Genomic DNA, 230,686 nt, shown 5'->3' on the forward strand with positions numbered 1-230,686 from the left:
AATGAGCGCATCGACGTGGATGCCATTCTTGCTGGCATCACGCCGCGCACCAAGGTGGTCTTCATTGCCAACCCGGCCAACCCGACCGGCACCTATCTGCCGTTTGAGGAAGTGCGCCGCCTGCATGCGGGCCTGCCGAAGCATGTCCTCTTCATCCTCGATGCAGCCTATGCCGAATATGTGCGCCGCAACGATTACGAGGCTGGCCTCGAACTCGTTTCGTCGAACGAAAATGTCGTGATGACCCGCACCTTCTCGAAGATTCACGGTCTTCCGGGCCTGCGGATCGGCTGGATGTATGCGCCTGCCCATGTGATCGACGCGGTCAATCGCATTCGTGGTCCGTTCAACATGAACGCGCCCGCCATTGCAGCGGGCGCTGCGGCCATTCGCGATCGCAATCATGTCGAAAAGTCGGTCGCCTATAATGACACCTGGCTGAACTGGCTGACGGATGAGTTCACCAAGCTCGGCCTGCGGGTCACGCCTTCGGTAACGAACTTCCTTCTGATCCATTTCCCTGAAGACGCCGCGCACTCGGCGGACAAGGCGGATGAGTGGCTTTCCAAGCGTGGTTATATTCTGCGCCGCGTTGGCGGATACGGTTTCCCCAATGCGCTGCGCATGACTGTCGGACCGGAAGAAGCCAATCGCGGCGTAGTCGCCGCACTCACCGAGTTTTTAAAGTAAGATCAATGTCCACGATCCATTTTGATAAAATCGCGCTGATCGGTATCGGCCTCATCGGTTCGTCGCTGGCGCGCGTCATCCGTCGCGAAGGCCTTGCCAAGCACATCGCAATTGCAACCCGCAGCGCCGAAACCCTGAAGCGCGCCGAGGAACTGGCCCTCGGCGACAGCTACACCACCGACAGCGCCGAAGCGGTCAAGGATGCAGATCTGGTTATCGTCTCGGTGCCAGTCGGCTCTTCCGGCACCGTCGCAAAGCAGATTGCCGCAAGCCTGAAGCCGGGCGCCATCGTCACCGATGTTGGCTCCACCAAGGCTTCCGTCATCGCGCAGATGCAGCCCGAACTGCCCACCAATGTGCATTTCATTCCGGGCCACCCGCTGGCAGGAACGGAATATTCCGGCCCGGATGCGGGCTTTGCCGAGCTGTTCAACAATCGCTGGTGCATCCTCACGCCTCTTCCCGACACGGATGAAGCGGCACTGGAAAAGCTCACCGCCTTCTGGACAGCCTGCGGTTCACGGCTCGATCACATGGACCCGCAGCACCACGATCTGGTGCTGGCCATCGTCTCGCATCTGCCGCATATCATCGCCTACAACATCGTCGGCACGGCCAGCGATCTGGAACAGGTGACGAAATCGGAAGTGATCAAATATTCCGCATCCGGCTTCCGCGATTTCACGCGTCTGGGGGCATCCGACCCGACCATGTGGCGCGATGTCTGCCTGCACAACAAGGACGCCATCCTTGAAATGCTGGGACGGTTCTCGGAAGACCTTGCGTCCTTGCAGCGCTCGATCCGCTGGGGCGATGGAGAGGCATTGTTCGACCTCTTCACCCGCACCCGAGCGGTACGCCGCGGCATTATCGATGCTGGTCAGGAAGTGGATGCACCGGACTTTGGCCGTCAGGCTGCGACGCGCACAAGCGAAAAGAAGTAAGACAACAGATAGAGCGGTTCCGGTTAAAACTGAATCGTGGAACCGCTCTATCTATTTGTTTTTACGCATTATCCTACGCAAAATCGCTACGCACTTTTGCTGGAAATGCTCTAGGGCAGTAAAAACATACTGCCCTACTCCCTTATTCCCCTACAACGCTGGCAACCGCCCAAGTGGAATGAACCCGGCATTGGCCCTGCCCTTGCGAACGGCAATCTCCAGCGTGGGATTGCCGTTTTCGTCTTTCGGCATGGCTGAAAGCGCGAAGAGGATGGTAGCGATATTGCTGCCCTGTTCCGGGAAAACCGTTTGGCCTGCCTGCGCCAGCGACTGCGCATTGACCAGCGTCAGCTTCACATCTGCATTGATTAGCCCGTCATCATCGACGGAGAACGGACCGGTCAGCGACACCATGGCCCCATTGGGCATGGAGAGAAATGCCTGGTGGATGGTGCCGCTACGGCCGCGCAGGCGCTGACTGAAATCGGAAGAGCCCGACGCCAGAAGCGTAGCGGCATCAGCGATCTCGATATCGGCAACGCCGTCGATCTCGGGGCTCTTGGCATTGCCAATCACGGGTGCTGCAAGCTTCAGCCCAGCAAAGCGGCCTGCCAGTTTCAGCGCACCATCGACGGCGCTCATGCTGAAATCCATCTGTTCCAGACTGCTCAGCGGTTCTGTCGTTGTGGTTTCTGTGCGACGGCCAACCACGACGTCGCGGGCTTCAAGCGCAATCTCGGTCGGAAACGGGCGGGCAAGGCGCGTGTTGGAGTTGAACTTGCTCCAGTTGACTTCAAGCGGTTGCAGGCCGGGGAATTCGATAAAGGCAGGTCCAGTCAGATCGTTGCTGAGTGAGCGCGGCGCATAGACAGGTGAGCCGGAGGTGAAACGTCCGGCGCGGAATGCCATTCCAGCGCTCGGCTTCTGCCAGGAAATGCTGTCGCAGACGACATTGACGCGGAGTGGATAGCCGCTGGTGCGCAGATCTTCGCAGCGCACGCCGATGCCCTGGGCCGAAAGTTTGGCCATATCCGCCGTCGCGCGGGTTTGCAGGCGGTCGGCCACATAGAACCACCCGGCTGTATAGCCAGCGACGAGAACGATCAGGAAAATTCCAAGCGCAATCGGTCGCTTTCTGGACTTCCGTTGCCCTGTTCCAGCTTCCGTCCCGGGATGCATCATCGAAAAACCTTATGTCGGTCAGAGAGTTGAGCCTGAGAAGCGGCAAAGCCGCCAGCGACGCATCTTTCGATACACTGTTTTGCTCAACCTCACTGGTGGCCATATTATGGCAGGATTGAGTCTTGTGAAGTGGAGCTTCAGAAAAAACGAGGGATATCCATCAATTACCGATGGAAATCGAACAAGAGACGACAAATATTATACCATCATGACAAAGCACATTGATGAGAAGCGAACGAGTGATTTTTGGGTTTTCGGCTACGGCTCGCTGATGTGGCGTCCCGGTTTCGCGCATGTGGAAACCGTTCGCGCCCGTCTGCACGGCTATCGTCGCAGCCTGTGCATCTATTCGCATTTTCATCGCGGCTCACCCGACCATCCCGGACTCGTGCTTGGCCTCGATGCGGGCGGCTCCTGCCTTGGCATGGCCTTTCGGGTTCCGGGCGAGATGACCGACGAGGTTATGGTCTATCTGCGAGAACGTGAATTATCGAACAATGTCTATCACGAAAAGAAGCTGCGGCTGCGCCTTCACGACGGGCGCGATGTTCAGGGGCTGGTTTATGTAGCCGACCGCCGCCATGTGCAATATGCAGGCGCGCTCAAGGCCGAGGATGCGGCAGCGATTGTCGCCTCCGCGCACGGCGAGTCCGGCGCAAATATCGATTATGTGGCCAATACGCTGAAGCATCTGCGCGACATGCGCGTGCGCGACCATGCGCTGGAGCATGTCGGCAGTCTGATTGCCTCGAAATCACACCAACCGCGTGATTTCGACTGACAGGACGCGTCAAAGGATAATGATCATCCCCTGATCGCGAGAATGGATTTCGCCAGTCCGGCAATCTTCTCAAATTCGATCTGCGCATCCGGGAAGAGCTTGCGCACCTGGCCTGTGGTCAGAAGCCGGATCGATTCCACATGAAAGCGGGCCTCGTCGGCGCTCTTCTGCCGCTCGAAAAAACCGAGCCGCATCTTGGTCATCAGCCAGATGCGCACGGGCACCGGCAGCCACTGAAATCCGATAAAGCGGAAATGCGGCTCGTAAGGAAACCAGTAATTGGGCGTCTGCATATAATAGCGCTTGCCCAGCCTGCGGGTGTTCTCAGCAAATCGTGTGATGGCAGCCCAGTCGCCAACATGTTCAATGACCGAGTTGGAATGAACGACATCGAACGCCCGCCCGGCAAACAGCGCCGGATCGGTCGCGTCGCCGACCAGAAACGTGAAAGTTTCCGTGTCTTTCTCTTCCTGCTCTTCGGGATTGATCAGCGTGAAATGCAAACGGTCGCGATTGGCCTCGATAAAGGCTTCGCCGATCAGCCAATATTTTTCCGATCCGCCGAGATCAAGTATCTCGACTTTTTCGCCTTCCGGCTTTTCGGCAAGCGCGGCTTCGATCAACTTCTGGATATGGGCAAACCGTTTGGCGCGGAAAGAAAACTCGATGCTTTTGCGGTCCTTATAGGGATCGCGACCATTTTCTGAAATATTCATTGCCGTTTTATCCGTTCAGCCATACACCAGCCAGCGCTGTTAAGTTCACTTGGCATTTATTACAGAGCATAGCAACACTGCACAGAATGTTAGTATGATCTAATTTTTTGTTCGCATATCATCACAGCTATACTGACTATATGGCGATCTGTGAATAAATAGGACCATAACGGGATTGAAGGGCGCTTTCGCACGGCATTTCGGTGACGAAAGTTGAGCCGACACTCTATCGGGCACTTGTCCTTAATCGCAGCAATCGCTACATCTCGGCCAATCGTCAAGGAGACAGACACTCATGATTGCATTGTTCCGCACCATTGATCTGGCGCTCGACATCTACACGTGGATCATCATTGCCAGCGCCATCTATTCGTGGCTCTATGCGTTCAATGTCGTCAATTCCGGCAATCGCTTCGTGGCCTCGGTCGGAGAGTTTCTCTACAAGGTGACCGAGCCGGTTCTGCGCCCGATCCGCAATCTCTTGCCTAATCTGGGCGGGATCGACATTTCGCCGATCATCCTGCTCCTGATCATCTTCTTCATCCGCCAGTTCATGTGGACGACGCTGCTGCCGCTCTTCCTCTGATCGGCAAACCAAAGCTCAAAAGCAAAAGCGCCCAATAATCCTTCGGGGATCATTGGGCGCTTTTGTTTTAAACCATACTGCAAACCGGCGATTGCTCGACCGGATTATTTGCCCTTGGCGCGTTCGATCGCTTCGACGATGAACTTGCGAGCATAGTCTTCATCGCCCCAATCGCCGATCTTGACCCACTTGCCGGGTTCCAGATCCTTGTAGTGCTCGAAGAAATGCGCAATCTGCTTCAGCGTGATTTCCGGCATATCCGTGTAATCATGGATCTTCTCGTAACGGCGCGTCAAATGCGGCGACGGAACGGCGATGATCTTTTCGTCCTTGCCGGAATTGTCTTCCATGACCAGAACGCCGATCGGGCGGACATTGATCACAGAACCCGGTACCAGCGGACGGGTGTTGCAGACGAGAACGTCAATCGGATCGCCGTCTTCCGACAGCGTATGCGGTACGAAACCGTAATTGCCCGGATAGGTCATCGGCGTGTAGAGAAAACGGTCAACGATCAGAGCCCCGGACTTCTTGTCCATCTCGTACTTGATCGGCTGGCCGCCGACCGGAACTTCGATGATGACGTTGACGTCTTCGGGAGGATTGGTTCCGATGGAAATGGCATCAATATTCATGATGGGTCCTTTCGTGTCGCGCTCTGATACCGGGTTTCATGTTTCCGTGCAAGAAAAACGAAACTCCAACAAAACGCGACTAATTGTCGTTTAACTTAAGTTGAACATGAAGGCTTCGGACGTTTAACCGCGAGGGGAAACGCCCAGCTCCTTCAAGCGTTCAACAGCTGTCGGTGGCATCGGGGGTGGGTTGGGGTCGCGGCTTGCCGCAACCAGAAGCTCATCGCAAGCCGTCTCCGTTGTTTCGATCAGGCGGCGCAGAAACTCTTCCTTTTCAAGCCCCGGCGGAATGGGGGGCAGAACACGGCAGCGAACGGTGCCCGGAAAACGCAGGAACTTGCGGCGCGGCCAGTAGAGCCCGGCATTATGCGCAATCGGCAAGACCGGCAGATCGAGCGCATCGTAAAGATGCACGATGCCGTATTTATATTGCGGCGGCGCACCCGGCGACCGGCGCGTGCCTTCGGGATAGATGAGGATCTGACGTCCTTCGGCGATGGCCTTTTCCGCGCCCTTGGTGATCGAATGCAGCGCCTTGACGCGCGATCCACGATCCACCGGGATCATCTCCATCTTGGCGATGTACCAGCCAAACAGCGGAATGCGCATCAATTCGCGCTTCAGGATCAGAACCGGATCGTCCAGATAAGGCAGGAAGGCATAGGTATCCCAGGCCGACTGGTGCTTGGGCGCGCAGATATATGCCCCTTCCGGAATATTCTCGAGCCCTTCGATGACGTAATCCGTACCGACAATGACCTTCTGGAGCCACAGATTGACCCGTGCCCAGAGCTTCGGCACGATCCATGCCTTCTTGCGCGGCAGCAGGAAATAGAACGGCGTATAAAGGACCATCTGCACTAGTGTGCAGATGTAAAACGCAGCGTTGAAGAGGATCGAGCGCAGGTAGAGAAGCATCGTGTCGGCGAGTATCCCGGCTAGAGCACATCCCGAAAAGCACGAAACGGCTTTCGGACGTGATGCGCTCAAAACAAACAGTCAGACCATAATCCCGAAAAACTGTCAGGCCTTCGTTTTCCGAAATCTCGGGCACTCGTATATCAGGAACTGCCCCATTTTCCATACAGAAAACGGTGACTGAGCGTCGGGATTTTCCAGTTTGTTACCGATTGATCTTCTGACCGGCCACACCGTCAAGAATATCGAAGCCGAATACCTCCGACGCGCCAACGCGTACGACAGCGCCCAGATATTTGACATATTCCACGAAGAGCACGCGCAATGTGTCGCCCTCGGCCACCCAGCTTTGCTCGCGACCATCGCCATTTACCACCGGATAGGGCACGAATTCCACGTCCTTCATCCGATAGGACATTTCCAGAATGCTGCGCGGCATATGATAATTGTTCGTAACGACGATGACCCGGCGATAATTGTTGTTGCGAATCCAGTGCTCGCTTTCCTCGGCATTGCCGACGGTGTTGCGCGCCGAACGGTCGAGATCGACACAGCAATCGAACAGGCTCGGATCGGCATGCGTCGCACGCTGGATGGATTTTTCATTCGTGGATGGGTGCACGCCGCTGATCAACAGCCGCTTGCCGCGCTTTTCCTGCAACAGATCAACCGCCGCCTGAATGCGGGACTGCCCGCCGGTCAGAACGACGATGCCATCGGCCGGCTGATCGATCACAGGCGGCGTCATGCTCGTCACCTTCTCGCCAAAGGCGACAAAGCCGACGAGAAAAGCCAGAAGCAGCGTAAAAAGCACGATGGAGATGGGTTGGAAACGTCTGAGCATACGCATCATGACAGACCACAGGAATCTGGCTGGCGCAAGCAGCAAGGATGAAGGGGCAACAACAGGGGGACTGCGCCGCCAGACCACGGCGCCCGCATGCATCTCATCCGCTGTTCGTTTCTCTGCCACCGCATCGTTACTCGCCCGGTATCCGCCGCCCAATGCGCGCGCGATTCGTCCGTCGTTCCTCTGGCTATCATACGCAGCATTGCGGCGATAACTCGGAAAGCTACCAGGAATTCGCGTGCGACGGTGCGTATTTGGCCAAAAGATTGTCATTCGGAGCGTACTCCCGGACCATCCATGGTTGCGAGTTGACGGATAACCGTCAGGCGGCTGGTCAGCATAGTCAGAACACTGACCAGAATGATGATGGCTGCGGCACCGAGATAGCCGCTGCGACCGATGGCGAAACTGCCGAACATGGCCGCAGCCTGATCGCCTTCGGGCGTCGCCATATGGCGCGAAGCCCACCAGGAAAAGATCAGGAAGACCAGCATGGCTGCGGCACCGCCGAACAAGGCGCCCTTCAGCGCCGTGCGGAAGAAATGCCATTCGAATTCGCGCGCCACGAATTTCGATTCCGCACCGATGAAATGCAGAACCTCGATAATGTGGCTGTTGCCAGACATCGCCCCGCGTGTGGCGAAAATGACGGTGAGAACGGTTGCCGCAATCACCAGCGAAAGAACCGCCGTACCGACCAGAACCGTCGTATGCGCCATAGACACCAGCCGATCCACCCATGTCCGGTGATCGTCGAAACTTGCTGCCGGAATAGCGCGGGTCAGTTCCGTGCGCATGGTGCCGAAATCGGGCGGCGCACTTTCATCGATGGTGACCACGACAAGGCGCGGCACGGGCAGTTCATCGATATTGAGGCCAGTGCCAAGCCATGGCTCCAGCAGGCGAGCAGTGGCGTCCTTGTCGATGATGTTCGTCGCTTTCACGCCTGCAAAGCCGCGTGCGATGTCGCTCGCCTGCTGCAAGGCCTTTTCAATATCCTGCCCTTCAACCGGGCGGATCTGGATGGTCGCCTCGCGCGCAATCTGGCTCTGCCAGGCGGCAGCCGATGCGCGAACTAGCGACACACCACCCATGGTCAGGCAGGCGAGAAACGTCATGATCGCGATAACGGTCACCAAAGCGGTGCCGGTAACACTTCCATCGGGCACAATCGGGCTTGGCCCTTTGCGCTGTCGGCGCTTACCGACCCGCACCAGAACCATATCCTTCAGGTCTTCGAAACGAACCTTCAGATCATCCTGAATTTTCTGCCAGCCGCTTGGACGGCCACTACGGGTGTTACTCATAGATATCGAGCCGCCCGTGTTCGAGAATCATGCGGCGCGCATTGACCTGATCCATCAGGGAAAGATCGTGCGTGGCGATGATGACAGCGGTGCCTGAGCGGTTAAGCTCTGTAAAAAGGCGCAGCAGACGCTTGGCAAGCGGCGGATCGACATTGCCGGTCGGCTCATCAGCCAGCAGCAATTCCGGCTGATCGATAAGCGCACGCGCAATGGCGGCACGCTGCTTCTCACCGCCAGATAGAACCGGCGGCAAAACGCCCATCCGGTCGCCGAGGCCAACCCAATGCAGCAGTTCTTCCACCTCATGCCGGTAGGTGGCTTCTTCCTTGCCGCGCACCCGCAACGGAAGCGCCACATTCTCGTAAGTGGTCATATGGTCGAGCAGGCGGAAATCCTGAAACACGATGCCGATACGGCGGCGCAACAGGGGCACTTCCCTGTGATCGAGACGCGCCACATCCTTGCCGAACACGTTGATCAGACCGCGTGTCGGCTTCAGCGCCATGAAAAGAAGGCGCATGAGCGACGTCTTGCCAGCGCCCGAAGGGCCAGTCAAAAACTGGAATGAACGCGGCGGTATGTGGAAACTGACATCCTTCAGGATTTCAGGTCCCATTCCATATCTCAGGCCGACATTCTCGAAACGTATCACCGGTCAGCTTCTCTTTGGTTCCTCGCGCGCGCGAAGCTTTCGCACACGCATCAATATCGGTTTGACCTTTACCCTCTATGGTTAATCTTGCGTTAAATCCGACCCATTCGGCCGTTAAAAATTTCGCGAGCGAAGCATTAACCATTTTGCGGCAGCCTAGGCGGCTGGAATGACCGAGAAAACGCAGAGGAAGATGACTTCATGATGGCGAAGCAATCATCAGGCAGAGGCAGTGCGCGCGGGCAGCCGCATGCGGCAAAGCCTGCTGGCTGGCGTCTGTCGTCTGCCGCTGAAGTCGAGGACGCTGAATTCGAAACCGTGCTGCCGGAGCGACAAACGCTCAAGACGCCGCGCGCGTTGCCGGGTTTCAGCCTTTTCCGAAAACCGGATCGTCCGGCGATTGCTACCGAAACTGCCAGCAGCCCCGGAGCCGCCTATTGGGTTCTGGTGGCTTTCTGCGCAACCACCGCTTTCTGGATGGCAGGCGGATATACGATCATGACCAGCAGGCCATCGGATATCACAGCCACCGCGTCGCCGTCGTTGCCGCTAGTTTCTGCGCTGAAAGTGACGGACATCACCACCAATATTGCTGAGCGCGCCGAAGGCAATGTGCTGAATGTCGGTGCCAGCATCAGAAACGAAGGTCATGAGAACCGGCTGCCACCAGCGCTGATCGTCAGCATCACCTATAGTGACGGACAAAAGCGCGAACGCCTGTTGGAACCCGTGCGCACCAGCATCGGGCCCGGCGGCAACATCCGTTTCGAAACGATGCTGCCTGCCCTGCGCGGAACGATTGAGAAAGTCGATATACGGATGGCGAGCCCGGCCTGATTGCCGGGCGCGGGGCCCCAGTATTCCGAAACCGCGACCTTACTGCCAGCAGCCGAGATTGCGTCCCTTGAGATTGTGGGAATCGATATCGACGACAAGCTTCGGATCCTGACGCAGCAAAACCATCGTCGTGCGTTGCTTAAGATCGATCTTCTGCCATCCAGCGCATTCCGTCGGCATAGGCGTGGTGTCAATCTTGACCTTTTCCGTCCATGCGGTTGCGGTGCAGCCCGACAGAACGGAAATCAGCGACACTGCCACAGCGCCACCCAATAGGGCTTTCGATCCTCTGGTCTTCGGATGCGTGTTCAAACCGCAAACTCCCTGTCATGCTCTGCGACAGCCTTTGAAAATGGCTGTTCTTCGGTTGCGGGCCTGCCCCGTGCCTACTCTTCGCTTATAACGCGCATGCTGCGCCCTTCGCAATGACCCCGGCACAGAAGACCATGGCCATGCCTCCATTGCAAATGAGGCGTCGGCGAAACCAGCGATAGGGATCCCATCAACGCGAAAACGCGACGCCGCGCTAAAAAAACTGCGCTTAATTTCATTTAAATGGGCAAATGAATTATCATAATAAATTCAATGTCTTGTGGGAATCATTTGTAAACAACATAATATAATTTGGATGAATTTGCGCCTTTACTGTTAAAACAGTTCTAACAAGCAAAGCATAGCAATCAATATTTGCCTTCAACAATATTGCCGGAAGAATATGACAAGGATATAGTTTTTGTTATCTGATTCGCTTTCGGCCAGTTTCACTACACCAACCTTGGGGATTTCCATGTTGAATAAACTATCGGCTGAGTTTTTCGGAACTTTCTGGCTGGTTTTCGGCGGCTGCGGCAGCGCCGTGCTCGCTGCAGCTTTTCCTGAACTTGGCATTGGCTTCCTTGGCGTCGCCTTTGCTTTCGGCCTCACCGTCCTGACCATGGCTTTTGCTGTGGGCGGCATTTCCGGCGGCCATTTCAATCCGGCTGTATCGCTCGGCCTCGTCATCGGCGGCAGACTTCCGGCAAAGGATCTCATCCCTTACTGGATCGCACAGGTTCTAGGCGCCATCGTTGCGGCGGCTGTGCTCTATCTGATCGCTTCGGGGAAAAGCGGTTTTACGGCTGGCGGCTTTGCTTCCAACGGCTATGGTGAATTGTCACCCGGCGGCTATAGCCTGACATCGGCCCTGCTGATCGAAGTCGTCCTGACGGCGTTTTTCATCATCATCATTCTGGGTTCGACGTCGTCGATTGCACCGGCTGGTTTTGCGCCGATCGCCATTGGTCTTGGCCTGACCCTCATCCACCTGATCTCGATCCCGGTGACCAATACATCGGTCAACCCGGCTCGCTCCACTGGCGTTGCGCTCTTCGCTGAAACGGCGGCACTCAGCCAACTCTGGCTGTTCTGGGTTGCACCTCTGGTCGGCGCTGCCCTCGGCGCGATCATCTGGAAAGGCCTGCTTGGCAGAGATTGATCCGCCCTCCCGGATCGACTAGGCCGGCGTCAGTCGGCCTTTTTTTATTGGAGACTTGTCGTCCCTGGAAACGGGGACGAAACATTTGCCACCAAAAAGTGATTCCGATCATGGGAAGGATGCTGTAAGTAACAAGCATCTTTCCTCTCGATGTCTTGAGCAATGTCCCCCTCAACTGATGCTTCTCCTGCGGATCGTTACGCAGCATTTCGCCACTCATCTTTCAAAAAATACTGGGGTGCGCGCTTTCTGAGCGCCTTCGCGGTGCAAATCGTCAGCGTTTCTGTCGGCTGGCAGATTTATGACCAGACCCGCGACGCCTTCAATCTAGGCATGGTCGGGCTGATGCAGTTTCTGCCTGCATTGCTGCTCGTTCTCGTGACCGGCGCTGCGGCTGACCGTTTCGGCAGGCGCTTGATCATGGGCCTGTCGCTGGTGCTGGAAGCGGTCGTCACAGGTCTGTTGCTTTCACTGACGCTTACGGGCCTGTTCGAGCCTGCGACGGTGTTTGCCTGTCTGCTGCTCTTCGGCATCGCACGCGCCTTCCTCGGACCGTCTTCGGCATCGCTGGTGGTGAACCTTGTTCCGACCGAAGATTTCGCCAATGCGGTGTCCTGGAATTCGTCAGCATGGCAGGTTGCAACCATCGTCGGCCCGGTCGCAGGCGGCTTGCTCTATGGCATCTCGCCGATTGCCGCTTATTGTGTTGCCACGATCTTCCTGATCGCCGCATCACTTCTGACCTTCTCTATCCCGAAACCGAAACAGCACACGCTGACGGAAGAGCGCTCCATGTCGAGCATGCTCGCCGGCTTCCGCTATATCTGGAAGGAAAAAATCGTTCTGGGCGCGATCTCGCTCGATCTTTTCGCAGTATTGCTCGGCGGCACAGTCGCGCTGTTGCCCATCTATGCGCGCGATATTCTCGATCTCGGTCCGTGGGGGCTTGGCCTGCTGCGTTCAGCTCCCGGCATCGGCGCTGTGCTCACCGCGATCTGGCTGGCCGGTCATCCGATCCGCGACCATGCGGGCCGCGTGATGTTCGTCTTTGTCGCATTTTTCGGCCTGTTCAACATCATTTTCGGCGTTTCAACGCTGACCTGGCTTTCGGTCGTCGCACTGGCGCTGGCCGGTGCTGCCGATATGATCAGCGTCTACATTCGTGAAACGCTGATGCAGCTCTGGACGCCGGATCATGTTCGCGGACGCGTCAATGCCGTGAATATGGTTTTCGTCGGCGCATCGAACGAGTTGGGCGAATTCCGCGCGGGCTTGATGGCTGCGGCGCTCGGCGCGGTTCCGGCTGTGGTGATCGGCGGCGTCGGCTCTATCGCGGTCGCGGTGATCTGGGCGACGATATTCCCACAATTGCGCAAGGCCCGTCACCTGCAAGGACGGACCTGATGATCAGAAAGGCGAGCTACGGCTCGCCTTTTCTATTTGTACGCGCGCCTGAAGTGCGTTGCGGTCATCCTCGCGGATGCCAATAAGCTCCGCGATACGCCAGGTGACGTCCGCTTCCACTTCGCTGACATCGCCATCGGCATAGACCATTTCCCACATCAGTCCCACGAAATCGAGCCGCGCATTATAGTCGAGCTGACGCTTGAGAACGGATGTGAAGCTTGAAAAATCGATGGCTTCGCTGTCGGCCACTTCGGCGGCCTTGATCAGCTTCTTCAGCGCATCGCCTTTGAGGTTATATTTCAGCGACAGCATCGCCGCGAGTTTCTTGCGTTCGCTCTCGCGCGTCTCGCCATCGACATCCATGATGTGGAACAGCAGCGCAGCAGCGGCAAGCTTGGGATCGTCGTTGGAAATATCTCCCTTGCGGTCACGAAAACCGTTGCCGGGCAGCTCTTTCAAAAATTCCAACAGACGATCGAACATTCACCCTCGCCAGACATATCAATGCAGACGCTCCCTCACGGGGAAACGCCACCCTTCATATCTGCGAACCTAACCGGGGAAACACGGCAGACAACGCGACAAACCGTCATGAAAGACGGTTCGCAGCAGATGACGTCGCCAGCGTTGTTTTTAAGCAACGCTTTGTTCAAGCGGAAGCGGCTTAGAAGAGCCGCAGCCCGCCCTGCGCCTTGCGTGGTGTACTGTTTTGATCCACACCCGGATCATCGACCACAAAATGACCGCGCTTGTCCTCGTTGCCGGCATCATCGAGGGGCGATGCATCAAGAGGCGGTTGCGGAATTTCATCGCGTTTCTGAGCGGGCGTGGGAGGGGAAGCTTTGACCGGTTCCGCATCGGGCACGACCACTTCGGCCTCCACCACGTCGATCTGCGGAGCGGCTTTTGCCGACGCTTCGCGAACAGGTGGCGTCACGACAACCGGCACGACCGCTTTATCATCCGGGACAGGCCCCTTTATCTCCGGCTCTTCCGCCTCAACAATCGGGGCAAGTTCAACAACAGGAACTTTCCACTCAAAGCTGTTCAGACGACCGGTCACCGGCGAAACCGGCGACCAGCGTTCCGAGACATAGCCGTCGGCAGTCCATGCCGGATCACGCGGCGCCTTGACCGCACGGGCAAGCCACTGACGAACCTTGCCCTGATCTCCGGTCTCGGCTTCCTCGATATCCGCCAACAGCAGATAGACGCTTTCCGTCGGACGTGCTCTCAGCACCTGATCGGCACTGTCGCGTGCTGCCTTGAAATCTCCGGCTTCATAAGCCGCACGCGCCAGCACAAGGCTGCCTTCTGCCGTGTTGGAACGCAGCGACACCAGATGCCGCGCGCGTTTCAAACGATCCTGCGCCGTGTCGCCAGCGCGGGCATAGACATAAGCGGAAGCAATATCCGGATGCGGGAAACGCTTCCATGCCGCTTCCAGAATCTTGGAACCCTTGCGCACTTCGCCATCGCTAAACAGCGCCTGTGCGGCCACCACGGCGGCAGGCACCAGATCCGGCGCGAGCTTGTTTGCCTCCAGCGCCATGGTGCGTGCATGAGCGTGATCCACATTCAGCGTGGCCATGGCCTTGGCCGTCAGCAGCGCCGCGCGTTCCCTCTTTACGGTGTCCTTGCTGTGCGCCAGCGCCTGCTTGCGCGCCTCGACCAGCCTCAGCGCCCCGTCCCAATCGCCATCAGCGCAGAACTGGCCCATAACTGCAGATGACGCCCATTCCAGTTGCGGGGCCTGTTTGGCAGCTTCCGAAGCATAATGGCGTGCCGCCTCAATCGCGCCGACGCGCTGCGCCTCGATGTAAAGCCCACGCAGGCCCAAAAGCTTGGTTTCCGGGTCTTCCAGCATGGCTTCGAACCCCTTGCGGGCATCGTCCGTGCGGCCTTCGAGCATCGCTGTCTGCGCTTCCAGAAGCTTGATGAGCGGCTCCTGATCCGAATTCAGCAACTTGCCAGCCTGCTTGGTCATGCGGCGCGCAGCCTCGGCATCGCCCGCACCAGCAGCAATCAGGCCGGTTGAAAGCGACTGATATCCACGGTCGCGCTTGCGTGCACGAAAATGGCGGCGCAGCGTGTAGGGCGACTGGATGATGCTCTTCACCAGCCACCACAGAAGCAGGATCGCCGCCACGATGGCCACGATACCGGCAACCGCCGTAATCAACGGCACATTATAGTGGTTGCCCGCGAAAACGACATCCAGCTCGCCGGGTCGGTCGGCCAGCCATGCAAAGCCGAAACCAAGGGCCACAACGATCAGCAGATAGAATAATACACGCAGCATCGGCCAGCCCCCTTAATTACCCGCTGGTGCCGCAGCACCCGCGTCAGTCGGCGCCTTTGGCTTGAGGCTGTCCGCAACCAGACGCTGGATCAGCGCATCGGCATCGCGGCGCACTTTCATCTGGTTCGCAAATTCTCCCGAAACGGCTTTCGCATCGGCAGGGAGTTTCTCCCATTCGCCGATGGCGCGTTCCAGATCGCCTGCATGAAGTGCGGCTTCCATGCGGGCAGTCGTCGGACCCACGCCCTCGCCTTCCACATTGCCCGCGACAGGGCGAACACTCACCAGCCCCTTGGCGCTGGCAACCAGCTGATCCCAAACACCCGCATCGGCAGGCAACTTGTTTTCGGTCGCGACAATGCGATTGGCAACCGGGCCGAACCATGCATTGAGGTCAGCCACCGTTGGCACGCCCGTATCGGCAAAGGCCTTGAGGCCCTCGACCGAACTATCCTGTGGTGCCAGCGACGCATAAGTTTCAAGCTCGGATTTGAACGAGCCACCGCGATCAATGGCTGTTTTCAGCGCATTGGCAGCGATCAGCGCTGTCGCATCCGGCTGACGGGCGGCTTCGCCGACCTTTGCCTGCAAGGAGGTCAGTTTCGATTCGAGCGAGGAAATAGTGCCGCTATTGCCCGAAACACCGGCAGCGGCCTGATCGGCCTGATTTTGGGCTGCCGACAATTTCGATTCCAGTGCGTCGAGACGCCCGGTCAGCGCTTCGATATCACCTGCTGCGGCACCTCCGGTCGCCTGCGGCAATGTCTCAACCTGCTGCTGCAACTGCGTGAGGGTGCCCGCAACGGCTTCCGCCTTGATCTCTGCGGCCTGAACATTCTTCTGCAAATCGGCAAATTGCGTGCGGCTTGCGGCATCGAGCGGCGCAGGCGTTGGATTGGTGCGCAAATCGGCGATCTGCTGCTCCATCTGCGCCAGTTGCTCGGCAGTCACGCGCGCGCCGGGCGACGGAATGACATTACCCCATTGCAGTGCAAACATGCCGCCAAGCGCGATGACGCCACCGGCAATACCCGCCAGAAGATGCGACCCACCGGAACTGGATTTCGAGCTGGAGCCCTGATTGGCATTGCTGATGGGCGGCACAGTGTACGATGCGCTGGAGGTTGTGCGCAGCTTTTCCGCTTCCGGCTTGACACCTGCGGTAAAGGGCGGACTGGCGGGATTTGAGGTGCTTGCAGCCGGTTTCGGCTCTGGCTTTGGCCCAGATTTCGTTTCAGCGGCTTTCGCTTCAGCGGGCTTGGCGGTTGCTGTTGCTTGAGCAAAGTTGCCGACCGGTTCGGCCGGCGGTGTCGCCCTGGCTCCCGTTTGTTCATCGACACGCTTTACATCAGACGGATCGAGATTGATCGTCACGGGATTGCGGGCCGGTTTGGAATGTCGCGGGGTGCCGGATTTCGCCATGGGTCCTCTCGTAATCGTCGATTGCCTGCCGGTGACTCTGTATGACTCTAACAGATAAAATCTTCTGTCGCAGGAAGGTTGCGTCTAAAAGAGTCAAAGTTTGGAAAACAGACGGAAAAGTCCTTTCTCATCCGGCTGTTCTGCGACCAGCGCATTGGCCTGCCATGCGGCGGGCAGTTTTGCAGCCACACGCGCAGATATACACAAAAAGCGGGTCTTTTCGTTAAAAGGCGGGGCGATCCTGCCCATCGCCTCGACAAACTTTTCCGCCGCCACGCCGGAATAGAGCATCACAGCAGCAAGCGGTTGCGTGCCCAATATGCGCTGAAGTTCATCACGCGGATAGTCGATGGTTTCGATATCATAGACATCGCAGACCGTCATATCGAGACCGGCGGCAGATACGCGCTCTTCGAAAATCGGCTGGCGCACACGCCCGGCCAGATAAAGAACGCGCGCCCTTTGCGGCAAGGTCCGGCGCATGGTCTCAGCAAGACGCACCGCATCGCCGCCGCCGTCCACCACCTCGGTGAAGCCCGCCTCGCACGCGGCGCGTGCCGTCCCCTCACCGACAGCGAAAAGGGGCATATCGCGGTTTGGCAAAGCATGGCCCGCATGGCGAAAAGCATTGGCGCTTGTCACCGTCAATGCGTCGAAACGGGTATCGGGTAGAGTAAAAGCCATTGAGACCGTGCGGCTGAGCGGCAGAAGCACTGGCTCGAAACCCGCATCAGTGAGTTTCGCGGCGGTGAGTGATGCTGCCGGTTCCGGCCTCGTCACCAGAACCCGCTTGATCGCGGTCGCTGCGCCCGGCCCGGTCAAGGTCAATCCCAGTCGGTGAAGAAATGCGGACCGGCTGCCGCACGAACCTGGCTTGCAGCCTCGGTTCCAAGCGCCACCGCTTCCGACGCGGTGCCGTCGAGCGTCACTTCATGCGCCTTTGTGCCATCAGGCGTCAGGATCATACCGTGGAAATGCACCTTATCGCCGTCCACAGTGGCAAGACCGGCAATCGGCGTGCGGCAGGAGCCGTCAAGCGCGCCCAAAAACGCGCGTTCGCAGGCAAGGGCTACCTGCGTATCGCGATGTGCCAGCGGCGCGAGCAGTGCATCGATGCGTGCATCGCCAATACGGCTTTCAATGCCGATGGCACCCTGTCCCGGCGCGGGAGGAAAGGTCAGCGGATCCACTAGTTCGGTAATCGCCGCGTCAAGGCCCAGCCGCTTCAGACCTGCACAGGCCAGAAAGGTTCCATCGACCTCGCCTGCTTCAAGTTTTCGCAAACGGGTATCGACATTGCCGCGATACATCACCACCTGAATGTCCGGGCGCAAACGCCGGATCAGCGCCTGACGGCGCAGTGACGACGAACCGACGACAGCGCCCTGCGGCAAATCCATGAACCGCTTGGCCGTGCGACCAATGAAAGCATCGCGCGGGTCTTCGCGTTCGAGAAAGACGGAAAGATGCAGACCTTCAGGCAGAACAGTCGGCATATCCTTGGTCGAATGAACGGCGAGATCGATGCGTCCGTCCTTCAGCGCTTGCTCGATTTCCTCGGTGAAAAGCCCCTTGCCGCCGACTTCCGACAGCGGACGGTCCTGAATGCGGTCGCCAGCGGTGGACATGGGCAAAATCTCGATAGCCTCTTCCGGCAAGCCATGCGCCTCCATCAGGCGGCGACGCGTCTCGTGAGCTTGAGCCAGAGCCAGCTTGCTACCGCGTGTGCCAATCTTCAAGGATGGTGTTTGCATATTGCGTCGTCCATGGTACCGGGTTGCTTGAAGTATCAGAAATATGAGACTGGCAGGGTCTAACCGCAAATGCGCATTCTTGGAATAGAAACCAGTTGCGACGAAACAGCCGCCGCTATCGTTGAACGCAACGATAAGGGTGAAGGCCGTATTCTGTCCAATGTGGTTCTGAGCCAGATCGCCGAACATGAGCCTTATGGCGGCGTTGTGCCGGAAATTGCGGCACGCGCACATGTCGAGGCGCTGGACCGGCTGGTCGCGCGCGCCCTGCAGGATGCCGATATGCAACTCGATGAGGTGGATGCCGTGGCAGCCACCGCTGGTCCCGGCCTCATCGGCGGGCTGATCGTCGGCCTGATGACGGCAAAGGCGCTCGCCATGGCTGCGCAAAAGCCGTTTTATGCGGTGAACCATCTGGAAGGCCATGCACTGACAGCGCGGCTGACCGACAAGCTCGAATTTCCCTATCTGTTGCTGCTGGTTTCCGGCGGCCATACGCAAATGGTGCTGGTGCGCGGGCTCAACGATTATGAGCGCCTCGGCACCACGATCGATGATGCGCTCGGCGAAGCCTTCGACAAGACGGCAAAGCTTCTCGGCCTGCCTTATCCCGGCGGACCAGCGGTTGAGCGCATGGCGCTTCAGGGCGATCCAAAACGCTTTACCCTGCCCCGACCGCTGAAAGGCGAAGCGCGGCTCGATTTTTCATTTTCCGGTCTCAAGACCGCTGTGCGCCAGACCGCAAGCGAACTGGTCCCGCTCAGCGATCAGGATGTTGCGGATATTTGCGCCTCGTTTCAGGCCGCCGTGGCGGATACGCTTGCCGACCGGGTCGGGCGCTCGCTCGAACGTTTCAAGGCGGAGTTTCCAGATTGCGCGACACCGTCGCTGGTGGTGGCAGGCGGTGTGGCCGCCAACAAAACCTTGCGGGCATCGCTGGAGCAGCTCTGCGCCAGACACGGCTTCAGCTTTATCGCGCCGCCGCTCAATCTTTGCACCGACAATGCTGCGATGATCGCCTGGGCAGGTGCGGAACATGCCGCGACAAAAACGCCGGATTCGCTTGCCATTGCGCCGCGCTCGCGCTGGCCGCTCGATGAAAAATCCGCGCCACTGATCGGCACGGGACGGCGCGGAGCCAAGGCATGAGCGGTCGCACGAAGATCGCCGTTCTCGGTGGCGGCGCATGGGGCACGGCGCTTGCCACCATGGCAGCAACGAGCGGCCACGAAGCCTGGCTTTACGCCCGCGATACCGACACGGTCGCCGCGATCAACAACGACCGGCGCAACCCGCGCTATCTGGGTGATATCGAGCTTCCTTCCGGCATTCGCGCCAGCACCAAGGCTTCCGATGTTGTGACCGATGCTGACGCAGTTCTGGCCGTAGTCCCCGCGCAGGCTATGCGCACGGGCCTCTCCGAGCTAAGCAGCCTCATTCCACAGTCCGCTCCCGTCGTTCTTTGCGCCAAGGGTATTGAGCGCGGCACCGGACGCCTGATGTCGGAAGCGGTGGCTGAAGTTTTGCCGAACCACCGCATTGCAGCCCTTTCCGGCCCAAGTTTTGCCACCGATGTCGCACGCGGCCTGCCAACGGCGGTGACGGTTGCCTGCGAGGATGCCGACACAGCCGACAGGCTGGCAGCGCTTCTATCGGGACCGGCTTTCCGCTGCTATTCAACCACCGATCTCAAAGGCGTCGAGATTGGCGGCGCTTTGAAAAACGTTCTGGCGATTGCCGCTGGCGCCGCTGTCGGACGCGGCTATGGTGCGAGCGCACAGGCAGCGCTCGTCACACGCGGCTTCGCGGAACTGCGCCGCATCGGGCAGGCCATGGGCGCAAAGCCGGAAACCATTATGGGGCTTTCCGGCCTCGGCGATCTGATGCTGACATGCTCATCGTCGCAATCGCGCAACTATTCCTATGGCCTCGCGCTTGGTCGTGGCGAAGACCTGACCAACCGGCCTCTGGCCGAAGGTGTCGCAACCGCGCCTATTGCCGCGGAACTGTGCGACAAGCACGGCATTTCCGCGCCCATCATCGATGCAGTCGGCGCTTTGCTTAGCGGCAAGATCACCATCGACGAGGCTGTAACCAACCTCATCAACCGACCACTCAAGACCGAAGACTAGAGGACCAGACGATGCTTTTTGCACTTCTCTGCAACGACAAGCCCGACCATCTGCAGGTGCGCCTCGATACGCGCCCGACGCATCTCGAATATCTTACGAGCCTTGGCGATGTGCTGAAGTTTGCCGGTCCCTTCCTCGGCGAAGACGGCAAGCCAAATGGCAGCCTTCTCGTTGTCGAAGCTGAAGACAAGGCCGCAGCGGCCGCTATCGGTGCCAATGATCCCTATGCGAAGGCTGGTCTGTTTCAGGACGTCACCGTACGCCCATGGAACTGGACCTTCAAAAATCCAGCCAACGCCTAAGGCTTTAGCACCGGGGAACACGCAATGGCATACTGGCTGTTCAAGTCCGAACCGTTCAAATGGTCATGGGAAATGCAAAAGGCCCGTGGCGAAAAGGGCGAGCAATGGGATGGTGTGCGCAATTATCTGGCGCGCAACAACATGCGCGCCATGAAAATCGGCGACAAAGGCTTCTTCTACCATTCCAATGAAGGGCTGGAAGTGGTCGGCATTGTCGAGGTTTGCGCTTTGTCGCACCCCGACAGCACCACCGATGATCCGCGCTGGGACTGTGTAGACATCAAGGCCGTCCGCGATGTGCCGAAGCCTGTTACGCTGAAGGACGTCAAGGCGAACCCCAAGCTTGAGAACATGGCGCTTGTCACTTCCATGCGCTTGTCCGTGCAGCCGGTGACGGAAGACGAATGGATCGAAGTCTGCCGCATGGGCGGCCTCGACGCCAAAGACATCTGAGACCAGCAACCGATGCTCGATCCGGCGGAAACCAGCACGCGCAGCTTCATTCTGGCCAATACTGGCCTGCAAGCACCGCCGCATGTGCCGGAAATCCGTCTGCATCTGGCTGACGAAGCGCACGACCTCTGGCACAAGACAGAGGAAGAACTGGCCACAATCGGCCTGCCGCCGCCCTTCTGGGCCTTTGCCTGGGCGGGCGGCCAGGGCGTGGCGCGTTATATTCTCGACCATCCGGAAGCCGTGAGCGGCAAGATTGTGCTGGATTTTGCATCCGGCTCGGGTCTTGTCGCTATCGCGGCCATGAAGGCGGGTGCGAAAAGCGTCCTCGCTTCGGATATCGATCCCTTCGCGCTTCCGGCAATCGATATCAACGCTACCGCCAATGGCGTGGCGGTGACAGCGAGCCTCGAGGATCTGATCGGCACCGATCACGGCTGGGACGTGGTTCTGGCAGGCGACGTCTTCTACGAGAAGCCTCTGGCCGACCGGCTTATTCCATGGTTTGCAAAACTGGCGGAACGCGGCGCTGAGATCATTGTCGGCGATCCGGGTCGCTCCTATCGGCCGAAAGATCGCTTGCGGCAGCTTGCAGTCTACACAGTGCCCGTGACGCGTGCGCTGGAGGATTCCGAGGTCAAGCGCACGACCGTCTGGGCATTCAGTTAGACCCGCTTAAGCGAAGCGTTTCGCTCCCGCGACGCAGAGTACGACGATCCCCGCTGTAGCGACCATGCCCATGCTGACGGGCTCGCCCGCAATGCCCGCCGCCAGCATCAAGCCGAAAAACGGCTGTAGAAGCTGAAGCTGGCCGACCGTCGCAGCGCCACCTTGCGCCAGCCCGCGATACCAGAAGAAAAAGCCGATCAGCATCGAAAACAGCGAAACATAGACCAGTCCGCCCCAGGCCATGGCCCCAATCCCCGCCCATGTTTCAGGACGCATGAGAATGGTCAGCGGCAGCATGATCGGCAGCGAGAAGACCAGCGCCCAGCAAATGACCTGCCAGCCGCCAAGCCTGCGCGACAGGCTGGCACCTTCCGCATAACCAAGCCCGCAGACAATAATCGCCCCCAGCATCAGCACATCGCCTAGGAAAGTCGACTGACTGCCCTGCCCGTAAGCGTAGGATGCGACGATAGCGCCGCCCACGATCGAAAACAGCCAGAACAGCGGACGCGGACGCTCGCCGCCGCGCAGCACCGCAAATACCGCCGTCGAAAGCGGCAGAAGGCCGATGAAGACAATGGCGTGCGCCGAGGTCATATGTTGCAGGGCAATGCCCGTCAGGAGCGGAAAGCCAACCACCACGCCCAGCGCCACAACGATAAGCGAAATGACATCGCTTTTGCGCGGAAACGGTTCACGGAATGCCAGCAGCAGCGCCATGCCCAGCAGACCGGCAATCGACGCGCGGGCCAATGTCAGAAAAGTCGGGTCGATATCGATGACGGCAAGGCGCGTCGCAGGCAGCGAGCCTGAGAAAATCAGCACGCCCAGAAAACCATTCATCCAACCAGCGGTCTTGTTACCCACGGTCTGGCTAACAACCACCTTGTTCCCAACATTCTCACGCATGTGTCTTTTCAGCTTTCAACAAAATCGTCTATGAATTTTGCGGACAATGCCGCGAACTTGCCGAAATAATCAGAGACAGTTACCAGACAATTCTGGCAAACTGTACTGGTACGAAAGAGAGTACAGATGATATCGACGGGCCTTTTGCGCAGCCTGGAAGCCGTAGAAGCCGCTTATGCGGGCGTCGATAGCGCGCGCGGCGATGAAAACGCTGCCACGGAAAAGACCTCGCTTGTCGAAAAAGTCATGGCTATTATCCGTGGACGCATTGCGGCCATGAGCCTCGCGCCCGGCGCCCGTCTGCCGTCGATCAGACGCCTTGCCGAGACGATGGACGTTTCCAAATCCACCGTCGTTGAAGCCTACGACCGGCTGGTGGCCGAAGGCATCATCCAGTCGCGACGCGGCGCTGGCTTTTATGTATCGGAGCGCGCGCGCCAGCCCTTTTCGCTGGCCACGACCACACCGCATAAGGACCGGCAGATCGATCCGTTCTGGGTCATGCGCCAATCGCTGGAAACCGAAGGCAAGACGCTGAAGCCCGGTTGTGGCTGGCTGCCGGATGAATGGCTACCGCTAGAAGGTATTCGCCGCGCGCTCCGCGCCATTGCCCGCGACGAACGCAGCGATCTCGCCACCTATGGCGAACCGCTCGGCTTTCGCCCGTTGCGCAGTCACCTCGCACACCGACTGGCGGAACAGGGCATGGATATTTCCGGCGGAGAGATATTGCTGACCGATTCCGGCACACATGCCATCGATCTCATCTGCCGCTTTCTGCTTCAGCCGGGCGACACCGTACTGGTGGACGATCCCTGCTATTTCAATTTTCAGGCCGTGCTGCTGACCCATCGCGTCAAGCTGATCGGCATTCCCTATACCCATAGCGGCCCCGACCTCGAAGCCTTCGCCAAGGCAGCCGCCGAACATGCGCCGAAACTCTACATTTCCAATGCGGGACTGCAAAACCCGACCGGCGGTGTCATGTCGCCCGCAACCGCCCATCGCCTTCTGAAGCTCGCGGAAGCCCATGGCATCATTCTCGTAGAGGATAATATTTTCGGCGATTTTCATCCCTCACCAGCGCCACTGCTGGCGGAACTCGACGGGTTCGAGCGTGTGCTGCACATCGGCAGCTTCTCCAAGACTCTCTCGGCTGCGGCGCGTGTCGGCTATATTGCCGGGCGCAACGACTGGATCGACGGCCTCACCGATTTGAAGCTGGCCACCACCTTCGGCGGCAATTCGATTTCTGCGCAGCTTGTCCACGCGCTTTTGACCGACGGCACTTATCGCCGTCATATCGAAAGCATGCGCGCCAAGCTGGCCGATGCGATGACGCTGACTGCCAAGCGTCTGAAAGCCGCAGGACTTGAACTCTGGAACGAACCGCAAGGCGGCATGTTTCTCTGGGCCCGCCTGCCGGATGGAATGGATTCCGGCATCATTGCCAGGCACGCTCTCGACAAGGGTGTCGTTCTGGCTCCGGGCGATGTATTCAGCCCGTCACGGACCGCAAGCGCCTATCTGCGCTTCAACGTGGCGCAGTCGACTGACCCCGCTGTTTTCACGGTTCTGCAAGAAGCAATGAAAATAACCGGGCGCTAAATCCACCCACAACATTAGCCTTCCCGCGTCGAAAACAATTTCAAGCAAAACACGCACAGTCATGCGGACGGCTGTCGTTATACTCTTGCGACTGTCTTGGAGGAGACATTGCGTATTTTTGTGTGTGGCATAACTCGGACAGCCACAACACGATTGCGCAGGGAGAACGGAGAGGGCAGACTGGTCTAAACCCGTCTGCCGGGAGGGAGTAGCATTGAATACGCACCTGTCCGGGGCGGATGCAGTTTCGCGCCCCGAAGATGAAAAACTGTCGGTTGCTGCCAACATTGCCTATGGCTTTCAGCATGTGCTGACCATGTATGGCGGCATTGTCGCGGTTCCCCTGATTATCGGTCAGGCCGCAGGATTGAGCCCCAGCGAAGTTGGGCTTCTCATTACTGCTTCGCTATTTGCGGGCGGTGTCGCCACCGTGCTGCAAACCATCGGCATTCCCTTTTTCGGATGCCAGCTGCCGCTCGTACAGGGCGTATCCTTTGCCGGTGTCGCCACGATGGTGGCCATTGTCACGTCCAGTGGCAGCGGTGAAGCTGGCCTGCAAGTCGTCCTTGGCTCTGTCATGGCGGCGGCTTTTATCGGCTTTCTGATAACGCCGATTTTCTCACGCATCACGCGCTTCTTTCCACCGCTCGTGACCGGTATCGTCATCACAACCATCGGCCTGACGCTGATGCCTGTTGCCGCTCGCTGGGCGATGGGCGGCAACAGCAATGCGCCTGATTTCGGCAGCATGTCCAATATCGGCCTCGCTGGATTAACGCTGGCGCTTGTGCTTGTCTTGAGCAAAATCGGAAGCGCCACCATTTCCCGCCTGTCCATCCTGCTTGCCATGGTGTGCGGCACGCTGATCGCCTGGGCGCTCGGCATGACGGATTTTTCGAGAGTCAGCGAAGGCCCGATCATGGCTTTCCCGGAAATCTTCCATTTCGGCTTGCCAGTGTTCAGCATCGCCGCGACAATTTCCATGTTCATCGTCATTCTGGTGACTTTGGTTGAAACCTCGGCGGATATTCTGGCCGTTGGCGATATCATCGGCACCAAAGTTGATTCCCGCAGGCTCGGCAACGGACTGCGTGCCGACATGGCATCGAGCATTCTTGCCCCGGTCTTTGGCTCGTTCACACAGAGCGCTTTTGCGCAGAATGTCGGCCTTGTGGCGGTAACAGGTGTTAAAAGCCGCTTTGTCGTGGCGACCGGCGGTATCATTCTCGCGGCGCTTGGCCTGCTGCCGGTGATGGGGCGCGTGATTGCCTGCGTTCCGCCAGCGGTTCTGGGCGGCGCGGGCATCGTGCTTTTCGGCACAGTTGCAGCCAGCGGTATCCGCACCCTGTCGAAGGTCGATTATCAGAACAACGTCAATCTGATCATCGTGGCGACCTCCATCGGCTTCGGGATGATCCCGATTGCCGCGCCGCAGTTCTATCATCAGTTTCCGGACTGGTTTGAAACCATCTTCCATTCCGGCATCAGCTCAGCTGCGCTGATGGCCATTCTGCTCAACCTGATGTTCAATGAATTCAAGACCGGCAATTCCGATCAAATGTCGGTGTTTTCGGAAGGAACCGAGCGCATCATCCGCCATCACCATATCGCCGAACTGCACGATGGCGACTATGTCCTCGGCGGAAAGCTCTACGACGTGCAGGGCAATGAGGTGAAAGTCGTTCCGGCTCCTGCACCGGCACACTGACAGATCGAAACTATCGCAGGACGCGAACAACCGTCCGGTCCGATAGATGCGGCAAGAGGCGCGCCATGTCGGCGCGCTTCAATGCGATACAGCCTTCGGTCGGCGCATAACCTGGCCTTGCAAGATGGAAGAAAATGGCGCTGCCACAGCCACGGCGGCGCGGAACGATATTCCAGTCCATGACGATGCAGACATCGTAAAGCTCGTCCTTGCGCCACATATCCTCGTGACTGGCCTTGTAAGGCAGCGGCACCGGCCGGTTATAATTGCGGTCGCCCGGCGCGTCGCACCAGCCGTCCAGACGGCGGATCCTGCGCAACGGCAGCTGCGTTGTCGGCAGAGTTCCCTTATCACCGCGATGATATCCATAAAGCAGACGCATGGCGGCCAAAGGCGTTGCGCCGTCGCCCTCGCGCTTGAAAGCGCTGATGCCCCCCTTGCCAAGCGCGCATTCCAGCACCAGATTGCCAGCAGTAAGCAGCCCGCGAGTCTTGTGGCCCGGCTTGGCCCGCACATTGATGATGCCGACCCCACGGCTTCCTTGGTATCTGGTCACGCCCCCGTCTCCATTTTTAGTTTTCGGGCAAAACATGTTTACAATTCGCCCCCGAAGCTGGCGAAAACATGATTCGCGTTTCGCCGCTTCAACTTCTGGCCATTAAGTGTCATAAAACACGAAGAGCCATATTTAAATCAAAGAGTAACGAGGACAGGCATGACAGGCCGTACAATTCTGATTGTGGATGACGACGAAGATCTCCGCTCCATCCTCGTCGAGCAGCTTGAGCTGTGTGAAGAATTCCAGATCCTGCAGGAAGACAATGCCACCAAGGGCATTCAGACTGCGCGCAACGGCATCGTCGATCTTCTGATCATGGATGTGGGTCTGCCGGACATGGATGGCCGTGAGGCTGTCAAGCTTCTGCGCAAAGGCGGCTTCAAGTCCCCGATCATCATGCTGACCGGACATGACACCGAATCGGACACGATTCTCGGTCTCGAATCCGGCGCGAACGACTATGTCACCAAGCCGTTCAAATTTGCCGTTCTGCTTGCCCGCATCCGCGCGCAGCTGCGCCAGCATGAACAAAGCGAAGACGCGACCTTCACGGTCGGTGCCTATACGTTCAAGCCGGGTCAGAAGCTGCTGATCGACGAAAAGGGCGCGAAGATTCGCCTGACCGAAAAGGAAGCGGCGATCATCAAGTATCTCTATCGCGCTGGCGACAAGGTCATCGGTCGCGATGTGCTGCTGGAGGAAGTCTGGGGCTATAATTCGGGCGTGACCACTCATACGCTCGAAACCCACGTCTATCGCCTGCGCCAGAAAATCGAGAAAGACCCGTCCAATGCGACGCTTCTCGTCACAGAAAGCGGGGGATACAAGCTTGTCCCGTGATGGACAGCGCCCGATGCAGGTGTATTGACACTCTATGGCGCTAGACGACGATATTCGCATTCTGGGCACGGTGGGCCTGTTCGAGTCATTCACTCCTGAACAGTTGCGCCTCCTTGCCTTCGGCACCGAGCGGCTTGTGTTACGCGCAGGCCGCGAGCTTTTCCGTGAAGGCCAGAGCGCCGACTGCGCCTATATCGTCGTTTCCGGCAACATTACCCTGTTTCACGATGCTGACGAGGGGCGGATATCGATCCGCCCTGTCGGCCCCGGTGCGATGCTTGGTGAGATGGCTCTGATCGCCCAGACATCGCGTCTTACCGGCGCAGTCGCTGAAGCGGAAACCGAAGTGATCCGCATCAGCCGCTCCATCTTCCGGCGTATTCTGGAAGAATATCCCGAGGTCGCCGCCTCCCTGCATGGTCATATCAGCCGCAACCTGCTGGAACTGATCAGCGAGATTGAAAAAGTCGCGCCCCGGCTGACGAATGGCGACTGATTTCCAAAGCGCATTTCGAACGGTCCGAAGCTGTTTCGGATAAGATGTGCGTGAGATGATGCATTTTAGACCGCTACAACGAGCCAACCTCCACTGAGGCCGCTTTAACTGCGAGCTCCCAAGAGTTGTCCATCCCGAGCAAACTAAAACGCCTATCAGTCACCTCAGTCCAAACCGCGACAACCTACTGTGGCTTCGAAGTGAGCGGAGTTCTTGCTCTGAAAACGAAAGCGCCGATTTGAAACAATCAAACCGGCGCTTCTTATTTGCTTTTGTGTCTGGCATGCTCACAGAGCAATAATAGCCTCATCGACAGATACCCTGGGCGCACATCTTTCGATGTTTGCCAGAAATGCTCCCGACAGCCTTTGCTTCAAGCCCTATGGACAAGCCAACACCTGAGAGCGTCGCCACACCCGTACAGCTTCGTGCTATCTGATCTTGCCCCCTCCCCTATGACAGGAACCCGAAATAACAATAGTCACATCATCGTCGGGGTGGAGCGGCAGGAAGAGCCTATGAGGCTCTTCCTGATATGCCTTACCAATTTACCTTGAAGCCCACGTTTCCTTTAACCGCATAGCTGTCCGCAAAGTGGCTAAGCGATGTGTTCACTGTACCCTCGCCATAGACGGAATATTTATTGTCCGCCCAGGCATAGGTACCGCCGAAACCAACGCCAGCCCATGTACGGTCCTGATCGGCTTTCATCCTGGTGCCGCCGTAGTTGATGCTCGTTCCGCCAAGAAACTCTTGATAGAGGTTGGCGATGCCATAGACATTGGCATTGACCATGCGACTATCCGCTCCCTGCCAGCTATTGGCGTAATTAGCGGCAAGCCCGAGACGACCATTGAGGCTGTTGCCATCACGGTTGCTGACAGTCGCGCCATAGTTATCCGAGAACGTATCGAAATCGACCGAAGAGAACATCAGCTGTGCCTGCGGCGTTAGCGACCAGTTTTTATCGATCGTGAAACGCTTTCCGGTTTCCACGCTGAAGGCATAACCGAAGCCATTATTGTCATTCGTTAGCCCGTTGTTGCCACCGCCAAAGCGTAGGTCGGTTTTGTACCAGGTGGCCTGCGCCTGTCCATCGACATAGAAACCGTCATTGCCATACCAGGTAACCGTTCCACCCAAGCCCCAGCCTTGGGTGTTCAGCTCGCCGCCGCCGTTGGCATCGTCGAATTCGCTGGAAGTTCTGGCGTGTCCATTGCCGTATTGACCGGTAATGCCTGCAATCAATCGACCGCTCTCATCCTCGTAGAACTGCCCATCGACACCGGCCTGCATGATGACAGTATTGATATCCTGTTGAACTGGTCCGGCAGTCGTATTGGGTTCCAGACGATTATGAGCACCTTCGATACGTGCCCAAATGGCCCGATCATCCGTCTCGCCAGCCTCCGAGGAGCCGCGAAGTGATCCTGACTTGTTGAGGTAACGATCCCCGCGGCGCTGCTGCAATGTCGGCAACTGGTTCAATGCCTGCATGCTGGCAGCATAAGACGTATATACGGGGGCGGCGGGACTAAACCGGGATGGTCCATCCGGATTATTAGAACAACCATTAGGATCATTACAATCCGGTGGGTTCGGGCCATCTGGATCGCTTATGGTGTACTGGCTGACAAGATACCAATCGTTGGTGTGTGTACCGCTCACATCGCCCTTCTGCAAGGTATAGGCATATGCCGAGGAGGTCAGAATTGCCTGCTGCCCATCCTTGGTCGTGTAATCACCTTGAAGATTGAATGTGCCGCCCGAGTTCCCAGCGATATCGATCAGTTCGATACCATTTACCGTCGCGGCACCGAGTCCACCCCGGTTCTTGACGACAACCGATGTGGTTCCAGATGTATTGCCACCGACCGTCATCAAATCCGTGGTGGAGTTATCCGCTCCCAGCACAGTGCTCATGACGAGCGTACCGCCACCAACATAATCACCAGCAACATTGAGCGTAGTGCCACCAGTACCGCCGAAATCGACCGTACCGCCGTTTTCCAGTGACTTCATGCCGGTCGCAAAGCCGCCCAGATCGAGCGTCGCGCCGTTGGCCACAGTATAGGCTGACGTACTACTGAAGGCATCTTTCGCGCCTTGCACCAGCGAGCCGCCATTGATAGCGGTAACTCCAGAATAGTCGTTTGTACCCGACAGCGTCAACGTGCCAGTCTCGTTTTTCACGAGACCACCTTTACCAGAAATTTTACCGGAAAAATTGGTGCTGAAGCCCTGATTGAGTGTCACGGTTCCACTACCGAGTTGAATCTCGCCGTCGCCCTTGTCGTCTTTGTTGCCGTCGAGACCACCGATAGTTTGGTTGAACCCATCGAGATCAAGCGTGGCACCTTTTTCCACGGCGACACGGCCAGAGCCGAACGCAGCTTCCACAATACCGGCTTTCACCGTTCCGCTCTCGACGGTCAGGCCACCGGAAAAGCTATTGCTCGCATTAAAAGTCGTGGTCCCGGTGCCGCGTTGGATAACTTCACCGTTGCCACTGATCGAATGCTGGAAATGAAACTCATCCGAACGCTTGAATACGAGTGCGGTGTCAGCAAGCTGACTGCCATTCAACTCGACATCCGTATTCACCGCGCCTTCGTGGCCGCCATTGCCCAATTGAAGAGTGCCAGCGGTTACCATTGTTGTACCACTATATGTCGCATCCTTGGTTAGAATCAGCGTACCAACGCCCGTTTTGGTCAAGCCTGAGCTTCCTTGCAAAACGGTGTCGATTGTGGCCGTAACGCTCGGATCGCTTCCCTCACCCACCTCTATAAACGGCGTTGTTCCACCAGTTCCTTGAACCATATTGAGCGGTCCACCGGCGATGTGATAGTCATCGGTATCAAACACCAAGCCGCCCGAGTTTACCCCATTCGCCTGATCATCAATAGTTACGGTCCCGGCGGTCGCCTTGAAGACCGCAACCGATCCGTCAGCCCATTTGTTATTTAAAGATTCGCTTTCAAGATCTTTCCAGTTCTTGTCAGCAGCGTTCCAGTGACCATCGCCGCCGTGAACCCCGACACCATCCGCTTGATTTTGGCCATCCCAAACAACAAACGTCATGCCCTTCATATTGACGAGATTAATCTGTCCAGCCGTCGTATCCTCGATCTTCCAGTCGTTCAGATTGGCGGTCACGCCATCTACAGTCGCCAGTTGGAAACCGCCGTAGCTGTTCGTTTGGCTTGGATCATAGTTAAAAATGCGATAGATTCCGGGGGACGCGTTCCCACCGTTAGTAACATCAAGTGTTCCGTCGAGTGTGAGGTCACCAGTGACGTTAAACATGGCCATCAGGTTGGGCGTCGCACCAATATCGACTTGAACTGAGCCGCCAGCATCGACGATCAGGCCACCGTTGATAGTCAGCGTTGTGCCAGCCATTCCTTCCAGCTTTCCGCCAGCCGCAACATTCGTGTCGCCGACCGTACCAGAGCCAGCCAGTGTTCCACCGCTCTTGACGTTGACGCTCCCGCCGAAGGCGCTGTTGACCAGCATTACGCCTTCGTTCACGTTGGCAGCACCCACAAAGCCCGATGCATCCGCGCTTTGATCGAGGATCAGGCGGCCAGCCCCTTCTTTCCAAAAAGCGGTAGTTGTCAGACCCGTCAGCCTCCCCGTGAGCGTTAAATTAGCTGATGTATTGAACGTGCTATTAGTGCCCAAGACCTGAACATCGCGGTTCAATATAACAGCTGAATCCGGCAACAACGTGCCGCCATTCATTGTCAGGGAACCTGAGCCGAGAACGTCATCAGCACTGATCTTTAAAGTACCGCGATCGAGTTCGGTGCCGCCCCCATAGGTATTACCGGGGTTAGAGAGATTAACCGTGCCGTCGCCGTCAATCACCACCTGGCCGTCGCCCGTAATCAAGTTGGCCAAATCAAGAGAGGTATCGTTGCGACTAATGACTAATTTTGCACTGTTGTCGATATTGACGAGGCTTTGAGGGGCCAGGCTACCGGTCGCTCCATTCTGGCCAATTTGAAGCGTCCCTGTCAGGATCTCAGTATTGCCCGTGTAGAGATTATCGCCGGTGAGAACTGTCTTTCCCACCCCCTGCTGCACAAGCTGGCCGTCACCGCTGATCGTTTGGCCTATGATGAGATCATCACCCGTTCTATCGAGGACCAACGATGCACCATTTGCAATGGTAACACTCGAGCCCGCGCCAAGGTCACCAGTGGCTCCCCCAGCACCGATCAGTAATCTTCCCTTGTTGATCACAACATCGCCGGTAAATGATGCATCGAGGCCAGTCAGAGCCAGCGTCCCGGCACCGTCTTTGGTCAGCGCTCCGCCACCCGTCCATTGTTGATCAAGGGTCAAGCGGTGCGAGAGATCAGCGACGTCGAAACCGCCGCCCTTGACACCCCAGGATATGTTTTTATCCGCCAGATCCGTCACTTGTGTGCCGGTCACCTGCAGTGTTCCGCCGTTGAAGTACAAATTCGTAACAACGTCTTCTGCACCGAGTTGATGAGTGTTGGAAACAGAAATCACTCCATCGTAGAACTCGGTTCCCCCCATATATTCGTTACGGTTGTTGGTCAAAACGAGCGTTCCTTTGCCCGCCTGACGCAGCCGCCCCCAACCGGTAATTTCGCCGCCGAAGACTGTCACAACACCTGTGGCCTGCTTATAGGCCAGGACGCCGGCTTCCGCATTGGTACCGGTATCAATGGTGCTTGCATCGTCCAGTACGCCGCGATCGCCAATCTGTAATGTACCACCGCGGATCTGCCAGTCCACGTTATAAGAGTTTCCAAGCGTCCAAGTGCTGCTACCGCTCTTTTGGAAAGTCTGAAAACCCTGATAGTCCGAATGGCTGTCTAATGTCTTGGAAAGTGACCCGTCGAAATCACTATCTTGACTACCACCAAGGATGAAGAAACTGTCATCACCCACATAGGGGCCATACGGGGAGTAGGCGTCGGCTAATACCTTTCCCCGAATGTCCGATCCCTTGTGGATTTCCAGAACGCTATTGCCAACCATGTATATCGCTCGGCCAGCCTGCCCAACCGATCCGCTCCCAGCCGCCCCGCCCTGTCCAGGCATAATTATGCCGGAGTTAACAATAGTCACGTTCGTACCATAGATACCATCACCGCCATCGCCGCCGCCGCCGTTGTTGGGCTGTGTCGAGGAAGCTATGCCGCCGGCGCCGCCAGCGCCACCAATGATCGTGCCGAGGTTTTCGATCGTAGCGTTGGTGGCGCTAATGCCCGCACCGCCGTGCCCCCCCATGCTCAAGTTCGTGGCTGTGAGCCCGAAGTGATGCGTATTACCACCGGCACCGCCCACACCGCCGCTAATCACATTGCTATTGCTGATGGACGACGTCGAGCCATCGGCTACCGGAAGCACAAATACCCCCACACCACCGGCACCGCCATCGGCATCGTTCGTCACGGGCACATCGTTAGGACCGGCCCATTGACTGCCCGTGCCGGCCCGTCCGCCAACCCCGCCCGTGATGGTACCCTTATTGTCCAGGCGCGAGATGCCGTAGATTCCGGCACCACCTGCGCCTCCATTGGCACCGTCATCGTCAAGTGCATATTTACCTGTGCTACCTGGACCAGTTGGCGTGTCACCACCAACCCCACCAGCGCCTCCACTGATGGTAGCACCCGCTTCATTCTCCACCGCGGAACCGGTTTGGGCATGATTGCCAGCAGTCAAACTGGAAACACCTGCACCGCCATCGCCACCACTGCCGCTACGGTATCCCATTCTCCATAGAGCAGGATCGTTCTGAGAAACCCCACCGCCGCCGCCAATTCCGCCAGCAAGCGTGCTCGAGTTGACGATTGTCAAAGCATCGTGGTTTATCCAAACCCCAACGCCGCCGCCACCGCCATTGCCTGCAGCCCCCGGGTCGCCATCGTTGCTGCCAGTGTTATTCAGCGAATGTCCGCCGTTGCCGCCATCACCGCCATTGCCGCCGGTAATTGCCCCTTTGGTATTGAGTGTACCTGCAGCATCAACGATCAATCCGTACCCGCCGGCACCACCGCCGCCGCCACTGCCTGCAGGTTTTGTCGGTGTATCCGCATCTGTTCCGTCTTGCCCACGAGAACCGGGATCCCCGGTGATTTGCTGGTTCGTTTCGGCTGAACCATTCGTCATCACAGAGAGATGCTGACAATTCGCGCCGCCATCTCCACCGTCCCCTCCTCGCATTCCTTGCGTTGAATCTCCTGCAACGCCCAGGCCGCCACGACCACCACAGGCGCCGCCGCCGCCACCTCCCATACCCATTGTTTGCTGGTTGACGGGCATCGTTGCATTCGTTCCGTCCTGCCCGAAATCGCCACCCTGGCCCGCATGATCATGGTCGTAGCTGTCGGGGCTCCCCCCTCTACCCCCTACTGTTTGCGCAAAAGCGGATGTCGCGGGAATTGCACAAAACGCACCGAACAGGAGGAACAGCGGAAGGCAAACTACTGAATATAAAGTAATATTAGTCGACTTTAAATTAATTTTTCTCAATAAAGGAACGACATGCGCACCGCTATTTATTGCCATAATGATAACCTATCTAAGATTTATATGATTAAATTGTTTTTTTAGATAAATTATTTCAATAATAAATTCAAGAATATTGTATATTCTATAAATTACTAATAAATAATATTCTTTTTGGAATTTTATTTCCAAATTTTATTTAAATGAAAGGACGTAAATTATAATTAAAATACCAATAATGTACCAATTTCTTGTCGAAGAATTCTAATGTTATTTCTATAATTCAGTTCAATAATAGATAATAATTCGCTTCACCTTATTAAAAAATGCACACGACAATAATTATCCCGAATTCCACGGCTCTTAGACTGGCTATTGTATCGCATTAAAATGACGACGCGTCGAAACAATCCTCACGATTGCGTATTCCGCCGACCGAATCTGCGCCGCACGCAACTGACAATACCGCCATATATTTTGGTGCCTTCGACAGTTGTTTGGGGTGTCGGAAAATTTCATTCTTGCCGCGCAATAGCAACAGAAGGTTACACCAATGACAAATATCATCACTATCGATACATCAGTGAAAAGCTTTGTGGCCCCAGACAGAAGTGGGGCGGGGGCCAAGCCGGGCGGCGACGGCACTATCAAGGTAGAAGTGAAGGTCGAGGACGGCAATGGCGGTGCGGTCCCTAACGCCATTCTATACTATTCACAACCGGTGGGCGGCCCTGCCATCGTATTGCCGGATAATACAGTTATTTCAGTTGATCCATTTGATAAAGTACCAATTAAAGCCAGCCCCGCTGGCGTGGCGACATTCTATATCCATTCAAACGCTAAGGTGATTTTTTCTCCAAGACTAGAATTGAAAGACGTTGCTGACTCCACACTGGTGGACCCCAAATGGCCGCGTGATATAGCATTTACGGACTACATTTTAAACCCTGGCGAGAATCCGCTTGATGCGATTCCGCTGAGCGATGACGACAAACTCCATATTCAGAGTGGGGCAAGCAGCGTCAATCTAAGACTGCCCAACGTAATCTGGTATGAATTTCAAGATGATTTTGATGCAAAACTGGCGCTGCTCGTTAACGGCGATTATGCAGTTATCTGCCCTCTCGAGGACGCCACCGATGCGGGGATATCCATTCCTCTTGAACACCTGAAGACGAACACTGGCGATAAAAATCAAATCGGCTACATAATTTATAATGGGGGTCTGACCAACACCTCGAGCACTGTGAATTGCGAAGTTTTAATTACTGGCGCAGAAAAGCCGCCGGTCGGCGGTAATTTGCGTACGATTAAGGATGCGAAGCCTTTTCTAGTGGACCATACCACAAATATCGGAGACCTTGGCACCCCCCCCCGGAGAGGTTACCGTTTACGTCAATTTAGCTAACTTGGATGCCAAATACCGAGTGAAAGGCTATGTAGTTCAAGGTCTTGTCTACATCAACGGCTGGTACCAAGACACCGAGGATGCGCACCGTGGACTCCTGCATATCGCAATGAAGGAATTTGACGCCACGGATGACTTCAGCAAGCCTCTGACGATGAAGATAAATGCCGGCGACCTTAAGGACTACGGTCAGAGGTATGGTGGCAAACCAGGCACGATTTTCATCGACTTTGATGTGATGGATATCAAAGCAAACAGATCGGTGGCGAAGCCGGATAAATTCTTTAGCGGCACAATCAACACGGTCAGCCCAATCTGAAGCTACGGCGATGATTGCGGCTCATGGGGAAATCGTTTTCCATAATGCCGCACAACCAGCGATTATTGATCCCGATACGCGACAACAAAGGCCGATCGCATCGGGGTGCCAATAAACCCCAACGATAACAACTGGTTTAAAACGAGACTCAATCGGCTTGGATTGAGTTTTCTCGCACCTTTTACTCCGAATGCGGTTTGTGGCGAGGGTTACCGTCGCTCGTTGGAACATTTTCAAGCGCGACCGGCACCTGAAATACCAGTTTTCAATCTCGATCAACGTCGTTGCCGCTTCCATAAAGGGGGCGGTAATATTATCGTTTCAACTATAGGAGAACGGAATGAACAAGTTCATTCTCAGTCAGCAGAACAATATTCTGCGTTTTGTATCTCCCACCGATGATTCCGGGTCAGTTTTCCCTGCCAACCAGGACGTCGAATTTACCGTCGATTATCGCGACAATTCCGGGAAAGCGATGGCGGACCGCACACTCGTCTGGAAAGTTCTTGTGGGCGAGGCCATATTCGACAAGCAGACGACCTCGACGGATGACAACGGCCACAGCGTCAATAGCATCAACGCATCGCTTGTTGACAACAGCGCAAACAGGTCTGTCCGGATCGCTGTCTCGCCGCTGGATGAGCCAGATGCCGTGCTGGAATTCGACTGCACCTTCACTATTGCAGAAACCATGAATCTATCCTCGCGGTCTAGACAAATTACCTTCGCAGTGCCTACTCCCGATACGCTAAAGTTCAACACCGAACTAAATGTTGTGGCGCATATTTCAAGTGATACCTCGTCTACCGGGCTGGATTGGATGCTGGTTGAGGTGAGCGGACCTTCAAACGGTACCCTATCCATTAAGCCTTATTCCAGCATTCAACACTATTCTGGCATTCAAGATGCCCTAAGTTATACTACCTTCCACTACAATTATGATACGCCATATTCAAACATAGCGGTCGTTTTGAAAGTGGATGCGGTTCCGAATGGACATGATTGCGTAACAACACCTGTATTGATGTCTTTCCCTGACCCCCGGCCAGATAACTACCTGTTCGTCACCTCGCCTGCCACTGGTTATTTGCATGTTGATCGCGACATCCCAATTAGCGTGGTATTTCAAAGTAATCTTGGTTCTCCTTTACGCCGTTTCGAAATAGATTGGGGTAAGGATCAAAGCGGCATCGAGATAAAATCTTTTGACCCCGTCACCGATGAAGAAGGTCGCGCCACTGCTGTGATCAGAGGAAAATCCGAGGGGCGGGTGGTGATGAATATACAGGCCCCATTTGGGGGGCCTGGTGCCAAATGTAGTTTCCCGATGATATTCTACACGCCTGTGGTCGACAGTATCACACTCATAACATCCGACGCTGCCGATATGCCGTACGATACCAAGATACCGGTCAGAGCAACTGTTCTGGACCAGTTTGGCCTCCCCTGTCCCGACGTAGAGGTGAATTGGTATTTTGGAGCGCCGCAGATCGCTCATGTCCCGTCGTCAACTTCCGATCCTGACGGTATCGCCACTTGCACATTCTCGTTCAGCACACAAACCGGATATCCCACTCCCTGGGCTTCAACGACAGTTGCGGCAAAAACGCACGACACTGCTGTCTCGTCAGATCTGATGACGATTACATTCACCGGTCCGTCCCTATTTAACTTCGTGGAAGTTATCAAGCCGGATCAAACGGATCACACACTGACTTTTGCGGTCGGAGACGAGATCGATTTCCAGGTAAAATTAACTCATGACAAAGAGTACCCGCTGGCCAATTATAAAGTCGGATGGGATTTCAATGATTTAGATTTTAAACTCCTCCATGCCGACCCAAACACCAACGATCAAGGCCTCGCCAATGCCAAGGTCACGTCATCCACAGCATGGCCGTATCAGTTGGACTTCAAGGTTCCTGATGCTGGCCCTAACGTTCACTGCCTCTGCGATTTCACAGTCGTTGAGCGGAACGATAACCCCAGCAGCGTCAAGATAAATCCGCCAGCCGCATCCGCGATCCTATACGACACCCACGTGCCGATTAGTGCAATCGTTAAAAACAGCGCCGGTGATCCCGTACCCAATGCGACGGTTAACTGGAAATATGAAGGACAGTCGCAAGGTCTTGAATATCTTGAGGGGTCCCAGTCAAACGATCAGGGCATTGCCGAAGGGTATTTTTTGCTCAAGACCCAGGACGGATATCCTGGCGAGAATTTCACGATAAAGGTCACGGCGAGTACCGATGACGATACCGTTCCGCCTGATTCCGCAACGCTGACTTTCGCAGGCCCGTCCGACAAGAACAAACTGGAAGTGCGTTTGCCAGATGAGAATAGTCGTTGGCTCGTGGGCGAGGATATCCATTTCCAGGTGCGATTGACACACAACGATGAGTACCCGCTGGCGGGTTACCCGATCACGTGGTTTTTCGATAATGAATCGATGTACACGAAGGTGTCCGAGGATGCTCAAACCAACAAGAATGGTATTGCTACAGCCGTCGTGAAGGCAAAGCAGACGGGACCCAGAGAAATCCCTATCTACGCCACGCCGGAAGCGGGCGCCAGCAACACCGTCTATATTTTTGTCGACAAGCATACACTGACGATAAATCCGCCGAATCCCGCCACAATCCTCTATGACACCGATGTGCCAATATCAGCAACCTATCTTAACTATGATGGCGCTCCTGTGGAGGATGCGTTGATAGGATGGGATTATTTTCAAGATGGTAAAGTAGTTGGCGGCCAATCTCACGTTGCCGAAACAGATCAGTATGGCGTCGCTTCTACCACGTTCAGATTTAAAACAGCGGGTCTAGGCTACCCGGGGGCTAACGTTTTCTGGACCGCACAGGCGGGGGACGATAGTAATTCTATCCTTTCCGACGAGGTCAAGCTTACCTTTAGGGGCCCCGGTAAAAACAATGATTTGGTACTCACCAGCCCGGCAGACGGGAGCGAATGGCCCGTTAATAAGGATATCCGTGTCACCGTCACTCTGTACGATGACCTAGGGAACTCGATGTGGGAGTATGGTGTGAAATGGAAATTCACTGGCAGCTGTGACGTCATCGGCACCCCAGACAGCAAGACTGCACCCCTTACTGGAACCGCGTCCGCCACTATTCAGGGGCTGGCCGAAGGAACTATTGGTATTGAGGTTAGTGCAGAAGATGCGGGAATAGTCGGAAAGAGCTTCTCGTTGAAGCTTACGAACCCCGACGTACCACATTTGAACATTCATCTATCCGCACTGGCGGCGGAAGATATTCTCTACGATACCAAAATTCCGATCTTTGCGACTGTTACCAATGACGATGATTCGGCTGTGCCTTATACAACGTTAAAATGGAATTTCCTCTACGTTCCAGGGCTTCAATATTGTCCTGAATCCACCACTTCAGCCGAAGGCGTGGCTGAAGGGTGGTTTATGTATTCTACGACAGACGGCGAACCTTCGGCCTTGATCAATACAGACGTTCAGGCAACAACCCTCGATGGCTCTTCCTCATCCGAGAAGCTTACGATTCATTTTGTCGGGAGCGGAAAACATAATGCCCTCATCCTGATTTCACCTGCCGATGGAAGCGTGGTCTACGTCGAAGATAAAATCCCCGTCACACTAAAGCTGACGGATTGGTATGGTACAAAATTAAGTTATTATGTAATCACGTGGGACGACATTGTTGGCGGCGCCACGGTCACAGGCGCCGACCTCTTAACCGATGAGAATGGCGAAGCCAAAGCCACGATCACAGGGGCAGCGGCAGGCACCGTACAATTCACAGCACATGCTCAGGAAGCAGATGCGGACTGTCCGTTCACGCTGAGTTTCCATCAGCGGGATAAAATCCCTACTATTACGATAAATCCGCCTGCCAGCGACACTGTGCTATACGATACCATCGTACCGATTACCGCGGCCGTCACCTATAGCGACGGCTCGAGAGCATCGGTCACGAAGATAAAATGGATTTTCTCCGATGTTTCGGGACTCCATTCGTCAACAGAATCGATCATTGACCCCGACGGCGTTGCAACTGGCTATTTTGTGTATTCGACGACCGAGGGCTATCCAGAGGAATGGGTCACGATCGACGTTCACGCAACAACCCCGGACGGCTCTTTTTCATCGAATTCGATCAAAATTCAGTTTACCGGGATCGGCGAACATAATGCGCTCGACTTGGTTTCACCAGAAAATGGAGAAACGTGTGCGATCGACGAGGAAATACCCGTCAAAATAAAACTGACAAATCAGTTTAAAGAACCTTTGAAGCATTACTCCATTTCATGGGATCATCCGGTTAGTGGCGCCGTTATTAAAAACGCCGAGACTTCAACTGATACCAACGGTGAGGCTCGTGCCACGATTACAGGAATAGCGCAAGAAACCGTCGAATTCGTCGCACATGCTGCGGAAGCGGGACGCGATTGCAGTTTCAACCTGATCTTCCAACAGCAGGACAAACTGCCCAATATCATTACGATACACCCACCACTTGCCCAGAATATTGTGTACAACACTCGCGTGCCGATAAGTGCCACTGTTAAAGATAGCAAAGGTGATCCGGCGCAGTTTATAGATGTGCACTGGGGCTTTACGGGGGGAGTTACATTTTCCGACACGGGCCAGACAGATGAAAAAGGCGAAGTCACGGGATGGTTCTCCTTCAGCACGGAAGACGGCTACCCAGCCCTACCTATCGTCACAGAAGTAACGCTAAGCGACGAATTCGGCGACAACGCCGAGCCGATAACGCTTGTATTCGCGGGCAGTGATCTCAAAGAAGTACTGGATCTCATCTCACCAACAGACGGGAGCCAGATAGAGATCAATGTAGATACAACGGTCACATTGAAGCTGACCCATGACCACCAGTATGTCTTGAGGAACTATCCAATCAGTTGGGATACTCCAACCAATGGCGCCACGATCCAGATTATCGACCATCAGACGGATGATCAGGGCTTGGCACGCGCCACGGTCAGGGGGGCGAACACGGGGATCGCGCACTTCTACGCAAGCATTCCGCATACGAGTGCTGAACGCGGGTTCGAATTAGAATTTATCAAGCAGGATGTGCAAGGCGATCACATCATAATAGACCCACCAGCTGACGGCGACATGCTGTACGATAGCTGGGTTAAGGTGACGGCATCCTATTTGAACGGAAACGGTGATGGCATAGCAGACGCCAACCTGTCGTGGCACTGCACCAACGGTGTAGAGCCCCAAAAAAGGAACACAACAACCGGAGCGGACGGTTCTTCTACCAATTATATTCGTTTTGAAACACTTGCGGGCTATCCCGCTGTGGCGAAGGAAACATATGTGAACGTGGCGGCCGGTGATGGACGCAACGAAGGCCTGAAACTAACTTTCACCCATAGCGCCGACACGAATCATCTGACACTCATCGAGCTGGCGGACGGGGGTGATTTGGTCGTTGGAATGCCAACCACCATCACCGTACGGTTGACCAATCAGTTCGACCACCCTCTGACGAAATATCCTGTTTCGTGGATGGAACCGGTTGCCAATGCAACTTTAACGAACATGACGTTTAGAACGAACGATAAGGGCATCGCTACAGCCACGATTGAAGCAACGGCTCAGGGAAGCATACAGTTTGGCGCCAACGTACCTGAGGCGAATGCGCCCTGTCCGATCACCCTAACCGCCGTCAATCGACCTGATTGTACATTGATCCAGGACACGAACTACGCTCACAACCCACCGGCTGGTCAGCAGGTCGACGTAACCGACCCCCATCAGATAGTAACGTTCGAGTTTCGCTATCTACATAATAACATAGCCCAGCAGTTTAGAGAAATCGGGTGGGTCTGCGATCCATTGGGTATGTATGCGCGCTATTACGATTATAACGACACCGAATTAACTCCCGATGAAAATGGCAGGGTTTATACGACAACAGGCATAGATGGCATCAGTATTCTCAAGGTTGGCTCCGTAACTCGATTTTTAACTACGATTCAGGCTTCACCAACAGGAACGAACTTACCTGTACAAGAATGCCGGTTCGTCATAGCTTCCTTTGACACTGAGGATTTCGACGATACTCTTGGCTCCGTCACGTACCTTCCCGACCCGCTTATTATTCCAGCCCAAATTTCAGAGGATGATCGCGGATTTAAATTGATAGTTCCAGATCAATCCTTGGAGAATGCGGAAGTAAACAGTATAGTATTCTGGGTTGCTCGCTACACACCTGGAAAAGATCCTGAAGAAATAGTAAAAATATTTCAGGTTGAGTCCGTAACTGATGGAGTATACTTTCCATATACATGCATATATCCAGATGAGGGGCAAAACCATTATAATCTAATGTCTTATATGGTTTCATCGGACACAGTTGCAGTTACTACTACGCCAAAAGCAACAAGACCAAAAGTGAAACTAGAGGATCAATGAAGAACTATATGAGTTACATCAACTACGACCCTGAGTTTAATGGAATTCACAAATAAGATCGCGGTTTCGATGTAAAATTTATCCGGTTGGGTTTTTCTCGCATTCCACAAAAGTGGGATGCGAGATTTTGCTAATGTTTTATAGGTGTAATGCGTTATGCCAAATATACCCCGTCCGCATTGAAGCCATTAACAGGCGGAAAACCGGGCAACATTGCCGACAAATCAAGGAAGCGCTCTCTTGATGCAAGAGGTGATTGAATCGACATTCAACAGCAAGTCAACGCGACGGTATTATCACGAAACAGCTTGAAACGTCGTACAAGAGGCCAACGCCCCCTTTGAATGCGCGATATTAAATAAAGGTAAAACTAATTTAGTTATAAATTCTGATCGGTCATTAGGAATTGAATTAAAATTGTTTGAATGACTATTAAAATCTTGTAAAAATGATAGTAATATGGTGAAATTGTTTCAGTAAATCTGAATACAATACCCTACTAAATTATACGTATGAGCATAAACAAAACATTCTTATTGGGTGTCTGCAATGAAATGGGAACAAATTTATGAATCCATGCAATCCGCTGATGATGCTGGGCAGCTCCTGGAGCACATAGACAACTATGCAAAGCAGCGCGGGTTCGCACATGTGTCCTATATCATGCGCGTTCCACTGCTCAACGGCGTGGTGAAATGGCTCAGCTTCGGCTCATTGCCGCAAGAGTGGGTAGATCATTACGCTTCAAAAAAATACGCGGAGGAAGATCCGCTTATTCGTAAAGCACTAAACAGCATCGAGCCGCTGGTCTGGTCGGCGAAGCTGTATGCCGAGGCGCCACAAATCTGGACGGATGCACAGAGTTTTGGCTTCAAGGTTGGTATTTCGCAGCCCTGCTGGGCCGCGCAGGGCGTATTCGGCATGCTGTCGTTCATCAGAAGCGATCCGCCATTAGCTTCCGGCGAAATCGCCACGTTGCGTCGCCAGATGCAGATTTCGGCCAATTTGCTTCATCTGTCCATGTATGAGCATCTCGATGTTCCGACCATGAACTGCGTTTCCGAAGTCAACCTGACGGCGCGTGAAAGGGAAATTCTGCACTGGGCCAGCGAAGGCAAAACATCGGAAATCATCGGCGCAATTCTCAATATTTCAACCCGTACCGTGAATTTCCATATCAGCAACGTACTGACCAAGCTTGTTGCGGTGAATAAAGTTCAGGCGGTCGCCAAAGCCCGCACCTTCGGTCTTCTCTAGCCTTATCCTATCCCCTCAGTCCTTTCGGCGGCTTGGCCGAAGGACAAATCCAAAATTTCCCCCCAAATTTTGAAAGAGTATCTGTAGAGCAATAGAGTAGGTTAGCCGCCTGCAAATCCCCCGCGCGACCATTTGTAAATTCGCTGAACCTACAGATCAATCATCCTTTCAATCCCGATAGCATCCAGAAACGCCTGATCGTGGCTGACGACGAGCAATCCACCTTCATAGTCGTTCAGCGCCATCTCCAGCGCCTCGAGGGAGTCGAGATCGAGATGATTGGTCGGCTCATCCAGGATCAGCAATTCCGGTTTCTGTGTACCACCTAACACACAGGCAAGTGCTGCGCGCAGCAATTCGCCGCCGCTCAGTTCTCCGGCAAGCCGGGACGAACCTTCGCCGCGAAATGAAAAACGCGCCAGCGCTGCACGGGCATCATTGTCATTCGCATCCGGATTGAGACGCCGAAAGTTTTCAAAAAGCGTGGCTTTGTGATCCATCAGGCTCATCTGCTGGTCGAACATGGCGACTGGAACGAAACACTGCACACGCCCGGCAACCGGCAGCAATTCTCCCGTGACGAGCCGCAACAGCGATGTCTTGCCCGCACCATTGGCGCCACGTATCGCGATGCGCTCCGGTGCGACAATCTTCATCGAAAAATCCCTGATGACGGGCGTGTCCGGTCGCGGCCCGCCCGACACATCCTCCATTTCCAGAAGGACGCGCCCTGATGGCAGCGCCGAGCGTTCAACGGTGAAACGCATCAGCTTGACCGTATCGACCAGCGCTTCAGCATCCTTCAGTTGGGCGTGCGCCTTCTCAGAATTGCGATCCGCGAGAATTTGGCCTTTGCCGCCGGTCTTCTGCGCCCGATCTTCACGCGCATCGAGCAACAGTTTGCTCATGCCAGCATCGGCACGAGATTTGAACCCACGTGAATCGCTACGCGCCTGTCGTTCCGCTGCTTCCTGCGCCTTGCGTTGAACCAGTTTCACCTCGCGCTGGGCAAGCTGCAGATTGCGGGCTGCATTGTCCCGCTCTTCCTGTTTCTTGTTGTGATAGAAATCCCAGTTGCCGCCATAAAGATGCAGGCCGCCTTGCGAAAGCTCGGCAATACTATCCATCTGCCGCAACAGCGCGCGATCATGGCTAACGACAAGCGCCGCGCCGCGCCAGTCCGCCAGCATATCCATAACCGCCTTGCGGCCATCATGGTCAAGATTGTTGGTCGGTTCATCCAGCAGGATGAGATCTGGCTTGTGGAACAGAAGCGCGGCAAGCGCAGCACGTGTCCGCTGCCCACCGCTGAGCGACGCAAGGTGTGTGTGCGGTTCAAACGTCAGTCCGAAGCGCTGCAAGGCGTCGGCAAAGCGCTGCGGCAGAAGCCAGTCGGCTTGTTCAAAATCACTATCCGTGCCCTGCCCCGCTTCAATACGCGAAAGCATAGCGAATGCTGCGGAAAGGTCGAACAGATCGACCAGCGTCTGTCCGCCGTCAGTCGCGATATTCTGTTGCAGAACGCCGAACCTGCCGCTGCGTGCGGCGGTGCCTGATGTCGGCGCCAAGGCACCGCTCATGATATGGAGAAGCGTGGATTTACCCACACCGTTGCGCCCGACAAGTCCGATACGGGCCTCGGTTACGCTGAAATTGACGGATTCGAAAAGTGTACGGCCATCAGCCGTGATGCAGGAAATATCCTGAAGTGTCAGAAGAGCAGTCATTGCGAACCATGGAAACATTGAAAACACTGGTCGGTTGATGCAGTGTTGTCTGATCCATCGTTCTTTTCTCCTTGCTTTGACTGCTCCCTATATAAGGGCTGTTATCGGATCAATCCAGATCGAATGTCGCAATAACCGGAACATGGTCTGACGGACGCTCCCAGCCACGTGCATCGCGCAGAATCTGCAGGCCCTTCATATGGGCCTCCAGATCGGCAGAGCCCCAGACATGGTCGAGCCTGCGGCCACGATCCGATTCATCCCAATCCTTGGCGCGATAGCTCCACCAGGTATAGATTTTCTGGTCAGACGGAATGATCTGGCGCATCAAGTCGCTCCAGCCGCCCTTGACGCGCAAATCTTCCAGCGTCTCAGTCTCGATCGGTGTATGGCTGACGATCTTCAAAAGCTGTTTGTGCGACCAGACATCGTTTTCAAGCGGGGCGATGTTAAGATCGCCCACCAGGATCGACGACAGACCGTCCTGCCGATCTGCCACGATGGCCCGCATTTCTTCAAGAAAGCCGAGCTTGTGGGCAAATTTCGGATTGATTGCCGGATCCGGCTCGTCGCCTCCCGCCGGTACGTAGAAATTATGGATGCGGAGCTTCTTGTTTCCCGCCTCAACCACCGCACTCAAATGGCGACAATCACCCATATCGCAGAAACCGATCTTTTCGACACCGGACAATGGGCGGCGCGAGATAGTTGCAACGCCGTGATAGCCCTTTTGGCCACTGATCGCGATATGCTCATAACCAAGTGCGCGAAAACCCTTGGATGGAAACTGATCGTCCGGGCATTTGGTTTCCTGAAGACACAGAACATCGGGCTGATAGTCGCGCAGAAACTGCTCGACCAGCGGCATGCGCAGGCGCACAGAGTTGATGTTCCAGGTAGCAACGGAAAAAGCCATGGGGGTGGGACTCGCAGCAACGAAAAAGATGCCGCGAACCTAACCATTTATCCTGCAAATGCAAACAGCTTGCCGCAGCAAGGTGACAATTGCTGACCTTTTTGTGAAAGCCGCTTACTGGCCTTTGCGCTTCATGGCGATACGCTGATAGTCGATCTTGAACATGTCATCGGTGAAACGGACACCGGTACGCAGATTGAAGATCATGACCGTGGTATCGAGCTTCTGGGCATCGGTAATGGTCCACTGCTTCAGCTCATAGGACTTGGGATCGAACATCATAGTGATTTTCGAATCGCCGAAGATCGACTTGTCACCGAGCACCAGCGTGGTCATGTCCGGTTCCTGCTTCACATTCTGAAGACGGCCGCCGCCGAGATCGATGCGGTCTGCCAGCAACAGCTTGAGCGGCGTCTTGGACAGCGGATAGAGGTCCCACGTATCCAGCTTGCGATTGTTGATGACCACGGACTCGCCATCGGAAATCACGCGGATCGGCGAGTTGTTGTAGTTGAAGCGAATCTTGCCCGGACGCTCGATATAGAAAGTGCCGCCAGTCTGATCGCCCTTCGGACCAAACTGAACGAACTCACCCGTCATGGTGCGAACCGATGAAAAATGATCGGCGATCTGCTGCGCCGCACCAGCCGCACCAGCACCCTGCGCCATCGCGCCAACGGGCGTCAGAACCAGAGACGCGACGCCAAGACCAAGCGCTCCCATTCCCAGCACGGCTGCAAGACGACCAGCTTTCGCAAAGGCTGAAAAACGGGAGAATATCATCGGTATACTTTCTCTTTTCATCATATCGTCAGGTTATCGCGCCAGTTTGGCGCGAGTGTGGCGTGCCGCCGCGTCATGTCCCTGGCTTAGAATTCATCGTCACCAGTGGGCACCAGAATCTCGCGCTTGCCGGCATGGTTGGCGGGACCGACAATCCCTTCATCTTCCATGCGCTCGATAATCGACGCGGCACGGTTATAGCCAATGCCGAGACGACGCTGGATATAGGACGTGGATGCCTTCTTGTCGCGAAGCACTACCGCGACGGCCTGATCATACGGGTCATCGGAATCTTCCAGATTGGAGGTTCCTGACGGGCCGCTGCCGCCCTCATCATCTTCTTCATCCTCAGTGATGGCATCCAGATATTCCGGCACACCCTGAAGCTTCAGATGCTGCACAATACGTTCCACTTCGTCGTCGCCGACGAAAGGCCCGTGCACACGCTGGATGCGACCGCCGCCAGCCATGAAGAGCATATCGCCTTGACCGAGCAGCTGCTCAGCGCCCTGTTCGCCCAGAATGGTGCGGCTGTCGATCTTCGACGTCACCTGGAACGAAATACGGGTCGGGAAATTGGCCTTGATCGTACCGGTGATGACATCCACCGACGGACGCTGTGTGGCCATGATCACGTGGATACCGGCGGCACGCGCCATCTGCGCCAGACGCTGCACTGCACCTTCGATATCCTTGCCAGCAACCATCATCAGGTCGGCCATTTCGTCGATGATCACGACGATATAGGGCATTGGCGCCAGATCGAGTTCTTCGGTCTCATAGATCGCCTCGCCGGTATTGCGGTCGAAGCCGGTCTGCACGGTGCGCGCAATCGGCTCGCCCTTTTTCTGCGCCAGAACGACACGCTGATTGAAACCGTCAATATTGCGAACGCCTACCTTCGACATCTTGCGATAACGGTCTTCCATTTCGCGCACGGTCCATTTGAGCGCGACAACGGCCTTTTTCGGGTCGGTCACAACGGGCGTCAGCAGATGTGGAATGCCGTCATAGACGGAGAGTTCCAGCATCTTCGGATCGATCATGATCAGGCGGCATTCCTGCGGTGTCATGCGATAGAGCAGCGACAGGATCATCGTGTTGATCGCCACCGACTTGCCCGAGCCGGTCGTACCGGCAACGAGCACGTGCGGCATCTTCGCGATATCGGCAATCACCGGCTCGCCATTGATGGTCTTACCAAGCGCCAGCGCCAGTTTCGCCTTGGACTGTTCGAAGTCGCGGCTGGCCAGCATTTCGCGCAGATACACCATTTCGCGCTTCGGATTCGGCAATTCGATGCCGATGGCGTTGCGGCCCGGAATGACAGCAACACGTGCGGCAATCGCGCTCATCGAGCGGGCGATATCGTCGGCAAGGCCGATGACGCGGGAAGATTTGATGCCCGGTGCCGGCTCCAGTTCGTAAAGCGTGACCACCGGGCCGGGCTTCACATTGATGATTTCACCGCGCACGCCGAAATCTTCCAGCACGCCTTCCAGCAGACGCGCATTCTGCTCCAGCGCATCCTTCGACAGAGCGGGATCACGCTGAACCAGTTTCGGCTCGGCGAGGAAATGCAGCGATGGCATTTCAAATACGCCATTATCCTTAAGGAAAGACGGCTGTGCTTCACGCTGGGCGCGAGCGCCCGGCTTGGGCGACGGTGCGGCCTGTTCGACACGCGCCTTGCGGCTGCGTGCAGGCGGCGCATCGTGCCACTCCTGACCGGCCAGTGGTGCGTCGTCCGCGCCTTCATCCATTGGATCGTCCATATCGAACGGCGCTTCGTCCGCCGATGGTCCGCCAAAGCCCGGTTCACGACGCCGGGCCGCTTCTGCACCATTGCGCGTTTCCGCGCTACGACGTACGGCGCGCATGTCGCCGAAATCCTCGTCGCGGGACTGGCGACGGCCAAGTCCGGTGAGACGCTTGAAGTTGGCTGTCGTCGTCAGGACGAGATGGGTCAGCGCACCGATGAACTGGAAGCCGCCGCCAGCGGTTTCCTCGTCATCCTCATCGATGAAATCTTCTTCCGCCCGTCCGCGTTGCGCGGGCTGAGCCGGATTGATGATGCCACGGCCAATGATGCCGCTTGCAAAAAGGCAGAGCCACAGCGCAGGAAAAGCGAGAACCAGCGCAATGGCCGAAGCGATTGCGCCCTGCGGGAACTGACCAAGGAACAGGCCGGGAAAACGCAGCAGCATGTCGCCAAACACACCGCCAAGTCCGATTGGCATCGGCCAGCTTTCTGGCACCGCAAAGCAGCTCGCAATGCCAGCAAAAAGAACGGCTGCGCCGATCCAGGCAAAGCTGCGCTTGGCGACACGGCCAATACCGCCGCGCGTCATCATAAGAAGCGACCACACGACCAGCGGCAACAATGCGGGAACGCTCGCTAGACCAAAAAACTGCATTGCCAGATCGGAGAAGACAGCGCCGGGATAACCAAGCGCGTTGGTCACCGGATTATCGGTTGCATGGCTGAAGCTCGGATCAGCCACATTCCATGTAGCCAGTGCGCCAACGGCCATTGCCGTCAGCGACAAAAGCGCCAGACCAAACAGTATATAGAACTGCCTGCGGAAGATATTGGTCAGGCGGAGCCTGTCTTCCGTTATCCGCTCGTCACGCAGCGGGTATGAGGGCGAATATCCTTGCCGCATATAGCCAGTCCCGAACCGAAATTTTCGCTGTCGCCCATAGCAGAACAGCTACGGGCAGAATGAATCGGTCCGATCCTAATCCGGCGATGGTTAATTCCGCATTAACCATGGATTATCTTCACACATATGAAAAAAGGCGCGGTTTCCCGCGCCTTTCTCCTTCTTGGGAGAATTGTTCTTATTGAACAGATTCGCCGTGCAAAGAGATATCGAGGCCTTCGATTTCGGCCTGCTTGCTTGGACGCAGTCCCATGACAGCCTTGACCACGTAGAGGATGATGGCGGTCGCGACTGCGGTATAGACGATGGTGATTGCCGCACCGAAGAACTGCTTGCCCATGGAAGCGCCTTCGCCGAGCGAATTGATGGTGGTGTCTGCGAAGAAACCGGTCAGGACCGCACCCACGAAACCACCGACGCCGTGGACGCCGAAGGCGTCGAGCGAGTCGTCATAGCCGAGCGCATGCTTGATCTTGACGGCTGCAATATAGCAGATCGCACCAGCCACGATGCCGATGATGAGCGCGCCCATCGGATTGACGAAACCGGCGGCAGGCGTGACGGCGACCAGACCGGCCACAGCACCCGAAATAATGCCGAGCACGCTTGGCTTTCCAGCGATTGCCCATTCCACGAACATCCAGGCGAGAGCCGCACCGGCGGTTGCAACCTGCGTGTTGAGCATGGCGACACCGGCAAGGGCATTCGCACCGACAGCCGAACCGGCATTGAAACCGAACCAGCCCACCCACAGAAGGGCAGCACCAATGACCGAGAGAACGAGATTGTGCGGGGCCATGTTGGTGTGGCCATAGCCATCGCGCTTGCCGAGGATGAGTGCGGCCACCAGACCGGCAACACCGGCATTGATGTGAACGACCGTACCGCCAGCAAAGTCAAGCACGCCGTCCGACGCCAGGAAGCCGCCGCCCCAGACCCAATGCGCGACCGGGATATAGACGATGAACAGCCACAGGGTCAGGAAGACCAGCATGGACGAAAACTTCATGCGTTCAGCAAACGCACCGGCAATGAGCGCTGGCGTGATGATCGCGAAGGTCATCTGGAAGGTGATGAAAAGATACTCCGGAATGGTGCCGGTCAGCGATTCCATCGTGACGCCGGAGAAGAAAGCCTTGGACAGGCTGCCGATATAGGCGTTCATCGAGCCGCCATCGGTGAAAGCGAGCGAGTAGCCGGCAACCATCCACAGCACGGACATGAGGCAGGTGATGGCAAAGCTCTGCATCACCGTGGACAGCACGTTCTTCTTGCGCACCATGCCGCCATAGAACAGCGCAAGGCCCGGAATGGTCATCATCAACACAAGCGCGGTTGACGTCAGCATCCAGGCCGTATCGCCCGTATCGAGAGTGGGCGTGGGAGCCGCAGGGGCTGCTGCTTCCTGAGCCAACGCCATTCCAGCCATGGCGACAAGCGCAGGCAAAGTGGCCAAAAGAGCTGCTGGCTTGATTCTTCCTGTTATGAGCATCGAATATCTCCGTCGAATGGCGGTTTCAAACGCGTATGCGCTGGAAAGACCGGTTCGAACTAAGAGAAACAAAAATCGTGCCAGTTGCAGAAAGGCGCGGCACAAAATGTGATTTTTTTGTGAAGCCCATTGTTACAGGGTAAGGCAGAACCCGAAAAGCCGGGCTTTTTCTGCCGGAGGTTTAGGCAAATTCTGGCTAAGTGATTCTGGTGATTCAGTTTTTCAGCGCTCTGCGAGAGCGCTAATCTTTGCGGGCGAGAGGTGTAATGCTCAATATTTATACAGCCTCCACAGGCGTGATTAATATTTAATCATTCTTTCTTTTCATGCACACGAATTAGCCCTTCCTGTGCAACGGAAGCCACCAGAATACCGTCCCGCGTATAAAGCCCGCCGCGATTAAACCCGCGTGCGCCGGAAGCGCTCGGTGTGTCCTGCGTATAAAGCAGCCAGTCATCGAGGTTGAACGGACGATGGAACCACATGGCATGATCGAGGCTTGCCGCCTGAAGATCGCGATCAAAGATCGAGCGCCCATGTGGATGCAGCGAGGTGTCGAGAAGCGTCATATCAGACAGATAAGCGAGAATTGCCGCCTGAAGCGCCCGGTCATCAGGAACGATACCGTTTGCGCGCACCCAGACATGCTGCACAGGCTCCAGCTTCTCCCGCGAGAAATAATGCGCGAGCTGCACGGGTTTGATCTCGATGGGGCGTTCCCGCTCCCAATATTTGCGAACATTAGCCGGAGCGAGGTGCAGATACTGCTCCTTGATGTCGCGATCGCCGAGCAATTGTTCCGGTAACGGAAGCCCTTCGGGCATGGCGATCTGATGATCCAGACCACCTTCATCCACCTGAAACGACGCCGACAGCGTGAAGATGGCCTTGCCGTGTTGTTTGGCCAGCACACGCCGCGTATTGAAGCTGGAACCATCGCGAATGCGATCCACTTCATAGATGATCGGAATTGCCGGATCACCCGGACGCACGAAATAGCCATGCAGCGAATGTACATGCCGCTCTGGCTCCACCGTCCTTTGGGCCGCAATCAGCGCCTGACCGATCACCTGACCGCCGAACACACGCTGCCAGCCGACTTGCGGGCTGTTGCCGCGAAACAGATCCATCTCCAGCATTTCCAGATCCAGTATCGAAAGCAACTCCCGCATGGAAGCCGTCTGGCCTGCATTCTCGCCTGATACGGACCCTGCTACAGACTTGGCATCGGACTGCTGATATTCGGACTTTTCGCGATCGGACATGGACAGCCTGGCTCCTGCGACACTATATGAACCTAATAAACCTAAGGCTCATGTTTGTTCCCGACGGCAGAAATCTGTCAAGTGGCCCGGCTGCTTTTAGGGTTCCGCCTCCTTGCGAACATGCCTCACAGTGCCGCGGCAAAATATCGGCTTCACTCTTGCCGTATTTGTGCCAGAAGCGCACAAGCATGGTATAGGCTTTCCGGAAAGGACGAACTGATGGCTGCGAAATCCAAACAGACAAGCACCAGCAACACCGACCTGCTGATCGCCGGCGGCGGTTATGTCGGCCTCGTCACGGCGGTCGCGGTCAAGTCGGCCGCGCCGCATCTTTCCGTCACCGTTGTCGACGGTGCCCCTGCTGGCGCCTGGAGGACCGACCCGCGCGCCTCTTCCATTGCGGCTGCCGCATCGCGCATGCTCGATAAGCTCGGCTGCTGGCAGGAAATCCTGCCTGAGGCGCAGCCGATCACCGAAATGGTCATCACCGATTCGCGTGTGTCCGACCCGGTGCGACCCGTTTTCCTGACCTTTTCGGGTGACGTAGACCCCGGCGAGCCCTTTGCACATATGGTCGAGAACCGCGTTCTCAATACCGCCCTGCATAACAAGGCCGATGCGCTGGGTATCACCTTCCTCGAAGCAACCAGCGTGAACGGCTTTGAAACCAAACCGGAAACCGTGGCCGTTTCGCTTTCTGATGGCAACACAATCGAAACCCGGCTTCTGATTGCTGCCGATGGCGCGCGCTCGCGCCTGCGCGATCAGGCGGGCATCAAGACCGTAAACTGGGACTACGGCCAGTCTGGTATTGTCTGCAACGTGTCGCATGAAAAGCCGCATGGCGGACGCGCCGACGAGCATTTCCTGCCTGCCGGACCCTTTGCCATCCTGCCGCTCAAGGGCAATCGCAGCTCGCTGGTGTGGACCGAACGCACCGCCGATGCCGACCGCCTGATCCGCGAAGATGATTTCGTCTTCGAGGCCGAACTGGAACAGCGTTTCGGGCATCGTCTTGGCGCGCTGCATGTCGAAGGTCCGCGCCGCGCCTTCCCGCTTGGCCTGACGCTGGCACGCGAATTCGTGAAGCCCCGCTTTGCACTCGTTGGCGATGCGGCGCATCGCATCCACCCGATTGCAGGACAGGGTCTCAATCTCGGTTTCCGCGATGCTGCGGCCATCGCCGAAGTCATCGTCGAAACGGATCGTCTCGGCCTCGATATTGGATCATTCGCAGCGCTCGAACGCTACCAGTCCTGGCGTCGGTTCGACACAGTGCAAATGGGCGTGACGACCGACGTGCTCACCAAGCTGTTTTCCAACGACAACCCGGCCATCCGCTCCATCCGCGATATTGGTCTTGGTCTCGTTGATCGCGTTCCCAGCCTGAAATCCTTCTTCATCAAGCAGGCCGCCGGGCTGTCCGGTGAAACGCCACGCTTGTTGAAAGGGCAGTCGATCTGACCGCAGCCTGTTAATCGCTGGAAGCCACGGCCAAGCGCCCTATATCCGTGACGGACAATCACCGAGAGGAGCTTCCCCATGGATAGAAAAGCAACGGCAGTCTGGCAAGGCACGCTTAAGGAAGGCAAAGGCACGCTCAATACCCAGAGCGGCGCGCTGAAAGACCTTCCCTATGACTTCAAGGCCCGTTTCGAAGATGAAAGCGGGCGCGCAGGAACCAATCCTGAAGAGCTTCTTGGCGCAGCACATGCGGGCTGCTTTGCGATGCAGCTTTCCGCCTTGCTGACGCAGAACGGCACCCCGGCGGAAAAGCTGGAAGCAACGGCAGTGGTCAGCATCGGCCCAGCGTCGGGCGGCGGTTTTGAGATTACCCGCAGCGCACTGACGCTCAATGCAAAAATCCCCGGCATTTCCTCCGATGATTTCGACAGCCTTGCGAAGAAGGCAAAGGAATCCTGCCCGCTTTCGAAGGCGCTCGGCGCAATCGAAGTGACGCTGGACGCGAAACTGGCCTGAGATTGCCAAAGGCGGGTTCTGAAAAACCCGCCTTTTATTCCGGCAGATGACAGACGGCCTCGATATTGTGCCCGTCTGGATCGGTCACGAAGGCCGCATAGTAATCAGGATGGTAATCGGCGCGAAGGCCCGGCTTTCCATTGTCGCTGCCGCCAGCCGCGATGGCCGCTTCATAGAAGCGATCGACTTCGGCGCGCGTGCCAGCCGAAAAGGCGACATGCAGAACGCCCACCAGTTTGGCGCCCTTCTGCTTGCCGATCCAGAATTCCGGCTTGCCGTTGCGCCCATAACCGACCCAGTCACCGAATTCCATGGCGCGGGTAATGCCCAATGGGGCAAGCGCCTCGTCATAGAATTTGCGCGACTTGGGCATGCTGGAAATGTTGAAACCAATATGGTCGAGCATGATTGCTCATTCTCCGTGCTGCCTTGTTATCTCAAGACATATCGGCGGCAACGCAAAGGTCAAGTCCATACAATCAATGAGTGTATGGTCACGATGAGAATCCTGACAAAGAAAAAGGGGAAGGCAACGGCCTTCCCCTTTGCGTATTTAGACTGATAGTTGGCGCTACTACACGCGGCGCTCGACCATCATCTTTTTAATCTCGGCACAAGAGGCGTGGAGGCCGCAGGCCGACAGGGATCGCAAAGAAAGAGCGATTGCCGCGATTAGACGCGGCGCTCGACCATCATCTTCTTGATTTCGGCAATCGCCTTGGCCGGGTTCAATCCCTTCGGGCAGGTCTGCGCGCAGTTCATGATCGTGTGGCAGCGATAGAGACGGAACGGATCCTCGAGATTGTCGAGGCGTTCGCCCTTGGCTTCATCGCGGCTGTCGATCAGCCAGCGATAGGCCTGAAGCAGCACAGCCGGACCGAGGTAACGGTCGCCGTTCCACCAGTAGCTCGGGCACGAGGTCGAGCAGCAGGCGCACAGAATGCACTCGTAGAGACCGTCCAGCTTCTGGCGGTCATCATGGCTCTGCAGCCATTCCTTCTGCGGCTCCGGCGAAACCGTCTTGAGCCAAGGCTCAATCGAACGGTGCTGAGCGTAGAAGTTGTTGAGGTCCGGAACGAGATCCTTCACCACTGGCATGTGCGGCAGCGGGTAAACCTTGATGGTCCCCTTGATGTCGTCCATGCCCTTGGTGCAGGCCAGCGTGTTGGCGCCATCGATGTTCATCGCGCAGGAACCGCAAATGCCTTCACGGCACGAACGGCGCAGCGTCAGCGTCGGATCGATCTTGTTCTTGATATAGAGCAGACCGTCCAGAACCATCGGGCCGCAATCGTCGCGATCGACATAATAGGTGTCGATGCTCGGATTGGCGTCGTCGTCCGGCGACCAGCGATAAATACGGAATTCCGTGACGCGCTTTGCGCCATCAGGACGGGGCCAGGTCTTGCCCTCCTGCATGCGGGAATTCTTGGGAAGTGCGAGTTCAACCATTGCTCTTTCCCTTAATCAGTAAACGCGCTTCTTCGGCGCAATCTTGGCGAGGCTGATGCCACCTTCTTCTTCCGTCGTGAGCGGATCGAGGTGAACGGCGCGATAACCGAGCGTCACCTTGCCGTCCGGCGACAGCCAGGACAGGGTGTGCTTACGCCATTCGGCATCGTTACGGTCCGGGAAATCCTCATGCGCGTGAGCGCCGCGGCTTTCATGACGTGCTTCCGCCGAAACAACGGTCGTCAACGCATTGGCCATGAGGTTTTCAAGTTCGAGCGTCTCGACAAGATCGGAGTTCCAGATCATCGAGCGGTCGGAAACCTTGATATCCGGCAGTTCGTGCCAGAGCTTTTCCATGCGCTCGCAGCCCTGCTTGAGCGATTCCGACGTGCGGAACACGGCGGCGTCTTCCTGCATGGTGCGCTGCATCTTTTCGCGCAGCTCTGCCGTCGGCGTCGAGCCATTGGCGTAACGCAGGCGATGGAAACGATCCATGATCTTTTCGACAGCAGCTTCGTTGATGTCCGGGATCTTCGCAGCGCGGTCGATGACTTCGCCAGCGCGGATCGCAGCCGCACGACCGAACACCACAAGGTCGATCAGCGAGTTGGAGCCGAGACGGTTTGCACCGTGCACCGAAGCGCAGCCCGCTTCGCCGACAGCCATCAGGCCCGGCTGGACGCGATCCGGATCTTCCGGCGTCGGGTTCAGCACTTCGCCCCAGTAATTGGTTGGAATGCCGCCCATATTGTAGTGAACGGTTGGCAGAACCGGGATCGGTTCCTTGGTCACGTCCACGCCTGCGAAAATCTTGGCCGACTCGGAGATACCCGGCAGGCGTTCATGCAGAACGGCGGGATCGAGATGGTCGAGATGCAGGAAGATGTGATCCTTGGCCTTGCCGACGCCACGACCGGCGCGGATTTCCATGGTCATGCAGCGCGAAACCACGTCACGCGAGGCAAGATCCTTGGCCGATGGGGCATAACGCTCCATGAAGCGCTCGCCTTCAGAATTGACCAGATAGCCACCTTCGCCGCGTGCGCCTTCGGTGATGAGGCAGCCTGCGCCATAAATGCCGGTCGGATGGAACTGAACGAACTCCATGTCCTGAAGCGGCAGGCCAGCGCGTGCAGCCATGCCGCCGCCGTCGCCGGTGCAGGTATGGGCCGAGGTAGCCGAAAAGTAGGAGCGACCATAACCACCCGTCGCCAGAACCACCATCTTGGCGGAGAAGCGGTGGATCGTGCCGTCATCGAGGTTCCACGCCACGACGCCGGTGCAGACACCGTCGGTCATGATCAGGTCGAGCGCGAAATATTCGATGAAGAACTGTGCGTTGTTCTTCAGGCTCTGGCCGTAAAGCGTGTGCAGGATGGCGTGGCCGGTACGGTCAGCGGCAGCGCAGGTGCGCTGAACCGGAGGACCGTCGCCAAAGTTCTGCATGTGGCCGCCGAACGGACGCTGATAGATCTTGCCTTCTTCCGTACGCGAGAACGGCACACCATAGTGCTCCAGCTCGTAAACGGCGGCAGGCGCTTCACGCGCCAGATATTCCATCGCATCGGTATCGCCGAGCCAGTCCGATCCCTTGACGGTATCGTACATATGCCACTGCCAGCTGTCCGGGCCCATATTCTTCAGCGAGGCGGCAATGCCGCCCTGCGCCGCAACTGTGTGCGAACGGGTCGGGAAAACCTTCGTGATACAAGCGGTCTTCAGGCCCTGCTCGGCCATGCCGAGCGTGGCGCGCAGACCAGCGCCACCGGCGCCAACCACGACAACGTCGAACTTGTGATCGACAAACTTGTAGGACTTTTCGCCCGCAGCAGGAGCTGCATTCTTTTCTGCACTAGCCATCGGGCTATCAACCTCCGAAGCTGAGCTTGAGGATCGCGAAAACGCAGGCAAAACCAACCACCGCCGCAAAGAAGGTGTTCAGCATCACCAGCACGATCTTCATGCCTTCGCCATGCACATAATCTTCGATAATGACCTGCATGCCCAAACGCATGTGATAGACGCCGGTCAGAACGAACAGCGCCATGATAATCGCGGTAAGGGGATGCGAGAGAGCAGCCCGGACTTCCGCAAAGCTTGCGCCGTTGAGCGAAATCACCAGGCCGATGAAAAAGAGAACCAGCGGCACCAGAGCCACTGCCGTCATGCGCTGATACCAGAAATGGCTGGTGCCTTCCTTGGCGGAGCCAAGACCGCGAACCTTGCCAAGAGGCGTACGCATATCGTTATTCGAACCGCTCATGGGATCAGCCTCCTAGCGCACCGAGTAAGCGACGACCCAAACGAGGATCGTTGCGATGACGGAGAAGACAACCGTTGCCCAGGCAATCTTGGAAGCGGTGTGCTTTTCAAGACCTGCGCCGGTATCCCAGATGAAGTGACGAACGCCGCCAGCCAGATGATGCAGCAGCGCCCAGGTGTAGCCGAACAGAACAAGCTGGCCGATCCAGGAGCCGAAAATGGCGTTGACGGCATTGAAGCACTCTTCGCCAACAGCTGCGGAAATGAGCCAGGCTGCAAGCAGCAATGTGCCGAAATAGAGAGCGCCGCCCGTGATACGATGCACGATGGACATCGTCATCGTGATGACCGGCTTATAGACGGACAGATGCGGCGACAAAGGACGCTGACGCGTTACGGTCGGTTGTGTCATGGTTCTCGTTGGCCTCTCGTGGGGCTTCCCTGACGTTTCTCCCCGGCAATACCCACCGAAGACGATCGGTCTGGCGCACCGGATGGCGGGTTATTCTAAAAACCCAGTATTTGAAGTCGTCCTTCACGCAAGGTACCGGAACTTCCGATGCTGCGTCGGCACGACCCAAGAAATATGGCGAGACCGTGGAATACGGCCTTATGTGCCGCTTTCTACTGCTCTTTTACCATCACGTCAAAGAAGCTTTTTCACGAAAAGACTAACAATTGGTCGCACCTTTGCGACACATTCACGTGATTGCGGCCTTCAATCGTTTGAAGGCCGCAATTTCAAAAAACATGTGTAAATTCATCAACTTTAGCAAAGACGCATCAAGCGCCGAATCGAATCACATAGCTCGACCAGTCAGCTGCCGTCGCGATCTGCTCATAGAGTTTGCGGCCGTCTTCCGGCACGCGCGGTGCATTGAGCACAAGCTTGGACCAGCTGCGCTCTTCCGCCTTGTCGGCCAGCAGGTCGATCAGCGCCTTGGCGATGCCTTTGCCGCGATGATCGTGATGGACATAGATGTGATCCACCTGCCCTGCGCGCAGGCCCGAAACCGGCTCCGGCAGATCGTAGAAAATCACAAAGCCGACGAGATTACCGTCGAGACGTGCGCCGAGAATTTCGGTGGCGCGGTCCTGCAATAGATGTTCGGCATAATAATCGTCGGGACGACGCGGCGCGCCGCGCTTCAGCGCCTGCGCGTAGCTGGCGAGCAGCGGCGCAAATTCGTGAGCATCACGAAGATGAAGATGCGCGATATCGACGGCGTGATCTTTGGTCATTGAACATTCCTTGGCCTTCGGGGCGGTTCAAGTCGCCTTTGGTCATAACGCTGCGAAGCAGTTGCGCCCAAAGGCTTATCCGATTGTAGCCAGCACGGATGACAAAGGTAAAGAAAGAGTTAAGATGATACGGAAACTCTTTTTGCGTCAGACGGCGAAGGTGAACCCGCACCATGGCAAACCGAAACAGAACAGTCTTGATAGCTTCCTGTGTACTTGCGCTTGCGGGTTTTGTCGCGACGGCATCCGCCGACACCACGTTGCGCTATGCCGACGCATCGGGAAATCTGATCATGCAGAAGGCGGATGGCGGCCCCAAGATCATCCGTGTCGGTGCAGCGCACAAAGACCCGACATTGCAGACGCCGCGCCGGATACAGGGCACGGCAACCATCACCGCTCCGCAAGACAAGGCTGTGGCTTATATCGTCGGGCCTCCGAACAGCAGCTGCGAAAGCGCCGTCGTTCTGCATGGACGCTCATTCATGTATGGGCTGGATAAGGGTGAAACGCCGGTTCTGGATCATCCGGGCTGTTGAGCCGGATTATCCGCGCGTGCGGGCCGAGCCTGACGGCCGAAACTCCACAACATTCTCATCGGAGATAATCGGCGACGCTGCGCGCACGCAATTGCGGCCGCCCTTCTTCGCCTCATACAGCGCGCCGTCAGCCCGCTTGTAGAGATCGGAAAACATGTCGTCGAACTCCATCTCGGCAACGCCGAAGCTGGCGGTAAAATCGATATCCCCGCTATTGCTTGGAATCTGGATCGTGCCGCATGCCAGACGCATACCATCGGCACAGCGCGACGCCGACTGAATGGTGTTTCCCGGCAGCAGGACTGCAAACTCCTCTCCGCCCATACGTGCCGCGAAGCCGCCTCTGGCAACTGCCGTCTTGCGCAGTTCAGCCGCAAAGGCCGCAATGACACGGTCTCCCAGCGCATGGCCGTAATTGTCATTTATCAATTTGAAATAGTCGATATCGCAAACCACGAGCGACAAGGCCTGCCGCGACCGCTTCGATTTGTCGATCGCCGCTTCCGCCCGCAATGCAAAACCACGGCGATTGAGCAGCGCTGAAAGCTCGTCCGTTTCGGACCGAATAGTCATATCGGAAAGCAGTTCCCGCATCAGGCTCAACAGCAACATGAGTCCCGCAGCGACAGACAGACCTGCCCCAATCGACTGGGCAAAAAGCGCATAGGCCGTATTTACATAATCGTTCGGCTCAGCACCCGCGCCGCCCGACACGGTGGCCAGCAATGGCTTCATCAGAAAATGCACAGCACTGAAAGCAAAAAGCACGGCCATCAGCAGATCGACTGCACCGCGCCCGCTGGAACGCAGGATAATCCAGACGGCAAGCGCCAATGCCAGAAAATAAGGCGTCTGGTAGAGAAACAGGCCCGCCCAAGTGCTGCGGGCAATACCGTAAATGGTGTAGATCATCACCAGCGAAAGGAATACGAGCAGGCCGAGCGTCTTCCACGGAACCGGAGCGGCATACATGCGCGCCAGACCGATGACGAGGCAGGACAGCGTCATCAAATAGGTCGCGAAAGCGAGCATATAACCGAGACGCGGGCTTGGCATGGACGGCATGGCCAGCTCGGTCAGGAAGTAAAGCATTGCAAAGACGAAGCCCATCGCGAAGACGCGCGCAGCCGCATTGCCTCTCGCATAAACGGCAATGCCGAAAAACGCGAAGGCAAACAGACCGGATACGGTCATGTTGATGATGAGAATGAAATCGGCCCCGCCCATGAATGCCTTTTCCGTTCGAAGCGCCTTCAAATAAGAAAACACTAATCTAACAGCACTTGCATATACATGGAATATGCGAGGAAACCATGAAGAAGCTCATAAGAGCATTGCTGTTTAAGGCATTCGTTTTCGATATCTCTATTCTAAAAAGTGCATAAAAGAAAAAGCCGCCGGATCGCTCCGGCGGCTTTTCCAATTCAGTTCGTCCGGAAAGTTAGTTCCAGTCGCGAATGTCGACGAAGTGACCGGCAATCGCAGCAGCAGCAGCCATGGCTGGCGATACGAGATGGGTGCGGCCCTTGAAGCCCTGACGGCCTTCGAAGTTACGGTTCGAGGTCGAAGCGCAACGCTCACCCGGCTTCAGGCGGTCGTCATTCATGGCGAGGCACATGGAGCAGCCCGGCTCGCGCCAGTCAAAACCGGCTTCGATGAAGATCTTGTCGAGGCCTTCGGCTTCCGCCTGTTCCTTCACGAGACCCGAGCCCGGCACGATCATGGCGTTGACGCCATCGGCAACCTTTTTGCCAGCGGCCATACGCGCTGCATCGCGCAGATCTTCGATACGGCCATTGGTGCAGGAACCGATGAAGACGCGATCGATCTTGATGTCGGTCATCTTGGTGCCCGGCTTCAGACCCATATAGTCGAGCGCACGCCACTTGGATGCACGCTTGGTTTCGTCCTTGATTTCGTCCGGGTTCGGAACGATGTCGGTGACGAAAACAACGTCTTCCGGCGACGAGCCCCAGGAGACAACCGGCGAAATCTTGGCGGCGTCCAGCTCGACGATCTTGTCGAAATGCGCACCTTCATCCGAATGCAGCGTCTTCCAGTAGCCGATAGCCTGCTCCAGCGCTTCGCCCTTCGGCGCGCGCGGCTTGTCCTGCACATAGGCGAAGGTCGTTTCGTCCGGAGCGATCAGACCAGCGCGTGCGCCGCCTTCAATCGACATGTTGCAGACGGTCATGCGACCTTCCATCGACAGCGAGCGAATGGCGCTGCCTGCATATTCGATCACGTAGCCGGTGCCGCCCGCGGTACCGATTTCACCGATGATGGCGAGCGTGATGTCCTTGGCGGTGACGCCGGGAGCCAGTTCGCCCTCAACACGCACCAGCATGTTCTTGGCTTTTTTCTGGATCAGCGTCTGGGTCGCGAGCACATGCTCGACTTCCGACGTACCAATACCATGCGCCAGCGAACCGAATGCGCCATGGGTCGAGGTGTGGCTGTCGCCGCAAACAATCGTCATGCCCGGCAGGGTGAAGCCCTGTTCCGGTCCGACGATGTGCACGACGCCCTGACGGCGATCGCGTTCGGAATAATATTCGACGTTGAAATCGGCAGCATTCTTGGCGAGAGCCTCAACCTGGATGCGGCTTTCTTCGTTCTTGATGCCGTTGACGCGATCTTTCGAAGTCGGCACGTTGTGATCGACCACAGCCAGCGTCTTCTCGGGATGGCGCACCTGACGGCCAGCCATGCGCAAGCCTTCGAAAGCCTGCGGGCTCGTCACTTCGTGCACAAGATGGCGATCAATATAAAGGAGGCAGGTACCATCTTCCTGCTGATCCACTACATGGTCGTCCCAGATCTTGTCATAAAGTGTACGCGGCGCGCTCATTGCGAGAGTTCCTTTGAACGGTTCTTAATTTGGCTGTCATATGCACCTGCCGTCGCGTTTCGTCAAGAAACTGAAACCGCAACAGGGTGTCGCAGTAACAATCTTGCGCAAAGCGGGCAGAATTATGCCTGATATTATGTGTCGCGGTGCATTTGGCAAATAAAAAAGGCGGCCACAGGCCGCCTTTTTCAAAGATCTCTGGCTGAAACTTATTCAGCAGCGGTCTTGGCAGCTTCGGCCTTGGCAGCGGCAGCCTTGTCAGCTTCGCGCTCAGCCTTGGTGCGGTTGTCTTTCTTTTCAGAAATACGGGCAGCCTTACCGGTGAGGCCACGCAGGTAGTAAAGCTTGGCGCGACGGACCTTACCGCGGCGAACCAGCTCAACGCCTTCAACGATCGGCGAGTAAACCGGGAATACGCGCTCTACGCCTTCGCCGTACGAAATCTTGCGAACGGTGAAGTTTTCGTTGAGGCCAGCGCCCGAACGAGCGATACAAACGCCTTCATAGGCCTGCACACGGGTACGCGTACCTTCGGTAACGCGAACCTGAACGCGAACCGTGTCGCCCGGCTGGAATTCTGGAAGCTTGCGCTTTTCTTCGATCTTTGCTGCCTGTTCGGCTTCAAGCTGACGAATGATGTCGGTCATCGTCTGACTCCTTCTATGTTCTTTTCAAACAGTCAGAGCGCTCTGCACTTGCCGCCAAGCAATCCTTGGCCTTGCGGCTATGCCTTCAAAATCAGGCAGGAGCGGTACACCATTTATTGGTTTACGGACGTCTCGGGCTTGGCCCGAACGAGGTACTGCAATGTCGGGTTTTCCCGAACAGACGCGCCAATACAGCATTGCGAGGGATTTGTCACGCCCTGTCAGAATTTTTAATAGCCAGCCGCAACCGACTATGTCAGAAATATTGCAAGAAATAACGGCTTAGCATTCAATAAGTCTAATAAAGCATAAAGCTAAAATGGGGACAATATGACTATCAAACAACCGTCGCCCTCATTGTATAATGAGGATTTGGCGCCTGCAGTCGAACGCAAATGGGGCGCTTTCAGTATTTTCAACGTCTGGACATCGGACGTTCATAGTCTTTGGGGCTATTATCTTGCCGCGAGTCTTTTTCTGCTTTGTGGCAGCTTTCTGAACTTCGTCATCGCCATCGGTCTCGGCTCACTGGTCATCTTCTTTCTGATGAGCCTTGTCGGCAATGCGGGCGTACGGACAGGCGTGCCGTTTCCGGTGTTGGCGCGCGCATCCTTCGGCACATTCGGCGCGAATTTTCCAGCGCTTGTGCGCGGCGTTGTCGCCTGTTTCTGGTATGGCGCGCAGACAGCAGCAGCTTCAGGCGCTCTCGTTGCGCTGCTGATCCGCAATGACAGCATGCTGGCCTTCCACCAGAACAGCCATCTGCTCGGCCATTCGACCTTGGAAGTCATCTGCTACGTGCTGGTCTGGGCGGCGCAGCTGCTGATCATCCAGCGCGGCATGGAAACGGTGCGCCGCTTTCAGGATTGGGCTGGTCCGGCTGTCTGGATCATGATGCTCATTCTTGCCGTCTATCTGGTCATCAAGGCCGGTACATTCTCTTTCGGCAGTGAAATCCCGCGCGACATCCTGCTGGAGAAAACCAGAGACGCTGGCGTGTCCGGCGAGCCGGGTTCCATCGCAGCGCTGGCAGCCGTCGCCGCTACCTGGATCACCTATTTCGCAGCGCTCTATCTCAATTTCTGCGACTTCTCACGCTATGCCAAGGATGAAGCGGCGCTGCGGCGCGGCAATCTTTGGGGCCTTCCGGTCAATCTGCTGGCCTTCTGCCTCGTTGCCGGCGTCACAACCACAGCCGCTTTCACCGTTTATGGCGAAGTGCTGCTGCATCCCGACCAGATTTCGGCCAAGTTCGACAGCTGGTTCCTCGCATTGCTGGCCGCGCTGACATTCACCGTCGCAACGCTCGGCATCAATGTGGTGGCAAACTTCGTTTCCGCCGCCTTCGATTTCTCGAATACATTTCCGCAAAAGGTTTCCTTCAAGCGCGGCGGCGTCGTTGCGGCGCTGATCGCGCTGATCCTCTATCCGTTCGCACCATGGGAAACCGGCGCTGCGCATTTCGTCAATTTCCTGGGCTCCACCATGGGGCCGATCTTCGGGATCATGATGGTCGACTATTATCTGCTCCGTCGCGGACAGCTGAATGTCGCCGATCTTTATCAGGAGAATGGTGAGTTCCGCTTCCAGAACGGCTGGCACGTCAAGGCTTTCATCGCCTTTGCGATTGGTGCTCTATTCTCGTCTGTCCTGCCGATGGCCACCAATCTTCTCCCGGACTGGTGGGGAACCTATGGCTGGTTCTTCGGGGTCGGCATTGGCGGCGGCGTCTATTTCATACTCCGCAGGCCGGAAGCGCAGGCTCACGTATCCGCAAAACAACATGCCTGAAACAAAAATGCCCGGTGAAAACCGGGCATTTTCATCTATTTGCCGATACGGCCAAGATGCGTATCCTGAAAGCCTGATCCATATTTGAGACCGAAGCCCAGCGCCCGGTCCACACCGATATGCACGGCCCATATCAACGCCATGGCGATGCAGACTTGCCAGTTCATCGCCCAGCCAAAAACAGCCAGCAGAACCACGCCAATCCAGCTATGGGCGATATTATAGACCACCGCACCGGTGCGCGGTCCCTTCATATAGGCAAAGAACGACAAATCCGGCGCCAGAACCAGTATGGCAAAAAGCCACCAGCTTGCTCCACTCACCCAATAGGCTCCGAGCGCCAGAAGCGCGAGGGACAGGCTTTCCAGACGCTGGATCAGATTCATTTGCGTTTTGTCTCCTGATAGGAATCCCAGAGATCGGGGCGGCGTTCGCGGGTGATCCGCTCGGCCTGCGCATGCCGCCACTTGTCGATGGCGCCATGATTGCCGGATGTCAGAACATCGGGGATAGACCTGTCTTCCCAAACCTGCGGGCGCGTATAATGCGGATGTTCGAGCAGCCCGGTCTCGAAACTCTCCGTTTCGCCCGATTGCTGATTGCCCATCACACCCGGCAACAAGCGCACCACGGCATCAAGCAGCACGATGGCCGCCGTCTCTCCGCCGGAGAGAATATAATCGCCGATCGAGACTTCCTCGAGTTGGCGCGCTTCAATCACGCGCTCATCCACACCTTCGAAGCGACCGCACAGAATGATCGCGCCCGGCCCGGCGGCAAGCTCGCGCACGCGCTTTTGCGTCAGCGGTGCACCGCGCGGGGTCATCAGCAGCATCGGGCGATCATCGGCAACAGAATCGAGCGCCCGCGCAATCACATCGGGCTTCATCACCATGCCCGCGCCACCGCCCGACGGCGTGTCATCGACCATGCGATGCCTGCCTTCAGCAAAATCGCGGATCTGCACCGTGTCGAGCTGCCATTTCGCCTCGGCAAGCGCCTTGCCAGCCAGTGAAACGCCAAGCGGCCCCGGAAACATTTCCGGATAGAGCGTCAGCACCGAAGCATGGAAAAACCCTGCTTCGTGGTCTGCCGGGCCCTGTTCCGAAGATTCGTCGGTCATGACTTCTTCGGTCGCTTCTTCTGTTGATGACCACCCTTCAGCGGATTGTCGCTTTCATCGGGGATCAGGCCTGCCGCGAACGGCTCCACCAGCAGAGTGCCTTTTTCGAAATCGATTTCCGGCACAGCCGCTTCGGTAAACGGAATGAGCATCGGGCGCTTGCCCTTTTCGCTCAGCTCGATGATATCACCGCCGCCGAAATCGAACACCGCGCTGACAACGCCATAGCTTTTACCCTCGGCATCCATTGCCGCAAGCCCGATCAGGTCAGTCTGGAAGAACTCGTCGTCGTCCAGATCGTCATCCGACAATTGCGCACGGTCGATGTAAAGCGCTGTACCGTTGAGCGCCTCGGCGGCGTTGCGGTCGTTGACGCCCTTGAAGCGTACAATCACAACCGTCTTCGCGGCTCGCGCTTCAAGAACTTCATAGCCCTTGCCCTGCTCGTCATAGAGCAGGCCATAATCGCCAATTGAAAGTGGATCTTCGGTGAATGTCTTGATTCTGACTTCGCCACGGATGCCGTGGGCGGCACCGACGACGGCGAGCTGAATCGGATTTTCTGGACGTGGCATGGTTGCCCCTGATCTGGATTCGGGCACATCGCCCCGACAGTGAGGCCGATATGCGCTGCTGATTAGCTTTATCGCTTAGCGAATTAACACCGAAACGCCAAGAAAAATGCACTGTTTCAGCAAAGTCGCCCATGGAAACCGCAAAGGCAACCAGCCGGTAACCTCTCCCTGACAAACTGTCAGCCGAAACTTCAACCGGTAGATTTCAAGATGGCGATGAATGGCGAATTCCTGATTCCCGCCCGTGCAGACCTTGCGGCTGCCCGCGAGGAATGGCTGAAGACATTGAAGGATACGCGCCGTCTTTCTGAAAATACCGTCGAAGCCTATGAGCGCGACTCGCGGCAATTTCTCAATTTTCTCACCGGACATCTGGGTGAACCGCCCTCACTGAAAGATGTCAGCAGCCTGCGCGTTGCCGATCTGCGCTCGTTCCTCGCCAGCCGCCGCAATGATGGTGCGGGCGCTCGAACCCTTGGGCGCGGTCTGGCCGGTATACGGTCCCTGCTGCGCTATCTGGAAAAGCGCGGTCTGGCCAATGCCGCAGGCGCGAGCGCCATGCGCGCACCGCGCCAGCCGAAATCACTGCCGAAACCGTTGACTGCCGATGACGCTCGCCGTGTGGTCGCTGCCGATGGCCAGATGGCCGAGGAACCGTGGATCGCGGCGCGCAACGCCGCCGTGCTGACCTTGCTCTATGGTTGCGGCCTGCGCATTTCCGAGGCTCTTGGCCTCAAAGGCGATGCGCTCTCCGACAGTTCAGCCCTTTCGATCACCATAACCGGCAAGGGCAACAAGTCCCGGCTCGTGCCCCTGCTGCCAATCATCCACCGCGCCGTGGCGCAATATCGTGCGCTCTGCCCCTATGATCTCTCTGCCGACAAGCCGCTGTTTCGCGGCGCGAAAGGCGGCGAGCTTCATGCCGCCATCATCCAGCGCGAAATGCAGAAATTGCGCGCCGGGCTTGGCCTGCCGGACAGCGCCACGCCGCATGCGCTGCGCCATTCCTTCGCCACCCATCTGTTAGGCCGCGGCGGCGACTTGCGCACGATTCAGGAACTGCTTGGCCATGCCAGCCTGTCCACCACGCAGATCTATACCGGCGTGGATACGGAGCGCTTGCTGGAAGTCTATGACAAGGCGCATCCAAGAGCCTGAACCGGGCACCTTTCACATCGCGGAAGATTGCTTATATTCCCCTGTATGAAAAAGCTGCTTCTCGTTCTTCTATGCGCCGTCTTCGCCGGTTCTGTCACCGCCCGCGCTGACGAAAAGTCCACCGCCTGCTCCATTCGGGGTGCAAACCTCGTCGATGGCGTGGAGAAAAGCGACCCCGCTCTCTGGAAAGAGCTGCGTGCGGAAGCAGAATCAATCCCCAACCATCAGGGCCGCATCTGGAAGATCGAAAAGGACGGGGTAGCGCCGTCCTATCTGTTCGGCACCATCCATCTCAGCGATCCTCGTGTGCTGGAATTGCCGAAGGTGGTGCAGGACGCCTATCAATCGGCGAATACCGTCGTGATCGAAACCACTGATGTTCTCGACCAGAAAAACTTTCTGCGTTTGAAGCTGGAACGTCCCGAACTGCTGCTTTTCACCGATGGCAGCACGCTCAAATCGCATCTGCCATCCGACAGGCGTGACGATATTGAAAAGAAGCTTGCGGAGCGCGGCATCATTCTCGATGCGGTCGCCAAGATGAAGCCGTGGATTCTCACCACGCTGCTGGCCATGCCCAAATGCGAGCGCGAGCGCAAAAGCGAAGGCGTGAAGTCGCTCGACGAGTTTCTGGCCGTCAATGCAAAGGCAGAAGGGCGCAACATTGAGGGGCTGGAAACGGCTGCGGAACAGTTCGAAGCCACCGAGAAGCTTCCGCTCGATTTTCACATTCGCAATCTCATCGCCACGGTCGATTACGGTGACAAAACCGAAGACGCCATGGAAACGACCACCGCGCTTTATCTGAAGGGCGAGCTTGGCATGATCATGCCGGCGCTGAGACAGATCGTGCCGGATGCTTTGTCCGATCAGGATTACGATCTGTTCCTGAAATATCTGATCACCGACCGCAACCACACCATGGCGGACCGGGCCGTTCCGCTGCTTGAAAAAGGCAATGTCTTTATTGCTATCGGCGCCCTGCACCTGCCGGGCGAAGAAGGCGTGGTGGAACTGCTGCGGGCCAAGGGCTATCGCCTGACGGCGCTTTAGCCCCCTGCCCGCACGCGGAACAATCGGCTTTTGACTGCGTTCACTCTGCTGAAGCAGGTTTGTGGCGGCTGGAGGCCGCGCAACCCCGATGCGACAACTGGAGGAGCGCGCAATGGTTGATCCCCTCGATCCGCGAAACGACCCCAGAACGAACCCGGTCAATACTGACCCGAGACTGTCGGACCCTTCCGGCATGCCGCCGCCGCAACGCGGCGGTAGCGGCTATGTTCTGGGTGCCGTTCTGCTCGTGGCAATCATCATTCTCGGCTATTTCTTTTACAATAATGGCACGAGAACCGACACGGCGGCACCCCCGCCAGCGACGCAGAGCGAACCCGCAACACCGGCTCCGGCAACGCCTGCCAATCCGCCAGCCCAGAATTAATTCCCATAGAAACAAGAAAGGCCCGCTTGCGCGGGCCTTTCTGCGTTCTCTCTAGAGCGGTTCCGGTTAAAACGGAATCGTGGAACCGCTCTATCTATTTTTAAGCATTATCCTACGCAAAACCGCTTCGCACTTTTGCTGGAAATGCTCGAAGAGATTACATATGGATCGGCTTAGCGAAGGTCGCCAGAGCGGATTCGCGCACGGCTTCCGACATGGTCGGATGCGCATGGCAGGTGCGGGCCAGATCTTCCGAAGAACCGCCAAATTCCATCAGAACGGCCAGTTCGTGGATCATTTCGCCAGCGTTGTAGCCGAGGATATGCGCACCAAGAACGCGGTCCGTCGCCTTGTCGGCGAGGATTTTCACGAAGCCGTCCGTGTGCAGCATGGCGCGTGCGCGACCATTGGCCGTGAACGGGAACTTGCCGACCTTGTATTCAATACCGGCAGCTTTCAGTTCTTCTTCGGTCTTGCCGACAGAAGCCACTTCCGGCTGGGTATAGACGACGCTTGGAATGACGTCGAAATTCACATGACCGGCCTGACCGGCGATGATTTCAGCAACGGCAATGCCTTCGTCTTCAGCCTTGTGCGCCAGCATCGGGCCCTGCACCACGTCGCCGATAGCGTAAATGCCTTCAACGTTGGTGCGCCAGTGATCGTCAATCGCAACGCGACCGCGATCATCGACATTGACGCCTGCTTCCTGAAGGCCAAGACCGTCCGTATAAGGACGACGGCCCGTGGAGATCAGAACGGCATCGGCTTCGAGTGTTTCGGCATCGCCGCCCTTTACAGGCTCGAAAGTGACCTTTGCACCCTTGCCGGACTTTTCCACGCCCGTCACTTTCGCGCTGAGCTTGAAGGCAATGCCCTGCTTTTCGAGCAGACGCTGGAACTGCTTGGAAACTTCGCCGTCCATTGCGCCCAGCACCTTGTCGAGATATTCGACAACCGTGACCTTTGCACCGAGACGCGCCCAGACAGAACCGAGTTCCAGACCGATCACACCGCCGCCGACGACGACGAGATGACCCGGAACCTTGTCAAAGGACAGAGCGCCGGTCGAGGAAACGATGGTCTTCTCATCGATGTCGACCTTGACGCCCGGAATACCGGCGACGTCGGAACCAGTGGCAATGATGATGTTCTTAGCTTCGATTTCCTCAACCTTGCCGTCTTCGGCAGTCACGGAAACCTTGCCCTTGGCGACGACCTTGCCGGTGCCGATATAAGGCGTGATCTTGTTCTTCTTGAACAGGAATTCCACGCCGGTCACATTGGCCTTCACGGTCGCGTCCTTGTGGGCCAGCATCTTTCCGAGGTTAAGCTTGGGCGACACTTCCACGCCGAGCGTATCGAAGGAGTGGCCAGCTTCGGCAAAGACTTCCGATGCATGCAGAAGCGCCTTGGACGGAATGCAGCCGACATTGAGGCAGGTGCCGCCGAAGGTCTTGCGCTTTTCCACCACAGCGACCGAGAGACCCAGCTGCGCGGCCTTGATTGCGGCGACATAACCGCCGGGGCCCGTACCGATGACAACCACATCATAAGACATTGAATTACCCTTTTCAGTCTTTCCTGAACGTTTTTCGTTAGAGTACCGCATTTATGCGACGCCAAATGTTTCGGCTGCAAAATGCTTGAAATAACCGGCCTTTGTTAAAGCTGCCGATCAGTTTTCATCCGGGGTGCATCCCTGAAAGCGGAACACTTCCCACTGAAGCGGCTTTTCGGGTTTGGCCGCCCCAAAATCATAGCCGTCAAGCGCCGTCACCAGATCAGGGAACAGTACCGCCTGCGCAGCCGGTTCATCCGCCTTGGGCAGAACTTCCGCTTCCGCACCTTCCTTCAGCGCGTAGATGACGCTCTGCCAGATGCTGCAATCATCGAGGTCTTCCGGATTGGAGCCATCGCCCTTGCAGTTGTAGGTGATGAGCGCATAAGGCCGCGCCACACCCTCTTCCGGCCAGATCACCATGCCGTTCAGCTTGAATTCCGGCTTGTCATTGGCGGTGATCGTAAACTCATTGGTCGGCGCTGGCGTCATCTTGAGATCGTTCGTCTGCATGGGGCGGAACGTCAATGTGTAGGCGCCGTCACGGTCCTGGTAGATGCCGCGATTCTGGGTGCACGCCGCCTGCACAGCAGTCGAGAACACCGATGCGGCGACCACCGAAGCGGCCGTTATTTTGAGAAGCTTCCTTGCAACATGCATCTGTCGGTTCTCCTTGAGTTTTTCCGGCAGCAAATCAATTGCTTCTTACATAGCCTTTTCGGTGGCAAGTTTAAGCCCAAGAGCGATGAAGACAACACCACTTGTGCGATCGATCCATTTCGAGGCCCGCGAAAAAGCCGCGCGCATCTTCGGCGTGGTCATGAAAATGCTGACGCCAATAAACCAGCTGATCAGCGCTGTTGCCATCACAACACCGTAGCCCAGCTTCACTTCTGTCGGCGTATGCGCGTGAACGACCGTCGAAAAAATCGACAGGAAGAAGAACACGGCTTTCGGATTGAGCGCATTGGCGGCAAAGCCGAGACCGAAGGCCTTGGCAAAGCTCTGCTGCTTGCGCGGTTCTTTCTCATCCGTATCGACCTCGATCTTTGTCGTGCCAGCACGCAACGCCTTGATGCCGATATAGACCAGATAGGCCACACCGCACCATTTGACGATATTGAACAGATAGATCGACTGGGAAATGATGAGACCGAGTCCCAGCACCGTATAGGTGACATGCATCATCAGCGCCGCTCCGATCCCGAAGCTGGTGATGATCGCCTCACGACGGCCATGCATCAGTGACTGCCGTATGACCATGGCCAGATCCGCTCCCGGCGAAACAATCGCAAAGAAGAAGATCGCCATCAGGGAAGCCAGTTCGAAGAGATAGGGATGCATCGCTTTTCCTTTGCTGCACTATGCGCGAATTGGCGCGCAGGCAGCCATCAAAAAATCAAAGCCAGAAACATAACACCCAGTCCGACCATCGAGCCGACCCAGATCAGCGACCGGATATAGGGAATGCCCGCCAGATAGAGCGGAATGTAAACAATACGACATGCAAACCAGAGCCAGGCTCCGTAAATACCCCAGACGCTTGCATCGCCCTTCAGGGTCAGAGCCAGCGCCAGCGCAATAAAAGCCGGATAGGTTTCGCGGAAATTCGTGGATGCCCGCTCGGCACGCCCGGCAATGGCGCCGGAAGGTTTCAGCCCTTCATCGCGGGGACCGGCATTCCAGTCTGTGCCGAGTTCTCGCGTCGCCGTCATGGCCTGAAGCAGCACATGAGCCACCAGCAACACCACGCTCCAGCCGACAAGCGGCAGATAAGGCGAAGAGGAGAAAAGACCCGGCTCCATCATTCAAATCCCGTTGCTCGCAACCCCGACCGAAAAGCCGCCCGATTGTACTCGGGCGGCTTTCTGGATTTTTGCTTAGAGATCGAGAACCAGACGTTCCGGATCTTCCAGGCTTTCCTTGACGCGGACCAGGAAGGTCACGGCTTCCTTGCCGTCCACGATACGGTGATCGTAGCTGAGAGCCAGATACATCATCGGACGGATCACGATCTGGCCGCCGACAACAACCGGACGATCCTGGATCTTGTGCATGCCGAGAATGCCCGACTGTGGCGAATTGAGGATCGGCGAAGACATCAGCGAGCCGTAAACACCACCATTGGTGATGGTGAAGGTGCCGCCCTGCATGTCAGCCATCGAAAGCGTACCATCGCGCGCTGCCTTGGCCAGACGACCGAGTTCCTTTTCCACGCCAGCGATCGAAAGCTGATCGGCATCGCGGATGACCGGAACGACAAGACCCTTGTCGGTGCCGACAGCCATGCCGACATGCGCGAAGTTCTTGTAGATGAGGTCGGTGCCGTCGATCTCGGCGTTAACAGCCGGGATTTCCTTCAGCGCATGGGTCACGGCCTTCGTGAAGAAGCCCATGAAGCCGAGCTTCACGCCATGCTTCTTTTCGAAGACGTCTTTGTACTTGGTGCGCAGTTCCATGACTGCGGACATGTCGACTTCGTTATAGGTCGTCAGCATGGCAGCAGTGTTCTGCGCATCCTTCAGACGCTTGGCGATGGTCTGACGCAGACGGGTCATCTTCACGCGTTCTTCGCGCGGTGCGTCGTCAGCCGAGGAAGCCGGACGGGCAGCTGCAGCAGCAACCGGAGCCGGAGCAGCCGAAACACCCTTGGCGATGGCGTCGAGAACGTCGCCCTTGAGAACCTGACCGCGCTTGCCCGAGCCTTCAACCTGATCGGCGGACAGACCGCTTTCAGCGAGAAGCTTCGAAGCAGCAGGAGCAGGCTGCATAGCCGGGCCCGACGATGCGGAAGCAACCGGTGCAGCGGCTGCGGCCGGAGCGGCAGCAGCTGGCTTGGCTTCTTCCTTCTTCGGAGCAGGCGCAGCAGCAGCGCCCTCACCGGAAATCTGGCCGAGCAGAGCGTTGACCTCAACCGTGTCGCCTTCCTTGGCCACGATTTCAACCAGCACACCAGCAGCAGCAGCCGGAACTTCCACTGTCACCTTGTCGGTTTCCAGTTCCACCAGCGGTTCGTCGATGGCGATAGCATCGCCAACCTTCTTGAACCATTTTCCGATGGTTGCCTCAGTAACGGACTCCCCAAGCGTGGGAACGCGAATTTCGGTGGCCATGGTTTCTTCTTCCGTTGATCTTCAAACTTTAGATTTAATGTTCAATTCAGGCTGGAGCAGTTTCGAAAAACTGCTCCAAAGCTTAACCCGGATCAGTTACCGAGCGCATCCTCAAGGAAAGCTTCAAGCTGCGCAAGATGCTTCGACATCAGGCCGGTTGCCGGAGAAGCGGCAGCCGGACGGCCCGTGTAGCGGACGCGCTGATGCTTGGCATCGATATGCGCTAGCACCCATTCCAGATACGGATCGATGAACGACCACGCACCCATGTTCTTCGGCTCTTCCTGACACCAGACGATTTCCGCATGGCGGAAACGCGACAGCTCGTTGATGAGCGCCTTGGCCGGGAACGGGTAGAGCTGTTCAACACGCAGCAGGTAGACATCGTCGATACCGCGCTTTTCACGCTCTTCGTACAGATCGTAATAGACCTTGCCCGAGCAGAGCACGACGCGACGGATCTTGGCGTCCTTCTGAAGCTTGATGCCCTGATCGCCCTTGTTGTACTGCGCATCATCCCAGAGCAGACGGTGGAACGAGGAATCGCCCGACAGTTCGCTGAGGCTCGACACGGCACGCTTGTGGCGCAGCAGGGACTTCGGCGTCATCATGATCAGCGGCTTGCGGAAGTCGCGCTTCATCTGGCGGCGCAGAATATGGTAGTAGTTAGCCGGCGTCGTAACGTTGGCAACCTGCATGTTGTCTTCGGCACACATCTGCAACCAGCGTTCCAGACGGGCCGAAGAGTGTTCCGGACCCTGGCCTTCATAGCCATGCGGCAGAAGGCAGACGAGACCGGACATACGCAGCCACTTGCGCTCTCCCGACGAGATGAACTGGTCGAACACGACCTGCGCACCGTTGGCGAAATCGCCGAACTGGGCTTCCCACAAAACCAGCGCACGCGGATCGGACAGCGAATAGCCATATTCGTAGCCGAGCACCGCTTCTTCCGAAAGCATCGAGTTGATGGCTTCATAGATCGCCTGACCCTTCTGAATATTGTTCAGCGGGATGTAGCGGTTCTGGCTTTCCTGATCGTAGAGAACCGTGTGACGCTGCGAGAAGGTGCCGCGTTCCACGTCCTGACCGGACAGACGGATCGGGTGGCCTTCCGCAACGAGCGTGCCGAATGCCAGCGATTCAGCAGTTGCCCAATCGATGCCTTCGCCGGTTTCCATCATCTTGGCGCGGTTATCGAGGAAGCGCTGAATGGTGCGATGGACGTGGAAGTCCTGCGGCACTTCAACCAGCTTCTTGCCGATTTCCTTGAGCGACTTGATTGGAACGCCGGTCTTGCCGCGGCGCTGTTCGTCGGCATTGTCAGCCGTGCGCAGACCAGCCCACGCGCCGTCCAGCCAGTCGGCCTTGTTCGGCTTGTAGCTCTGTCCGGCTTCGAACTCGATTTCGAGCTTTTCGCGCCAGTCGGCGCGCATCTTGTCGACGTCGGCCTGGGTGAGCAGACCTTCAGCAATCAGCTTGTCGCTGTAGAGCTGAACCGTCGTCTTGTGCGCGCGGATTTCCTTGTACATCAACGGCTGGGTGAAGGACGGTTCGTCGCCTTCATTATGGCCGAAGCGACGGTAGCAGAACATGTCCACGACCACCGGCTTGTGGAAGGTCATGCGGAATTCCATCGCAACCTTAGCCGCGAACACCACTGCTTCCGGATCGTCGCCATTGACGTGGAAGACCGGCGCTTCAACCATCTTCGCCACGTCGGACGGATAAGGCGAAGAACGCGAGAAAGCCGGATTGGTGGTGAAACCGATCTGGTTGTTGATGATGAAATGCAGCGTGCCACCGACGCGGTGACCCTTGAGGCCGGAAAGACCAAGGCACTCGGCAACCACACCCTGACCGGCGAAAGCGGCATCGCCGTGCAGCAGCAGCGGCAGAACCTTGGCGCGTTCGGTCAGCGGAACCATGTCGTCGCGGGTGCGGCCGACAAGCAGATCCTGCTTGGCGCGAGCCTTGCCCATGACAACCGGGTTGACGATTTCAAGATGCGACGGGTTGGCGGTCAGCGACAGGTGAACCTTGTTGCCATCGAACTCGCGGTCCGACGAAGCGCCAAGATGGTACTTCACGTCGCCCGATCCTTCCACATCGTCCGGCGTGTAGGAACCACCCTTGAACTCGTGGAAGATAGCGCGGTGCGGCTTGCCCATGACCTGGGAAAGCACGTTCAGACGGCCACGGTGCGCCATGCCGAGCACGACTTCCTTGAGACCCATCTGACCGCCGCGCTTGACGATCTGTTCCAGTGCCGGGATCAGCGATTCACCGCCATCGAGGCCGAAACGCTTGGTGCCCTTGTACTTGACGTCGATGAACTGCTCGAAACCTTCCGCTTCGATGAGCTTCGACAGGATGGCCTTCTTGCCTTCAGGCGTGAAAGCGACCTTTTTATCCGGGCCTTCGATGCGTTCCTGAATCCAGGCCTTTTCAGCCGGATCGGAAATATGCATGAACTCGACGCCGATCGTGCCGCAATAGGTACGCTTCAGAATGTCGAGCATTTCCGGCACGGTTGCGTATTCAAGACCGAGCACATTATCGATGAAAATCTTGCGATTGTAGTCGGCAGGCGTGAAGCCGTAAGCTTCCGGCTCCAGCTCGTTATAGTCGTTCGGCTTTTCGGCCAGACCGAGCGGATCGAGATTGGCATGCAGATGGCCGCGCATGCGATAGGCGCGGATCATCATGATGGCGCGAACGCTGTCGCGTGCAGCCTGTGCAATCTCTTCAGCGGACAGTGCAGCGCCGGCGGCAGCCTTGCCGTCACCTTTGGCAGCCTTGCCCTTCAGCTTGTCGGTCACATGCTTTTCGACTTCGGCCCAATTGCCGTCGAGAGCGGAGACGAGTTCGCCATTGGCGGCAATCGGCCAGTTCTTTCTGGTCCAGCTTGCGCCCTGCGCATTCTTCTTCACATCTTCGGCACTATCGCCCAGCTTCGCGAAGAAATCGCGCCACTGCGGATCAACCGAATTCGGATCATCCTCATACTTGGCGTACAGCTCCTCGATATAGTCGGCGTTGCCGCCATAGAGGAACGAGGTAAGGGCGAAAACGTCGTTGGCCTGTTCTTGCCTTGCCATAACCTAATCCGGAGCTTTGCTCCGTCTCCTTGTCAGTAGCTCATCTGCGCGGGCCGGAAGTTTCCGGAAGTTCGTTGCCGAAACCTTCATCCCTCACGCCGCCGGGGAGGAACCACAACAGACCCCGGCAAAACTCATTTCTACGCGACCCGAGCGATCTGTTCCGACGCAATTGTCAAAACCACCCGATCTATTTGTTCGACACCGAAGAATGACCGCGAATGCCTGCCATTCCCTTAAAGCCCGGTATCCGGCTCCAGTATGTTTTGTTATGCCAAACCCGGCAGCGGCTTTCGCCGCCGCCGGGATATTCAAACTCGAGCCGATCTTAGCCCTTGAGGACTTCGACCAGCGTCTTGCCGAGCTGCGCAGGCGACGGGGAGACGCGGATGCCAGCCGATTCCATGGCTGCAATCTTGTCTTCCGCTCCGCCCTTGCCGCCGGAGATCACGGCGCCGGCATGGCCCATGGTGCGTCCGGCAGGGGCCGTACGGCCAGCGATGAAGCCAACCATCGGCTTCTTGCGACCGCGCTTGGCTTCGTCCTTAAGGAACTGAGCCGCATCTTCTTCAGCCGAGCCGCCGATTTCACCGATCATGACGATCGACTTGGTTTCGTCGTCGGCCAGGAACATTTCCAGCACGTCGATGAACTCGGTACCCTTGACCGGGTCGCCGCCGATACCGACAGCAGTGGTCTGGCCAAGGCCTTCGTTCGAGGTCTGGAACACAGCTTCATAGGTAAGCGTGCCGGAGCGCGATACAACACCCACCGAACCCTTCTTGAAGATATTGCCCGGCATGATGCCGATCTTGCATTCTTCAGGGGTCAGGATGCCCGGGCAGTTCGGTCCAAGCAGGCGCGACTTCGAGCGTTCCAGACGCTCCTTGACGCGAACCATGTCCAGAACCGGAATGCCTTCGGTGATGCAGACGATGAACGGTACTTCAGCTTCAATGGCTTCGATGATCGCGTCGGCTGCACCTGCTGGCGGAACGTAGATCACGGATGCGTCAGCGCCCGTGCGTTCCTTGGCTTCGGCAACGGTTGCGAAGATCGGGAGCTTTTCGCCCTTCGAACCTTCCCAGGTTTCGCCACCCTTCTTCGGATGGATACCGCCGACCATCTGCGTGCCGTAGTAAGCAAGCGCCTGTTCGGTATGGAAAGTACCGGTCTTGCCGGTCAGGCCCTGTACGAGAACCTTGGTGTCCTTGTTGACGAGAATGGACATGCCTTAATTCCCCTTCACAGCAGCGACGATCTTCTGCGCCGCATCGTCGAGATCGTCAGCCGAAATAACGTTCAGGCCGCTCTCGTTGATGATCTTCTTGCCGAGTTCCACATTGGTGCCTTCAAGACGGACAACCAGCGGAACCTTCAGGCCGACTTCCTTGACCGCAGCGATCACGCCTTCAGCGATCACGTCGCACTTCATGATGCCACCGAAGATGTTGACCAGAATGCCCTGGACAGCCGGATCAGCGGTGATGATCTTGAACGCAGCCGTCACCTTCTCCTTGGAAGCGCCGCCACCAACGTCGAGGAAGTTAGCAGGTTCTGCACCGTAGAGCTTGATAATGTCCATCGTTGCCATGGCAAGACCAGCGCCGTTGACCATGCAGCCGATATTGCCTTCAAGAGCGACGTAAGCGAGGTCGTACTTGGAAGCTTCGATTTCTTTTTCGTCTTCTTCCGACAGATCGCGCAGTTCCTGAATGTCAGGATGACGGAACAGCGCATTGCCGTCGAACGATACCTTGGCGTCGAGAACGCGCACGCGGCCATCGGTCATGACGATCAGCGGGTTGATCTCGAGAAGGCTCATGTCCTTTTCGGTGAAGGCCTTGTAGAGGATCGGGAACAGCTTGACGCCGTCTTCACGAGCCTGACCTTCAAGCTTCAGCGCGTCGGCGAGCTTGTTGGCGTCTTCGTCCGTTACGCCCTTGGCCGGATCGATGGCGACAGTCACGATCTTTTCAGGGGTTTCTTCGGCAACGGCTTCGATGTCCATGCCGCCTTCGGTCGAAACGACGAAAGCCGGACGGCCGACGGTGCGGTCGATCAGGATCGAGAGATAGAGTTCGCGATCAATGTCAGCGCCATCTTCGATGTAAAGACGGTTGACCTGCTTGCCAGCTGGGCCGGTCTGCTTGGTAACGAGCGTGTTGCCGAGCATTTCCTTCGCATTGGCAACCACTTCCTCAACCGACTTGGCGAGGCGCACGCCGCCCTTGGCGTCCGGGCCGAGTTCCTTGAACTTGCCCTTGCCGCGTCCACCAGCGTGGATCTGGCTCTTGACGACATAAAGCGGTCCGGGAAGCGTCTTTGCCCACTCTTCCGCCTGCTCGACGGAATAGACAGCCACACCGTTGGCGATCGGCGCGCCGTAGGTGTGAAGCAGGCGCTTGGCCTGATATTCGTGAATATTCATCTGGTTGTCCTCTACGGATTCCCGATTCGTTTGGCGAACCGGTACGGATTGACAGCCGGAAAAGGCCGGAGCCCGTCAAAAACGGAGCATCCGGCCTTGTCTGGATATTACTTGAGCGACGGAGCGATACCGATGCAGGCTTCGCAAAGACCGGCAACCGAAGCCACCGACTTTTCGAACTCGGCCTTTTCGTCCTTGTCGAGGTCGATTTCGATGATGCGTTCAACGCCATTGGCGCCGATCACGGTCGGCACGCCGACATACATGTCCTTCACGCCATACTGACCGGTCAGCTGGGCAGCGACGGGCAGAACGCGCTTCTTGTCCTTGAGGTAGGATTCAGCCATCTGAATGGCCGAAGAAGCCGGAGCGTAGAAAGCCGAACCGGTCTTGAGCAGACCGACGATTTCCGCGCCGCCGTCACGGGTGCGCTGGATGATCTTGTCGAGCTTTTCCTGGCTGGTCCAGCCCATCTTGACGAGATCCGGCAGCGGAATGCCTGCAACGGTTGAGTAGCGAGCCAGCGGAACCATGCTGTCGCCGTGGCCGCCGAGCACGAATGCCGTGACGTCTTCAACCGAAACGTTGAATTCTTCCGCGAGGAAATAACGGAAGCGGGCGCTGTCGAGAACGCCAGCCATACCGACAACCTTGTGAGCCGGAAGGCCCGAGAACTTCTGCAAGGCCCAGACCATCGCGTCGAGCGGGTTGGTGATGCAGATGACGAAGGCTTCAGGCGCGTATTTCTTGATGCCTGCGCCAACCTGTTCCATCACCTTCAGGTTGATGCCCAGAAGATCATCGCGGCTCATGCCAGGCTTGCGCGGCACACCGGCGGTAACGATGACAACGTCCGCGCCTTCGATGGCTGCGTAATCGTTGGCGCCGGTAAACTTCGCATCAAAACCGTCAACCGGAGAAGATTCGGCGATATCCAGTCCCTTGCCCTGCGGAGTACCTTCCGCAATATCAAAAAGGACGACGTCGCCCAGTTCCTTCAGACCGGCGAGATGAGCGAGCGTGCCGCCAATCATACCGGAGCCGATGAGGGCAATCTTGTTGCGTGCCATGATTGTTTCTTTCCTCAAGTTTGATCCAGAAACGCATGAAGCCATCCGGTGTCCTCCCGGAAACGCTTAAGCGCTGCGAGGGTTCGATATGACTCTTTGCAAAAAAACACAACTCATTATTTTGCGACCAATGTTTTCAATCGGTTAGAATTATATGTTCTTACGTAAACGTAAGATAATTGGGCGAAATAATGGCAATTCCCCTCTGTCTCGCCCGTCATCACCCTGCCGGTGATGCGTGAGGCAAGCCGCCAATCCGATCGGCCCTTGTCGCAGCCCGCATAAAGATACCGGGTGTGACAAGCTTGGAGCCGACACATCCGTCCGGATGCACTACGCTTGCTCCAACTATCTGAACCTGCACGCTCTGCCTTCCAAAAACTCGCTTTCGCGTTTCGGGACAAATGCGCTGAATTTGCGCGGGCACGATAGCCGATTGAGGATATAAGTCCAGTCTGTGGCAATCAGATGATAGAGCCAGAAGTTTGATAGCCGGAAACGGCTCGCAGAATCGGCAGTCCGCCTTCTCAATCAAACTGATGGCAAGCCGATGGGCAAACCGATCGGAAAACAGGACCGAACTCAGTCGGCCCTCTCCGGTATCTGCGACAGATATTCGGCGCTCTGCATCTCGAAGAGACGCGACGCAGTGCGGTCGAATTCGAATGCCTCGGTGCCGCTTTTCGCAACATAAAGCTTTTCCGGCTGCGCTTCCGCCGTGATGAAGACGCGGGCGTGGTGATCGTAAAGAACATCCACCAGGAGAATAAAGCGCTTGGCTTCATTGCGCCGCGAAAGATCGAGCATCGGCACATTGTCGATGAACAGCGTCGAATAACGCCCCACAATGGCCAGATAGTCCGCAGCGCCAAGCGGACGGCTGCACAATTCTTCGAAACTGAAACGCGCAGTGCCCGGAATAGAACGCGGCACCTCAATATCGCGTCCCTTGATGCGAATGGTGTCCGGCTTTTCTTCCACGCCATCCTTCTGCGCGGTCCAGGCGGCATCCATCCGCTTTTCTGTCTCGCCACCCAGCGGCGAGAGATAGACCGGCTGCCGGTCCAGCTTTTCCAGCCGGTAATCGGTCCGCGAATCGAGATTGATCACGTCGACATGCTTCTTGAGAATATCGACAAAGGGCAGGAACAGCTGACGATTCAGGCCGTCACGATACAGATTGTCCGGCGCGACATTCGACGTGGCGATCAGCACCACGCCACGCGCGAACAGCGCACTGAACAGGCGCGACAGGATCATCGCGTCGGCGATATCCGTGACGGTGAACTCATCGAAGCACAGCACCCATGCCTGCGCGCTTAGCGCATCGGCAACCGGCGGGATCGGGTCGTCCTGCTTGGTCTCGCCGCGCTTCAGGGCCTGACGATGCGCATTGATACGATCATGCACATCGGCCATGAAATCGTTGAAATGGGCGCGGCGTTTGCGCTCGACGGGAAGGAGCGAAAAGAACATGTCCATCAGCATGGTCTTGCCGCGGCCGACCTCGCCATGAACATAAAGCCCCTTGACGATTTCCTGCGCCTGCTTGCGCTTGCCGAACAACCAGCCCAGCGCACTGGATTTGCGCGAAAGCCGCTTGGTGCAAATCTCCTCGATCAGCCGGTCATAACGGCTGGTCAGGTCGAGCTGTGCGGGATCGGCCTCCACATCGCCGGATGCGACCATCGCATCATAATGCTCGCGGACGGAGGGAAACGCTTTCAGATTACCATCAAAGGACATGACAGGTTCCGTGAAACCTCTATTAAAATTCGGCGGAGCAGTCCGGAGACGCCCCGCCGCGATCGATTGTTTCGGCTTTATATCAGCGCGCCACTTTTAAATCAGCGCGCCGATTTCAGATTAACGCGAAAGTGACAGGGCCTGACCGCCGGTGGTCTGACCGTCGAAACGGCCCTGACCCGACGAATAGAGCGAGGCGACCGTGCCGCCCGATCCATCGTAAAGCACAAGCTGCTTGCCATTGACGGCCCAGGAAGCGAGGTTCGCCAGTTCGCCCGGGCAACGCAGCGGACCTGCGCGGTAGCCCTGACCATATTTGGTCTGCGGCGTAGCAACCTTACAGCTCTGGCCGCCAAGCGAGGCGTTCCAGACGCCTGCGACGGTGCCCGGAGTTAGATCGGGTGCCGATGCTGGCGGCAGGCTTGCAACCTGCGTGCCGCCCGGCTGCATGCCGGGATTGGTGGTTGGAGCGGTCGGGAACTGCGATCCATCCGGCGAATTGAGATTGCCCTTCTGCACGGAACCCTGCGGCGCGGCCTGCAAGGGTGCAGGCGGAGGCGGCGGGGAAACAGGCCCCAGGTCGTTGCCCATCCGGGAGCTCTGACAGCCGGCCAGTACGATGCCAGCCGCTGCCAGGCTCAGCAAACTTGCTTTCGAAATTCCCATCAGGTTCTCCATTTCGGTCGAGGTCTTGGGGTAGCGGCGCAAACCACGCTCACGCGAAACCCAGCTATCACACCAATATTGGCGCGATAAAATGGCTATATGGTTAAAAAATCAACACCATCTCCCGGCAATTTGCGCAGGAGTGATCAATCCGGGTTTGAAATTGCTCATAAATTTTGGGACTGGGACAGGAAGGCCACAGTTTTTTGGGTGCGCAGTTCGAAATGGAACCGCTCACCCGGCCATATGAGCCGATAGCAATGTTAGATATATTGCTGGCACTGGCAATTTGCGGGGTTTTCCGCCATATAGACGCCAGAAACCTATTGAACGAACCCATTGAACAAACCTTGTCGGTTGCTTGAAGTCAGCCGCAGGCAAAACGGAACCACGACACCTATGGCCACCAGGGCAGCCTTCGCCAAGATGAACGGGCTCGGCAACCAGATCATCGTTGCCGATATGCGCGGTCGCGCAGATCGCATCACGCCTGATGCCGCCATTCATCTCGCCGGTGCGAGCGAAACGGCCTTCGACCAGATCATGGCCATTCATGATCCGCGCACACCGGGCACAGACAATTATATTTCGATCATCAATTGCGACGGCACGGAAGCGCAAGCCTGCGGCAACGGCACGCGCTGCGTGGTGCAGGCGCTGGCCGCCGAAACCGGCAAGCGCGCCTTCACCTTCGAGACCCGCGCGGGAATTTTGACCGCCAAAGAACACGATGACGGGCTGATTTCCGTCGATATGGGCAAGCCGCGTTTCAGCTGGCAGGAAATTCCGCTCGCCGAGGAATTCCACGACACGCGCATGATCGAGCTTCAGGTTGGCCCTATCGATGCGCCGGTGCTGCATTCACCTTCGGTCGCCTCGATGGGCAATCCGCATGCGATCTTCTGGGTGGACCGCGATGTGTGGTCCTACGAATTGGAAAAGTTCGGCCCTCTTCTGGAAAATCATCCGATTTTCCCGGAACGCGCCAATATCTCGATTGCCCGCGTCACCTCACCGGAAACGATGGACCTGCGCACCTGGGAACGCGGCGCCGGGCTGACCCGCGCCTGCGGTTCTGCCGCCTGCGCCGCCGCCGTCTCCGGCGCACGCACGCGCCGCACCGGCCGCAAGGTCACGGTCAACGTTCCGGGCGGCCCGCTCAAGATCGAATGGCGTGACGACGATCATGTCATGATGACCGGCCCTGCGGAGTGGGAATTTTCCGGCTCATTCGACCCGGCCAGCGGCGACTGGAGCCGCGACCTTGAAGGCGGCCCATCGGCGGGCACGTCTGCGGACAAGGGTGCTACCTGATGAGCGTGGAAGTCGTAACATTCGGATGCCGCCTCAACACCTATGAATCCGAGGTAATGAAGCGCGAAGCCGACGCTGCCGGTCTTGGTGAGTTGAAAGATGGCGCGATCATCTTCAACACCTGCGCCGTGACGTCGGAAGCCGTACGGCAGGCCCGTCAGGCCATCCGCAAGGCACGGCGCGAAAATCCGGAAGCCCGCATCATCGTTACTGGCTGCGCGGCACAGACCGAAGCAGATAACTTCGCATCCATGGATGAAGTGGACCTCGTGCTTGGCAATGAGGAAAAGCTGAAATCCAACTCCTATCGCATGTTGCCCGATTTCGGCGTGAACCAGTTCGAAAAGGTGCGCGTCAACGACATTATGGAAGTGCGCGAAACCGCAAGCCACATGGTCGACGCCATCGAAGGCCGCGCGCGCGCCTTCGTGCAGGTCCAGAATGGCTGTGACCATCGCTGCACGTTCTGCATCATCCCCTATGGTCGCGGCAACTCCCGCTCGGTGCCAATGGGCGCTGTGGTGGAACAGGTGAAGCGCCTTGTCGGCAATGGTTATGCCGAAGTGGTGCTGACCGGCGTGGACATGACCTCCTACGGCCCCGATCTTCCGGGAAGCCTGCGTCTCGGCAAGCTCGTGAAGACTGTTCTCAATCAGGTGCCGGACCTTCAGCGCCTGCGTCTCTCATCCATCGATTCCATCGAGGCGGATGACGATCTGATGGACGCCATCGCCAATGAAAAACGGCTGATGCCGCATCTGCACCTGTCCTTGCAGGCGGGTGACGACATGATCCTGAAGCGCATGAAACGCCGCCATCTGCGCGACGATTCCATTCGTTTCTGCGAAACGGTGCGTTCGCTGCGTCCCGATATCGTGTTCGGCGCAGATATCATCACCGGCTTTCCGACCGAAACCGAGGACATGTTCCGGAACTCGATGAAGATCGTCGGGGAATGCGGGCTGACCCATCTGCATGTCTTTCCCTATAGCGCGCGCGAAGGTACGCCTGCCGCGCGCATGCCGCAGGTGCGGCGCGAAATCGTCAAGGAGCGCGCCGCCCGACTGCGCGCCGAGGGCGACAGGGCCTATGAGAAACATCTTGCCTCACTCACCGGCACGACCCAGCGCCTGCTGATCGAGAAGGAAGGCATCGCCCGCACGGAAGGCTTTACGCTCGCCGCCGTTGAAGGCGGCGCGGAAGCTGCCGCTCCGGGTCAAATCATCGAACGTGTGGTGACGGGCCACGACGGTGAGAAGCTTCTCACCCGCGCCGCCTGACCATCAGCTGCATAAACAAGGCATCGGAATCCATGGCAATCGGTTTCATCAAGAGAATGTTCTCCTTCGGCAAGAAGGAGGTCGAGGAAAGACCGGTGGATCAACCGGCCCCCGACGCAGTTACCGAAGCCATACCAGCGCCAGAACCGGAAGCGCCCGCTGCGCCGGAAGCGCCGAAACCGGCTGAAGTACCGGAAGAAGCAGCCGTAGAGGCAAAGTCAGAGCCGGAAGCTCCGATTGCCGAAGAACCGGCAGCCCGCGCCACGCCGGAACCAGTTGTTGAACCTGTCGAAGCGCCCGCCGAGAAGGTGCAGGAACCTGCGGTCGAGGACGTTGTCGAAGAGCAGCCCGAGCCGGAACATCCTGTCGCGGAAATCGAAATTCCAATCGAGCAGCCGCCGGTCATGGAACCGGCTGTGATCGAACCGCCATTTATTGAGCCAGAACCCGAGCCCGAGGCCACGCCGGAACCCGAAGCAGAGCCAGAACCGGCTCCTGCGCCTGTACCAGAACCGGAAAAGCCTGAAGAGCGGAAGCCTGTCGAAATTCCTGCACCCGTTGCAGACGAGCCGGTAGCGGAAGCCATACCAGAACCTGCGCCCACCAAGCCGAAGAAGGTCAAGGTTTCAAAGGCGGTCGAGGAACAGGCGGAAGAAGCGCCCGCCGCCCCTGTGACCGAGCCGAAACTGTCATGGTTCGAGCGTTTGCGGCGCGGTCTGTCGCGCTCATCCTCTTCGCTCAGCGAATCCATCGGCGGCATTTTCACCAAGCGCAAGCTGGACGAAGACACGCTTCAGGATCTGGAAGATGTGCTGATCCAGGCCGATCTTGGCCTTGAAACCGCAATGCGCGTTACTGATGCGCTGGCCTCCGGGCGCTATGGCAAGGATGTTTCGAGCGATGAAGTGCGCTCGATCATGAGCACGGAAATCGAGAAAGTGCTCGGCCCCGTCGCCAAGCCGCTGGAACTCGACCTTTCGCACAAGCCCCATGTCATTCTGGTTGTCGGCGTCAACGGCACCGGCAAGACAACGACCATCGGCAAGCTCGCGGCAAAGCTGACAGCGGGCGGCCTCAAGGTCATGCTCGCAGCGGGCGATACTTTCCGTGCAGCAGCCATCGAACAGTTGCATATCTGGGGCGAGCGCACAGGCGCACCCGTTGTCTCGTCCAAGCTCGGCGCAGATGCGGCGGGACTTGCCTATGACGCTTGGGAAAAAGCACGCGACGCAGGCAGCGACGTGCTCATCATCGATACAGCCGGACGCTTGCAGAACAAGGCCGAACTGATGGATGAGCTTGCCAAGATCGTGCGCGTGCTCGGCAAGCACGACCCGGAAGCACCGCACACGGTGCTGCAAACACTCGACGCCACGACGGGCCAGAACGCGCTCAATCAGGTCGAAATCTTCAAGAATATCGCTGGTGTAAACGGGCTGGTCATGACCAAGCTTGACGGCACGGCACGGGGCGGCATTCTTGTCGCCATCTCGGCCAAGCACAAGCTGCCGGTCTATTTCATCGGTGTCGGCGAAGGCGTCGATGACCTCGAACCATTTGCGGCCAATGAATTTGCCCGCGCCATTGCAGGAGTTGCCTGATGGAGCACCCCGTCTTCGAACGCGATCCGTCGCAGAAGAGCGAAGTCGAGCGCAGGCAGGTACCGCCGCTTCTCAAGCTGGTGCTGGAGCTGGGGCCGCTTCTGGTGTTTTTCTTCGCCAATGCGCGCGGCGAAACGCTGATCGAACGCTTTCCGGCGCTGGCCTCCATCGGCGAGCCGATCTTTCTGGCCACCGCCCTTTTCATGGTCGCGACTGTGATTGCGCTTGGCATCTCATGGGCATTGACGCGCACGCTGCCCATCATGCCGCTCATTTCCGGCATCGTTGTTCTGGTGTTCGGCGCGCTGACGCTCTGGCTGCACAACGACACCTTCATCAAGATGAAGCCCACCATCGTCAACACGATGTTCGGTGCGATTCTCCTCGGCGGATTGTTCTTCGGCAAATCGCTTCTGGGCTATGTGTTTGATTCGGCCTTCCGGCTTGATGCCGAGGGCTGGAAGAAGCTTACCTTCCGCTGGGGCCTGTTCTTCATCTTTCTGGCCGTCGCCAACGAAGTTGTCTGGCGCAATTTCTCCACCGATGCGTGGGTTTCGTTCAAGGTCTGGGGCATCATGCCCATCACCGTTGTCTTCACGCTTTTACAAATGCCGCTTATCCAGAAGCATTCATTGACAGAGGACAATAAGCCCGCATCATAGTCATACGAACAGTGGGAATTGAAGGAATCGCGGCATGGTCGAAATCGCACAACAGCTTGATATCGAACAATTCATCTGCCGCAGTGACAATTATGGTGTCCTGATCCACGACCCGGTCAGTGCGCTGACTGCGGCCATCGATGCGCCCGACGCCCATGCCATTGAAGCAGCGCTTGAACGGCGCGGCTGGACGCTGGATTTCATCTTTACCACACATCATCACCTCGACCATGTCGAGGGCAATGCTGCGCTGAAAAAGAAATTCGGCCTCAGCATCATCGGCCCGGCAGTTGAAGAGAGCAAAATCCCCGGCATCGACCGAACGGTTCGCGACGGCGACGAATTCACCTTTGGGCTCTTCAAGGTCAGGGTTATCGCGACGCCGGGCCATACGGCGGGCGAGATTTCCTATTACATCCCGGACGCCAAGGCGGTTTTCACCGGAGATACGTTGTTTGCGCTTGGCTGCGGACGACTTTTCGAGGGAACACCCGCTACAATGTTTCAGTCGCTGCAAAAGCTGGTCGCCCTGCCCGGCGATACTGCCGTCTATTGCGGCCATGAATATACCGAAAGCAATGCGCGTTTTGCGCTGACCATCGATCCGGATAATTCCGCACTGAAAGAACGGGCGCTGGAAATCGGACGCCTTCGCGCTGCCGACAAAATGACCTTGCCGTCGAGCATCAGCCTCGAAATGGCCACCAATCCTTTCCTGCGCTGGCATGATAGCCGCATTCGTGCCCGCCTTGGCATGCAGGATGCGCCCGACGAAGCCGTGTTTGCAGAGATTCGCAAGCGCAAAGACATGTTTTAGAACCATCGCCTCTGGCGACGGCTCTACACAATTGTTTCACGCATAATCTTGTCCGAAAAGTCTGCAACTTTTCGGGATTATGCTTTTAGGATAAGACGACGATGACCTTTTCCCGCTTCAAAAGCCTGAACCGCGCCGCCCTGCTCGGCCTGTCGCTTGTTGTTCTGCCTGCTTCTGCCGGAATCGCTTATGCGGAAGACATTCTGTCGATCGCCACGCCGCCGGAAACGCCAGCCGAAATCAACAATTTCAAGCTGACGGAAGACCTGTTGACGCGCATGGAAAAGATCCACGGCGAACTGGAACGGATGCAGCTTTCGCCCACCTCGGAAGAGGGGCAGGATGCGCAGCCTTCGATGGATTCCATGGTGAAAAGCATCGAATCGCGCCCACAGGTCGTCGAACTGATGAAAGCGCAGAGCATTGCGCCGCGTGATTATCTTCTCGCCTATTTCGCCATGATGAGTGCCCTTGCCGCAGTCGACGCGGAAGAAGAAGACCAGCTTGTCGACGAAGTGAAGGGAATCAATCCCGAACACGTCGCCTTCGGCAAGCAATACGGTGACCGCATCCGCGATCTGATCGGCGAGTAGGTCTCTCCTCGCACCCAGCGCGCGCCCTCATCCTGACCGGTGCTTCCCCCTCATCCTGAGGAGCCGTTTTCAACGGCTCCTCAGGATGAGGGGGCTGGAGCCAGTCAGGCTTTCTGCCTCAACAGTCGCAGCGCATTGATCGTCACCAGCACGGTTGCGCCGGTATCGGCCAGAATGGCGGGCCACAGCCCGGTAATGCCCAGCAGGGTGGTAACCAGGAAGACAGCCTTCAGACCGAGCGCGATGGTGATATTCTGATGAATATTGCGCATGGTGCGCTTCGACAGATCGACCATCGCCACCACATCGCTGACCCGACCATGCAGTACCGCTGCATCGGCAGTTTCGAGCGCCACGTCCGTGCCGCCGCCCATGGCGATGCCAACATCGGCGGCTGCGAGAGCGGGCGCATCGTTGATACCGTCGCCAACCTTGGCCACGATCTGCCCGTCAGCCCGCAATTCTCCGACAATGCGCTGCTTGTCTTCGGGCAGCAATTCGGCGCGAACGTCGATGCCCAGATCGCGCCCGATGGCTTCAGCTGTGCGGCGATTATCACCCGTCAGCATAACCGTGCGAATACCGGCATCTTTCAGCGCTTTAAGCCCGGCAATGGCGTCAACCCGCGGTTCGTCACGCATGGCGATAGCGCCAGCAATCTTGCCACCGGCGACCAGTACCGAAACCGTCTTGCCTTCGTCGTTGCAGGCAGCGATGCGTGCGGCCAGTTCATCGGGAACAGTTGCCACTTCATTTGCAGCCTTTCGCGACCCAAGAAAAAGCTCGGTCCCATCCGCAACGCCGGAAACGCCCTTGCCGCCATGGGCTTTGCCCTGCGCGATTGGAGAGAGCTTCAACCCGCGCTCTTCCGCTGCCGACACGATGGCCAGCGCAAGCGGATGGCTTGAGCCAGCATCGAGCGATGCCGCAAGGCGCAACACTTCATCCTCCGGCAGAGCACCGGCAAGGACATCCGTAACCTTCGGCTTGCCTTCTGTCAGTGTGCCGGTCTTGTCGAAACAGGCGGCGGTGATCTTGCCAATGGTTTCAAGCACGGCGCCGCCCTTCATGAGAAGGCCGCGCCGGGCGCCCGACGACAGGGCCGCAGCGATTGCAGCCGGTGTGGAAATGACCAGCGCGCAAGGGCAGCCGATCAGCAGGATCGCAAGGCCCTTATAGATCCACTCGCCCCATTCGGCACCACCCACCAGAGGCGGCAGAATAGCCACCAGTGCGGCAACCACCACCACGCCGGGCGTATAATAGGTCGAGAAGCGGTTGATGAAACGCTCGGTCGGGGCCTTGGCTTCCTGTGCCTCCTCCACCAGCCGCACGACGCGCGCGATGGTGTTGTCCTGCGCTGCCGCCGTGACTTTCACACGCAGCAAACCATCGCCATTGATTGTGCCCGCAAAGACAGTACCGCCTGCGGCCTTGCCAACCGGGGTGCTTTCGCCGGTAACCGGCGCTTCATCGATGGCGCTTTCACCGGACAGGATTTCACCATCCGCCGGCATACGGTCACCGGGACGCACGGAAATGATATCGCCTACCGCAAGGCTGTCGGCAGCAACTTCGGTGGTCGCGCCGTTGCGCTCCAGAAAGGCCGTCTTCGGGACAAGGGTCGTCAGCGACTGGATGCTGGCCCGGGCCTTGCCCGCCGCCACGCCTTCCAGTAATTCGCCGACAAGGAACAGAAACACGACCGCCGCCGCTTCCTCGGTCGCACCGATGAAGACCGCGCCAATGGCGGCAATCGTCATCAGCATTTCGATGGAAAACGGCGTGCCGTTAATCGCAGCCATATAGGCGCGCCAGCCAATCGGTACGAGACCGATCAGCATTGCCGCTGTAAAGGCCCACAGAGCGACCGGCGGATAAATATGACCGATCACATAAGCCGCCACCAGACCGCCGCCACAGATGAGCATTGTGCGGCCCTTATCCGTCCGCCACCATGGCAGGGGCTTTGACGGTGTGCTGGCTTTTGGCGCGTTTACAGACGGTGTGTCAGCAAGCGCGGTTTTATAACCAAGCCCCGTCACCTTTCCGGCAATCTCGTCACTGTTTGCGGAGCCGTCGTGATTGACGGTCATGGTCCCATTGGTCACGGACACCGACACATCGCTGACGCCCGCAACGCGGCGCACCGCCGTGTCGATCTTCGCAGCACAGGAAGCGCAATCCATGCCTGTCACCTGAAAACGGTAGCTGTTGGCCGATGCCGCCATTACCGGTTCTTGCGCTGTTTCATGCTCATGGCCGTGATCGTGATCATCGCCGTGACCATGATCATGACCGCTGCAGCTTCCATGATCATGGTCATGCGTATGCGTGTGCGCTTCGGCCCGCTTTTCACCAGCCAGCCGTTCGACGCCATAGCCGAGACTGCGCACCTTCTTTTCCATGCTATCCGGATCGCTGCTGCCATCATGTTGCACGGTCATCGTGCCTGCGGTCACCGAAACGGAGACGTCCTCCACGCCCGGCACGCGACGGATAGCGGTATCAATCTTGGTCGCGCAGGACGCACAGTCCATGCCGTCCACGCGAAAGCGAATCTGGTTTATTGCCTTATTCATGACCTGCCCTTTCGGAGCACTCTTGAATTGTCCTGAACAAGGTCTACATCCTCTAGTGACTAGAGGAGCAAGAGAAAAATGATGAGCAGTTTACCCATTGGCGAAGCCTCAAAGGCCAGCGGCGTCAAAGTGCCAACCATCCGCTATTATGAGCAGATCGGGCTGCTGCCGGTGCCCCCGCGCACGGAGGGCAACCGCCGCCTTTATGACAAGAGCGATGTTGAGCGTCTTTTGTTCATCCGCCACGCGCGCGATCTGGGCTTTGAAGTGGATTCAATCCGCACATTGCTCGACTTGCAGGATAATCCGGATCAGTCATGCGCCACGGCCGATGCTATCGCCCGCGCCCGGCTGATTGAGGTCGAGCATCGTATCGCCAAGCTGCTGTCCCTGAAGACGGAACTGCAGCGAATGCTGGAATGCACCGCCCATGGCCGCATCGACCAATGCCGGGTGATCGAGATTCTGGGCAATCATGATGAGTGCCTGCATCCGGCACACTGAGGCTCTAGTTCACCTTCTCGAAGCGCGAGGCGGAAATCTTGAGTGTTCCAATCTGCGTACCGATTCGCGCAACGACCGGCGCATAGATGCCCGAATCGCCCAATGAGGCGAAGGAAACACTGATCCGGCTTTTATTGGCCAGATAGTCGATCGACTTCTTGCCCTTCTGATAGCCGGAAATCGGAATGAACTTCGCCGAGCAGATGACCGACTCGCCGGTAAAGCCATCGGCGGTGAACGATTCGGTGCCGTTGAAGGAAAGCTTGATATCGGCCCGCGTCTGCCCGTCAAACACGCTCAGCGTGCGATTGCAGACCGAACTTGGGTCAGTGGCGGGAATCATCAGTGCACTTAGCGCATCGCTGACATTCAGCAGATCCTGCGGTGACGTTTCCACCCATGGATCGCGCTTTTTCACCGGGGGCTGGTTTTCCGCAGCCACGACATTGCCATTGGCAAATCGGATGGTCGTACGCTTGTTTTTGCGTCCGTGCTTGTAATTGAGATCAAAAGTGCTCGGGATGACCTTCCCTTTCACCGCATTGCCGGTGACATGCACTGTTCCGGCGGTATCATCGAAAACGCGCGCGAGGCCGGAAGTCTTGAAATTGCCGTTCAGATTGTATCGGGAGCCGCTAACCGTTGTCTCGGTGGCGGCGCGCGCGATGGAAAGGCCGAAAATCGATATTTCGTAATCGGTTCTGTAGAGATCGTCCGCCTGTGCTGCCCCTGCGCTCAGCGCGAAACCAGCGCATGACAACAGAACAAGCCCTTTCAGCCGATTCCGTACAGGTTTCGATAAAAATGGCGGCTCGATCATATTCGGCGTTCCTTTCTGCGTCCCGGCCCGGAAGTGGCGGCCTATGGTTTTCAACCACATTGAGCTGTCAAAAAGTTGCGAGAGATTCTTCGATACAGTATCTGTGCAACAGGCAAAACCGGCGAAGTTATGATCGCAACGTTTCGTGAAGGCGATGCGAATGCCGTAAAACCGCGCTGTTACGGCATCGCGGCGGAATCTCACTTGACTGCAAGCGCTCCTGTCACTATAGAAACGCGACTTTCCCAATAGGCCGCCTGTCCGAAATCGCGCGCCAGCAGCATTAAGTTGCTTTGAATGCTTGAATTCGGACATTCGGGTCGGGGCCTGAGCAATTCCAGCAAAAGTGCGAAGCATTTTGCTTAGGGATTGCGAGGAACAGAAAACGAGGGACCTTTTCGCTTTTCGAAGAAAACGAAAAGGGCCGGAAACAAAATTGAAGGTGAGACCAAAATGTCCCGCGCTTGTGAATTGACCGGCAAGTCGGTCCAGTACGGCAACAATGTCAGCCACGCGAACAACAAGACGCGTCGCCGCTTTCTGCCGAACCTCTGCAACGTTACGCTGATCTCCGAAGCACTCGGCCAGAGCTATCGTCTGCGCGTTTCTGCCAACGCTCTGCGTTCGGTTGAACATCGCGGCGGCCTCGACGCTTTCCTTGCCAAGTCGGACGACAAGGAACTGTCGCAGCGCGCTCGTCTTCTGAAGCGCCAGATCGCGAAGAAGCAGGCTGAAGCTGTTGCTGCCTAAGCAATAATCCTGAAGGGCCCCTTAGCCTTTCAAATTGGATTTTGCTTCAGACAGAGCACAGCGCACATCCCGAATGGTTTTCGGAAATATGCGCTGAATAAAGACAGTCTTGAAGATTTGACAAAAAAGGCTGACAGTTTGTCGGCCTTTTTTGCTGGTTCCATCACCCAGGATAAAAAAATGCCTATTGAGAATCCTGCATTTTCCCGGCTTTTGCCGGCTGTACTGGCCATGTGCGTTGCGGTCGCCGCGTCGAATATTCTGGTCCAGTATCCCTTTCAGCATTTCGGTCTTGGCGAAGTGCTGACCTATGGCGCCTTCACCTACCCAGTCGCATTTCTGGTCAATGACCTGACGAATCGTCGCTTCGGTCCAGCCGCCGCGCGCAAGGTCGTCTATGCCGGTTTTGTGCTCGGTGTTGTGATGTCGATCTGGCTGGCAACGCCGCGTATCGCCATCGCTTCAGGCTCGGCCTTTCTGCTGGCACAGCTGATGGACATCACCGTCTTCGACCGCCTGCGTCGCAAGACCTGGTGGAAGGCGCCCTTTGCCGCCGCCATGTTCGGCTCGGTACTGGACACAATCCTGTTCTTCTCGATCGCTTTTGCGGCGCAATTCGCATGGATCGATGTGCTGACCGGAATGCCTGATTCGTCACTGACGGAACCGGCCTCGTTCCTCGGCCTCGGGGTGCCGCTCTGGGGATCGCTCGCCTTTGGCGATTTCTTCGTGAAGGTCATCATGGGAACGCTGATGCTGATTCCCTATGGCGCGATCCTCGCCATTTTCGCCCCGTCGCTTTATTCATCAGGTCGAGCGACTGTAGAGAAGGCATAAAAAAGGGGCTCACGAGCCCCTTTTATTTTAGCGTCTTCCACCAGCCCGGCGTTTGCCGTTACCGGCTGCCGCCGCGCCCTGCTCTTCGAACAGTGACGCAAGCTGCTCGGTCATGGCGCCTGCCAGCTCTTCCGCATCGACGATCGTCACGGCGCGACGGTAATAGCGCGTCACATCGTGGCCGATACCGATAGCGATCAACTCGACCGGCGAACGCGTTTCAATCTCTTCGATCACTGCGCGCAGATGGCGTTCCAGATAGTTGCCCGGATTGACCGACAGCGTCGAATCGTCGACCGGCGCACCATCCGAGATCATCATCAGGATCTTGCGCTGCTCGGGGCGGCCCAACAGGCGCTGATGGGCCCAGATGAGCGCCTCACCGTCGATATTCTCCTTGAGGAGCCCCTCGCGCATCATCAGGCCCAGATTGCGCCGTGCACGACGCCATGGCGCGTCAGCGCTCTTATAGACGATGTGGCGCAGATCATTGAGACGGCCCGGATTGGCTGGCTTGCCACGTGACAGCCACGCTTCGCGCGACTGACCGCCTTTCCAGGCCTTGGTCGTGAAACCGAGAATCTCCACCTTGACGCCGCAACGTTCCAGCGTACGGGCCAGAATATCGGCACAGGTGGCCGCAACCGTGATCGGGCGACCACGCATGGAACCAGAATTATCCAGAACCAGCGTCACGACCGTATCGCGGAAATCCGTGTCGCGCTCCATCTTGTAGGACAGAGGCTGCGTCGGATCGATCACGATACGCACGAGGCGCGCCGAATCGAGATACCCCTCTTCCAGATCGAAATCCCAGGAGCGGCTCTGCTGCGCCATCAGGCGGCGCTGGAGACGGTTGGCCAGACGGCCCACCACGCCCTGCAAATTGGCAAGCTGCTTGTCGAGGAAGCCGCGCAGGCGATCCAGTTCGGCCTCGTCGCACAGGTCTGTCGCCTCGACCTCCTCGTCGAATTCGCGTGTGAAAACCTTGTAGTCGATCTGCTCGGCAAAATTGCCGAAAGGCTGATTGGGACGGCGCGTATCGCCCGGCGTTTCCGCGTCGATATCCTCACTGTCATCCATATCGTCGGCGGATGCATCGGCGGCATCCATCTCGCCCTGCTCGCCTTCTTCACTCGAACTGTCTGATTCTTCGCTTTCCGCGGAATCGGAGCCTTCCTGGCTCTCGTCGCCGCCTTCCTCGTTTTCGTCGGAATCCGGCGTCTGTTCTTCGTTCTGTTCCTGATCGTCGCTCGGCTCTTCCTGCGACAGCTCTTCAGCCATATCCATGGATGCGAGCATATCGCGCACAGTGCGCGCAAAAGCCTGCTGGTCGTCGAGATTTTCACCGAGACGCGCCAGATCACCGCCAGCCTTCTGCTCGATCCAGTCGCGCCACAGCTCCAGCACCTGACCGGCTTCGGCTGGTGCCGCCCGTCCGGTCAGCTTTTCGCGCAGGAGCAGCGACACCGCTTCTTCAAGCGGTGCATCTTCCTTGTCCGTGACAGCGGAGAAATTCGCCTTGGCATATTTGTCTGCCAGCATGGTCGACAGATTGTCGGCAACGCCTGCCATGGCGCGCGCGCCGATAGCCTCGACACGGGCCTGCTCGACGGCGTCATAAATGGCGCGCGCCTGCTTGCCTTCCGGTGCAAGCTGCGCATGAATGCGGGGATTATGGCGCGCCTGACGCAACGCCATCGAGTCGCCGAGGCCACGCGTAACCGCAATATCATGTGCGGTCGGGCGCTTCGGCAGGTCGGGCAGTCGGGCGCGATTGGCCGTCAGAGCGGGGCGATCGTTGCTGAACGCCACTTCCAGCTCGTTTTCGCCGGAAATGGCGCGCATGCAAGCCGTTACCGCGCGCTTGAACGGCTCGGAGTCCACTGGCCCCGGCTTGCGCTCGCGCGAATTGTCGCCCATTCCTGACATCTGGCCTGACATATGCCTATCCTGCTTCCCATCAAATCAAGGCCCTGCCGCCATAGCGGCGACAGGTATCGTCAATTTTCCTCATGCATGTCTTTGCCCGAAAGCGATTCCGCCTTCAGGAGAACAGCATCAGGCCAGAACGATATTGGCTGCCGATTCCGGCAGTTCAGTACCGAAGGCGCGCTGATAGAACTCAGCCACCGTCGCACGTTCCAGTTCGTCGCACTTGTTGAGGAAGGTCAGACGGAAGGCGAAGCCGATATCGTTGCCGAAGATCGCCGCATTTTCGGCCCAGGTGATGACGGTACGCGGGCTCATCACGGTCGAAAGATCGCCGTTGATGAAAGCCTGACGGGTCATGTCGGCAACGCGAACCATCTTGTTGACGATCTCGCGGCCTTCCGCATTCTGGAATTGCTTGGCCTTGGCGAGAACGATGTTCACTTCGTTGTCGTGCGGGAGATAGTTCAGCGTCGTCACGATGGACCAGCGGTCCATCTGCGCCTGATTGATCTGCTGCGTGCCGTGATAAAGGCCCGTCGTATCGCCGAGACCCACCGTATTGGCGGTCGCGAACAGACGGAAAGCCGGGTGCGGATGAATAACGCGGCTCTGATCGAGCAGCGTGAGGCGGCCAGACGTTTCCAGCACGCGCTGGATCACGAACATCACATCCGGACGACCGGCATCATATTCGTCGAACACAAGCGCGACATTGTGCTGGTAAGCCCAGGGCAGAATGCCTTCCTTGAATTCCGTGACCTGCACACCGTCCTTGACGACGATGGCGTCCTTGCCGACGAGGTCGATACGGCTGACATGGCTGTCGAGATTGACGCGGACGCAAGGCCAGTTCAGGCGCGATGCGACCTGTTCGATATGGGTCGATTTACCCGTGCCGTGATAGCCCGAAACCATCACGCGGCGGTTATAGGCAAAACCGGCCAGGATCGCGAGCGTCGTCTGACGGTCGAAAAGATAATCCGGATCACGCTCCGGCACATAGGAGTCGCCCGCCGCATAGGCCGGTACTTTCATGTCGGAATCAATTCCGAACACTTCACGCACCGAAACCATCGTATCCGGCAAATTGGCTATATCCCGCTCAACCTTGTTCATCATGCCTCCAGGGCGGCAGGACTGTCCGGCCGCGACATCCAAGTATCATCCGGGGCATGATGTCCGGCAAGCCGGTGGTATGCCCCTTCCGTCGTTCGTTGCGGGCATCCATGCTTGAATCCGCGCTTGGCAGCACGGCAGGAGAATGTCCGTCAGAGCATTTTGCAGCCAAATGACAACATCTGGCGTCGCATAAATGCGGCTTGAGCCACAGCTCGACTTAATCAATCAAAACCGGCCAGTTCAAGACTGGCCAATTCCTCATGCTCTAGCAAAAACCTGCCTGCTTGAGCAATTGGTAAGCCTGAATGACATCGCGGAATCTCTCTTCAGAACCGCGGTCACCACCATTCGCATCGGGATGGTGCTGTTTTACCAGCTCTTTATAGCGCGCCTTAATCTTATCGCTAGTCGAATTTGGTTCAAGTCCGAGTGTAGCGAGCGCTTTGATTTCCAGCGTGCGCGGCTTGCGCTTGGCTGTTGCCCCCGGTTCCTGCCCCTTGGCTTCCTTCACGAAATTGAACGGATCGCGAATACGGTTGTGATAAGAGGCCGATCCGGAACGCATCTTTGCCACGTCCGGCGAGGTGCGCGCCTTCGCCGTCGAATTCGCCGTCGTGGACCAGGTTGGACGATGGCCGGTGACGGCGTCCTTCTGGAACTTGGCGATATCTCCATCGGCGAGGCCGGAGAAATAGTTGAAATTCTTATTATATTCCCGCACGTGATCGATGCAGAAGTGAAAATATTCCCCTTCGCGCATGCGTCCGACCGGCGCGCGATGCGTGCCGGGCTTGTCACAACCGTCCCATTGACAGCAGGGGCCACTGGACTTGGCCTGTTGCGTCTTCTTCGGGCGAATGCGGATACTGTCGAAAAGTTTGGAGTTCGTGGTCATCGAATCAATTATGCGGATTAAGGGGTTGCTAAACAAGAATTGACATTTCGTCCGGTTGGGCTTTTAGCCATTTCAACAGGGCGAAATTTTGAAGCGGATTAGTTTCCTGTGCGGATTTGCCCCACCTTGGGCCGTCGGGGCTTGAGTCTATATGAAGCACAGCGTGTATATGGGGAGAACCAGCCCAAATGTCCATTCACAATAGCAAACAAGACGTGATGCAAGCAAAGCTTACAACAGCTTTCGCGCCAGAACGGCTTGAAATCATTAATGAAAGCCATCTTCACGCTGGCCATCATCATCACGACAGCGATCATCATGCAGCTTTCGACGGCTCGGGCGAGACGCATTTTCGTGTTCGTATCGTCTCCGATGCCTTTACGGGCCTGAGTCGCGTTCAGCGCCATCGCGCCATCAACGAAGTCCTCAAGGACGAACTGAATAACGGCGTTCATGCATTGGCGCTGGAACCGTCCGCGCCCGGTGAACCGACGCGCCGCTGATCCAGCCCATTTAAGTACGCGGCGGCAGAATACCAACAGCGACGATTGGTTTTCCATCAGCATCGAGCGTTACGATACGCAGACGCGTCAGGCGGTTTTTTTCCTTTTTCAACACGGAGAACCGCTTGCCGTGAAAGGTGAAGGCCTGCTTCACTTCCGGAATCGACTGGGTTTCATGAATGACCAGTCCGGCAATCGTCGTCGCTTCCTCATCAGGCAGCGACCAGTCGAGCGCCCGGTTGAGATCGCGAATCGGCAGTGATCCGTCGACAATGAACGAACCGTCCGGTTGCAGGCGGACACCCTGCATGTCGATATCGTGTTCATCGGCAATATCGCCGACGATTTCTTCCAGAATATCTTCCAGCGTCACCAGACCCTGCACATCGCCATATTCATCCACGACGATGGCGATATGCGCCTTGCGGCGCAAAAAGGCGTTCAGCTGGTCCTGCAAGGTGGTCGTGTCCGGCACGAACCACGGCTTGCTCGCCACTTTCATGATGTCGATGCGGCTGAAGTCATTATCGACATCATAAAGTGCCCGCACCAGATCCTTGGTGTGAATAATGCCGACGATATTGTCGATATCGTTACGCCAGACCGGCATGCGCGTGTGCGGGCTCGCCAGAATATCGCCGACGATCTGCTCGGCGGGCGCATCGGCGTTGATGGTTCCCATCGCCGTGCGGTGCACCATGACGTCGCTGACTTCCAGCTCCTTGAGATCGAGAAGACCGCCCAGCTGGTCGCGGTCTTCCTTGATCACCGAACCGTCGCGATGCAGCACTTCCACCGCGCCCCGCAATTCGTCATGCGCCGAAAGCATCGAGCGGCCGGCCGCGAGATTGATACCGAACAGCCGCAGGATCGTGCGCACGATCCAGTTGATCGCCGTCGAAATCGGACCGATCACCGAGACCACCACGGAAACGGCGCGCGCCACCGCCAGCGAAAAGCGGTCCGGCGCGGAAATGGCCCAGGATTTTGGCAGCACCTCCGCGAAAATGACCAGAATGACCGTCATGGCGATGGTGGCATAGGCCACACCGGCATCGCCGAAGAAGGTCAGGAAAATACTGGTGGCGATCGAGGATGCGAGAATATTGGCGAGATTATTGCCGATCAACAGCGCGCCGATCAGCCGGTCGCGCCTGCCGATCAATTGCTGTACCACTTCGGCGCGCTCGTCGCCCTGATTTTCCAGCGAGTGCATGCGCGCACGGGATGCGGCGGTCAGCGCCGTTTCCGAACCGGAGAAAAAGGCCGACAGAATGACACAAAGCAGGATGATCCCGCACATGATCCAGAGTTCGAAAACCATTCCATCGATCTCCTTTTCCGTCCGCGCCGACCGGTTGCGCTATGAGAATTATGCGGTAGCCAGACGTTCCTTCAGAAATTCCAGCACGGCAGCAGGCGGCACATCCTTGGCGATGAAGGACTGGCCGATACCATGCGTGAGGATGAAGGTGAGCGCACCGCGCGCCACTTTCTTGTCCTGCGCGATATAGTCCATCAGCTTTTCAGCAGGCGGCAGGCCACCCGGAACATCGGACAGCGCGGTCGGGAGGCCAACAGCCTTCAGATGCGCCTCGACCCGCTCCACCGCTTCCACACCGGCCAGATTCATCTTCACCGAGAAACGATGCGCCAGTGCCATGCCAATGGCCACGCCCTCGCCATGCACCAGACGGCTGGAATCATAACCCGTGGCTGTTTCCAGCGCGTGGCCGAATGTATGGCCGAGATTGAGAAGCGCCCTGTCACCCGTTTCTCGCTCGTCGCGCGCCACCACGGCAGCCTTGGAACGGCAGGATTCGGCAATCGCTTCGGTTCGCGCCGCACCACCGGCAAAAACGTCCTGCCAGTTTTTCTCCAGCCAAGCGAAGAAATCCGGGCGGTCGATAAGTCCATATTTGGCGACTTCGGCATAACCGGCCCGGAATTCACGCGGGCTCAGCGTATCCAGCACGTCCGTGTCGGCAAGCACCAGTTGCGGCTGGTAGAAGACGCCGACAAGGTTCTTGCCATAAGCGGTGTTGATGCCTGTCTTGCCGCCAACCGACGAATCCACCTGCGCCAGAAGCGAGGTTGGCATCTGCACGAAGTTCATGCCGCGACGCACAATCCCCGCCACGAAGCCGGACAGGTCGCCCACCACACCGCCGCCAAAAGCCACCAGCGCATCGCCGCGCTCCAGCCTTGCGGCCAGAATGGCGTTGGTGACGGTTTCAAGTGTCGCGAAGGATTTGGACTTTTCGCCGGGTGCGACAACAACCGGCGTCGCTTCTATGCCCGCCTGATTGAAACTCGCCACCAGCCGTTCGAGATGCGCCTTGGCGACATTCTCATCGGTCACGATGGCAACGCGCGCGCCCTTCAGCCGCTTGGCAACTTCCGCCCCCGCACGGTCAACGAGGCCCTTGCCGATGAGGATATCGTAAGAGCGCTCTCCCAGCGAAACCGGTACGGTGACACTGTCATGTGCGGACGAAGGCGCGTTCATGCTTATTCTCCAGTCGATTTGCCGGTGGTCCGATGTCTGCGAGGCAGCCCTCACTTAAGACTATCAGTCCGCGAACTGCCGTTTTTCCAGATGCTGCGCGAGAACCTCGATCAGCTCATCGGCGATGATTTCTTTCTTCTCTTCGCGCGTCATCATTTGCAGATCGGCAAGCGCATAAACGGGATAGCGCTCGTTCATCAGTTTCTGCATCACGGCGCGTGGATCGCTGTTGCGAAGAAGCGGCCGGTTCTGGCGGCGTGAAACCCTGTCCATCAACACATCGATATCGGCATTGAGCCAGATGGAGATGCCGGCAGCGGAGACAGCGGCGCGCGTTTCGGCATTCATGTAGGCGCCGCCGCCGGTAGCAAGCACCATAGGGCCGTCATCGAGAAGACGCAGGATAACCCGGCGTTCGAGGTCGCGGAATTCAACCTCGCCATAGGCTTCGAACAGTTCGGGAATCGTCATGCGCGAGACGGCTTCGATCTCCGTGTCGGCATCACGAAAAGGAAGACCGAGCATCGAAGCCATTTTGCGGCCAATGGTAGACTTGCCAGCGCCCATCAGGCCGACCAGCACCAGAACCTTCGTACCGAGCAGACCACGGATAGCGTCGGCCCGCCCATGGAGCCCCGCCTTCTCATGCGTATTGGCTTGTTTTTCTATGCTGCTCATCAACCTCATCCATTTGGGATGGTTCCACATGAAAAACCGGGCGACGTCAATTGCTTTCATGGAATCTGAAAGCAGGAATGGAGGCTTTTTGCAGCGATGCCATCGACATTCTTGCTTTCACCGCAATGGCGCATCATAAACGACACATGCCTACGCTGACGCGCCTCATCGCTTTCGTCGTCGTGATCGCAGCCATTGCCTATGCTGCGATGTATGCGCTTGCGAATTTTGTCCAGCCGCAGACACAGGAAATGAGGGTGGAAATTCCAGCTTCCAAATTGAAGCCTGTGCCAATCGCACCAGCGCCTTCGGCTGACGGAACGGCCTCGACCGATGTGCCAGCAGCTGAAACCACCACGCCCTCACAGGAATAACGATGCGCGCATCGCTGGCGATTGAAAATTTCCTTGAAATGATGAGCGCTGAACGGGGCGCGGCAGGCAATACGCTTGAATCCTATGCCCGCGACCTTACCATGACCGCGGAAGCGCTGGGCGAGCGCGGCATCAATCTCGCAGAAGCGCAGGCTGATCATATCCGCTCTGTTCTGGACGGCATGGCGACGGAAGGCTTTGCTGCGACATCGCAAGCGCGCCGCCTGTCCGCGTTGCGTCAGTTCTTTCGGTTTCTCTATTCGGAAGGCTATCGTCAGGACGACCCCACCGGGGTCATCGATGCGCCGAAGAAGCAAAAGCCGCTGCCAAAAATCATGAGCGTCGATCAGGTCACGCGCCTTCTCGACCGTGCCGCACTGGAAGCAAGCGAAGCCACCGAGCAAGGCGAGCGTATCAAGGCGCTGCGGCTACATGCGCTGATCGAAACACTCTACGCGACCGGCTTGCGTGTTTCAGAGCTGGTGGGCCTGCCGGTACGCGTTGCGCGCACCGATCACCGTTTTTTGTTGGTGCGCGGCAAAGGTTCGAAGGACCGCATGGTGCCGCTCTCGCCCAAGGCGCGCGATGCGTTGCAGGCGTTCTTGACCTTGCGCGATTCCCTGCCCGCCAGTGACGAGAACCCATGGCTGTTTCCGGCCTTTTCGGAAAGCGGACATCTGGCGCGACAGGTTTTTGCCCGCGAATTGAAGGGATTGGCAGCCCGCGCCAATCTTTCCGCCGCAGCCATTTCGCCCCATGTTTTGCGCCATGCCTTTGCCAGCCATCTTTTGCAAAATGGCGCAGATTTGCGCACAGTGCAGCAATTGCTCGGCCACGCAGATATCTCGACCACGCAGATTTATACGCATGTGCTTGAGGAAAGGCTGCATAAACTGGTCAGCGAACATCATCCGCTTGCCGATTGAGCCTGCTCCGGTTATGAGAAAAGCAAAATTTGCAAGTTGAGCCCGCAGTGAATATGTAAGGCGCCGTAAAACAGCCTTCTTCAGGCACGCAATTGCGGCGATCTCGTTGGAAACGCACGAACAGTCAGGCCCGATGTACAACTATCTCGATTTTGAAAAACCCGTCGCCGATCTCGAAGGCCAGATTCTTGAGCTGAAGAAGCTTGCGCAGGAACAAGGCAGCGTTGAGATGAGCGACGAGATTCGCCGTCTCGAGAAGCGTTCGGCTGATGCGCTGAAAGATATCTATCGCAAGCTGACCCCGTGGCAGAAGGCGCAGATCGCCCGTCACCCGGATCGTCCGCATTGCCTCGAATATATCGACCGGCTGTTTACCGAATTCACGCCTTTGGCCGGTGATCGCCAGTTCGCCAATGACGAGGCTCTGCAGGCAGGCTTTGCGCGTTTCAACGGACAGCCGGTTGCCATTCTCGGTCAGGAAAAGGGCTCGGACACCAAGACGCGCCTGAAGCACAATTTCGGCTCGGCCCGTCCGGAAGGCTACCGCAAGGCCGTCCGCATCATGGAAATGGCCGACCGTTTCCAGCTGCCGCTGATCACGCTGGTTGACACGGCAGGCGCCTATCCGGGCGTCAGCGCCGAAGAACGCGGCCAGGCGGAAGCCATTGCGCGCTCCACCGCCGAATGCCTGCGTCTGCGCGTGCCGGTGGTCTCGATCATCATCGGCGAAGGTGGTTCGGGCGGCGCAATCGCGATTGCCGTCGCCAATCGCGTCTATATGCTCGAACATTCGATCTATTCGGTCATCTCGCCGGAAGGCGCTGCCTCGATTCTGTGGCACGATTCCACCCGTGCGAAGGATGCCGCCTCCAACATGCGCATCACCGCGCAGGATCTGTTCGATCTCAAGGTCATCGACGGCATCATTCCTGAGCCGCTCGGCGGCGCGCATCGCGGCAAGGAAGCCGTCATTGATGCGGCGGGCGACATGATCACGGCATCGTTACGCTCGATGAAAGATATCGACGGCGAGACGCTGAAGCAGGAACGCCGTCAGAAATTCCTCCAGATCGGTCGGAATCTTTAATAAAGACCTCGCCTGTTTGCCATTTTTCATCCGGGATGTTCTTCACGTCCCGGATTTGCATCTTCACGTCATTTCCGCCATATTGCCGTCGCGTTAATTTTTAGATATCCAAGCAAGGATTTGTAAACGATACCGTAAGGTTTGGTTGTCAAAATCATCCGAGCAGGAAATCGTCTCTTGCACCGTTCTAACAAAATCGATGCTATATGAAGATCAGAACCGCAATACTTGGAACCGTCATGGCAACCGCGCTTCTCGCGGGGTGTCAGGGCTCGTCCGTATCCGACCTGAGCTTGCGCGCTGAAAAGCCGCTTCCCGAAAAGATCGTGACCAAGATGAAGGCGAAGGGCATGACCCGCACCTCGCCAATCACCGTGCGCATCTTCAAGGAAGAAGGCGTTCTCGAAGTCTGGAAACAGAAGAACAACGGCAAATACGACCAGATTGCCTCTTATGAGATCTGCAAATGGTCGGGCAAGCTTGGACCGAAATATATCGAGGGTGACCGTCAGGCTCCGGAAGGTTTCTACACCGTCCATCCCGGGCAGATGAATCCGAAATCCAATTATTATCTCGCCTTCAACATCGGTTTCCCCAACGCCTATGACCGCGCCAACGGGCGCACGGGCCAGAACCTGATGGTGCATGGCGCGTGCTCGTCATCGGGCTGCTATTCAATGACCGATGAGAGCGTCTCTGAAATCTACGCTTTTGGACGCGACGCCTTCAAGGGCGGCCAGCGCGACTTCCAGATTCAGGCTTTCCCGTTCCGCATGACTGCGGCCAACATGGCCCGTTACAAGAGCGACCCGAATTACGGCTTCTGGAAAATGCTGAAGCAGGGTTACGACGCTTTCGAAGTGACCAAGGTTCCGCCGAAGGTGGACGTTTGTGAAAAGCGCTACGTGTTCAACGTCGCGTCGCCGGACGGCCAGCCTCTTTCGGCTGCGGATGCCTGCCCGCCATCGGCCAACACCGATGCGATGTCGACGGCCTATACGTCGTATGAAAAGACCTTCCAGAGCGCCTTCAGCGCGTCGCAGAAGGCTCCTGCTCCGTCGATCCAGGGCCTGACCGAAGCCAAGCTCGTTTCGGCCTGGAGCGCTGCACGCGCACGCGGCGAAAAGGTAACGCGTGAACCGCCTTCGCTCACGCCGACTTCAGCTGAAAAGGCTGGTGCACCAGATATTCGTCCTGTCACGCCGGCTCTATCCCAGCCGACGGCTACTGCAATTGCGGCAACGCCAGCACCGACTGCAACGGCTCCGATCGCGGCTCCCGCTGCTGTTCCAGCCATTCCGGCGCAATCACCCTCGACCGCTTCGGTGCCGACGCCGCAGCAGAATCCGGCAATACCTGCCGACGTTTCGCCGGTCACCACCGGAAGCACGGTTGCCCAGAATATCGATCAGCCAGCACCTGTGGCTGCACCGGAAGCGAAAAAGCCATGGTGGAAGATCGTCGGCAACTGACCCCCGCCGAGGCGCAGATTCCCGTTTATGACCTGAGGGGGCTGAAATGCCCCCTTCCGGTTTTGAAAACCCGTCATCGTCTAGAGAAAATGCCGAGTGGCGCGCAGCTTTGGGTGGAGGCGACCGACCCACTTTCCGGTATCGATCTTCCGCATTTTTGCGCACAGGAAGGCCACGCGCTCATTGAACATGAGCGCAGTGAAACCGTGCAACGTTTCCTGATTCGAAAGAAATAAAACTCAATGCTTTGGTGAAAAGCCCGGAATTGCCAACGGATTTTCCATCAGCGCTGCACGGTCTGGCCGGTCAAGGCTCGGACGACCCAGAAACGCGTCGAATAGTTCCCGCACATAGCTTTCCGGCAGGTCCTTCACGATCATGACCAGAAGCGTCTGCTTCTCGCCCTGCGGCCATTGCGGCAGGCGCGCTGGCGGATGGAAAATCTTCTGCACGCCGTGGATCACGACGGGACGTTCCGGGTCTTCAGCAATCTGCACGATGCCCTTGACGCGCAAAAGCTTCTCGCCATGCGTTGAACGCAAGAGATCAAGGAACATATCGAAGGTCGAAAGCGGAATAGGCGCATCGTGCCGCAACGAAAACGAGCGGATGGCATCGTCATGGTGGTGATGATGATGGTGATGATCGTGACCGTGGCTATGATCATGGTCGTGGTCGCAATCCGGGCCGCAAACATGGTCATGATCGTGCCCGTGATCATGGTGATGCGCATGGTCGTGATGGTGGTCATCATCCTCATAGGCTTCCGCCTTGAGCCAGCGCTGTACATCCGCCGTTTTGGTCTCAGGATTGTATAATCCGCACTCAAACAAAGCAGCAAAGCCGGTGCGCTCATCGCCTGCCGTCAGAATTTCGGCACCCGGATTAAGCGCTCTGAGACGCGCTTTCAGCGCCGCCAAACCTGCTTGCGCTTCGGGCAAATCCGACTTGGTCAGGATGATCCTGTCAGCCATCGCCGCCTGCTTCACCGCTTCCTCATGATTATCAAGCGTCGACATACCGTTGACAGCATCGACGGTCGTCAGCACGCCATCAAGACGGAAAGCCTGCATCAGCACGGGATGCCCCATGATCGAATGCAGGACAGGTGCTGGATCGGCAAGGCCGGTTGTTTCAATGATGACCCGCTTCAGCGCCTTGATGCGCCCGGTCTGCAAGCGGTCGATAAGATCGGCCAGTGTATCCACCAGTTCGCCGCGCACCGTGCAGCAAAGGCAACCGTCGGACAGCTCGATAACACCCTCACTGGCTTGTTCGACCAGCAGATGATCGATGCCCACCTCACCGAATTCATTGATGATCACGGCGGTATCGCTCAAGGCCGGATCCTTCAGAAGCCGGTTGAGCAGCGTCGTCTTGCCCGAGCCCAGAAAGCCGGTCAACACGGAAACGGGAATAGGATTTGGCATGGCAAACACTTCACACTTTGAGGGCGCGACACTTCAGGAGCACGATGAGTTGGGCTGACAATACCAGCCCAATGTCGTGGTGGATCAGTTGATCGCGGTTGTTTTCACACCCGCTGCACGCTGCGGGCGCGGCATTGGCACAGGCACCTGCGAGATGTGGAGCTGGCTTGGCTTGGTGACCGGGCCCGGTTCGGAAACAAGTCCGACCTGCACGGCAACCGGATCGTGATCCATGGCGTGAATATAGGGCGAGTTGATCTTCAGCTTGCCTTCGACATCGCGACCGTCCCAGCGATCGGCCATGGCCTGCTGGCTGCAGATCGCCTTGCGCATATCGACAGCCTCATTGAGATTGCCGCCTGCGGTTGGCCGCAGCGTTGCAAGCGTCGCACCGCCGGATGTGTTGTCACGGAAAGCATCGGTCATCATTTGCGCAGCCTGAACGGCACGCGTTTCCTGACGATCCGCGCCGAGCACGATGGCGAGAACGGTGCGACCATTACGGGTCGCGGAACCAGCCAGATTGAAGCCCGAAGCGCAGACGAAACCAGTCTTCATGCCATCGGCGCCGTCATAGCGGCCCAGCAGAATGTTGTAATTGGCCTGAACTTTCTTGCCCGCGCCCGGATCGATGGCCTCGGTCGAGAAATAATGCGCATATTGCGGGAATTCACGACGCAGCTGCACGGCGAGAACCGCCAGATCGCGCGCGGTCGTATAATTGTTCGGATCGTGAAGGCCGTTCGGGTTGGCGAAATGCGATCCGACCATGCCGAGACGCTGCGCTTCGGCATTCATGAGCTGAACGAAGCCCGCCTCGCTGCCGCCGACAGCTTCGCCCACGGCGACTGCAACGTCATTGGCGGATTTGACGAGCATGATCTTCAACGCGGTATCGAGCGTCATCACGGAGCCCGGCTTATAGCCCATCTTGCTCGGCGGCTCCTTGGCGGCGCGAACCGTCATCGGTACCGGAGATTCAAGTGTCATACGACCGGACTGAAGCGCGCGAAACGTGACATAGGTTGTCATCAGCTTGGTGAGCGAAGCCGGATACCAACGCTGGAACGCATCCTGCTGGGCGTAAACCTTGCCGGTTGCCACATCGACGGCGATTGACGGATTGGCCAGTGCCGCTCCCATCGCCGTGCCAGTCATTGCTGCGGCAGCAACCAGGATTTTCAACGACTTCGACAACATTGCGCAGTTCCAATCAATAATGGCCCGCAATTTCTGCGGGTCTCCGTTTGCACGGTCCAATTCCATGGTTCCAAATCGCCATCAGGACGACACACGACACTTTCGGTCATATAAGGAGGATTTGCGTTGCTCTTATCTATGCCATGTGGCGAGGAAAAGGCAAACAGGGATTGCCGGATTTCACCGAAACGTCATATCCTGTTTCCTTCAAATCACACCTACCCATGCCACATTGGGCCATGTTGGCCCAAGCCCATACAGACCCAATACGGGAGCCTCTCCGAAATGCCAGTGCTTAATCGTGCCGTAGAAACGCAGGCGGAAATCGCCGCCTGGCGACGTCAGCTACACCAGAATCCTGAACTGCTCTACGATGTGCACGACACCGCGAAATTCGTCGCGGAAAAGCTGAAAGCCTTCGGCTGCGACCATGTGGAAACCGGCGTTGGACGCTCCGGCGTGGTCGGCATCATCAAGGGCCGCCACGGCGACGGCCCGGCAATCGGCCTGCGCGCCGACATGGACGCACTACCAATCACCGAAACAAGCGGTGTCGAATGGGCGTCTCGCAACCCCGGCAAGGCGCATTCCTGCGGCCATGACGGGCACACCTCCATGCTGCTGGGCGCTGCGCAATATCTGAGCGAAACCCGCAATTTCCGCGGCTCGGTCGCGCTGCTCTTCCAGCCCGCCGAAGAAGGTGGCGCTGGCGGCCTTGCCATGGTCGAAGACGGTGTCATGGATCGCTTCGGCATTTCGGAAGTCTATGGCGTGCATAATATGCCGGGTCTGCCGGTCGGCCAGTTTGCCATGTGCAAGGGACCGATCATGGCTGCGACGGACGAATTCGATCTCTTCGTCAGCGGACGGGGCGGTCATGCAGCGCAGCCGCACCGCACCATCGATCCGATCCTGGCCGGTTCGCAGCTGATGGTGGCTTTGCAGGGCATCGTTTCGCGCAATACCGATCCACTGGATTCGCTCGTCATCTCGGTCACGAAGTTTATCGCGGGCGAGGCTTACAATGTGATCCCGGAAAAGGCCACGCTATCGGGCACCGTCCGCACGCTGCAAAAGGAAACGCGCGCTTTCGCTGAACGCCGCATCCGCGACGTGGCCGCTGGCATCGCCACCGTCACGGGCGCAGAGATTACCGTGCGCTACAAGAACAACTATCCGGTGACCTTCAATCACGATGCGCAGACGGAATTTGCCGAGCGCATCGCCACCGGCGTTGCAGGCGAAGGCAAGGTCAATGGCAATGTCGAGCCGATGATGGCGGCGGAGGATTTCTCCTACATGCTGGAGGCCCGCCCCGGCGCTTATATCTTCATCGGCAATGGCGATACGCCGGGCCTGCATCATCCCGCCTACGATTTCAACGACGACGCCATTCCCTATGGCGTCAGCTATTTCGTAGCCGTAGCCGAAACGGCGCTCGCCGCCTGATCTCTACCGGCACCCAAGAAAATCCGCCTACCCCGCTTTTTGCGGGGTTGGCTACCGCCATGAAACCCAGTATGTGTCGGAAACATCCGAACATGCTGGCATCGCTGGCAAAGGCGGATGGCTCTAACGGTCGGTCCCGTAGCTCAGTAGGATAGAGCGACAGATTCCTAATCTGTAGGCCACTGGTTCGAATCCAGTCGGGATCACCACTTAAAACTTACCTGTCATAAGGCCAGTTGGCCTGCGAGAAGACGCCGCCATCGACCCAGAGCGTCTGTCCCGTCACAAAGCGTGCGGCCTCGGACGCAAAAAACAGCACCGGCCCAGCCAGATCCTCGACGCTACCGACCCGCCGCAATGGCGTGACCTTGGCCCAGGTGCCTGCATAGTCAGGCTGTTCCAGCGCCGTGCGATCATTAAGAATTGCGCCGGGGGCCACACAATTCACCCGAATTCCGTGCGGTCCAAGTTCCACCGCCGACACTTTGGTGAACTGTTCGATGCCGCCCTTGGAGGCCGTGTAGGAAACGAGCTTCGGGAAAGCGAGCTTGTTGCAGCCCGAACCGATATTGATGATTGCACCGCTCTTGTCGGCATCCACCATCCGCTTGGCTGCTGCCTGCGTATTGAGGAAGCACCCTTTCAGATTGGTGCGGATGACATCATCCCACTCGTCTTCGCCAAGCTCCAGCAGCGAACTCCATGTCTGGATACCGGCATTATTGACCAGCACGTCGGGCGCATCGCCGAACCAGCTGCATGCTTCATCGAAGAAGGCATCGACTTCCGCCCCAACGCCAACATCACAGGCAAGCCCAAGCGCCTGACCGCCGCCCGCTTCAATCGCCTCGACCAGCGATTGGGCCGCGTCGTCCTCGTCCTTGTAGCTGAAAGCAACCGCATAGCCCGCCTCGGCAAAGGCCGTAACCAGATGCCTGCCGATCCCCGTGCTGCCGCCTGTGATGACTGCGAATTCGCTCATGCCGTTCCCTCCCTGAAGCATTTTCGGAAACGAACTTAATCGGTTTTCGCCGGTGGTAAACTGGCAGAAAAGAAAATATCGTCCACGGAAGCTGAATGGAGTGAAAAATGAATCCGGACATCAAGGAAGCCAACGGCGCATGCCACTGCGGAACGGTGCGTTTTCGCGTAAAACTGTCCGACGGCCTGCATAGCGCGCGCCGCTGCGACTGCTCCTATTGCCGGATGCGTGGAGCAGTCGTCGTGTCAGCAGAACTTGGCGGGCTGGAAATCCTGCAAGGGGAAGACGCGCTCACCCTCTACACATTCAATACCGGCGTCGCGAAGCATTTCTTCTGCTCCAGATGCGGGATCTATACGCACCACCAGCGCCGCTCCAATCCACGCCAGTTTGGCGTGAATGCGGCTTGTCTGGAAGGCGTTTCGCCTTTCGACTTCAAGGTTATCCCGGTCAATGACGGCGTCAATCACCCCTCCGACAATCCGAACCACAAGGGTTCAGATGTCGTAGGCTATCTGCGCTTTGAACCGGCGGACGGAGCAGATTAAACCCTTGCACGCGGCTTCTGTTCGTTTTTCTCCCAGGAGAAAACCGTTGGCGGCAGCGGATCGCGCCCGCGAATAATATCCGATCCCTTTTCGCCGACCATGATTGTCGGCGCATTGGTGTTGCAGGACGGCACGCGCGGCATGATCGAGCTGTCGCAGACACGCAAGCCCTCCAGACCGCGAACCCTCAGTTCCAGATCGACCACGGCGGAAGCATCGGCGCCCATCTTGCAGGTGCCGACCGGATGATGATCGGTCTTGGCGTTGGCGCAGGCATAGTCGAACAGATCATCGTCCGTGACCACTTTCGGCCCCGGCAGCCGTTCGGCCATGACAAAGGGCTTCAATGCTTCCTGCTGCAGGATTTCGCGGGCGATCTTCAGCCCTTCCAGTGACATCTTCAGATCGTGTGGATCGCTCCAGTAATTGGGGTCGATCAGCGGGGCCGCAGCCGGATCACTGGACGCCAGACGCACCGTGCCACGCGAGCGCGGATGCAGATAGGCGGAATTGAGCGTCACGCCCGCATTCTTCAGCTTCTCGACGCCTGCTTCAATTCCCGAACCAAGCCCCAGATGGAACTGGATATCCGGCGACCGGGCCTCCGGATCGGCGTACCAGAAGCCGCCCGTCTCAAACAGGCTCGACGCCACCGGACCGGAACGCAGCAGGATATATTGCAGGCCTGCGCCAAGCGTACGGTGCAGCTTTGCCACGCCGTCATAGGTGTGATCGCCAGTGCATTCGCTGATCACGAACAGATCGAGATGATCCTGCAAGTTTGAGCCGACGCCCGGCAGATCGTGTTTCACGGCCACACCTGTCTGCTTGAGATGATCGGCTGGTCCGATCCCCGATTGCAGCAGAAGCTTCGGTGAGCCAATCGCGCCCGATGACAGGATCACCTCCCGCGATGCGCGCAGCACCTCGCCACTCATCAACGCCACGCCGGTGGCGCGCGTCTTCTCCAGCACGATGTTGCGTACCGGCGCATTGATCCTGACCGTCAGGTTTCGGCGGTCCTTGATCGATGCGAGATAGGCAAGCGAGGCGGAAGAGCGACGGCGGTTGCGCTGGGTGAGCTGATAGAAGCCGACACCTGCCTGTTCGCGACCGTTGAAATCCGAATTGTAGGGAAGCCCAAGCTCCTGCCCCGCGCGGATATAGGCATCGCAGATCGGTAGCGGCGCGGACGGCATGGAAACGCCCAGCGGCCCACCATAGGAATGATAGTCATCGTTGAAGCGCTGATTGTCCTCAGCGCGTTTGAAATAGGGCAGCACGCTGCGGTAATCCCAACCGGTGCAGCCATCTTCATTGGCCCAAAGATCGTAATCGGCGGCATTACCGCGCGTATAAATCTGCGCATTGATGCTGGAACCGCCACCAATGACCTTGGCCTGCGTATAGCGCAGAACGCGATTTTTCATGTGCTTCTGCGGGACAGTCTCCCAGCCCCAGCTGGCGACACCCTTGGTCATTTTGGCAAAGCCCGCAGGCATATGGAACAGCGGGTTCCAGTCGCTGCCACCAGCCTCCAGCAGCAACACTTTCACCGAAGCATCTTCGCTCAAACGATTGGCGAGAACACAACCGGCAGGCCCGCCGCCAACGATGATATAATCGTAATTCATTCGTTTCTCCTCCCGAGAAACTAAAGCTTTGCTATCGACAGGCCGCCATCGGCATTGATCACCGACCCGGTCGCGAAGATGAAATTGCCGCCCGCAAGTCCGGCCACGATGGCGCCAACATCGCCCACCTCGCCCCACCGCTTCATCGGTACCAGCCCGCCGTCAATCAGCGTGTCGTAGCGCTCGGCGACCTTTGCGGTCATGTCGGTGCGAATGATGCCCGGTCGAACCTCGAACACACCAATCCGCGCCTCGGCGAGCCGCAAGGCCAGCCCCTGAACAAAGGCGGTCAGACCGGCCTTGCTGATGCAGTAATCCAGCCTCTCCGGCGAACTCATCACCGATGAAACCGAACTGATCGTCACGATGCTGCGTGGAAAACGCACATCGGTTACCGCCAGCATGGCTTTCACTATCGTCTGTGTGAAAAACACGGTGCCGCGCAGATTGACCCCCATGATGGTGTCGAAATTCTCCGGCTTCAGCCCGAGAAAATCGCCACGCTCGACCGAGCCCATGCCAGCATTGTTGACGAGACAATCAATGCTGCCAAACTCCTTCAGCACAGCGGCAACTGTCGCTTCATGGGTTTCAACAGCAGTAAGATCGCCCTTGAAGAAAGCCACCTTGCCACCCATTCCGCGCAGTTCGTGGATGACGGCCTCGTCGTTTTCAACATCGGTAATCGCCAGATCGAAGCCCTTCGCCGCGAGAGCGCGGGCTATGCCAAGCCCAATGCCGCGTCGGCCGCCGGTCACCAGCGCCACAGGTCTTTGACGGTTCATGCCAGCACCTCCCGGTTCAAATGGTCCGCCACGCGCAACGCCTGTGCCGCGATGGTCAGCGCGGGATTGACCGCAGCCGATGTCGGCAGGAACGACGCATCCACCACATGAAGATTGGAGTGGTCGTAAGCGCGGCACCATGTATCGAGCGGCGCTGTCGCCGGATCATTGCCTATACGCACTGTGCCGCATTGATGCGACGGCGTGCGCCGGTCGAAGGCCCGCGACAGAACCACCGGAAATCCAGCCGCTCGCAACGCGGATTTGAGCTTGTCGACCAGCATCAGATGCGCCTTCCAGTTGCTGCGCACCCAGTGCAGAACAATGCGGTCGCCATCCACCGTCACGCGGCTTTCCGGCGACGGCAGGTCTTCGCTCATCGCGTAGAAGTCGATTGTGTGCCCGGCAATCCGGTTCAACAGCCATTCCGGCACACGCGGCATATTGGATTTCAGGATCGCACCCGACACACGCCCAAGCAATTGCACATTACCGAGCGGCGGCCCGCCTGCCCCGTCCGACAGATAGTAATCGTTGAAGCCGAATGTCTTCTGGTAGACGCTGTCATTGCGATAGCGCGGATCGAAAGCGATCACGGCGCTAGAATTATGGTTCATGAAATTGCGACCAACCTGATCGGAACGGTTCGCCAATCCTGAGCGCAACAAAAGCGCTGCCGACTGCACCGCACCCGCAGAAAGAATGACGAGCTTTGGGCGCAAGACCAGCGCCTCGCCGTTCTTCACATAGTGAACTGCCACGATGGTTTTGCCATCCGGACCGGCTTCCAGCCGCGTCACCCGCGCCGCGGTTTCCAGCCTGACATTGGAATAGCGCAAGGCGCTGGCAAGCGGACAGGTTTCCGCATCCATCTTGCCATCATCGCAATTGGGATGCGCATCCCAAGGCGTTTTTGCCTTGGCAAGCCAACGGTCAATATCGACTCCCAGCGGCAGCGATGCGGCATGAAGACCATTCTTCTTCAATCGCGCCCGTATATCGGCAATGGCCGGTTCGTCACGGATTGCCGGATAAGGATAGGGTTTTGAATGATCCGGCTCGGTCGGATCATCCCCCAGTTCACCCCGCACCTGAAACAGCTGTTCGGCACGGCTATACCAAGGCTCCAGCTCCTCATAGGCGAACGGCCATGCGGGCGAAACGCCTTCCAGATGCGCCATTTCCGCAAAATCCTCGCGGCGATAGCGGATCAGCACAGCGCCAAAGAACTTGGAATTGCCGCCGACATTGTAATAATTGCCGGGATTGAACGGCGTACCGTTGGTCTCGTACCAGAACTCCTTCGGACGAAAGAAGCCTTGTTGGAAAATGGCGCGCGGGTCGCGATTTTCCGGCCTGTCTGGCAAATGCTCCCCCGCCTCAAGAATAAGAATGTCTGCACCGGACGCGGCAAGACCGGCGGCCATTGTCGCGCCGCCGATACCCGATCCGATGATGACGATATCCGGCTGTCCTCCCAAAGCCGTCACTCCTTACTTACCTTGCGGCATCCACCAGCCGGTGCGCGCGCCGATATGCATGTTGAGCGTCTTGGTTTCGGTATAATCCTCCACCGCATGACGACCCAACTCGCGACCCAGACCTGACTGGCGATAACCGCCGAAAGGTAGTTCCGGCGTGCCATCCATGAAGGTGTTCATCCAGACCGTACCGGCGCGCACCTTGCGCCCGATGCTGATGCAGGTGTCGAAATCGCGGCTCCACACGCCAGCCGAAAGCCCGTAATCAACCGCATTGGCAATGGAGATCGCCTCATCCACCGTATCGAAGGAAAGCACCGACAGAACCGGCCCGAACACTTCTTCACGCGCCACGGCCATATCGGCTTTCACGCCCGCAATGATGGTCGGTCCCATATATTGGCCAAGGCCGAGATCCAGCACATCGCCGCCATGGGCAATTGCAGCGCCCGCCTTCTTGGCCTGATCGACATAAGCGCCGACCTTGCTCAGATGCTGCGGCGTGATGATCGCGCCCACCTGCGTGCTGACATCGAGCGGATCACCGACGATGACCTTTTTCGACAGATCAGCGACGCGTCCGACAATCTCATCGACAATCGAGCGATGCACGATCAACCGCGAACCGGCATTGCAGCATTCGCCCGCATTGAACCATGCGCCGAACACCGCAGCGTCGATGAAGGCATCCATATCCGCATCCGGGAACAGGATTTGCGGGTTCTTGCCGCCAAGTTCCAGCGACACTTTCTTCAGCGTCTGCGCCGCATTGGCCATGGTCAGCTTGCCGACACCAGTGGAACCGGTGAACGACACCATGTCCACATCTGGATGCGTGCTCATATGATGGCCGACATCGGCACCCGTTCCGGTGACGATGTTGACCACGCCGTCCGGCACGCCTGCCTCGGCCAGAATTTCACCAAGCACCAGTGTCGAACCAGAGGTAAGTTCCGATGGCTTTACGACCGCCGTGCAACCCGCCGCCAAAGCAAATGGTAGCTTTTGACCGACGATCAGGAACGGAAAGTTCCACGGTGTGATGATGGAGACAACACCAATCGCCTCACGCAGCACAACGCCCAAAGTGCCATCGCCCAGCGTATTATAGCTCTCGCCATGCAGATCACGTGCAAGCGCTGCTGCATAACGCCAGATATCGACGGAACCGGCAATCTCGCCGCGTACCTGACTGATCGGCTTTCCAGCTTCTATCGCATCGAGATAGGCAAGCTCTTCCGCCCGCGCTTCGATCAGATCGGCGGCTTTCAGCAGCACCAGCGAACGCTGCGATGCCGTTTTGGACGACCAGCGCCCGTCATCGAAAGCCTTGCGCGCTGCCGCAACGGCGCGTTCCACATCCGCCTTGTTGCCAGCGGGATAACGGCTCACCGTCACGCCATGGCCGGGAGCCACGCGCTCGATGCTACCGCCGCTCTGGCTTTGCACCCATTTGCCATCGATCAGCATGGAGAATTCGCGGACAGCCAGTCCTGCCAGCGGCTGCGGTTTTACGATCGTGCTCATCACCATTCTCCCTTAAAATTCGCTTCGCGCTTTTCGCTGAACGAGCGCACGCCTTCCTTCAGATCGCCAGTCTTGGCGACAAGGATGGAACCCAATGCCTCGACGGCGGTTCCATTGTCCTCGCCATTGGCGACGGAAAGCATCAGTTTGGAAATTTCTAATGCCGCCGGTCCGCGCTTGGCCACCCGCGCCGCATAATCCTGCGCTGCCTGCAAGGCTGCACCCGTCTCGACTACATGATCGACAAGCCCATGCGACAGCGCTTCTTCAGCCGTGAACATTTCGCCGCCCAGCACCATGCGGCGCACGATCTGCGCACCGAAACGACGCACAAGACGCTGTGTGCCCGACCATCCGGGGATCATGCCAAGAGATGTTTCCGGCAGGCCGATCTTCGCCTGCCGCTCAACAATGCGGATATCAGCAGCGCCTGCCAGTTCCAGACCACCGCCCAGAGCGTGACCATTCATCGCTGCGATCAATGGCACACGCAAAGTCGCCAGACGCTCGAACACACGATGACCATAGCGCACCCAGGCATGGCCGAACTCCGCCGGTTCCATGCCGCCCCAGGCCTTGATGTCACCGCCGGCAGAAAAGGCTTTGCCCTCGCCGGTCAGGATTGCAACCCGCACGGTGCTATCCGCCTCCACCCGATCACAGGCTGTAGACAATTCCTGCAAAAGCTCAATATCGAATGCATTGAGCTTTTCGGGACGCTTGATCGTCATGACCGCGATGTGGTTCTCGGTCGCAATTTCTATCCGATCAGCCATCTTACGCCTCCAGCTTTCGCGCAGGCTTTTGCGGCAACGAGAGCCCAATCGGCTCTTCGCGGAACAGCGCTTCATCCATGATCTTGAGCTGGTCGGAAACGATCAGCGGAAACTCGGATTGATCGAGAATGTGCGCCTGCAAATCTACACCCGGCGCAATCTCGGTGAGCACGATACCTTCCGGTGTCAGCTTCATCACAGCGCGTTCCGTGACATAGGTGATGTCCTGCCCCTGCGCGACACTGCGCGGACCGGAGAAGGTGACGTGCTCGACTTCATTGACGAGTTTTTTGAGCTTGCCTTCCTTCTCGATCACCAGCTTACCATCGGCGACGGAAAGCTTGGCCCCTGCATTGAACATGCCCGAGAAGACAATCTTCCTGGCCCTTGCCGTAATGTCCACAAAGCCGCCTGCCCCTGCCGTGACATGCGGACGGAATGACAGCTTCGACACATTGACCGAGCCGTCGCGTCCGATCTCCAGGAAGGACAAGAGCGACGCATCGAAGCCTGCGCCCTGAAAATAGGTGAACTGATAGGGCGATGGCATATAAGCGTCGGCATTCGCCGCGCAGCCAAAGGCAAAATCCAGCAATGGCACGCCGCCAACAGCGCCCTGCTCGATCACCCATGTCACGGCGCCGTGCAGGCCTTCCTCCAGCAGAATACGCGGCACATTGGCGGAAATGCCAAAGCCGAGATTGACCGCGCTGCCCGCCTGCAATTCCTGTGAGACACGGCGCGCAATCGCCTTCTGGATATTGAACTCAGCCAGACGGAACGTATCGATCGGACGGAAAATCTCGCCCGAAATCGCCGGATCATACAGTGTCTGCGTCGTCTGCTTCTGGTCGGGATCTACCACGATATAATCAACCAGAACGCCCGGCACCCGCACATCATGCGGTTTCAGCGTGCCTTCCTTGGCGATGCGTTTCACCTGCGCAATGACGATGCCGCCATTGTTGCGCGCGGCCAGCGCCTGATCGAGACCGCCAAGATATGCGCCTTCATGCTCATAGGTGAGGTTGCCGCGTTCATCCGCCGTCGTGGCGCGAATGATCGCCACTTGCGGGATGATGGAAGGAAAATAGAGCCAGTCTTCGCCTTCGAAGCTGACATGTTTCACCACCGGCTCTTGCGCGGCCTTGTCATTCATCGCCGTGCCCTGACGCTTTGGATCGACAAACGTATCAAGACCCACCTTGGTCAGCACGCCGGGGCGTTTGGCTGCCGCTTCGCGGTGCATGTCGAACAGAATGCCCGACGGGATATTATAGGCCGGGATCTCATTATTGGTGATCATCTGCCAGATCAGCGGCGGCTCAGCACTGGACGGGCCCGACGGATAGGAACCGCCAATGATCTTCTTCAGCAATCCCGGCTTGGCGATGTAATCGACGCCTTTGATGCCGCTCATATCGCCTGCCGCAATCGGATGCAGCGTGGTGATATTTTTGGGATGACCAGTTTCGTCAAACCGCTCGCCGATGGCTTTCAGCGTCAAATCGGGACAGCCAAGACCGCTTGATGATGAGACGGAAACGACAGCGTTATCGGGGATGAGCGCAGCCGCTTCTGCAGCCGAAATATGCTTGTTCATGTTCAGATTCCAGATTGAATGGCGGTCGCCTTGCCGGTCTTTGCGGCCTCAAGCACGGCAAGCCCGGTAGCTAGCGACCAGATGCCGTCTTCCAGCGTTGCCGATGGCTGACCTTTTCCGGCAATGGCATTGTGGAAAGCCTGCAAGGCGGTTTCATAGAGATTCGTCTGATCGAGCGGCAATTCGTGCTCGCCATCCTTGTCACGCAGCAGCACTGAACCAACCGGCTTTTGCGTCATCACATTGCGCGCCACCAGCGAGCCTTCACTGCCGTGCACTTCAAAGCCTGTTTCCGCATATCTGGTCGTGAACGCATCGTGGAACTGGGCAATTGCGCCGGATGGAAAACGCAATGCGCCCATCACTCCATCTTCCAGTCCCTCACCACTCAAGCCCCCTTGCTGACTGAACGCCATCGCCTCGACCGGGTTTTCACCCAGCACAAAACGCAGCGTATCGGCGTCGTGCACTGTGATATCGAGAATGACACCGCCACCAGCATCGGGCCGCTCGATACGCCAGCCCTGCAAATGCGGCGGCAAGTAAACCGCGTGGAAAACCCGCGCGCCAAGCACCTTGCCGATCCTGCCTTGGGCGATTGCATCGCGCATGGCGCGGTGGCTGGCAGCGTTACGCAAATGATGGTTGGTGCCCGCCACAACGCCCGCTTCACGTACGGCCTTTAACATGGCATGAGCGTCGCCAACCGTAAGCGCCAGCGGCTTTTCGCACAGGATATGCTTACCAGCCCTGGCCGCGGCAATCGCCTGATCACGATGCAGTTCATTGGTGGTGGAGATATAGACCGCTTCGACGTCCGGATCGGCCAGCAGCGCGTCGAGGCTCGTCACAGCGCACGCAATTCCGTTGTCGCGGGCGTAGGTTTCACCGCGCGCGGCATTGGTGCTGTAAACGGAAACGACTTCGCCGCCGGTCGCGCGAATGGCACCGATCACCCACTCTTTCGCAATCGTGCTTGCGCCTATAAGGCCCCACTTTGCCATTCGCGTTTCTCCTCCGCTTTAAAAGGCATGCCGCAACTGGCACGCACCGCCAGACGCACCGCCAAACGCTGCGCCTCCGCCTCCACCCGTTCCGAATTGATCTGCTTCAAAAGAAGCTGTGCCGCCCGCTCGCCCATCCCCTGCGGATCGACCGACACTGTTGTTAATGCGGGCACGGCGGTCTTTGCTTCGATCACATCGTCGAAGCCGACCACGCCGAAATCGCGTCCCGGTTCCAGATGTGCGGCGCGCAGGCCATCGCAAACACCAAATGCCACCGCATCATTGAAACACACCGTGGCTGTCGGCTTTGCACCCAGCAGCAACATGCGCTCCACCGCTTCCACACCGCCCGCCCGCGACGGGGCCGATGTGAAGATCAGCGCATCATCAAAGACAAGACCCGCCTGTTCCAGACCAGCGCGATAGCCGGAGACACGCTCGGCAAACACCGCCGTATCCGCATAGCCGCCCATGAACGCGATGTTGCTGTGCCCGAGACCGACCAGATGTTCGACAGCCTTAGCCACGCCGCCGCGATTGTCAGACAGAATTGACGAAACGCCGGAACCCGGCACATCGCGCACCATCTGCACCACCGGCAGGCCGCTTTTCGCCAGTGGCTTCAGGTCGCCAGATTCAGTGCCACGCGCCGGTGACACGATCAGCCCCGCAATGCCGTGTTCGCGCATGGAGGCGATCACTTCGCGCTGCCGGTCGATGCTCTCGCCGGTATTGGCCAGAAACTGCACATAGCCTGCCGACTGCATAACGCGGTCCACACCGACCGCCAGTTCGGCAAAGAAGCTGTTGGTCAGATCGTTGACGACCAGCCCGATGATCTTCGACTTGGCCTGACGCAGATTGGCGGCGCTGCGGTTATAGACGTAACCGAGCTTTTCGATTGCCACCTGCACCTTCACCCGCGTTTCGGCATGAACCAACGGACTATCGCGCAGCACAAGCGACACGGTCGATTTCGACACGCCTGCCTCGCGTGCAATATCGATGACCGTAACGCTACTCTTGTTCATGACTTTCCTCGGCTTTCGCTGACAATTTAATTGGAACGTTCCAAAAAAGTCAACGCAAGAAATTTTGCCACCATACTGCCATGTAGACGCCACTTTTCGCGGCTTCGTTGCAGAAGAGAGCCTAGAGAATGCACGTTGAATAGATGAAAAGCGCTCTTTCTCATTAGAAACACCATATCCTACCCAAAAGTCACACTTCTTGCCATTTGGAACGTTCTAAATTATGAATGACAACGTTCTGTGGGAGGATAATCATGAGCATTGCATTCGACACTATGCTGACCTTGCCAAAGGCGGACGGCACTCTGCACGCCTACTGGCTTACCGGAACGCCCACCGAAAGACCTTCGGCTCCCCCGCAGTTCAATCGCATCGCCTATGCGGCGGCGCATATCGTCTCCGACCCGCAAAACGATACGACGCCCTGGAACAATCCCGCGCTTGACTGGGATGCGACCATGGCGTTTCGCCATCATCTCTGGGGCCTCGGCTTCAAGATCGCCGAAGCGATGGACACCTCGCAGCGCGGCATGGGCCTCAACTGGGTGGGGGCGCAGGAATTGATCCGCCGCTCGCTGGCTGAAAGCAAGACCGTAGCGGGTGCCGATCTCGCCAGCGGTGCTGGCACCGACCATCTTGATCCGGCGGATGCCAAGAGCCTTGATGATGTCATCAAGGCTTATGAAACACAGGCCGGTTTCGTCGAAAAGCACGGCGGGCGCTTCATCCTGATGGCAAGCCGCGCCCTTGCCCGTATCGCCCGCTCGCCCGACGATTACGCAAAGGTTTATGGACACATTCTCTCCAATGCCCGCGAGAAAGTCGTGCTGCACTGGCTGGGCGACATGTTCGATCCACAGCTCAAGGGCTACTGGGGAGCCTCTGAGTTCGACGATGCGCTGAACACCGTCATCAATATTATCGAGGCCAATCGCGACAAGGTCGAAGGCATCAAGATCTCGCTGCTGGAAGAACGTTACGAGCTTGCCCTGCGCGACCGGTTACCGGAAGGCGTGCTCTGTTTCACAGGCGACGATTTCAACTATGCGCCCTTGATCGAAGGCGACGGACACACGCATAGCCATGCCCTGCTCGGCATTTTCGATGCAGTCGCGCCACAGGCCTCCAATGCACTCGCCGCCCTCGCCAAGGGTGACAGCGCTCGGTTCCGTACCATCATCGAACCGACCGTGCCGCTATCGCGCAAGATCTTTGAAGCGCCGACACAATATTACAAGGCCGGGGTGGTTTTCCTTGCCTGGCTCAACGGTCATCAGACGCATTTTACCATGCCTGCCGGGATGCAGTCGGCGCGCGGCATTGTCCATTATGCCGATATTTTCCAGCTGGCCGACAAGGCCAATGTTCTCGACAAGCCGGAGCTTGCTGTGAAGCGGATGAAAACACTTTTGGAAACCCATGGAGTGGAGCAAGCCTGACAGCCACTTTATCGGGCGCTTTACATTCTCCCACGCAAGTTTGTCCGGTTCCTGTCCTGATTGATTTCGGCTATCAACTTGATTAAGCAATCAACAGCATAGAAACCAATTAGGGGAGATTTTCATGCGTTCTGTACTTCTGGCATTGCTGGCCGCAACGGCCATCGCCACTTCGGCCCAGGCAAAAGACGTAACCGTCGCCGTGACCGCCATTGTCGAACATCCGGCACTCGACGCCGCGCGTGACGGCGTCAAGGATGCGCTGGCCGAAGCTGGTTTCAAGGAAGGCGAAAATCTCAAATTCGTCTATCAGTCCGCACAGGGCAATCCGGCAACCGCCGCACAGATCGCACGTCAGTTCGTGGGTGATGGCCCGGACGTGATCGTTCCGATTTCCACCCCATCGGCTCAGGCTGTTGTTTCCGCCACGCGCGACATTCCGATCGTGTTCACCGCCGTATCCGATCCGGTCGGCGCACAGCTCGTCAAGAACATGGAAAAGCCGGGCGGTAACGTAACTGGCCTCTCCGATATGTCGCCAGTCGCCGAGCACATCAAGCTCATCAAGGAAGTGATGCCGAACATCAAGAAGCTCGGCTATCTCTACAATTCCGGCGAAACCAATTCGGTCTCGCTTCTGGCTGCGCTGAAGGAAGCTGCTGCTGCTGACGGCATCGAGATTGTTGAATCCGCTGCCACCAAGTCGGCTGAAGTCAAGGGCGCCGCACAGGCTCTCGTCGGCCGCGCCGATGCCATGTATGTGCCGACCGACAACACCATCGTTTCGGCTCTCGAAAGCGCAGTCGGCGTTGCCGAGGAAAGCAAGCTGCCGCTCTTCACCGCTGACACGGATTCCGTCAAGCGTGGTGCGATGGCTGCACTCGGTTTCAACTATTACGACGTCGGCAAGCAGACCGGCGCTGTCGTCGCACGCATCCTGAAGGGTGAAAAGCCGGGCGACATTTCAGTTGAAATCGCCAAGGGTACCGACCTCGTCATCAATCTTGGCGCTGCCAAGAAGATGGGCGTTGAGTTCCCGAAGGCTGTGATTGACCGCGCCACCAGCAAGATCGACTGATCCTGTACGAAATGCAGAAAATGAAGGGCGGAAGTGAAAACTTCCCGCCCTTTTTCTTTGAACACAAGACGAAGCCCTGAAGCGAGGGCAGGTTCGAAAAGACATCTGACCTGTAGCAATACCGCACGAATGTTGCGTAAGCTCCATATAAAGCAGCATTTGCGGGCGTTTGGCGCGGTTAGGACTTGCGCTCATGATTGCGAGAGTTGTAATCCGACTAGAATAATAATGGGAACAAATGATCTAGCCGGGAAACGATCCGCTCAGGGCTTCGCCTGCCGGATACACTCAAACCAAAACCGGTCGCGATTGGTGAAAGCCTTTTGGACAATCGACAGCGCAACGCCTCGATGTCCGCAGGCTGGCGGATGATCTTATGCCGGAAAACCGGCTTCATCCTTGTCGATTGCGGCAAAGTACAAGGAATGTCGTTGTGAGTCAGATCGCCTTCTGGGGTGCGGTCGAATTAGGCCTCGTTTTCGCGTTTGTCGCCATCGGCGTCTATCTGGCGTTTCGCGTCCTCGACTTTCCCGACTTGACGGTGGACGGTTCGTTCCCGCTGGGAGCAGCCGTTACCGGCGTTCTGATCCTTGCTGGCCTCAATGCTTGGCTTGCCGCCGCAATAGCCATGGTTGCAGGTGCGATAGCTGGTCTTGTGACTGCAACGCTCAATGTGCGCTTCAAGATCCTCAACCTGCTCGCTTCCATTCTGACGATGATCGCGCTGTTCTCGGTGAACCTGCGCGTGATGGGTCGACCGAATATCGCACTCATCAATCAGGACACGATGCTGAGCCCCTTCTTCGGCCACGGTATTCCGGAATATTATGTGCGTCCGGCCTTCCTGTTTGTACTTGTCGTCATCGCTGTCTTCATCGTCTGGCGCTTTCTGGAAAGCGACATGGGCCTTGCCATGCGTGCCACCGGCGCCAACCCCAAAATGGCACGCGCACAAGGCGTACAGACTGACCGCCAGATCTATATCGGCATGGCACTCTCCAACGCGCTCGTCGCGCTTGGCGGCTCGCTTTTCGCGCAGACAAACGGCTTTGCCGATGTCACCTCCGGCGTTGGCACCATCGTCGTCGGCCTCGCAGCCGTCATTATTGGCGAGACCATCCTGCGAACCCGCAACCTGCTGGTGATCCTGATTGGTTGCGTGCTCGGCTCGGTCATCTATCGCATCGCAATCCAGCTTGCGCTTTCCAATGGCGACACGTTCGGCCTTCAGGCTTCCGACCTGAACATTGCTACAGCGCTTCTCGTTACATTCGCCCTGATATTGCCGCGCCTGCGCCGCGGGGGAGCATCCGCATGATCGAAGTATCCAATCTCGATGTCGTCTTCGGTCGCGGCACACCGCTGGAAAAGCAGGTTCTGAACAAGATCAAACTGACCATGGATCGTGGTTCCTTCGTGACCGTCATCGGCTCGAATGGCGCTGGCAAGTCCACCTTGCTCGGTGTGCTTGCAGGCGATGTTATCCCCACCGGCGGCAAGGTCGTGATCAGCGGCAAGGACGTGACCCGCAAATCCACCGCCGACCGCGCCGGTCTCGTTGCGCGTGTCTTCCAGGATCCACTGGCTGGCAGCTGCGGCACGCTGACCATCGAAGAAAACCTTGCGCTCGCCGCCTCCCGCGGCAAGAAGCGCGGCTTTACTCATGCGCTGAATTCCAACCGCCGTGAATGGTTTCGCGAGCGCGTGGCGAGCCTCAATCTCGGCCTTGAAAACCGGATGCAGGACCGCATGGAACTGCTCTCCGGCGGCCAGCGTCAGGCGCTTTCGCTCATCATGGCAACGCTTGCCGGTTCTGAAGTTCTGCTTCTCGACGAACATACCGCAGCACTCGACCCGGGCATGGCGGAATTCGTCATGGAACTAACCCGAACGCTCATCACCGAGAACAAGCTGACAGCGCTGATGGTGACCCACTCCATGCGTCAGGCGCTCGATTATGGCGACCGCACGATCATGCTGCACGGCGGCAAGATTTTGCTCGACGTCACCGGCGACAAGCGCAAGACACTCGGCGTCGAAGACCTGATCGAGATGTTCCGCAAAGTGCGCGGCCAGACGCTTGATGACGACGCGTTGCTGATCGAGTGACACGTTATCTGAAGCGGTTTTACAAAAGCCCCATGCTTGCAGAAAACGCCTCTACGGCATCAAGCATGGTGGCCACCGGAGCCTCCAGACCAGATCGCCTCCAGACAACATAGATATCGCAGGGAATATTGTCTTCGGTGCTGCAGATGTCATCCACACCGAGGGCAGATGCAATCGTCTGCGGGATAAAGCCGACCCCGCCGCTGTTCCTCACAAGAGCGGCCATCAAGGCGTAGGATTCCGTTTCAACTACACCGTAGGCGCCAATCGGCTGCAATCGTACCCAGTCGTTCACAAAATCCCGGTAAAGGCAGCTATTGCCGTGGCTATAGACCGGCACGGGCCCGTCTGTCGGCGAAGTTTCATTGCGCATGGGAACCAGCCGCTCTTTGAAAATCAAACGGCTGTTCAACTCCGGTGTAACCACCGGGCCATCGGAGAAAATCGCGTCATATTCGTGGTTGTAAAGCCCCTCCTCCAGCACTCTGGAATGGCCCCGGAAAACCTTTAACCGGGCATAAGGCTGCTTCTGCATATAGTGCGGAATGAACAAAGGCAGATGATGGTCTATGACCACATCGATGGCGCCAATGCTCAGACTATGCTGCTGTGCGGAAGTTCTGAACGTCCTTTCCACCCGGCGGGCATTCTCAAGGATCGGATGAACCTCATCATAATATCGCCGGCCAAAGGGCGTTATGATCAGGTTGCCCTTGTCTCGCACAAATAATGCATCGTTCAACAGTGCTTCCAGATCCTTCAGCATCTTGCTGATGTTCGATGGAACACAAAACATCGCATCAGCCGCAGCCACGACACTGCCCAGCTCGACAACACGACAAAAGGCTTCCACGCGCCGTAAATTCATAGTGATTTCTCAAAAAGTGAATGAGTACGTTCTTTATAATTCACTTTTATGAAATTTCAAATTGATCCATATATTAAATCAGATGATGAACGAATACATCAAATGTTCTTTTGTCATTAAGATTGAAACTTTAAAGCTAATCCAGTTGGAAAATCAGGTAAGAAGATGATTACGCTTAATGTATTCTTCCATGTTCGCGAAGAAAGTAAAAAAGAATTTCTTTCCGTCTTGAATAACATGGTTTCGGAGTCAAACAAGGAAGCGGGGTGCGATTATTATCAGCTTTGGAAGAGCGCCGATGAAAGCAATATTTATGCATTGATCGAAAATTGGACAGATAGGGAATCTCTCGCACTCCATCAGAAGACGCCGCATTGGATTGCATTCAATGATGTCGTCAATTCCTTCCTCGTTCGTCCTTACGATGAAAACCATTACACCGCTGTTCCACATTAATGCCTTAACAGTGAGGGAATGACCTCCACGAGCAGCCGCCTGTCTGTGAATGGCAGGTGGCCGTTCCCCAAGAAGTTCTCAATGCAGACCAAACTGCCCATGGTTCCATAAAAACTCGCATTACAAAATTCTGCATCCGAAACCGTGCAAACATAAAATGCGTTTCCCACACCCCGCACAAATGCTCTAAGAACGATTCATGGCGCAGAAAAAAGCAAATGAAGTCGATGGTTTCCTGAGCAGACCGAACAGCTCGTTTCCGGTCGTGCTTCTTTACGGCCCAGACAAGGGTCTGGTGAGCGAGCGTGCGCGCCGCTATGCCGAGGCAACTAAACTTCCACTCGATGATCCCTTTGCTGTCATCCGTATGGAAGCCGATGAAATCGATGCCGATCCTTCGAAACTGGCCGACGAGGCACGCACTATTTCCATGTTCGGCGGCACCCGTCTGATATGGATCAAGAACGCTGCCGGGCAGAAGAAACTGGCCGACGCAATCAAGCTTCTGGCTACGGAACCGCCGCATGAAACCTTCATTCTCGTCGAAGCTGGCGACCTGAAAAAGGGCGTGGGGTTGCGTAGTGCTATCGAGAATGCTTCTGCGGGCATGGCGCTTCCCTGCTATACGGACGATGCGCGTGGCATCGATGGCGTGATCGATGATGTGCTCGCGGAGTGGAAGCTGCAAATCACCCTTGATGGACGTCAGCTCCTTCGCGCCAGCCTCGGCGGCGACCGTCTTGCCACCCGTGGCGAGCTGGAAAAACTCTGCCTCTATGCACGCGGCAAGGAACGTATCGACATTGATGACGTTCGCGAAGCTGTGGGTGACGTTGCAGGCCTGTCGACCGACGAGGTCGTGGATGCAGTCATTGCCGGTGATTTGCAACGATTTGAAATCACATTCGACCGCGTCGTAAAATCAGGCACAGCGCCGTTTCTGGTGCTGAACACGGCCATGCGGCAGTTCCAGCAGATACAGGCTCTGCGCTATATCATGGATACTGAACGCAAGAGCGCCTCGGTCGTGGTGGCCAGTGCAAGGCCACCTATCTTCTTCAATCGCAAAAGGCTTATAGAAACGGCCATCGGACGATGGGGTGGCGAGAGCCTTTCACGCGTCCTGGAGCGTCTCCAGCGCGCCGTTCTCGAAAGCCGCCAGAACTCAGCCCTCGCCGTTCCGATCATCCGCCAATGCCTGATGGCTATCGGTGTAGAAGCCATGCGCAATGCACGGCGCTAACGACTTTCACCGCCACGAAACGTGAAACAATCCCATAAACAAAAACCCCGGTATTAAGATACCGGGGTTTTTGTTTACATTATCGGAAACACATCAGCTCTGAAGACGACGGCAGATTTCGTCCAGCTGCTCCAGAGAGCTATAGCGGATCTTCACTTCGCCGCCGCGATCCCGGTGATTAATCTCAACCTTCATGCCCGTCACATCGGAAAGCAGCTTTTCGAGCGCCTTGGTGTCGGCATCCTTTTCCACCGGAGCAGATTTGCCCGGCTTCGGTTCCGCGCCGCCACGCGCTTCAGCCTGAGCCAACGCTTCCACCTGACGGACCGACAGGCCTTCCTTGACGATCCGCTCGGCCAGACCCGTCGGATTTTCCATCGTGATCAGGCTGCGCGCATGCCCCGCAGACAACGCGCCATCAACAATGAAATCCTGCACCGGTTGCGGCAGCTTGAGAAGGCGAAGCGTGTTGGCAACATGGCTGCGGCTCTTGCCGATCACCTGCGCCAGATCGTTCTGCGTATACTCATGATTATCGATAAGCTGTTGATATCCCAGCGCTTCTTCGACCGCGTTCAGGTCTGCGCGCTGAACGTTTTCGATAATCGCGATCTCAAGAGCGACGCGATCATCCACATCGCGAACGATAACAGGGATCGTATCAACACCTGCGCGCTGCGATGCCCGCCAGCGGCGTTCACCAGCGATAAGTTCAAAATGATCAGGCTGGCCCGGTGCCGGACGCACCACGATTGGCTGGACGACGCCGTGTTCCTTGATCGACTGTGCCAGATCTTCCAGCTCCGCTTCCGCAAACATGCGTCGCGGATTGCGCGGATTACGCGTGACAAATTCGATCGGCACATTGCGTTCGATTGGAACCGGCGCTTTACGCTCTTCGACCGGACGGTCGATCTCACCAATCAGGGCAGCCAGTCCGCGGCCAAGGCGCTTTTTTGAAGGATCGTCGTTCATCGTTCGGCAAATTCCTGCAATTGTTACGTAGTCGAATCGATAGTCTGTTGTTTATGCGGCTTTCAATTGCCGCTCGCGCTGAATAACTTCAGACGCAAGCTGCAAATAGGCCTGACTTCCCGCACATTTCAGATCGTAGAGAATGGCTGGCTTGCCATGCGAGGGCGCTTCCGATACCCGCACATTGCGCGGAATAACAGTCCGATAGACCTTTTCGCCCATGAAAGCGCGAACATCATCCACCACCTGAGAGGCGAGATTGTTGCGGCTATCGAACATCGTCAGCACAATACCCTGGATGGAAAGCTCGGCATTGATCGTCGACCGAACCTGATCGACGGTCTGCAACAGCTGGCTTAGGCCTTCCAGTGCAAAGAATTCACATTGCAGCGGCACGAGCACGGAGTCTGCAGCTGCCATGGCATTCAGCGTCAACAGGTTCAGAGATGGCGGGCAATCCACCAGGACATATGAGAATCGATCAGAAACGCTCGAATCAAAACGCAGAGAGTCGCGCAAACGGCGCGTACGGTCTGCGGATTGGGCTATTTCCATCTCGATACCCAACAGATCAAGCGTCGATGGCACGATAAAGAGATTGGGCACATCGGTCTGCATAGCCGCTTCCGGCACCGAAGCCTCTTGCGTCAGCACATCATAGGACGACAGCGGACGATTACGGCGATCGATCCCCAACCCGGTGCTGGCATTGCCCTGCGGATCGAGATCAACGATGAGAACCGTTTCGCCTATTGCCGCCAATGCCGTGGCCAGATTGATCGCCGTCGTTGTTTTTCCGACGCCGCCTTTCTGGTTTGCAATGGTTATGATCCTGGACATTTTGTTCATTACCGTCGCCCTGCCGCTTTCCAGATCTGCCAAATTCTCGGATTCAATTCGCTTTGCGTCGCAAGTTGCTGATTTCGAGGATGACCGAAGTCTGATCGATAGCACTTTGATGTTTTACCAGATCGAAATCCCAACCGACACGGCTTTCATCGATTTCCCTCTGGTAATCCCGACCTTTTTGGAAAAGCGCTTTAGCGCCATCAACGAGCCAAGGCTCTGTCAAACCGAAAAGATCGTTCAATGAGGCGAGCGCGCGGGCGGTAACAACCTCCGGAGTCTTTATTTTTTCCCACACGGACTCGATACGAGCCGCATGAATATGGGCAGGAACATTCAGATGTCCGGCAGCTGTGCGTAGAAAAGCGGCCTTTTTACCGGCGCTTTCCACCAGTTCGATACAACTACCCGGCTTATCCGCCAGGTAACAGGCCGTCACGATGCCCGGAAATCCGCCACCGGAACCGATATCCAGCCAGCGTTTCGCGTCTGGAGCCAACGGAAAAACCTGCGCACTATCCAGAATATGACGGCTCCAAAGGTCTGCCAATGTCGATGGAGATGCCAGATTGATCGCTTTCGACCACTTCCGGAATAGCTCTTCAAATGCGATCAGACGATCCACTGTTTCACGTGAAACAGCCGGATTGATCTGGAGAAGACTTTTGAAACGGCGATCCGCACTCTTATCAGCACTCACGCCGCGCCCTTCCCTTCCGCCAATTCAGTAGCAGCTTGACGCCGAGAACCGTGCTTTTTGATCTGCGCTATAAGCAGCGCCAAAGCGGCTGGGGTCATTCCGTCAACGCGTTGTGCTTCAGCAATCGTCTCCGGCTTGCGCTGCTTCAGCTTATGTTTCAGCTCGTTGGACAGTCCTGAAATGGCATCAATGTCCAGTCCAGCGGGGATCAACAGGCGCTCTTCGCGCTCCATAACCGCGATATCCGTCTGCTGACGCTCCATATAAACCGCATATTGTGCCTCAATCTCGAGCGTTTCGCGGGTGATAGAGTCTATTCCGTCCAGTTCGGGCCAGATCGGGCTCAAGCGCGTCAGATCGATATCAGGATAAGACAGCAAGTCATAAGCTGAACGACGAACCCCATCATGATTGAGATGCAAATCATAGCGACTTGCGAGATTGGGCGTGATCGACAGCGACTGGGTCAGTTCCCGCGCAGCAGACAGCGCGTTCTCTCGTTCAGCGAAGCGCTTCTTACGCTCTGCTCCCAATATGCCGAGACGATCCGCCAGCGGTGTAAGGCGTTGATCGGCATTATCCGCGCGCAAAGAAAGACGGAATTCAGCGCGTGATGTGAACATGCGATAAGGTTCGCTCACGCCGCGCGATGTCAAATCATCCACCATCACGCCGATATAGGCTTCAGTACGCTGGATGATGATTGGCTCATCACCCCCTGCCCGCCGTGCGGCATTCAAACCAGCAAGAAGACCCTGCGCGGCGGCTTCCTCATATCCGGTGGTGCCGTTGATCTGGCCTGCCAGGAACAGACCACTCACCCGCCGCGTCTCAAGGCTGCGCTTAAGCTCGCGCGGATCAATGAAGTCATATTCAATGGCGTAGCCCGGCTGTAGCATCACTGCTTTCTCAAGACCGGGAATGGTCTTGAGAATTTCGAGCTGAACGTCTTCCGGCAGAGAAGTCGAAATGCCGTTCGGATAAACCGTATCGTCGTCCAGACCTTCCGGTTCCAGGAATATCTGGTGGCCATCACGGTCGCCGAACTTGACGATCTTGTCTTCCACAGATGGACAATAACGTGGGCCAATACCTTCAATCGAGCCGGAATACATGGCCGACCGATGCAGATTGGCGCGTATAATTGCATGGGTTTCCGGTGTCGTACGCGTAATACCGCAATCAATCTGCGGCGTCGTAATACGATCCGTCATCAGGGAAAATGGTACAGGGTTCTCATCGGCGGACTGGGTTTCAAGATTTGCCCAATCGATAGTACGGCCATCAAGACGCGGCGGCGTGCCGGTCTTGAGACGTCCTAATGCGAACCCAAGAGTCTTCAAAGTATCCGACAGGCCGAGCGCCGGATTCTCACCCATGCGTCCTGCCGGTATCTTCTTCTCTCCGATATGAATGAGGCCGTTCAGGAATGTGCCCGTCGTTAACACAACTGCGCCGCAGCTCAGCAGCTGTCCATCCGATAGAACCACACCAGTGACATTACCTTCTTCGGTCTTTATATCGAACGCGCCGCCCTCAACAACCGTGAGGTTTTCCTGCGCTCCAATCATTTCCTGCATCGCAAGCCGATACAGTTTGCGATCAGCCTGCGTGCGCGGACCACGGACAGCCGGTCCTTTACGGCGATTTAGCAGACGAAACTGGATGCCTGCCTTATCGGCAACACGACCCATCAAACCGTCCAGTGCGTCGATTTCCCGAACAAGATGGCCCTTCCCGAGACCACCAATCGCCGGGTTACACGACATGACGCCAATAGTATCGAAGTTATGAGTGACCAATGCAGTGCGTGCGCCAGCGCGTGCAGCAGCCGACGCGGCTTCACAGCCTGCATGACCGCCACCGACAACAATAACATCGAAGACTGTAGACTCAGCCGAACTCATTTCTTGCATCCTCGGATTAGGAGACAGCTTTTGCCATGAATGCGTTTGAAACGGAAGGATAAAAGCGTGACAGGCGATCAATTAAAAGCGCACAGGACCGCTGACTCATGAAGAACGGGTGGAGTCAACTGGCCTGACCGGATTCCACAGATGTTTCACGTGAAACATTCCACGAATATCTGTCTACCAGATCGGCCGATGTTTCACGTGAATCACTCACTTGCCAATGCAAAACTGAGAGAAAATGACATCCAGGATTTCCTCAACGTCAACATCACCGGTGATACGTCCAAGATAATGCGATGCTCTGCGCATGTTTTCCGCTCTCAGTTCCAACGGAAGGTCTTCTCGCCCTGCAGCAATTTCGATCTCAGTGAGCGTCGAACGAAGCAGATTGATGTGGCGCTGCCTTGTGGGAACAGCATCATTGATCTGGCCAATACGTTCTTCAACGAAAGTCTGTAGTGCGGCGAGAAGCTCATCCAATCCAGAACCATTCTTGATCGATATCTGGAAAGTCCAACGCGCGTCTTGTTTCTTCGTTAGATCAGCTTTGGTGCCAATACGCCAAATCTCGACGTCGGCTTCGTTCAGTATCGCATCAATCGGATCATTCATGTCTTCCAATAGAAGAATGAGATCGGCTTCCGATGCCGTTTCGCGGGCTCTCTCAATCCCGATCTTCTCGACTGCACTTTCAGTCTCACGCAATCCGGCTGTATCGGTGACGTAAACCGGGATACCATTCAGATCGAGTTTGACTTCGAGAAGATCTCGCGTGGTCCCGGCTTCATCCGAAATGATCGCCACTTCGCGTCCAGCAAGAAAATTCAGCAAGCTGGATTTGCCAGCATTTGGCGCACCAGCAATCACCACATGCAAACCGTCGCGAAGCATGGCAGCACGTTTGCCGCTGGCAATATGCTGTTCTATTTCCTTCTGAAGTGCCTGCAGTGATCGCCAAACTTGATCGGAAACTGAACCTGGCACGTCACTTTCGTCTGCAAAATCAAGTTCGGCTTCAATGAAAGCGCGCGCGCGAACAAGCTTCTGTCTCCATTCGGTGTAGAGTTGCCGTTGCGCACCCGAAGCCACCTGCAAGGCAAGACGTCGCTGACCTTCGGTTTCGGCGGCAATAAGATCTGCCAGGCCTTCTGCAATTGTCAGATCCATCTTGCCATTGGTGAAAGCACGGCGGGTGAATTCGCCAGCTTCAGCGATACGGCAATCAGCAATCGCGCCCAGTTCCTGCAGCAGCTTTTCAACAACGGCGACACCTCCATGAAGATGAAATTCGACACAGTCCTCACCTGTAAAACTATGGGGGCCGGGAAAGAAGAGCGCCAATCCACGATCGATCGCGTCTCCATTTCGGGAACGGAATGTCTTAAAGGCTGCATAACGGGGTTCGATGACTGAGCCTACAATCGTTTCGATAATGAATCGAACTTGCGGGCCAGATGCTCGCACAACGGCAACACCCGATGGAAGCCGCCCACTGGACAAAGCAAAAATCGTATCGTGATGGACAGCGGTGTCGTTCATTGTATTTCCTGACCTATATCAATCTTGCCAAGAGGATTGAAATTGAGCTCAGTGCATATTCATTCAAACGCTGAAAGGGAAGCCTCATGACGGATATCAGCAGAAACAGGCTGTCTGCGGAACCCAGTGCCTATCTGCGCCAACATGCGGACAACCCCGTTCACTGGCAGCCCTGGGGAAAGGAGGCTCTCGACGCCGCGCGAGAATTAGACCGCCCTATCCTGCTTTCAATTGGCTATGCGGCCTGTCACTGGTGCCACGTAATGGCGCATGAGTCATTCGAAGACGCCGATGTAGCTGCTGTCATGAACGACCTGTTTGTGAATGTGAAAGTGGACCGCGAGGAACGGCCAGACATAGACCAGATCTATATGGCTGCGCTGGGCGCGATGGGGCAGCAAGGGGGCTGGCCGCTGACCATGTTTCTGCGGCCCGATGGCAAGCCTTTCTGGGGCGGCACTTATTTTCCGCCCCACGCACGCTACAACATGCCGGGCTTTGTCGATGTGTTGAACGCCGTGAATAACCTCTGGCAAGGAGATAAAGAAAAAATTAACCATAATGCCGAGGCGGTCTTCAATCATCTTGAAGGCAGGCTCGCTGCTCAAAATGCCGCCAGCCCGAATGAGATCGCGCGCTTCGATGATGTGACGCAACGGATCAGTGGTCTTATCGATCCCGTGCGCGGCGGTATCGAAGGCGCCCCTAAGTTTCCCAATGCTCCATTCATGGACGCTCTGTGGCTATCCTGGCTCTATAATCACGACAGCGATAACAGGGACAAGTTTATCCGTTCATTGAAGACCATGCTGCAAGGCGGCATCTATGATCACCTTGGGGGTGGTCTTTGCCGCTACAGCACGGATGCTGACTGGCTCGCGCCGCATTTTGAAAAAATGCTCTACGACAACGCCCAGCTGATCCGACACGCCAATTATGCTTTTGCGGAAACGAAGGATGATCTGTTCCGCATACGAATCGAAGAAACCATCGATTGGCTGGTCCGTGAAATGCGACTGCCGGACGGTAGTTTCACGTCGAGCCTTGATGCCGATAGCGAAGGCGAAGAAGGGAAATTCTACGTCTGGAGCGAGGCGGTGATAGACAGCGTTTTGGGAGAACATAGCCAAGCCTTCAAGGCATTCTATGGCGTTTCCCCGGGAGGCAACTGGGAAAGTCATAATATTCTTAATCGCTTGCATGATGTCGATTCTGATGGGCCGGTACCACAGTCAATACGGGATGCCAAGGCGAAGCTCTTCGCACAGCGCGAAACGCGCATTCGCCCAGGACGCGACGACAAGGCCCTGACAGACTGGAATGCATTAGCTATTCGTGCACTCGCCGAAGCCGGACGAAGCTTCTCCAAACCGGAATGGGTGACGCTGGCCGTCGAAGCCTATCACACGATCATGCAGCCATTTCGTGCCGGACAGATGGCGCATTGCCGTATGGAGGATCGGCTGGTCTACCCTGCCCTTTCGACGGACTATGCCGGTATGATCAATGCAGCACTGGCGCTCTATGAAGCAAGTTCCGACCGGAGTTATGTGGATGATGCGGAGAAGCTGAAACAAGCGCTGGATGACCACCACCGGGATGCTTCCGGTAATTACCGTCTATCGGCGCTTGATGCCGACGATGTCATTCTTCACGCCTATGGTGATTATGATGAGGCTATCCCCAGCGCGACGAGCCAGATCATCGAAGCACTGACGCGGCTTTTCCTCGCAACCGGTGACATGACACTTTACCGAAGCAATGAGACATTGATCGAGGAAGCGCTTGGGCGTGCATTGGCGCAGCAATATGGTCAGATCGGTATATTGAATGCGGCCCGCATGGCAGCTGAACCACTATCGCTTGTTATCGCCGCGCAGTCTCATCAGGATGAGCTTGTTTCGATAGCGAATCGAAATCCGGATCCGCGACGTCTCGACAAGATTGTCAGTTTCACGCCGAATGGAGTGATTGAACTGCCGACAGGCGGTACTGCCCGGGCTGAAAAACCTTCCGCATGGTTCTGCAAAGGACAGGTCTGCCTCCCGCCCGTGGAAAGCGGCGATGCATTGCGCATTCTTCTGACAAGCGGAACGTGACAGACAAAAAAGCCACGCTGGAAAACCAGCGTGGCTTTTGTTTAGCGAAGCTGCAAGGAGCTTAGGTGTTCATCGAATCGAAGAACTCACCATTGCTCTTGGTCTGCTTGAGCTTGTCGATAAGGAACTCGATCGCATCGGTCGTGCCCATCGGCGCGAGAATACGGCGCAGAACGAAAATCTTCTGGAGATCGGCGCGCGGAACGAGCAGATCTTCCTTACGGGTGCCGGACTTGAGAATGTCCATGGCCGGGAAGATGCGCTTGTCAGCAACCTTGCGGTCGAGAACGATTTCCGAGTTACCTGTGCCCTTGAATTCTTCAAAGATCACTTCGTCCATACGGCTGCCTGTATCGATCAGCGCGGTCGCGATGATGGTGAGCGAGCCACCTTCTTCGATGTTACGCGCAGCACCGAAGAAACGCTTCGGACGCTGGAGCGCATTGGCATCGACACCACCGGTCAAAACCTTACCGGATGACGGAACAACGGTGTTGTAGGCGCGGCCAAGGCGGGTGATCGAGTCGAGCAGGATCACAACGTCGCGTCCATGTTCAACCAGACGCTTGGCCTTTTCGATGACCATTTCAGCGACCTGAACGTGGCGGGCTGCCGGTTCGTCGAAGGTTGACGAAATAACTTCGCCCTTCACCGAACGCTGCATGTCGGTCACTTCTTCCGGACGCTCATCGATCAGAAGAACGATCAGATAGCATTCCGGGTGATTGGCGGTGATCGAATGCGCGATATTCTGAAGCAGCACGGTCTTACCGGTACGCGGCGGAGCGACGATCAGACCGCGTTGGCCCTTGCCGAGCGGCGCAACCAGATCGATGACGCGCGGCGACAGATCCTTGGAGGTCGGAACTTCCAACTCCATCTTGAAGCGCTCATTCGGATAGAGCGGCGTCAGATTGTCGAAGTGAACCTTGTGGCGAATCTTTTCCGGGTCTTCGAAATTGATCGAATTGACCTTGAGAAGCGCAAAATAGCGCTCGCCTTCCTTCGGGCCGCGGATCGGACCTTCAACTGTATCACCGGTCTTCAGCGAGAAGCGGCGCAGCTGCGAAGGAGAAATATAAATATCGTCGGGGCCTGGCAGATAATTGGCATCGGCGGAGCGCAGGAAGCCAAAACCGTCCTGCAGCACTTCGACAACACCTTCACCGATGATCTCGACATCCTGCGAAGCCAGCTTCTTGAGAATCGCGAACATCAGTTCCTGCTTGCGCATTGCGCTCGCATTTTCGACTTCAAGGGTTTCGGCAAAAGCAAGCAGCTCAACCGGTGTTTTATTTTTTAGTTCTTGTAGTTTCATTTCCTGCATGGATGAGGAACTCTTTTGAAATATAAGGAGAAAATGCAGTTGTTCGGAAAGTTGGTCAGCTGGTGGGCTGGACCGGCATCGAAGGCCTGCGATCAGGAAGGGAAGAGGCTTCCTTCATACCGATTTGCGATATGAAGAGCAAGTCACATGTAGTGACCGCAGATAAATTCTGCAACGGGAAAATGGCAGAAACCCGACAAAGCGGGTTTCTTTTCATTTAAAAATGCAATCAAAAAGGTTTTACGATCACCAGAATAACGATCAGGACCATCAGAACTGTTGGCACTTCGTTAACGATTCGCCAATGCCTTGGCGGTTTCATGTTCTTGTCTTCTGCGAAAAGGCGCGTCGCCTTCGAAAGATAACCATGCATGCCCGACATCAGCACGACCAGCAGCAGCTTGGCGTGCAGCCAGCCGCCCTGGAAGCGGAAGATTTCCCAAGCCATCCACAGACCGGCAATCCAGGTCACAGCCATGGCCGGGTTTATGATAAAATGCAGCAGTCGCTTTTCCATCACCTTGAAGGTTTCGGAAGCTTCAGAACCCGGCTTGGTCGCTGAGTGATAGACGAACAGCCGCGGCAGATAGAGCATTCCTGCCATCCAGGCTATGACGGCGATTACGTGAATCGCTTTTACCCAGAGATAGGCATCGGTTGGATTCACGTGAAACAATGCCCAAACGCCGAGCACCACAATCACAAGCGCTGCGATCATGCGGATATAGGCAGCCTTGGTGCTGCTCTTCGATGTCGGCTGGCTCACGATTTTTCTCCACGAATGCGATCAATCATGCGCTGGACATTTTCGACCGGCGCTTGAGGCGTAATTCCATGTCCGAGATTGAAGATCAGCGGGCCTTTCCCCAGACGTTCGAGGATCGCATCCACGCCTTCATCGAGTGCTGAACCGCCCGCAACAACGCGCAGCGGGTCGAGATTGCCCTGAATAGCGCCATCTTCCTGCAAAGCGGCGGCGAAATTGAGCGGAACCGACCAGTCGAGGCCGAGCACATCAACACCGGTCTTTTCGCGGTAGCCTGCATAAAGCATCCCTGCCCCTTTCGGGAAACCGATGATGCGCGCTTCGGGATAGACGGCGCGAACTTTCTGAACAATCCGCGCCACCGGCTGGATGCAGAACCGCTCAAAGCAGTCTTCGTCCAGAACACCCGACCATGAATCGAAAATCTGTACGGCGTCTGCGCCTGCATCCAGCTGTTCGATAAGATATTCGGCCGATACATCCGCCAGATCATTCAAAAGCTTTTCGAAGGCTTCCGGGAAGCGATAGGCGAAAAGACGGGCGGGGGCCTGATCCGGTGTGCCGTGACCGGCGATCATATAGGTCGCAACAGTCCAGGGAGCGCCACAGAAACCGAGCAGCGTCGTTTCGTCGGGCAACTGCTCACGCAGCAGCCGAACCGTCTCGTAGACCGGCTCCAGCCGTTTGGCGACACCTTCCGTCTCAAGCCAGAAAATCTCGTCAGCGTCGATAGGCGTCATCAAAGGTCCCTTGCCTTCTTCAAAGCGAAGGTCACGTCCAAGGGCGTGAGGGATGACCAGAATGTCGGAAAAGAGAATGGCTGCATCAAAGCCATAACGGTGGATTGGCTGAAGCGTGACTTCGACAGCCAGATCGGGCGAATAACACAGATCGAGAAAGCTCCCTGCCTTCTTCCGCGTCTCGCGATATTCCGGAAGGTAGCGACCGGCCTGACGCATCATCCAGATGGGAGGTGGAAAGACCGCTTCACCGTCGATCACTCTCAAGACTTTGCGCTTCATCTGATTTTTATCCGCCCTGTTGGTTGCCTGATCCGGTTTTGGTCTGAAGTTATCCAGTCCGGTTCTCATAAAGAAAGGATGATTCAGGAATCTTTTGATTCTTAGAGTCTGTTGGAATCGGGGATTAAGGTCTGTCCCGGTTTTCCCCACAGTTCCAAAATTGCCATCTCATCCTGTGCAATTTTTCGCCGCCAGTCTGACCGAAAACGTAAAAAACTCAATTCCCTCTTTTAATATAAAGGGTTACCAATTGACGCAGTTCATGAGCTTTTGTGGAAAAGCTGGGAATAATTGAGAGGTTTCCCGAAATTGCGAGTCTTGTCCACACATGTTGATGGCGGCTCCGCACATGTTCGCCCGCTGTGGATGACTTGCCAATTTTTCCACGGCCTGCCATGGCTTGTGGACGAAGCCTCGGCCTTACGCACAGCCGTCAACAGGAGGGCAACAAAACTGTGACCAGAACGCTTTCCTACTTTCATCTCCATCTGATTTCTGATGCGACGGGAGAGACTCTCCTCGCAGCCGGACGTGCGGCTGCGGCGCAATATGCCAATGCGCGGGCCATCGAGCATATTTATCCACTGATCCGTACCGAGAAGCAGCTGCGCAAGGTTTTGGAAGGGATCGATGCCGAACCGGGTATCGTTCTCTATACGATTGTCGATCAGAAACTGGCTGCAATCATTGATGAAGCCTGTGCTGAAATGGGCGTTCCCAGCGTTTCTGTGCTGGAACCGGTGCTGAACACGTTCCAGTCCTATCTTGGTGCGCCGGCGCATCGCCGCGCCAGCGCGCAGCATGTGCTCAATGCCGATTATTTTCGCCGGATCGACGCGCTGAATTTCACGATGGAGCATGATGACGGACAGTTGCCGCTCGATATCGAGGAGGCGGACGTCATTCTGGTCGGCATTTCGCGCACATCCAAGACGCCAACCAGCATTTATCTCGCCAATCGCGGCGTGAAGGCGACCAATGTTCCAATCGTATTGGGCATTCCCGTTCCAGAAGTTCTGTTCACTGCCAAGCGACCGCTGATCGTCGGGCTGGTCGCGACCGCGGAGCGGATTTCGCAAATCCGCCAGAACCGGCCGCTCGGCAGTGTGCCGTCGCTTGATACGGGACTTTACACAGACCGGGTGTCAATTTCCGAAGAACTGGCCTTTGCGCGCAACATCTGCAACAGGCATGGCTGGCCGATCATCGATGTATCGCGGCGGTCCATCGAGGAAACGGCTGCCGCCATATTGGCGCTTTTGCGAACTGGAAAGAACGAAGGATTTCAATCATGACGACCAGGCTCATTCTTGCTTCCAAGAGCCCTTTCCGCTCGGCGCTGTTGAAAAATGCCGGGATCGAGTTTTCGGGTGAAAGCGCCGATATCGATGAGCGCGCCGTCGAAGCGCCGCTTTATGAAACGGGCGCAACGCCGGAAGAAGTGGCCCAGGTTCTGGCTGAAGCCAAGGCGCTCGATGTTGCGGAAAAAAATCCGGGCGCTGTGGTGATCGGCTGCGACCAGACCTTGTCGCTTGGAGACGAAATTTTCCACAAGCCTGCCAATATGGAAGCGGCGGGGCGTCAGCTTCTGCAGTTTTCCGGCAAGACGCACCAGCTCAACAGCGCGGTGGTTCTGGTGAAAGACGGCGAGACCCTGTGGCGTCATGTTTCGGTTGCGCGCATGACCATGCGAGCATTGAGCCCGGCATTTGTCGGGCGCTATCTCGGCCGGGTTGGCGATAGCGCGCTTTCCAGCGTCGGCGCTTATCAGGTGGAAGGTCCGGGCATCCAGCTTTTCGAGAAGATTGAAGGCGATTATTTCACGATTGTCGGTCTGCCGCTGCTGCCGCTGCTTGCCGAACTGCGCAAGGAAAACCTTATCGATGGCTGACACGACAATCGTGACGGGGCCGAAGGCTTTTGTCACCGGCTTTCCGATCAAACATTCGCGGTCACCGCTGATCCATGGATTCTGGCTGAAGGCGCTTGGAATTGACGGCTCTTACGAGCCGCTTGCGGTGAAACCGGAAGAGTTTGCTGCTTTTGCCGCATCTTTGGCCGACAATGGCTTTGCGGGCGGCAATGTGACGATCCCGCATAAGGAAGCAGCACACGCTGCAGCCGACAGTCTGGATGCGGCTGCAACTGCCATCGGCGCGGTCAACACGCTGTGGTTTGAAGACTGCAAGCTTTGCGGCGGCAATACGGATGCCTACGGTTTCGCAGCCAATCTCGATGATTATGCGCCGGGCTGGGACAATGCGGATACAGCGCTTGTTCTGGGCGCGGGCGGCGCGAGCCGCGCCGTCATTCACGCGCTTTTGTCGCGCGGCTTTTCAAAAGTTTCGGTTATCAATCGCACGGTCAGCCGGGCGGAAGAACTGGCGATACATTTTGGTGCCGCAGTTTCAGCTTCCGGCTGGGACGGCGCGCAGCAACGCGTCGCCGATGCGGGGTTGATCGTCAACACCACGTCGCTCGGCATGAGCGGACACGGTGAAGAGATCGGGTTTCCGCTTGATCTGAGTGGCGCTCCTCAAGGCGCCATCGCGACAGATATCGTCTATGTTCCGCTCAAAACGCCCTTTCTGAAAGGCGCAGAAGAAGCTGGTCTCAAGACCGTGGACGGGCTCGGTATGTTGCTGCATCAGGCGGTGCCGGGTTTCGAACGCTGGTTTGGCCAAAAGCCTGAGGTGACGGCGGCGCTGCGGGAGCATATTCTGGCGGATATGGCAAAGGCTGGCGCTCTATGATCATTCTCGGACTGACAGGCTCCATTGGCATGGGAAAAACCACGGCGTCCAATATGTTCGCCGAGGCGGGTGTCCCTGTTTACAGCGCCGACGATGCTGTCCATCAGCTCTATTCAGGCCGCGCCGCGCCACTGATCGAGGCGGCTTTTCCGGGCACAGTGGCAAACGGTACTGTGGACCGTGAAAAGCTTTCTGTCGCGGTGATCGGCAAGCCCGATGCCTTGAAGAAGCTTGAGAGCATCGTGCATCCGCTGGTGCGCGAGGAAGAAGAAGCGTTTCTGCGCGAGGCGGAAGCGCAAGGCTCTGCCATCGCTCTGGTCGATATTCCGCTGCTGTTCGAAACGGGCGGTGAAAAGCGCGTGGACAGGATCGTTGTGGTATCGGCTCCCGCCGATATTCAGCGCGCCCGCGTTTTGGCGCGACCCGGCATGACGGAAGAAAAGCTCGACGCCATTCTCGCCCGGCAGACACCGGATGCCGAAAAGCGCGCCCGCGCCGATTTCGTGCTCGACACGAGCGGCAGTTTTGACAATCTGCGTCAGCAGATAACGGCGGTTATCCAGAAATTGAGTGGAAAGCCGGCTGTCGCGACCGAATAGCGGCATTTGCTGTGCTATAGGTTCTGGACAATTTTCTGAGAGGTTCTTCAATGCGCGAGATCGTTTTCGATACCGAAACCACCGGTCTGGAAAGACTGGAGGATCGCGTGATCGAAATTGGCGGCGTGGAACTGATCAACAAGTTTCCCACAGGCCGCAGGTTCCATAAATTCATCAATCCGCAGGGACGCCAGGTGCATCCCGAGGCCTTGGCGGTGCACGGCATCAGCAACGAGCAATTGCTGGACAAACCGACTTTTGCGGAAATTCTGGACGAGTTTCTCGAATTCTTCGACGGCGCCAAACTGGTAGCGCACAACGCCATGTTCGACCTTGGCTTCATGAATGCCGAGCTTGAACGGCTTGGAAAGCCCGAAATCGCTGTGGAGCGCATTGTGGATACGCTGGCGCTGGCGCGCCGCAAACATCCGATGGGGCCGAACTCGCTGGATGCGTTGTGCAAGCGCTACGGCATCGAAAATTCACACCGGACGCTGCACGGCGCACTGCTCGACTCCGAAATTCTGGCGGAAGTCTATATCGAGCTGATCGGCGGCAAACAGACGGCGCTTGGTCTAAGCATGGATGGCAGCCCGAACAGCAGTGGTGCATCGGACGGTGGTGCAGCGATTGTGCTGGCGGCGCGCCCTGCCCCGCTTGCGCCTCGGGTCAGCGAAACGGAACGCGCAGCCCATACGGCGCTCGTCGATGGCATGGGCGACAAGGCGATCTGGAAAAAATACTCGGCCTGAGAACTTGGCCATTGGTACGAAATAAAAAAAAGCCCGGCTTTGCAGCCGGGCTTTTCGTATCGGAAAGCGATAAAGCTTAGCTCTTGACGGCAGCCTTGGCCTGTTCTTCAGCCATGCGCTGCTGGAACATCTGCGCGAAATCGATCGGGTCGATCATCAGCGGCGGGTAGCCGCCATTGCGCGTTGCGTCAGCAATGATCTGGCGTGCGAACGGGAACAGCAGGCGCGGGCATTCGATGAACAGCAGCGGCAGCATGTGCTCCTGCGGAATGCCCGAAATGCGGAAAACGCCGCCATAGACCAGTTCCGTGTTGAACAGAACGTCCTTGCCGTCCACAGCCTTGGCTTCCAGCGTCAGCACAACGTCAAAATCCGTTTCGGAAAGCGGATTGGCGTTCACATTCACATTGATGTTGATCGAAGGGGCCTTTTCGCGCGGGCGCAGCGACAGCGGCGCACCCGGGCTTTCAAAGGACAGATCCTTCACATATTGGGCCAGAATGTTGAGGGACGGCTCGGCGGTCGCGCCGTTGCCATTCTTTACTTCTCCCGCAGCCTTATCGCTCATTATCGGTATGCCTTCTTTTCGGTAATTAAACTCGTTGCCCCAAAAGGCTGGAATGCTTGGCTAGCATGCGAGCGAGCATGAGGCAAGAAAGGCTTTCAACGTTAGCTATTGCTGCTGTTAGCCGTCTTTGCGCTCGCCTTTCCATGGCGAATTGTCATTCGGCTTGGTCGTATAGTCTTCCGGGTTGAGATCGATGACGCGATCCTCGCCCCGGTTTGGATTGGGTTGCTGATACTGGCCATAGCCATCCGAATAGCGCGCCGATGTGGCGACAACCATGCGGCCACGCACGAATTTTTCCCAGACGATATCGCGAATGAACGGGATGAAAAGCAAAATGCCGATAGTGCTGGTCACGAAGCCGGGCACGATCAGCATGATCGCAGCCAGAACCAGCATGGAGCCATGCACCATTTCACGATCCGGAACGCGGCCTGCGGCCGTTTCCGTGCGGATGCGCTGGAGAAGGCCAATGCCCTGCACACGCAAAAGGAAAAAGCCAAGCATGGCGCTCAAGATCACCAGACCCAGTGTCGCGAAGACGCCGATATGGCTGCCGACGATCACAAAACCGGCGATCTCGATGAACGGCATTGCCAGCATGATGAGAGGGGCGAAAGAAGACGACACGTGAGTCACGACCTTTTAATGTGTGGTTGATGTTCCGAACATAACGACAAATGTAGCTTTTTCAGGTTCGGAACGAAATTGAAACTGTCTATCATGAAATATCAAATAGGTACGCGTGATCGGGATTTGAATGATTGCGCCTGCCGATCTATATGTATGAAACAGAAATTCACGATTGGAAGGGATTTGACGCCCTCTCCTTCAATCAATGGCAGGCGGCATGGAATTTTTCGACTTCGGCACGATCTTCTTCTTCATCGCAGCGGTGATCATTTTTCTCCAGCTGAGGAATGTTCTTGGTCGCCGTACTGGAAATGAAAAGCCGCCCTTCGATCCCTATACATCGGCCAAAAGCGCCGATAATGCCGCGCCTGCTGGTTCGGATGGCGACAATGTGGTGGCTCTACCGCAGCGCGCCGGTGAGAAGGATTTCACGGCAATCGACAAGATCGCGGCGACCGGAACGCCGATCAACGACGGTCTGCGGGCAATTTATGCCGCTGATCCTACCTTTGAACCGGCCCGTTTCGTGGACGGCGTGAAGATCGCCTATGAAATGATTGTGATGTCCTTTGCCGATGGCGATCGCAAAGTTTTGAAGAATCTCTTGTCGAAGGAAGTCTATGAAGGCTTCGTTTCGGCCATTGAGGAACGCGAGCAGCGCGGCGAGAGCGTGCGCTCTTCCTTCGTGGGTATCGAGAAGGCGGAGATCGCAGCTGCCGAAATGAAGGGCTCGGAAGCGCATGTGACGCTGAACATTGTCAGCCAGATGATTTCGGCGACGCTCGACAAGGAAGGCAAGCTGATCGACGGCGACCTCGAAAACGTGGTCGAGATCAAGGATTTGTGGACTTTCGCCCGCGATACGCGCTCGCGTGATCCCAACTGGAAGCTTGTCGCGACCGAAGCGGAAGATTAAGAGAAGGCTTAAGAATCGGGCCGCTGATTTCAGCGGCCTTTTTGTTTGTACTTGATAGAGCCATTCCTTTTTAAAAGCGGAAACGTTAGAACGGCTCTATCAATTTGTTTTCACCGCATTTCCTTCGCAAAACCGTTTCACACTTTTGCTGGAAATGCTCTAGACGGATGCGGCTGTGAGCAACTTGGCGAGGATTTTCCGCCCGGTGGGTTTTTCCGATTGCCCCGGCTGGGACCGGGACGATCAGGCCCCCGCATTTGCCGCTTTTCGCTGTTCCGCCGATTATGCCGCGCATCAGACCTATCATAGCGGCAGCCTTGGCATCAGCTTCGAGGCGTTGCAACCGGCCTTTACCGCGGCACGGCATCTCGATAATCCCGATACGATTACCGCCCGCGCCTTTTTCGAACAGCACTTCATTCCGTGCCGGATCGTTCCGGAACAGGAACAGGGTTTTGTCACCGGGTTTTACGAGCCGGAAATCGAAGCATCCCGTGTTGCGGATGATCGATTCACGGTGCCGTTTCTGAGAAAGCCGGACGATCTCGTCAAAGTGACCGATGAGAACCGCCCCGCCGGTTTTGATCCGAGCTATGCGTTCGCGCGTCAGACAGAGGCTGGGCTTGTCGAATATGACGACCGCCGCCAGATCGAACAGGGCAGTCTTGCCGGGCGGGGCCTTGAGATTGCCTTCGTTGCTGATCGGGTGGATGCGTTTTTTGCCCATGTTCAGGGCGCTGCCCGGCTGAAATTCAGCGATGGCAGCATGATGCGCATCACTTATGCCGCCAAGGCGGGGCATCCCTTTACCGGCATTGGACGTATTCTCGTCGCCAATGGCGAAATTCCGGCAGCCGATATTTCCATGCAGACAATCCGCCGCTGGCTGAAGGATCACCCAGAAAAGGCGGATGCGCTGATCTGGCAGAACCGGTCCTATATCTTCTTCCGGGAAGCGCCGGTGGATGATGTTGATGCAGGTCCGATTGCGGCTGCCAAGGTTCCGCTGACGGCGGGCCGGTCGCTTGCCGTTGACCGGCTGCTGCACACTTTCGGCACGCCCTTTTATGTCGATGCGCCGACTGTGACCGTTTTCGATGGCGCGCCTTTCGCACGGCTGATGATCGCACAGGATACCGGCACGGCCATTGTCGGCCCGGCGCGCGGCGATCTGTTTGCCGGATCTGGCGATGCGGCTGGCGAGATTGCGGGCGGTATCAAGAGTGCAGCGGAATTCTACGCGCTTGTGCCTCGCAAGCTGGTGGAGGCGTGACCATGGCGCGCGACACCGATAAGTCCGGCAAGGATTATTTGCGGCCCGAAGATCGCATTCTCTGGGAAACGGTCGCCAAGACCGCAAAGCCCTTGACGCGACAGAAGCCGATCGCGGAAGAACTGCCTGATTTCAAGACCTTGATGGCGGACGAAGAAAAGCGGCCAACGCTGAAAGTACCGCAGGCTTCTGTCGATGGAGGAAGCAAGCCGAAAAAAGGCCTGTCGTCGCTTAGTGAAATGCAAATGCAGTCGCTGGACAGGCCGACCCATCGCAAGATCGCCAAAGGCAGGGTCGATATTGAGGCGCGGATCGATCTTCACGGCCTCACGCAGAATGAGGCACACGGTCTTCTCTATAGCTTTCTGGTCAGCGCCCATGCACGCGGTTTGCGGCATGTGATGGTGATCACCGGTAAGGGGCGTTCTTTCGGCAGCGATGGTATTTTGCGCCAGGCCGTGCCGCACTGGTTTTCCACACCGCTGTTCCGGCTTCTGGTCAGCGCTTTTGAAGATGCCGCGCGCCATCATGGCGGTCACGGCGCGCTTTATGTTCGTCTGCGCCGCCAGACCCAGCAGAACTTGCTCGGCGGGGGCTTGGGCGGAGGCAGGCCGCAGCGATGACCCCGTTCGGAAAGCGATTGCGGGAACTGCGCGAAGAGCGCGGCGTGACGCAAAAAGATATGGCGGCGGCGCTGCGCGTTTCGCCCGCCTATCTGTCGGCGCTGGAACATGGCCGGCGCGGTCAGCCGACCTGGGATTTGCTCCAGCGCATCATCACTTTTTTCAATATCATCTGGGATGAGGCGGAAGAGCTGCAAAGCCTTGCTGCCGTTTCGCATCCGCGCGTGGTGATCGACACGTCAGGCCTGTCGCCGCAGGCAACGGAGCTTGCCAATCTTCTGGCGCGCAATATCCGCATCATCGACAAGGAAACCATCAAGCGTCTGAGCGATGATATCGAGACGGCGCGCAAGCGCCGCCGGGGCATCATCCCGAAGGGCTAGAACAAAGCCTTCAGCTCGTCCAGCTTGGTGTTGACCAACCAGCCATAGTAATTTTCCTGCGGCAGTTGCGGGTCGGAACGCCCTGCATTCTCATTTGCCAGTGCACGGGCGCGGGCATCGGCGCCGCCAGTGTTATAGAGTGTGGCGGTGAGGCCCGGATTTTTCGAAATGTCGAAACCGGCGATCTGGCGATAGGAATTTATCGACTGTTTCAGCGTGGCCGCGATGTAAGGCAGCGTCAGGTCCGGGTCCATGATGGTCTTGTAGACGGCGCTGCCGTCTTCCGCGTCAAGCTTCGGCAGACCGGAAACGCGGTTTACCATGTCGGACATCTGCAAGGCGGTCAGCGGGTTGATCTGGCCAAGGCCAAATGTCTGCCCGGCATAGAAGGGCTGGAAGAAGACCGCGCTGAAACGGTTGTTCGGATAGGAATTGCCGCCAACCGACTTGCCCCGAAACGTCTTGTTCCAGACCGTTTCACGGCATGACCACAGCGAATAGCTGTCCTTGAACTTCAGGCAGTCGGCGAATTCGGGACGCTTGATAAACTGCCCGATGCTTTCACCATTATAGCCGAAGCTCACACCCTGATTCACATAGGACATGGCTTTCACGTAATAGGTCTGGAGCCGGTCATAGACGTCGACATTATAGGTGTGCTCACCAACAATCGCACCAACAATATGAATGGGATCAATGCCATAGGCGGCGGCGGTCGAACGAATCTTCGAACGCAGCGAGGCGTCCTTCTTCAGAAGATTATAGATCTTCTGGTATTTCTTCTCATAGGTGGTGCTCAGTTCCCGGGTGCGCTTCGCGGATGCGCCGGGAATAGGCGGCTGTTCCGCATTGCGGTTGCCGGGCGGCACGACCGTGACGGCATAGGCGCTTTGGCTTGCGAGCATGAAGGCCAGGGTGACGCCAGCAACAGTGGAAACCGGCTTTGCATTGGAAATGGCGCGGAAACAAAAGCCAGCAATGCGGTTCAGTGTACTGTTGCTTATCATTGTTCGGAAGCGGCCCTGATATGGTAAATGGATCGTGAAATTGCGGGGAAAATAGAAAACCCCCTCGCGCAAGTCGAGGGGTTTCTTTGTCGAAGCATGAAAGCAACGGGGGCCGTGGCTTTCCGGTCACTTGTTGCGAAAGGCTTTTTGCCACAAAGCAGGATGTGTCGTCCTGTTTTTGTAGTCAATGGCGGCAAAGATGTCCTTTCTGGCGGTGAAAAAGCGCATTTCAACCAAATAAGAATTGGGAATAAAATCATAGAAATAGTGGTATTCCTAGTTGTTCATATAAAAATGCAATTTTGGTATTAATAAAGAAATATAGGATGATTGTAATTCAATTATTTAATCAGTAAAAAGATAATAATTATTGCAGGCAGTTTCAGAATACGCAAATTAGAATTGTTATAAAAGATCATTATTGACGTCTTATTGTTGCCATTTAAAGAAGACTATCAATGTCAACTTTATGTGGAAATAATGATGGTCATCTATTCATCGCGGCGCGTTATGCGGAAGCATCGGGAAGAGAAAAGCTGGATATCGGTTTCAAGATCACTTCTTGCAAGTACTTGCTTTTCAACTGCGCTTATTGTTAGCGGTGCATCTTCGATGGCACAAACCGCATCTGATCAAGAACAAGAGGCAGCAGCCGATACGATTGTTCTTGACCAGATCGTCCTGACGGCGTCGTCGATTGCTACGACTTTGAAAGAAGCGCCGGCGAGCATCTCTGTAGTCGATCAGGATCAGCTTCAGCAGCGCGGTGCACCGGACATTACCGAAGCTCTGCGTACCGTGCCGGGGGTCAATGTTGGATTCGACAGCAGCGGTACACGCGGCATCAGCATTCGCGGTTTGGGTAGTGCTTATACCCTCCTTATGGTGGACGGAAAGCGGATCAATGCGGGTCTGACCACGCTGCGCGACTATAATGGCGACCTCAGCTGGATTCCTGTCGACGCCATCGAGCGTATCGAAGTGGTGCGCGGCCCGATGTCCACGCTTTACGGTTCCGATGCGCTTGGCGGTGTGGTCAACATTATCACCAAGAAGTCGAGTGATAAGTGGTCCGGCTCGCTGACGACCGAGTGGATCCAGCCTGAAAGCGATGCGACTGGCGTTTCCAAGAAGGTCAGCGCCTATGTCAGCGGCCCGATTGTGCCGGATGAACTGACCATGACTATGTATGGCAACATAGGCAGCAAGGACCCCGGCAATTCGGCAAAGCTCGGCGATATCACCGTGCCGACCGGCATCGATGATTACGATATCAATGCAAAACTCTCCTGGACGCCGGTCAAGGGTCAGCTTTTCGAGCTTGAAGGCGGCACCGGACGCGAAAAATACCACCCTTATCTGGCGGATGGCGAAATCGATACCAGCAACACCCAGATTACCAGAACAACTGGTTCGCTCCGCCATGTCGGTGAATGGGAGTTCGGCACATCCACGATCACCGGCATGATCGAACATGCGGAGAATTTTCACACATCCGCAGACGCCAATGGTTTGCCCGATGACGGTACGTCGATCACCGTCGACACCTATACGCTCGACGGCAAGGTTTCCATGCCGCTGGATTTCTGGTTCGAGCAGAACCTGACGGTGGGTAGCGAGTTCCGTTATGAGGACATGAACGATCCGGAAAATCTCGGTATCGCCAATTCCGTCACCGGAACGACCGGCTCCACCCAAACGAGCATGTGGTCGGCCGCCGTCTTCATGGAAGACCAGATCAGGCTCCGGGATGATCTGAAGCTGACTGCCGGGCTGCGTATCGACCAGCATGAGGAATTCGGCACCCATGCCAGCCCGCGCCTCTACCTGAATTATGATTTGAATGACAATCTATCGTTCAAGGCGGGCTGGGCGCAGGCCTTCAAGGCGCCAAATCTACGCCAGTTGAACCCGAACTGGGTCCAGACCTCGCGCGGTAACGGTTGCGGCGCGGTGGGCGGCCCCTGCGAAATGGTTGGCAATCCGGATTTGCAGCCGGAAACCAGCAACAGTTTCGAAATCGGCGCCGCCTATACGCAGGATATCTGGGAAGCGGGACTGTCCTATTTCTATAACGACATCAAGGACAAGATCACCTCAGCGCGTGAGGCCTCGCTGATTCTGGACAATGGTACGAAATATGTTCAGCAGATCAATGTCGACCGCGCGCGCACGCAAGGTTTTGAAGGCAATCTCAAGGTTCAGCTGCATCCTGATGTGACCTGGAGCAACTCCTTCACCTACCTGATCGAATCCGTCAATCTGGAGACCGGCGAACCGCTTGCCGCCGATCCGGAATATTCCATCCATACGGAACTTGCCTGGCGCGTACGCGAGAATTTCAGCGTCATCGGTTCAATGGATTTCTACGGCAAGCAGGTGGACTACGTCATGGACGCAACCTCCGTAACCGCTCAGAACGTATCAGCCTACAATATGGTCAATGCGTCGTTCAAATATGATCCGAGCGAGAATTTCACGCTGCGTGCTGGCGTGAACAATATCTTTGACGAGCAGCCCGAAGCCGAGTCCAGCTATTCTGAAAACGGCAGAAGCTATTTCGTTTCGCTGACCTCGAAATTCTGACCAGAACCAACGCACATTCCGCAAACTGTGAAAGGTTTCGGAATGTGCCGGAGGAATTGAAACCTCATGTATCAAAAGAAATTCATCCGAAATCTGTTCGTACTGCCGTTGTTGAGTCTTGCGATGGTGCCGACTTATGTCGCCGCACAGGAGACCGTCATTCATCACGCGCACGGAGAAACCAAATTTTCGACCACGCCGCAGAAAGTTGCCGTCTTCGATCTCGCGGCATTGGATATTCTGCATTCGCTTGGCGTGAAGGCGGTAGCCGGTGTTCCGAAAACCAAGGATAAGCCCGCAAATTTTCCTGCTTACCTTGGTGAGTATGCTGGATCGTCTTACGCCGCGGTTGGCACCCTGTTTGAACCTGACGAGGTTGAGCTGCAAGCATTGAAGCCGGACCTGATTATCGTCGGGGGACGTTCCCGTACAAAGTTCGATGCTGTTGCCACAATCGCGCCGTCCATCGATATCACCGAGAGCGGAAACGATATTGCGCAGATCGCCATCGACAATACGGAAAAGCTGGCAAAGGTCTTTGGTGCGGAAGATACGGCGACAAAGCGCATTGAAACGCTGAAAACTGCCCTCACAGATTTGAGGGCACAGGGCAAAGCTGCGGGCACCGGGCTGGTGCTGTTTTCGGCAGGTCGAAATGTTTCGGCGCAACCGCCCGGCTCGCGCTTTGGCGTGGTTTATGATTTTATCGGGATCAAATCCGTAATGCCGCAATCCGATGCGTCGGAAGGCGGTCCGCGTCCAAAACCCGGCTCACCTGAAGCTGAGGCGCGCCGTGTAGCACAGGAAAAGCTGCTGCAAGATGCGCTCGCTGCCGACCCAGACTGGTTGTTTATTCTCGACCGTAGTGCTGCGGTTGGTAGCGAGCCGAGTACTCTCGCGGAGCGTTTGGGGGCAATGCCGGAGGTGACGAAGACCCGCGCCTGGCAACAGAAGCATGTCGTCTTTCTCAACCCCAAGCTCTGGTATCAGGTGGGAGCTGGCATCGAAGCGCTCACCACCAATGCGAATGAGTTGAGTGCAGCCTTGCGGTCGGCAAAGTAAGCTTGCCTTGCATTCCGAATGAAAAAAGGCAGAGGTTTCACCCTCTGCCTTTTTCATAAAGCCTCTCGGCGCGGTTACAGAATGAAGCGCGACAGGTCGGTGTTCTTGGACAGAGCGCCCACCTTTTCCTTCACATAGTTCGCGTCGACGGTGAAGGTCGCACCGGTTTTATCCGGGGCAGTGAACGAAATCTCGTCCAGAACCTTTTCCATCACCGTCTGCAAGCGGCGAGCGCCGATGTTTTCGACGGTCGCATTCAGATCGACTGCAATATCAGCAAGAGCATCGATGGCGTCATCGGTGAAGGACAGCGTCACCTCTTCCGTCTGCATCAGCGAAATATACTGCTTGATCAGGCTTGCCTCCGTTTCCGTGAGGATACGGCGGAAGTCTTCGCGTGTCAGAGCGGAAAGCTCGACGCGGATCGGCAGACGGCCTTGCAATTCCGGCAGAAGATCGGACGGCTTCGACACATGGAACGCGCCGGAGGTGATGAAAAGGATATGATCCGTCTTCACCGGTCCGTACTTGGTCGCAACCGTGGTGCCTTCGACGAGTGGCAGCAGATCGCGCTGCACGCCTTCGCGTGAAACGCCGGCCCCACCGCCGCCTTCGCGGGAGGCGATCTTGTCGATCTCGTCGATGAACACGATACCTTCGTCTTCGGTAACACGCAGCGCTTCCTGCACGATCTGGTCCTGATCAAGCAGCTTGTCGGATTCATCGTTGACGAGGATTGCATAGGAATCCTTCACCGTGGTCTTGCGCGTCTTGGTGCGCCCGCCCATGGCCTTGCCCAGCATGTCCGACAGGTTGAGCACGCCGATATTAGCGCCCGGCATGCCGGGGATCTCGAAATTCGAGTTTGATCCGGTATCGGCGACCTCGACCTCGATTTCCTTGTCGTCCAGCTCGCCGTTGCGTAGCTTCTTGCGGAAACTGTCACGGGTGGCAGGGCTTGCCGTCTTGCCGACCAAAGCTTCGAGAACGCGTTCCTCGGCATTGAGATGCGCCTTGGCCTTCACGTCGTCGCGGCGCTTTTCACGCACAAGCGCGATGGCGACTTCAACGAGGTCACGGATAATCTGTTCCACGTCGCGGCCCACATAGCCCACTTCGGTGAACTTGGTGGCTTCAACCTTGACGAAAGGCGCGCCCGCAAGCTTGGCGAGGCGGCGCGAGATTTCCGTCTTGCCGACGCCGGTCGGTCCGATCATCAGGATGTTCTTCGGCATGACCTCTTCGCGCATCTGCCCTTCGAGCTGCTGGCGACGCCAGCGATTGCGCAAGGCGATGGCTACGGCGCGCTTGGCGTCGTTTTGGCCGATAATGAACCGGTCAAGTTCCGAAACGATTTCACGGGGAGAGAAGTTACTCATTTTACAACCCACTTTGCCACTGCTTGATGAACTCGAACGGATGCAGCAGCATGATCACGTTGAGCGTAAGATTGTCGCGAATGACGATCAGCGCCAGAATTTCAAAGAAGAGCGCGATGGCGACGGTGATTTTTGTTGGCAGCTTTGCGGCGATCAGGAACCCGAGCGCGGCGGCGAGCGTATCGGAAACCGAATTCACGATGCTATCGCCGAAATAGTCCACCGAGGACGTATTGGCGCGATAGCGCTCGATAATGAAATTCGAGTTTTCGACCAGCTCCCAGACCGCTTCAATGCCGACCGCAGCCGCAAGTCTCAAGCCGAGCGGGGCTTTGGGCGCGATGACCGTGAACAGCCAGTAGAACAGAAAGCCATGGATGATATGCGACAGCGTGTACCAGTCGGCTATATGCTGCGAGTTCTCCGATTTCAGAGACCCCGACCATAGTTTTATGGTGCCGCAGTCGCACATGGCGATCCGCCCGTCGAGGTGCAGCCAGATGGCCTGCACCGCGATGATGGCAATCACGATCAGGACGCCCAGGCCCCAGCGTTGTGCACTCGGTTTGGTGACCTGCGCGAGCGAGCTCATTCTGCGTCCAGGCTTTCCACGAGGATATTGTGGTTGGTGTAGATGCATATATCGGCTGCGATCTCCATCGCCTTGCGGGCGATCTCTTCTGCCGATTTGTCGGTATCGATCAGCGCACGGGCCGCAGCCAGCGCATAATTGCCGCCCGAACCGATGGCCATAACGCCATGATCCGGTTCAAGCACGTCGCCGGTGCCGGTAAGCGCCAGCGTCACCTTGCTGTCGGCGACAAGCATCATGGCTTCGAGCTTGCGCAGATAACGGTCGGTGCGCCAGTCCTTGGCGAGTTCGACCGAAGCGCGCATGAGCTGGTCGGGATATTGTTCCAGCTTGGCTTCGAGCCGTTCCAGAAGGGTGAAGGCGTCGGCGGTCGCGCCGGCGAAACCGGCAATCACATTGCCCTTGCCGATGCGGCGAACCTTGCGCGCATTGCCCTTCATGACGGTATTGCCGAGCGAGACCTGGCCGTCGCCTGCGATAACGACCTTGCCGTTCTTGCGGACGGTCACGATGGTCGTGCCGTAAATCGTTGTGGGATTGTGTTCGATCATGGATGCTCCTTTGGCGGCTCATGCAATCCCGGACGGCGATCCCACAAGCCCCTTCATCTGAGGGTGAACCGCTTCAGCCGGTCATCTTGCCGGATGAATCGCGTTTCAATGTGGATATTTAAGAACAGCCCCCTGAATTGCAAATACTGAATTGCAAATGCCGATTTGCTGCTTGCCGGAATGCCAAAAGCAATTGGCAAAGCGGGCAAGCTGTTCTAGAACGCCTCCAGTACCCCAATGAGGATCGCTTATGACTGCTGAAAGCACCCGCAAGGCAAGTATCGAACGCTCCACGAAAGAGACGAGCATTGCCGTTTCTGTCGATCTGGATGGCGTCGGCAAGTTCGACATCACAACCGGTGTCGGCTTCTTCGATCATATGCTCGAGCAGCTTTCGCGACATTCGCTCATCGATATGCGCGTCATGGCCAAGGGCGACCTGCATATCGACGATCACCACACGGTTGAAGATACCGGCATTGCGCTCGGTCAGGCTGTCGCCAAAGCCTTGGGCGAGCGTCGCGGCATCGTGCGCTATGCCTCGCTTGATCTCGCCATGGACGATACGCTGACTGGTGCCGCGGTTGACGTGTCCGGCCGTGCTTTTCTGGTGTGGAACGTGAATTTCACGACGGCTAAGATCGGCACTTTCGATACCGAGCTTGTGCGTGAATTCTTCCAGGCCTTTGCGATGAATGCAGGCATTACGCTGCATATCAACAATCATTATGGCGCCAATAATCACCATATCGCCGAGTCGATCTTCAAGGCGGTGGCTCGGGTTCTGCGCACGGCGCTGGAAACCGATCCGCGCCAGAAGGATGCAATCCCCTCCACCAAGGGGTCGCTGAAGGGATAATTCATGGCCCAGTTCGTCGTTCTGGAACCAACCGAAGCGTCTTCCAAAAAGAAGCGCAGCGGGTCGAGCGTTGAACATTCCGTGTTCGTGCGCGACGGATTCCATGTCATGGCGCTGGTTCTGCCCTTTGTCTGGCTAGCGACGCAGCGCCTCTGGTTCGAGGCCTTCGCCGTTCTGGGTGTCACGTTTCTGCTCGGCTTTGCCGGGAGTTACTTCGGCATTGCCGATGCGGTTCCCCTGCTGACACTAATCGTCTCGCTGTTCGTGGCCTTTGAAGGCCCGAACTGGAAAATCGCGAAACTGAAGCGTCAGGGTTATATCGAACAGGCGGCAATCGACGCCAGCGATCTCGACGAGGCGGAAATCCGTTATTTCTTCGGACACTCGACGTCTGAAGCCACTATCTCGGAAAAGCCTGTCCCTGCATTGGACCCGGTCACGGCCAATCGATGGGACAAGGCCTCACCGCGTCCCACTTATTCCTCTACTGGCTCCACGATCGGATTCGTGGGTCATCGCGGAGAAAGCTGAAAATGCGTGTTGCGATAATCGACTATGGTTCCGGCAATCTTCGCTCGGCCACCAAGGCCTTTGAGCGTGCCGCCCGCGAAAGCGGCATCAATGCCGAAATCGAACTAACGGCGGATGCCGAACGGGTGGCGTCTGCCGACCGCGTGGTGTTGCCCGGCGTTGGCGCTTATGCCGATTGCCGTGCCGGTCTCCATGCCGTGTCGGGCATGGTTGAAGCGCTCGATGAGGTTGTCATCAAGATGGGCCATCCGTTTCTCGGTATCTGCGTCGGCATGCAGTTGATGTCCGAACGCGGATTGGAAAAGACCGTGACGGAAGGTCTCGGCTGGATTGCGGGCGATGTGCGCGAAATGACGCCCTCGGACACGACGCTGAAGATTCCGCAGATCGGCTGGAATCGGATTCACGTGAAACAATCGCATCAGGCGCATCCGATTTTCGACGGAATCGAGACCGGTGAAAACGGTTTGCACGCCTATTTCGTCCATTCCTATATGTTCGACGCGACGAAGGCGGACGAGGTTCTGGCCGTGACGGATTACGGTGGCGATGTTACCGCTGCTGTCGGTCGCGACAATATGGTGGGAACCCAGTTCCACCCGGAAAAGAGCCAGCTGCTCGGCCTTTCGCTCATTGCCAATTTCCTGAAATGGAAGCCTTGAAGACATGATCCTTTTTCCCGCCATCGATTTGAAAGACGGTCAATGCGTGCGCCTGAAGCTCGGCGACATGGATCAGGCCACCGTCTACAACACCGATCCCGCTGCGCAGGCCAAAGCCTTTGAAGATCAGGGCTTTGAATGGCTGCATGTGGTTGATCTCAACGGCGCTTTTGCGGGCGAAAGCGTCAATGGCGCTGCGGTCGAAGCAATCCTGAAAGCCACCAAGAACCCGGTGCAGCTGGGTGGCGGCATTCGCACCCTGCAGCACATTGAAAGCTGGCTTTCCAAGGGGCTGCGCCGTGTCATTCTCGGCACGGTCGCCGTGCGCGATCCGGCGCTGGTGATCGAAGCCTGCAAGGCTTTTCCGGGACAGGTCGCGGTTGGCATCGACGCCAGGGGCGGCAAGGTCGCCGTCGAAGGCTGGGCCGAAGCCTCCCAGCTTGGCGTGGTCGAACTGGCGAAGAAGTTCGAGGGCGCTGGTGTTGCCGCCATTATCTATACGGATATCGACCGCGACGGCGTTCTGGCAGGCATCAACTGGGAATCGACGCTGGCGCTTGCCGAGGCAGTTTCCATTCCGGTGATCGCATCGGGCGGCCTTGCTTCGATGGACGATATCAAGCGCCTCGCCGCTCCGGATGCACGCAAACTCGAAGGTGCGATTTCGGGCCGTGCGCTTTATGACGGTCGCATCGATCCGGCTGAAGCGCTGTCATTGTTGAGGGCCACAGCATGACTTTGAAAGCACGCGTAATTCCCTGTCTCGATGTGAAGGACGGCCGCGTCGTCAAGGGCGTCAACTTTGTCGATCTGATCGATGCGGGCGATCCGGTGGAAGCCGCCCGCGCTTATGATGCGGCGGGAGCGGACGAATTGTGCTTCCTCGACATCACGGCGTCCTCGGACAATCGCGAGACAATTTTCGATGTGGTGGCCCGGACAGCAGAACAGTGCTTCATGCCGCTTACCGTTGGTGGCGGTGTGCGTCAGGTTGCCGATATCCGCAAACTGCTTCTGGCCGGTGCCGACAAGGTGTCGATCAACACGGCAGCGGTGAAGAACCCGGAATTCGTTGCCGAGGCGGCGGACAAGTTTGGCAATCAGTGCATCGTCGTCGCCATCGACGCCAAGAAGGTTTCGGGCGAAGGCGAAGCGGATCGCTGGGAAATCTTCACCCATGGCGGTCGCCAGACGACGGGCATCGATGCGGTGGAATTCGCCCGCAAGGTTGTCGATCTGGGCGCAGGCGAAATCCTGCTCACTTCGATGGACCGTGACGGCACCAAGGCCGGTTACGACGTGGCGCTGACCCGCGCTGTGGCTGACAGCGTGCGTGTGCCGGTGATCGCTTCGGGCGGCGTCGGCAATCTGGATCACATGGTGGCGGGTATCCGCGACGGCCATGCGACGGCTGTGCTAGCTGCTTCGATCTTCCACTTCGGCACCTATTCGATCGGGGAGGCGAAGCGCTATATGGCCGAAGCCGGAATTCCGATGCGGCTCGATCCGGTTCGCTGAACAGAATATAAATGACGGGAGGAACCCCGATGAGCCAGTTTACGCTCGCAGATCTTGAACGCATCGTGGCCGAACGCGCCAGCGTGACCGATGGATCGTCCTATACGGCAAGCCTTGTCGCCAGAGGCCCGAACAAGGCCTCGCAGAAGCTGGGCGAAGAAGCCGTGGAAACGGTGATTGCGGCTGTTTCCGGTGACCGCGCAGGCGTGGTGTCCGAAAGCGCCGATCTGCTTTATCACCTGATGGTGGTCTGGAAAATTGCCGGTGTGCCGCTCGAAGAGGTTCTCCAGGAACTCGACCGCCGCACGGGCCAGACCGGCCTTGAAGAAAAGGCTGCTCGCCCGAAGGCGTGATCCTATAAAGGATTGCGCTGAATAGAAGGCCAGAGAGACGACAGTTCATGTGGGAAAAAGTGGATCAGCTCACCCCTTCCAGATATTCGCCCTACCGCTTTTTCTCGGCAGAGGAATGGGCTGGTTTTCGCGCGGATACCCCCCTCACCCTGACCTATGAAGAGGTCAAGCGGTTGCGTTCGCTCGGCGATCCCATCGATCTTGATGAGGTCCGCCGCATCTATCTGTCGCTGTCGCGACTGCTTTATGCGCATGTCGAGGCCAGCCAGCTTCTGTTCCGCCAGCGCCAGCAATTCCTCAATATGGAGGAATCCTTTAAGACGCCCTTCATCATCGGCGTTGCCGGTTCGGTGGCGGTCGGAAAGTCTACGACAGCGCGTATCCTGAAAGAACTGCTCGCCCGCTGGCCGTCCAGCCCGAAGGTCGATCTGGTGACGACGGACGGTTTCCTTTATCCCAATGCGGCGCTGCGTGAGCAGAACATGATGGAGCGCAAGGGCTTTCCGGAAAGCTACGATATCGGCGCTGTCCTGCGCTTTCTGTCGGCGATCAAGGCGGGCATGAGCCATGTGCGTGCGCCGCTTTATTCGCATCTGAGCTATGATGTGCTGCCGAACGATTTCCAGGTGGTCGACAAGCCGGACATTCTGATTTTCGAGGGCATCAATGTCCTTCAGGTGCGCGATCTGCCGGAAGACGGCAAGATGGTGCCCTTCGTCTCGGATTTCTTCGACTTCTCGATCTATATCGATGCCGATCCGGTGCTGATCCACAAATGGTATATCGACCGTTTCATGCGCCTGCGCGAAACGGCCTTCCGCGATCCGCAATCCTTCTTCCATCGCTATTCGCAGCTTTCGGAAGATGCGGCGCGCTCCATTGGCGAAGGCCTGTGGCAGAATATCAATCTGCGCAATCTCAATGAAAATATCCTGCCGACCCGACCGCGCGCGGACCTGATCCTGCGCAAGGGCAGCGATCATCTGATCGAAGAGGTCGCACTCAGGAAGATATGAAAAGAGGCCGGGGAAACCCGGCCTCTTTGCTAGAGCATTTCCAGCAAAAGTGCGAAGCGGTTTTGCGTCGGATAATGCGTGAAAACAAAGAGATCAGCGCCCCAGATTGGTGCGGGCGAGTTCGACGATTTCATCGCCGCGCCCGTTGATGATGGCTTTCAGCATATAGAGGCTGAAGCCCTTCGCCTGCTCTGCTTTGATCTTCGGCGGCATGACGAGCTCTTGCTTGGCTGTGACCACATCGACCAGAACCGATCCCTTGTGATCGAAAGCCTGTTGCAGCGCGCCCGGCAGATCTGTGGATTCCTCCACCCGGATTCCTTTGATGCCAATGGCTTCCGCCATGGCGGCAAAGTTCGGATTATCCAGATCGGTGCCGGTGCTCAGATAGCCGCCCGCCTTCATTTCCATGGCGACGAAGCCGAGCGAGCCATTATTGTAGATGATGATCTTCACCGGCAGGTTCAGCTGTGTGAGGGATAGAAAATCGCCCATCATCATGGTGAAGCCACCATCCCCGGACAGGGAGATGACCTGTCTGTCCGGCGCTGCGGCCTGCGCGCCAAGCGATTGCAGCATGGCATTGGCCATGGAGCCGTGATTGAACGAGCCGAGCAGACGGCGCTTTCCGTTCATCTTGAGATAGCGCGCTGCCCAGACGGTTGGTGTTCCGACATCGGCTGTGAAAATGGCATCGTCCTTCGCAGCCTGATCGATCAGACGTGTGAGATATTGCGGATGAATGGGCTGTCCCGCCTTTGAGGGCTGGGCGAGATCGTCCAGATCCTTGCGCGCTTTCACATAATGCGCTTTGGCGGAATTCAGGAACGTGGCGCTGCGGTTCGATTTCAGTTTGGGCAACAGGGCGTTGGCGGCTTCTTTCACATCGCTGACGACGCCAAGCGTGATCGGCGCGCGACGACCAAGCTGGGATGGATCGCGATCAATCTGAATCACTTTCGCTTTCTCGGGATAGAAATTCCGATACGGAAAACTGGTGCCCAGCATCAAGAGCGTGTCGCAGTTCAGCATCGCGTGGTAGCCGGATGAAAATCCGATCAGGCCGGTCATGCCGACATCGTTGGGATTGTCCCACTCGATATGCTCCTTGCCGCGCAGCGCATGCACCACAGGCGCGGCGAGACGGTCGGCAAGCGCCACCACGGCATCATGCGCACCGGCGCAGCCGCTCCCAGCGAGGATTGTGATCTTTTCGGAGCTATTCAGAAGATTGGCAAGCTGCCCGATATCATCATCAGACGGGATGATCCGCGGCTGCGCGACCTGGACCCAGGCTTTCGCTGCCGGTTCGTCGATCTGTTTCAGCGCAACATCACCCGGCAGAACGATGACAGCCACGCCCTGCTGTCCTACTGCCGCGCGCATGGCGCGGTGCAGCACTTCCGGCATCTGGGCGGGATTGGAGACAAGCTCGACGAAATGGCTGCATTCGCGGAACAGTTCCTGCGGATGCGTTTCCTGAAAATAGTCGAGGCCGATTTCCGACGAAGGAATATGGGCGGCGATGGCCAGTACGGGCGTGCGATTGCGCTGGCAGTCGAAAAGCCCGTTGATGAGGTGAAGATTGCCGGGGCCGCAGCTGCCGGCACAGACGGCCAGCTGACCTGTAACGGCTGCTTCCGCGCCAGCGGCGAAAGCGGCGGTCTCTTCGTGACGGACATGCATCCAGTCAATCTTGCCAAGGCGGCGCAGGCTGTCGTTCAGCCCGTTCAGACTATCGCCGGTCACACCCCATATGCGCCGGACTCCGGCTTGAGCGAGGGTTTCGGCCAAAAGGTCTGCAACAGTCATGCTCATAATATCACCTCATTGAAACTCCCGTGTTCAAAGTAGAGCACCAATGAGGAGATGGTAGCGGTAATTTCAGCGGCGCTGCGCAGCGCCGCTGAAAGAATGTATCACCCGCGGTGAAAAGGGGCTTTACGCCGTGCAATCGGTAATGAAACGCGCCAAATAGGCATCGAAAACTGCTGGCGTTTCACGAAAAGGTGCGTGACCGGCATTGTCGATAACGTGGGTTTTGTCTTCCCAAAGATTGCCGAAGCGGACTTTCGACACGAAGTCGAGCTCGACGAAAGGTTCGTCACGACCGTTGACCACGGCGATGGGAAGTGTTGCTCCGGCAGCGATGTCGCGCTGGTTGCCACCGGTTCCAGCGGCAAACTTTTCGAACATGATGCGGCGTGCGCGACCGTCGGTGCGAGCGACGATATCGAGCAGCGAGGGTTCAAACGGTTCGCCGCAGGTGCTGCGCGCATAGGATTCGACATCGCGGGCCGAAAACACTTCCTGCCCGGCCAGCGCCATGTCGGGACCACTTTTGAAGCCCTGCCCCACTTCCTCGCGGGCGACCGGTGGCGTGCCGGTGATCATCAGCCCGCGCATGCCCGGGTAGCGTGAAATCATCTCAAGCCCGATATGGCCGCCGAGCGACCAGCCGAACACCACCGCATCGGAAATGCCAAGCTTTTCCAGCACTTCGGTCATGGCATCGGCATAACCTTCCATGGAATAGCTGCGGTCGGGATCGATGGCGTCACCAGACTGGCCATGGCCGGGCAGATCAGGTGCGATTACGCGCCACTTCTTGCCGATTTCGCCCTCAAGTTGGTTCTGGAAAATCGCGCTCGCACTCGAATTGCCATGGATCATCAGCAAGGGCGCACCCTCGCCCGCGCTTTCGCGCACTGCAATTTTGCCATGGCTGGTTTCGAGATCGTAGAGTTTCGTGGTCATGCGTTTCCCCTGCTCTTGCGGTCTTTTCGGGATTGGAATTCAGGTCCGGAGGTAGCGCTTCAGTCGAAGGAAACCTTGCCACGTCCTTTTTTGATATCTGCGCGGCCTGATTTCGCCTTCAGGCGTCGCTCGACAGAGCCTTTGGTGGGTCTGGTCTTCTTGCGCGGCGGCGGTGGCGGCTCGGCCGCTTTGGCGATCAGGGCGATCAGCCGTTCGCGGGCGTCTTCGCGGTTGCGCTCCTGCGTGCGGAAGCGATTGGCCTCGATGAGAATGTCACCGTCCTTGGTGCCTTTCTGACCGGCCAGCTTGAAGAGGCGTGTGAGGATATCTTCCGGCAAACCCGATTGCGCCGCATGAAAGCGCAGCTGCACCGCCGTCGAAACCTTGTTGACGTTCTGTCCGCCGGGACCAGAGGCGCGAATGAAGCTTTCCTCCAGATCATCCTCACGGATCGTCAGGCGGTTGGTGATGCGGATGATGTTCCGGTTCTCTTCCATGAGAGAACGCATACACGCTTCGTTGCTGTTGGACAAAAGAAAACCCGGCGCACGCATGCCCCCCAAAAGTGCGAAGCGGTTTTGGGACAAGGGCATGCGGAGAAAAGTCATGCCCGCCAGAGTGCGGAGCTGAATTGAGACAAAAGAAAACCCGGCACGCGGGCCGGGCTCTCTCCCTCCTCAGTATTTCTGAGCACCTTATTCGGCAGCGATGCGGATTGCCGGTGCTGCGTCCTTGACCTCGTGATCGACGTGGCTTTCGAACTTCTCGAAGTTGGTGACGAACATGTCGACCAGCTTCTTGGCCTGTGCGTCATAGGCAGCCTTGTCGGCCCAGGTCGAACGCGGATCGAGAATGGACGTATCCACGCCCGGCACTTCAACCGGAACGGCGAAGCCGAAATTCGGATCGATGCGGAATTCCGCATTGTTCAGCGAACCATCGAGAGCCGCAGCCAGAAGCGCGCGGGTTGCCTTGATCGGCATGCGCTTGCCGGTGCCGTAGGCGCCGCCGGTCCAGCCGGTGTTGACCAGCCAGCAATCAACCTTGTGTTCGGCGATCAGCTTGCGCAGCAGATTGCCGTATTCCGACGGATGACGCGGCATGAACGGCGCGCCGAAGCAGGTCGAGAAGGTTGCTTCAGGTTCGGTGACGCCCTTTTCAGTGCCTGCCACCTTTGCCGTATAACCGGACAGGAAGTGGTACATGGCCTGTGCCGGGGTCAGCTTGGCGATGGGCGGCATCACGCCGAAAGCATCGGCGGTGAGCATGATGATGTTCTTCGGCTGGCCGCCCTTGCCCGTCTTCGATGCATTCGGGATGAAATCAAGCGGATAGGCGCAACGGGTGTTTTCGGTCAGCGAACCGTCGTCGAAATCCGGCTGACGGTTGGCGTCGAGCACAACGTTTTCCAGCACGGTGCCGAAACGCTGCGTCGTGGCGTAGATTTCCGGCTCCGCTTCGGCAGAAAGACGGATGGTCTTGGCATAGCAGCCGCCTTCGAAGTTAAAGATGCCATGCTCGCCCCAGCCATGTTCATCGTCGCCGATCAGCGTGCGCGTCGGGTCGGCGGAAAGCGTGGTCTTGCCCGTGCCGGACAGGCCGAAGAAGACGGCGGTGTCGCCGTTCGGGCCTTCATTGGCCGAGCAATGCATCGGCATCACGCCCTTGGCAGGCAGGATGTAGTTGAGAGCGGTGAAGACCGACTTCTTCATTTCACCAGCATAGGAAGTGCCGCCGATCAGCACGATCTTGCGGGTCAGATCGACCGCGATCACTGTTTCGGTGCGCACGCCATAACGTTCCGGATCCGCCTTGAACGACGGCAGATCGATGATCGTCATTTCCGGCACATAGGAAGCAAGCTCTTCCTGGGCAGGGCGGATCAACAGGTTACGGATGAACAGCGAGTGCCAGGCATATTCGGTCACGATGCGCGCGTTGATCTTGTTGTCGGCATCTGCGCCGCCGACGAGATCCTGAACGAAAAGCTCCTTGCCCTTCGCTTGCTCGATGAAATCGGCATAGAGAAGTTCGAAAGCTTCCGGCGTCATCGGCTTGTTGTTGTCCCACCAGACCTGATCTTCGGTATTGGCGTCGCGGACAACGAACTTGTCCTTCGGCGAGCGGCCGGTGTGCTGGCCGGTGCGGGCGACGAGCGCGCCCTGTGCGGTCAGTTCAGCTTCGCCACGGCGGATGGTTTCCTCATAGAGCCGAGCAGGCCCGAGGTTATAAAAGACTGCGGAGAGTTCCTTCAGTCCCGAAGTGGCAATGGAAGCGGCCGTATTGTGAATGCCGGTCTCTCTCATGGTGTCTCCGCCATTTGGTTTGACAAATAAATCTGGCCTCCGTTTTTCCGTTCTCGGAGGAGTGGGGAGTCAGAAACAGATTAATTGCGGCAATTCAAATATTTAATCGGTTTAAAAATTTTGAATTTTTTTTAAATCGTTTAATTATTGCGTTTTCGCGTGTATTATTTGTGGAATACAATCTGAACGAGTATTAACCAAAGAATGATTCGCCAAAGCGTGTTTCACGGCTTCTTACAGAGCCGCCACATTTTGTACCTAATTTGTACTGCACAAGCTGCATCACTATAATAGTATCGATGTGCAAATCAGGCGCTCGATTATCGAACCGCCCTCCAGCCGGTTGCGCCGGGTGGAATGCCAGATGGTCAACGCCCATGGAATGCTCCGATGGGGATGGCATGGCAAAACATGAAGGAGAAGGGTCCGCATGAAGGAAGCCTCGGCAACGCAGACAATTGCGCTGGTCGACGATGACCGTAACATTCTGACCTCCGTTTCCATTGCGCTGGAGTCGGAAGGCTATCGGGTTGAAACCTACACCGACGGCGCTTCCGCTCTTGATGGTCTGATGGCGCGTCCGCCAAATCTTGCGATCTTCGATATCAAGATGCCGCGTATGGATGGCATGGAGCTTCTGCGCCGCCTGCGCCAGAAGTCTGATCTCCCGGTCATCTTCCTGACTTCGAAGGACGACGAGATCGACGAACTCTTCGGTCTCAAGATGGGCGCGGATGATTTCATCACCAAGCCGTTCTCGCAGCGATTGCTGGTGGAACGTGTGAAGGCTGTTCTGCGCCGCGTCGCCGCCCGCGACGGCACGGCCAAGCCGGCAGGCCAACCGTCCAAGTCGCTGGAACGCGGTCAGCTGGTCATGGATCAGGAGCGTCATACCTGCACCTGGAAGGGCGAGCCTGTCACGCTGACGGTCACTGAGTTCCTCATCCTGCATTCGTTGGCGCAGCGCCCCGGCGTCGTGAAAAGCCGTGACGCCTTGATGGATGCGGCCTATGATGAACAGGTCTATGTGGATGATCGCACCATCGACAGCCACATCAAGCGCCTTCGCAAGAAGTTCAAGGTGGTTGACGACGACTTCGAGATGATCGAAACGCTCTATGGCGTTGGCTATCGCTTCCGCGAAGCCTGATTGGTAAAGTTAACAATGCCGGGTGCGATATCCCGGCATTGATCTGGAATATTTGACGCACATCTTATCCGAAAACCGGTTCACACTTTTCGGGATGTGCTCTAGCACGAGTAACCAAAGCGAGATGGTCGCAGAGACCCGGAACGAAAGCCTGAAGGCGAGTTTGCAAGCGAACTTGCGCGAGCGCAGAGCACGGCGACAGCGCTCGGTGTTCTGGCGTCGCCTGTTTGCGCCCTTTCGCAAGTTTCTCGGTCAATATCTCTTTTCGAGCCTGACGCGCCGCATCCTGTTTCTCAATCTTGCGGCGCTCGGCGTGCTGGTTTCCGGCATTCTTTATATGAACCAGTTCCGCGAGGGGCTGATCGATGCCAAGATTGAAAGCCTTCTGACCCAGGGCAAGATCATCGCTGCGGCGATTTCGGCCTCGGCGACGGTCGACACCAATTCGCTGATGATCGATCCTGAAAAGCTTCTGGAGCTGCAGGCCGGGCAAAGCCTGACCCCCTCGCCCGATTCTCCCGACAATTGGGAATTCCCGATCAATCCGGAAAAAGTTTCCCCGCTGCTCCGCCGGTTGATTTCGCCGACCAGTACGCGTGCGCGCATCTATGATCGCTACGCCAACATGCTGCTGGATTCACGTGCGCTCTATTCGCCGAGCTTCCCGTCATCCGGGCCTGTGCTGCGCTATGATCTGCCGCCCATCGAGGAAGAAAAGCCCAGCGTTTGGGAGCGTTTCACCCGATGGTTCACCAGTTTCTTCTTTGGTGGCGGTTTGCCTGTCTATCAGGAACAGCCGGGCGGTAATGGTCTTGCCTTTCCCGAGATCGTTAAGGCGCTGACGGGTTCCCCGCAGACTGCGCAACGGCGAAACGAGAAAGGCGAACTCGTGGTTTCGGTCGCAGTTCCCGTCCAGCGTTCGCGCGCCATTCTCGGCGTGTTGCTGCTGTCGACCGAGGGCGACGATATCGACAAGATCGTGCAGGGCGAACGCATGGCGGTCTTCCGTGTGTTTGGCGTCGTCGCGCTGGTCATGGTGATCCTGTCGCTGTTCCTCGCATCAACCATCGCAAGCCCGCTGCGCAAATTGTCTGCTGCAGCGGACCGTGTCCGCCATGGCGTCAAGAACCGTGTCGAAATTCCGGATTTCTCGGAACGTCAGGACGAGGTGGGGCACCTGTCCACCTCCATCCGCGAGATGACGGACTCGCTCTATACGCGCATCGAAGCCATTGAGAGCTTTGCCGCCGATGTGAGTCACGAGCTGAAGAACCCCCTCACCTCGCTCCGTAGCGCGGTGGAGACCTTGCCGCTCGCCAAGTCCGAAGATTCGCGCAAGCGCCTGCTCGATATCATCCAGCATGACGTGCGCCGTCTGGACCGCTTGATCACCGATATTTCGGATGCTTCCCGTCTCGATGCGGAACTTGCGCGCGAACATATCGACCGCGTGGATATGAAGACGTTGCTCACCAATCTTGTGACCGCCGCCCGCGAAGTGCGTCGCAACAAGATCGGCACCGAAATCGTCTTCAATACAGGCAAGCTGCCCGCAGGCAAAAAGACGTTTTATGTGGCTGGTCATGATCTGCGGCTCGGTCAGGTGGTGAGCAATCTCATTGAAAATGCGCGCTCCTTCGTGCCGGACGATACGGGTCGTATCGTGGTGACCTTGCAGGGCGAAGGCAGCCGTCTGCGCGTTCTGGTCGAGGATAACGGCCCGGGGATCCCCATCGAGAATATCGAGCGGATTTTCGAGCGTTTCTATACGGACCGCCCGGCATCGGAGGCTTTCGGCCAGAATTCCGGCCTTGGTCTGTCGATCAGCCGCCAGATCATCGAAGCGCATGGTGGTACGCTGACGGCAGAAAACATTGTCGATCCGGCCAAGCCGGATGAATTCAGGGGCGCCCGTTTTATCGTCGATCTTCCGGCCAGCGCATGACCCCGGAAGAAGCCAAGAGCGGCCTCCACGCCACCACCGTGCAATTGCGCGGAAAGGGTGTGATGATCATGGGCCGCTCGGGCGCGGGCAAAACTGAACTCGCGCTGACGCTCGTCGAGCGGGCTTCCCTTCGCGGTGAGCAGGCTTTTCTGGTCAGCGATGACCGCACGATGCTGCGGGCAGAAGATAATCATCTCATCGCCTGCGCTCCCGCCTCCCTGGCGGGTGGTGTGGAGATTCGCGGCGCGGGCCTGTTCAGAGTGCCTTTTGTGTCCAGCGCCGTGCTTGATCTGGTGATCTGGCTGGTGGCTCGCGACGAAGCGGAGCGCTATCCCGGTGGCGGGAGCTGGACCTTTGAGGGCATCGGTCTGCCGCGGCTGCTTTTGCCGTCACTATCCTCAAATGGCGATTCCAACGCGCTATCGCGGGCGATCGAGGCGACTTTATTCTACGAACCCTGGTCGCCGGAGAATCGCTGAGCCGATGTTGGTTTCGATTCGATGAAGTTTTCATCCCGCTGCGGCATTTTGCTTTTTTCAAGGCGGGGTAGAGATTTTTCACTTGCTATAAGGATTTGCCCTGCCAAGATGCACAACTCGCCGGCATGGTTCCGGCTGCAGTACGATCCTTAAAACGTGACAGGTTTTTTGGAATGATCGTACTGAAACAAAGCAGGTGCCATCTGATCATCTGGCGGGGTGATGCGGCAGGCGCGCGACGGGAGCTTTTATAGTATGATCGGACTCGTGCTTGTTACGCACGGAAGGCTGGCCGAAGAGTTTCTTCATGCCGTTGAGCATGTGGTAGGCCCGCAGGATAATTTCGAAACCGTATGCATCGGTGCGGAAGATGACATGGAACAGCGTCGGCGTGATATCGTCGAAGCTGTCGAACGCGCTGAAAATGGCAGCGGCGTTATCATCCTGACCGACATGTTCGGTGGAACTCCATCCAATCTGGCCATTTCGGTTATGCAGGAGGGCAAGATTGAAGTCATCGCAGGCGTCAATCTGCCGATGCTGATCAAGCTGTCGAGCGTGCGGGTCGGGGGCGATATCAAGACTGCGCTTCGCGAGGCGCAGGATGCGGGGCGCAAGTATATCAATGTCGCAAGTCAGGTTCTGACAGGAAAGTAATATATGCCGTCCAGCGTCACCCTTACTGGCGAATATGATCCCGAAACTGCCATTTCCCGATCGCTTGAGATCGTGAACAAGCGCGGGCTGCATGCCCGCGCCTCCGCCAAGTTCGTTCAGCTCGTCGATGGCTATGATGCGCATGTCCGCGTTTCCAAGGACGGCATGACGGTTGGCGGCACCTCGATCATGGGCTTGATGATGCTGGCCGCCTCACCCGGCTGCTGCATCGAGGTCAGCGCCTCTGGCGAGCAGGCCGAAACCGTGCTCAATGCCTTGCAGGTACTGATTGCCGACAAGTTCGGCGAGGAATGCTGATCCCATTGGACAGCCTAGCCGCGCCTGTTGCGGTGTTTGACGCAGGCATTGGAAGCTATGCGCTGGTCGAGCTGATCAGACGCCGACAGCCACAGCGTGACATCATCTATTTTGCAGATCGTGCACGTTTTCCCTATGGCGGGAAAACGCGAAGCGAGCTGTCGTTCATTATGCGCAGCACAATCGACTATCTGATCGGTCTCGGCGCGGAGAGCGTCGTTCTGGCTTCCAATGCGCCATCAATCATGGTGTTGGACGCCTTGAAAGATCAGTTCTCTGTGCCGGTCTATGGCGTGGCGCCACCCGTTCGGGAGGCAATCGCGGCCAGCCGCAGTGGCCATGTTGCGGTTCTGGGCGTTCGTTCAATGATTGAAAGCACCGAACTCAGTGCGTTTGTGCATACCCAAGCGACTGGATCGGCCGAGATCAGTCTCATCAACGCCTCTCCAATGGTTGAACTGGTGGAAAGCGGTTTGTTTCTGTCAAACCCGGCAAGAACGGCCGAAGACGTTGCCCGCTTTTGCGACATGATCCTTGCCGAACATCCGCATATCGACGTTCTCACTTTGTCGAGCACACACTTGCCCTGGCTGCGACCGTTCTTCGAGAAAGCGCGCCCCGACTGGATGTTCCTCGACCCAGCGGACAGTGTCGTTTCGGCCCTTCCCGCTTCACAAGACGGTTCCGGTCGGACCATCGCATTGGTGACGGAGAACGCGGCCTATACGGCTTCAGACTTTGCCAAGATGCTGGCAACCCTTGGGATCAATCTCGATTTGACGGTGGTGGAGCAGTCAATCGGCTAATTGTTCGATATGCACGTATAAAGATTTGTTTATATGAAGTTGTGCTTCGGCCCGCGATCTGCTAGTCAAAGCGGCAGCCGGAGCGGTTATTTGCGACCATAATCTGCGGATAGTCGCTCCCAAACCATGTCTACAACGCTATTCCGAACCGGGTTCATTGCCGTAGCGGAATTGTTTTTGATTGGAGCACGCGATGACCGCAAGCCAAGATTTCGTCGTCAAGGATCTGAGCCTGGCCGACTGGGGCCGCAAGGAACTCGACATTGCTGAAACCGAAATGCCGGGCCTGATGGCCGCGCGTGCGGAATTCGGCAAGTCGCAGCCGCTGAAGGGCGCACGCATTTCCGGTTCGCTGCACATGACCATTCAGACGGCCGTTCTGATCGAGACGCTCAAGGCCCTCGGCGCCGATGTGCGCTGGGCTTCGTGCAACATTTTCTCGACGCAGGACCATGCTGCCGCCGCGATTGCTGCTACCGGCACGCCGGTTTTCGCCATCAAGGGCGAAACCCTTGAAGAATACTGGACCTATACCGACAAGATCTTCCAGTGGCCGGATGGCCAGCCGTCCAACATGATCCTCGACGATGGCGGCGACGCCACCATGTACATCCTCATCGGCGCACGTGCTGAAGCCGGTGAAGACGTTCTGTCGAACCCGGGTTCGGAAGAAGAGGAAGTTCTCTTCGCGCAGATCAAGAAGCGCATGGCTGCGACGCCGGGCTTCTTTACGAAGCAGCGCGATGCCATCAAGGGCGTGACGGAAGAAACCACCACGGGCGTCAATCGTCTGTACCAGCTGCAGAAGAAGGGTCTCCTGCCCTTCCCGGCAATCAACGTCAATGACAGCGTGACCAAGTCGAAGTTCGACAACAAGTATGGCTGCAAGGAATCGCTGGTCGACGGTATTCGTCGGGGCACCGATGTGATGATGGCTGGCAAGGTCGCCGTCGTCTGCGGTTACGGCGATGTTGGCAAAGGTTCCGCCCAGTCTCTGGCTGGCGCCGGCGCTCGCGTCAAGGTGACGGAAGTCGATCCGATTTGCGCCCTTCAGGCCGCCATGGACGGCTTTGAGGTCGTGACGCTCAGCGATGCCGCCCCGACCGCCGATATCGTGATCACCACGACGGGCAACAAGGACGTCATCACGCTCGACGACATGCGCAAGATGAAAGACATGTGCATCGTCGGCAATATCGGCCACTTCGACAACGAAATTCAGATTGCCGCTCTGCGCAACCTGAAATGGACCAACGTCAAGCCGCAGGTCGACCTGATCGAGTTCCCGGATGGCAAGCGTCTGATCCTTCTCTCGGAAGGCCGCCTGCTCAATCTCGGCAACGCTACCGGCCATCCGAGCTTCGTGATGTCGGCTTCCTTCACCAACCAGGTGCTGGCCCAGATCGAGCTTTACACGCGTCCGGAAGCTTACAAGAACGAAGTCTATGTTCTGCCGAAGCATCTCGACGAGAAGGTCGCGCGCCTGCATCTCGACAAGCTGGGTGCGAAGCTGACTGTGCTTTCTGAGGAACAGGCTGCCTATATCGGCGTCACTCCACAGGGCCCGTTCAAGTCCGAACACTACAGATATTAACCATAGGTTAAGCATTCTACTACATGTTGAGATCGGGCAGTTGACAAGCTGTCCGATCTTTCTTTTTGCGCGCGACACGCTTCACGTGGATTCGTCGGAAGGGTATTGTGAAGACGAATCAAAAGCATTCCCGGCAAAAGTGTATTGCGGTTTTGGCGTTCGGGCATGCGAAGAAACAATGTGTTTTGGCGGGTGTTCGCGTTGTGCGTTTTTTGCCGGTTTCGGCGGGAAGCGACTGGTCGTTTCGTCCCTGAAACACGTTTGGCTATCGGGTACTGTGGCGGTGCATGATGGCCAGTCGAGACGTTGAAGTGTTTGAAATGCGGGTGTGCGTCCGTTTTTGCGGATTGTACAGTCGGGTGGCGGAGAAAAGGGAAACATGCCAGAAGTCGGCTTACCGGATCAGGCCCGGGGCAATACCACAATCGGAAAAGGCAGAAGCCTGACGGTTGCCCTTGCTTGTATTGCAAAGCCGTTTCGGCAGGTCGTTTTGAAGGCGACCGTGTCAGTTTCCGCTGTTCTTGCCGCAATGCCTGCTTTCGCGCAGGGCGCGGATGGCGCACGCATCGAGCTGCCTTTTGGTGGCGGCAGCGTTGGCGCTTTCGAAGTTATCCAGTTTTCAATGTTTGTCGGCGCCATGGGCGCGGCGCTTCTTTCCGCGGGCTGGCTCATTCGCGAGCGCGCGCGGGCGGCCAATGAAAACAAGGACCTGCGCTCAAAACTCTCCGATCTGAGCCTTACTGCGCAGCGCAATGAAGCGCTTCTCAATCTCAAGGATCAACGCATCGTCGTCTGGGACGGCCATACGATGCGGGCCGATGTGGTCGGGCAATTGCCGGATGAAAGCGGCGCGCCGCAGGATCGCTCGGCATTTCTGGCTTTCGGTCGCTGGTTGCGCCCGCAATCGGTCACAGCGCTGGAACGCGCCGTTGCATCGCTGCGCGAACATGCGCGCACCTTCGATCTGACGGTCGAAACCAATAACGGCACACTGCTTGATGTTTATGGCCGCACGTCCGGCGGTCTGGCCGTCGCCCGCTTCTTTAGCCTGCAAGGCGTTCAGGCGGAACGCGCAGCGCTTCAGGCGCAGAACCGCGAATTGTCGGAACGGATTGAACTCCTCCGCCGCCTGCTGGAACGCATTGAGCAACCTGTCTGGGTTCGCGATGGCAATGGCCGCATCGAATGGGTCAATCAGGCCTATGCGCGCGCTGTGGATATGCCCGATACCAGCCAGACAATCGCGGAAGGCCGCGAGCTTTTCGGTGCGCAGGCGCGGATTCGCCTTGAGCGGGATCGTTTTGCCGAGCCGAACCTGCATGAGCAACTACCGACAGTTGTGCGCGGTGACCGCCGAATTTTCGATGTAACTGATGTGAGCGCCGAGGGCGGTTCCGCGGGTCTCGGCTTCGATCTGAGCGAAGTCGAGCAGGTTCGCGAAGAACTGAGCCGCACGTTGAAAAGCCATGCTGAAACGCTGGATCAACTCTCGACTGCGGTGGCGATCTTCGATCCGGAAATGAAGCTCCAGTTCTTCAATCAGGCTTTTGCGAAGCTCTGGTCGCTCGATACGGGCTGGCTCGAAACCCAGCCGAGCAACACCTTGCTCTTCGACCGCCTGCGGTCCGAAGGCAAGCTGCCGGAACAGCCGGAATGGCGCAAATGGAAGGACGGCGTGCTGTCCGCCTATCGCGCTGTCGAGCCGCAGGAACATATGTGGCATCTGCCCGATACGCGCACGATGCGCGTGGTGGCCAATCCGCATCCGCAAGGCGGCGTGACCTGGTTCTTCGAGAATATGACGGAAAAGTTCGAGCTCGAAGGCCGCTACAACACGCTGATCAAGGTTCAGGGCGAAACGCTGGATCATCTGGCCGAGGCTGTTGCGGTGTTCGGTTCCGACGGTCGCATGCGCCTGTCCAATCCGTCCTTTGCGGATCTGTGGTCATTGCCTGCCGCCATGGTCGTGGTGGGCACGCACATTTCCACGATTTCAAAGCTTTGCCGCGAACGCGGTGGAGATGGTCTCTGGGACGATTTCGTGTCTTCCGTGACCGGCTTCCTCGACCAGCGTGATGGTCGCATGGGGCAGGTGGAGCTGGATGACGGCGTGATCCTGTCCTTCGCCGTGGTGCCGTTGCCCAAGGGGCAGACCATGCTCACCTTCATCGATGTGACCGATACGGTGCGGGTTGAGCGCGCCCTGAAGGAAAAGAACGAAGCGCTGGAACTGGCCGACCAGATCAAGAACGATTTCGTGCAGCACGTTTCCTACGAGCTGCGTTCGCCGCTGACCAATATCATCGGCTTTACCGAACTGCTGCAGACCCCGTCTTTCGGTTCGCTCAATGAGCGCCAGGTCGAATATCTGGAGCATATCAGCACGTCTTCGTCTGTCCTGCTGACCATTGTGAACGATATTCTCGATCTTGCGACCGTCGATGCTGGCATCATGGAGCTGGAGATCGGCGATGTTTCGGTGGTCGAAGCGATTTCCGCTGCTGCATCGCGGGTGAGTGAACGTCTGCGCGACCATGATATCGGCCTTGATGTCGATATTGCCGACGATGTGGACGTCTTCAAGGCCGATGCCAATCGCGTGCGTCAGGTGCTTTTCAACCTTCTGTCCAATGCGACGAATTATGCGCCAGAAGGCTCCACTGTCACCTTGCAGGTCGCCCGCGAAGGGTCCGAAGTGGTCTTCTCTGTTCACGATGACGGGCATGGCATGCCGCCGGAAGTTCTGGATACTGTCTTCAAGCGCTTCCAGTCCTACCCCAATGGCGGGCGCAAGCGCGGTGCCGGGCTTGGTCTTGCTATCGTGAAAAGCTTCGTGGAGCTGCATGGCGGCAAGGTCGATATCGAGACGGGTGCGGGCAGGGGAACGACCGTCATCTGCCGCTTCCCGTCGGAGACACGCAGCTTCCGTGTTGCTGCCGAATAAGGTAAACGGTGCCCATGAGCGCCCAAACACAGATTCTCGAATTCTACCTGCCTGATGAAGCCGCCACACTCCAGTTTGGCGAAGACTTCGCGCTCGCTCTGCAAAAGGGCGATCTGGTCACGCTTTCCGGTGATCTGGGGGCGGGGAAGTCGTCGCTGGCGCGCGCGATAATCCGCGCGATTGCCGACGATCCGGGGCTGGAAGTGCCAAGCCCGACCTTCACTCTGGTGCAGAGCTATGAAGCGCTTCGTCTACCGGTCGCCCATGCCGATCTCTACCGCCTGTCTTCCGGCGAGGAGCTTGACGAGCTGGGACTGATCGAATTTCTGGACGATGGTGTTGTGCTTTCCGAATGGCCGGAACGCGGCGAGGGCTTTTTGCCCGAAGCGAATTTCTCGGTCACGCTTTCGCATGAAGGGGCAGGGCGACGCATCGCCATTACCGGGCCGCAGGCTGCGATCAGTCGTCTGGAGCGCTCGCTGGCCATTCGCGCTTTCCTTGATCGCCACGATCGACAGAGTGCCGAGCGGCGTTACCTGCAAGGCGATGCATCGCCGCGCAAATATGAAACGATCCGCACTGCGCACGGTGTCGAAATTCTCATGAATGCGCCGCAGATGCCTTATGATCCGCCACTGCGAGACGGCAAGACCTACAGGCAGATTGCTCATCTTGCCGAAAATATTCTGGCATTTGCAGCCGTTGATGGGTTGCTGGCCGCGCATGGCTTTCGCGTGCCGGACATGCGCGCTGCTGATCTGGACGCAGGTTTTCTGGTTCTGGAAAATCTGGGTGTCGAGGGCGTGCGTGCTGAATCCGGTGAGCCGGTGGCGGAACGCTACGAGGCGGCAGGACGCTTTCTCGCGCATCTTCATGGTGTAAACTGGCCGGACCGCGTGCCGCTGAATGGTTATCCTGATCACCTGATAGCACCCTTCGACCGGGATGCCATGATGATTGAGGTGAGCCTTGTCGGGCAGTGGTATGCTCCGCGCAAGATGGGCCGACAGCTTACCGATGCCGAAAAGCAAGCTTATGAAGCTGCCTGGGACAAGGTGATTGCTGATATCGCCGATGTCGAACAGAGCCTGTTGCTGCGCGATTATCATTCGCCGAACCTGTTCTGGTTTCCGGAAGCCGAAGGCAAGGACAGGATCGGAACCATCGATTTTCAAGATGCGATGATCGGCCCCGCTGCCTATGACGTGGCCTCGCTGGCACTCGACGCGCGCGTGACCATCTCCGTCGAACTGGAACAGGCGGTCGTTGCCGCTTATTGCGACGAGCGCCGCAGCTTGGGCCATGCTTTCGACGAAGCCTTGTTCCGCAAGGCCTATGCGGCCATGGGCGCGCAACGCAATGCCAAGCTGCTTGGTCTCTTCGTGCGGCTTGATGAGCGCGACGGTAAGCCGGCCTATCTCAACCATCTGCCGCGCATCCATGATTATCTCGGGCGCGTGCTTGTTCATCCGGTCATGGAACCTGTGGCGGTATGGTTCCGTGAGCTGGGATTGATGCAGGAAGGGTTCGTGCGCAATGAAAATGCCTGAGACGGCCATGGTTCTGGCGGCGGGGCTTGGCAAGCGTATGCGCCCCATCACAGAGACAATTCCGAAGCCGCTGGTGAAGGTCGCGGGAAAGCCGCTGATCGACTGGGGTCTGGACGCATTGGAAGCTGTCGGCGTGCCCAACGCGGTGGTAAATGTCCATTATTTAGCCGACCAACTGGATGATTATCTCGCTGACAGGGCGGAGCCGCATATTGTCATTTCCGACGAGCGTGATCTGCTGCTCGATTCCGCAGGTGGTATCGTCAAGGCATTACCGCTACTGGGAACGTCTCCGTTCTATCTTCTGAACGCCGATACATTCTGGGTGGGCGATACAGCGAAGCCCAATCTTGCAGCCTTGAGTGAAGCCTGGGACGATGCCCGCATGGATATCCTGCTGATGACGGCGGGGCTCGATCAGGCCACCGGATTCGAAGGGAAGGGCGATTTCGTCACTGATGATGCAGGCCGTTTGCGCCGTGCTCGCGATGTGCCGGGAACGCCGCTGATCTATGCCGGGGCCGGTATCATTCATCCGCGCATTTTTGCAGGTGCAACGCCTGAAGTGGCATCGCTCAATCGATATTTCGATAAGGCCATCGCGGAGGGCCGTCTTTATGGTATGCCGATGGTCGGGCATTGGCTGACGGTTGGAACGCCGGAAGCCATAGCGCAAGCGGAGGCCGCACTTTCCGCACTGGTTTGAGCCAAGGTAGTTTATGAAGGAGAGAAACAGCATGAGCAAAACAAAGCCAAGGCTGTTTTCCATTCCTTCCGGAACGCCCTTCCTGCCAGCCTTTGCCAAGGCCTTGCTTGAGGGAAGGCTGATCGAAGGTTTTCCCGGCAATCCCGCAGATCCTCTGGCACTGGCCAGCGCAACGATTTACGTGCCGACGCGTCGTGCAGCGCGTGCTCTGCGATCTGTTATCGTCGATATGAATCCGGCTAAGAGTGCTATTCTGCCTGCCATCAGACCGCTGGGTGACGTGGACGAGGATGCGGCTTTTTTCAATGCCGGGGCGGCAGGCGTGTTCGACCTCAACCCGCCGATTGCAAAGGCCGAGCGGATTTTGCTGCTGGCGCGTCTGATCCGTCCATGGCGTGAATCCCTGCCTGCCCATGTGCGCGCGCTGTTTGGCGTTGACGATGTGTCGGTTCCGGCCACAACTGCAGATGCCATCTGGCTGGCCCGCGATTTGGCCGGGCTGATGGATCAGGTGGAAACCGATGGCGCGAAATGGAGTGAACTGGCCACGATCGCGCCGGACGATCTCGCCGACTGGTGGCGGGTGACGCTCGGTTTTCTCGATATCGTTACCAAGCTGTGGCCCGATATTCTGGCCGAGCGCAAGCTCTCCAACCCGGCGGCGCATCGCAACGAACTGATCTGGGGTGAGGTGGCACGCCTGCGCGATAACCCGCCTCCGGGGCCGGTCATTGCGGCCGGTTCAACGGGCTCCATTCCTGCCACCGCCGAACTGGTTTCCGTCATCGCCCATTTGCCAAACGGTGCGGTCGTTCTGCCGGGGCTTGATCGCGATCTTGATAACGATGCGTGGAAAATGCTGGGCGAGGCGGAGGATAATCCTTCGACCTTCGGTCATCCGCAATATGGCCTGCACAAGCTGCTGCGCGCTATCGGAACGCTCCGCGAAGACGTCGAGCATATCGAGGATATGTCACGTCAGAAGCGGGTTCTGGAACGAGTTGTGAGCGAAGCGTTGCGACCGGCGGAAACGACCGACGCATGGGGTGCGCTCAGCCAGCACCCGGATATGCAGCCGGATGTTCTTCTGGCCTCGGCGCATAAAATCGATCTCATTGAGGCGGCGAACGAACGCGAGGAAGCCCTGTCGGTGGCGCTGGCGTTGCGCGATGCCATTCATGAGGAGGGCAAGATCGCGGCGCTGGTGACAGCCGACCGCAATTTGGCGCGACGCGTGGTTGGAGAACTGGCGCGTTTCGGCATCGATGCCGATGATTCCGGCGGGCGACATTTGCGCGATGTCGAGACCTCGACGCTTTTGCGCCTGACCGTCGAAACAGTGTTCAATCCCGGTGATCCAGTGGCCTTGCTGGCGTTGGTGAAACATCCTTTGCTGCGACTGGAAACGTCGCGCATCGATCGGCGTCTCGCTGGCGAAACACTGGAACTTGTCGCATTTCGTGGCGGCACAGGGCGTGCTTCCGTCATCGACCTGCCAGCTTTTTTCGATCGGCGGCTGGAAGAAAGCGCCAACCAGTCCTGGCGTCCGGCATGGCACGACAGTATCACCCCGGAGATGATCGCAGCCGCGCGCGGTCTTTGCGAAAATCTGTCCCAGGCTGTGGCGCCGCTGGCGCCTTTCGCGACAACAAGCCGGCGAACGAATATTGGCGAGATTGCGCGGGCGACAGCGGAAGCCGTTGAAAATATGGCGCGCGATGAAAACGGCAGTGTCGCGGCCTTCTATTCCGGTGAGCGCGGCGAAAAGGTTGCCTCATTCCTGCGCGGTCTTGTTTCAAGCGAGTCGGAACTGGAGTTTGAAGCCAGCGAATGGCCGGCAATTCTGGATGCGCTGATGGCCGGCGAAACCGTCAAGCCACATCCGGGCGGACATCCGCGTGTCTTCGTCTGGGGTGCGTTGGAAGCGCGTCTGCAGACTATCGACACGGTGGTGATCGGTGGCTTGAATGAAGGCAGCTGGCCTGCCAAGACCCGCAACGATCCCTTCATGTCGCGCCCAATGAAAGCGATGATCGCGCTTGACCCGCCAGAGCGACGCACAGGCCTTGCCGCACATGATTTTCAGATGGCGCTTGGCATGGATCATGTGGTGCTGTCGCGTTCGCAGCGTTCGGATAATGCGCCAACGGTTACATCGCGCTGGTTGCAGCGGCTTGAAACGGTGCTGGGCACCGACGTGACCAAGGAAATGCGCCAGCGTGGCCAGCGTTTTCTGCACTGGTCCCGCGAGATTGACCGTGCACCGGATGTGCCTTTCGTCAAAAGACCGGAGCCTGCGCCGCCGGTTGCAGCGCGGCCCAGGCATTTCTCTGTCACGGAAGTGGAAACGCTGCGCCGCGATCCTTACGCGATCTTCGCCAAGAAAATTCTCAAGCTGCGTCCACTGGAGCCGTTGATCCGCGACCCGGCAGCGGCTGAACGCGGCACGCTTTTCCATGATATTCTCGGACATTTCACGCAGGAAAATATCGACCCGCTGGCTCCCGATGCAGCCGAGCGCTTGATGGAACTGGGGCGCATCCTGTTTGCCGATATGGATTTGCCAACCGAGATTGAAGCCGTCTGGTGGCCGCGTTTCACGGCGCTGATCCCGCAGTTTCTCGAATGGGAGCGGGAGCGCGCCTATAATGTGCAGACACGATTTGCGGAGATTGCTTCGGAAAAGCGTGAAATCGAAAGCCTTGGTATCACCCTTTCGGGGCGTGCCGACCGTATCGATCTGATGCGGGACGGGACTGCAGACATCATCGACTACAAGACCGGCTCCACACCGTCGCCGCGTCAGGCGCATGTTCTCCTGTCGCCGCAGCTGGCGCTGGAGGCTGCTCTTCTGGTGCGGGGTGCGTTTAGCGAGGTTGGCTCTGTTCGGGCGTCCGATCTCACCTATGTGCGGCTTCGGGCTGGGGGTGAGGTGAAACCGGAATCCATCTTGAAGATCAGCAGACCGCCATCAGAAAAAACCGCGCCCGCTTTGGGTGAGGAAGCATGGCAGCGCCTTGCTCAGTTACTGGGCGAATATCAAAAGCCGGATAAGGGTTATCTTTCGCGGGCGCTTCCGTTTCGCGAAACCGACCTCACGGGCGACTATGATCACCTTGCGCGTGTACTGGAATGGTCCGCTGGCGGTGATGCCGGTGGGGAGGGCGGCGAATGAAGAAGAAGCTCTATATTCCTCCGGAAACCATCGACGCACAGGCGCGGGCAGCCGATCCCGCCGCCTCTGTCTGGGTGTCGGCCAATGCCGGATCTGGAAAGACGCATGTTCTGACCGAACGCGTTATCCGCCTTTTGCTCGAAGGGACCGATCCCTCGAAAATCCTCTGCCTCACCTATACCAAAGCGGCGGCAGCGGTGATGCAGAACCGTGTTTTTGCGCGTCTGTCGGAATGGGCGGTGCTGCCGGATGCGGAACTTGCCGAGCGGTTGAAATCGCTTGAAGGCCGCAGGCCGGGCGCGCCCCGCCTCGCGGTTGCGCGGCGGCTTTTCGCCCGCGCACTGGAAACGCCGGGCGGGTTGAAAATCCAGACCATCCATGCGTTTTGCGAAGCCATTCTGCATCAGTTTCCGCTTGAGGCGAATATTGCCGGTCACTTCGAGATGATGGACGACCTGATGCAGGTCGCACTTGTGGGCGAAGCACGGCGTCAGCTGCTCGAAACGGCGCATGGCGGCGGCGATACGGATATTGCAGCGGCCTTTGCCGATGTCTTGCAGGCATCGGGCGAAATGGGGCTGCAATCGCTGCTGGACGAGGCTGTGAACCGGCGTAACGGCTTGCAGCGCTATATCGCCGAACTGGGCGTTGCCGAAACACGTGTCGAGACTCTGCATCGCGCATTCGGTTTCGATCCGGATGAGCGCGAAAGCGATATTCTGGCTGAGCTCTGGCCGGTTCCCGAATTTTCTGACGACGCGCTTGATCTCATTCTGTCGATCCAGAAAGGTGCGGCGCGCGCGCATGATTTTGCGCTGCAGTTGAAGCGCTACGACAAGGTGAGCACCGCCCGTGACCGCGAGGCTGTGTTGCGCGCTGCGTTTCTGAAAAGCACCGGCGAGCCGAAGTCGGGCGCTTATGTCGGCTCGGCAGCGGTGAAGAAACTGCTGCCGGAATTCGAGGAAGCGTTCGATGGTGCCGCTTCCCGCGTTGAAATGGGTCTCGACCGGCTGAAGGAATTGCGTCTTGTGCGGCTCAATCTGGCTGCGCTGACGCTGATCGATGATCTCCTGCAACGCTATCATGATCTCAAGCGCAAGCGCGGTCTGCTCGACTTTGAAGATCTGATCACGCGCACCGTGGCGCTGCTCGCCCGGGACGGGGCAGGGCAGTGGGTGCAGTACAAGCTTGATCGCGGCATCGATCATATCCTCGTCGACGAAGCACAGGATACCAGCCCCGACCAGTGGCAGGTCATCCGCATGCTGTCGGAGGAGTTCTTTTCCGGTCTCGGCCAGCGCAATCTGCAGCGCACGTTGTTTGCGGTGGGTGACGAAAAGCAGTCGATCTATTCGTTCCAGGGGGCCGTGCCGGAAGATTTTGCCGCGCAGGGCCGTTCGGTCAGTCTCCGCGCAGGCGATGCCGAATTGAAGTTTGAGCGCGTCAGTCTCAACTTCTCTTTCCGCTCGGCACCGGATGTGTTGCAGGCCGTGGATGAAGTGTTTGCAAGGCCTGAAGCCAATCGCGGGCTTGCAGGTGCCACGGTCCACGATGCCATTCGCGCTGATGCGCCGGGCGAGGTGGAAATCTGGGACATGCTGACGCCGGAAGCGGTGGAAGAGCCGGATGACTGGCGTGTGCCTGTCGATCATCTTGCAGCGCCTGCGGTGCGACTGGCCGAACAGATCGCCGCCACCATCCGCTACTGGCTGGACAGGGGCGAACCGATACCGGGTCAGAACCGGCGCATCGCGCCGCGTGACATCATGGTGCTGGTGCGCAAGCGCGATCAGTTCATGCCTGCTTTGTCGCGGGCGCTGAAGAATCTCGGCGTGCCGGTGGCGGGCGCGGATCGACTACGCCTCACCAGCCATATCGCCATTCAGGATTTGATGGCGCTTGGGCGTTTCGTTCTGCAGCCCTCGGACGATCTTTCGCTGGCTTCGCTTCTCAAAAGCCCGTTGTTTGGCTGGGACGATGACAGGCTGTTTGCGCTCGCTCATCCGCGTGGGTCCAGCTCGACGCTGTTCGAGCATCTCTATCGCGTCTCGCGCGAGGATGAGGCGCTTGCTGCCATCCACAAGACCCTGAGCCGCTGGCGCGGCCTGGCCGACACGATGCCGGTTTTCGAGTTCTATGCGCGTATTCTCAGTGGCGACGGTGCGCGCCGAAAGCTTCTGGCGCGGCTTGGACCGGAAGCGGGCGACATTATCGATGAGTTTCAGAACTATGCGCTCTCCGCTGAGCGTGCCGGGTTGCCGGGCTTGCAGGCTTTCCTTGAAACGCTGGATGCGGCCTCGCCGGAAATCAAGCGCGAGCTGGATCAGGGCCGCAACGAAGTGCGCCTCATGACCGTCCACGCGGCCAAGGGCCTTGAGGGCGCAGTGGTGTTTCTGGTCGATCCCGGCAGCGCCGTCTGGACCGGGAGCCGTGCGCCCAAGCTGATCCCCTATGATCTGCCGCATGACGGTGCGCCGGTGAAAGGCTATCTCTGGCAGCCGAATGGTGGTTGGCAGACCGGCTTTAACGCGGCACGTGTTGAAGAGCTGAAAGCCCGTGCCGAGGAAGAATATCGCCGCCTGCTTTATGTCGGCATGACGCGCGCCGAAGATCGCCTGATCATCTGCGGTTATCGGGGCACACGCGAGAGCGGCGAAACCTGGCACAGGCTGGCCGAGGATGCGTTGGCCATTAAATCCGAGACCTTCGTGCATCCTGTGCAGGGCGTCGCGGCACGACGCTACCGCAACACGCCACGCGGATTGACGGAAATTATCGAGCCGGATCAGGCAGAGGCAAGGCCATTGCCCGATCTGCCGCCGGAATATCTGCTTCCAGTCAAGCCAGAAGCCGGTCTCCCACGCCCTCTTGCGCCCTCCGGTGCGTCAGCGCTCATCGAGGCGGATGAAGAGCCGCCGCTTGATTCCAGCTCGCCTGTGCTTGGCGACATTGTCGGTGATGGAGCACCCGGCTTTGCCTTGCGACGCGGTACAGCGATCCACATGCTGCTGCAATATTTGCCGGAGGTTCCGGAGGCAGCACGGGAAAAGCTGGCGGAAGAGTACCTCGCCCGGATAGCGGGCGATTGGCCGGAGATCGAGCGCCACAATGCCGCTCTAAGCGTGAAGGCCATTCTGGGGGATCAACGATTTGCGCCGGTTTTCGCTTCTGGTTCGCGTGGCGAAGTCGCAATCATGGGCACGATCAATCTTGGCGGGCGCGATCATGCTGTGTCTGGTCAGGTCGACCGCATCAGCGTTGACGAGACCCGCGTGCTCGTTGTCGACTACAAGACCAACCGACCACCGCCAAAGACCGTCGACGCAGTTCCTTTCGCCTATCGGGCGCAGCTCGCACTTTATAAGGCGCTGTTGGAGCCGCTCTATCCGGGGCGGGTGGTGGAAACAGCATTGCTTTTCACCGAGGGGCCATTCCTGTTGCCGCTGCCCGATGCTGTGCTTGACGAAGCCATGCAGGCGTTGAGAGACTCTCAAGGAAAGGTGAGCAACTAGAACTTGACGGATGGCAGCGGACACGCCACATGATATAGCGAAGAAAGAGCGGATTGCGTGTGAGTCTGTAAAGATGTCTGCCGTTCTTAACCATGTAGAGGATAGCCCTATGGCAACCGTTAAGGTCGATAACAGCAACTTTCAGTCGGACGTTCTTCAGTCGAACGAGCCGGTCGTGGTGGATTTCTGGGCGGAATGGTGCGGTCCATGCAAGATGATCGCTCCGGCGCTCGACGAGATCGCTGCGGAAATGGCCGGTCAGGTCAAGATCGCCAAGGTCAACATCGATGAAAATCCGGAACTCGCCGCACAGTTCGGCGTGCGCTCGATCCCGACGCTTCTGATGTTCAAGGACGGCGAACTCGCAGCCAATATGGTTGGCGCCGCTCCGAAAAGCCGCCTTGCCGACTGGATCAAGGCTTCTGCCGCTTAATCAGAGCGCATCCCGAAAAGTTTGAAACGGTTTTCGGAAAAGATGCGTGTTAAGACGGCATAACAGCATCCAATAAAAAACCCGGCCTTGGTGCCGGGTTTTTTATTGCTTGAAGAAGCCCGCGTGGGCTTATTTCAACTTCTTCTTGATGTCGGTGTTGCCGGTATTAATCGGCTTGCATTCGTCATGCGTGCCCAGAATATAGTATTTGCCGTCGGCAGAAGGATTCGTGCCGATAGCGCAAAATGGCATTACCTTGATGCCAGTTCCCTTTGCATTGGCTCTGTTTGTAGTATTCGCAGCAAAAGAAGATGCAGCCGAAAAGCCCATAAATAGAATTGTTGAAATAATAATTGTATTACGCATTTAAATATCCATCATTAAAAATACAATCAGTAATAATGGAGATAAATAAAGGCGAAACGGTGATTAATAATTATCTAATAATATTCTAAATTCATCAGTTTGGTGGCGTATTGTTCTCTTCCAATACTTCGCCCGCAAGATAAAGCGATCCGCCAATCAGGATGCGTGGCGGGATTTCATCGGCGGGCCATGTATCGTGCAGGAGCTTCAGCGCATTGGCGACCGAGTGGACCGGTTCGGCTGACAACCCGGCCTTTTGGGCGGCGACAGCCAGCGCATCGTTCGGTATACCTGCATCGCTGGATGGAATCGGCACGGTGAAGACATGGCGCGCCATGCCTGCAAAGGCCTCAAAATAGCCAACAGGGTCCTTGGTGTTGATCATGCCGGTAATCAGGAACAACGGGCGCGCATTGCGTTCTTCGAGATCGCCGAAGGCTTCCGCGATGACTGCGCCTGCGCCCGGGTTGTGACCACCATCGAGCCAGATTTCCGACGTTGCCGGTGCAAGATCGACCAGTGTTCCGTGGGTCAGCCGCTGCATGCGCGCGGGCCAATCCACAACCATCAGCGCCTTTTCAACGGCCTTGTCGGGGATGTTGAAGCCCGCAAGCTGTACCGTTTCGATAGCGGCGGCGGCATTGGCAATCTGGTGACGGCCGGGCAGGCGTGGCAGTGGCAGGTCGATCAGCCCATCTTCGTTCTGGAAGACCATGCGGCCATGTTCTTCAAAGGCCAGGAAATCCTGTCCGTAGACGGAAACCGGGCAGCCGAGGCGGTCCGCTGTGGAAACGAGCACTTCCCGCGCCGCATCGAACGGCTGAAAGCCGACGACGACCGGGCAATCCTTCTTGATGATCCCGGCCTTTTCGGCGGCAATCAGCTCCACGCGGTCGCCGAGAAAAGCCTGATGGTCGATGGAGACCGGCATGATAAGCGATACGGCCGGTTCGGGAATGACATTGGTCGCGTCAAAACGACCGCCAAGACCGACTTCCATAATGACGACATCAGCCGGATGCTCGGCAAACAGTACAAAGGCGACGGCGGTGAGAATTTCAAAGACCGTAATGTGCTGACCGCCATTGGCAGCTGCAACGCGCTCGATGGCATCGGCCAGAACATCGTCCTCGACCAGCTTGCCGCCGCCGGGCGCAGCCAGACGATAGCGCTCGTGCCAGTTGACCAGATGCGGAGAGGTGTGGACGTGGACGTCAAAGCCGCCCGCCTCAAGAATGGCGCGGCAGAAGGCGGTCGCTGATCCCTTGCCGTTTGTACCGGCAATATGGATCACGGGCGGTAGTTTGAGGTGCGGATTGCCGAGCCTCTCCAACAGACCGCGAATGCGGTCCAGGGAGAGGTCAAATCCTTTCGGATGCAGTTGCATCAGCCGCTCGATAGCGGCAGCCGCCTTGCCTGCCACGATCTGGCTGCCCATATCAGGCCGCCTTGCTGTCGGTCTTGCTGTCGATATCCGGCTTTGGCGCTGCAGGACTGTCGGTGTTGGCCGGCTGCTTGGTCATGATCTTCAGGAGACGCGCAATCGTTTCCTTCAGCTCGGTGCGTGGCACAACCATGTCCACCATGCCGTGCTCCATCAGATATTCAGCGCTCTGGAAGCCTTCCGGCAGCTTTTCGCGGATGGTTTGTTCGATCACGCGCGGACCGGCAAAGCCGATCAGTGCACCCGGTTCAGCGATATGGATGTCGCCCAGCATGGCGTAGGAAGCCGTCACGCCGCCCGTGGTCGGGTTGGTGAGCACGACGATGTAAGGCAGGCCCGCTTCTTTCAGCATTTCCACAGCAACAGTGGTGCGCGGAAGCTGCATCAGCGAGAGAATACCTTCCTGCATGCGCGCGCCGCCCGATGCTGCGAACAGAACCAGCGGACGCTTCAGCTCGATGGCCTTTTCGAAGCCCTGAATGATCGCCTCACCGGCGCCCATGCCGAGCGAGCCGCCCATGAAGCCGAAATCCTGCACGGTGGCGACAATCGGCAGGCCTTCAATGGTGCCGAGGCCATTGACGATGGCATCGTCCATGCCGGTGCGGGTGCGGTAATCCTTGAGACGGTCGATATATTTCTTCTCGTCGCGGAATTTCAGCGGATCAACTGGAACCTTCGGCGCTTCAAGCGTGGTATATTCGCCATTGTCGAAGAAGAAGCGCAGGCGATCTTTCGCCTTGATGCGCATGTGATGGCCCGAAGACGGGATCACGAACTGGTTGCTCTCCAGATCCTTGTGGAACACCATCTCGCCGGTCGACGGATCCTTGATCCAGAGGTTTTCCGGCATTTCGCGACGACCAAGCATCGAGTTGATCTTCGGACGAACGTAGTTGGTGATCCAGTTCATGACGTTTGGTTCCGTTTCTTGTTCTTCGACGGCAAGCATTTCCGACAGAAAGTGCGGGCGTCTTTGCGCCCGCTCATGCGGAAAAGCAACTCTACCCGCTTAAATGGACGATTTATTGGGCGGCTTCAAGGCGTGTCGTGCGAACGCTTTGCGCCAGTGCACCGACAAGTTTGCTCACGGCGGCTACAGGATCGCCCTTAAGGGCGCCTTCCGGCGTCAATTCACCGGCCACCGCATTGACGATTGCCGTGCCGACAACGACGCCATCCGCATGGGCGGCAATAGCGGCAGCCTGTTCTGGCGTCTTGACGCCAAAGCCGACGCAGATCGGCAGATCGGTGCTCTTCTTGATGTGACGCACCGCATCGCCGACGCGCGCCGTATCGGCGATGGCCGAGCCGGTAATGCCGTTCATCGAGACATAATAGACGAAGCCCGATGCATTATGCAGAACCTTCGGCAGACGGTTGTCGTCGGTGGTCGGCGTGGTCAGGCGAATGAAGTTGATACCGGCTTTCATGGCCGGGACGCAAAGTTCGGCATCCATTTCCGACGGCAGATCGACAATGATCAGGCCATCGACGCCCGAAGCCTTGGCATCGGCAAGGAAGCGCTCGACGCCATAGATATAGATCGGGTTGTAATAGCCCATCAGTACGATCGGGGTCGTGTCGTCCTCCTTGCGGAATTCGGCGGCCATGTAGAGCGTCTTGGTCAGCGATTGCCCGGCTTTCAGGGCGCGAAGGCCAGCAGCTTCAATCGCCGGGCCGTCAGCCATCGGATCGGAAAAGGCCATGCCCAGCTCGATCACATCCGCACCGGCCTTCGGCAGCGCCTTCATGACCTTGAGCGAGGTTTCGAGGTCGGGATCGCCACCCATGAAATAGGTGACCAGCGCCGGACGGCCCTCGGTCTTCAATGCGGCGAATTTGGTGTCGATGCGAGTGGTCATACCGTGCCCCGTGGCAAAGTGCGCGCAAGATAATCGGCGATGGGTTTGCCGGACATGGCCGTCTCCATCCAAGCGCGCCGTTCAAAGTCAATAATTCCGAGTTCCCAGACGCAGGCCATCAGCAAGGGCTGTGCGGGCATGAATTCGATCTCGTCGCCGAGTTCGGACTGCCACAGCATTTCCGTTGCAATGCCGCCTTCCAGCCACCAGTGGAGCAGAAGCCACAGGCTTTCCTCACCCTGGTGGAGAATGGCGAAACCGGCATCCTGATGCGGCAGGGCTTCAAGCCTTGCCGCAGCATTTGCGATCTGCCTGCGGGCGATGCCCACCGCAGCTTCTGCAAGCGGATTGGAAGGGTCCGCTTCGATGATGTTGAGCTTGATCGTCGCCGAGCCGCATTCCGTCAGCCCGTCGAACCATGCGGCGCGCGGTCTGTAGGTGGAAGCGTCAGCGACGTCTTTGCCCATACTGTCCTCAGATATCCATGCCAAGCAACTTGCCGACCGTGTGGACGTCCTTGTCGCCACGGCCAGACAGGTTGACGATCATGATCTGGTCCTTGCCCATGGTTGGGGCCATCTTGACGGCCTGCGCAATGGCATGGGCGGATTCCAGCGCCGGGATAATGCCTTCGACGCGGGTTGCAAGCTGGAAGGCATCCAGTGCTTCCGTGTCGAGGATCGGCACGTAATCGACGCGGCCCGAATCCTTGAGCCAGGAATGTTCCGGGCCAACACCCGGATAGTCAAGACCGGCGGAAACCGAATGGCCTTCGAGAATCTGACCGTCTTCGTTCTGAAGCAGATAGGTGCGGTTGCCATGCAGAACGCCGGGACGACCGGCGCTCATCGATGCGCAATGCTCGTCACCGTCCAGCCCGTGCCCACCTGCCTCGACACCGACGATCTTGACCGATGCGTCGTCGAGGAAAGGATGGAACAGGCCGATGGCATTGGAACCGCCGCCGACAGCCGCGATGATGACATCCGGCAGACGGCCTTCCTGTTCGAGTATCTGCTGGCGGGCTTCCGTGCCGATGACCGACTGGAAGTCGCGGACCAGTTCCGGATAAGGATGCGGACCGGCAGCCGTGCCAATCAGGTAATAGGTGTCTTCAACATTCGTGACCCAGTCGCGAAGCGCTTCGTTCATCGCGTCCTTGAGCGTGCCGTTGCCAGCCGTGACCGGCTTCACTTCGGCACCCAGCAGCTTCATGCGGAACACATTCGGCTTCTGACGTTCAACGTCCGTCGCGCCCATATAGACGACGCAAGGCAGGCCGAAACGCGCGGCGACGGTTGCGGATGCAACGCCGTGCTGTCCTGCGCCGGTCTCGGCGATGATGCGCGTCTTGCCCATGCGCTTGGCCAGCAGAATCTGGCCGAGGCAGTTGTTGATCTTGTGGCTGCCCGTGTGGTTCAGGTCTTCGCGCTTGAAGTAAATCTTCGCGCCGCCCAGATGCTTGGTCAGGCCTTCAGCATAGTACAGCTTGGAAGGCCGACCGGCATAATAGGTCGAAAGGGCGGAAAGCTCGGCCTTGAACTCGGGATCGTTCTTGGCCGTTTCATAGGCTTCCTGCAATTCGAGGATCAGCGGCATCAGCGTCTCGGCGACGAAACGTCCGCCGAAAATACCGAACATGCCCTCTTCATCCGGGCCTGTCTTGTAGGAATTGGGTTCAACCGGCTTGTTCAACGCTTCAGCTCCGTCATGTTCAGGCTACCCCTGTCTGGGTACGTCGGGCGGATGGCTTTGCATCCGCATCGGCGACAGCCTGGAAAAAATCTTCAATGAGACGCACGTCCTTTTCGCCCGGTGCGCGCTCGACGCCAGACGATATGTCGATGCCCGGCGCGTGCGTCTCGTGCAGCGCCTCGGCAATGTTGCCAGCGTTCAATCCACCGGAAAGCATGTAATCGACATCCGCGTCAAGCGCATCGAGCAACCCCCAATCGAAGGAGACCCCGTTGCCGCCCGGCAATTCCGATCCCTTCGGCGGCTTGGCGTCGAACAGGAAGCGGTCGGCAATACCCTTATAGGGTGCGATAGCGGCCAGATCGTCGGCGCTGCGGATCGCAAAGGCCTTCATGACCGGCAGGCCGTAGCGCTCTTTGACAAAGCGCACGCGCTCTGGCGTTTCATGGCCATGCAGCTGCAAAATATCCGGTTTTACGGCGTTGACGATTTCATCCAGCATCGCATCGTCTGCATCGACGGTCACGGCGACAACCTTGGCCCGACCAAGTGCGGCAGGGCGCAGCGCGGCTGCGGCATCGGGTGCGATATTGCGCGGGCTCTTTGGAAAAAAGATAAAGCCGATATGCGTCGCACCGCCGTCGAGAGCGGCAGCGACAGTATCAGGCGTTTTCAGCCCGCATATCTTGATATCCAAAGCCATGGGTTTCCCGTCGCACAAAACGAGGCGCTTCTCAAGCCGTTCGCACCTATTCGCAGCTAATCTCTGACGGTATGTCCGTCAAAACCGCGTGCGATCAGGAAATCATACGCTTCCATGACCTCCATGGGAACAGCCTGCGCAATCTGGTAGCCTTTGGCCGGATAGTCCAGAATGCGCTCCAGATCGCCGGTCATCTCGTTGATGAGCATCTCCACCGGATAGGAAGGTGTCGGCTGTTCGTCGAAGGAAAGGAGCGGTGCGGTCACGCTGGCCTTTGCTTCCGGCCATTGCCGCGCGACGGTGGCGTGCACACGGCGTTGTGTCTGTGGCTTGGTGACGAAAATCGGGCTGATCACGCCCGGTAGCATTTTTTCAAGTGAGAAGCGGATGTTTTCGCCAATATTGGTGGCGTTCGGTTCGATGGTGATTGCCTCTTCGGGCACACCGCGCCGCATTGCCACTTCGGCAAAGGCTTCCGCTTCGCTGGCGGGGTAAAGGTTTTCGGTCCAGTGACCGCTTTTGCCGGTAAAGATCACCAGCGGCGCCATACCTTCGAGATAGAGATCGGCGGCGCGTTCCGCTACGCGCAGATCGTAGCTGCCGAGTCCGATGATCACATCGGATGCCGGAATGGGATCGTAAATGCAGTGGTAGTCCCACAGCACCTTGGCGGCGGTCAGTATTGATGGGTTCATGTAAAGTCTATAGCCTGTAATGCGCTGCCATTTCGCTTCAGCCACGCCTTGCAGCGTTCTGTATCGGGGCAAAGCTCCTGACAGAGTTTCCAGAATTGCGGCCCATGATTCATCTCGATCAGATGCGCGACTTCATGCGCGACGAGATAGTTGATGACGGCCGGCGGTGCCATGCCGATACGCCATGAAAAGGAAAGAACGCCATCCGAGGTGCACGAACCCCAGCGGCTCTTGGTATCCTTAAAGCGAACGGCCTTGGCTTTGCGCCCGACGGTCGCCGTGTGGCGCGCGACGAGCGCTTCGATATCCCGCTTCACCTGCCCTTTGAGATAATCGGCCAGACGGCGCGGCAAGTGACTGGGATCGCCGTGAACCAGCAGCACATTGCCTTCAAGAAGGTCGACTGTGCCACGTCCAGGCTGATGCATGATAAGGTGCGGCACGCCGCGGATCGGAATTTTCACACCGGGCCGCACGGCAGGCTGATCCGGCAGTTTGGTGATGCGGCTTTCGATCCAGCCTTGATGGCGCTTGAGAAAGCTCTGCACCTCGCGCTCTGGCAGGCCGGGCGGGACGGTGATGCGCAGACCTTTTCCGCCAGCTTCGATGCGCAGCGTCAGACGCTTGGCACGCGGGTTTTCGAACACACGTAACTGCAACTCGCGACCCGCCACCGCATGGATGTGCTCGCTCCGGACAGTCGCCGTATTGGCAGATGCCCTGTTGCCGCTGATTTGCCGAAGGAAGGATAAGCCCATTGCCTAAGAATAAGCGATTCGCGCAAAAAGCCAGACAAAAAAGCTTTTTTAAGCAAAACGGCGCGGTTTTACCGCGCCGTTTCGAGAGATTTCAGGGCGTTATACATCATCAAAGATCGGTGATGTCGTTCTTGCCGCCCTTTGCTGGCGTCTTCTTGGCGGCAGCGCGTCGCTCGGCCATGAAGCGGTCGAATTCTTCCTTGTCGCGTGCGCGGCGAAGCTCTGCGGCATAGGATTCGAATTCGGCGCGGGCTTCGTCAAGCTTGCGGCGCTCTTCGGCAAGACGGTCCAGTTCTTCGCGACGCCAGTCGTCGAAGGCTGCATTGCCGGTTGCGCTGCCAAAGTTGAAGCTCTCGCTTTTGCGGCAGTTGCGGAAATAACCGAACATGGAATCGGTCTTCTCGTTGACGCCGCGCTTGAACCCTTCGAGACGGTCGCCCCAAAGGATATAGGCGAGCATGGCAAGGCCAAGCGGCCAGAAGAGAAAGAAGCCGAGCACCATCAGCGCAATCGTGGCTGGCGTCCATGCCGGTCGTATCAATGCGGAATTGGTCATGGTCTGCTCCATAATAATCAGGCCTGCCAGGTCCACATCATGCGGACATTTGTGTTTGGCGGCTTGATTTCGAATTGGTGAAGGGATTGCGGCATTTCAAGAATGTCGCAATCCGATTCCAGCCCGATTCAGAGGGAGTCAGAGCTAACCAATGTGATTATCTCGAAATTTTTTTCCGAAAATGTTCGAGAAAAGTAACGGCAAGCCCGGCAATCAGGGCCCAGAAGGCAGAGCCGACCCCGAAAAACGCCATGCCGGAGGCGGTTACAGCGAAGGTGATCGTGGCTGCGAGGCGCTCCGGTTCGTCCTTCAGGGCAAGCGACATGGCGTTGATGAACGGGCCGGTCAGGGCAAGACCGGCAACCAGCGCAATCAGCGTTGTTGGCAGGACGGCAAAGATCGCGACCAGCGACGCGCCGAACAAAGCGAACACCACATAGATTGCCGCATAGACCGGGCCGGTCAGCCAGCGCTTGGTCGGATCTGGATGCGCGTCGGGATTGGTGCAGAGCGCTGCCGAAATTGCTGCCAGATTGGTGGTCGATGCGCCGAAGGGCGCGGACAGAATGGAAAACAGGCCTGTCACACGCAGGCAGGCGCTGGTTGGCGGTTCATAGCCGGATGCGCGCAGCACGGCGAAACCGGGCAGGTTCTGTGACGCCATGGTCACGAGATAGAGCGGCAAGGCGAGGCCGATCATCGCGCCCAGATGAAATTCGGGCCAGACGAGGGTGAGCGTAGAGATTTCCGGTGCGGGCAGGGTTGGCGAGCGGCCTGAGACAAGCGCGAAGATCATGCCGACCACCAGAACGGCGATGACCGCCAGCGATGGATTGAAGAGGCGGATCAGGAAGAACAGCGCCACCAGCGGCAATACGAAAACGGGATCGAAAGGGACGGTCTTTGCGGCAGCGATGACGAAGCTCAACAGCACGCCCGCAAGCATGCCGGAGGCTACCGATGCCGGTATGCGCGACACCAGAACCGAAAGCTGGCGGATCAATCCCGTGGCAATCAGCGCCAGCGCCGTCACGATGAAGGCGCCGACAGCTTCCGCCATGGTGAAACCGGCGCTTGCGCCGATCAGCGCCAGTCCGGGCGTCGACCATGCCGCGATGATCGGCATGCGATAGCGGGTGCTGAGCCAGGCCGAGGTGGCGGCGATGGAAAGACAAATGGCCGTGACCCAGCTCGCCGTTTGGGCCTGCGTGGCGCCCAGAACCTGTGCGGCGGCGATGATCAGCGCCAGCGTGCCGCCGAAGCCGACAATGGCAGCAACCGCCGATGACGCGATGACCGAAAAGCGCATGATGATGCCCCGTTTATGCTGTTGCGGTCACGCGTTCTGCCAGACCGGAAACCGTGCGGATGAGAAGATCGAGATCCTGCGGCCGTGACAGCCTGTGGTCGCCGTCACGCACAAGCGTCAACGTCACATCGTCAACCGGCAGATGCTCTACCAGCGTCAGCGCGTGCTTGTATGGCACGTCCGGGTCCTGCATGCCTTGCAGAATATGCACCGGGCAACCCGTTTCGATAATGCCCTTGAGCACGACGTTCTTGCGACCGTCTTCTATCAATGCGCGTGTGTAGACATAAGGGTTGGGCGAATAATCGGACGGCTCTTCGAAATACCCCTTTTCCTGCAAGTCGCGCTTCTGTGCGTCGGAAAGGCTTGGCTCGACAAGTGCCGCCGTGAAATCGGGAGCAGGAGCAATCAGCACGATGCCAGCAGGCGACTTGCCTTCCTTCATCAGTTCCTGCGCCATGCGCAGCGCGATCCAGCCGCCCATGGATGAGCCGACAAGAATCTGCGGACCCTTGGCGTAATGGCGATAGGCGGCGAGGCTTTCGTTGAGCCAGCGCGAGATCGTGCCCTCGTTGAAGTCGCCACCGGATTCGCCATGGCCGGAATAATCGAGCCTTAACGCGCTGTGGCCGGTTTTTTCGGCCCATTGATCAAGAACCACGGCCTTGGTGCCGAGCATGTCGGAGCGATAGCCACCCAACCAGACAAGTCCGGGCTGATTTTTGCCCTCTCTATGGCGAACAGCGATCTTCGCGCCGTCAACGTCAAGAAATTCCGGCAGCAATTCCTGCTCCACTTCTGGCCCTGCATTGCTCATCTGAGTCTCCCGATAATTGGGATGTCTTGTGCCATGTCTCGCGAAGCGAGGAAACCCGCGCGATTGGTGGAAGCATTTGGCACATCTTGAAATTGAAGGAAATGTGACCGATATGTCGCTTTTCGCCCCTGATTTAGCTCTTTATCACGTGGGGGTGATTTTTCCTGTCAAAGATGCTATTGACTTCGCCGCTTGCTTGACGACAAGTCCGCGATCAACTGCGGTTGGATCGGGGATATGTCGTGTAAGCGACAAAAGTTCTTGCCGTATGAACGTTAACAATCAGGAGATAACGACCATTCGCCGACCGTTCAGAGCGACGCCGGTCCAGAAAGACGGACCGCGCTCCAACCGTGACATCCGGGTTCCCCGGGTCCAGCTTATCGATGCCGAAGGCCAGAACCACGGTGATGTTTCCATTCAGGAAGCTATCGCCATGGCAGAGGAAGCGGGCCTCGATCTCGTTGAGATCGTGCCGAACGCAGAGCCTCCGGTTTGCAAGATCGTAGACCTTGGTAAGCTGAAGTATCAGAACCAGAAAAAGGCCGCCGAGGCACGCAAGAAGCAGAAAACGGTTGAAATCAAGGAAATCAAGATGCGACCGAACATCGACACCCATGACTATGAGGTGAAGATGAAAGCTGCTCTGCGTTTCTTTGAGGAAGGCGACAAGGTCAAGGTCACCTTGCGTTTCCGCGGCCGTGAAATGGCGCACCAGGAGCTTGGTATGAAGCTTCTGCAGCGCGTCAAGGAAGACACTGTCGAAATCGCGAAGGTCGAGTCCGAGCCAAAGCTCGAAGGCCGTCAGATGATGATGGTGCTCGCACCGCGCTGATTTTTCAGCATAGTCTTGGAAAAGCCGCCTTCGGGCGGTTTTTCTTTGCAATTAAGCAACTGAGCCGCATTGAATATGGCAACTGTGGAACGATCATGAAGACAATAGGTGAATTGGGGAAGTATCAGCAGCGCCGCCGTCTGGCGATTGGCGTTGTGATTGCGCTTCTGGTGATCGCGCTGCTTTTCGTCCGCTCTTCCTGGGTTGGACGGGTTCATGAATATATCGAGTCCATCGGTCTCAGCTTCATCGTTGCCGCGATTCTCGGGCGCATGTGGTGCACGCTGTATATCGGCGGGCGCAAGAGCGCCGAAATTGTGCGCAGCGGTCCCTATTCGATGACGCGTAACCCGCTTTATGTGTTCAGCACGCTTGGCGCCATGGGCATCGGCGCGCAGACGGGCAGTGTCATCGTGGCTGTCGGCTTCGGCGTCCTTTGCTATGTCGCCTTTTCCATCGTCATCCGCACGGAGGAGAAGTTTCTGGAGCAGACTTTCGGCGAGCCGTATCGCGCTTATTGCCGGGATGTTCCCCGCTTCTTCCCGAAGTTCTCGATCTATAATGATGATGCGACGGTGACGGTGAAGCCGGATCGCCTGTATCGCACCTTTACGGACGGTCTGGTGTTCTTCGTAGCCTATCCGTTCTTTGAATTTATCGAATACCTGCAGGACATTCATGCCTTGCCGGTTTTGCTGCGGCTTTATTGATTCATTTCAGTCGATTCAGCCATTGCGTTTTATGGGCTTTGAGCCTATAAGGCCGCGTTCGAACCGCCCGGCAGGGCATGCCGTGGCGGTTTCGTATGCTTTTCAGGCTCGGTCTGCCTGAAAGTAAAAACAGATTTCGGTCGGTTTCAGGCACGAACGCCCTCCATAACAAGAGGCGTGGAGTGCCGCAGGCACGACGGGGACGAAACAAAGGAGTAGCAAAATGCCCAAGATGAAGACCAAATCGGCCGCCAAGAAGCGGTTCAAAATCACCGGCACTGGCAAAGTTGTAGCTGCAGCTGCAGGCAAGCGCCATGGCATGATCAAGCGCTCGAACAAGTTCATTCGCGATGCACGCGGCACCATGGTGCTCTCGGAAGCAGATGCGAAGATCGTAAAACAGTTCCTGCCTAACGGCCTCTAAGCCGCTGTCCTTTAAGGAGATCATAATATGGCACGCGTAAAACGCGGCGTTACTTCACACGCCAAGCACAAAAAAGTTCTCGATCAGGCTGCCGGTTTCCGCGGTCGTCGCAAGAACACCATCCGCACCGCTAAGGCTGCAGTTGATCGTTCGAAGCAGTATGCTTACCGCGATCGCAAGAATCGCAAGCGTACCTTCCGCGCTCTCTGGATCCAGCGCATCAATGCTGCTGTCCGTGAGCAGGGCCTGACCTATGGCCGTTTCATCGACGGTCTGGCAAAGGCTGGTATCGAAGTTGACCGCAAGGTCCTGTCCGACATCGCAATCCACGAACCGGATGCATTCGGTGCGCTGGTTGCATCGGCGAAGAAGGCTCTTGAGTACCTCAAGAACACCGAAACGCCGAACGCTTTTGAAGGCGCTGTCCGCTAAGCCAGCCCTTCCCAAGTGATATTGTGAATTTGGGGAACCCGCGCTGGCTCGGCTGGCGCGGGTTTTTCTTTCTTATCTGGTGCCCGTTGCAAATATCGCCGATGAAGAGGCGTGGGTGTTGCAGGCGCGACAGGGCGTAAACCAAGAGGCGACGAGTGTCTTTAGACACGAGTGGGATGTAAACAAGAGGCGTCGAGTGTCCCTTGGACACGAGAGGGATATAGACAATGAGCGATCTTGAACAACTCGAACAAACGATCATGGGCGAAATCGCCGCCGCCAGCGATGAGCAGGCGATTGAAGCGGTCCGCGTCGCGGCGCTGGGCAAGAAGGGCACGGTTTCCGAAAAGCTGAAACTGCTTGGCACCATGACCCCGGAAGAGCGCCAGGTTCAGGGACCGGCGATCAACGGTTTGAAGAACCGCGTCACCGATGCGCTGACCGAGCGCAAGACCGCGCTGCGCAAGGCGGCTGTTGCGGCCCGCCTTGAGCGCGAAAAGCTCGATGTAACGCTGCCAGTCCGTGAAAGCGCTGCTTCGCGCGGTCGCATTCATCCGATTTCGCAGGTGGTGGACGAGATCACCGCGATCTTCGCCGATATGGGTTTTTCGATTGCCGAAGGTCCGGATATCGAGACCGATTACTACAATTTCACCGCGCTGAATTTCCCGGAAGGGCACCCGGCGCGCGAGATGCACGACACGTTCTTCTTCAATCCGGACGAGAAGGGCGAGCGCAAGCTTCTGCGCACGCATACCTCGCCGGTGCAGGTGCACACGATGGAGAAGTTTGCAGCGATCCGTGACAAGGAAGGCCGCGACGAGCCGATCCGCATCGTGATCCCGGGCAAGACCTATCGCATGGATTCCGACGCCACCCATTCGCCGATGTTTCATCAGGTCGAAGGTCTGGTCGTGGACAAGTCGGCCAATGTCGCCAACATGAAGTGGGTGCTGGAAGAGTTCTGCAAGTCGTTCTTCGAAGTGCCGTCGGTGACGATGCGCATGCGCCCGAGCTTCTTCCCGTTCACGGAACCGTCTGTCGAAGTGGACATTCAGTGCGACCGTTCCGGCCCGCATGTGAAGTTCGGCGAAGGCAATGACTGGCTCGAAATTCTGGGCTGCGGCATGGTGCATCCGAATGTGCTGCGCGCTTCCGGCTATGATCCGGACGTCTATCAGGGCTTTGCCTGGGGCATGGGCATCGATCGCATCGCCATGCTGAAATACGGCATGCCAGATCTGCGCGCCTTCTTCGATGCCGATGTGCGCTGGATCAACCATTACGGTTTCCGTCCGCTCGATCTGCCAACACTGTTCGGTGGCCTGAGCGCATGACGCAACTGCCCGAACCTTATCGCGATGCGGTGACTTTCGCCTTTGGCGATTCGCCAGAACTCGCCGATGAGTTGCTTGCGCTGGTACTGGCGGGTCGCAAGACTGCGACCTGTGCCGCGCTTGCCTCTTTCGGTGAAGACGGCGAGCCGATGCCGGTTGTCGGACGTCGCGATGTGGTTCTGGATGGTCTTGGTCGCCCTGCAGCGGTGGTTGAAACAGTCGAGCTGACGGTCTGTCGCTTCGATGAGGTTGATGCCGCTTTTGCGGAACAGGAGGGTGAAGGCCCGCTGGAAGAATGGCGAAAGGGGCACGAAGCCTATTTTCGCCGCAACGGCGGTTTCTCCCCGGATATGGAATTGCTTTGCGAGCGCTTTCGCGTTGTCGAAGTGCTCAAACGCTGAAATTTAGGAAAGAACACGATCATGAAATTCACGCTTTCCTGGCTCAAGGATCACCTTGAAACCGATGCGACGCTCGAACAGATCGTCGAAAAGCTGACCGATATCGGTCTTGAAGTGGAATCGGTCGATGACCGCGCTGCCTTCAAGGCTTTCAAGATCGCCAAGGTGGTGAGCGCCACCCAGCATCCCGATGCTGACAAGCTGCGCGTACTCTCCGTCGATACGGGCGATGGCAAGCCGGTTCAGGTCGTTTGCGGTGCGCCGAACGCCCGCACGGGTCTGGTCGGTGTTCTGGGCCGTCCGGGCGACTATGTTCCGGGTCTTGATGTCACCTTGTCAGTCGGCAAGATTCGCGGTGTCGAAAGCTTCGGCATGATGTGTTCCGAGCGCGAGCTGGAACTGTCCGACGAGCACAACGGCATTATCGATCTGCCGGAAAATGCACCGGTCGGCACCAGCTTTGCGGCCCATATGGGGCTTGATGATCCGATCATCGAAATCGGCCTCACGCCAAACCGCGCCGATTGCACCGGCATTCACGGTATTGCCCGCGATCTGGCAGCCGCCGGTCTTGGCACGCTGAAGAACACGCTGCCTGCCGCCGCCAAGGGCGAAGGCGAAACGCCCGTCAAGATCATTCTCGATCAGGATGCAGCAAACCCGTTCTGCCTCGGCTTTGCGCTGCGCATGGTCAAGGGCGTGAAGAACGGCCCAAGCCCGAAATGGATGCAGCAGCGTTTGAAGGCAATCGGTCTGCGCCCCATCAATGCGCTGGTGGATATCACCAATTACGTGACCTTCGATCAGGGCCGTCCGCTGCATGTGTTTGACGCGGCCAAGGTCAAGGGCAATCTGACGGTGCGTGCCGCCAAGGATGGCGAAACCATTCTGGCGCTCGACCAGCGCGAGTACAAGCTGAACACCGGCATGTACATCATCGCCGATGAGAACGGCCCCGAATCGATTGCCGGTATTATGGGCGGTGAGCATTCGGGCTGCGACGAGAACACCACGGATGTGCTGATCGAATCCGCTCTGTGGGATGCCCGCATGATTGCGCGCACGGGCCGCGAACTCGGCATCGTCACAGATGCACGCTATCGTTTCGAACGCGGCGTCGATCCGGAAATGATGGTTCCGGGTGCGGAAATTGCGACCAAGATGGTTCTGGATCTGTGCGGCGGACAGCCGACGATGCTGGACGTTGTCGGGTACAAGGCTCCTGCGTCGCGCGTCATCGATTTCCCGGTCACGGAAGTGAAGCGCCTGACGGGTATCGAGGTTTCCTACGATGCCTCGCTGGATATTCTCAAGCGCCTCGGTTTCGGTGTTGAAGGTGACGGCAAGGTTATCAAGGCGACGGTGCCGACATGGCGCGGAGACGTGGAAGGCAAGGCCGACCTCGTTGAAGAAGTCATGCGTATTCACGGCATCAACCAGATCGAGCCGCAGCCGCTGCCGAGCCATGGCGCCGTCAATGGTCGCATCCTGACCACATTGCAGATCCGCACGCGTCATGCCCGCCGTATGCTCGCTTCGCGCGGCATGCTGGAAGCGGTGACCTATTCCTTCATTTCCGAAGCGCAGGCCAAGGCATTTGGCGGCGGCCAGCCGGAACTGAAGCTCGCCAACCCGATTGCATCCGACATGTCGGACATGCGTCCGTCGCTTCTGCCCGGCCTGCTGGCCGCGGCACAGCGCAATGCGGATCGCGGTTTCGGCGATATCGCTTTGTTCGAAGTGTCAGGCATTTACGAAGGAGACACGCCGGAGAAGCAGCGCCGTGTGGCGGGCGGTATCCGTCGTGGAACGGCAGGCGTTGAAGGCGCTGGTCGTTTCTGGTCCGGCAATGCCGCAACGGTCGGTGTGTTCGACGCCAAGGCCGATGCGCTGGCCGCACTGGAAGCTGCCGGTGCGCCGGTTGATCGCATCCAGATCGAAGCCGGTGGTCCGGAATGGTTCCATCCGGGCCGTTCGGGCACGCTGAAGCTTGGCCCCAAGGTCGTTCTCGGCACGTTCGGCGAGTTCCATCCGGACACGCTGGAAGCGCTCGATGTGTCGGGCAATCTCTGCGGTTTCGAAATCTATATTGATGCGATCCCTGAGCCGAAGGCAAAGGCAACCCGCACGAAGCCTGCGCTCAACCTGTCGCAGTTCCAGAGCCTCAAGCGCGATTATGCCTTTGTGGTGGATGCGAATGTTGAAGCAGGCAATGTCGTGAAAGCGGTTTCCGCTGCCGACAAGAAGCTGATTGTCGGCGTGCAGGTGTTCGACGTCTTCACGGGCGCATCGCTTGGCGAAGGCAAGAAGTCGATCGCGGTTGAAGTGCTGCTGCAACCACAGGATCGCACCCTGACTGACGAAGACCTGGAAGCGCTGTCCCGCCAAGTGGTGGCCAGTGTCGCCAAACAGACCGGCGGCGTGCTGCGCGGATAAATAAAAGGCCCCGGAAACGGGGCCTTTTTCATTGTTACATATGTCTTTTTTAAAAGGTGGATTTTCAAATGAGACCTGTTTTTTATTGTTTTCTTTGCTTCTTTATTCTGTTGTCCCGAGCATCATTCGCCGATGCGGATCACAAATCCCGTCTGGACGAGATTCTGGCTGACGGTGTTTTGAAAGTCGGCACGACAGGTGATTACCGACCATTCAGCTTCAAGAAGCCCGAAACTGGATCTTTCGAAGGCTTTGATATCGATCAGGCGAAAGCTCTTGCCAAGGCCCTTGGTGTCCGGCTGCAACTGGTTCAGACGTCGTGGAAAAATCTTTCCGCTGATTTCGCTGGCGACAAGTTTGACATCGCAATGGGTGGTGTTTCCGTCACTCTTGAACGGCAGAAGACAGGCTTGTTCTCGACGCCTTATCTGGAAGACGGCAAAGCGCCGCTCACCCGCTGTGCGGATAAGGACCGATTTGCAACTTTTGCCGATGTCGACCAGCCTTCAGTGCGGGTGATTTTCAATCCGGGCGGCACCAATGAAGCCTTTGTGAGGGAAAATCTGAAAGAGGTGCAGCTCGTCCCGTGGAGAGACAATGAAGGCATCTTCGACGCTCTTGCTGGCGGAAAGGCCGATCTGATGATGACGGATGCCGTGGAAGCGCGCCTGCAGCAGAAACTGCATCCGGATATTCTATGCGCCGCTTCTGTCAAAAAGCCGTTCACCTATGTCGAGAAGGCATACTGGATTCAGCGGGATACGGAGTTGGCTGCTTTTGTCAATCAGTGGCTTCATCTTTCGCAGAAGGATGGAAGCTTCGATGCGGCTGTGCGGAAGTGGCTCGATTAGCAACGTGTTCGTGCGCTGTCGGCTCTCGGTGTTACAGCCAGTCCGGGCGCATATCTTCGAAAGAATGATACTCGGATTGTAACTCAGGGCGCTTGTTGTCATCAAAGCCGCCAATGAGAAGGGCAATCACCGGCGCGTCGTCGATCGCACCTATGGAACTGCCGCAAGACTGGCAGAAGGCCCTGCTAGAATAATCGGACGAGCGATAGGTGGACGGCGTGCCTGCTGGTCCGGTCCATCGGACCCGGTCGGCGTCAAACTCGACCCAGCCCGCATCAAACGATCCCGTATGGCGCTGGCAGTTTTTGCACGAACAGAAATGCGGATTGGCGACAGGTCCCTGCGCTTCGAAGCGGATGGCGCCACAAAGGCAGCCGCCTGTATAGAGCAATTCGGTCATGCGTCTTCCGTGACGGCTGTGGTCTGGCGTTGCGGCATGGCGCGCATGGCCATGTCGATGATCTTTTGCACTGCCGCACGCGAACTTCCGTCGCGCGCCTCATAGGAGAGGCTCTGCTGGATTGCGTGGTAGAACTCACTCATCTGGGTGATATCGGTATTTGCTGGCAGGTCGCCATCGCACAAGGCGCGTTGCAGGCGTTTCGAAAGCAGTTCCTGATTGGTATGGCGAATGGCGGTCAGGAACTCCTTGACCGGCACATTCTCCGGTTTGCACTGGATCGAGCTGACGCTGATCATGCAGCCGCCAGCCGGACAGGCAAAAGCGCTGTCCGCGCTCAATTCGAGCCAAAGGCGTATGCCATCCTGAATGGCGGCGGCGTCTTCCAAAGCTGCGAAGGGGGTGGCGCCGATGGTGCGCCGGTAAAAATCGACGGCCTCGCGAAAAGCCTGCTCCTTATTGCCGAAAGCGGCATAGAAGCTCGGCGGCGTAATGCCTATGGCTGTCGTGAAATCACTGATCTGGGCGCATTCATAGCCTTTGGCCCAGAACACCTTCATGACCTTGTCCAGCGCAGCATCGCGATCGAAACTGCGCGGGCGACCGCGCGAAACCATTTTTCCTCCCTTTCTATAGTCTGTCTTATATAATTCGCTTGACGTCTCCGAACAAGTCGATATGAATTATATAATCATTATTACATAAATAGGATTCGTCTCCATGAACGATTCGTGCGAATCTGCCCTTGCGGCGGAAGGGACGTCCATGTCCCGTAAAGAGGCGCGGGCAATACCGATGGTTGTCTATTGCCTCAGTCTCGGCGTTTTTGCGCTGACGACCTCCGAGTTGATGATCTCGGGCATGATGCCTTCGCTTCAGGAGGCTTTTGGCCGGTCCATTGCCGATATCGGCAATCTGATCTCGCTCTATGCCTTGGGCATGATGATTGGCGGTCCGCTGGTGACCGTACTGTTTCTCGCCCTCAAGATCGAGAACAAGCGTGGGCTTCTGGGCCTCTTGATCTTCTACGCGCTTGCCCAGAGCGTTGCCGCCTCCACCAGCAATTTCCATGTGCTTCTGGTTGCCCGTGTGCTGACCGGCATGGCCGCCGCGACGAGTTTCGGCCTCATGCTGGCCATCACCGCACAGCTGGTCGCGCCGGAATTGCGGGGGCGGGCATCGTCGCTGGTCTTTGCCGGATTGATGCTCTGCACCGTGCTCGGCGTGCCGATTGCAACGGCAATCACCAATGCTTTCGGCTGGCGCGCCAGCTTCTGGAGCATCGTGGTGCTGATTCTGCTTTGCGCGCTGGTCATCGCGCTGAAGATCGAAACGACCCGCGACGGACCCCAGGCTGACCTGCGCTCAGAACTGGCGGAAATGCGCAAGCCGAAGCTCTGGGCGGCCTATGCGACAAGTGCGCTGGTCATCGGCTCGTCCTTTGCGGTTTACAGCTATCTGTCGCCGATCACCGTGGAGCTGGCCGGTTTCTCGGCCATGCAGGTTCCGTTTCTGCTTGCCGTCTATGGCGCCGCCAATATTGTCGGCAACTATGTTTCCGGTCGTTTTGCCGACCGATACACGATCATGACCATCTTCGCTGGTCTGGTGGTGATGCTCGCAGCCATGCTGATCTTCGCGCTCTTCGCAGAACTCAAGCCAGCTGCGATCCTTGCCATTGTGATGATCGGCCTGACGGGAATTGCGCTGAACCCCGCCTTTGTGGCACGCGTGATGCGCATTGCCCATCCCGGTGCATTGGTGAATGCGATGCATGCATCGGTCATCAATATCGGACTTGGCCTCGGCCCTTGGATCGGTGGTCAGGCGATGGAGGCAGGATATGGTCTGCACGCGCCACTGTGGGTTGGCTTTGCCATGACGCTGGCCGGGTTACTGACGCTGGCTCCGCCCGCCTTGCGGCGCATGTAACCGCAATTCAAAACGACAATAAAAAGCCGGGGCATGCCCCGGCTTTTTTCTGACGCTACAGATGTAAACGGGTCAGTCCTTGGAAAACATGGTGGCCGACTGAGAGGTCGAGACCATCATATTATAGTCGTTGACGATCCATTCGAGGTCGGAACCAACGCGTGCCTTGCGGGCGTCGCCCTTGGTCTTCTGCAGCGCTTGCTGGAACGAACGCAGTTTGCCGAGCAGGCTTGCCGGGCGGGATTCGAAGACGTGGAAGGAGTTCGGATGCTCCGAGGCGTAGTCATCCATTTCGCGTACGGCGGCCGCATAGACATCCATCGCCTTGCCGAAGGCTTCCATGTCGACCACCGGCTTGTCATTGTCCGGCAGCAGGTCCACCACCGACTTGGCGCGCATCATGACATTACGGACGTGCCAGTTGGCCTTCTTGCCTTCCGCCTTTTCAAGGGCGTCGAGTTCTGCAAGATCGATCTTGCTCTTCTCTTCATCCAGAAGCGCGTCGACACGCTTGCGCTCCTTCAGGAATTCCGGCGCATAGTCGGCAATCTGCTTGTGGAAGGCTTTGGCTTCGGCAAACTTGTCGGACATATAGTCCTTGCGATCATAGTATTTGCTGGCCTTTTCGATCACTGGCGCCAGCTTCTGGTAAATCGCGATGTAGCTTTCCATGGCCGCATCGAGATCTGGCATTTTCGGATCGGCCTTGGTCGCGCCCTCGGCGGCTTCGATTTCGCTGCGCACGTCATAGAGCGAATAGAGCCCGTAGACATTGCGCTCCTTGCCGGTTGGCCCCTTTTTCATATCGACCCAGCTGTCATATCTGCCGAGCGATTCCGATGCGCGGATCGTGCGATTGAGAAGCGAAACATAGGCGTTCATCTTCTCAATGGCGGCATTCGGATCGGCCTCATTGGCGGATTGCGCGAAGGCCGTGGCAGGCAGAAGGACTGCCAGAAACGCAAACAGGATTGCGCGCGGCGAAAATCGTCTCATGTGCTTTTCCTCTTTTAAGAACCGGACGCTGTGTCCTCAATTATTCACGAGCATTGTCCGGCAGCCAGTTGTTGCCGGAGCGTTTTCTGATGAAGGTGATGATTGAAACGACGACGGACAACACCACCAGATATTCAAAGAAGCGGAACGGGATGACGATCCAGCCGCTGATGGAGCGTTCGATGGCGCCATAGATGTTGATGAGCTGGAAATCGTAGTTCACGCTGGTGCTCCCGCCGCCATGGCTGACGATTTCCCTGATCTGCATATGGCTTCCGGGGCTGCCGAAAATCCATGCCAGCGGCTGGTTATAGAGCGGATTGCCGCGGCTATCGAAGAACATGGCAGTGAAGGCCATGAAGGAAATCATGATCGCGGCTGCTTCCGGCTTGCGCCAGTCGACCTTGGTGAACCAGAATATCGCGGAGAAAACGACAAGGAGAACGGCGCTTGCAACGCCATCAATGAAGATGACGCCATACATCCCGTAGACCAGGGCCAGTCCCACGAGGGCAAAGCAAGCGATGACAGCGGCGGCAATGGCAAAAATGCCAAGCACTTTTGTAACAGATCCTGTTTGCATAGCGCGCAGAGAGCATGTGTAGAACGGAATAACAAGTCTTATTAGCGACTTATAATATTGAGAGCGGTACTCATGAACTTCTTTTTACGCTTTGCTTTTGGCGCCGAAACTTGAACCCAGGTCCAAATTGACAGGAATGAGCAGGATGAACCATCTGCGCTATGCCGGATTGCCAGAGAACGAACAGCGGGCGGTCTTCACAGAGATCATCCTGCAAAACCCGCTCCTGAAAGATGCTTTTTCCCGCCTGCAAGCCTTTGCTACGTCCAGCGGACTAACTGGGAATGGCAAAGAAAGTCTGGAATTCTGGATTGTCTCTGGCGCGCTTTATAACAGTGTCTGGAATCACCTGACCGAATGCCCCGTGCTGCACGGCATCAAAGATGTCGATATTTTCTATTTCGATGCACGTGATCTGTCCTGGGAGGCGGAAGACAGACTGATCGAACACGGAAAGGCTCTTTTCAGCGATTTTTCTCTGCCGGTCGAAATACGCAATCAGGCGCGGGTGCATCTGTGGTTCGAACAGCGCTTCGGTCAGCCTTACGAACCGCTGCGCTCTGCGACGGAATCGATTGGGCGCTTTTCAACCATCGCGCACTGCGTCGGCGCCCGCTTGGAAAGCGATGGCGCGCTGACGTTACAGACGCCCTTCGGCCTCGACGACATTTTTTCGTTTCGTCTCAGACCTAATCGTGCCATCGATAACGCCGCAACGCATCGCACCAAGGCGCGCCGCGCGCTTTCATACTGGCCGGAACTGACTTTTCAGGACTGGGACGCGCCAGAATGATTCGGCGATGCGTTTTGTGAGAGTAACGATCTGAACGAAGGAAATGGCATGTTCCGCTGGGGTATTCTTTCCACCGCCAAAATCGGCGTCACGCAGGTGATTCCCGCATTCGCCGCATCGGATAACGGCGTTGTCCACGCAATCGCGAGCCGCGATCACGCCCGTGCCCGGGCTGTGGCCGACCGTTTTGGCGCTCCGCTTGCCTTCGGCTCCTATGAGGAATTGCTCGCCAGCGATCAGGTGGACGGCGTTTATATCCCGCTGCCGACATCGCAGCATATCGAATGGACGATCAAGGCCGCAGAAGCTGGCAAACATGTGCTGTGTGAAAAGCCCATCGCGCTCAAGGCCGATGATATCGACCAGCTCATCGCCGCGCGTGACAAGCACAAGGTCACGATCGCCGAGGCCTTCATGGTCTATTATCATCCGCAGTGGATCAAGGTGCGCGCATTGCTGGCGGAAGGCGCCATTGGCACCTTGCGCCATGTTCAGGGCGCTTTCACCTATTTCAACGTCGATCCGGGCAATATGCGCAACCAGCCGGACCTTGGCGGCGGCGCTCTGCCCGATATCGGCGTTTACCCGACGGTCGTGACGCGCATGGTGACGGGCAAGGAGCCGCTCTCGGTGCAGGCTTCGGTCGAGATCGATCCGAACTTTGGCACTGACCGCTATGCCAATGTCGCGGCGCGATTCGACGGCTTTGACATGACCTTCTATGTCGCGACTCAGCTTGCTGGACGCCAGACTATGGTTTTCCACGGCGACAAGGGCTTCATTGAAGTTCATGCGCCGTTCAACACCGGAAAATACGGTCATGGCCGCATCACGCTTCATGACGCAGGCCATACGGAAGCGACGGAATGGTCGTTTTCGGACGCAAATCACTATCAGTTGCAGGCGCAGAGCTTCGTGCGCGCGGTGCAGGGCGAGGATGTAGGCTTGTTTTCATTGGAGAATTCCAAAGCAAATCAGCGCTTTATCGATGCGATCTATCGCGCGGGCAAAAATAGTGGTTTCGTAGAGGTATAGAACCGTCTGGAAACAGACCTGTCAGAATAGCCGGGAAGGAATTTAAGGCTGTCCGGCTGTTCTGACTTGCAGTGAAAAAGCGCCTTTCTTATATACGCCTCGCACAGGGCTTCGATGACAGGCCGGAGGCTCTAGAAAAAACCTCCGGAACCCAACCTTGAAGCGGGCATTGTGAAAACCGTAGGAACCGCCCATGGAACGCTCGGTAGAGGTCTTGGCGGTTTGCTGAATGGAGAGAAATATGGCTAAAGTTATTGGTATCGATCTGGGAACGACCAACTCCTGCGTCGCCGTCATGGACGGTAAGAGCGCGAAGGTCATCGAGAATGCCGAAGGCGCCCGCACGACGCCTTCCATTATTGCTTTCACCGATGGTGACGAACGTCTCGCTGGTCAGCCTGCGAAACGTCAGGCTGTCACCAATCCGGAAGGCACCCTCTTTGCAGTCAAGCGCCTGATCGGTCGCCGTTTCGACGACCCGATGGTAACCAAGGACAAGGATCTTGTCCCATACCACATCGTCAAGGGCGACAACGGCGATGCGTGGGTAGAAGTTCACGGCAAGAAGTATTCGCCATCGCAGGTTTCCGCGATGATCCTTCAGAAGATGAAGGAAACGGCTGAATCCTATCTCGGTGAAACCGTCACGCAGGCCGTTATCACGGTTCCGGCTTATTTCAACGACGCCCAGCGTCAGGCCACCAAGGACGCAGGCAAGATTGCCGGTCTGGAAGTGCTGCGTATCATCAACGAGCCGACCGCTGCTGCGCTGGCTTATGGCCTCGACAAGAACGAAGGCAAGACCATTGCCGTATACGATCTTGGCGGCGGCACCTTCGACGTGTCGGTCCTCGAAATCGGCGACGGCGTGTTTGAAGTGAAGTCCACCAACGGCGACACGTTCCTCGGCGGTGAAGACTTCGACATGCACATCGTCGACTACATGATCACCGAGTTCAAGAAGGAAAGCGGCATCGATCTGAAGAACGACAAGCTTGCTCTGCAGCGTCTTAAGGAAGCTGCCGAAAAGGCAAAGATTGAACTGTCGGCTGCCCAGCAGACCGAAATCAACCTGCCGTTCATCACCGCTGATGCGAGCGGTCCGAAGCACCTTGCAATCAAGCTGTCGCGCGCCAAGTTCGAAAGCCTGGTTGAAGATCTCGTCAAGCGCACGATCGAGCCGTGCAAGGCCGCTCTGAAGGATGCCGGTCTCAAGGCTGGTGAAATCGACGAAGTGGTTCTGGTCGGCGGCATGACCCGCATGCCTAAGATTCAGGAAGTCGTGAAGGCCTTCTTCGGCAAGGAACCGCATAAGGGTGTGAACCCGGACGAAGTCGTCGCCATGGGCGCGGCAATTCAGGGTGGCGTTCTGCAGGGCGACGTCAAGGACGTTCTGCTGCTCGACGTGACCCCGCTGTCGCTCGGCATCGAAACGCTGGGTGGCGTGTTCACCCGTCTGATCGACCGCAACACGACCATCCCGACCAAGAAGTCGCAGACCTTCTCCACTGCCGAAGACAACCAGTCGGCTGTGACGATCCGCGTCTTCCAGGGCGAGCGTGAAATGGCTGCCGACAACAAGATCCTCGGCCAGTTCGACCTCGTGGGCATTCCGCCTGCACCGCGTGGCGTGCCGCAGATCGAAGTGACCTTCGACATCGATGCCAACGGCATCGTGAACGTCTCTGCCAAGGATAAGGGCACCGGCAAGGAGCACCAGATCCGCATTCAGGCTTCGGGCGGTCTGTCGGATGCCGACATCGAAAAGATGGTCAAGGACGCCGAGGCCAATGCCGACGCCGACAAGAAGCGCCGCGATGCTGTCGAAGCCAAGAACCAGGCCGAAAGCCTGATCCACTCGACTGAAAAGTCGCTGAAGGATTATGGCGACAAGGTCTCGGAAGACGACAAGCAGGCAATCGAAGGTGCTGTTGCAGCACTCAAGACCTCGCTTGAAGGCGACGACGCTGAAGACATCAAGGCCAAGACCCAGACGCTTGCTGAAACGGCAATGAAGCTCGGTCAGGCCATGTATGAGGCAGCGCAGGCTTCTGAAGGTGCAGAGGCTGAAGGCGGTGAAAACGCTTCGTCCAAGGACGATGTCGTTGACGCCGACTATGAAGAAATCGACGACGACAAGAAGAAGTCGTAATCATCTGCCGCTGACAGTGAAAGCCCGGCTCCATGCCGGGCTTTTGCCAGTTTCTGTATTCGGCATATGACGAATAATAACGAAGGCTCCGGTTGGGAGTCCGGTCCAGCCGCCGGGGTAACGGACGTATGAAGATCGATTATTACGAAGCATTGGGCGTAGAAAAGTCCTGCGATGACAAGACGCTGAAAGCGGCTTTTCGCAAGCTTGCCATGCAGTACCATCCTGATCGCAATCCGGATAATCCGGAAGCTGAACGCAAGTTCAAGGAAATCGGCGAGGCTTACGAAACGCTGAAGGACCCGCAGAAGCGGGCTGCCTATGATCGTTTCGGCCATGCTGCCTTTGAAAATGGCGGCGCAGGCGCCGGTTTCGGCAATGGCTTTGGTGGCGCAGGCGGTTTTGCCGATATTTTCGAAGATATTTTTGGCGAGATGATGGGTGGCGGTCGCCGCCGTTCCAGCAACGGTCGCGAACGCGGCGCCGATCTGCGCTATAATATGGAAGTGACGCTCGAAGAAGCATTTGCCGGCAAGACCGCGCAAATTCGCGTGCCGACCTCCATCACCTGTGACGAATGCTCTGGTTCTGGAGCCAAGGCCGGTTCGCAGCCCACCACCTGTACCATGTGTTCGGGTTCGGGCCGTGTTCGCGCGGCGCAGGGCTTCTTCTCTGTGGAACGCACTTGCCCGACCTGTAACGGTCGCGGACAGGTCATCAAGGACCCTTGTGGCAAGTGCCATGGTCAGGGCCGCGTCACGCAGGAGCGTTCGCTCTCGGTCAATATCCCGGCCGGTATTGAGGATGGCACCCGCATTCGCCTTGCAGGCGAAGGCGAAGCCGGAATGCGTGGCGGACCATCGGGCGATCTGTACATCTTCCTGTCGGTCAAACCACATGAGTTCTTCCAGCGCGACGGTTCCGACCTTTATTGCAAGGTGCCGATCTCGATGACCACAGCGGCGCTGGGCGGCCAGTTCGAAGTCTCGACACTGGACGGTACCCAGACCCGCGTCAAGGTTCCGGACGGTACGCAGAACGCCAAGCAGTTCCGCCTTAAGGGCAAGGGCATGCCGGTTCTGCGACAGCAGGCAGTGGGCGATCTCTATATCCAGATCGATATTGAAACGCCGCAAAACCTGTCGAAGCGCCAGCGCGAATTACTGGAGGAATTCGAAAAACTCTCCTCGCAGGAGAACAGCCCGAAATCAGCCGGGTTCTTCTCACGGATGAAGGAATTCTTCGAGGGAATAGGTGATTAAGAAAGGGGAGCCATGCGGCTCCCTTTTTTCGTATTTTCCTTATTCCTGCCTTGCTTAGGGAATTGAAAGCGGCATAAACTTGTCCAATAACGACAATGGGAGCATGCGGAATGGCAGGTCAACTCGGCAGGAAACTCGCCGCGAAATTCGACGAGGAAATCCGTTTTTTCAAAGGGTGGATTGACGGTCCGAAAGCGGTAGGCGCCATTCTGCCGACCAGCTCCATAACCGCGCGACGCATGGCCAGCGTGATTGATATTCATTCGGGTCTGCCGGTTCTGGAACTGGGACCGGGCACCGGCGTCATCACCAAGGCGATCCTCAAGCATGGCGTGAAGCCGTCCGATCTTTACTCCATCGAATATTCGCAGGATTTCGTCGAGCATCTGAACAAGACATTTCCCGAGGTGAACATTATCCAGGGCGATGCCTTCGATCTCGACACCACGCTTGGCGAGAAGAAGGACCAGCAATTCGACAGTATTGTTTCTGCTGTACCGCTGCTCAACTTCCCGATGGCGCGCCGCGTCCAGCTCATCGAGGACATGCTGACGCGTATTCCCCGCGGTCGCCCGTTCATGCAGATCACCTATGGTCCTCTGCCGCCAGTTCCCGCCGGTCGCGGAAACTATACGGTTCAGCACTATGATTTCGTCATGCGCAATGTTCCGCCTGCACAGCTTTGGGTTTACCGCAAGCCGCTTGGCTGAGTGTCTGATCCAAAAGTCACCATGCCGGTCTGCAAATGGCAATTTCTGTGCTTCCGGTGCTCACGTACCCAAAAGTACGCTGCGCTCCGGTTCTCGAAATCACCATTTTCGCCACGGCATGTCGCTTTTTCATTCAGACACTGACTTCATAGGAGTTCTCCATGACCGCACGTGTTCTTGTTTTCGCCGGTTCGATCCGTATTGGCGCTTTCTCGGGTCATATGGCGGATGCCGCCGAAAAGGAATTGCGTACGCAGGGCGCGGAAGTCACACGCATTACGCTTGCCGACTATCCGCTGCCGCTGATGGACCAGAATCTGGAAAAGGAACACGGCGTTCCTGAAAACGCCATGAAGCTCGGTCGGCTCTTTGCAGAACACGACGCGCTTCTGATCTGCTCGCCGGAATATAATGCGTCGATCCCTCCGCTGCTCAAGAACACGCTCGACTGGGTCAGCCGTATTTCCAAGGATGGTGATCAGCCGCTTCGGCCCTATAGCGGGCTGACGGTCGGCTTGTGTTCGACGTCGGACGGCATGTTCGCCGGTATGCGCGGGCTTTATCATCTGCGCGCGGTACTCATGGCGGTGGGAACGCAGGTTGTGACCGAGCAATGTTCAGTCGGCCGCGCCTCGGCAGCATTCAATGAAGACGGTACGCTCAAGGATGAGCGCAGCGCGAAGATGCTCACGGCTGTCTGCCACAGCGTGATCAGCCGGGTCGGCTGATTCTCCGTTCAATCTGCATATTTCAGGGCGCGGTATCTTTCGTACCGCGCCTTGTTGTGCGATTAGAGCATGATCCCGAAAAGTGGGCACCGGTTTTCGGAAACGATCATGCTTAAGCAAAATGCTTGAGCGGGATGATGTTCAACGTGAAATAGATCCCGCTCAAGATAAAATCACAGCGGAGAATTTCATGACGACGACAGAATTGCGCGATCAGCTGATCGTGGGCCTCGACGTGCCAACTATCGCCGAAGCGGAAAAAGCCGTTGAGGAACTTGGCGACGCCGTTTCCTTTTACAAGATTGGCTATCAGCTGGTTTTTGCGGGCGGTCTCGATTTTGCAAAGAGCCTGATTGCGGCGAAGAAAAAAGTCTTCCTCGACATGAAGCTCCTCGACATCGACAACACCATCGCCAAGGGCGTGGAGAATGTTGCGAAAATGGGTGTTTCGATGCTCACGCTGCATGCCTATCCCAAAGCCATGCGCGCCGCCGTCGAAGCGGCCAAGGGGTCCGATCTTTGCCTGCTCGGCGTGACGGTGCTGACCTCGATGGACGATGCTGACCTGAAGGAAGCTGGCTATTCCGACAATGCTGAAACGCTGGTGCTGAAGCGTGCGCGTCAGGCGCGCGAGGCAGGTCTGGGCGGTATCGTCGCTTCCGCAGCTGAAGCTGCCGCCATTCGTCAGGCCATCGGGCCGGATATGGCCGTGGTAACCCCGGGCATCCGTCCCGCAGGCGCTGAGAAGGGCGATCAGAAGCGTGTCATGACGCCTGCGGATGCGCTTCGGGCCGGTGCGAGCCATCTGGTTGTGGCGCGACCGATTGTCGGAGCGGCGGATCGCAAAGCGTCAGCGCTTGCCATTCTGGAGGAAATGCGCTCGGTTGCGTAAATAATGTTGGAGGAGGAAAGCATGACAAAAGCCTATTGGATTGCTCGCGTGGATGTTCGCGACCCGGAACGCTACAAGGATTATGTGGCAGGCTCCAAGGTTGCATTCGAGCGCTATGGCGCCAAGTTTCTGGCGCGCGGCGGCAAGGCGGAAGCCGTCGAAGGGCAAGGCCGCGCACGCAATGTCGTTATCGAGTTCGAGACCATGCAGCACGCGCTCGATTGCTTCAATTCGCCGGAATATCAGGCCGCAGCAGCTATCCGCCGGACAGTCGCGGATGGGGAAGTTCTCATTGTTGAGGCTTTTGAAGGCTAAAGCACATCCCGAAAAGTGCTAAGCGGTTTTCGGACAAGATGTGCGTGCAAAAAGAGCGCTTGCATTCTGGAATGTAAAAAGGCCCCGGAAGGGGCCTTTGTCTTTTTGGCAGCTTTTAGAGCAGCACTGGCGGGTCGTGTCGCCCTGCCAATGTGAGGTCGAGCAACAGCACTTTTCCGGCATGGGGGTCGGCGTTGCGCGCTTCGACGTTCATGCCTTCATGGGCGCTGGTCACGATCATCACCGCCGCATCCGGACCCACAAAGGCCGGGCAGGAAGGCTGGGTTACCGGCAACTCGATGGAGCGGATCAGACGACCTTGCGGCGAATAGGCGTGCAGCGCTCTTCCGCCCCAGCAGGCATTCCAGACGGTGCCTTCTGCATCCACGACCGATCCGTCAACGCCGCCTTCCTCGACACGATGGTGAAAGACGCTCTTTTCCGAAACCGGCAGACCATTTTCTGGATCGGTGTCGACGCGCCAGATAATGTTGCGATCGGTATCGGCGAAATAGGCGATCTTTCCATCGGGGGAAAAGCAGATCGAATTGGTGATCGTGATGCCGGAGAAAAGCTTCTTCACCTGGCCTTCCCGATACCACCAGATGGAACCGGCATCCTTCTCGGCCTTCCGGCCCATGGTGCCAATCCAGAATGACCCGGATGGGTGGACGCGCGCATCATTGGAGCGCGTCACCGGATTGTCGGCTTCCAGCGGATGATGCATCGTCAGGCGTCCATTGGCGCGTTCGCGGATGAACAGCCCGTGTTCGCTGACCAGAAGCTGGCGTTCGCGGTCGATGACGGCAAGGGCGCTGGTTTTCATGCCGAGGTCATGGACCTCCATAGCGCCGCTATCCCAGTTTCGCTCGATCAGCTTCTGCCCAAGAATGTCGAACCACCAGACGTGGCCAGTCAGCGGATCGTAACCCGGACCTTCGCCCAGCTCGGCAATATGGTCGGCGAATATGGCGGTTTTGACGGACGTCACCTTTTCCTCCCGAAAAGCGTCTTGCAAGCTTTCTGCTTAGACCAGTTTCCCGCCAATTGGAAACCTCTCACGTGGCACCAATAGGGCAAACATGAAGAAGCGGCTTCACCCACGCTCCGGGGCAAAGCCGCTGCTGATCAAAATGCGATTAGCGCCAGCCAAGCGCCGGAGCGACATGTTTCAAAATCGCTTCGATAACATGGGCGTTGTAGTCGACGCCAAGCTGGTTGGGAACAGTCAGAAGCAGCGTATCCGCCTCTGCAATTGCCTCGTCCTGCGCCAGTTCCTTGATGAGATCTTCCGGTTCCGCCGCATAAGACCGACCGAAGATCGCCCGCGTGTTTTCATCGATATAGCCGATGCTGTCCTGTTCCTTGCCGCCAGCACCGAAATAGGCGCGATCGCGATCGTCGACGAGCGCGAAGACGCTGCGGCTCACCGAAACGCGCGGCGTGCGGCTGTGGCCCGCTTCCTTCCAGGCTTCGCGATAGGCGCGTATCTGTTTCGCCTGCTGGATATGGAACGGCTCGCCGGTCTCATCGTCTTTCAGCGTGGAGCTTTGCAGGTTCATGCCGAGCTTGGCCGCCCAGACAGCCGTAGCGTTGGACGACGCCCCCCACCAGATGCGGTCGAGCAATCCTTCGGAATGCGGTTCCAGACGCAGCAGGCCGGGCGGGTTGGGGAACATCGGGCGCGGATTGGGCTGGGCAAAGCCTTCACCCTTCAGGGTGCGCAGAAACACTTCCGCATGTTTGCGCCCCATATCCGCATCAGTCTGGCCTTCTTCCGGCGCGTAGCCGAAGTAACGCCAGCCGTCGATCACCTGTTCCGGAGAGCCGCGGCTGATGCCGAGCTGCAGGCGTCCGCCGGAGATCAGGTCGGCAGCGCCGGCATCTTCCGCCATATAAAGCGGGTTTTCATAACGCATGTCGATGACAGCGGTGCCGATCTCGATCTTGCTGGTCTTGGCGCCAACTGCGGCCAGAAGCGGGAAGGGCGAGGCGAGCTGGCGCGCAAAATGGTGCACGCGGAAATAGGCGCCATCGGCCCCCAGTTCTTCAGCGGCGACTGCCAGGTCGATGGATTGCAACAGCGTATCGGCAGCCGAACGGGTTTGCGACTGCGGTGAGGGCGACCAATGGCCGAACGAGAGAAAGCCGATCTTTTTCATGGAGTTCCCTTGAATCTAGGGGGATTTATTTGTGATCCATCATATGGGGTGGGGCGCGTACTTTGGAAGTGAGGCCCTATCGCAAACACTTTTTTGTGTTTCGCTTACGCCAGAAAGCCTGAATTGGCACCGTTTCGACGGCAGAAAGGCACTATATCGCCGGTGCATTCCGTTTTAGATTTCCCGCAACTTCGAATCGCGAGGAAATCATGGCTCTCAAAGTCGCGGTCCAGATGGACCATATCAGCACGATCAACATCAAGGGCGACACGACATTTGCGCTTTCGCTGGAGGCGCAGAAGCGCGGCCACGAGCTGTATCACTACACGCCTGACCGCCTGTCGATGCGCGACGGCGTCGTTTCGGCCCGTCTCGAAAAGCTGGACGTGCGCGACGTCGTGGGCGACCATTTCACACTGGGCGAGCCTATCCGCCGCGACATGTCGGAAATGGATGTGGTGCTGCTGCGCCAGGACCCGCCATTCGACATGAACTACATCACCACCACGCATCTTCTGGAGCGCATTCATCCAAAGACGCTGGTCGTCAACGATCCGGCCTGGGTGCGCAACAGCCCCGAAAAGATTTTTGTCACCGAGTTTCCTGACCTGATGCCAGAAACGCTCATCACCAAGGACCCGCAGGAAGTCATGGATTTCCGCCGGGAGTTCGGCGACATCATCCTCAAGCCGCTTTATGGCAATGGCGGCGCGGGCGTGTTCCATCTTGCCGATGGCGATCGCAATCTCTCATCGCTGCTCGAAATGTTCGGACAGCTCTTCCGAGAGCCGTTCATTGCCCAGCGTTATCTGAAAGATGTGCGTGCAGGCGACAAGCGCATCATCCTGATTGATGGCGAGCCGGTGGGCGCGATCAACCGCGTGCCGTCTGAAACCGACGCCCGCTCCAACATGCATGCTGGCGGCAAGGCCGAACAGAGCAAGCTGACGCCGCGCGAACGCGAAATCTGCGAACGCATCGGACCGTCCTTGCGGGAGCGTGGCTTCATTCTCGTCGGCATCGATGTCATTGGCGACTATATGACCGAGATCAATGTTACCTCGCCGACCGGAATCCGCGAGATTGAGCGTTTCGACGGAACCAATATCGCTGCGCTGTTCTGGGATGCGGTGGAAGCAAAGCGATAATCGACAACGCTCTCTCGTTCTGTTCAGGCGAGATCGTTTTATTATACAACTATGAGTAATAAGCCGCGGGCTTCGAGAAATCGAGGCCCGTTTCCTTTTTTAGCCAGCCGATTGCTTGTTGCAGCTACACCATTGAGAAAACTTGTAAAAACAAAGTTCGAAGCGCCCTGCCTTTCTCATTCGAGGCTTTTCGCAACACCTTTTGATAAAATTAGATTCGACTAATTTATATTATTGCCAATGTCGCGCTTTAGTGCTGAATTCAATCTATTCAGTGATTTACGAATAGTATTCGAGGGGATTTCTATGCGTCGTTCGACTGGGAACAGAAAAAGTCACGCCTTTCCGTTACTGCGTTTGACCGCACCTCAGTTCAAAATGCCCATACCCGTTATCGGGGTTCTTTTCCTCTTTCCATATACAGAGACCGCGCTGGCCGACTGTACACCCGCATCTCCTGCTTCCGGCGGTACTGTCATCTGCAACGGCAATCCGAACGGGTTCAGCACCAGCGGACTTGGCAGCCTCGATGTCGTGATCCAGCAGAACACCAATCTGAACGGCCCTTTCACGGCCAGCAGCATGGGTGCGCTGACCGTCGACAATTCGGGTAATATGCAGAGCGCTGTCATAACCGACGCGACCAGCCTCGTTTTCGACAATCGCGCCACGATCAATGGCGGCCTGACGATCAGCGGTACCGGCACCTATACGGTCCACAATTACGCCAATTCGCATATCAATTCGGCTTTCAGCTTCACCGGCAACAGCACCAATATCATTACCAATGATGGCACGCTGAACAACGGCGTCACCATCAATGGCGATGGCCGGACCAACATTACCAACACCACCGGCGCCTCGCTCAACAACGGCATTTTCGTCAACGGCGCCAGCCAGACCTATGTGCAAAATTACGGCACGATCCAGAGCACGATCGCGCTTGGTTCCGGCAATGACACGATCATCAACTACGACCCCGGCCAGATAAACGGCAATGTTTCGCAAGGGTCAGGCGACGATATTTTTGACATGCGCGGCGGTCGTGTCAGCGCAACTGTCAATCAGGACGACGGCAACGACGTCTTCTTACTGTCCGGCGGCGAAGTCACCGGCTCGCTGATGGCAGGCGCAGACACCGACTACATGCTATGGACCGGCGGTCTGATCGGCGGCATCGATATGGGCACGGAAAATGACGTGGCCGTGTTTCAGGGGCTGACCGACACGCAACTGAGAGGCATCCAGATCAATGGTGGTCTCGGCACGGATCAGCTGACCTGGCAGAACACCAAGGGCAGCAATCCGCAGCGTCTGATCAACTGGGAGCTTATCCAGCTTCTGAGTGCATCGGAGCTGACGATGAACAGCAATCTGACGCTCGGCGACAGCGGCACCTCGACCGGTACGCTCTCGATCGATTCGACCAGCTATCTGCGTGCAGGCAGTGGCACCTGGACCATCAGTCCCGCAGTGAGTGGCAGCCTCACGCAAGTGGTGAATGCTGGCGTGATCGATCTGACCAACGGCTCCAATTCCACGTCGGATAGCCTCACCATTGTCGGTAATTATCAGGGCAATTCCGGCCAGCTCTGGTTGAATACGGTTCTCGCGGGCGACAATGCACCGTCCGACAAGCTGGTTATTTCAGGCGGTACGACGACCGGCTCGACCGGTATCGTGGTCACCAATGTAGGAGGGACAGGCGCGCAGACCCAGCAGAACGGTATTCTGGTTGTGGAGGCGGTCAACGGAGCGACCACCGGTGCAGGCACGTTCACGCTCGCTCGACGCGCCTCTGCCGGCATTTACGAATATCAGCTGGTTCAGGGCGGAGTGACGGATGGCACGGACAATAACTGGTATCTGCGCAACAATTTCTCCGGTATCGACACCAGCAACCCTAACATTCCAGCCGAATGGTTGATACCTGGCCCGGATGAGGGCGATGGTGGCAGCACCGGCGGCGGCTCTGGCGGTGGCACAGGTGGCGGAACCGGTGGTGGTACTGGCGGCGGTACAGGGGGTGGCACTGGTGGAGGAACCGGCGGCGGATCGGATGGTGGTGACGGCGGCGGCAGTGTTACGCTGGTCCGTCCCGAAGTTCCGATTTTGAGTGCAACGCCAACTGTCGTGCGCGGCCTGCTGCGCGTGGCTCTGGGCACGTTCCACGAACGCCATGGCGAACAGTCTTGGTTTGGCGATGAGGCAAACAAGAACGTCATCTGGGCGCGTATATTCGGCGATCAATATCGCCAGAACCTGAGCACATTCGCAGATCAGCGCTATAAAGGTAACCAGTGGGGCATGCAGTTCGGCGTGCCGGTCTATCGCGCCGAACACGACAACGGCCAGCTGGACACCGTCGGCCTCATGGCAAGCTATGCTCGGGGCTGGGGCGACATGCGCGCCAGAAACATCTACGGCAATAATATCGAGATCGGAAATATCGATATCGATGCCTATAGTCTCGGCGCGTACTGGACCCATACGTGGCAGGATGAGGCTTATATCGACGCCATCATCATGCATTCCTGGCTCAGCATCGATACGGAATCGGTTGCGAACTATAGTTCCAGCTTCCACGGCAAGGAATGGACGGCATCTCTCGAAGCCGGTAAAAAATTCTCGATCACTGAAAAATGGGTGCTGGAGCCGCAAGCACAGATCTACTGGCAGTATCAGAATTTCGACGATACGAGCGATCCGGGTGCTTCGATCCGCTTTGACAATAACGATAGCTGGACAGGCCGTATCGGCGCACGTCTGCAAGGCAATTACACGATCAATGAACGGCCATTCAATCCGTTCGTACTGGCCAATGTCTGGCACCAGTTCAAGGCGAGCGATACGATCTATTTCAACAACGACTCGGTTCACCCATCCTGGGAAGAAACCAGCCTCGAATTGGGTGCAGGCTTCACAACCAAGGTTGCCGACAACACTTCGCTTTATGCCAATGCATCCTATGAGTTCAATCTGGGGGGCGAGCGCTTCCGGGTCGTTTCCGGTCGCTTGGGCGCCCGCATTTCCTGGTAAGTTCCAAACCGCAATCGCCACACGACGTTCTTGATCCGTTTCGGGAAAAATGCTTAAATCCTCTGGTTGTATTTAAGCATTTTCTCACTTTAGGGATGTGCTGCGTGGCGAGTGGGGGCTTATGGTCGCGCGGGTTGGAACGGTTGCCTTTCAAGGCATAGAAGCGGTGCCTGTCGACGTGCAGGTCATGGTTGCGCCGGGCAAGATGGGGATGTCGATTGTCGGCCTGCCCGACAAGGCGGTGGCGGAAAGTCGCGAACGCGTACAGGCGGCTTTGCACGCCTCGGGGCTATCGATGCCCACCAAGCGTGTCACGGTCAATCTGGCACCTGCCGATTTGCCGAAGGAAGGGTCGCATTACGATCTGCCGATCGCGGTCGGGCTGATGGCGGCTATCGGCGCTATCCCGGCCGATGCAATTCAATCCTATCTGGTTCTGGGCGAACTCTCACTGGACGGTTCGATTACGGCTGTGGCGGGCGTTCTGCCTGCTGCCATCGGTGCCAATCGCGAAGAGAAGGGGCTTATCTGTCCGCATGCTTGCGGGCCGGAAGCGGCCTGGGCGGGTGCCAATATCGATATCCTCGCGCCGCGCAGCCTGATTGCGCTTGCCAATCATTTTCGTGGGACGCAGGTTTTGACGCCGCCCGATCCTTCCATGCGGGTATCCAGCGAACACCTGCTGGACCTGGCGGATATCAAGGGGCAGGAAACGGCAAAGCGCGCGCTGGAAATTGCTGCAGCGGGCAATCATAACCTGCTTCTCGTCGGCCCTCCCGGTTCCGGCAAGTCGATGCTGGCGCAGCGTCTGCCGTCAATCCTTCCGCGCTTGTCTCCGCGCGAATTGCTGGATGTTTCCATGATCGCGTCCATTGCCGGAGAGCTGGCGGGCGGAAAACTGTCCGACCGCCGACCATTCCGGTCGCCGCATCATTCTGCATCCATGGCTGCGATGGTGGGTGGTGGTCTGCGCGCCCGCCCGGGCGAGGTGTCGCTCGCGCATAATGGTGTGCTGTTTCTCGACGAGTTTCCCGAATTCTCGCCACAGGTACTCGATTCACTGCGTCAGCCGTTGGAAACCGGGGAATGCCTGATTGCCCGCGTCAATCACCGCACTAGCTATCCGGCTCGTTTTCAATTGATTGCCGCCATGAACCCATGTCGGTGTGGGATGGCGGGCGAGCCCGGCCACACCTGCGCCCGCGGACCACGCTGCCAGACGGACTATCAGGCGCGGATTTCCGGGCCGCTTCTGGACCGTATCGACTTGCGTGTGGACATGCCCGCCCTCTCGGCGCTTGACCTCATCCAACCCGCGCAGTCGGAGCGCAGCGAAACCGTGGCTCAACGGGTCGCTCGCGCCAGGGGCTTGCAGGCTGCGCGCTATGCGGCGCTGGGTTTCGATCCGTCGATGACGAATGCTCATTGTTCGGCAAATCTGATTGAGGATGTTGCGCGACCGGATGCAGCCGGATTGAAGCTGTTGCGGGATGCGAGCGAGCAGATGCGCTTTTCCGCTCGCGCCTATCATCGGATCCTGAAAGTTGCGCGTACGCTGGCCGATCTCGACGGCGTGGATCAGGTCAGCCGCATTCATTTAGCTGGCGCAATTTCCTATCGGATCGGTGCGGAACGGTTGATTTCTGCGGCGTGATTGCTCACGCCGCAAACGATCCTTGGTCGGCGATCAATTGCCGTTAAGCTGAAGCCTCACGGTGCCGTTGTTGAGAAAACAGGTTTTGTTGAACAGCGAAAGATCAAGCGGATTGGGCAGCCGGACGTCGTCAAGGTCGGGGCAGAGCTTGACCTCAGCATCGAACGACCGGTCGATCTGGGAAATGCAAATGATTGTCATCGCATGCGCGCGGGCAAAAGCTTTGAGCGCATTGATTTGCACCATAAGCTCCGGCTTGTCGCGTTTCTGATCAAGGATTTGCAGATAATCGATAACGGCAAAACTGCCCGCCGGTTCGCGGCTCAATATTTCCGCAACATAACTGGCGCTGATCGCATCAGAACTATCGAAGACAAAACGGTCGCTGAACAATGCGGGACGAGTCCCCAGATAGTCGAAGCGGCTTGCGACATCCTTTTCATTGTAATCGAGCGAGAAAAACAAACCGCGTTTTCCGTCTTTCATCGCTTCGATCAAAATCTCCAGACTAAGCAAGGTTTTGCCATGGCCGGGACGAGCCCCGATCAAAACCAGATCGCCAGCTTGCAAGGACTGATACAGGTCTTTGCCGGACATGGAGGCCGATGACCTCTGTGCGAGCATGCTCCAGCTTTTATAGCCTTCTTGCGCAGCCACCTGATCCAGCGCGGCATGAAGCGGAATTTGGGCATCACGTGAAAGGCGCTTTGCGCGATGCTTCAGGTGATAGATGGGAGACGACAATTTCATCGTTGTGACCTTCTGTGGCGAGCAGTCATCGCAATCCCTCCTCATGCTTTTTGCTCGAACAGCTGGTTCGATGATTGATACTTCCCGCATGAAAAATGCTTTCCCGATTGGAGGGGGGAGGCGTGGAAGCAGCCAGAATCAGATCATAGCGCAACGAGCGGCGATGCGGAATCTCCTCGTGCGCTTTGCGGCCAATAAGAGCTGAGCCGAAGGGACGACTGGTTTCAAACAATGCTGAGTGTGTTGCGGGCCTAGAGTCCGAAGGTCACGAGCCCGTTCTCATCGATTTGCCAGGCCGGATTCCAGGCAATTTCCCAGGCGTGATTATCTGGGTCGGCGACATAGCCGCGAAAGCCGCCATGTTGAGGCGCGTCGGCGGCGCGTAACAGTTTCCCACCGGCCGCTACCAACCGGTTCATCAGCGGCTCCACATCGGCTGTTTGCTCCACATTATGGGCAAGAGAAAATGCGCCGGGTTGCAAGAGGCCGTTCCAGTTCATGTCGGCTTCGAGTGCCGTTTTGAGAAAGGTGCCGAGCACAAAGCCGTTCATTTGATAAAAGACGATCTCTTCATTCTCGAATATCGGCGTCCAACCGAAGCCTTCGACGTAGAAGCGACGCGAAGGGGCCAAGTCGGCGACACCAAGTGTGATAACGGAGATTTGCTGTTTCATTGTCCAAACCCTTGGTCCTCCGGCGCACTATTGCTCCGGAGTTGAAGGTCAGGGGACTCGACGGGTTTGCAAACAGAACCGCGAAGGTCAGGACCCGTACATGCATCATGCGAGACGCTGTTACACGGGAGCCGGGCTAACCGCACCGGCCTCTCCTTTTTAGACCCGGACTGTCTAGCATATTCCGGGTCTGAAATCAATTTTTGGAAGCTTACGATTTAGTGACGAACCGAACCGACCAGCAGGTTGTCCGGGGCTTCGATGCTGACCCAGCGACCGGTATTGTTCGTGGCCTGACGCTTCAGATAGGTATAATCGGTTTCGTTCCAGCGCAGAACTTCGTCGGTCAGATTGTCGAGAACGAAGTCACCACGATCAGTGCGAACGGTCAGGACGGCATGGCCTTCACCATCAGGCTTGCGCACGACAGTGATCAGCAGGTCGGTGATCGGAACGCCAGCCTTTTGCAGCTCGCGCTGCTTGAGAAGCACATAGTCTTCGCAATCGCCGACGGTGGTTGGATAAGCCCAATATTCCTCGACGCCGTAGATTTCCATATCGGTCATCGGCTTGATGCGTTCATTGACCGAAAGATTGACTTCGACAATCTGCTGCCAGTTGGCATGGCCAAGCTGAAACGGGCTGGTGTTGCGGCTGGCGATATTGCATTCCTGCGCTTCGCGCTTGCAGAATTCGTAATGGCCGATCGGCTGGGACGTGACCTTTCCGGTCTGCATGAAGTCGCCAGAGGCTGCCTCAGCGCCAAAGCCTGTCATCAGCACCGAAGCCGCGAAAGCAGCTGCTGCCATAATTTTCTTGGTCGAGCGAACTACGCAAAACATACTCAACGCCTTTGGTGGGGGCCTTTGATCTGGCCCTTGCCGGATACTCGTTTATTAACGAAACGTTAAAATCTGAAACACTTCGGAGTCAATTCGATTTGCCGCTTCATCGCCCAACATCTTAATTAATGGTTAACGCGGGTGGCCCGTAAAAATGCAATCATAGATTGAATTTACTGGGTTTTTGAGGCTGTAAGAACGCCCGGTTGCCACTCATAATTTTGCCATGCTCGGGGAGCTTGTTTTTGCCAGCGAATATGCCAATGGTTGGCACATTCCACCGGACCTTTGAGGTCCATTTGCAAAGGCCACGGGATGACAAGCGCAACCACGCGCAAGGCCACGGCAGACGACATTGATGCGTTATTGCGCATCGAAGAGCGCTGCTTCGAAGCAGACCGTATTTCCCGACGCTCCTTCCGCGCCTTAATCGCGCGTCCCACCGCTGAAACGATCATTGCGGAAGCCGATGGCAACATCATCGGCTATGCGATGATCCTTTTCCGGCACGGTACGGCGATGGCGCGGCTCTATTCGATCGCCGTCGATCCGGATGCGAGTGCCAGGGGTATTGGTGCGCTTCTGCTGCAGGCTGCTGAAACGGCGGCCTATGAGCACGACCGCCCGCTGTTGCGGCTTGAGGTGCGCGAGGACAATGCACGGGCCATCGCGCTTTATAAACGCAACGGTTATCGCCCAATCGGGCGCTATCTCGATTATTATGCGGATCATTCCGACGCCCTGCGTTTTGAAAAGACGGTGCGCGGCGGCACCCCTCCGATCACGACATTTCCCTATTATCGGCAGACGACCGATTTCACCTGCGGGGCGGCCTGCCTCATGATGGCGCTCGCCTATCACAAGCCCGGCGTGCAACTCGATCCGGTGCTGGAAGTTCGCCTGTGGCGCGACGCGACCACCATTTACATGATGTCTGGGCCGGGGGGCTGCGAACCTTTCGGCCTTGCCGTCGCCGGGTATGAGCATGGATTGAAGGCGTCCATCATCGTTTCCATCGAGGATATGCTGTTTTTGCAATCGGTGCGTTCGGAGAAAAAACGCCGGGTGATGCAGCTCGCGCAAACCGACTTTCGCCAGCGCACGGAAGCCTATGGCATTCCGGTGGATTATCGCAGCTTTACCTTGTTTGACATCGTCACGGCGCTGCGGCGTGGCGCGTCGGTGGTCGTTCTGATCAGCGGCTATCTCATGTTCGGCAACAAGGTGCCGCATTGGGTTCTCGCCCACGGCGAAGATGGCCGCCATATTTTTATTCATGATCCGTGGGTGGAAGAGGAACAAGGCGAAAGCATCGCCGATGCGGCCAATGTGCCGGTTCCATTCCACATCTTCGACCGCATCGCCCGTTTCGGCCGCGATGGGCTCAGAGCAGCAGTGATTCTCGAAAAAGGGACAGATTGATGACGATTTGCGTCATTCTCGTTGGGCGCCTCTCGGATATCGATAATGGCGCCACACCGCACAAGGTCATGACCAATCGTGACTATCTCGCGCATCCGGCGCTGTTCAACGGCCAGCAGCGCCCGCGCATCATCAACCTGTCGCGCACCTATGCCTACCAGAGCCGCGGCTATTATGCCTCGCTTCTGGCGGAAGCGCGCGGCCATCGCATCATTCCGTCCGTTGAGACGATGATCGATCTTTCCGAGCGTCGGCTCTATGAGAATGCCATTCCCGAACTGGAAGACATGCTCAACAAGGCGCTCGGCAAGCATCCGGAAAAAGCGCCTGAAACCATCCACGTCCATTTCGGTCTGGCCGAGAACCCGGAATTCGAGCGTTTCGGCAGGCTTTTGTTCGATTGGTTCCGCGCGCCGTCGCTGGAAGTGACGATCAAGCCGGGTGAGTGGGCGCGTATCCAGAAAATCGGCTTCTCCAATATTTCGAAATTCTCGAAACATCAAAAGGAGCGTTTTGAGGATGCGCTCGACCGCTACACCCAGCGCGAATGGCGGGCGGCCAAGCCGAAAGTTCCGGCCCGTTATTCTGTTGCGACGCTCTGCGATCCGAAAGAGGCGATGCCGCCATCATCCATGGCGTCTCTGAAGCACTGGGCGAAGATCGCGGCGCGGCTTGGTGTTGAGGTCGAACCAATCGGCAAGAAGGACCTGTCGCGTCTTGCCAATTACGACGCGCTGTTCATCCGCGAAACCACATCGATTTCCAACCACACCTATCGCTTTGCGCGCCGGGCGCAGCAGGAAAACATGCCGGTCATCGATGATCCGATTTCGATGATCCGTTGTACCAACAAGGTCTATCTGCACGAGCTGATGCAGGCCAATGATGTGGCGGTGCCGCAGACCGTGATGATTGCTGGTGAGGAGGATCTGGAGCGGGCCGCTGATATGCTGGGCTTTCCGCTGGTCATCAAGATCCCGGATTCCTCGTTCTCGCGCGGTGTGAAGAAGGTGAGTGATCTGGGCGAGCTGAAGGCGCTGGCAATGCTGTGGCTTCAGGATAGCGATCTTTTGCTGGCGCAGAAATATATGCCGACCCGGTTCGACTGGCGCGTGGGCGTCCTCGACGGCAAGCCGCTTTTCGTCTGTCAGTATATGATGGCGAAAAACCACTGGCAGATCGTGAAGCACGATACGGGCGGCAAACCGCTTGAGGGCGGCTTTCGCACCTATACGCTGGCAGAGGCCCCGCAAGCCGTTCTGGAAACCGGCCTGCGCGCTGCGCGGTGCATCGGCAATGGCTTGTATGGTGTCGATCTGAAGGAGACGGATGACGGTGTCGTGGTGATTGAAGTCAACGACAATCCCAATCTAGAACACGGCATCGAAGATGCGGCGGAAAAGGATGACGTCTGGGTCAACCTGACCAAGTGGTTCACCGACCGGCTGGATCGCAAATAAAGTGATAGCGGCCCGATCCGGGCCGCTATCACTTTATTATCCGAAGATATCTTTACGCCCGATTACATCGGCGTGAAGCAGACCTTGGTGTGTCCGGCGCCAATGAAGCCGAGACGGCTTGCAGCACCCTTGGAGAGATCCAGCACACGTCCCTTGATGAACGGGCCGCGGTCGTTGATGCGCACGACGAGCGACTTGCCATTTCTCTGATTGGTAACTTTGACCTTGCTGCCAAGCGGCAGGGAGCGGTGCGCTGCGGTCAATCCGGCTGGGTTCATACGTTCACCCGATGCCGTGCGGGAGGTCAGGGCGTACCAGGAGGCACCGCCGCATTGCTGTGCCGAGGCTTCGATTGCACTGACAGCGAGAAGGCTGGTTGCTGCAAAGCCGAGCATAGCCATACGGGTCTTGAAGTTCATACCAGTTCCATTAGTTGTTAACGGGGCGCTTTGACAGTTTTGCTGAGAAAGACCTGAGTGAAGTGGAATCTAAATGTGGCGATGACGTGGTTCGAATGAGAACATTGTGCGGTAATTGAATCTATATCCGCAGCGGAAAATCATCCTATACTATGCGTTGTTTACTTATATTCTGAAACAAAACTGAGGAATATTTGGAAGGATTCAGTTTGATTGCTGTAAAAGCGTTTACGATTCGTTAAGAATCTGGCGTATGGCTCTACGCGTCCATGTTTTCGGGCGTGGAATCCAAGAAAAGCTGCTTGCGACCTTTGTTGCGCTTGCGCCTGACCCTGCAATTTTTATTTGTAGACTAAGTTTTGAAGCACCTTCTAAAAGTTGTCGAAATGCGGCCTTTTCCGGGCAAAATTACAATTTTGGCGTGTGAGTGGCATTTTTCACAGGTCGCCTTTTGGTTATCCACAGGCCGGAAAACGGGGCTTATGACGTTTCTTTGACCGATCAGCCAGTGCAATTTATGGAAGAAATCCTGCTATAAGCCAGTGGCGAACAGGTGCGATTCCAACGGAAAACATGCAGGACGATCCTTCCGACACGAACACAAATGCTTCCGATCCGGCGATCTCCGCCGGCAAGCGGGTGCTGTTTCTCGTGCTCGGATTTGTGATGCTGGCGCTTGGTATTATCGGTGCGCTTTTGCCCGTCATGCCGACAACGATCTTCATTATTCTGGCGGCATGGTTCTTTGCGCGGTCTTCGCCCAAGCTTGAAGCGCGGCTTCTTCGCGATCCGCGTTTCGGCCCGCTGATCATCAAGTGGCGCGACCGAGGCGCCATTCCACCAAAGGCAAAGCTCTATGCCTGTCTGGGCATGACTGTCGGCTACGGGTTTTTCTGGTGGGGCGCTCATCCGGGCCCATTGCTGGCAATTGCGGTGACGATCTTCATGCTGGGTTCTGCGGTCTATGTGCTTTCGCGACCCAGTGAGTAACGGCTTTAATCGTCTCTCCCTTCGCTATAAGAGTGGCGCAATCGCAATGGGAGCCTCCTATGAAACTGCCCGCCGTCAATCCGCTGATCGATCAACTCTCCGCACCGCCCATTCCGGCTGTGCAGGCCTGGGCGCGGGATTATGACGGCAGCCACGGCCCCCTGATTGATCTTTCGCAGGCGGTTCCCGGCTATCCACCGCATCCAGACATGTTGCAGTTTCTGGGCGAGGCGGCAGGGTCGCTCGCCTGCGCGGGCTACGGACCGATTCAAGGCGAGGCGGTGCTGCGTCAGGCCTATGCCGCACATGTCAGCGCGCTTTATGGTGCGTCGATTGAAGCGCGCAATGTGCATGTCACATCTGGCTGCAATCAGGCTTTCATCGCGGCAATTATGTGCGTGGCCGGCAGCGGCGATACGGTACTGACCACCGATCCGTTCTATTTCAACCACCGCTCTTCACTGGAAATGCTCGGCATCAAGCCGGCTTCTTTTCCGTGCCGTGCGGAAAATGGCTTTGTGCCGACGATCGAGGATGTGCGGGCAGCGCTGCATCCCGGTGTGAAGGCGCTGACACTGGTTTCTCCGAACAATCCGACCGGTGCGGTTTATCCGCCGGAGCTGCTTGGCCAGATCTACGCGCTCTGCCGTGCCAACGGAACATGGCTGATCCTCGACGAAACCTATCGCGACTTTCTGCCAAATGCCGGTGAAGCCCCGCACGAGTTATTCGGTGAGGCCGACTGGCCGTCGCATCTGATCCAGCTCTATAGCTTTTCAAAATCCTTTTGCATTCCGGGGCATCGTCTGGGGGCCATTGTTGCGGGCGCCGACATGGTGGCCAATATCGCCAAGGTGATGGACAATCTGCAAATCTGCGCCACACGCGCCCCGCAAGTGGCTGTTGCCCGTGCGCTTGCGCCGCTGGAAGCCTGGCGCAATGACAACCGCAAGGAAATTGCACGCAGGGCGGCAGCGCTTCGTTCCGTCATGGCGGG

General features: G+C 57.1%; 214 protein-coding genes and 1 tRNA gene (2 of these 215 only partly in view). 108 read left to right on the forward strand and 107 right to left on the reverse strand.

What is annotated here, in order from left to right; translation table 11 throughout:
- Both hisC and FHW03_RS00265 read left to right on the forward strand, forming a co-directional pair.
- Window positions 1-690, forward strand: the 3' portion of a protein-coding gene (hisC, locus tag FHW03_RS00260) for a histidinol-phosphate transaminase (protein ID WP_182518849.1). Its footprint begins 417 nt before the window's first position; only the last 690 of its 1,107 coding nucleotides appear in the window; the start codon falls outside the window, past its left edge; it ends in the stop codon at window positions 688-690.
- A 5-nt stretch (window positions 691-695) separates the two neighbouring features.
- Window positions 696-1,634 carry a prephenate/arogenate dehydrogenase family protein gene (locus FHW03_RS00265; RefSeq protein ID WP_182518850.1) on the forward strand — a complete coding sequence of 313 codons (939 nt, stop codon included), beginning with the start codon at window positions 696-698 and terminating at the stop codon, window positions 1,632-1,634.
- Window positions 1,635-1,784: 150 nt separating this feature from the next.
- On the opposite strand, the gene FHW03_RS00270 is transcribed toward FHW03_RS00265, so the two are convergent.
- The gene (locus tag FHW03_RS00270; protein ID WP_182519400.1) at window positions 1,785-2,813 is read right to left on the reverse strand and encodes a DUF2125 domain-containing protein; all 1,029 of its coding nucleotides are present in this window, start codon (window positions 2,811-2,813) and stop codon (window positions 1,785-1,787) included.
- Window positions 2,814-3,024: 211 nt separating this feature from the next.
- Here FHW03_RS00270 and FHW03_RS00275 point away from each other — a divergent pair, with 211 nt between their 5' ends.
- Window positions 3,025-3,597 carry a gamma-glutamylcyclotransferase gene (locus FHW03_RS00275; RefSeq protein WP_182518851.1) on the forward strand — a complete coding sequence of 191 codons (573 nt, stop codon included), beginning with the start codon at window positions 3,025-3,027 and terminating at the stop codon, window positions 3,595-3,597.
- 23 nt (window positions 3,598-3,620) lie between these two features.
- Here the strand turns inward: FHW03_RS00275 and FHW03_RS00280 are convergent, their stop codons facing one another.
- On the reverse strand, window positions 3,621-4,313 hold the full coding sequence (locus FHW03_RS00280) for an SAM-dependent methyltransferase (RefSeq protein ID WP_182518852.1): 693 nt from the start codon (window positions 4,311-4,313) through the stop codon (window positions 3,621-3,623).
- A 295-nt stretch (window positions 4,314-4,608) separates the two neighbouring features.
- Between FHW03_RS00280 and FHW03_RS00285 the strand changes: the two genes are divergently transcribed.
- Window positions 4,609-4,899, forward strand: coding sequence for a YggT family protein (locus FHW03_RS00285; RefSeq protein ID WP_182518853.1), 291 nt, complete (start codon window positions 4,609-4,611; stop codon window positions 4,897-4,899).
- Between the two features lie 104 nt (window positions 4,900-5,003).
- On the opposite strand, the gene ppa is transcribed toward FHW03_RS00285, so the two are convergent.
- The 5 genes from ppa to ftsE form a co-directional block, all read right to left on the reverse strand.
- Window positions 5,004-5,534 carry an inorganic diphosphatase gene (gene ppa, locus FHW03_RS00290; protein ID WP_078337519.1) on the reverse strand — a complete coding sequence of 177 codons (531 nt, stop codon included), beginning with the start codon at window positions 5,532-5,534 and terminating at the stop codon, window positions 5,004-5,006.
- 123 nt (window positions 5,535-5,657) lie between these two features.
- Window positions 5,658-6,452 (reverse strand): 1-acyl-sn-glycerol-3-phosphate acyltransferase, encoded by a 795-nt coding sequence (locus FHW03_RS00295; RefSeq protein WP_182518854.1) that lies wholly within the window; start codon window positions 6,450-6,452, stop codon window positions 5,658-5,660.
- A gap of 205 nt (window positions 6,453-6,657) precedes the next feature.
- Window positions 6,658-7,575 (reverse strand): YdcF family protein, encoded by a 918-nt coding sequence (locus tag FHW03_RS00300; RefSeq protein ID WP_182518855.1) that lies wholly within the window; start codon window positions 7,573-7,575, stop codon window positions 6,658-6,660.
- Window positions 7,572-8,609, reverse strand: coding sequence for an ABC transporter permease (locus FHW03_RS00305; RefSeq protein WP_182518856.1), 1,038 nt, complete (start codon window positions 8,607-8,609; stop codon window positions 7,572-7,574). The genes FHW03_RS00300 and FHW03_RS00305 overlap by 4 nt, the downstream gene beginning before the upstream one ends.
- Window positions 8,602-9,225, reverse strand: coding sequence for a cell division ATP-binding protein FtsE (gene ftsE, locus FHW03_RS00310; protein ID WP_210277118.1), 624 nt, complete (start codon window positions 9,223-9,225; stop codon window positions 8,602-8,604). The genes FHW03_RS00305 and ftsE overlap by 8 nt, the downstream gene beginning before the upstream one ends.
- Before the next feature lie 237 nt (window positions 9,226-9,462).
- Between ftsE and FHW03_RS00315 the strand changes: the two genes are divergently transcribed.
- Entirely contained in the window at window positions 9,463-10,098 is a 636-nt protein-coding gene (locus FHW03_RS00315; RefSeq protein WP_182518858.1) for a hypothetical protein, read from the forward strand.
- A 39-nt stretch (window positions 10,099-10,137) separates the two neighbouring features.
- On the opposite strand, the gene FHW03_RS00320 is transcribed toward FHW03_RS00315, so the two are convergent.
- The gene (locus tag FHW03_RS00320; RefSeq protein ID WP_377514024.1) at window positions 10,138-10,371 is read right to left on the reverse strand and encodes a hypothetical protein; all 234 of its coding nucleotides are present in this window, start codon (window positions 10,369-10,371) and stop codon (window positions 10,138-10,140) included.
- A gap of 514 nt (window positions 10,372-10,885) precedes the next feature.
- Between FHW03_RS00320 and aqpZ the strand changes: the two genes are divergently transcribed.
- Together aqpZ and FHW03_RS00330 are read left to right on the forward strand one after the other, a co-directional pair.
- Window positions 10,886-11,572 (forward strand): aquaporin Z, encoded by a 687-nt coding sequence (gene aqpZ / locus FHW03_RS00325; protein ID WP_182518860.1) that lies wholly within the window; start codon window positions 10,886-10,888, stop codon window positions 11,570-11,572.
- A gap of 162 nt (window positions 11,573-11,734) precedes the next feature.
- A complete protein-coding gene (locus tag FHW03_RS00330) occupies window positions 11,735-12,976 on the forward strand; it encodes an MFS transporter (RefSeq protein WP_182518861.1) in 1,242 nt (413 codons plus the stop codon).
- 3 nt (window positions 12,977-12,979) lie between these two features.
- On the opposite strand, the gene FHW03_RS00335 is transcribed toward FHW03_RS00330, so the two are convergent.
- From FHW03_RS00335 to hemC, 5 genes are all read right to left on the reverse strand, one after another.
- A complete protein-coding gene (locus tag FHW03_RS00335) occupies window positions 12,980-13,462 on the reverse strand; it encodes a TerB family tellurite resistance protein (protein WP_078337528.1) in 483 nt (160 codons plus the stop codon).
- A gap of 181 nt (window positions 13,463-13,643) precedes the next feature.
- A complete protein-coding gene (locus tag FHW03_RS00340) occupies window positions 13,644-15,281 on the reverse strand; it encodes a heme biosynthesis protein HemY (RefSeq protein WP_182518862.1) in 1,638 nt (545 codons plus the stop codon).
- A gap of 12 nt (window positions 15,282-15,293) precedes the next feature.
- Window positions 15,294-16,703, reverse strand: a complete 1,410-nt coding sequence (locus tag FHW03_RS00345) for a mitofilin family membrane protein (RefSeq protein WP_182518863.1) — start codon at window positions 16,701-16,703, stop codon at window positions 15,294-15,296.
- Window positions 16,704-16,796: 93 nt separating this feature from the next.
- Window positions 16,797-17,498 (reverse strand): uroporphyrinogen-III synthase, encoded by a 702-nt coding sequence (locus FHW03_RS00350; RefSeq protein ID WP_182519401.1) that lies wholly within the window; start codon window positions 17,496-17,498, stop codon window positions 16,797-16,799.
- 29 nt (window positions 17,499-17,527) lie between these two features.
- The gene (hemC, locus tag FHW03_RS00355; protein ID WP_182518864.1) at window positions 17,528-18,457 is read right to left on the reverse strand and encodes a hydroxymethylbilane synthase; all 930 of its coding nucleotides are present in this window, start codon (window positions 18,455-18,457) and stop codon (window positions 17,528-17,530) included.
- A gap of 69 nt (window positions 18,458-18,526) precedes the next feature.
- Between hemC and tsaD the strand changes: the two genes are divergently transcribed.
- The 5 genes from tsaD to FHW03_RS00380 are packed head-to-tail and all read left to right on the forward strand — an operon-like array spanning window position 18,527 to window position 22,013.
- The gene (tsaD, locus tag FHW03_RS00360; protein WP_182518865.1) at window positions 18,527-19,606 is read left to right on the forward strand and encodes a tRNA (adenosine(37)-N6)-threonylcarbamoyltransferase complex transferase subunit TsaD; all 1,080 of its coding nucleotides are present in this window, start codon (window positions 18,527-18,529) and stop codon (window positions 19,604-19,606) included.
- A complete protein-coding gene (locus FHW03_RS00365; protein WP_182518866.1) occupies window positions 19,603-20,589 on the forward strand; it encodes an NAD(P)H-dependent glycerol-3-phosphate dehydrogenase in 987 nt (328 codons plus the stop codon). Before tsaD ends, FHW03_RS00365 begins: the two co-directional genes overlap by 4 nt.
- 11 nt (window positions 20,590-20,600) lie before the next feature.
- On the forward strand, window positions 20,601-20,891 hold the full coding sequence (locus tag FHW03_RS00370; RefSeq protein WP_078337534.1) for a YciI-like protein: 291 nt from the start codon (window positions 20,601-20,603) through the stop codon (window positions 20,889-20,891).
- Between the two features lie 24 nt (window positions 20,892-20,915).
- On the forward strand, window positions 20,916-21,344 hold the full coding sequence (locus FHW03_RS00375; RefSeq protein ID WP_078337535.1) for an EVE domain-containing protein: 429 nt from the start codon (window positions 20,916-20,918) through the stop codon (window positions 21,342-21,344).
- Between the two features lie 12 nt (window positions 21,345-21,356).
- Complete coding sequence (locus FHW03_RS00380) at window positions 21,357-22,013, forward strand: methyltransferase (protein ID WP_182518867.1); 657 nt, start codon at window positions 21,357-21,359, stop codon at window positions 22,011-22,013.
- A gap of 6 nt (window positions 22,014-22,019) precedes the next feature.
- Here the strand turns inward: FHW03_RS00380 and FHW03_RS00385 are convergent, their stop codons facing one another.
- The gene (locus tag FHW03_RS00385; RefSeq protein WP_182518868.1) at window positions 22,020-22,922 is read right to left on the reverse strand and encodes a DMT family transporter; all 903 of its coding nucleotides are present in this window, start codon (window positions 22,920-22,922) and stop codon (window positions 22,020-22,022) included.
- A gap of 126 nt (window positions 22,923-23,048) precedes the next feature.
- Here FHW03_RS00385 and FHW03_RS00390 point away from each other — a divergent pair, with 126 nt between their 5' ends.
- Together FHW03_RS00390 and FHW03_RS00395 are read left to right on the forward strand one after the other, a co-directional pair.
- Window positions 23,049-24,530 (forward strand): PLP-dependent aminotransferase family protein, encoded by a 1,482-nt coding sequence (locus tag FHW03_RS00390; RefSeq protein WP_182518869.1) that lies wholly within the window; start codon window positions 23,049-23,051, stop codon window positions 24,528-24,530.
- Between the two features lie 214 nt (window positions 24,531-24,744).
- Window positions 24,745-26,238 carry a nucleobase:cation symporter-2 family protein gene (locus FHW03_RS00395; RefSeq protein ID WP_182518870.1) on the forward strand — a complete coding sequence of 498 codons (1,494 nt, stop codon included), beginning with the start codon at window positions 24,745-24,747 and terminating at the stop codon, window positions 26,236-26,238.
- Between the two features lie 10 nt (window positions 26,239-26,248).
- Here the strand turns inward: FHW03_RS00395 and FHW03_RS00400 are convergent, their stop codons facing one another.
- On the reverse strand, window positions 26,249-26,830 hold the full coding sequence (locus FHW03_RS00400; protein WP_210277120.1) for a L,D-transpeptidase: 582 nt from the start codon (window positions 26,828-26,830) through the stop codon (window positions 26,249-26,251).
- Window positions 26,831-26,953: 123 nt separating this feature from the next.
- On the opposite strand from FHW03_RS00400, the gene FHW03_RS00405 reads away from it, so the two are divergent.
- Window positions 26,954-27,637 (forward strand): response regulator transcription factor, encoded by a 684-nt coding sequence (locus FHW03_RS00405; RefSeq protein ID WP_078337540.1) that lies wholly within the window; start codon window positions 26,954-26,956, stop codon window positions 27,635-27,637.
- A gap of 34 nt (window positions 27,638-27,671) precedes the next feature.
- Window positions 27,672-28,133: a cyclic nucleotide-binding domain-containing protein gene (locus FHW03_RS00410; RefSeq protein ID WP_182518872.1), complete on the forward strand. Its 462-nt coding sequence runs from the start codon at window positions 27,672-27,674 to the stop codon at window positions 28,131-28,133.
- 540 nt (window positions 28,134-28,673) lie between these two features.
- Here FHW03_RS00410 and FHW03_RS00415 read toward each other — a convergent pair.
- Window positions 28,674-34,691, reverse strand: coding sequence for an autotransporter outer membrane beta-barrel domain-containing protein (locus FHW03_RS00415; protein ID WP_182518873.1), 6,018 nt, complete (start codon window positions 34,689-34,691; stop codon window positions 28,674-28,676).
- 493 nt (window positions 34,692-35,184) lie between these two features.
- On the opposite strand from FHW03_RS00415, the gene FHW03_RS00420 reads away from it, so the two are divergent.
- From FHW03_RS00420 to FHW03_RS00435, 4 genes are all read left to right on the forward strand, one after another.
- Complete coding sequence (locus tag FHW03_RS00420) at window positions 35,185-36,039, forward strand: hypothetical protein (RefSeq protein WP_182518874.1); 855 nt, start codon at window positions 35,185-35,187, stop codon at window positions 36,037-36,039.
- 19 nt (window positions 36,040-36,058) lie between these two features.
- Window positions 36,059-36,358: a hypothetical protein gene (locus FHW03_RS00425; protein WP_182518875.1), complete on the forward strand. Its 300-nt coding sequence runs from the start codon at window positions 36,059-36,061 to the stop codon at window positions 36,356-36,358.
- Between the two features lie 340 nt (window positions 36,359-36,698).
- Complete coding sequence (locus FHW03_RS00430; RefSeq protein ID WP_182518876.1) at window positions 36,699-42,806, forward strand: Ig-like domain-containing protein; 6,108 nt, start codon at window positions 36,699-36,701, stop codon at window positions 42,804-42,806.
- A 549-nt stretch (window positions 42,807-43,355) separates the two neighbouring features.
- Complete coding sequence (locus tag FHW03_RS00435; RefSeq protein WP_109369941.1) at window positions 43,356-44,063, forward strand: LuxR family transcriptional regulator; 708 nt, start codon at window positions 43,356-43,358, stop codon at window positions 44,061-44,063.
- Between the two features lie 149 nt (window positions 44,064-44,212).
- On the opposite strand, the gene FHW03_RS00440 is transcribed toward FHW03_RS00435, so the two are convergent.
- The 6 genes from FHW03_RS00440 to tesB form a co-directional block, all read right to left on the reverse strand.
- Window positions 44,213-45,790 carry an ABC-F family ATP-binding cassette domain-containing protein gene (locus tag FHW03_RS00440; RefSeq protein WP_182518877.1) on the reverse strand — a complete coding sequence of 526 codons (1,578 nt, stop codon included), beginning with the start codon at window positions 45,788-45,790 and terminating at the stop codon, window positions 44,213-44,215.
- 109 nt (window positions 45,791-45,899) lie between these two features.
- The gene (gene xth / locus FHW03_RS00445) at window positions 45,900-46,706 is read right to left on the reverse strand and encodes an exodeoxyribonuclease III (RefSeq protein ID WP_138784179.1); all 807 of its coding nucleotides are present in this window, start codon (window positions 46,704-46,706) and stop codon (window positions 45,900-45,902) included.
- Window positions 46,707-46,820: 114 nt separating this feature from the next.
- Entirely contained in the window at window positions 46,821-47,489 is a 669-nt protein-coding gene (locus FHW03_RS00450; RefSeq protein WP_182518878.1) for an outer membrane lipoprotein carrier protein LolA, read from the reverse strand.
- A gap of 86 nt (window positions 47,490-47,575) precedes the next feature.
- Window positions 47,576-50,155 carry a DNA translocase FtsK gene (locus FHW03_RS00455; protein WP_182518879.1) on the reverse strand — a complete coding sequence of 860 codons (2,580 nt, stop codon included), beginning with the start codon at window positions 50,153-50,155 and terminating at the stop codon, window positions 47,576-47,578.
- Between the two features lie 178 nt (window positions 50,156-50,333).
- Window positions 50,334-51,647 (reverse strand): ammonium transporter, encoded by a 1,314-nt coding sequence (locus FHW03_RS00460; protein ID WP_182518880.1) that lies wholly within the window; start codon window positions 51,645-51,647, stop codon window positions 50,334-50,336.
- A gap of 311 nt (window positions 51,648-51,958) precedes the next feature.
- Window positions 51,959-52,912, reverse strand: a complete 954-nt coding sequence (gene tesB / locus FHW03_RS00465; protein ID WP_182518881.1) for an acyl-CoA thioesterase II — start codon at window positions 52,910-52,912, stop codon at window positions 51,959-51,961.
- Window positions 52,913-53,131: 219 nt separating this feature from the next.
- Here tesB and FHW03_RS00470 point away from each other — a divergent pair, with 219 nt between their 5' ends.
- Together FHW03_RS00470 and FHW03_RS00475 are read left to right on the forward strand one after the other, a co-directional pair.
- Complete coding sequence (locus FHW03_RS00470; RefSeq protein WP_182518882.1) at window positions 53,132-54,376, forward strand: ubiquinone biosynthesis hydroxylase; 1,245 nt, start codon at window positions 53,132-53,134, stop codon at window positions 54,374-54,376.
- A gap of 78 nt (window positions 54,377-54,454) precedes the next feature.
- Window positions 54,455-54,892 carry an OsmC family protein gene (locus FHW03_RS00475; protein ID WP_182518883.1) on the forward strand — a complete coding sequence of 146 codons (438 nt, stop codon included), beginning with the start codon at window positions 54,455-54,457 and terminating at the stop codon, window positions 54,890-54,892.
- A gap of 34 nt (window positions 54,893-54,926) precedes the next feature.
- Here FHW03_RS00475 and FHW03_RS00480 read toward each other — a convergent pair whose 3' ends face one another.
- From FHW03_RS00480 to FHW03_RS00505, 6 genes are all read right to left on the reverse strand, one after another.
- Complete coding sequence (locus FHW03_RS00480) at window positions 54,927-55,298, reverse strand: VOC family protein (protein WP_182518884.1); 372 nt, start codon at window positions 55,296-55,298, stop codon at window positions 54,927-54,929.
- A gap of 266 nt (window positions 55,299-55,564) precedes the next feature.
- A complete protein-coding gene (locus FHW03_RS00485; RefSeq protein WP_078337551.1) occupies window positions 55,565-56,344 on the reverse strand; it encodes a succinate dehydrogenase iron-sulfur subunit in 780 nt (259 codons plus the stop codon).
- A gap of 15 nt (window positions 56,345-56,359) precedes the next feature.
- The gene (gene sdhA, locus FHW03_RS00490; protein ID WP_078337552.1) at window positions 56,360-58,204 is read right to left on the reverse strand and encodes a succinate dehydrogenase flavoprotein subunit; all 1,845 of its coding nucleotides are present in this window, start codon (window positions 58,202-58,204) and stop codon (window positions 56,360-56,362) included.
- A gap of 7 nt (window positions 58,205-58,211) precedes the next feature.
- Window positions 58,212-58,607 (reverse strand): succinate dehydrogenase, hydrophobic membrane anchor protein, encoded by a 396-nt coding sequence (sdhD, locus tag FHW03_RS00495; protein ID WP_113533782.1) that lies wholly within the window; start codon window positions 58,605-58,607, stop codon window positions 58,212-58,214.
- Between the two features lie 12 nt (window positions 58,608-58,619).
- A complete protein-coding gene (sdhC, locus tag FHW03_RS00500) occupies window positions 58,620-59,018 on the reverse strand; it encodes a succinate dehydrogenase, cytochrome b556 subunit (protein WP_182518885.1) in 399 nt (132 codons plus the stop codon).
- A 371-nt stretch (window positions 59,019-59,389) separates the two neighbouring features.
- Window positions 59,390-59,848 carry a GNAT family N-acetyltransferase gene (locus tag FHW03_RS00505; RefSeq protein WP_182518886.1) on the reverse strand — a complete coding sequence of 153 codons (459 nt, stop codon included), beginning with the start codon at window positions 59,846-59,848 and terminating at the stop codon, window positions 59,390-59,392.
- A gap of 173 nt (window positions 59,849-60,021) precedes the next feature.
- Between FHW03_RS00505 and FHW03_RS00510 the strand changes: the two genes are divergently transcribed.
- Window positions 60,022-60,387 carry a hypothetical protein gene (locus tag FHW03_RS00510; protein WP_182518887.1) on the forward strand — a complete coding sequence of 122 codons (366 nt, stop codon included), beginning with the start codon at window positions 60,022-60,024 and terminating at the stop codon, window positions 60,385-60,387.
- Window positions 60,388-60,393: 6 nt separating this feature from the next.
- Here the strand turns inward: FHW03_RS00510 and FHW03_RS00515 are convergent, their stop codons facing one another.
- The 3 genes from FHW03_RS00515 to rplS all read right to left on the reverse strand — a co-directional run bounded on the left by FHW03_RS00515 (window position 60,394) and on the right by rplS (window position 63,885).
- On the reverse strand, window positions 60,394-61,614 hold the full coding sequence (locus FHW03_RS00515) for a GGDEF domain-containing protein (RefSeq protein WP_182518888.1): 1,221 nt from the start codon (window positions 61,612-61,614) through the stop codon (window positions 60,394-60,396).
- Window positions 61,615-61,828: 214 nt separating this feature from the next.
- Entirely contained in the window at window positions 61,829-63,238 is a 1,410-nt protein-coding gene (leuC, locus tag FHW03_RS00520) for a 3-isopropylmalate dehydratase large subunit (RefSeq protein ID WP_151588424.1), read from the reverse strand.
- 209 nt (window positions 63,239-63,447) lie between these two features.
- On the reverse strand, window positions 63,448-63,885 hold the full coding sequence (rplS, locus tag FHW03_RS00525) for a 50S ribosomal protein L19 (RefSeq protein WP_182518889.1): 438 nt from the start codon (window positions 63,883-63,885) through the stop codon (window positions 63,448-63,450).
- A 330-nt stretch (window positions 63,886-64,215) separates the two neighbouring features.
- Here rplS and FHW03_RS00530 point away from each other — a divergent pair, with 330 nt between their 5' ends.
- Complete coding sequence (locus tag FHW03_RS00530; protein ID WP_182518890.1) at window positions 64,216-65,676, forward strand: NCS1 family nucleobase:cation symporter-1; 1,461 nt, start codon at window positions 64,216-64,218, stop codon at window positions 65,674-65,676.
- A gap of 35 nt (window positions 65,677-65,711) precedes the next feature.
- Here the strand turns inward: FHW03_RS00530 and FHW03_RS00535 are convergent, their stop codons facing one another.
- Genes FHW03_RS00535 through rimM form a run of 3 tightly spaced genes read right to left on the reverse strand, consistent with a single transcriptional unit; the run spans window position 65,712 to window position 67,374 of the window.
- Window positions 65,712-66,062: a DUF4260 domain-containing protein gene (locus FHW03_RS00535; RefSeq protein ID WP_182518891.1), complete on the reverse strand. Its 351-nt coding sequence runs from the start codon at window positions 66,060-66,062 to the stop codon at window positions 65,712-65,714.
- Entirely contained in the window at window positions 66,059-66,799 is a 741-nt protein-coding gene (gene trmD / locus FHW03_RS00540; protein ID WP_182518892.1) for a tRNA (guanosine(37)-N1)-methyltransferase TrmD, read from the reverse strand. Before trmD ends, FHW03_RS00535 begins: the two co-directional genes overlap by 4 nt.
- On the reverse strand, window positions 66,796-67,374 hold the full coding sequence (gene rimM / locus FHW03_RS00545) for a ribosome maturation factor RimM (RefSeq protein ID WP_182518893.1): 579 nt from the start codon (window positions 67,372-67,374) through the stop codon (window positions 66,796-66,798). Before rimM ends, trmD begins: the two co-directional genes overlap by 4 nt.
- 210 nt (window positions 67,375-67,584) lie before the next feature.
- Between rimM and FHW03_RS00550 the strand changes: the two genes are divergently transcribed.
- The 3 genes from FHW03_RS00550 to FHW03_RS00560 all read left to right on the forward strand — a co-directional run bounded on the left by FHW03_RS00550 (window position 67,585) and on the right by FHW03_RS00560 (window position 69,970).
- Window positions 67,585-68,532 carry a tyrosine recombinase XerC gene (locus FHW03_RS00550; RefSeq protein ID WP_182518894.1) on the forward strand — a complete coding sequence of 316 codons (948 nt, stop codon included), beginning with the start codon at window positions 67,585-67,587 and terminating at the stop codon, window positions 68,530-68,532.
- Window positions 68,533-68,577: 45 nt separating this feature from the next.
- Entirely contained in the window at window positions 68,578-69,585 is a 1,008-nt protein-coding gene (locus tag FHW03_RS00555) for a TraB/GumN family protein (protein ID WP_182518895.1), read from the forward strand.
- Between the two features lie 112 nt (window positions 69,586-69,697).
- Window positions 69,698-69,970: a hypothetical protein gene (locus FHW03_RS00560; RefSeq protein ID WP_182518896.1), complete on the forward strand. Its 273-nt coding sequence runs from the start codon at window positions 69,698-69,700 to the stop codon at window positions 69,968-69,970.
- Between the two features lie 157 nt (window positions 69,971-70,127).
- Here the strand turns inward: FHW03_RS00560 and lpdA are convergent, their stop codons facing one another.
- The 11 genes from lpdA to FHW03_RS00615 form a co-directional block, all read right to left on the reverse strand.
- A complete protein-coding gene (gene lpdA / locus FHW03_RS00565; RefSeq protein ID WP_138784162.1) occupies window positions 70,128-71,531 on the reverse strand; it encodes a dihydrolipoyl dehydrogenase in 1,404 nt (467 codons plus the stop codon).
- A gap of 117 nt (window positions 71,532-71,648) precedes the next feature.
- Window positions 71,649-72,191, reverse strand: a complete 543-nt coding sequence (locus tag FHW03_RS00570; RefSeq protein ID WP_182518897.1) for a hypothetical protein — start codon at window positions 72,189-72,191, stop codon at window positions 71,649-71,651.
- 45 nt (window positions 72,192-72,236) lie between these two features.
- A complete protein-coding gene (locus FHW03_RS00575; protein WP_182518898.1) occupies window positions 72,237-72,875 on the reverse strand; it encodes a LysE family translocator in 639 nt (212 codons plus the stop codon).
- A 47-nt stretch (window positions 72,876-72,922) separates the two neighbouring features.
- Window positions 72,923-73,336, reverse strand: coding sequence for an MAPEG family protein (locus FHW03_RS00580; RefSeq protein WP_182519402.1), 414 nt, complete (start codon window positions 73,334-73,336; stop codon window positions 72,923-72,925).
- Window positions 73,337-73,411: 75 nt separating this feature from the next.
- The gene (odhB, locus tag FHW03_RS00585) at window positions 73,412-74,644 is read right to left on the reverse strand and encodes a 2-oxoglutarate dehydrogenase complex dihydrolipoyllysine-residue succinyltransferase (RefSeq protein WP_182518899.1); all 1,233 of its coding nucleotides are present in this window, start codon (window positions 74,642-74,644) and stop codon (window positions 73,412-73,414) included.
- A 92-nt stretch (window positions 74,645-74,736) separates the two neighbouring features.
- Window positions 74,737-77,745 carry a 2-oxoglutarate dehydrogenase E1 component gene (locus FHW03_RS00590; RefSeq protein WP_182518900.1) on the reverse strand — a complete coding sequence of 1,003 codons (3,009 nt, stop codon included), beginning with the start codon at window positions 77,743-77,745 and terminating at the stop codon, window positions 74,737-74,739.
- A 328-nt stretch (window positions 77,746-78,073) separates the two neighbouring features.
- The gene (gene sucD, locus FHW03_RS00595; RefSeq protein ID WP_078337571.1) at window positions 78,074-78,976 is read right to left on the reverse strand and encodes a succinate--CoA ligase subunit alpha; all 903 of its coding nucleotides are present in this window, start codon (window positions 78,974-78,976) and stop codon (window positions 78,074-78,076) included.
- Window positions 78,977-78,979: 3 nt separating this feature from the next.
- Window positions 78,980-80,176 (reverse strand): ADP-forming succinate--CoA ligase subunit beta, encoded by a 1,197-nt coding sequence (gene sucC, locus FHW03_RS00600; RefSeq protein WP_182518901.1) that lies wholly within the window; start codon window positions 80,174-80,176, stop codon window positions 78,980-78,982.
- 107 nt (window positions 80,177-80,283) lie between these two features.
- Window positions 80,284-81,246, reverse strand: a complete 963-nt coding sequence (gene mdh / locus FHW03_RS00605; RefSeq protein ID WP_182518902.1) for a malate dehydrogenase — start codon at window positions 81,244-81,246, stop codon at window positions 80,284-80,286.
- 582 nt (window positions 81,247-81,828) lie between these two features.
- Window positions 81,829-82,992 carry a cell division protein ZapE gene (gene zapE / locus FHW03_RS00610; RefSeq protein WP_182518903.1) on the reverse strand — a complete coding sequence of 388 codons (1,164 nt, stop codon included), beginning with the start codon at window positions 82,990-82,992 and terminating at the stop codon, window positions 81,829-81,831.
- Between the two features lie 120 nt (window positions 82,993-83,112).
- Window positions 83,113-83,658 carry a protease inhibitor Inh/omp19 family protein gene (locus tag FHW03_RS00615; RefSeq protein WP_182518904.1) on the reverse strand — a complete coding sequence of 182 codons (546 nt, stop codon included), beginning with the start codon at window positions 83,656-83,658 and terminating at the stop codon, window positions 83,113-83,115.
- Between the two features lie 399 nt (window positions 83,659-84,057).
- Between FHW03_RS00615 and dapF the strand changes: the two genes are divergently transcribed.
- The 6 genes from dapF to FHW03_RS00645 all read left to right on the forward strand — a co-directional run bounded on the left by dapF (window position 84,058) and on the right by FHW03_RS00645 (window position 89,925).
- Complete coding sequence (dapF, locus tag FHW03_RS00620; protein WP_182518905.1) at window positions 84,058-84,972, forward strand: diaminopimelate epimerase; 915 nt, start codon at window positions 84,058-84,060, stop codon at window positions 84,970-84,972.
- A complete protein-coding gene (gene mtaB / locus FHW03_RS00625) occupies window positions 84,972-86,252 on the forward strand; it encodes a tRNA (N(6)-L-threonylcarbamoyladenosine(37)-C(2))-methylthiotransferase MtaB (protein WP_182518906.1) in 1,281 nt (426 codons plus the stop codon). The genes dapF and mtaB overlap by 1 nt, the downstream gene beginning before the upstream one ends.
- Before the next feature lie 32 nt (window positions 86,253-86,284).
- Window positions 86,285-87,853, forward strand: coding sequence for a signal recognition particle-docking protein FtsY (gene ftsY / locus FHW03_RS00630; RefSeq protein ID WP_182518907.1), 1,569 nt, complete (start codon window positions 86,285-86,287; stop codon window positions 87,851-87,853).
- The gene (locus FHW03_RS00635) at window positions 87,853-88,515 is read left to right on the forward strand and encodes a septation protein A (RefSeq protein ID WP_182518908.1); all 663 of its coding nucleotides are present in this window, start codon (window positions 87,853-87,855) and stop codon (window positions 88,513-88,515) included. Before ftsY ends, FHW03_RS00635 begins: the two co-directional genes overlap by 1 nt.
- A gap of 34 nt (window positions 88,516-88,549) precedes the next feature.
- Window positions 88,550-89,332, forward strand: a complete 783-nt coding sequence (gloB, locus tag FHW03_RS00640) for a hydroxyacylglutathione hydrolase (RefSeq protein WP_182518909.1) — start codon at window positions 88,550-88,552, stop codon at window positions 89,330-89,332.
- A 101-nt stretch (window positions 89,333-89,433) separates the two neighbouring features.
- Window positions 89,434-89,925 (forward strand): hypothetical protein, encoded by a 492-nt coding sequence (locus tag FHW03_RS00645; protein ID WP_182518910.1) that lies wholly within the window; start codon window positions 89,434-89,436, stop codon window positions 89,923-89,925.
- 104 nt (window positions 89,926-90,029) lie between these two features.
- On the opposite strand, the gene FHW03_RS00650 is transcribed toward FHW03_RS00645, so the two are convergent.
- The gene (locus FHW03_RS00650) at window positions 90,030-92,507 is read right to left on the reverse strand and encodes a heavy metal translocating P-type ATPase (RefSeq protein ID WP_182518911.1); all 2,478 of its coding nucleotides are present in this window, start codon (window positions 92,505-92,507) and stop codon (window positions 90,030-90,032) included.
- 81 nt (window positions 92,508-92,588) lie between these two features.
- Between FHW03_RS00650 and FHW03_RS00655 the strand changes: the two genes are divergently transcribed.
- Window positions 92,589-93,011 carry a helix-turn-helix domain-containing protein gene (locus FHW03_RS00655; protein WP_182519403.1) on the forward strand — a complete coding sequence of 141 codons (423 nt, stop codon included), beginning with the start codon at window positions 92,589-92,591 and terminating at the stop codon, window positions 93,009-93,011.
- Window positions 93,012-93,015: 4 nt separating this feature from the next.
- On the opposite strand, the gene FHW03_RS00660 is transcribed toward FHW03_RS00655, so the two are convergent.
- Window positions 93,016-93,831, reverse strand: a complete 816-nt coding sequence (locus FHW03_RS00660; protein ID WP_182518912.1) for a DUF3108 domain-containing protein — start codon at window positions 93,829-93,831, stop codon at window positions 93,016-93,018.
- A 453-nt stretch (window positions 93,832-94,284) separates the two neighbouring features.
- Between FHW03_RS00660 and rpmB the strand changes: the two genes are divergently transcribed.
- Window positions 94,285-94,581 (forward strand): 50S ribosomal protein L28, encoded by a 297-nt coding sequence (rpmB, locus tag FHW03_RS00665; protein WP_182518913.1) that lies wholly within the window; start codon window positions 94,285-94,287, stop codon window positions 94,579-94,581.
- 180 nt (window positions 94,582-94,761) lie between these two features.
- On the forward strand, window positions 94,762-95,418 hold the full coding sequence (locus FHW03_RS00670) for a VUT family protein (protein ID WP_182518914.1): 657 nt from the start codon (window positions 94,762-94,764) through the stop codon (window positions 95,416-95,418).
- A gap of 27 nt (window positions 95,419-95,445) precedes the next feature.
- Here the strand turns inward: FHW03_RS00670 and cobT are convergent, their stop codons facing one another.
- From cobT to FHW03_RS00685, 3 genes are all read right to left on the reverse strand, one after another.
- Window positions 95,446-97,362, reverse strand: a complete 1,917-nt coding sequence (cobT, locus tag FHW03_RS00675) for a cobaltochelatase subunit CobT (protein ID WP_182518915.1) — start codon at window positions 97,360-97,362, stop codon at window positions 95,446-95,448.
- Window positions 97,363-97,479: 117 nt separating this feature from the next.
- Entirely contained in the window at window positions 97,480-98,469 is a 990-nt protein-coding gene (cobS, locus tag FHW03_RS00680) for a cobaltochelatase subunit CobS (RefSeq protein WP_182519404.1), read from the reverse strand.
- 268 nt (window positions 98,470-98,737) lie between these two features.
- Window positions 98,738-99,367, reverse strand: coding sequence for a J domain-containing protein (locus tag FHW03_RS00685; protein ID WP_078337587.1), 630 nt, complete (start codon window positions 99,365-99,367; stop codon window positions 98,738-98,740).
- A 188-nt stretch (window positions 99,368-99,555) separates the two neighbouring features.
- Between FHW03_RS00685 and FHW03_RS00690 the strand changes: the two genes are divergently transcribed.
- A complete protein-coding gene (locus tag FHW03_RS00690; RefSeq protein WP_138784144.1) occupies window positions 99,556-99,870 on the forward strand; it encodes a BolA family transcriptional regulator in 315 nt (104 codons plus the stop codon).
- A 10-nt stretch (window positions 99,871-99,880) separates the two neighbouring features.
- Here FHW03_RS00690 and FHW03_RS00695 read toward each other — a convergent pair whose 3' ends face one another.
- The 3 genes from FHW03_RS00695 to FHW03_RS00705 form a co-directional block, all read right to left on the reverse strand.
- The gene (locus tag FHW03_RS00695) at window positions 99,881-101,194 is read right to left on the reverse strand and encodes an HlyC/CorC family transporter (RefSeq protein WP_182518916.1); all 1,314 of its coding nucleotides are present in this window, start codon (window positions 101,192-101,194) and stop codon (window positions 99,881-99,883) included.
- A 48-nt stretch (window positions 101,195-101,242) separates the two neighbouring features.
- The gene (gene aroB / locus FHW03_RS00700) at window positions 101,243-102,379 is read right to left on the reverse strand and encodes a 3-dehydroquinate synthase (protein WP_182518917.1); all 1,137 of its coding nucleotides are present in this window, start codon (window positions 102,377-102,379) and stop codon (window positions 101,243-101,245) included.
- A 63-nt stretch (window positions 102,380-102,442) separates the two neighbouring features.
- Window positions 102,443-103,057, reverse strand: coding sequence for a shikimate kinase (locus FHW03_RS00705; RefSeq protein ID WP_182518918.1), 615 nt, complete (start codon window positions 103,055-103,057; stop codon window positions 102,443-102,445).
- A 146-nt stretch (window positions 103,058-103,203) separates the two neighbouring features.
- Here FHW03_RS00705 and FHW03_RS00710 point away from each other — a divergent pair, with 146 nt between their 5' ends.
- The 5 genes from FHW03_RS00710 to FHW03_RS00730 all read left to right on the forward strand — a co-directional run bounded on the left by FHW03_RS00710 (window position 103,204) and on the right by FHW03_RS00730 (window position 107,152).
- On the forward strand, window positions 103,204-103,431 hold the full coding sequence (locus tag FHW03_RS00710) for a hypothetical protein (protein ID WP_182519405.1): 228 nt from the start codon (window positions 103,204-103,206) through the stop codon (window positions 103,429-103,431).
- Between the two features lie 2 nt (window positions 103,432-103,433).
- A complete protein-coding gene (gene xerD, locus FHW03_RS00715; RefSeq protein WP_182518919.1) occupies window positions 103,434-104,357 on the forward strand; it encodes a site-specific tyrosine recombinase XerD in 924 nt (307 codons plus the stop codon).
- Between the two features lie 133 nt (window positions 104,358-104,490).
- Window positions 104,491-105,444, forward strand: coding sequence for an acetyl-CoA carboxylase carboxyltransferase subunit alpha (locus FHW03_RS00720; protein WP_078337594.1), 954 nt, complete (start codon window positions 104,491-104,493; stop codon window positions 105,442-105,444).
- Between the two features lie 206 nt (window positions 105,445-105,650).
- Window positions 105,651-106,916 carry a murein L,D-transpeptidase family protein gene (locus FHW03_RS00725; RefSeq protein WP_182518920.1) on the forward strand — a complete coding sequence of 422 codons (1,266 nt, stop codon included), beginning with the start codon at window positions 105,651-105,653 and terminating at the stop codon, window positions 106,914-106,916.
- Window positions 106,895-107,152 (forward strand): sulfurtransferase TusA family protein, encoded by a 258-nt coding sequence (locus tag FHW03_RS00730; RefSeq protein WP_377514028.1) that lies wholly within the window; start codon window positions 106,895-106,897, stop codon window positions 107,150-107,152. Before FHW03_RS00725 ends, FHW03_RS00730 begins: the two co-directional genes overlap by 22 nt.
- A gap of 3 nt (window positions 107,153-107,155) precedes the next feature.
- Here the strand turns inward: FHW03_RS00730 and FHW03_RS00735 are convergent, their stop codons facing one another.
- On the reverse strand, window positions 107,156-108,346 hold the full coding sequence (locus FHW03_RS00735) for a GTP-binding protein (RefSeq protein ID WP_182518922.1): 1,191 nt from the start codon (window positions 108,344-108,346) through the stop codon (window positions 107,156-107,158).
- A gap of 84 nt (window positions 108,347-108,430) precedes the next feature.
- Entirely contained in the window at window positions 108,431-109,546 is a 1,116-nt protein-coding gene (locus tag FHW03_RS00740) for a D-alanyl-D-alanine carboxypeptidase family protein (protein WP_182518923.1), read from the reverse strand.
- 285 nt (window positions 109,547-109,831) lie between these two features.
- Between FHW03_RS00740 and FHW03_RS00745 the strand changes: the two genes are divergently transcribed.
- Both FHW03_RS00745 and FHW03_RS00750 read left to right on the forward strand, forming a co-directional pair.
- A complete protein-coding gene (locus FHW03_RS00745) occupies window positions 109,832-110,995 on the forward strand; it encodes a M20 aminoacylase family protein (protein WP_182518924.1) in 1,164 nt (387 codons plus the stop codon).
- Between the two features lie 132 nt (window positions 110,996-111,127).
- A tRNA-Arg gene (locus tag FHW03_RS00750) sits at window positions 111,128-111,204 on the forward strand.
- An 8-nt stretch (window positions 111,205-111,212) separates the two neighbouring features.
- Here the strand turns inward: FHW03_RS00750 and FHW03_RS00755 are convergent.
- On the reverse strand, window positions 111,213-111,977 hold the full coding sequence (locus FHW03_RS00755) for an SDR family NAD(P)-dependent oxidoreductase (RefSeq protein WP_182518925.1): 765 nt from the start codon (window positions 111,975-111,977) through the stop codon (window positions 111,213-111,215).
- Window positions 111,978-112,084: 107 nt separating this feature from the next.
- On the opposite strand from FHW03_RS00755, the gene FHW03_RS00760 reads away from it, so the two are divergent.
- Window positions 112,085-112,525 carry a GFA family protein gene (locus FHW03_RS00760; RefSeq protein ID WP_182518926.1) on the forward strand — a complete coding sequence of 147 codons (441 nt, stop codon included), beginning with the start codon at window positions 112,085-112,087 and terminating at the stop codon, window positions 112,523-112,525.
- Here FHW03_RS00760 and FHW03_RS00765 read toward each other — a convergent pair.
- Genes FHW03_RS00765 through FHW03_RS00800 form a run of 8 tightly spaced genes read right to left on the reverse strand, consistent with a single transcriptional unit; the run spans window position 112,522 to window position 122,369 of the window.
- Complete coding sequence (locus tag FHW03_RS00765) at window positions 112,522-114,159, reverse strand: GMC family oxidoreductase N-terminal domain-containing protein (RefSeq protein WP_182518927.1); 1,638 nt, start codon at window positions 114,157-114,159, stop codon at window positions 112,522-112,524. The two genes, FHW03_RS00760 and FHW03_RS00765, sit on opposite strands and share 4 nt — an antisense overlap.
- Before the next feature lie 20 nt (window positions 114,160-114,179).
- Entirely contained in the window at window positions 114,180-114,944 is a 765-nt protein-coding gene (locus FHW03_RS00770) for a 3-ketoacyl-ACP reductase (protein WP_182518928.1), read from the reverse strand.
- A complete protein-coding gene (locus FHW03_RS00775; RefSeq protein WP_182519406.1) occupies window positions 114,941-116,425 on the reverse strand; it encodes a GMC family oxidoreductase in 1,485 nt (494 codons plus the stop codon). The genes FHW03_RS00770 and FHW03_RS00775 overlap by 4 nt, the downstream gene beginning before the upstream one ends.
- Window positions 116,426-116,437: 12 nt before the next feature.
- Window positions 116,438-117,958, reverse strand: a complete 1,521-nt coding sequence (locus FHW03_RS00780) for an aldehyde dehydrogenase family protein (RefSeq protein ID WP_182518929.1) — start codon at window positions 117,956-117,958, stop codon at window positions 116,438-116,440.
- The gene (locus FHW03_RS00785; RefSeq protein WP_182518930.1) at window positions 117,952-118,728 is read right to left on the reverse strand and encodes an enoyl-CoA hydratase/isomerase family protein; all 777 of its coding nucleotides are present in this window, start codon (window positions 118,726-118,728) and stop codon (window positions 117,952-117,954) included. Before FHW03_RS00785 ends, FHW03_RS00780 begins: the two co-directional genes overlap by 7 nt.
- Before the next feature lies 1 nt (window position 118,729).
- Window positions 118,730-120,331, reverse strand: coding sequence for an acyl CoA:acetate/3-ketoacid CoA transferase (locus tag FHW03_RS00790; protein WP_182518931.1), 1,602 nt, complete (start codon window positions 120,329-120,331; stop codon window positions 118,730-118,732).
- A gap of 2 nt (window positions 120,332-120,333) precedes the next feature.
- Window positions 120,334-121,335, reverse strand: coding sequence for a Gfo/Idh/MocA family protein (locus FHW03_RS00795; RefSeq protein WP_182518932.1), 1,002 nt, complete (start codon window positions 121,333-121,335; stop codon window positions 120,334-120,336).
- Complete coding sequence (locus FHW03_RS00800) at window positions 121,314-122,369, reverse strand: LacI family DNA-binding transcriptional regulator (protein WP_182518933.1); 1,056 nt, start codon at window positions 122,367-122,369, stop codon at window positions 121,314-121,316. Before FHW03_RS00800 ends, FHW03_RS00795 begins: the two co-directional genes overlap by 22 nt.
- A 254-nt stretch (window positions 122,370-122,623) precedes the next feature.
- Here FHW03_RS00800 and FHW03_RS00805 point away from each other — a divergent pair, with 254 nt between their 5' ends.
- The 4 genes from FHW03_RS00805 to FHW03_RS00820 all read left to right on the forward strand — a co-directional run bounded on the left by FHW03_RS00805 (window position 122,624) and on the right by FHW03_RS00820 (window position 126,995).
- Window positions 122,624-123,808, forward strand: a complete 1,185-nt coding sequence (locus FHW03_RS00805) for a dihydrodipicolinate synthase family protein (RefSeq protein WP_182518934.1) — start codon at window positions 122,624-122,626, stop codon at window positions 123,806-123,808.
- 124 nt (window positions 123,809-123,932) lie between these two features.
- The gene (locus FHW03_RS00810) at window positions 123,933-124,886 is read left to right on the forward strand and encodes an ABC transporter substrate-binding protein (protein ID WP_182518935.1); all 954 of its coding nucleotides are present in this window, start codon (window positions 123,933-123,935) and stop codon (window positions 124,884-124,886) included.
- Window positions 124,887-125,319: 433 nt separating this feature from the next.
- Window positions 125,320-126,204, forward strand: a complete 885-nt coding sequence (locus FHW03_RS00815; protein WP_182518936.1) for an ABC transporter permease — start codon at window positions 125,320-125,322, stop codon at window positions 126,202-126,204.
- On the forward strand, window positions 126,201-126,995 hold the full coding sequence (locus FHW03_RS00820) for an ABC transporter ATP-binding protein (RefSeq protein WP_182518937.1): 795 nt from the start codon (window positions 126,201-126,203) through the stop codon (window positions 126,993-126,995). The genes FHW03_RS00815 and FHW03_RS00820 overlap by 4 nt, the downstream gene beginning before the upstream one ends.
- A gap of 19 nt (window positions 126,996-127,014) precedes the next feature.
- Here the strand turns inward: FHW03_RS00820 and FHW03_RS00825 are convergent, their stop codons facing one another.
- Window positions 127,015-127,863: a LysR family transcriptional regulator gene (locus FHW03_RS00825; protein WP_182518938.1), complete on the reverse strand. Its 849-nt coding sequence runs from the start codon at window positions 127,861-127,863 to the stop codon at window positions 127,015-127,017.
- Between the two features lie 165 nt (window positions 127,864-128,028).
- Between FHW03_RS00825 and FHW03_RS00830 the strand changes: the two genes are divergently transcribed.
- Entirely contained in the window at window positions 128,029-128,319 is a 291-nt protein-coding gene (locus FHW03_RS00830) for a putative quinol monooxygenase (RefSeq protein ID WP_182518939.1), read from the forward strand.
- Between the two features lie 199 nt (window positions 128,320-128,518).
- On the forward strand, window positions 128,519-129,562 hold the full coding sequence (holA, locus tag FHW03_RS00835) for a DNA polymerase III subunit delta (protein ID WP_182518940.1): 1,044 nt from the start codon (window positions 128,519-128,521) through the stop codon (window positions 129,560-129,562).
- A 93-nt stretch (window positions 129,563-129,655) separates the two neighbouring features.
- Here the strand turns inward: holA and FHW03_RS00840 are convergent, their stop codons facing one another.
- From FHW03_RS00840 to mnmE, 5 genes are all read right to left on the reverse strand, one after another.
- Window positions 129,656-130,537: a ParB/RepB/Spo0J family partition protein gene (locus FHW03_RS00840; protein WP_182518941.1), complete on the reverse strand. Its 882-nt coding sequence runs from the start codon at window positions 130,535-130,537 to the stop codon at window positions 129,656-129,658.
- A 51-nt stretch (window positions 130,538-130,588) separates the two neighbouring features.
- Window positions 130,589-131,386, reverse strand: a complete 798-nt coding sequence (locus FHW03_RS00845; RefSeq protein WP_078337617.1) for a ParA family protein — start codon at window positions 131,384-131,386, stop codon at window positions 130,589-130,591.
- A gap of 43 nt (window positions 131,387-131,429) precedes the next feature.
- Window positions 131,430-132,083, reverse strand: coding sequence for a 16S rRNA (guanine(527)-N(7))-methyltransferase RsmG (gene rsmG, locus FHW03_RS00850; RefSeq protein WP_182518942.1), 654 nt, complete (start codon window positions 132,081-132,083; stop codon window positions 131,430-131,432).
- The gene (mnmG, locus tag FHW03_RS00855; RefSeq protein WP_182518943.1) at window positions 132,080-133,990 is read right to left on the reverse strand and encodes a tRNA uridine-5-carboxymethylaminomethyl(34) synthesis enzyme MnmG; all 1,911 of its coding nucleotides are present in this window, start codon (window positions 133,988-133,990) and stop codon (window positions 132,080-132,082) included. Before mnmG ends, rsmG begins: the two co-directional genes overlap by 4 nt.
- A gap of 216 nt (window positions 133,991-134,206) precedes the next feature.
- Window positions 134,207-135,535 carry a tRNA uridine-5-carboxymethylaminomethyl(34) synthesis GTPase MnmE gene (gene mnmE, locus FHW03_RS00860; RefSeq protein WP_182518944.1) on the reverse strand — a complete coding sequence of 443 codons (1,329 nt, stop codon included), beginning with the start codon at window positions 135,533-135,535 and terminating at the stop codon, window positions 134,207-134,209.
- An 86-nt stretch (window positions 135,536-135,621) separates the two neighbouring features.
- On the opposite strand from mnmE, the gene FHW03_RS00865 reads away from it, so the two are divergent.
- Window positions 135,622-137,634 (forward strand): thioredoxin domain-containing protein, encoded by a 2,013-nt coding sequence (locus FHW03_RS00865; protein ID WP_182518945.1) that lies wholly within the window; start codon window positions 135,622-135,624, stop codon window positions 137,632-137,634.
- Window positions 137,635-137,695: 61 nt separating this feature from the next.
- Here FHW03_RS00865 and rho read toward each other — a convergent pair whose 3' ends face one another.
- The 3 genes from rho to hemE form a co-directional block, all read right to left on the reverse strand.
- Entirely contained in the window at window positions 137,696-138,961 is a 1,266-nt protein-coding gene (gene rho, locus FHW03_RS00870) for a transcription termination factor Rho (RefSeq protein ID WP_109370019.1), read from the reverse strand.
- A 229-nt stretch (window positions 138,962-139,190) separates the two neighbouring features.
- Complete coding sequence (hemJ, locus tag FHW03_RS00875) at window positions 139,191-139,679, reverse strand: protoporphyrinogen oxidase HemJ (RefSeq protein ID WP_182519407.1); 489 nt, start codon at window positions 139,677-139,679, stop codon at window positions 139,191-139,193.
- A gap of 44 nt (window positions 139,680-139,723) precedes the next feature.
- Entirely contained in the window at window positions 139,724-140,749 is a 1,026-nt protein-coding gene (hemE, locus tag FHW03_RS00880) for a uroporphyrinogen decarboxylase (RefSeq protein WP_182518946.1), read from the reverse strand.
- A gap of 455 nt (window positions 140,750-141,204) precedes the next feature.
- On the opposite strand from hemE, the gene FHW03_RS00885 reads away from it, so the two are divergent.
- The 5 genes from FHW03_RS00885 to dnaQ are packed head-to-tail and all read left to right on the forward strand — an operon-like array spanning window position 141,205 to window position 144,853.
- The gene (locus FHW03_RS00885; RefSeq protein WP_138784113.1) at window positions 141,205-142,044 is read left to right on the forward strand and encodes a pyruvate, water dikinase regulatory protein; all 840 of its coding nucleotides are present in this window, start codon (window positions 141,205-141,207) and stop codon (window positions 142,042-142,044) included.
- A complete protein-coding gene (locus tag FHW03_RS00890; RefSeq protein ID WP_182518947.1) occupies window positions 142,041-142,640 on the forward strand; it encodes a Maf-like protein in 600 nt (199 codons plus the stop codon). Before FHW03_RS00885 ends, FHW03_RS00890 begins: the two co-directional genes overlap by 4 nt.
- Window positions 142,633-143,502, forward strand: coding sequence for a shikimate dehydrogenase (locus tag FHW03_RS00895; protein WP_182518948.1), 870 nt, complete (start codon window positions 142,633-142,635; stop codon window positions 143,500-143,502). The genes FHW03_RS00890 and FHW03_RS00895 overlap by 8 nt, the downstream gene beginning before the upstream one ends.
- Window positions 143,499-144,101, forward strand: a complete 603-nt coding sequence (gene coaE, locus FHW03_RS00900; RefSeq protein WP_182518949.1) for a dephospho-CoA kinase — start codon at window positions 143,499-143,501, stop codon at window positions 144,099-144,101. Before FHW03_RS00895 ends, coaE begins: the two co-directional genes overlap by 4 nt.
- Window positions 144,102-144,151: 50 nt before the next feature.
- The gene (dnaQ, locus tag FHW03_RS00905) at window positions 144,152-144,853 is read left to right on the forward strand and encodes a DNA polymerase III subunit epsilon (protein WP_182518950.1); all 702 of its coding nucleotides are present in this window, start codon (window positions 144,152-144,154) and stop codon (window positions 144,851-144,853) included.
- 76 nt (window positions 144,854-144,929) lie between these two features.
- On the opposite strand, the gene secB is transcribed toward dnaQ, so the two are convergent.
- Complete coding sequence (gene secB, locus FHW03_RS00910; protein WP_078337629.1) at window positions 144,930-145,421, reverse strand: protein-export chaperone SecB; 492 nt, start codon at window positions 145,419-145,421, stop codon at window positions 144,930-144,932.
- Window positions 145,422-145,538: 117 nt separating this feature from the next.
- Window positions 145,539-146,051, reverse strand: coding sequence for an FxsA family protein (locus FHW03_RS00915; RefSeq protein ID WP_182518951.1), 513 nt, complete (start codon window positions 146,049-146,051; stop codon window positions 145,539-145,541).
- A gap of 220 nt (window positions 146,052-146,271) precedes the next feature.
- Between FHW03_RS00915 and FHW03_RS00920 the strand changes: the two genes are divergently transcribed.
- The 4 genes from FHW03_RS00920 to FHW03_RS00935 all read left to right on the forward strand — a co-directional run bounded on the left by FHW03_RS00920 (window position 146,272) and on the right by FHW03_RS00935 (window position 149,249).
- Window positions 146,272-146,970, forward strand: coding sequence for a Tim44/TimA family putative adaptor protein (locus FHW03_RS00920; protein WP_182518952.1), 699 nt, complete (start codon window positions 146,272-146,274; stop codon window positions 146,968-146,970).
- Between the two features lie 175 nt (window positions 146,971-147,145).
- Window positions 147,146-148,243 (forward strand): murein transglycosylase A, encoded by a 1,098-nt coding sequence (locus FHW03_RS00925; protein WP_182518953.1) that lies wholly within the window; start codon window positions 147,146-147,148, stop codon window positions 148,241-148,243.
- Between the two features lie 2 nt (window positions 148,244-148,245).
- Window positions 148,246-148,866 carry a Smr/MutS family protein gene (locus tag FHW03_RS00930; protein WP_182518954.1) on the forward strand — a complete coding sequence of 207 codons (621 nt, stop codon included), beginning with the start codon at window positions 148,246-148,248 and terminating at the stop codon, window positions 148,864-148,866.
- Window positions 148,863-149,249 carry a helix-turn-helix domain-containing protein gene (locus FHW03_RS00935; protein WP_182518955.1) on the forward strand — a complete coding sequence of 129 codons (387 nt, stop codon included), beginning with the start codon at window positions 148,863-148,865 and terminating at the stop codon, window positions 149,247-149,249. Before FHW03_RS00930 ends, FHW03_RS00935 begins: the two co-directional genes overlap by 4 nt.
- On the opposite strand, the gene FHW03_RS00940 is transcribed toward FHW03_RS00935, so the two are convergent.
- Complete coding sequence (locus FHW03_RS00940; protein WP_182518956.1) at window positions 149,246-150,256, reverse strand: DUF1402 family protein; 1,011 nt, start codon at window positions 150,254-150,256, stop codon at window positions 149,246-149,248. The genes FHW03_RS00935 and FHW03_RS00940 overlap by 4 nt on opposite strands.
- A gap of 27 nt (window positions 150,257-150,283) precedes the next feature.
- Between FHW03_RS00940 and FHW03_RS00945 the strand changes: the two genes are divergently transcribed.
- The 3 genes from FHW03_RS00945 (at window position 150,284) to FHW03_RS00955 (ending at window position 153,904) form a co-directional block, all read left to right on the forward strand.
- Window positions 150,284-150,568, forward strand: coding sequence for a hypothetical protein (locus tag FHW03_RS00945; RefSeq protein ID WP_182518957.1), 285 nt, complete (start codon window positions 150,284-150,286; stop codon window positions 150,566-150,568).
- A 300-nt stretch (window positions 150,569-150,868) separates the two neighbouring features.
- Window positions 150,869-152,842 (forward strand): TonB-dependent receptor domain-containing protein, encoded by a 1,974-nt coding sequence (locus FHW03_RS00950; protein ID WP_377513831.1) that lies wholly within the window; start codon window positions 150,869-150,871, stop codon window positions 152,840-152,842.
- 66 nt (window positions 152,843-152,908) lie between these two features.
- Complete coding sequence (locus FHW03_RS00955) at window positions 152,909-153,904, forward strand: ABC transporter substrate-binding protein (protein ID WP_182518959.1); 996 nt, start codon at window positions 152,909-152,911, stop codon at window positions 153,902-153,904.
- Between the two features lie 74 nt (window positions 153,905-153,978).
- On the opposite strand, the gene hslU is transcribed toward FHW03_RS00955, so the two are convergent.
- Genes hslU through hslV form a run of 3 tightly spaced genes read right to left on the reverse strand, consistent with a single transcriptional unit; the run spans window position 153,979 to window position 156,426 of the window.
- Entirely contained in the window at window positions 153,979-155,283 is a 1,305-nt protein-coding gene (gene hslU, locus FHW03_RS00960; protein WP_078337635.1) for an ATP-dependent protease ATPase subunit HslU, read from the reverse strand.
- Between the two features lies 1 nt (window position 155,284).
- On the reverse strand, window positions 155,285-155,875 hold the full coding sequence (locus FHW03_RS00965) for a DUF2585 domain-containing protein (RefSeq protein WP_182518960.1): 591 nt from the start codon (window positions 155,873-155,875) through the stop codon (window positions 155,285-155,287).
- Entirely contained in the window at window positions 155,872-156,426 is a 555-nt protein-coding gene (gene hslV, locus FHW03_RS00970) for an ATP-dependent protease subunit HslV (protein WP_182518961.1), read from the reverse strand. The genes FHW03_RS00965 and hslV overlap by 4 nt, the downstream gene beginning before the upstream one ends.
- Window positions 156,427-156,676: 250 nt before the next feature.
- Here hslV and hisB point away from each other — a divergent pair, with 250 nt between their 5' ends.
- From hisB to coaA, 7 genes are read left to right on the forward strand one after another with little or no spacing between them, the layout of a single operon-like run.
- A complete protein-coding gene (gene hisB, locus FHW03_RS00975; protein WP_121536896.1) occupies window positions 156,677-157,285 on the forward strand; it encodes an imidazoleglycerol-phosphate dehydratase HisB in 609 nt (202 codons plus the stop codon).
- Window positions 157,286-157,288: 3 nt separating this feature from the next.
- The gene (locus FHW03_RS00980) at window positions 157,289-157,816 is read left to right on the forward strand and encodes a DUF2628 domain-containing protein (RefSeq protein WP_182518962.1); all 528 of its coding nucleotides are present in this window, start codon (window positions 157,289-157,291) and stop codon (window positions 157,814-157,816) included.
- 2 nt (window positions 157,817-157,818) lie between these two features.
- Window positions 157,819-158,478: an imidazole glycerol phosphate synthase subunit HisH gene (gene hisH, locus FHW03_RS00985; protein ID WP_182518963.1), complete on the forward strand. Its 660-nt coding sequence runs from the start codon at window positions 157,819-157,821 to the stop codon at window positions 158,476-158,478.
- A gap of 4 nt (window positions 158,479-158,482) precedes the next feature.
- Window positions 158,483-159,214 (forward strand): 1-(5-phosphoribosyl)-5-[(5-phosphoribosylamino)methylideneamino]imidazole-4-carboxamide isomerase, encoded by a 732-nt coding sequence (gene hisA / locus FHW03_RS00990; RefSeq protein ID WP_182518964.1) that lies wholly within the window; start codon window positions 158,483-158,485, stop codon window positions 159,212-159,214.
- A complete protein-coding gene (gene hisF / locus FHW03_RS00995) occupies window positions 159,211-159,996 on the forward strand; it encodes an imidazole glycerol phosphate synthase subunit HisF (RefSeq protein ID WP_078337642.1) in 786 nt (261 codons plus the stop codon). Before hisA ends, hisF begins: the two co-directional genes overlap by 4 nt.
- A 29-nt stretch (window positions 159,997-160,025) precedes the next feature.
- Window positions 160,026-160,349, forward strand: a complete 324-nt coding sequence (locus FHW03_RS01000; protein WP_078337643.1) for a phosphoribosyl-ATP diphosphatase — start codon at window positions 160,026-160,028, stop codon at window positions 160,347-160,349.
- 47 nt (window positions 160,350-160,396) lie between these two features.
- On the forward strand, window positions 160,397-161,365 hold the full coding sequence (gene coaA / locus FHW03_RS01005; RefSeq protein ID WP_182518965.1) for a type I pantothenate kinase: 969 nt from the start codon (window positions 160,397-160,399) through the stop codon (window positions 161,363-161,365).
- 93 nt (window positions 161,366-161,458) lie between these two features.
- Here the strand turns inward: coaA and poxB are convergent, their stop codons facing one another.
- The 5 genes from poxB to FHW03_RS01030 form a co-directional block, all read right to left on the reverse strand.
- Window positions 161,459-163,183: a ubiquinone-dependent pyruvate dehydrogenase gene (gene poxB, locus FHW03_RS01010; protein WP_182518966.1), complete on the reverse strand. Its 1,725-nt coding sequence runs from the start codon at window positions 163,181-163,183 to the stop codon at window positions 161,459-161,461.
- A 123-nt stretch (window positions 163,184-163,306) separates the two neighbouring features.
- Complete coding sequence (locus FHW03_RS01015; protein WP_182518967.1) at window positions 163,307-164,122, reverse strand: alpha/beta fold hydrolase; 816 nt, start codon at window positions 164,120-164,122, stop codon at window positions 163,307-163,309.
- Window positions 164,123-164,181: 59 nt separating this feature from the next.
- Window positions 164,182-164,631, reverse strand: a complete 450-nt coding sequence (gene arfB / locus FHW03_RS01020) for an alternative ribosome rescue aminoacyl-tRNA hydrolase ArfB (protein WP_171058694.1) — start codon at window positions 164,629-164,631, stop codon at window positions 164,182-164,184.
- A 186-nt stretch (window positions 164,632-164,817) separates the two neighbouring features.
- A complete protein-coding gene (locus FHW03_RS01025; RefSeq protein WP_182518968.1) occupies window positions 164,818-166,428 on the reverse strand; it encodes a phosphoenolpyruvate carboxykinase in 1,611 nt (536 codons plus the stop codon).
- A 193-nt stretch (window positions 166,429-166,621) separates the two neighbouring features.
- Window positions 166,622-166,807: a hypothetical protein gene (locus FHW03_RS01030; protein ID WP_182518969.1), complete on the reverse strand. Its 186-nt coding sequence runs from the start codon at window positions 166,805-166,807 to the stop codon at window positions 166,622-166,624.
- A gap of 51 nt (window positions 166,808-166,858) precedes the next feature.
- Here FHW03_RS01030 and FHW03_RS01035 point away from each other — a divergent pair, with 51 nt between their 5' ends.
- From FHW03_RS01035 to trxA, 13 genes are all read left to right on the forward strand, one after another.
- Window positions 166,859-167,578, forward strand: coding sequence for a response regulator transcription factor (locus FHW03_RS01035; RefSeq protein WP_078337648.1), 720 nt, complete (start codon window positions 166,859-166,861; stop codon window positions 167,576-167,578).
- A gap of 124 nt (window positions 167,579-167,702) precedes the next feature.
- Window positions 167,703-169,523, forward strand: coding sequence for a stimulus-sensing domain-containing protein (locus tag FHW03_RS01040; protein WP_182518970.1), 1,821 nt, complete (start codon window positions 167,703-167,705; stop codon window positions 169,521-169,523).
- Window positions 169,520-170,002: an HPr kinase/phosphorylase gene (locus tag FHW03_RS01045; protein WP_182518971.1), complete on the forward strand. Its 483-nt coding sequence runs from the start codon at window positions 169,520-169,522 to the stop codon at window positions 170,000-170,002. Before FHW03_RS01040 ends, FHW03_RS01045 begins: the two co-directional genes overlap by 4 nt.
- A gap of 255 nt (window positions 170,003-170,257) precedes the next feature.
- Window positions 170,258-170,659, forward strand: a complete 402-nt coding sequence (locus FHW03_RS01050) for a PTS sugar transporter subunit IIA (protein WP_078337651.1) — start codon at window positions 170,258-170,260, stop codon at window positions 170,657-170,659.
- 3 nt (window positions 170,660-170,662) lie between these two features.
- Window positions 170,663-170,977, forward strand: a complete 315-nt coding sequence (locus tag FHW03_RS01055) for an HPr family phosphocarrier protein (protein ID WP_078337652.1) — start codon at window positions 170,663-170,665, stop codon at window positions 170,975-170,977.
- The gene (locus tag FHW03_RS01060) at window positions 170,971-171,783 is read left to right on the forward strand and encodes an aspartate/glutamate racemase family protein (RefSeq protein WP_182518972.1); all 813 of its coding nucleotides are present in this window, start codon (window positions 170,971-170,973) and stop codon (window positions 171,781-171,783) included. The genes FHW03_RS01055 and FHW03_RS01060 overlap by 7 nt, the downstream gene beginning before the upstream one ends.
- 193 nt (window positions 171,784-171,976) lie before the next feature.
- The gene (gene ahcY / locus FHW03_RS01065; RefSeq protein WP_182518973.1) at window positions 171,977-173,377 is read left to right on the forward strand and encodes an adenosylhomocysteinase; all 1,401 of its coding nucleotides are present in this window, start codon (window positions 171,977-171,979) and stop codon (window positions 173,375-173,377) included.
- Window positions 173,378-173,906: 529 nt separating this feature from the next.
- Complete coding sequence (locus tag FHW03_RS01070; protein WP_377514032.1) at window positions 173,907-176,321, forward strand: PAS-domain containing protein; 2,415 nt, start codon at window positions 173,907-173,909, stop codon at window positions 176,319-176,321.
- A gap of 14 nt (window positions 176,322-176,335) precedes the next feature.
- Window positions 176,336-177,871, forward strand: a complete 1,536-nt coding sequence (gene tsaE / locus FHW03_RS01075) for a tRNA (adenosine(37)-N6)-threonylcarbamoyltransferase complex ATPase subunit type 1 TsaE (RefSeq protein WP_182518975.1) — start codon at window positions 176,336-176,338, stop codon at window positions 177,869-177,871.
- The gene (locus FHW03_RS01080) at window positions 177,858-178,577 is read left to right on the forward strand and encodes a nucleotidyltransferase family protein (protein WP_182518976.1); all 720 of its coding nucleotides are present in this window, start codon (window positions 177,858-177,860) and stop codon (window positions 178,575-178,577) included. The genes tsaE and FHW03_RS01080 overlap by 14 nt, the downstream gene beginning before the upstream one ends.
- 31 nt (window positions 178,578-178,608) lie before the next feature.
- Entirely contained in the window at window positions 178,609-181,752 is a 3,144-nt protein-coding gene (gene addB / locus FHW03_RS01085; protein WP_182518977.1) for a double-strand break repair protein AddB, read from the forward strand.
- Complete coding sequence (gene addA / locus FHW03_RS01090; RefSeq protein WP_182518978.1) at window positions 181,749-185,264, forward strand: double-strand break repair helicase AddA; 3,516 nt, start codon at window positions 181,749-181,751, stop codon at window positions 185,262-185,264. Before addB ends, addA begins: the two co-directional genes overlap by 4 nt.
- 109 nt (window positions 185,265-185,373) lie before the next feature.
- Complete coding sequence (gene trxA / locus FHW03_RS01095) at window positions 185,374-185,697, forward strand: thioredoxin (RefSeq protein ID WP_078337659.1); 324 nt, start codon at window positions 185,374-185,376, stop codon at window positions 185,695-185,697.
- 129 nt (window positions 185,698-185,826) lie between these two features.
- Here the strand turns inward: trxA and FHW03_RS01100 are convergent, their stop codons facing one another.
- From FHW03_RS01100 to FHW03_RS26000, 13 genes are all read right to left on the reverse strand, one after another.
- Window positions 185,827-186,063 carry a hypothetical protein gene (locus FHW03_RS01100; RefSeq protein WP_182518979.1) on the reverse strand — a complete coding sequence of 79 codons (237 nt, stop codon included), beginning with the start codon at window positions 186,061-186,063 and terminating at the stop codon, window positions 185,827-185,829.
- A gap of 94 nt (window positions 186,064-186,157) precedes the next feature.
- On the reverse strand, window positions 186,158-187,450 hold the full coding sequence (locus tag FHW03_RS01105; protein WP_182519408.1) for a folylpolyglutamate synthase/dihydrofolate synthase family protein: 1,293 nt from the start codon (window positions 187,448-187,450) through the stop codon (window positions 186,158-186,160).
- A 52-nt stretch (window positions 187,451-187,502) separates the two neighbouring features.
- On the reverse strand, window positions 187,503-188,420 hold the full coding sequence (accD, locus tag FHW03_RS01110; protein ID WP_182518980.1) for an acetyl-CoA carboxylase, carboxyltransferase subunit beta: 918 nt from the start codon (window positions 188,418-188,420) through the stop codon (window positions 187,503-187,505).
- A gap of 112 nt (window positions 188,421-188,532) precedes the next feature.
- Window positions 188,533-189,372 (reverse strand): tryptophan synthase subunit alpha, encoded by an 840-nt coding sequence (gene trpA, locus FHW03_RS01115; protein WP_182518981.1) that lies wholly within the window; start codon window positions 189,370-189,372, stop codon window positions 188,533-188,535.
- Window positions 189,369-189,839, reverse strand: coding sequence for a hypothetical protein (locus tag FHW03_RS01120; protein ID WP_182518982.1), 471 nt, complete (start codon window positions 189,837-189,839; stop codon window positions 189,369-189,371). The genes trpA and FHW03_RS01120 overlap by 4 nt, the downstream gene beginning before the upstream one ends.
- 7 nt (window positions 189,840-189,846) lie before the next feature.
- The gene (gene trpB, locus FHW03_RS01125) at window positions 189,847-191,067 is read right to left on the reverse strand and encodes a tryptophan synthase subunit beta (RefSeq protein ID WP_182518983.1); all 1,221 of its coding nucleotides are present in this window, start codon (window positions 191,065-191,067) and stop codon (window positions 189,847-189,849) included.
- Between the two features lie 19 nt (window positions 191,068-191,086).
- On the reverse strand, window positions 191,087-191,770 hold the full coding sequence (locus FHW03_RS01130; RefSeq protein ID WP_182518984.1) for a phosphoribosylanthranilate isomerase: 684 nt from the start codon (window positions 191,768-191,770) through the stop codon (window positions 191,087-191,089).
- A 56-nt stretch (window positions 191,771-191,826) separates the two neighbouring features.
- On the reverse strand, window positions 191,827-192,465 hold the full coding sequence (locus FHW03_RS01135) for a YdcF family protein (protein ID WP_182518985.1): 639 nt from the start codon (window positions 192,463-192,465) through the stop codon (window positions 191,827-191,829).
- A complete protein-coding gene (locus tag FHW03_RS01140) occupies window positions 192,462-193,223 on the reverse strand; it encodes a M48 family metallopeptidase (protein WP_182518986.1) in 762 nt (253 codons plus the stop codon). Before FHW03_RS01140 ends, FHW03_RS01135 begins: the two co-directional genes overlap by 4 nt.
- Window positions 193,224-193,332: 109 nt before the next feature.
- Entirely contained in the window at window positions 193,333-193,779 is a 447-nt protein-coding gene (locus tag FHW03_RS01145; RefSeq protein WP_182518987.1) for a DUF2852 domain-containing protein, read from the reverse strand.
- Window positions 193,780-193,936: 157 nt separating this feature from the next.
- Window positions 193,937-195,088 (reverse strand): benzoate/H(+) symporter BenE family transporter, encoded by a 1,152-nt coding sequence (locus FHW03_RS01150; RefSeq protein ID WP_182518988.1) that lies wholly within the window; start codon window positions 195,086-195,088, stop codon window positions 193,937-193,939.
- Between the two features lie 13 nt (window positions 195,089-195,101).
- Window positions 195,102-195,905 carry an alpha/beta fold hydrolase gene (locus tag FHW03_RS01155; RefSeq protein ID WP_182518989.1) on the reverse strand — a complete coding sequence of 268 codons (804 nt, stop codon included), beginning with the start codon at window positions 195,903-195,905 and terminating at the stop codon, window positions 195,102-195,104.
- A 214-nt stretch (window positions 195,906-196,119) separates the two neighbouring features.
- Window positions 196,120-196,311: a hypothetical protein gene (locus FHW03_RS26000; protein ID WP_318282643.1), complete on the reverse strand. Its 192-nt coding sequence runs from the start codon at window positions 196,309-196,311 to the stop codon at window positions 196,120-196,122.
- Between FHW03_RS26000 and infC the strand changes: the two genes are divergently transcribed.
- From infC to FHW03_RS01195, 8 genes are all read left to right on the forward strand, one after another.
- The gene (gene infC, locus FHW03_RS01160; RefSeq protein WP_377514034.1) at window positions 196,288-196,740 is read left to right on the forward strand and encodes a translation initiation factor IF-3; all 453 of its coding nucleotides are present in this window, start codon (window positions 196,288-196,290) and stop codon (window positions 196,738-196,740) included. The two genes, FHW03_RS26000 and infC, sit on opposite strands and share 24 nt — an antisense overlap.
- A gap of 95 nt (window positions 196,741-196,835) precedes the next feature.
- Complete coding sequence (locus FHW03_RS01165; RefSeq protein WP_182518990.1) at window positions 196,836-197,450, forward strand: isoprenylcysteine carboxylmethyltransferase family protein; 615 nt, start codon at window positions 196,836-196,838, stop codon at window positions 197,448-197,450.
- Between the two features lie 223 nt (window positions 197,451-197,673).
- Window positions 197,674-197,874, forward strand: a complete 201-nt coding sequence (rpmI, locus tag FHW03_RS01170) for a 50S ribosomal protein L35 (protein WP_024898386.1) — start codon at window positions 197,674-197,676, stop codon at window positions 197,872-197,874.
- A 27-nt stretch (window positions 197,875-197,901) separates the two neighbouring features.
- Window positions 197,902-198,306, forward strand: coding sequence for a 50S ribosomal protein L20 (rplT, locus tag FHW03_RS01175; protein ID WP_078337671.1), 405 nt, complete (start codon window positions 197,902-197,904; stop codon window positions 198,304-198,306).
- 227 nt (window positions 198,307-198,533) lie between these two features.
- Window positions 198,534-199,643, forward strand: a complete 1,110-nt coding sequence (gene pheS / locus FHW03_RS01180) for a phenylalanine--tRNA ligase subunit alpha (protein WP_182518991.1) — start codon at window positions 198,534-198,536, stop codon at window positions 199,641-199,643.
- Window positions 199,640-200,044 carry an ASCH domain-containing protein gene (locus FHW03_RS01185; protein WP_182518992.1) on the forward strand — a complete coding sequence of 135 codons (405 nt, stop codon included), beginning with the start codon at window positions 199,640-199,642 and terminating at the stop codon, window positions 200,042-200,044. The genes pheS and FHW03_RS01185 overlap by 4 nt, the downstream gene beginning before the upstream one ends.
- 21 nt (window positions 200,045-200,065) lie before the next feature.
- Complete coding sequence (gene pheT / locus FHW03_RS01190; RefSeq protein ID WP_182518993.1) at window positions 200,066-202,480, forward strand: phenylalanine--tRNA ligase subunit beta; 2,415 nt, start codon at window positions 200,066-200,068, stop codon at window positions 202,478-202,480.
- Window positions 202,481-202,548: 68 nt separating this feature from the next.
- On the forward strand, window positions 202,549-203,331 hold the full coding sequence (locus tag FHW03_RS01195) for a transporter substrate-binding domain-containing protein (protein ID WP_182518994.1): 783 nt from the start codon (window positions 202,549-202,551) through the stop codon (window positions 203,329-203,331).
- Between the two features lie 31 nt (window positions 203,332-203,362).
- Here FHW03_RS01195 and FHW03_RS01200 read toward each other — a convergent pair whose 3' ends face one another.
- Window positions 203,363-203,731, reverse strand: a complete 369-nt coding sequence (locus FHW03_RS01200) for a GFA family protein (protein ID WP_182518995.1) — start codon at window positions 203,729-203,731, stop codon at window positions 203,363-203,365.
- On the reverse strand, window positions 203,728-204,348 hold the full coding sequence (locus FHW03_RS01205) for a TetR/AcrR family transcriptional regulator (protein WP_182518996.1): 621 nt from the start codon (window positions 204,346-204,348) through the stop codon (window positions 203,728-203,730). Before FHW03_RS01205 ends, FHW03_RS01200 begins: the two co-directional genes overlap by 4 nt.
- A gap of 148 nt (window positions 204,349-204,496) precedes the next feature.
- Between FHW03_RS01205 and FHW03_RS01210 the strand changes: the two genes are divergently transcribed.
- Window positions 204,497-205,663, forward strand: a complete 1,167-nt coding sequence (locus tag FHW03_RS01210) for an MFS transporter (RefSeq protein ID WP_377513848.1) — start codon at window positions 204,497-204,499, stop codon at window positions 205,661-205,663.
- 72 nt (window positions 205,664-205,735) lie between these two features.
- Here the strand turns inward: FHW03_RS01210 and FHW03_RS01215 are convergent, their stop codons facing one another.
- On the reverse strand, window positions 205,736-206,659 hold the full coding sequence (locus FHW03_RS01215) for a YiiG family protein (RefSeq protein WP_182518998.1): 924 nt from the start codon (window positions 206,657-206,659) through the stop codon (window positions 205,736-205,738).
- 40 nt (window positions 206,660-206,699) lie between these two features.
- The gene (locus tag FHW03_RS01220) at window positions 206,700-207,218 is read right to left on the reverse strand and encodes a hypothetical protein (RefSeq protein WP_377513850.1); all 519 of its coding nucleotides are present in this window, start codon (window positions 207,216-207,218) and stop codon (window positions 206,700-206,702) included.
- 169 nt (window positions 207,219-207,387) lie between these two features.
- On the opposite strand from FHW03_RS01220, the gene FHW03_RS01225 reads away from it, so the two are divergent.
- The 8 genes from FHW03_RS01225 (at window position 207,388) to FHW03_RS01260 (ending at window position 215,129) form a co-directional block, all read left to right on the forward strand.
- A complete protein-coding gene (locus FHW03_RS01225; RefSeq protein WP_182519000.1) occupies window positions 207,388-208,035 on the forward strand; it encodes a nucleotidyltransferase family protein in 648 nt (215 codons plus the stop codon).
- A 48-nt stretch (window positions 208,036-208,083) separates the two neighbouring features.
- A complete protein-coding gene (locus tag FHW03_RS01230) occupies window positions 208,084-209,070 on the forward strand; it encodes a Gfo/Idh/MocA family protein (RefSeq protein WP_182519001.1) in 987 nt (328 codons plus the stop codon).
- Between the two features lie 241 nt (window positions 209,071-209,311).
- Entirely contained in the window at window positions 209,312-211,222 is a 1,911-nt protein-coding gene (gene dnaK / locus FHW03_RS01235; RefSeq protein ID WP_182519002.1) for a molecular chaperone DnaK, read from the forward strand.
- 128 nt (window positions 211,223-211,350) lie between these two features.
- On the forward strand, window positions 211,351-212,484 hold the full coding sequence (dnaJ, locus tag FHW03_RS01240) for a molecular chaperone DnaJ (protein ID WP_182519003.1): 1,134 nt from the start codon (window positions 211,351-211,353) through the stop codon (window positions 212,482-212,484).
- A gap of 110 nt (window positions 212,485-212,594) precedes the next feature.
- Window positions 212,595-213,194: a phospholipid N-methyltransferase PmtA gene (pmtA, locus tag FHW03_RS01245; RefSeq protein ID WP_182519004.1), complete on the forward strand. Its 600-nt coding sequence runs from the start codon at window positions 212,595-212,597 to the stop codon at window positions 213,192-213,194.
- A 161-nt stretch (window positions 213,195-213,355) separates the two neighbouring features.
- Window positions 213,356-213,922: an NAD(P)H-dependent oxidoreductase gene (locus FHW03_RS01250; protein ID WP_182519005.1), complete on the forward strand. Its 567-nt coding sequence runs from the start codon at window positions 213,356-213,358 to the stop codon at window positions 213,920-213,922.
- 190 nt (window positions 213,923-214,112) lie between these two features.
- Window positions 214,113-214,814, forward strand: coding sequence for an orotidine-5'-phosphate decarboxylase (pyrF, locus tag FHW03_RS01255; protein WP_182519006.1), 702 nt, complete (start codon window positions 214,113-214,115; stop codon window positions 214,812-214,814).
- A gap of 21 nt (window positions 214,815-214,835) precedes the next feature.
- Window positions 214,836-215,129, forward strand: a complete 294-nt coding sequence (locus tag FHW03_RS01260; protein ID WP_078337686.1) for a DUF1330 domain-containing protein — start codon at window positions 214,836-214,838, stop codon at window positions 215,127-215,129.
- Window positions 215,130-215,244: 115 nt separating this feature from the next.
- Here FHW03_RS01260 and FHW03_RS01265 read toward each other — a convergent pair whose 3' ends face one another.
- Together FHW03_RS01265 and FHW03_RS01270 are read right to left on the reverse strand one after the other, a co-directional pair.
- Complete coding sequence (locus tag FHW03_RS01265; RefSeq protein ID WP_182519007.1) at window positions 215,245-216,120, reverse strand: SMP-30/gluconolactonase/LRE family protein; 876 nt, start codon at window positions 216,118-216,120, stop codon at window positions 215,245-215,247.
- A gap of 148 nt (window positions 216,121-216,268) precedes the next feature.
- Window positions 216,269-217,291 (reverse strand): LLM class flavin-dependent oxidoreductase, encoded by a 1,023-nt coding sequence (locus tag FHW03_RS01270; protein ID WP_078337688.1) that lies wholly within the window; start codon window positions 217,289-217,291, stop codon window positions 216,269-216,271.
- A gap of 209 nt (window positions 217,292-217,500) precedes the next feature.
- Between FHW03_RS01270 and gshB the strand changes: the two genes are divergently transcribed.
- From gshB to FHW03_RS01285, 3 genes are all read left to right on the forward strand, one after another.
- On the forward strand, window positions 217,501-218,439 hold the full coding sequence (gene gshB, locus FHW03_RS01275) for a glutathione synthase (RefSeq protein WP_182519008.1): 939 nt from the start codon (window positions 217,501-217,503) through the stop codon (window positions 218,437-218,439).
- A 378-nt stretch (window positions 218,440-218,817) separates the two neighbouring features.
- On the forward strand, window positions 218,818-221,478 hold the full coding sequence (locus tag FHW03_RS01280) for an autotransporter outer membrane beta-barrel domain-containing protein (RefSeq protein ID WP_182519009.1): 2,661 nt from the start codon (window positions 218,818-218,820) through the stop codon (window positions 221,476-221,478).
- A 121-nt stretch (window positions 221,479-221,599) separates the two neighbouring features.
- Window positions 221,600-223,132 carry a YifB family Mg chelatase-like AAA ATPase gene (locus FHW03_RS01285; protein WP_182519010.1) on the forward strand — a complete coding sequence of 511 codons (1,533 nt, stop codon included), beginning with the start codon at window positions 221,600-221,602 and terminating at the stop codon, window positions 223,130-223,132.
- Between the two features lie 33 nt (window positions 223,133-223,165).
- Here FHW03_RS01285 and FHW03_RS01290 read toward each other — a convergent pair whose 3' ends face one another.
- The 3 genes from FHW03_RS01290 to FHW03_RS01300 all read right to left on the reverse strand — a co-directional run bounded on the left by FHW03_RS01290 (window position 223,166) and on the right by FHW03_RS01300 (window position 225,398).
- The gene (locus FHW03_RS01290; protein WP_182519011.1) at window positions 223,166-223,882 is read right to left on the reverse strand and encodes a DNA helicase; all 717 of its coding nucleotides are present in this window, start codon (window positions 223,880-223,882) and stop codon (window positions 223,166-223,168) included.
- A gap of 251 nt (window positions 223,883-224,133) precedes the next feature.
- Complete coding sequence (locus FHW03_RS01295; RefSeq protein ID WP_182519012.1) at window positions 224,134-224,556, reverse strand: VOC family protein; 423 nt, start codon at window positions 224,554-224,556, stop codon at window positions 224,134-224,136.
- 218 nt (window positions 224,557-224,774) lie between these two features.
- Window positions 224,775-225,398 (reverse strand): transglutaminase-like cysteine peptidase, encoded by a 624-nt coding sequence (locus FHW03_RS01300; protein ID WP_182519013.1) that lies wholly within the window; start codon window positions 225,396-225,398, stop codon window positions 224,775-224,777.
- A gap of 315 nt (window positions 225,399-225,713) precedes the next feature.
- Here FHW03_RS01300 and FHW03_RS01305 point away from each other — a divergent pair, with 315 nt between their 5' ends.
- Window positions 225,714-226,820, forward strand: a complete 1,107-nt coding sequence (locus FHW03_RS01305) for a GNAT family N-acetyltransferase/peptidase C39 family protein (RefSeq protein WP_182519014.1) — start codon at window positions 225,714-225,716, stop codon at window positions 226,818-226,820.
- On the forward strand, window positions 226,820-228,280 hold the full coding sequence (locus FHW03_RS01310; protein ID WP_182519015.1) for a RimK family protein: 1,461 nt from the start codon (window positions 226,820-226,822) through the stop codon (window positions 228,278-228,280). The genes FHW03_RS01305 and FHW03_RS01310 overlap by 1 nt, the downstream gene beginning before the upstream one ends.
- A gap of 62 nt (window positions 228,281-228,342) precedes the next feature.
- Here the strand turns inward: FHW03_RS01310 and FHW03_RS01315 are convergent, their stop codons facing one another.
- Complete coding sequence (locus FHW03_RS01315; RefSeq protein ID WP_078337695.1) at window positions 228,343-228,699, reverse strand: septal ring lytic transglycosylase RlpA family protein; 357 nt, start codon at window positions 228,697-228,699, stop codon at window positions 228,343-228,345.
- Between the two features lie 573 nt (window positions 228,700-229,272).
- On the opposite strand from FHW03_RS01315, the gene FHW03_RS01320 reads away from it, so the two are divergent.
- Complete coding sequence (locus FHW03_RS01320) at window positions 229,273-229,689, forward strand: YbaN family protein (RefSeq protein ID WP_182519016.1); 417 nt, start codon at window positions 229,273-229,275, stop codon at window positions 229,687-229,689.
- 65 nt (window positions 229,690-229,754) lie between these two features.
- Window positions 229,755-230,686, forward strand: the 5' portion of a protein-coding gene (locus tag FHW03_RS01325) for an aminotransferase (protein ID WP_182519409.1). 238 nt of this gene lie beyond the right edge of the window; the window shows 932 of its 1,170 coding nt (coding positions 1-932); the start codon lies at window positions 229,755-229,757; the stop codon falls past the right edge of the window.

The sequence above is a fragment of the Ochrobactrum sp. RH2CCR150 genome, assembly GCA_014138095.1.
GTDB lineage: Bacteria > Pseudomonadota > Alphaproteobacteria > Rhizobiales > Rhizobiaceae > Brucella > Brucella gambitense.

Coding starts and splice junctions, on each gene's coding strand:
- FHW03_RS00265 (WP_182518850.1), top strand. CDS start 696: ATGTCCACGATCCATTTTGATAAAATCGCGCTGATCGGTATCGGCCTC.
- FHW03_RS00270 (WP_182519400.1), bottom strand. CDS start 2,813: ATGCATCCCGGGACGGAAGCTGGAACAGGGCAACGGAAGTCCAGAAAG.
- FHW03_RS00275 (WP_182518851.1), top strand. CDS start 3,025: ATGACAAAGCACATTGATGAGAAGCGAACGAGTGATTTTTGGGTTTTC.
- FHW03_RS00280 (WP_182518852.1), bottom strand. CDS start 4,313: ATGAATATTTCAGAAAATGGTCGCGATCCCTATAAGGACCGCAAAAGC.
- FHW03_RS00285 (WP_182518853.1), top strand. CDS start 4,609: ATGATTGCATTGTTCCGCACCATTGATCTGGCGCTCGACATCTACACG.
- ppa (WP_078337519.1), bottom strand. CDS start 5,534: ATGAATATTGATGCCATTTCCATCGGAACCAATCCTCCCGAAGACGTC.
- FHW03_RS00295 (WP_182518854.1), bottom strand. CDS start 6,452: ATGCTTCTCTACCTGCGCTCGATCCTCTTCAACGCTGCGTTTTACATC.
- FHW03_RS00300 (WP_182518855.1), bottom strand. CDS start 7,575: ATGACAATCTTTTGGCCAAATACGCACCGTCGCACGCGAATTCCTGGT.
- FHW03_RS00305 (WP_182518856.1), bottom strand. CDS start 8,609: ATGAGTAACACCCGTAGTGGCCGTCCAAGCGGCTGGCAGAAAATTCAG.
- ftsE (WP_210277118.1), bottom strand. CDS start 9,225: ATGGGACCTGAAATCCTGAAGGATGTCAGTTTCCACATACCGCCGCGT.
- FHW03_RS00315 (WP_182518858.1), top strand. CDS start 9,463: ATGATGGCGAAGCAATCATCAGGCAGAGGCAGTGCGCGCGGGCAGCCG.
- aqpZ (WP_182518860.1), top strand. CDS start 10,886: ATGTTGAATAAACTATCGGCTGAGTTTTTCGGAACTTTCTGGCTGGTT.
- FHW03_RS00330 (WP_182518861.1), top strand. CDS start 11,735: ATGTCCCCCTCAACTGATGCTTCTCCTGCGGATCGTTACGCAGCATTT.
- FHW03_RS00335 (WP_078337528.1), bottom strand. CDS start 13,462: ATGTTCGATCGTCTGTTGGAATTTTTGAAAGAGCTGCCCGGCAACGGT.
- FHW03_RS00340 (WP_182518862.1), bottom strand. CDS start 15,281: ATGCTGCGTGTATTATTCTATCTGCTGATCGTTGTGGCCCTTGGTTTC.
- FHW03_RS00345 (WP_182518863.1), bottom strand. CDS start 16,703: ATGGCGAAATCCGGCACCCCGCGACATTCCAAACCGGCCCGCAATCCC.
- hemC (WP_182518864.1), bottom strand. CDS start 18,457: ATGCAAACACCATCCTTGAAGATTGGCACACGCGGTAGCAAGCTGGCT.
- tsaD (WP_182518865.1), top strand. CDS start 18,527: ATGCGCATTCTTGGAATAGAAACCAGTTGCGACGAAACAGCCGCCGCT.
- FHW03_RS00365 (WP_182518866.1), top strand. CDS start 19,603: ATGAGCGGTCGCACGAAGATCGCCGTTCTCGGTGGCGGCGCATGGGGC.
- FHW03_RS00370 (WP_078337534.1), top strand. CDS start 20,601: ATGCTTTTTGCACTTCTCTGCAACGACAAGCCCGACCATCTGCAGGTG.
- FHW03_RS00375 (WP_078337535.1), top strand. CDS start 20,916: ATGGCATACTGGCTGTTCAAGTCCGAACCGTTCAAATGGTCATGGGAA.
- FHW03_RS00380 (WP_182518867.1), top strand. CDS start 21,357: ATGCTCGATCCGGCGGAAACCAGCACGCGCAGCTTCATTCTGGCCAAT.
- FHW03_RS00385 (WP_182518868.1), bottom strand. CDS start 22,922: ATGCGTGAGAATGTTGGGAACAAGGTGGTTGTTAGCCAGACCGTGGGT.
- FHW03_RS00390 (WP_182518869.1), top strand. CDS start 23,049: ATGATATCGACGGGCCTTTTGCGCAGCCTGGAAGCCGTAGAAGCCGCT.
- FHW03_RS00400 (WP_210277120.1), bottom strand. CDS start 26,830: ATGTTTTGCCCGAAAACTAAAAATGGAGACGGGGGCGTGACCAGATAC.
- FHW03_RS00405 (WP_078337540.1), top strand. CDS start 26,954: ATGACAGGCCGTACAATTCTGATTGTGGATGACGACGAAGATCTCCGC.
- FHW03_RS00410 (WP_182518872.1), top strand. CDS start 27,672: ATGGCGCTAGACGACGATATTCGCATTCTGGGCACGGTGGGCCTGTTC.
- FHW03_RS00415 (WP_182518873.1), bottom strand. CDS start 34,691: ATGGCAATAAATAGCGGTGCGCATGTCGTTCCTTTATTGAGAAAAATT.
- FHW03_RS00420 (WP_182518874.1), top strand. CDS start 35,185: ATGACAAATATCATCACTATCGATACATCAGTGAAAAGCTTTGTGGCC.
- FHW03_RS00430 (WP_182518876.1), top strand. CDS start 36,699: ATGAACAAGTTCATTCTCAGTCAGCAGAACAATATTCTGCGTTTTGTA.
- FHW03_RS00435 (WP_109369941.1), top strand. CDS start 43,356: ATGAAATGGGAACAAATTTATGAATCCATGCAATCCGCTGATGATGCT.
- FHW03_RS00440 (WP_182518877.1), bottom strand. CDS start 45,790: ATGACTGCTCTTCTGACACTTCAGGATATTTCCTGCATCACGGCTGAT.
- xth (WP_138784179.1), bottom strand. CDS start 46,706: ATGGCTTTTTCCGTTGCTACCTGGAACATCAACTCTGTGCGCCTGCGC.
- FHW03_RS00450 (WP_182518878.1), bottom strand. CDS start 47,489: ATGATATTCTCCCGTTTTTCAGCCTTTGCGAAAGCTGGTCGTCTTGCA.
- FHW03_RS00455 (WP_182518879.1), bottom strand. CDS start 50,155: ATGCGGCAAGGATATTCGCCCTCATACCCGCTGCGTGACGAGCGGATA.
- FHW03_RS00460 (WP_182518880.1), bottom strand. CDS start 51,647: ATGCTCATAACAGGAAGAATCAAGCCAGCAGCTCTTTTGGCCACTTTG.
- tesB (WP_182518881.1), bottom strand. CDS start 52,912: ATGTCCGATCGCGAAAAGTCCGAATATCAGCAGTCCGATGCCAAGTCT.
- FHW03_RS00470 (WP_182518882.1), top strand. CDS start 53,132: ATGGCTGCGAAATCCAAACAGACAAGCACCAGCAACACCGACCTGCTG.
- FHW03_RS00475 (WP_182518883.1), top strand. CDS start 54,455: ATGGATAGAAAAGCAACGGCAGTCTGGCAAGGCACGCTTAAGGAAGGC.
- FHW03_RS00480 (WP_182518884.1), bottom strand. CDS start 55,298: ATGCTCGACCATATTGGTTTCAACATTTCCAGCATGCCCAAGTCGCGC.
- FHW03_RS00485 (WP_078337551.1), bottom strand. CDS start 56,344: ATGGTTGAACTCGCACTTCCCAAGAATTCCCGCATGCAGGAGGGCAAG.
- sdhA (WP_078337552.1), bottom strand. CDS start 58,204: ATGGCTAGTGCAGAAAAGAATGCAGCTCCTGCTGCGGGCGAAAAGTCC.
- sdhD (WP_113533782.1), bottom strand. CDS start 58,607: ATGAGCGGTTCGAATAACGATATGCGTACGCCTCTTGGCAAGGTTCGC.
- sdhC (WP_182518885.1), bottom strand. CDS start 59,018: ATGACACAACCGACCGTAACGCGTCAGCGTCCTTTGTCGCCGCATCTG.
- FHW03_RS00505 (WP_182518886.1), bottom strand. CDS start 59,848: ATGACCAAAGATCACGCCGTCGATATCGCGCATCTTCATCTTCGTGAT.
- FHW03_RS00510 (WP_182518887.1), top strand. CDS start 60,022: ATGGCAAACCGAAACAGAACAGTCTTGATAGCTTCCTGTGTACTTGCG.
- FHW03_RS00515 (WP_182518888.1), bottom strand. CDS start 61,614: ATGGGCGGGGCCGATTTCATTCTCATCATCAACATGACCGTATCCGGT.
- leuC (WP_151588424.1), bottom strand. CDS start 63,238: ATGAGCGCGCCGCGTACACTTTATGACAAGATCTGGGACGACCATGTA.
- rplS (WP_182518889.1), bottom strand. CDS start 63,885: ATGACCGACATCATTCGTCAGCTTGAAGCCGAACAGGCAGCAAAGATC.
- FHW03_RS00530 (WP_182518890.1), top strand. CDS start 64,216: ATGACTATCAAACAACCGTCGCCCTCATTGTATAATGAGGATTTGGCG.
- FHW03_RS00535 (WP_182518891.1), bottom strand. CDS start 66,062: ATGAATCTGATCCAGCGTCTGGAAAGCCTGTCCCTCGCGCTTCTGGCG.
- trmD (WP_182518892.1), bottom strand. CDS start 66,799: ATGACCGACGAATCTTCGGAACAGGGCCCGGCAGACCACGAAGCAGGG.
- rimM (WP_182518893.1), bottom strand. CDS start 67,374: ATGCCACGTCCAGAAAATCCGATTCAGCTCGCCGTCGTCGGTGCCGCC.
- FHW03_RS00550 (WP_182518894.1), top strand. CDS start 67,585: ATGGCGATGAATGGCGAATTCCTGATTCCCGCCCGTGCAGACCTTGCG.
- FHW03_RS00555 (WP_182518895.1), top strand. CDS start 68,578: ATGAAAAAGCTGCTTCTCGTTCTTCTATGCGCCGTCTTCGCCGGTTCT.
- FHW03_RS00560 (WP_182518896.1), top strand. CDS start 69,698: ATGGTTGATCCCCTCGATCCGCGAAACGACCCCAGAACGAACCCGGTC.
- lpdA (WP_138784162.1), bottom strand. CDS start 71,531: ATGTCTTATGATGTGGTTGTCATCGGTACGGGCCCCGGCGGTTATGTC.
- FHW03_RS00570 (WP_182518897.1), bottom strand. CDS start 72,191: ATGCATGTTGCAAGGAAGCTTCTCAAAATAACGGCCGCTTCGGTGGTC.
- FHW03_RS00575 (WP_182518898.1), bottom strand. CDS start 72,875: ATGCATCCCTATCTCTTCGAACTGGCTTCCCTGATGGCGATCTTCTTC.
- FHW03_RS00580 (WP_182519402.1), bottom strand. CDS start 73,336: ATGGAGCCGGGTCTTTTCTCCTCTTCGCCTTATCTGCCGCTTGTCGGC.
- odhB (WP_182518899.1), bottom strand. CDS start 74,644: ATGGCCACCGAAATTCGCGTTCCCACGCTTGGGGAGTCCGTTACTGAG.
- FHW03_RS00590 (WP_182518900.1), bottom strand. CDS start 77,745: ATGGCAAGGCAAGAACAGGCCAACGACGTTTTCGCCCTTACCTCGTTC.
- sucD (WP_078337571.1), bottom strand. CDS start 78,976: ATGTCCATTCTCGTCAACAAGGACACCAAGGTTCTCGTACAGGGCCTG.
- sucC (WP_182518901.1), bottom strand. CDS start 80,176: ATGAATATTCACGAATATCAGGCCAAGCGCCTGCTTCACACCTACGGC.
- mdh (WP_182518902.1), bottom strand. CDS start 81,246: ATGGCACGCAACAAGATTGCCCTCATCGGCTCCGGTATGATTGGCGGC.
- zapE (WP_182518903.1), bottom strand. CDS start 82,992: ATGTCCTTTGATGGTAATCTGAAAGCGTTTCCCTCCGTCCGCGAGCAT.
- FHW03_RS00615 (WP_182518904.1), bottom strand. CDS start 83,658: ATGGGAATTTCGAAAGCAAGTTTGCTGAGCCTGGCAGCGGCTGGCATC.
- dapF (WP_182518905.1), top strand. CDS start 84,058: ATGGCCACCAGGGCAGCCTTCGCCAAGATGAACGGGCTCGGCAACCAG.
- mtaB (WP_182518906.1), top strand. CDS start 84,972: ATGAGCGTGGAAGTCGTAACATTCGGATGCCGCCTCAACACCTATGAA.
- ftsY (WP_182518907.1), top strand. CDS start 86,285: ATGGCAATCGGTTTCATCAAGAGAATGTTCTCCTTCGGCAAGAAGGAG.
- FHW03_RS00635 (WP_182518908.1), top strand. CDS start 87,853: ATGGAGCACCCCGTCTTCGAACGCGATCCGTCGCAGAAGAGCGAAGTC.
- gloB (WP_182518909.1), top strand. CDS start 88,550: ATGGTCGAAATCGCACAACAGCTTGATATCGAACAATTCATCTGCCGC.
- FHW03_RS00645 (WP_182518910.1), top strand. CDS start 89,434: ATGACCTTTTCCCGCTTCAAAAGCCTGAACCGCGCCGCCCTGCTCGGC.
- FHW03_RS00650 (WP_182518911.1), bottom strand. CDS start 92,507: ATGAATAAGGCAATAAACCAGATTCGCTTTCGCGTGGACGGCATGGAC.
- FHW03_RS00655 (WP_182519403.1), top strand. CDS start 92,589: ATGAGCAGTTTACCCATTGGCGAAGCCTCAAAGGCCAGCGGCGTCAAA.
- FHW03_RS00660 (WP_182518912.1), bottom strand. CDS start 93,831: ATGATCGAGCCGCCATTTTTATCGAAACCTGTACGGAATCGGCTGAAA.
- rpmB (WP_182518913.1), top strand. CDS start 94,285: ATGTCCCGCGCTTGTGAATTGACCGGCAAGTCGGTCCAGTACGGCAAC.
- FHW03_RS00670 (WP_182518914.1), top strand. CDS start 94,762: ATGCCTATTGAGAATCCTGCATTTTCCCGGCTTTTGCCGGCTGTACTG.
- cobT (WP_182518915.1), bottom strand. CDS start 97,362: ATGTCAGGCCAGATGTCAGGAATGGGCGACAATTCGCGCGAGCGCAAG.
- cobS (WP_182519404.1), bottom strand. CDS start 98,469: ATGAACAAGGTTGAGCGGGATATAGCCAATTTGCCGGATACGATGGTT.
- FHW03_RS00685 (WP_078337587.1), bottom strand. CDS start 99,367: ATGACCACGAACTCCAAACTTTTCGACAGTATCCGCATTCGCCCGAAG.
- FHW03_RS00690 (WP_138784144.1), top strand. CDS start 99,556: ATGTCCATTCACAATAGCAAACAAGACGTGATGCAAGCAAAGCTTACA.
- FHW03_RS00695 (WP_182518916.1), bottom strand. CDS start 101,194: ATGGTTTTCGAACTCTGGATCATGTGCGGGATCATCCTGCTTTGTGTC.
- aroB (WP_182518917.1), bottom strand. CDS start 102,379: ATGAACGCGCCTTCGTCCGCACATGACAGTGTCACCGTACCGGTTTCG.
- FHW03_RS00705 (WP_182518918.1), bottom strand. CDS start 103,057: ATGAGCAGCATAGAAAAACAAGCCAATACGCATGAGAAGGCGGGGCTC.
- FHW03_RS00710 (WP_182519405.1), top strand. CDS start 103,204: ATGCCTACGCTGACGCGCCTCATCGCTTTCGTCGTCGTGATCGCAGCC.
- xerD (WP_182518919.1), top strand. CDS start 103,434: ATGCGCGCATCGCTGGCGATTGAAAATTTCCTTGAAATGATGAGCGCT.
- FHW03_RS00720 (WP_078337594.1), top strand. CDS start 104,491: ATGTACAACTATCTCGATTTTGAAAAACCCGTCGCCGATCTCGAAGGC.
- FHW03_RS00725 (WP_182518920.1), top strand. CDS start 105,651: ATGAAGATCAGAACCGCAATACTTGGAACCGTCATGGCAACCGCGCTT.
- FHW03_RS00735 (WP_182518922.1), bottom strand. CDS start 108,346: ATGCCAAATCCTATTCCCGTTTCCGTGTTGACCGGCTTTCTGGGCTCG.
- FHW03_RS00740 (WP_182518923.1), bottom strand. CDS start 109,546: ATGTTGTCGAAGTCGTTGAAAATCCTGGTTGCTGCCGCAGCAATGACT.
- FHW03_RS00745 (WP_182518924.1), top strand. CDS start 109,832: ATGCCAGTGCTTAATCGTGCCGTAGAAACGCAGGCGGAAATCGCCGCC.
- FHW03_RS00755 (WP_182518925.1), bottom strand. CDS start 111,977: ATGAGCGAATTCGCAGTCATCACAGGCGGCAGCACGGGGATCGGCAGG.
- FHW03_RS00760 (WP_182518926.1), top strand. CDS start 112,085: ATGAATCCGGACATCAAGGAAGCCAACGGCGCATGCCACTGCGGAACG.
- FHW03_RS00765 (WP_182518927.1), bottom strand. CDS start 114,159: ATGAATTACGATTATATCATCGTTGGCGGCGGGCCTGCCGGTTGTGTT.
- FHW03_RS00770 (WP_182518928.1), bottom strand. CDS start 114,944: ATGAACCGTCAAAGACCTGTGGCGCTGGTGACCGGCGGCCGACGCGGC.
- FHW03_RS00780 (WP_182518929.1), bottom strand. CDS start 117,958: ATGGTGATGAGCACGATCGTAAAACCGCAGCCGCTGGCAGGACTGGCT.
- FHW03_RS00785 (WP_182518930.1), bottom strand. CDS start 118,728: ATGGCTGATCGGATAGAAATTGCGACCGAGAACCACATCGCGGTCATG.
- FHW03_RS00790 (WP_182518931.1), bottom strand. CDS start 120,331: ATGAACAAGCATATTTCGGCTGCAGAAGCGGCTGCGCTCATCCCCGAT.
- FHW03_RS00795 (WP_182518932.1), bottom strand. CDS start 121,335: ATGGCAAAGTGGGGCCTTATAGGCGCAAGCACGATTGCGAAAGAGTGG.
- FHW03_RS00800 (WP_182518933.1), bottom strand. CDS start 122,369: ATGAACAAGAGTAGCGTTACGGTCATCGATATTGCACGCGAGGCAGGC.
- FHW03_RS00805 (WP_182518934.1), top strand. CDS start 122,624: ATGAGCATTGCATTCGACACTATGCTGACCTTGCCAAAGGCGGACGGC.
- FHW03_RS00810 (WP_182518935.1), top strand. CDS start 123,933: ATGCGTTCTGTACTTCTGGCATTGCTGGCCGCAACGGCCATCGCCACT.
- FHW03_RS00820 (WP_182518937.1), top strand. CDS start 126,201: ATGATCGAAGTATCCAATCTCGATGTCGTCTTCGGTCGCGGCACACCG.
- FHW03_RS00825 (WP_182518938.1), bottom strand. CDS start 127,863: ATGAATTTACGGCGCGTGGAAGCCTTTTGTCGTGTTGTCGAGCTGGGC.
- FHW03_RS00830 (WP_182518939.1), top strand. CDS start 128,029: ATGATTACGCTTAATGTATTCTTCCATGTTCGCGAAGAAAGTAAAAAA.
- holA (WP_182518940.1), top strand. CDS start 128,519: ATGGCGCAGAAAAAAGCAAATGAAGTCGATGGTTTCCTGAGCAGACCG.
- FHW03_RS00840 (WP_182518941.1), bottom strand. CDS start 130,537: ATGAACGACGATCCTTCAAAAAAGCGCCTTGGCCGCGGACTGGCTGCC.
- FHW03_RS00845 (WP_078337617.1), bottom strand. CDS start 131,386: ATGAACAAAATGTCCAGGATCATAACCATTGCAAACCAGAAAGGCGGC.
- mnmG (WP_182518943.1), bottom strand. CDS start 133,990: ATGAGTTCGGCTGAGTCTACAGTCTTCGATGTTATTGTTGTCGGTGGC.
- mnmE (WP_182518944.1), bottom strand. CDS start 135,535: ATGAACGACACCGCTGTCCATCACGATACGATTTTTGCTTTGTCCAGT.
- FHW03_RS00865 (WP_182518945.1), top strand. CDS start 135,622: ATGACGGATATCAGCAGAAACAGGCTGTCTGCGGAACCCAGTGCCTAT.
- rho (WP_109370019.1), bottom strand. CDS start 138,961: ATGCAGGAAATGAAACTACAAGAACTAAAAAATAAAACACCGGTTGAG.
- hemJ (WP_182519407.1), bottom strand. CDS start 139,679: ATGATCGCAGCGCTTGTGATTGTGGTGCTCGGCGTTTGGGCATTGTTT.
- hemE (WP_182518946.1), bottom strand. CDS start 140,749: ATGAAGCGCAAAGTCTTGAGAGTGATCGACGGTGAAGCGGTCTTTCCA.
- FHW03_RS00890 (WP_182518947.1), top strand. CDS start 142,041: ATGACGACCAGGCTCATTCTTGCTTCCAAGAGCCCTTTCCGCTCGGCG.
- FHW03_RS00895 (WP_182518948.1), top strand. CDS start 142,633: ATGGCTGACACGACAATCGTGACGGGGCCGAAGGCTTTTGTCACCGGC.
- coaE (WP_182518949.1), top strand. CDS start 143,499: ATGATCATTCTCGGACTGACAGGCTCCATTGGCATGGGAAAAACCACG.
- dnaQ (WP_182518950.1), top strand. CDS start 144,152: ATGCGCGAGATCGTTTTCGATACCGAAACCACCGGTCTGGAAAGACTG.
- secB (WP_078337629.1), bottom strand. CDS start 145,421: ATGAGCGATAAGGCTGCGGGAGAAGTAAAGAATGGCAACGGCGCGACC.
- FHW03_RS00920 (WP_182518952.1), top strand. CDS start 146,272: ATGGAATTTTTCGACTTCGGCACGATCTTCTTCTTCATCGCAGCGGTG.
- FHW03_RS00930 (WP_182518954.1), top strand. CDS start 148,246: ATGGCGCGCGACACCGATAAGTCCGGCAAGGATTATTTGCGGCCCGAA.
- FHW03_RS00935 (WP_182518955.1), top strand. CDS start 148,863: ATGACCCCGTTCGGAAAGCGATTGCGGGAACTGCGCGAAGAGCGCGGC.
- FHW03_RS00940 (WP_182518956.1), bottom strand. CDS start 150,256: ATGATAAGCAACAGTACACTGAACCGCATTGCTGGCTTTTGTTTCCGC.
- FHW03_RS00945 (WP_182518957.1), top strand. CDS start 150,284: ATGGATCGTGAAATTGCGGGGAAAATAGAAAACCCCCTCGCGCAAGTC.
- FHW03_RS00950 (WP_377513831.1), top strand. CDS start 150,869: ATGGCACAAACCGCATCTGATCAAGAACAAGAGGCAGCAGCCGATACG.
- FHW03_RS00955 (WP_182518959.1), top strand. CDS start 152,909: ATGTATCAAAAGAAATTCATCCGAAATCTGTTCGTACTGCCGTTGTTG.
- hslU (WP_078337635.1), bottom strand. CDS start 155,283: ATGAGTAACTTCTCTCCCCGTGAAATCGTTTCGGAACTTGACCGGTTC.
- FHW03_RS00965 (WP_182518960.1), bottom strand. CDS start 155,875: ATGAGCTCGCTCGCGCAGGTCACCAAACCGAGTGCACAACGCTGGGGC.
- hslV (WP_182518961.1), bottom strand. CDS start 156,426: ATGATCGAACACAATCCCACAACGATTTACGGCACGACCATCGTGACC.
- hisB (WP_121536896.1), top strand. CDS start 156,677: ATGACTGCTGAAAGCACCCGCAAGGCAAGTATCGAACGCTCCACGAAA.
- FHW03_RS00980 (WP_182518962.1), top strand. CDS start 157,289: ATGGCCCAGTTCGTCGTTCTGGAACCAACCGAAGCGTCTTCCAAAAAG.
- hisH (WP_182518963.1), top strand. CDS start 157,819: ATGCGTGTTGCGATAATCGACTATGGTTCCGGCAATCTTCGCTCGGCC.
- hisA (WP_182518964.1), top strand. CDS start 158,483: ATGATCCTTTTTCCCGCCATCGATTTGAAAGACGGTCAATGCGTGCGC.
- hisF (WP_078337642.1), top strand. CDS start 159,211: ATGACTTTGAAAGCACGCGTAATTCCCTGTCTCGATGTGAAGGACGGC.
- FHW03_RS01000 (WP_078337643.1), top strand. CDS start 160,026: ATGAGCCAGTTTACGCTCGCAGATCTTGAACGCATCGTGGCCGAACGC.
- coaA (WP_182518965.1), top strand. CDS start 160,397: ATGTGGGAAAAAGTGGATCAGCTCACCCCTTCCAGATATTCGCCCTAC.
- poxB (WP_182518966.1), bottom strand. CDS start 163,183: ATGAGCATGACTGTTGCAGACCTTTTGGCCGAAACCCTCGCTCAAGCC.
- FHW03_RS01015 (WP_182518967.1), bottom strand. CDS start 164,122: ATGACCACGAAACTCTACGATCTCGAAACCAGCCATGGCAAAATTGCA.
- arfB (WP_171058694.1), bottom strand. CDS start 164,631: ATGCGTTCTCTCATGGAAGAGAACCGGAACATCATCCGCATCACCAAC.
- FHW03_RS01025 (WP_182518968.1), bottom strand. CDS start 166,428: ATGAGAGAGACCGGCATTCACAATACGGCCGCTTCCATTGCCACTTCG.
- FHW03_RS01030 (WP_182518969.1), bottom strand. CDS start 166,807: ATGGGCGTTGACCATCTGGCATTCCACCCGGCGCAACCGGCTGGAGGG.
- FHW03_RS01035 (WP_078337648.1), top strand. CDS start 166,859: ATGAAGGAAGCCTCGGCAACGCAGACAATTGCGCTGGTCGACGATGAC.
- FHW03_RS01040 (WP_182518970.1), top strand. CDS start 167,703: ATGGTCGCAGAGACCCGGAACGAAAGCCTGAAGGCGAGTTTGCAAGCG.
- FHW03_RS01045 (WP_182518971.1), top strand. CDS start 169,520: ATGACCCCGGAAGAAGCCAAGAGCGGCCTCCACGCCACCACCGTGCAA.
- FHW03_RS01050 (WP_078337651.1), top strand. CDS start 170,258: ATGATCGGACTCGTGCTTGTTACGCACGGAAGGCTGGCCGAAGAGTTT.
- FHW03_RS01055 (WP_078337652.1), top strand. CDS start 170,663: ATGCCGTCCAGCGTCACCCTTACTGGCGAATATGATCCCGAAACTGCC.
- FHW03_RS01060 (WP_182518972.1), top strand. CDS start 170,971: ATGCTGATCCCATTGGACAGCCTAGCCGCGCCTGTTGCGGTGTTTGAC.
- ahcY (WP_182518973.1), top strand. CDS start 171,977: ATGACCGCAAGCCAAGATTTCGTCGTCAAGGATCTGAGCCTGGCCGAC.
- FHW03_RS01070 (WP_377514032.1), top strand. CDS start 173,907: ATGCCTGCTTTCGCGCAGGGCGCGGATGGCGCACGCATCGAGCTGCCT.
- tsaE (WP_182518975.1), top strand. CDS start 176,336: ATGAGCGCCCAAACACAGATTCTCGAATTCTACCTGCCTGATGAAGCC.
- FHW03_RS01080 (WP_182518976.1), top strand. CDS start 177,858: ATGAAAATGCCTGAGACGGCCATGGTTCTGGCGGCGGGGCTTGGCAAG.
- addB (WP_182518977.1), top strand. CDS start 178,609: ATGAGCAAAACAAAGCCAAGGCTGTTTTCCATTCCTTCCGGAACGCCC.
- addA (WP_182518978.1), top strand. CDS start 181,749: ATGAAGAAGAAGCTCTATATTCCTCCGGAAACCATCGACGCACAGGCG.
- trxA (WP_078337659.1), top strand. CDS start 185,374: ATGGCAACCGTTAAGGTCGATAACAGCAACTTTCAGTCGGACGTTCTT.
- FHW03_RS01100 (WP_182518979.1), bottom strand. CDS start 186,063: ATGCGTAATACAATTATTATTTCAACAATTCTATTTATGGGCTTTTCG.
- FHW03_RS01105 (WP_182519408.1), bottom strand. CDS start 187,450: ATGCAACTGCATCCGAAAGGATTTGACCTCTCCCTGGACCGCATTCGC.
- accD (WP_182518980.1), bottom strand. CDS start 188,420: ATGAACTGGATCACCAACTACGTTCGTCCGAAGATCAACTCGATGCTT.
- trpA (WP_182518981.1), bottom strand. CDS start 189,372: ATGACCACTCGCATCGACACCAAATTCGCCGCATTGAAGACCGAGGGC.
- FHW03_RS01120 (WP_182518982.1), bottom strand. CDS start 189,839: ATGGGCAAAGACGTCGCTGACGCTTCCACCTACAGACCGCGCGCCGCA.
- FHW03_RS01130 (WP_182518984.1), bottom strand. CDS start 191,770: ATGGCTTTGGATATCAAGATATGCGGGCTGAAAACGCCTGATACTGTC.
- FHW03_RS01135 (WP_182518985.1), bottom strand. CDS start 192,465: ATGAACCCATCAATACTGACCGCCGCCAAGGTGCTGTGGGACTACCAC.
- FHW03_RS01140 (WP_182518986.1), bottom strand. CDS start 193,223: ATGGGCTTATCCTTCCTTCGGCAAATCAGCGGCAACAGGGCATCTGCC.
- FHW03_RS01145 (WP_182518987.1), bottom strand. CDS start 193,779: ATGACCAATTCCGCATTGATACGACCGGCATGGACGCCAGCCACGATT.
- FHW03_RS01150 (WP_182518988.1), bottom strand. CDS start 195,088: ATGCGCTTTTCGGTCATCGCGTCATCGGCGGTTGCTGCCATTGTCGGC.
- FHW03_RS01155 (WP_182518989.1), bottom strand. CDS start 195,905: ATGAGCAATGCAGGGCCAGAAGTGGAGCAGGAATTGCTGCCGGAATTT.
- FHW03_RS01165 (WP_182518990.1), top strand. CDS start 196,836: ATGAAGACAATAGGTGAATTGGGGAAGTATCAGCAGCGCCGCCGTCTG.
- rpmI (WP_024898386.1), top strand. CDS start 197,674: ATGCCCAAGATGAAGACCAAATCGGCCGCCAAGAAGCGGTTCAAAATC.
- rplT (WP_078337671.1), top strand. CDS start 197,902: ATGGCACGCGTAAAACGCGGCGTTACTTCACACGCCAAGCACAAAAAA.
- pheS (WP_182518991.1), top strand. CDS start 198,534: ATGAGCGATCTTGAACAACTCGAACAAACGATCATGGGCGAAATCGCC.
- FHW03_RS01185 (WP_182518992.1), top strand. CDS start 199,640: ATGACGCAACTGCCCGAACCTTATCGCGATGCGGTGACTTTCGCCTTT.
- pheT (WP_182518993.1), top strand. CDS start 200,066: ATGAAATTCACGCTTTCCTGGCTCAAGGATCACCTTGAAACCGATGCG.
- FHW03_RS01195 (WP_182518994.1), top strand. CDS start 202,549: ATGAGACCTGTTTTTTATTGTTTTCTTTGCTTCTTTATTCTGTTGTCC.
- FHW03_RS01200 (WP_182518995.1), bottom strand. CDS start 203,731: ATGACCGAATTGCTCTATACAGGCGGCTGCCTTTGTGGCGCCATCCGC.
- FHW03_RS01205 (WP_182518996.1), bottom strand. CDS start 204,348: ATGGTTTCGCGCGGTCGCCCGCGCAGTTTCGATCGCGATGCTGCGCTG.
- FHW03_RS01210 (WP_377513848.1), top strand. CDS start 204,497: ATGTCCCGTAAAGAGGCGCGGGCAATACCGATGGTTGTCTATTGCCTC.
- FHW03_RS01215 (WP_182518998.1), bottom strand. CDS start 206,659: ATGAGACGATTTTCGCCGCGCGCAATCCTGTTTGCGTTTCTGGCAGTC.
- FHW03_RS01225 (WP_182519000.1), top strand. CDS start 207,388: ATGAACCATCTGCGCTATGCCGGATTGCCAGAGAACGAACAGCGGGCG.
- FHW03_RS01230 (WP_182519001.1), top strand. CDS start 208,084: ATGTTCCGCTGGGGTATTCTTTCCACCGCCAAAATCGGCGTCACGCAG.
- dnaK (WP_182519002.1), top strand. CDS start 209,312: ATGGCTAAAGTTATTGGTATCGATCTGGGAACGACCAACTCCTGCGTC.
- dnaJ (WP_182519003.1), top strand. CDS start 211,351: ATGAAGATCGATTATTACGAAGCATTGGGCGTAGAAAAGTCCTGCGAT.
- pmtA (WP_182519004.1), top strand. CDS start 212,595: ATGGCAGGTCAACTCGGCAGGAAACTCGCCGCGAAATTCGACGAGGAA.
- FHW03_RS01250 (WP_182519005.1), top strand. CDS start 213,356: ATGACCGCACGTGTTCTTGTTTTCGCCGGTTCGATCCGTATTGGCGCT.
- pyrF (WP_182519006.1), top strand. CDS start 214,113: ATGACGACGACAGAATTGCGCGATCAGCTGATCGTGGGCCTCGACGTG.
- FHW03_RS01260 (WP_078337686.1), top strand. CDS start 214,836: ATGACAAAAGCCTATTGGATTGCTCGCGTGGATGTTCGCGACCCGGAA.
- FHW03_RS01270 (WP_078337688.1), bottom strand. CDS start 217,291: ATGAAAAAGATCGGCTTTCTCTCGTTCGGCCATTGGTCGCCCTCACCG.
- gshB (WP_182519008.1), top strand. CDS start 217,501: ATGGCTCTCAAAGTCGCGGTCCAGATGGACCATATCAGCACGATCAAC.
- FHW03_RS01280 (WP_182519009.1), top strand. CDS start 218,818: ATGCCCATACCCGTTATCGGGGTTCTTTTCCTCTTTCCATATACAGAG.
- FHW03_RS01285 (WP_182519010.1), top strand. CDS start 221,600: ATGGTCGCGCGGGTTGGAACGGTTGCCTTTCAAGGCATAGAAGCGGTG.
- FHW03_RS01290 (WP_182519011.1), bottom strand. CDS start 223,882: ATGAAATTGTCGTCTCCCATCTATCACCTGAAGCATCGCGCAAAGCGC.
- FHW03_RS01295 (WP_182519012.1), bottom strand. CDS start 224,556: ATGAAACAGCAAATCTCCGTTATCACACTTGGTGTCGCCGACTTGGCC.
- FHW03_RS01300 (WP_182519013.1), bottom strand. CDS start 225,398: ATGTTTTGCGTAGTTCGCTCGACCAAGAAAATTATGGCAGCAGCTGCT.
- FHW03_RS01305 (WP_182519014.1), top strand. CDS start 225,714: ATGACAAGCGCAACCACGCGCAAGGCCACGGCAGACGACATTGATGCG.
- FHW03_RS01310 (WP_182519015.1), top strand. CDS start 226,820: ATGACGATTTGCGTCATTCTCGTTGGGCGCCTCTCGGATATCGATAAT.
- FHW03_RS01315 (WP_078337695.1), bottom strand. CDS start 228,699: ATGAACTTCAAGACCCGTATGGCTATGCTCGGCTTTGCAGCAACCAGC.
- FHW03_RS01320 (WP_182519016.1), top strand. CDS start 229,273: ATGCAGGACGATCCTTCCGACACGAACACAAATGCTTCCGATCCGGCG.